211 protein-coding genes, 2 pseudogenes and 1 riboswitch (2 of these 214 cut by a window edge) are annotated in these 230,686 nt (G+C 45.1%); of the genes and pseudogenes, 38 read left to right on the top strand and 175 right to left on the bottom strand.

Going from position 1 to position 230,686, the window contains the following annotated elements; all coding sequences use genetic code 11:
* The 6 genes from scpB to ribD form a co-directional block, all read right to left on the bottom strand.
* Window positions 1–432 carry the 5' portion of an SMC-Scp complex subunit ScpB gene (gene scpB, locus J2T19_RS02295; RefSeq protein ID WP_307212699.1) on the bottom strand. Its footprint begins 252 nt before the window's first position, so only the first 432 of its 684 coding nucleotides appear in the window; its start codon is at window positions 430–432; its stop codon lies beyond the left edge, outside the window.
* Window positions 401–1,201 carry a segregation and condensation protein A gene (locus J2T19_RS02290; RefSeq protein WP_056696629.1) on the bottom strand — a complete coding sequence of 267 codons (801 nt, stop codon included), beginning with the start codon at window positions 1,199–1,201 and terminating at the stop codon, window positions 401–403. The genes scpB and J2T19_RS02290 overlap by 32 nt, the downstream gene beginning before the upstream one ends.
* Window positions 1,202–1,303: 102 nt before the next feature.
* The gene (gene ribH / locus J2T19_RS02285; protein ID WP_056696627.1) at window positions 1,304–1,771 is read right to left on the bottom strand and encodes a 6,7-dimethyl-8-ribityllumazine synthase; all 468 of its coding nucleotides are present in this window, start codon (window positions 1,769–1,771) and stop codon (window positions 1,304–1,306) included.
* A 100-nt stretch (window positions 1,772–1,871) separates the two neighbouring features.
* Window positions 1,872–3,104 carry a bifunctional 3,4-dihydroxy-2-butanone-4-phosphate synthase/GTP cyclohydrolase II gene (locus tag J2T19_RS02280; protein WP_307212693.1) on the bottom strand — a complete coding sequence of 411 codons (1,233 nt, stop codon included), beginning with the start codon at window positions 3,102–3,104 and terminating at the stop codon, window positions 1,872–1,874.
* 69 nt (window positions 3,105–3,173) lie between these two features.
* Complete coding sequence (ribE, locus tag J2T19_RS02275; RefSeq protein WP_307212691.1) at window positions 3,174–3,842, bottom strand: riboflavin synthase; 669 nt, start codon at window positions 3,840–3,842, stop codon at window positions 3,174–3,176.
* A 54-nt stretch (window positions 3,843–3,896) separates the two neighbouring features.
* A complete protein-coding gene (gene ribD / locus J2T19_RS02270; protein ID WP_164848736.1) occupies window positions 3,897–5,000 on the bottom strand; it encodes a bifunctional diaminohydroxyphosphoribosylaminopyrimidine deaminase/5-amino-6-(5-phosphoribosylamino)uracil reductase RibD in 1,104 nt (367 codons plus the stop codon).
* Window positions 5,001–5,060: 60 nt separating this feature from the next.
* On the opposite strand from ribD, the gene J2T19_RS02265 reads away from it, so the two are divergent.
* A complete protein-coding gene (locus J2T19_RS02265) occupies window positions 5,061–5,210 on the top strand; it encodes a hypothetical protein (protein ID WP_307212687.1) in 150 nt (49 codons plus the stop codon).
* A 195-nt stretch (window positions 5,211–5,405) separates the two neighbouring features.
* Window positions 5,406–5,567, bottom strand: a riboswitch (FMN riboswitch).
* A gap of 165 nt (window positions 5,568–5,732) precedes the next feature.
* On the opposite strand, the gene J2T19_RS02260 is transcribed toward J2T19_RS02265, so the two are convergent.
* From J2T19_RS02260 to J2T19_RS02235, 6 genes are all read right to left on the bottom strand, one after another.
* Window positions 5,733–7,046 carry a hypothetical protein gene (locus J2T19_RS02260; protein ID WP_307212684.1) on the bottom strand — a complete coding sequence of 438 codons (1,314 nt, stop codon included), beginning with the start codon at window positions 7,044–7,046 and terminating at the stop codon, window positions 5,733–5,735.
* Between the two features lie 204 nt (window positions 7,047–7,250).
* Entirely contained in the window at window positions 7,251–7,682 is a 432-nt protein-coding gene (locus J2T19_RS02255; protein ID WP_056696621.1) for a peptidylprolyl isomerase, read from the bottom strand.
* Between the two features lie 296 nt (window positions 7,683–7,978).
* On the bottom strand, window positions 7,979–9,310 hold the full coding sequence (gene lysA, locus J2T19_RS02250; RefSeq protein WP_307212681.1) for a diaminopimelate decarboxylase: 1,332 nt from the start codon (window positions 9,308–9,310) through the stop codon (window positions 7,979–7,981).
* A gap of 101 nt (window positions 9,311–9,411) precedes the next feature.
* Entirely contained in the window at window positions 9,412–11,079 is a 1,668-nt protein-coding gene (locus J2T19_RS02245; RefSeq protein ID WP_307212679.1) for a spore germination protein, read from the bottom strand.
* 26 nt (window positions 11,080–11,105) lie between these two features.
* Window positions 11,106–11,528: a stage V sporulation protein AB gene (locus tag J2T19_RS02240; RefSeq protein ID WP_056696616.1), complete on the bottom strand. Its 423-nt coding sequence runs from the start codon at window positions 11,526–11,528 to the stop codon at window positions 11,106–11,108.
* Entirely contained in the window at window positions 11,515–12,171 is a 657-nt protein-coding gene (locus J2T19_RS02235) for a stage V sporulation protein AA (RefSeq protein ID WP_307212672.1), read from the bottom strand. Before J2T19_RS02235 ends, J2T19_RS02240 begins: the two co-directional genes overlap by 14 nt.
* Before the next feature lie 767 nt (window positions 12,172–12,938).
* Between J2T19_RS02235 and J2T19_RS02230 the strand changes: the two are divergent.
* Window positions 12,939–13,151, top strand: a pseudogene (locus tag J2T19_RS02230) (EamA family transporter); the annotation flags it as partial.
* 223 nt (window positions 13,152–13,374) lie between these two features.
* Here the strand turns inward: J2T19_RS02230 and J2T19_RS02225 are convergent.
* From J2T19_RS02225 to J2T19_RS02165, 13 genes are all read right to left on the bottom strand, one after another.
* Window positions 13,375–13,824 (bottom strand): hypothetical protein, encoded by a 450-nt coding sequence (locus J2T19_RS02225; RefSeq protein WP_307212670.1) that lies wholly within the window; start codon window positions 13,822–13,824, stop codon window positions 13,375–13,377.
* A gap of 152 nt (window positions 13,825–13,976) precedes the next feature.
* Window positions 13,977–15,056 carry a hypothetical protein gene (locus tag J2T19_RS02220; RefSeq protein ID WP_307212667.1) on the bottom strand — a complete coding sequence of 360 codons (1,080 nt, stop codon included), beginning with the start codon at window positions 15,054–15,056 and terminating at the stop codon, window positions 13,977–13,979.
* A 167-nt stretch (window positions 15,057–15,223) separates the two neighbouring features.
* Window positions 15,224–15,979 (bottom strand): RNA polymerase sporulation sigma factor SigF, encoded by a 756-nt coding sequence (gene sigF / locus J2T19_RS02215; protein ID WP_056696605.1) that lies wholly within the window; start codon window positions 15,977–15,979, stop codon window positions 15,224–15,226.
* An 11-nt stretch (window positions 15,980–15,990) separates the two neighbouring features.
* Window positions 15,991–16,446: an anti-sigma F factor gene (spoIIAB, locus tag J2T19_RS02210; RefSeq protein ID WP_056696603.1), complete on the bottom strand. Its 456-nt coding sequence runs from the start codon at window positions 16,444–16,446 to the stop codon at window positions 15,991–15,993.
* Window positions 16,443–16,796 (bottom strand): anti-sigma F factor antagonist, encoded by a 354-nt coding sequence (gene spoIIAA / locus J2T19_RS02205; protein WP_036663380.1) that lies wholly within the window; start codon window positions 16,794–16,796, stop codon window positions 16,443–16,445. Before spoIIAA ends, spoIIAB begins: the two co-directional genes overlap by 4 nt.
* A 142-nt stretch (window positions 16,797–16,938) precedes the next feature.
* A complete protein-coding gene (locus J2T19_RS02200) occupies window positions 16,939–18,114 on the bottom strand; it encodes a D-alanyl-D-alanine carboxypeptidase family protein (RefSeq protein WP_370874771.1) in 1,176 nt (391 codons plus the stop codon).
* A 301-nt stretch (window positions 18,115–18,415) separates the two neighbouring features.
* Window positions 18,416–19,240: a purine-nucleoside phosphorylase gene (locus tag J2T19_RS02195; RefSeq protein ID WP_307212662.1), complete on the bottom strand. Its 825-nt coding sequence runs from the start codon at window positions 19,238–19,240 to the stop codon at window positions 18,416–18,418.
* Between the two features lie 175 nt (window positions 19,241–19,415).
* A complete protein-coding gene (locus J2T19_RS02190; protein ID WP_307212659.1) occupies window positions 19,416–20,306 on the bottom strand; it encodes a tyrosine recombinase in 891 nt (296 codons plus the stop codon).
* Between the two features lie 73 nt (window positions 20,307–20,379).
* On the bottom strand, window positions 20,380–20,622 hold the full coding sequence (locus J2T19_RS02185; RefSeq protein ID WP_307212656.1) for a DUF4227 family protein: 243 nt from the start codon (window positions 20,620–20,622) through the stop codon (window positions 20,380–20,382).
* Window positions 20,623–20,831: 209 nt separating this feature from the next.
* A complete protein-coding gene (fur, locus tag J2T19_RS02180) occupies window positions 20,832–21,299 on the bottom strand; it encodes a ferric iron uptake transcriptional regulator (protein ID WP_024630961.1) in 468 nt (155 codons plus the stop codon).
* A gap of 108 nt (window positions 21,300–21,407) precedes the next feature.
* Entirely contained in the window at window positions 21,408–22,037 is a 630-nt protein-coding gene (spoIIM, locus tag J2T19_RS02175; RefSeq protein ID WP_056696594.1) for a stage II sporulation protein M, read from the bottom strand.
* A gap of 162 nt (window positions 22,038–22,199) precedes the next feature.
* Window positions 22,200–23,423: an endonuclease Q family protein gene (locus J2T19_RS02170; protein WP_307212651.1), complete on the bottom strand. Its 1,224-nt coding sequence runs from the start codon at window positions 23,421–23,423 to the stop codon at window positions 22,200–22,202.
* A 1-nt stretch (window position 23,424) separates the two neighbouring features.
* Entirely contained in the window at window positions 23,425–24,009 is a 585-nt protein-coding gene (locus J2T19_RS02165; protein ID WP_307212649.1) for an NUDIX hydrolase, read from the bottom strand.
* Between the two features lie 140 nt (window positions 24,010–24,149).
* On the opposite strand from J2T19_RS02165, the gene J2T19_RS02160 reads away from it, so the two are divergent.
* Window positions 24,150–24,284 (top strand): Z-ring formation inhibitor MciZ, encoded by a 135-nt coding sequence (locus tag J2T19_RS02160; RefSeq protein ID WP_156395445.1) that lies wholly within the window; start codon window positions 24,150–24,152, stop codon window positions 24,282–24,284.
* A 123-nt stretch (window positions 24,285–24,407) separates the two neighbouring features.
* Here the strand turns inward: J2T19_RS02160 and J2T19_RS02155 are convergent, their stop codons facing one another.
* Window positions 24,408–25,544, bottom strand: coding sequence for a M20/M25/M40 family metallo-hydrolase (locus J2T19_RS02155; RefSeq protein ID WP_307212646.1), 1,137 nt, complete (start codon window positions 25,542–25,544; stop codon window positions 24,408–24,410).
* A gap of 82 nt (window positions 25,545–25,626) precedes the next feature.
* Here J2T19_RS02155 and prli42 point away from each other — a divergent pair, with 82 nt between their 5' ends.
* Entirely contained in the window at window positions 25,627–25,728 is a 102-nt protein-coding gene (prli42, locus tag J2T19_RS02150; protein ID WP_128102605.1) for a stressosome-associated protein Prli42, read from the top strand.
* Window positions 25,729–25,753: 25 nt separating this feature from the next.
* Here prli42 and lipB read toward each other — a convergent pair whose 3' ends face one another.
* The 5 genes from lipB to lpdA form a co-directional block, all read right to left on the bottom strand.
* Window positions 25,754–26,461: a lipoyl(octanoyl) transferase LipB gene (gene lipB, locus J2T19_RS02145; RefSeq protein WP_307212642.1), complete on the bottom strand. Its 708-nt coding sequence runs from the start codon at window positions 26,459–26,461 to the stop codon at window positions 25,754–25,756.
* Window positions 26,462–26,632: 171 nt separating this feature from the next.
* Complete coding sequence (locus J2T19_RS02140) at window positions 26,633–28,090, bottom strand: dihydrolipoamide acetyltransferase family protein (RefSeq protein WP_307212640.1); 1,458 nt, start codon at window positions 28,088–28,090, stop codon at window positions 26,633–26,635.
* Between the two features lie 176 nt (window positions 28,091–28,266).
* Window positions 28,267–29,253, bottom strand: a complete 987-nt coding sequence (locus J2T19_RS02135; RefSeq protein WP_307212639.1) for an alpha-ketoacid dehydrogenase subunit beta — start codon at window positions 29,251–29,253, stop codon at window positions 28,267–28,269.
* A 2-nt stretch (window positions 29,254–29,255) separates the two neighbouring features.
* Complete coding sequence (locus J2T19_RS02130) at window positions 29,256–30,284, bottom strand: thiamine pyrophosphate-dependent dehydrogenase E1 component subunit alpha (RefSeq protein ID WP_145045271.1); 1,029 nt, start codon at window positions 30,282–30,284, stop codon at window positions 29,256–29,258.
* A gap of 138 nt (window positions 30,285–30,422) precedes the next feature.
* A complete protein-coding gene (gene lpdA, locus J2T19_RS02125) occupies window positions 30,423–31,847 on the bottom strand; it encodes a dihydrolipoyl dehydrogenase (protein ID WP_307212636.1) in 1,425 nt (474 codons plus the stop codon).
* A 246-nt stretch (window positions 31,848–32,093) separates the two neighbouring features.
* On the opposite strand from lpdA, the gene J2T19_RS02120 reads away from it, so the two are divergent.
* Both J2T19_RS02120 and J2T19_RS02115 read left to right on the top strand, forming a co-directional pair.
* A complete protein-coding gene (locus J2T19_RS02120) occupies window positions 32,094–32,411 on the top strand; it encodes a DUF2627 domain-containing protein (protein WP_307212634.1) in 318 nt (105 codons plus the stop codon).
* Between the two features lie 149 nt (window positions 32,412–32,560).
* Complete coding sequence (locus J2T19_RS02115) at window positions 32,561–32,908, top strand: potassium channel family protein (RefSeq protein ID WP_056696576.1); 348 nt, start codon at window positions 32,561–32,563, stop codon at window positions 32,906–32,908.
* 8 nt (window positions 32,909–32,916) lie between these two features.
* On the opposite strand, the gene J2T19_RS02110 is transcribed toward J2T19_RS02115, so the two are convergent.
* On the bottom strand, window positions 32,917–33,129 hold the full coding sequence (locus J2T19_RS02110) for a hypothetical protein (protein ID WP_307212630.1): 213 nt from the start codon (window positions 33,127–33,129) through the stop codon (window positions 32,917–32,919).
* 231 nt (window positions 33,130–33,360) lie between these two features.
* Here J2T19_RS02110 and J2T19_RS02105 point away from each other — a divergent pair, with 231 nt between their 5' ends.
* Entirely contained in the window at window positions 33,361–33,954 is a 594-nt protein-coding gene (locus J2T19_RS02105) for a thymidine kinase (RefSeq protein ID WP_307212627.1), read from the top strand.
* A 243-nt stretch (window positions 33,955–34,197) separates the two neighbouring features.
* Here the strand turns inward: J2T19_RS02105 and J2T19_RS02100 are convergent, their stop codons facing one another.
* From J2T19_RS02100 to J2T19_RS02085, 4 genes are all read right to left on the bottom strand, one after another.
* Window positions 34,198–34,674, bottom strand: a complete 477-nt coding sequence (locus J2T19_RS02100) for a hypothetical protein (RefSeq protein ID WP_017687614.1) — start codon at window positions 34,672–34,674, stop codon at window positions 34,198–34,200.
* Between the two features lie 529 nt (window positions 34,675–35,203).
* A complete protein-coding gene (locus J2T19_RS02095; protein WP_307212623.1) occupies window positions 35,204–35,848 on the bottom strand; it encodes a hypothetical protein in 645 nt (214 codons plus the stop codon).
* 231 nt (window positions 35,849–36,079) lie between these two features.
* Window positions 36,080–37,117 carry an NAD(P)/FAD-dependent oxidoreductase gene (locus J2T19_RS02090; RefSeq protein ID WP_307212622.1) on the bottom strand — a complete coding sequence of 346 codons (1,038 nt, stop codon included), beginning with the start codon at window positions 37,115–37,117 and terminating at the stop codon, window positions 36,080–36,082.
* Window positions 37,118–37,275: 158 nt separating this feature from the next.
* Complete coding sequence (locus J2T19_RS02085) at window positions 37,276–39,252, bottom strand: AraC family transcriptional regulator (RefSeq protein WP_307212619.1); 1,977 nt, start codon at window positions 39,250–39,252, stop codon at window positions 37,276–37,278.
* Window positions 39,253–39,442: 190 nt separating this feature from the next.
* Between J2T19_RS02085 and J2T19_RS02080 the strand changes: the two genes are divergently transcribed.
* Window positions 39,443–40,246: a hypothetical protein gene (locus tag J2T19_RS02080; protein ID WP_307212616.1), complete on the top strand. Its 804-nt coding sequence runs from the start codon at window positions 39,443–39,445 to the stop codon at window positions 40,244–40,246.
* Between the two features lie 186 nt (window positions 40,247–40,432).
* Here J2T19_RS02080 and J2T19_RS02075 read toward each other — a convergent pair whose 3' ends face one another.
* From J2T19_RS02075 to J2T19_RS01900, 36 genes are all read right to left on the bottom strand, one after another.
* Window positions 40,433–41,407 carry a GGDEF domain-containing protein gene (locus tag J2T19_RS02075; RefSeq protein ID WP_307212613.1) on the bottom strand — a complete coding sequence of 325 codons (975 nt, stop codon included), beginning with the start codon at window positions 41,405–41,407 and terminating at the stop codon, window positions 40,433–40,435.
* Between the two features lie 692 nt (window positions 41,408–42,099).
* Window positions 42,100–42,918: a sporulation transcription factor Spo0A gene (gene spo0A, locus J2T19_RS02070; RefSeq protein ID WP_307212610.1), complete on the bottom strand. Its 819-nt coding sequence runs from the start codon at window positions 42,916–42,918 to the stop codon at window positions 42,100–42,102.
* 193 nt (window positions 42,919–43,111) lie between these two features.
* Window positions 43,112–44,443 carry a SpoIVB peptidase gene (spoIVB, locus tag J2T19_RS02065; protein ID WP_145045287.1) on the bottom strand — a complete coding sequence of 444 codons (1,332 nt, stop codon included), beginning with the start codon at window positions 44,441–44,443 and terminating at the stop codon, window positions 43,112–43,114.
* Between the two features lie 102 nt (window positions 44,444–44,545).
* A complete protein-coding gene (recN, locus tag J2T19_RS02060; protein ID WP_307212607.1) occupies window positions 44,546–46,282 on the bottom strand; it encodes a DNA repair protein RecN in 1,737 nt (578 codons plus the stop codon).
* A gap of 53 nt (window positions 46,283–46,335) precedes the next feature.
* Window positions 46,336–46,785 (bottom strand): transcriptional regulator AhrC/ArgR, encoded by a 450-nt coding sequence (gene ahrC, locus J2T19_RS02055; RefSeq protein ID WP_145045291.1) that lies wholly within the window; start codon window positions 46,783–46,785, stop codon window positions 46,336–46,338.
* A gap of 32 nt (window positions 46,786–46,817) precedes the next feature.
* Window positions 46,818–47,303, bottom strand: coding sequence for a hypothetical protein (locus J2T19_RS02050; protein ID WP_307213135.1), 486 nt, complete (start codon window positions 47,301–47,303; stop codon window positions 46,818–46,820).
* A gap of 84 nt (window positions 47,304–47,387) precedes the next feature.
* Window positions 47,388–48,233, bottom strand: coding sequence for a TlyA family RNA methyltransferase (locus tag J2T19_RS02045; protein WP_307212600.1), 846 nt, complete (start codon window positions 48,231–48,233; stop codon window positions 47,388–47,390).
* Between the two features lie 113 nt (window positions 48,234–48,346).
* Window positions 48,347–50,254, bottom strand: coding sequence for a 1-deoxy-D-xylulose-5-phosphate synthase (gene dxs, locus J2T19_RS02040; RefSeq protein ID WP_307212597.1), 1,908 nt, complete (start codon window positions 50,252–50,254; stop codon window positions 48,347–48,349).
* A 283-nt stretch (window positions 50,255–50,537) separates the two neighbouring features.
* On the bottom strand, window positions 50,538–51,443 hold the full coding sequence (locus J2T19_RS02035) for a polyprenyl synthetase family protein (RefSeq protein WP_370874770.1): 906 nt from the start codon (window positions 51,441–51,443) through the stop codon (window positions 50,538–50,540).
* Window positions 51,436–51,684, bottom strand: a complete 249-nt coding sequence (gene xseB, locus J2T19_RS02030) for an exodeoxyribonuclease VII small subunit (RefSeq protein WP_056696546.1) — start codon at window positions 51,682–51,684, stop codon at window positions 51,436–51,438. Before xseB ends, J2T19_RS02035 begins: the two co-directional genes overlap by 8 nt.
* Window positions 51,674–53,035, bottom strand: a complete 1,362-nt coding sequence (gene xseA / locus J2T19_RS02025; RefSeq protein WP_307212590.1) for an exodeoxyribonuclease VII large subunit — start codon at window positions 53,033–53,035, stop codon at window positions 51,674–51,676. The genes xseB and xseA overlap by 11 nt, the downstream gene beginning before the upstream one ends.
* 8 nt (window positions 53,036–53,043) lie before the next feature.
* A complete protein-coding gene (gene folD / locus J2T19_RS02020; protein ID WP_307212587.1) occupies window positions 53,044–53,901 on the bottom strand; it encodes a bifunctional methylenetetrahydrofolate dehydrogenase/methenyltetrahydrofolate cyclohydrolase FolD in 858 nt (285 codons plus the stop codon).
* A 45-nt stretch (window positions 53,902–53,946) separates the two neighbouring features.
* A complete protein-coding gene (gene nusB, locus J2T19_RS02015; protein ID WP_307212586.1) occupies window positions 53,947–54,399 on the bottom strand; it encodes a transcription antitermination factor NusB in 453 nt (150 codons plus the stop codon).
* Window positions 54,400–54,617: 218 nt separating this feature from the next.
* Window positions 54,618–54,851 carry a DUF2273 domain-containing protein gene (locus J2T19_RS02010; protein ID WP_056696540.1) on the bottom strand — a complete coding sequence of 78 codons (234 nt, stop codon included), beginning with the start codon at window positions 54,849–54,851 and terminating at the stop codon, window positions 54,618–54,620.
* Window positions 54,852–54,865: 14 nt separating this feature from the next.
* Window positions 54,866–55,405, bottom strand: a complete 540-nt coding sequence (gene amaP / locus J2T19_RS02005) for an alkaline shock response membrane anchor protein AmaP (RefSeq protein WP_056696538.1) — start codon at window positions 55,403–55,405, stop codon at window positions 54,866–54,868.
* A 138-nt stretch (window positions 55,406–55,543) separates the two neighbouring features.
* Window positions 55,544–55,954 carry an Asp23/Gls24 family envelope stress response protein gene (locus J2T19_RS02000; RefSeq protein ID WP_056696536.1) on the bottom strand — a complete coding sequence of 137 codons (411 nt, stop codon included), beginning with the start codon at window positions 55,952–55,954 and terminating at the stop codon, window positions 55,544–55,546.
* A 220-nt stretch (window positions 55,955–56,174) separates the two neighbouring features.
* On the bottom strand, window positions 56,175–57,518 hold the full coding sequence (gene accC / locus J2T19_RS01995) for an acetyl-CoA carboxylase biotin carboxylase subunit (protein WP_307212581.1): 1,344 nt from the start codon (window positions 57,516–57,518) through the stop codon (window positions 56,175–56,177).
* Between the two features lie 55 nt (window positions 57,519–57,573).
* On the bottom strand, window positions 57,574–58,038 hold the full coding sequence (accB, locus tag J2T19_RS01990) for an acetyl-CoA carboxylase biotin carboxyl carrier protein (protein ID WP_307212579.1): 465 nt from the start codon (window positions 58,036–58,038) through the stop codon (window positions 57,574–57,576).
* A 138-nt stretch (window positions 58,039–58,176) separates the two neighbouring features.
* Window positions 58,177–59,013, bottom strand: coding sequence for a SpoIIIAH-like family protein (locus J2T19_RS01985; protein WP_307212576.1), 837 nt, complete (start codon window positions 59,011–59,013; stop codon window positions 58,177–58,179).
* A 68-nt stretch (window positions 59,014–59,081) separates the two neighbouring features.
* Window positions 59,082–59,720, bottom strand: a complete 639-nt coding sequence (gene spoIIIAG / locus J2T19_RS01980) for a stage III sporulation protein AG (protein ID WP_307212573.1) — start codon at window positions 59,718–59,720, stop codon at window positions 59,082–59,084.
* A 15-nt stretch (window positions 59,721–59,735) separates the two neighbouring features.
* Window positions 59,736–60,614 (bottom strand): stage III sporulation protein AF, encoded by an 879-nt coding sequence (gene spoIIIAF, locus J2T19_RS01975; protein WP_307212568.1) that lies wholly within the window; start codon window positions 60,612–60,614, stop codon window positions 59,736–59,738.
* Between the two features lie 29 nt (window positions 60,615–60,643).
* Window positions 60,644–61,834 carry a stage III sporulation protein AE gene (spoIIIAE, locus tag J2T19_RS01970; RefSeq protein ID WP_307213133.1) on the bottom strand — a complete coding sequence of 397 codons (1,191 nt, stop codon included), beginning with the start codon at window positions 61,832–61,834 and terminating at the stop codon, window positions 60,644–60,646.
* Between the two features lie 21 nt (window positions 61,835–61,855).
* Complete coding sequence (spoIIIAD, locus tag J2T19_RS01965) at window positions 61,856–62,245, bottom strand: stage III sporulation protein AD (RefSeq protein WP_017687586.1); 390 nt, start codon at window positions 62,243–62,245, stop codon at window positions 61,856–61,858.
* A gap of 32 nt (window positions 62,246–62,277) precedes the next feature.
* On the bottom strand, window positions 62,278–62,481 hold the full coding sequence (gene spoIIIAC / locus J2T19_RS01960) for a stage III sporulation protein AC (protein ID WP_056696521.1): 204 nt from the start codon (window positions 62,479–62,481) through the stop codon (window positions 62,278–62,280).
* 29 nt (window positions 62,482–62,510) lie between these two features.
* On the bottom strand, window positions 62,511–63,029 hold the full coding sequence (gene spoIIIAB, locus J2T19_RS01955) for a stage III sporulation protein SpoIIIAB (RefSeq protein WP_307212563.1): 519 nt from the start codon (window positions 63,027–63,029) through the stop codon (window positions 62,511–62,513).
* Complete coding sequence (spoIIIAA, locus tag J2T19_RS01950) at window positions 63,022–64,026, bottom strand: stage III sporulation protein AA (RefSeq protein WP_307212560.1); 1,005 nt, start codon at window positions 64,024–64,026, stop codon at window positions 63,022–63,024. The genes spoIIIAB and spoIIIAA overlap by 8 nt, the downstream gene beginning before the upstream one ends.
* A gap of 278 nt (window positions 64,027–64,304) precedes the next feature.
* The gene (locus tag J2T19_RS01945; protein ID WP_307212558.1) at window positions 64,305–66,839 is read right to left on the bottom strand and encodes a beta-mannosidase; all 2,535 of its coding nucleotides are present in this window, start codon (window positions 66,837–66,839) and stop codon (window positions 64,305–64,307) included.
* A 49-nt stretch (window positions 66,840–66,888) separates the two neighbouring features.
* Window positions 66,889–68,172 carry an ABC transporter substrate-binding protein gene (locus tag J2T19_RS01940; protein ID WP_307212555.1) on the bottom strand — a complete coding sequence of 428 codons (1,284 nt, stop codon included), beginning with the start codon at window positions 68,170–68,172 and terminating at the stop codon, window positions 66,889–66,891.
* A 51-nt stretch (window positions 68,173–68,223) separates the two neighbouring features.
* Window positions 68,224–69,057 carry a carbohydrate ABC transporter permease gene (locus J2T19_RS01935; protein ID WP_307212553.1) on the bottom strand — a complete coding sequence of 278 codons (834 nt, stop codon included), beginning with the start codon at window positions 69,055–69,057 and terminating at the stop codon, window positions 68,224–68,226.
* Window positions 69,054–69,971, bottom strand: coding sequence for a carbohydrate ABC transporter permease (locus J2T19_RS01930; RefSeq protein WP_307213131.1), 918 nt, complete (start codon window positions 69,969–69,971; stop codon window positions 69,054–69,056). The genes J2T19_RS01935 and J2T19_RS01930 overlap by 4 nt, the downstream gene beginning before the upstream one ends.
* A 249-nt stretch (window positions 69,972–70,220) precedes the next feature.
* On the bottom strand, window positions 70,221–71,270 hold the full coding sequence (locus tag J2T19_RS01925; protein ID WP_307212549.1) for a LacI family DNA-binding transcriptional regulator: 1,050 nt from the start codon (window positions 71,268–71,270) through the stop codon (window positions 70,221–70,223).
* A 270-nt stretch (window positions 71,271–71,540) separates the two neighbouring features.
* Complete coding sequence (locus J2T19_RS01920) at window positions 71,541–72,794, bottom strand: aspartate kinase (RefSeq protein ID WP_307212546.1); 1,254 nt, start codon at window positions 72,792–72,794, stop codon at window positions 71,541–71,543.
* Window positions 72,795–72,984: 190 nt separating this feature from the next.
* On the bottom strand, window positions 72,985–73,542 hold the full coding sequence (gene efp, locus J2T19_RS01915) for an elongation factor P (RefSeq protein ID WP_056696506.1): 558 nt from the start codon (window positions 73,540–73,542) through the stop codon (window positions 72,985–72,987).
* Window positions 73,543–73,854: 312 nt separating this feature from the next.
* A complete protein-coding gene (locus tag J2T19_RS01910; protein ID WP_307212543.1) occupies window positions 73,855–74,928 on the bottom strand; it encodes a M24 family metallopeptidase in 1,074 nt (357 codons plus the stop codon).
* 39 nt (window positions 74,929–74,967) lie between these two features.
* Window positions 74,968–75,411: a type II 3-dehydroquinate dehydratase gene (gene aroQ / locus J2T19_RS01905; protein ID WP_307212540.1), complete on the bottom strand. Its 444-nt coding sequence runs from the start codon at window positions 75,409–75,411 to the stop codon at window positions 74,968–74,970.
* A gap of 77 nt (window positions 75,412–75,488) precedes the next feature.
* Entirely contained in the window at window positions 75,489–76,064 is a 576-nt protein-coding gene (locus tag J2T19_RS01900; RefSeq protein WP_370874769.1) for a YqhR family membrane protein, read from the bottom strand.
* 236 nt (window positions 76,065–76,300) lie between these two features.
* Here J2T19_RS01900 and J2T19_RS01895 point away from each other — a divergent pair, with 236 nt between their 5' ends.
* A complete protein-coding gene (locus J2T19_RS01895; protein WP_307213127.1) occupies window positions 76,301–77,293 on the top strand; it encodes a DUF1385 domain-containing protein in 993 nt (330 codons plus the stop codon).
* Between the two features lie 5 nt (window positions 77,294–77,298).
* Complete coding sequence (locus tag J2T19_RS01890) at window positions 77,299–77,634, top strand: hypothetical protein (RefSeq protein WP_307212537.1); 336 nt, start codon at window positions 77,299–77,301, stop codon at window positions 77,632–77,634.
* A gap of 93 nt (window positions 77,635–77,727) precedes the next feature.
* Here the strand turns inward: J2T19_RS01890 and J2T19_RS01885 are convergent, their stop codons facing one another.
* The 3 genes from J2T19_RS01885 to mntR form a co-directional block, all read right to left on the bottom strand.
* Window positions 77,728–78,729 carry a patatin-like phospholipase family protein gene (locus tag J2T19_RS01885; RefSeq protein WP_307212534.1) on the bottom strand — a complete coding sequence of 334 codons (1,002 nt, stop codon included), beginning with the start codon at window positions 78,727–78,729 and terminating at the stop codon, window positions 77,728–77,730.
* Window positions 78,730–78,822: 93 nt separating this feature from the next.
* Complete coding sequence (locus J2T19_RS01880; protein WP_307212533.1) at window positions 78,823–80,442, bottom strand: family 10 glycosylhydrolase; 1,620 nt, start codon at window positions 80,440–80,442, stop codon at window positions 78,823–78,825.
* 235 nt (window positions 80,443–80,677) lie between these two features.
* Window positions 80,678–81,106: a transcriptional regulator MntR gene (gene mntR / locus J2T19_RS01875; RefSeq protein WP_056696954.1), complete on the bottom strand. Its 429-nt coding sequence runs from the start codon at window positions 81,104–81,106 to the stop codon at window positions 80,678–80,680.
* Between the two features lie 224 nt (window positions 81,107–81,330).
* On the opposite strand from mntR, the gene splB reads away from it, so the two are divergent.
* On the top strand, window positions 81,331–82,401 hold the full coding sequence (gene splB / locus J2T19_RS01870) for a spore photoproduct lyase (RefSeq protein WP_307212531.1): 1,071 nt from the start codon (window positions 81,331–81,333) through the stop codon (window positions 82,399–82,401).
* A gap of 171 nt (window positions 82,402–82,572) precedes the next feature.
* Here splB and J2T19_RS01865 read toward each other — a convergent pair whose 3' ends face one another.
* The 11 genes from J2T19_RS01865 to adhE form a co-directional block, all read right to left on the bottom strand.
* Entirely contained in the window at window positions 82,573–83,286 is a 714-nt protein-coding gene (locus J2T19_RS01865; RefSeq protein ID WP_145045338.1) for a cytochrome c biogenesis CcdA family protein, read from the bottom strand.
* Between the two features lie 49 nt (window positions 83,287–83,335).
* Window positions 83,336–84,139: a metal ABC transporter permease gene (locus J2T19_RS01860; protein ID WP_307212525.1), complete on the bottom strand. Its 804-nt coding sequence runs from the start codon at window positions 84,137–84,139 to the stop codon at window positions 83,336–83,338.
* A 57-nt stretch (window positions 84,140–84,196) separates the two neighbouring features.
* The gene (locus J2T19_RS01855) at window positions 84,197–84,973 is read right to left on the bottom strand and encodes a metal ABC transporter ATP-binding protein (RefSeq protein ID WP_307212522.1); all 777 of its coding nucleotides are present in this window, start codon (window positions 84,971–84,973) and stop codon (window positions 84,197–84,199) included.
* 39 nt (window positions 84,974–85,012) lie between these two features.
* On the bottom strand, window positions 85,013–86,038 hold the full coding sequence (locus J2T19_RS01850) for a metal ABC transporter solute-binding protein, Zn/Mn family (protein WP_307213124.1): 1,026 nt from the start codon (window positions 86,036–86,038) through the stop codon (window positions 85,013–85,015).
* Between the two features lie 336 nt (window positions 86,039–86,374).
* Window positions 86,375–88,393: a methionine--tRNA ligase gene (gene metG, locus J2T19_RS01845; RefSeq protein WP_307212519.1), complete on the bottom strand. Its 2,019-nt coding sequence runs from the start codon at window positions 88,391–88,393 to the stop codon at window positions 86,375–86,377.
* A 427-nt stretch (window positions 88,394–88,820) separates the two neighbouring features.
* On the bottom strand, window positions 88,821–89,072 hold the full coding sequence (gene yidD, locus J2T19_RS01840; RefSeq protein WP_307212516.1) for a membrane protein insertion efficiency factor YidD: 252 nt from the start codon (window positions 89,070–89,072) through the stop codon (window positions 88,821–88,823).
* A gap of 2 nt (window positions 89,073–89,074) precedes the next feature.
* Window positions 89,075–89,539: a Fur family transcriptional regulator gene (locus J2T19_RS01835; RefSeq protein ID WP_056696483.1), complete on the bottom strand. Its 465-nt coding sequence runs from the start codon at window positions 89,537–89,539 to the stop codon at window positions 89,075–89,077.
* Window positions 89,540–89,904: 365 nt separating this feature from the next.
* A complete protein-coding gene (locus tag J2T19_RS01830) occupies window positions 89,905–92,166 on the bottom strand; it encodes a stalk domain-containing protein (protein ID WP_307212511.1) in 2,262 nt (753 codons plus the stop codon).
* 379 nt (window positions 92,167–92,545) lie between these two features.
* A complete protein-coding gene (gene pflA, locus J2T19_RS01825) occupies window positions 92,546–93,295 on the bottom strand; it encodes a pyruvate formate-lyase-activating protein (protein ID WP_307212509.1) in 750 nt (249 codons plus the stop codon).
* Window positions 93,296–93,388: 93 nt separating this feature from the next.
* Window positions 93,389–95,647, bottom strand: a complete 2,259-nt coding sequence (pflB, locus tag J2T19_RS01820; RefSeq protein WP_307212505.1) for a formate C-acetyltransferase — start codon at window positions 95,645–95,647, stop codon at window positions 93,389–93,391.
* 450 nt (window positions 95,648–96,097) lie between these two features.
* Window positions 96,098–98,710 carry a bifunctional acetaldehyde-CoA/alcohol dehydrogenase gene (gene adhE, locus J2T19_RS01815; protein ID WP_307212502.1) on the bottom strand — a complete coding sequence of 871 codons (2,613 nt, stop codon included), beginning with the start codon at window positions 98,708–98,710 and terminating at the stop codon, window positions 96,098–96,100.
* A 425-nt stretch (window positions 98,711–99,135) separates the two neighbouring features.
* Here adhE and J2T19_RS01810 point away from each other — a divergent pair, with 425 nt between their 5' ends.
* Entirely contained in the window at window positions 99,136–99,849 is a 714-nt protein-coding gene (locus J2T19_RS01810; protein ID WP_145045351.1) for a Crp/Fnr family transcriptional regulator, read from the top strand.
* A gap of 211 nt (window positions 99,850–100,060) precedes the next feature.
* Here J2T19_RS01810 and J2T19_RS01805 read toward each other — a convergent pair whose 3' ends face one another.
* From J2T19_RS01805 to J2T19_RS01770, 8 genes are all read right to left on the bottom strand, one after another.
* Window positions 100,061–100,771: a hypothetical protein gene (locus J2T19_RS01805; protein ID WP_239287329.1), complete on the bottom strand. Its 711-nt coding sequence runs from the start codon at window positions 100,769–100,771 to the stop codon at window positions 100,061–100,063.
* 264 nt (window positions 100,772–101,035) lie between these two features.
* Window positions 101,036–101,767: a hypothetical protein gene (locus J2T19_RS01800; protein ID WP_307212491.1), complete on the bottom strand. Its 732-nt coding sequence runs from the start codon at window positions 101,765–101,767 to the stop codon at window positions 101,036–101,038.
* Window positions 101,768–102,086: 319 nt separating this feature from the next.
* Entirely contained in the window at window positions 102,087–102,383 is a 297-nt protein-coding gene (locus tag J2T19_RS01795; RefSeq protein ID WP_164848841.1) for a winged helix-turn-helix transcriptional regulator, read from the bottom strand.
* A gap of 321 nt (window positions 102,384–102,704) precedes the next feature.
* Window positions 102,705–103,433 (bottom strand): ThuA domain-containing protein, encoded by a 729-nt coding sequence (locus J2T19_RS01790; RefSeq protein WP_307213122.1) that lies wholly within the window; start codon window positions 103,431–103,433, stop codon window positions 102,705–102,707.
* Between the two features lie 24 nt (window positions 103,434–103,457).
* Window positions 103,458–104,426, bottom strand: a complete 969-nt coding sequence (locus tag J2T19_RS01785) for a sugar phosphate isomerase/epimerase family protein (RefSeq protein ID WP_128102662.1) — start codon at window positions 104,424–104,426, stop codon at window positions 103,458–103,460.
* 119 nt (window positions 104,427–104,545) lie between these two features.
* A complete protein-coding gene (locus J2T19_RS01780) occupies window positions 104,546–105,631 on the bottom strand; it encodes a Gfo/Idh/MocA family protein (protein WP_307212486.1) in 1,086 nt (361 codons plus the stop codon).
* Window positions 105,624–106,388 (bottom strand): sugar phosphate isomerase/epimerase family protein, encoded by a 765-nt coding sequence (locus J2T19_RS01775; RefSeq protein WP_307212481.1) that lies wholly within the window; start codon window positions 106,386–106,388, stop codon window positions 105,624–105,626. The genes J2T19_RS01780 and J2T19_RS01775 overlap by 8 nt, the downstream gene beginning before the upstream one ends.
* A gap of 23 nt (window positions 106,389–106,411) precedes the next feature.
* Complete coding sequence (locus tag J2T19_RS01770; protein ID WP_307212479.1) at window positions 106,412–107,527, bottom strand: Gfo/Idh/MocA family protein; 1,116 nt, start codon at window positions 107,525–107,527, stop codon at window positions 106,412–106,414.
* Between the two features lie 169 nt (window positions 107,528–107,696).
* Between J2T19_RS01770 and J2T19_RS01765 the strand changes: the two genes are divergently transcribed.
* Window positions 107,697–108,515, top strand: coding sequence for an AraC family transcriptional regulator (locus J2T19_RS01765; RefSeq protein WP_307212476.1), 819 nt, complete (start codon window positions 107,697–107,699; stop codon window positions 108,513–108,515).
* A 158-nt stretch (window positions 108,516–108,673) separates the two neighbouring features.
* On the opposite strand, the gene yxiS is transcribed toward J2T19_RS01765, so the two are convergent.
* Both yxiS and J2T19_RS01755 read right to left on the bottom strand, forming a co-directional pair.
* On the bottom strand, window positions 108,674–108,988 hold the full coding sequence (gene yxiS, locus J2T19_RS01760; RefSeq protein WP_307212472.1) for a protein YxiS: 315 nt from the start codon (window positions 108,986–108,988) through the stop codon (window positions 108,674–108,676).
* Window positions 108,989–109,144: 156 nt separating this feature from the next.
* The gene (locus J2T19_RS01755; protein ID WP_307212468.1) at window positions 109,145–110,083 is read right to left on the bottom strand and encodes a Gfo/Idh/MocA family protein; all 939 of its coding nucleotides are present in this window, start codon (window positions 110,081–110,083) and stop codon (window positions 109,145–109,147) included.
* 282 nt (window positions 110,084–110,365) lie between these two features.
* Here J2T19_RS01755 and J2T19_RS01750 point away from each other — a divergent pair, with 282 nt between their 5' ends.
* On the top strand, window positions 110,366–110,977 hold the full coding sequence (locus J2T19_RS01750) for a TVP38/TMEM64 family protein (RefSeq protein ID WP_056696452.1): 612 nt from the start codon (window positions 110,366–110,368) through the stop codon (window positions 110,975–110,977).
* Window positions 110,978–111,238: 261 nt separating this feature from the next.
* Window positions 111,239–112,210: a peptide-methionine (S)-S-oxide reductase MsrA gene (msrA, locus tag J2T19_RS01745; RefSeq protein WP_307212463.1), complete on the top strand. Its 972-nt coding sequence runs from the start codon at window positions 111,239–111,241 to the stop codon at window positions 112,208–112,210.
* A gap of 173 nt (window positions 112,211–112,383) precedes the next feature.
* On the opposite strand, the gene J2T19_RS01740 is transcribed toward msrA, so the two are convergent.
* Window positions 112,384–113,187: a lipid II flippase Amj family protein gene (locus tag J2T19_RS01740; protein ID WP_307212460.1), complete on the bottom strand. Its 804-nt coding sequence runs from the start codon at window positions 113,185–113,187 to the stop codon at window positions 112,384–112,386.
* A gap of 195 nt (window positions 113,188–113,382) precedes the next feature.
* On the opposite strand from J2T19_RS01740, the gene J2T19_RS01735 reads away from it, so the two are divergent.
* On the top strand, window positions 113,383–113,850 hold the full coding sequence (locus J2T19_RS01735; RefSeq protein ID WP_307212458.1) for a DUF2188 domain-containing protein: 468 nt from the start codon (window positions 113,383–113,385) through the stop codon (window positions 113,848–113,850).
* 113 nt (window positions 113,851–113,963) lie between these two features.
* Here J2T19_RS01735 and J2T19_RS01730 read toward each other — a convergent pair whose 3' ends face one another.
* On the bottom strand, window positions 113,964–114,692 hold the full coding sequence (locus J2T19_RS01730; protein ID WP_307212455.1) for a YitT family protein: 729 nt from the start codon (window positions 114,690–114,692) through the stop codon (window positions 113,964–113,966).
* An 862-nt stretch (window positions 114,693–115,554) separates the two neighbouring features.
* On the opposite strand from J2T19_RS01730, the gene J2T19_RS01725 reads away from it, so the two are divergent.
* From J2T19_RS01725 to cysK, 4 genes are all read left to right on the top strand, one after another.
* Complete coding sequence (locus J2T19_RS01725; RefSeq protein ID WP_307212452.1) at window positions 115,555–116,592, top strand: nucleotide-binding protein; 1,038 nt, start codon at window positions 115,555–115,557, stop codon at window positions 116,590–116,592.
* Window positions 116,589–116,822 (top strand): hypothetical protein, encoded by a 234-nt coding sequence (locus J2T19_RS01720; protein WP_056696440.1) that lies wholly within the window; start codon window positions 116,589–116,591, stop codon window positions 116,820–116,822. Before J2T19_RS01725 ends, J2T19_RS01720 begins: the two co-directional genes overlap by 4 nt.
* Window positions 116,823–117,398: 576 nt before the next feature.
* Window positions 117,399–117,782 carry a YhjD family protein gene (locus tag J2T19_RS01715; protein WP_145045377.1) on the top strand — a complete coding sequence of 128 codons (384 nt, stop codon included), beginning with the start codon at window positions 117,399–117,401 and terminating at the stop codon, window positions 117,780–117,782.
* Window positions 117,783–118,119: 337 nt separating this feature from the next.
* Complete coding sequence (gene cysK / locus J2T19_RS01710; protein ID WP_307212446.1) at window positions 118,120–119,070, top strand: cysteine synthase A; 951 nt, start codon at window positions 118,120–118,122, stop codon at window positions 119,068–119,070.
* Between the two features lie 900 nt (window positions 119,071–119,970).
* On the opposite strand, the gene J2T19_RS01705 is transcribed toward cysK, so the two are convergent.
* Window positions 119,971–121,953, bottom strand: a complete 1,983-nt coding sequence (locus tag J2T19_RS01705; RefSeq protein WP_307212444.1) for an ATP-dependent DNA helicase — start codon at window positions 121,951–121,953, stop codon at window positions 119,971–119,973.
* Between the two features lie 166 nt (window positions 121,954–122,119).
* Between J2T19_RS01705 and J2T19_RS01700 the strand changes: the two genes are divergently transcribed.
* Window positions 122,120–123,712 (top strand): catalase, encoded by a 1,593-nt coding sequence (locus tag J2T19_RS01700; RefSeq protein WP_307212441.1) that lies wholly within the window; start codon window positions 122,120–122,122, stop codon window positions 123,710–123,712.
* Window positions 123,713–124,474: 762 nt separating this feature from the next.
* Entirely contained in the window at window positions 124,475–125,839 is a 1,365-nt protein-coding gene (locus tag J2T19_RS01695) for a right-handed parallel beta-helix repeat-containing protein (RefSeq protein ID WP_307212439.1), read from the top strand.
* 120 nt (window positions 125,840–125,959) lie between these two features.
* Here the strand turns inward: J2T19_RS01695 and J2T19_RS01690 are convergent, their stop codons facing one another.
* The 8 genes from J2T19_RS01690 to yaaA form a co-directional block, all read right to left on the bottom strand.
* The gene (locus J2T19_RS01690; RefSeq protein ID WP_307212436.1) at window positions 125,960–126,415 is read right to left on the bottom strand and encodes a hypothetical protein; all 456 of its coding nucleotides are present in this window, start codon (window positions 126,413–126,415) and stop codon (window positions 125,960–125,962) included.
* 440 nt (window positions 126,416–126,855) lie between these two features.
* Window positions 126,856–127,353, bottom strand: coding sequence for a hypothetical protein (locus J2T19_RS01685; protein ID WP_307212433.1), 498 nt, complete (start codon window positions 127,351–127,353; stop codon window positions 126,856–126,858).
* A 119-nt stretch (window positions 127,354–127,472) separates the two neighbouring features.
* Window positions 127,473–128,057 (bottom strand): hypothetical protein, encoded by a 585-nt coding sequence (locus J2T19_RS01680; protein WP_307212429.1) that lies wholly within the window; start codon window positions 128,055–128,057, stop codon window positions 127,473–127,475.
* 579 nt (window positions 128,058–128,636) lie between these two features.
* The gene (locus J2T19_RS01675) at window positions 128,637–129,314 is read right to left on the bottom strand and encodes an Imm3 family immunity protein (protein WP_307212426.1); all 678 of its coding nucleotides are present in this window, start codon (window positions 129,312–129,314) and stop codon (window positions 128,637–128,639) included.
* Window positions 129,315–129,328: 14 nt separating this feature from the next.
* Entirely contained in the window at window positions 129,329–130,657 is a 1,329-nt protein-coding gene (locus J2T19_RS01670; RefSeq protein WP_307212423.1) for a WXG100 family type VII secretion target, read from the bottom strand.
* A gap of 461 nt (window positions 130,658–131,118) precedes the next feature.
* Window positions 131,119–131,997 (bottom strand): prohibitin family protein, encoded by an 879-nt coding sequence (locus J2T19_RS01665; RefSeq protein WP_239287369.1) that lies wholly within the window; start codon window positions 131,995–131,997, stop codon window positions 131,119–131,121.
* Window positions 131,975–132,133 (bottom strand): DUF8570 family protein, encoded by a 159-nt coding sequence (locus tag J2T19_RS01660; RefSeq protein ID WP_239287371.1) that lies wholly within the window; start codon window positions 132,131–132,133, stop codon window positions 131,975–131,977. Before J2T19_RS01660 ends, J2T19_RS01665 begins: the two co-directional genes overlap by 23 nt.
* A gap of 430 nt (window positions 132,134–132,563) precedes the next feature.
* Window positions 132,564–133,319, bottom strand: a complete 756-nt coding sequence (gene yaaA, locus J2T19_RS01655) for a peroxide stress protein YaaA (protein WP_307212412.1) — start codon at window positions 133,317–133,319, stop codon at window positions 132,564–132,566.
* A gap of 186 nt (window positions 133,320–133,505) precedes the next feature.
* Between yaaA and solA the strand changes: the two genes are divergently transcribed.
* Complete coding sequence (gene solA, locus J2T19_RS01650; RefSeq protein ID WP_307213120.1) at window positions 133,506–134,663, top strand: N-methyl-L-tryptophan oxidase; 1,158 nt, start codon at window positions 133,506–133,508, stop codon at window positions 134,661–134,663.
* A 108-nt stretch (window positions 134,664–134,771) separates the two neighbouring features.
* Here solA and J2T19_RS01645 read toward each other — a convergent pair whose 3' ends face one another.
* From J2T19_RS01645 to J2T19_RS01620, 6 genes are all read right to left on the bottom strand, one after another.
* A complete protein-coding gene (locus tag J2T19_RS01645; protein ID WP_370874787.1) occupies window positions 134,772–135,398 on the bottom strand; it encodes a cell wall hydrolase in 627 nt (208 codons plus the stop codon).
* 597 nt (window positions 135,399–135,995) lie between these two features.
* A complete protein-coding gene (locus tag J2T19_RS01640; protein ID WP_239287388.1) occupies window positions 135,996–137,213 on the bottom strand; it encodes an MFS transporter in 1,218 nt (405 codons plus the stop codon).
* Between the two features lie 116 nt (window positions 137,214–137,329).
* The gene (locus J2T19_RS01635; protein ID WP_307212405.1) at window positions 137,330–138,145 is read right to left on the bottom strand and encodes a carbohydrate ABC transporter permease; all 816 of its coding nucleotides are present in this window, start codon (window positions 138,143–138,145) and stop codon (window positions 137,330–137,332) included.
* A 34-nt stretch (window positions 138,146–138,179) separates the two neighbouring features.
* Window positions 138,180–139,052, bottom strand: coding sequence for a carbohydrate ABC transporter permease (locus tag J2T19_RS01630; protein WP_145045400.1), 873 nt, complete (start codon window positions 139,050–139,052; stop codon window positions 138,180–138,182).
* A 3-nt stretch (window positions 139,053–139,055) separates the two neighbouring features.
* On the bottom strand, window positions 139,056–140,330 hold the full coding sequence (locus J2T19_RS01625) for an ABC transporter substrate-binding protein (RefSeq protein WP_307212400.1): 1,275 nt from the start codon (window positions 140,328–140,330) through the stop codon (window positions 139,056–139,058).
* Window positions 140,331–140,402: 72 nt separating this feature from the next.
* Window positions 140,403–141,614, bottom strand: a complete 1,212-nt coding sequence (locus tag J2T19_RS01620; RefSeq protein ID WP_307212398.1) for an LLM class flavin-dependent oxidoreductase — start codon at window positions 141,612–141,614, stop codon at window positions 140,403–140,405.
* A gap of 525 nt (window positions 141,615–142,139) precedes the next feature.
* Between J2T19_RS01620 and J2T19_RS01615 the strand changes: the two genes are divergently transcribed.
* The gene (locus J2T19_RS01615; RefSeq protein ID WP_307212393.1) at window positions 142,140–143,012 is read left to right on the top strand and encodes a helix-turn-helix transcriptional regulator; all 873 of its coding nucleotides are present in this window, start codon (window positions 142,140–142,142) and stop codon (window positions 143,010–143,012) included.
* A 257-nt stretch (window positions 143,013–143,269) separates the two neighbouring features.
* On the opposite strand, the gene J2T19_RS01610 is transcribed toward J2T19_RS01615, so the two are convergent.
* From J2T19_RS01610 to J2T19_RS01585, 6 genes are all read right to left on the bottom strand, one after another.
* The gene (locus J2T19_RS01610; protein WP_307212388.1) at window positions 143,270–144,169 is read right to left on the bottom strand and encodes a hypothetical protein; all 900 of its coding nucleotides are present in this window, start codon (window positions 144,167–144,169) and stop codon (window positions 143,270–143,272) included.
* Window positions 144,170–144,201: 32 nt separating this feature from the next.
* Window positions 144,202–145,569, bottom strand: coding sequence for a nucleotide sugar dehydrogenase (locus J2T19_RS01605; RefSeq protein WP_307212386.1), 1,368 nt, complete (start codon window positions 145,567–145,569; stop codon window positions 144,202–144,204).
* Window positions 145,570–145,661: 92 nt separating this feature from the next.
* Window positions 145,662–146,465, bottom strand: a complete 804-nt coding sequence (locus J2T19_RS01600) for a response regulator transcription factor (RefSeq protein ID WP_145408432.1) — start codon at window positions 146,463–146,465, stop codon at window positions 145,662–145,664.
* A 31-nt stretch (window positions 146,466–146,496) separates the two neighbouring features.
* Window positions 146,497–147,897, bottom strand: coding sequence for a glycosyltransferase family 2 protein (locus tag J2T19_RS01595; protein WP_307212383.1), 1,401 nt, complete (start codon window positions 147,895–147,897; stop codon window positions 146,497–146,499).
* Between the two features lie 22 nt (window positions 147,898–147,919).
* Complete coding sequence (locus J2T19_RS01590; RefSeq protein WP_307212379.1) at window positions 147,920–149,128, bottom strand: HEAT repeat domain-containing protein; 1,209 nt, start codon at window positions 149,126–149,128, stop codon at window positions 147,920–147,922.
* Window positions 149,129–149,154: 26 nt separating this feature from the next.
* Window positions 149,155–151,380, bottom strand: coding sequence for a hypothetical protein (locus J2T19_RS01585; protein ID WP_307212376.1), 2,226 nt, complete (start codon window positions 151,378–151,380; stop codon window positions 149,155–149,157).
* Between the two features lie 858 nt (window positions 151,381–152,238).
* On the opposite strand from J2T19_RS01585, the gene J2T19_RS01580 reads away from it, so the two are divergent.
* Window positions 152,239–153,483 carry a DNA polymerase IV gene (locus J2T19_RS01580; RefSeq protein ID WP_307212373.1) on the top strand — a complete coding sequence of 415 codons (1,245 nt, stop codon included), beginning with the start codon at window positions 152,239–152,241 and terminating at the stop codon, window positions 153,481–153,483.
* Complete coding sequence (locus tag J2T19_RS01575) at window positions 153,480–153,821, top strand: YolD-like family protein (RefSeq protein WP_307212370.1); 342 nt, start codon at window positions 153,480–153,482, stop codon at window positions 153,819–153,821. The genes J2T19_RS01580 and J2T19_RS01575 overlap by 4 nt, the downstream gene beginning before the upstream one ends.
* A 280-nt stretch (window positions 153,822–154,101) precedes the next feature.
* Here J2T19_RS01575 and glsA read toward each other — a convergent pair whose 3' ends face one another.
* The 9 genes from glsA to J2T19_RS01530 form a co-directional block, all read right to left on the bottom strand.
* The gene (gene glsA / locus J2T19_RS01570; RefSeq protein ID WP_307212366.1) at window positions 154,102–155,043 is read right to left on the bottom strand and encodes a glutaminase A; all 942 of its coding nucleotides are present in this window, start codon (window positions 155,041–155,043) and stop codon (window positions 154,102–154,104) included.
* A 91-nt stretch (window positions 155,044–155,134) separates the two neighbouring features.
* Window positions 155,135–155,617, bottom strand: a complete 483-nt coding sequence (locus J2T19_RS01565; RefSeq protein ID WP_307212363.1) for a GNAT family N-acetyltransferase — start codon at window positions 155,615–155,617, stop codon at window positions 155,135–155,137.
* A 321-nt stretch (window positions 155,618–155,938) separates the two neighbouring features.
* Window positions 155,939–157,234: an L-lactate MFS transporter gene (locus J2T19_RS01560; RefSeq protein ID WP_307212360.1), complete on the bottom strand. Its 1,296-nt coding sequence runs from the start codon at window positions 157,232–157,234 to the stop codon at window positions 155,939–155,941.
* 120 nt (window positions 157,235–157,354) lie between these two features.
* Complete coding sequence (locus J2T19_RS01555; protein WP_307212358.1) at window positions 157,355–158,179, bottom strand: LytR/AlgR family response regulator transcription factor; 825 nt, start codon at window positions 158,177–158,179, stop codon at window positions 157,355–157,357.
* Window positions 158,180–158,194: 15 nt separating this feature from the next.
* Window positions 158,195–159,838 (bottom strand): sensor histidine kinase, encoded by a 1,644-nt coding sequence (locus J2T19_RS01550; RefSeq protein WP_307213118.1) that lies wholly within the window; start codon window positions 159,836–159,838, stop codon window positions 158,195–158,197.
* Between the two features lie 362 nt (window positions 159,839–160,200).
* The gene (locus J2T19_RS01545) at window positions 160,201–160,488 is read right to left on the bottom strand and encodes a stage VI sporulation protein F (protein ID WP_056696392.1); all 288 of its coding nucleotides are present in this window, start codon (window positions 160,486–160,488) and stop codon (window positions 160,201–160,203) included.
* A 509-nt stretch (window positions 160,489–160,997) separates the two neighbouring features.
* Window positions 160,998–163,043, bottom strand: a complete 2,046-nt coding sequence (gene recG, locus J2T19_RS01540; RefSeq protein ID WP_307212355.1) for an ATP-dependent DNA helicase RecG — start codon at window positions 163,041–163,043, stop codon at window positions 160,998–161,000.
* A 10-nt stretch (window positions 163,044–163,053) separates the two neighbouring features.
* Window positions 163,054–163,917, bottom strand: a complete 864-nt coding sequence (locus J2T19_RS01535) for a DegV family protein (protein WP_251381284.1) — start codon at window positions 163,915–163,917, stop codon at window positions 163,054–163,056.
* Between the two features lie 30 nt (window positions 163,918–163,947).
* A complete protein-coding gene (locus tag J2T19_RS01530; RefSeq protein WP_307212348.1) occupies window positions 163,948–165,756 on the bottom strand; it encodes a DAK2 domain-containing protein in 1,809 nt (602 codons plus the stop codon).
* Between the two features lie 638 nt (window positions 165,757–166,394).
* Here J2T19_RS01530 and rpmB point away from each other — a divergent pair.
* On the top strand, window positions 166,395–166,583 hold the full coding sequence (rpmB, locus tag J2T19_RS01525; RefSeq protein WP_024631107.1) for a 50S ribosomal protein L28: 189 nt from the start codon (window positions 166,395–166,397) through the stop codon (window positions 166,581–166,583).
* 192 nt (window positions 166,584–166,775) lie between these two features.
* Here rpmB and spoVM read toward each other — a convergent pair whose 3' ends face one another.
* The 19 genes from spoVM to J2T19_RS01430 form a co-directional block, all read right to left on the bottom strand.
* The gene (gene spoVM, locus J2T19_RS01520; protein ID WP_019424875.1) at window positions 166,776–166,856 is read right to left on the bottom strand and encodes a stage V sporulation protein SpoVM; all 81 of its coding nucleotides are present in this window, start codon (window positions 166,854–166,856) and stop codon (window positions 166,776–166,778) included.
* A 165-nt stretch (window positions 166,857–167,021) separates the two neighbouring features.
* Window positions 167,022–167,273, bottom strand: coding sequence for a hypothetical protein (locus tag J2T19_RS01515; protein ID WP_056696385.1), 252 nt, complete (start codon window positions 167,271–167,273; stop codon window positions 167,022–167,024).
* 2 nt (window positions 167,274–167,275) lie between these two features.
* Window positions 167,276–167,935 carry a ribulose-phosphate 3-epimerase gene (gene rpe, locus J2T19_RS01510; protein WP_307212342.1) on the bottom strand — a complete coding sequence of 220 codons (660 nt, stop codon included), beginning with the start codon at window positions 167,933–167,935 and terminating at the stop codon, window positions 167,276–167,278.
* Window position 167,936: 1 nt separating this feature from the next.
* Entirely contained in the window at window positions 167,937–168,854 is a 918-nt protein-coding gene (gene rsgA / locus J2T19_RS01505; protein ID WP_307212340.1) for a ribosome small subunit-dependent GTPase A, read from the bottom strand.
* A 116-nt stretch (window positions 168,855–168,970) separates the two neighbouring features.
* Entirely contained in the window at window positions 168,971–171,181 is a 2,211-nt protein-coding gene (pknB, locus tag J2T19_RS01500) for a Stk1 family PASTA domain-containing Ser/Thr kinase (RefSeq protein ID WP_307212338.1), read from the bottom strand.
* Window positions 171,178–171,954: a Stp1/IreP family PP2C-type Ser/Thr phosphatase gene (locus tag J2T19_RS01495; RefSeq protein WP_307212335.1), complete on the bottom strand. Its 777-nt coding sequence runs from the start codon at window positions 171,952–171,954 to the stop codon at window positions 171,178–171,180. Before J2T19_RS01495 ends, pknB begins: the two co-directional genes overlap by 4 nt.
* A gap of 7 nt (window positions 171,955–171,961) precedes the next feature.
* Window positions 171,962–173,002: a dual-specificity RNA methyltransferase RlmN gene (rlmN, locus tag J2T19_RS01490; protein WP_056696377.1), complete on the bottom strand. Its 1,041-nt coding sequence runs from the start codon at window positions 173,000–173,002 to the stop codon at window positions 171,962–171,964.
* A 317-nt stretch (window positions 173,003–173,319) separates the two neighbouring features.
* Window positions 173,320–174,837: a 16S rRNA (cytosine(967)-C(5))-methyltransferase RsmB gene (gene rsmB / locus J2T19_RS01485; protein WP_307212330.1), complete on the bottom strand. Its 1,518-nt coding sequence runs from the start codon at window positions 174,835–174,837 to the stop codon at window positions 173,320–173,322.
* Complete coding sequence (fmt, locus tag J2T19_RS01480) at window positions 174,834–175,793, bottom strand: methionyl-tRNA formyltransferase (protein ID WP_307212327.1); 960 nt, start codon at window positions 175,791–175,793, stop codon at window positions 174,834–174,836. Before fmt ends, rsmB begins: the two co-directional genes overlap by 4 nt.
* A gap of 6 nt (window positions 175,794–175,799) precedes the next feature.
* Window positions 175,800–176,288, bottom strand: coding sequence for a peptide deformylase (def, locus tag J2T19_RS01475; RefSeq protein ID WP_056696370.1), 489 nt, complete (start codon window positions 176,286–176,288; stop codon window positions 175,800–175,802).
* Window positions 176,289–176,396: 108 nt separating this feature from the next.
* Window positions 176,397–178,946, bottom strand: coding sequence for a primosomal protein N' (gene priA, locus J2T19_RS01470; RefSeq protein WP_307212321.1), 2,550 nt, complete (start codon window positions 178,944–178,946; stop codon window positions 176,397–176,399).
* 1 nt (window position 178,947) lies between these two features.
* The gene (gene coaBC, locus J2T19_RS01465; RefSeq protein ID WP_307212319.1) at window positions 178,948–180,234 is read right to left on the bottom strand and encodes a bifunctional phosphopantothenoylcysteine decarboxylase/phosphopantothenate--cysteine ligase CoaBC; all 1,287 of its coding nucleotides are present in this window, start codon (window positions 180,232–180,234) and stop codon (window positions 178,948–178,950) included.
* 167 nt (window positions 180,235–180,401) lie between these two features.
* Entirely contained in the window at window positions 180,402–180,617 is a 216-nt protein-coding gene (rpoZ, locus tag J2T19_RS01460; RefSeq protein WP_056696365.1) for a DNA-directed RNA polymerase subunit omega, read from the bottom strand.
* Between the two features lie 226 nt (window positions 180,618–180,843).
* Complete coding sequence (gene gmk, locus J2T19_RS01455; protein ID WP_307212317.1) at window positions 180,844–181,416, bottom strand: guanylate kinase; 573 nt, start codon at window positions 181,414–181,416, stop codon at window positions 180,844–180,846.
* A gap of 13 nt (window positions 181,417–181,429) precedes the next feature.
* Entirely contained in the window at window positions 181,430–181,690 is a 261-nt protein-coding gene (gene remA, locus J2T19_RS01450) for an extracellular matrix/biofilm regulator RemA (protein WP_006209218.1), read from the bottom strand.
* Between the two features lie 51 nt (window positions 181,691–181,741).
* A complete protein-coding gene (locus J2T19_RS01445) occupies window positions 181,742–182,641 on the bottom strand; it encodes a YicC/YloC family endoribonuclease (RefSeq protein WP_307212314.1) in 900 nt (299 codons plus the stop codon).
* A 19-nt stretch (window positions 182,642–182,660) separates the two neighbouring features.
* Window positions 182,661–184,550 carry a bifunctional homocysteine S-methyltransferase/methylenetetrahydrofolate reductase gene (locus J2T19_RS01440; RefSeq protein ID WP_307212309.1) on the bottom strand — a complete coding sequence of 630 codons (1,890 nt, stop codon included), beginning with the start codon at window positions 184,548–184,550 and terminating at the stop codon, window positions 182,661–182,663.
* A gap of 219 nt (window positions 184,551–184,769) precedes the next feature.
* Window positions 184,770–185,603, bottom strand: a complete 834-nt coding sequence (dapF, locus tag J2T19_RS01435; protein WP_307212307.1) for a diaminopimelate epimerase — start codon at window positions 185,601–185,603, stop codon at window positions 184,770–184,772.
* A 205-nt stretch (window positions 185,604–185,808) separates the two neighbouring features.
* Window positions 185,809–188,619 carry a calcium-translocating P-type ATPase, SERCA-type gene (locus tag J2T19_RS01430; protein ID WP_307212303.1) on the bottom strand — a complete coding sequence of 937 codons (2,811 nt, stop codon included), beginning with the start codon at window positions 188,617–188,619 and terminating at the stop codon, window positions 185,809–185,811.
* Window positions 188,620–189,010: 391 nt separating this feature from the next.
* Here J2T19_RS01430 and J2T19_RS01425 point away from each other — a divergent pair, with 391 nt between their 5' ends.
* Window positions 189,011–190,777 (top strand): Rqc2 family fibronectin-binding protein, encoded by a 1,767-nt coding sequence (locus J2T19_RS01425; protein WP_307212299.1) that lies wholly within the window; start codon window positions 189,011–189,013, stop codon window positions 190,775–190,777.
* A 159-nt stretch (window positions 190,778–190,936) separates the two neighbouring features.
* Here the strand turns inward: J2T19_RS01425 and J2T19_RS01420 are convergent, their stop codons facing one another.
* From J2T19_RS01420 to J2T19_RS01385, 8 genes are all read right to left on the bottom strand, one after another.
* Window positions 190,937–191,806 (bottom strand): PHP domain-containing protein, encoded by an 870-nt coding sequence (locus J2T19_RS01420; RefSeq protein WP_307212296.1) that lies wholly within the window; start codon window positions 191,804–191,806, stop codon window positions 190,937–190,939.
* Window positions 191,807–191,836: 30 nt separating this feature from the next.
* Entirely contained in the window at window positions 191,837–192,745 is a 909-nt protein-coding gene (locus tag J2T19_RS01415; protein ID WP_128102720.1) for a selenium metabolism-associated LysR family transcriptional regulator, read from the bottom strand.
* A gap of 132 nt (window positions 192,746–192,877) precedes the next feature.
* Entirely contained in the window at window positions 192,878–193,315 is a 438-nt protein-coding gene (locus J2T19_RS01410) for a hypothetical protein (protein ID WP_056696348.1), read from the bottom strand.
* Between the two features lie 213 nt (window positions 193,316–193,528).
* Window positions 193,529–193,792, bottom strand: coding sequence for a YlbG family protein (locus J2T19_RS01405; protein ID WP_056696929.1), 264 nt, complete (start codon window positions 193,790–193,792; stop codon window positions 193,529–193,531).
* A gap of 76 nt (window positions 193,793–193,868) precedes the next feature.
* Window positions 193,869–194,306 carry a YlbF/YmcA family competence regulator gene (locus J2T19_RS01400; protein WP_145045462.1) on the bottom strand — a complete coding sequence of 146 codons (438 nt, stop codon included), beginning with the start codon at window positions 194,304–194,306 and terminating at the stop codon, window positions 193,869–193,871.
* A gap of 180 nt (window positions 194,307–194,486) precedes the next feature.
* Window positions 194,487–196,274, bottom strand: a complete 1,788-nt coding sequence (locus tag J2T19_RS01395; protein ID WP_307212289.1) for a helicase-associated domain-containing protein — start codon at window positions 196,272–196,274, stop codon at window positions 194,487–194,489.
* Window positions 196,261–197,949 (bottom strand): DNA repair helicase XPB, encoded by a 1,689-nt coding sequence (locus J2T19_RS01390; protein ID WP_307212286.1) that lies wholly within the window; start codon window positions 197,947–197,949, stop codon window positions 196,261–196,263. Before J2T19_RS01390 ends, J2T19_RS01395 begins: the two co-directional genes overlap by 14 nt.
* Before the next feature lie 222 nt (window positions 197,950–198,171).
* A complete protein-coding gene (locus J2T19_RS01385) occupies window positions 198,172–199,344 on the bottom strand; it encodes an amidohydrolase (RefSeq protein ID WP_307212283.1) in 1,173 nt (390 codons plus the stop codon).
* Window positions 199,345–199,553: 209 nt separating this feature from the next.
* On the opposite strand from J2T19_RS01385, the gene J2T19_RS01380 reads away from it, so the two are divergent.
* Together J2T19_RS01380 and ftsW are read left to right on the top strand one after the other, a co-directional pair.
* The gene (locus J2T19_RS01380; RefSeq protein WP_056696340.1) at window positions 199,554–199,901 is read left to right on the top strand and encodes a YugN family protein; all 348 of its coding nucleotides are present in this window, start codon (window positions 199,554–199,556) and stop codon (window positions 199,899–199,901) included.
* Window positions 199,902–199,914: 13 nt separating this feature from the next.
* Complete coding sequence (gene ftsW / locus J2T19_RS01375) at window positions 199,915–201,186, top strand: putative lipid II flippase FtsW (RefSeq protein WP_307212277.1); 1,272 nt, start codon at window positions 199,915–199,917, stop codon at window positions 201,184–201,186.
* A gap of 118 nt (window positions 201,187–201,304) precedes the next feature.
* On the opposite strand, the gene J2T19_RS01370 is transcribed toward ftsW, so the two are convergent.
* Window positions 201,305–201,667: an Asp23/Gls24 family envelope stress response protein gene (locus tag J2T19_RS01370; protein WP_056696336.1), complete on the bottom strand. Its 363-nt coding sequence runs from the start codon at window positions 201,665–201,667 to the stop codon at window positions 201,305–201,307.
* Between the two features lie 238 nt (window positions 201,668–201,905).
* On the opposite strand from J2T19_RS01370, the gene cax reads away from it, so the two are divergent.
* Complete coding sequence (cax, locus tag J2T19_RS01365; RefSeq protein WP_056696334.1) at window positions 201,906–202,976, top strand: calcium/proton exchanger; 1,071 nt, start codon at window positions 201,906–201,908, stop codon at window positions 202,974–202,976.
* Window positions 202,977–203,267: 291 nt separating this feature from the next.
* Here cax and J2T19_RS01360 read toward each other — a convergent pair whose 3' ends face one another.
* From J2T19_RS01360 to J2T19_RS01340, 5 genes are all read right to left on the bottom strand, one after another.
* Entirely contained in the window at window positions 203,268–203,561 is a 294-nt protein-coding gene (locus J2T19_RS01360) for an Fpa/YlaN family protein (RefSeq protein ID WP_056696331.1), read from the bottom strand.
* Between the two features lie 223 nt (window positions 203,562–203,784).
* A complete protein-coding gene (locus tag J2T19_RS01355; protein WP_145045472.1) occupies window positions 203,785–204,030 on the bottom strand; it encodes an HPr family phosphocarrier protein in 246 nt (81 codons plus the stop codon).
* Between the two features lie 96 nt (window positions 204,031–204,126).
* Complete coding sequence (locus J2T19_RS01350; RefSeq protein WP_145045474.1) at window positions 204,127–205,242, bottom strand: aminopeptidase; 1,116 nt, start codon at window positions 205,240–205,242, stop codon at window positions 204,127–204,129.
* 267 nt (window positions 205,243–205,509) lie between these two features.
* Window positions 205,510–206,340 (bottom strand): hypothetical protein, encoded by an 831-nt coding sequence (locus J2T19_RS01345; RefSeq protein WP_307212261.1) that lies wholly within the window; start codon window positions 206,338–206,340, stop codon window positions 205,510–205,512.
* Between the two features lie 154 nt (window positions 206,341–206,494).
* Window positions 206,495–208,474, bottom strand: coding sequence for a sensor domain-containing diguanylate cyclase (locus J2T19_RS01340; protein ID WP_307212258.1), 1,980 nt, complete (start codon window positions 208,472–208,474; stop codon window positions 206,495–206,497).
* A 461-nt stretch (window positions 208,475–208,935) separates the two neighbouring features.
* On the opposite strand from J2T19_RS01340, the gene rpsD reads away from it, so the two are divergent.
* Window positions 208,936–209,535, top strand: coding sequence for a 30S ribosomal protein S4 (gene rpsD / locus J2T19_RS01335; RefSeq protein WP_056696322.1), 600 nt, complete (start codon window positions 208,936–208,938; stop codon window positions 209,533–209,535).
* A gap of 174 nt (window positions 209,536–209,709) precedes the next feature.
* Here rpsD and J2T19_RS01330 read toward each other — a convergent pair whose 3' ends face one another.
* Entirely contained in the window at window positions 209,710–210,114 is a 405-nt protein-coding gene (locus J2T19_RS01330) for a hypothetical protein (RefSeq protein WP_307212250.1), read from the bottom strand.
* On the bottom strand, window positions 210,111–210,320 hold the full coding sequence (locus J2T19_RS01325; RefSeq protein WP_145045482.1) for a helix-turn-helix transcriptional regulator: 210 nt from the start codon (window positions 210,318–210,320) through the stop codon (window positions 210,111–210,113). The genes J2T19_RS01330 and J2T19_RS01325 overlap by 4 nt, the downstream gene beginning before the upstream one ends.
* 291 nt (window positions 210,321–210,611) lie before the next feature.
* On the opposite strand from J2T19_RS01325, the gene J2T19_RS01320 reads away from it, so the two are divergent.
* Entirely contained in the window at window positions 210,612–213,713 is a 3,102-nt protein-coding gene (locus J2T19_RS01320) for a penicillin-binding protein 1A (protein WP_307212245.1), read from the top strand.
* A 163-nt stretch (window positions 213,714–213,876) separates the two neighbouring features.
* Here J2T19_RS01320 and acsA read toward each other — a convergent pair whose 3' ends face one another.
* Window positions 213,877–215,601 carry an acetate--CoA ligase gene (gene acsA, locus J2T19_RS01315; protein ID WP_307212242.1) on the bottom strand — a complete coding sequence of 575 codons (1,725 nt, stop codon included), beginning with the start codon at window positions 215,599–215,601 and terminating at the stop codon, window positions 213,877–213,879.
* Between the two features lie 239 nt (window positions 215,602–215,840).
* Between acsA and J2T19_RS01310 the strand changes: the two genes are divergently transcribed.
* Window positions 215,841–216,473, top strand: coding sequence for a GNAT family N-acetyltransferase (locus tag J2T19_RS01310; RefSeq protein ID WP_307212239.1), 633 nt, complete (start codon window positions 215,841–215,843; stop codon window positions 216,471–216,473).
* A gap of 309 nt (window positions 216,474–216,782) precedes the next feature.
* Here J2T19_RS01310 and J2T19_RS01305 read toward each other — a convergent pair whose 3' ends face one another.
* The 4 genes from J2T19_RS01305 to J2T19_RS01290 form a co-directional block, all read right to left on the bottom strand.
* Window positions 216,783–217,478 carry a 5'-methylthioadenosine/adenosylhomocysteine nucleosidase gene (locus J2T19_RS01305; protein ID WP_307212237.1) on the bottom strand — a complete coding sequence of 232 codons (696 nt, stop codon included), beginning with the start codon at window positions 217,476–217,478 and terminating at the stop codon, window positions 216,783–216,785.
* A 122-nt stretch (window positions 217,479–217,600) separates the two neighbouring features.
* The gene (gene ccpA, locus J2T19_RS01300) at window positions 217,601–218,608 is read right to left on the bottom strand and encodes a catabolite control protein A (protein WP_145045491.1); all 1,008 of its coding nucleotides are present in this window, start codon (window positions 218,606–218,608) and stop codon (window positions 217,601–217,603) included.
* Window positions 218,609–218,700: 92 nt separating this feature from the next.
* A complete protein-coding gene (gene ytxJ, locus J2T19_RS01295) occupies window positions 218,701–219,048 on the bottom strand; it encodes a bacillithiol system redox-active protein YtxJ (protein ID WP_307212232.1) in 348 nt (115 codons plus the stop codon).
* 122 nt (window positions 219,049–219,170) lie between these two features.
* Window positions 219,171–219,584, bottom strand: a complete 414-nt coding sequence (locus tag J2T19_RS01290) for a hypothetical protein (protein ID WP_239287676.1) — start codon at window positions 219,582–219,584, stop codon at window positions 219,171–219,173.
* 271 nt (window positions 219,585–219,855) lie between these two features.
* Between J2T19_RS01290 and J2T19_RS01285 the strand changes: the two genes are divergently transcribed.
* Entirely contained in the window at window positions 219,856–220,389 is a 534-nt protein-coding gene (locus J2T19_RS01285; protein WP_056696928.1) for a type 1 glutamine amidotransferase domain-containing protein, read from the top strand.
* Between the two features lie 159 nt (window positions 220,390–220,548).
* Here the strand turns inward: J2T19_RS01285 and ptsP are convergent, their stop codons facing one another.
* The 4 genes from ptsP to aroA all read right to left on the bottom strand — a co-directional run bounded on the left by ptsP (window position 220,549) and on the right by aroA (window position 226,409).
* Entirely contained in the window at window positions 220,549–222,309 is a 1,761-nt protein-coding gene (gene ptsP, locus J2T19_RS01280) for a phosphoenolpyruvate--protein phosphotransferase (RefSeq protein ID WP_307212224.1), read from the bottom strand.
* Window positions 222,306–224,186 (bottom strand): glucose PTS transporter subunit IIA, encoded by a 1,881-nt coding sequence (locus tag J2T19_RS01275; RefSeq protein WP_307212222.1) that lies wholly within the window; start codon window positions 224,184–224,186, stop codon window positions 222,306–222,308. Before J2T19_RS01275 ends, ptsP begins: the two co-directional genes overlap by 4 nt.
* Window positions 224,187–224,550: 364 nt before the next feature.
* A complete protein-coding gene (locus J2T19_RS01270; RefSeq protein ID WP_145045498.1) occupies window positions 224,551–224,985 on the bottom strand; it encodes a CoA-binding protein in 435 nt (144 codons plus the stop codon).
* 128 nt (window positions 224,986–225,113) lie between these two features.
* Entirely contained in the window at window positions 225,114–226,409 is a 1,296-nt protein-coding gene (aroA, locus tag J2T19_RS01265) for a 3-phosphoshikimate 1-carboxyvinyltransferase (protein ID WP_307212216.1), read from the bottom strand.
* A 137-nt stretch (window positions 226,410–226,546) separates the two neighbouring features.
* Here aroA and J2T19_RS01260 point away from each other — a divergent pair, with 137 nt between their 5' ends.
* The gene (locus J2T19_RS01260) at window positions 226,547–226,852 is read left to right on the top strand and encodes a rhodanese-like domain-containing protein (protein WP_056696298.1); all 306 of its coding nucleotides are present in this window, start codon (window positions 226,547–226,549) and stop codon (window positions 226,850–226,852) included.
* A gap of 79 nt (window positions 226,853–226,931) precedes the next feature.
* On the opposite strand, the gene J2T19_RS01255 is transcribed toward J2T19_RS01260, so the two are convergent.
* Together J2T19_RS01255 and gnd are read right to left on the bottom strand one after the other, a co-directional pair.
* Window positions 226,932–227,441: a shikimate kinase gene (locus tag J2T19_RS01255; RefSeq protein ID WP_307212209.1), complete on the bottom strand. Its 510-nt coding sequence runs from the start codon at window positions 227,439–227,441 to the stop codon at window positions 226,932–226,934.
* Window positions 227,442–227,699: 258 nt separating this feature from the next.
* Window positions 227,700–229,109: an NADP-dependent phosphogluconate dehydrogenase gene (gene gnd, locus J2T19_RS01250; protein WP_307212207.1), complete on the bottom strand. Its 1,410-nt coding sequence runs from the start codon at window positions 229,107–229,109 to the stop codon at window positions 227,700–227,702.
* A gap of 193 nt (window positions 229,110–229,302) precedes the next feature.
* Between gnd and J2T19_RS01245 the strand changes: the two genes are divergently transcribed.
* The gene (locus J2T19_RS01245; RefSeq protein ID WP_307212205.1) at window positions 229,303–229,461 is read left to right on the top strand and encodes a hypothetical protein; all 159 of its coding nucleotides are present in this window, start codon (window positions 229,303–229,305) and stop codon (window positions 229,459–229,461) included.
* A 99-nt stretch (window positions 229,462–229,560) separates the two neighbouring features.
* Here J2T19_RS01245 and J2T19_RS01240 read toward each other — a convergent pair whose 3' ends face one another.
* Window positions 229,561–230,160 (bottom strand): YkzI domain-containing protein, encoded by a 600-nt coding sequence (locus J2T19_RS01240; RefSeq protein WP_056696292.1) that lies wholly within the window; start codon window positions 230,158–230,160, stop codon window positions 229,561–229,563.
* 231 nt (window positions 230,161–230,391) lie between these two features.
* Here J2T19_RS01240 and J2T19_RS01235 point away from each other — a divergent pair.
* Window positions 230,392–230,686, top strand: a pseudogene (locus J2T19_RS01235) (YktB family protein) (it continues 329 nt past the right edge of the window).

The raw sequence follows: 230,686 nt of genomic DNA, 5'->3' as shown, positions 1-230,686 counted from the left end.
CGGGCGCCCGATAGCCTCTGCTCGTCCCACTTCATGAATTAGATCTTTGTTCACTAACGTATGAATCGCACGTTCAGACTTCACACCGCGGATCTCTTCAATCTCCACCCGAGTAATCGGCTGGCGATAGGCCACAATGGCAAGCGTCTCCAGAGCAGCTTGGGATAACGATGTACGCGCTGGAGAATAGGCAAGTTTTTCAAAATAAGAGGCATGTTCAGGCAATGTTCCGAGTTGCACTACGCCGGCCAGCTTGAGAATCTGAACCCCTCTTCCCTGATTTGCAAAATCAGCAACCATCTCCTCCACCGCATCGGACACTCGTTCCGGATGTTGATCTACGATTTCGGCAATTTGTTTGATACTCAGACCTTCTTCTCCGGACAAAAACAGCAGGCCTTCAATAATCGACTTCAATTTCGGAAAATCCATGATTCCTTGCTTCCCCTCTCCACTCCATAACAATATCCTCAAACATCCGTTCCTGATAACAGACGATCTGCTTCATCTTCATAAGCTCTAAAATCGCAAGAAAGGTAACGACAATTTCATGCCGATAGATCTGTTCATCTAACAGCTTAGAAAACAACAACTTACCTCCTGGCCCTATACGCTCCAGTGCACCAATGACATCGCGAATACGATCTTTAACCGATATTTCATCTCGTTGAATACGAGCAACGGTCGTTCGTTTCTCAGCCTTACGTAGCGCCTTCTGAAAAGCAGCGATGAGATCCGAGGTATGGAGACCCTGCACCGGATTCGATTGTGTCTCCACAGGCATATAAGGTCTAAGATCTTCAGGCTCTTTCGAAAAGATGAGGCTCCGCTCCCACTCCCGCTCATGCAGATGCCTTGCAATCCCTTTGTATTTGCGATATTCAATCAGACGTGCAATCAGTTCAGCACGTGGATCATAATCTTCATCTTCGATATAATCATAATCCTCAAAATCCTCAATTACCGGTGGTTTGGGCAGTAATAGTTTGCTTTTGATCGATAAAAGTGTTGCAGCCATCACGAGAAATTCACTTGTAATATCGAGCTCCAATTCTTGCATCGAATGCAGATAAGCCATATATTGATCGGTAATATCGCTGATGGGAATATCCTGGATTTGAATCTCTGCCTTGTCGATCAAGTGAAGCAGCAGATCCAAAGGCCCTTCAAAAGTCTCCAGTTTGTATGTAACTACCGTCACTAGACGAATCCTCCCGCCAGAAAAATACAAAACCCTGCTAAGCCGCCGAATTCGGTCTCCCGTTTTCGTCTGCGCAGAGCAGGGCACTACATTAAATAAGCACTATTTTAGCTGTTTCGTCAAGTTTGCCATTTCAATTGCGGCCGTAGCTGCATCCCAACCTTTGTTGCCCGCCTTTGTACCTGCGCGTTCAATCGCTTGCTCAATGTTCTCTGTAGTCACGAGACCAAAGATCGTTGGCACGCCTGTTTTGAGGTTAATTGCCGCAACGCCTTTTGCCATTTCATTACATACATAGTCATAGTGAGTTGTTGATCCACGAATAACTGTTCCTAGTGTGATAACGGCGTCATACTTGCCACTCTCGGCCATTTTCTGCGCAATAAGCGGGATTTCGAAGGCTCCTGGAACCCACGCTACATCGACTTCATTGTCCTGAACGCCATGGCGTTTGAAAGCATCCAGTGCACCGCTGAGCAATTTACTCGTAATAAATTCGTTGAAACGTCCAACGACTACTCCATATTTTAATCCTTCTGACACTAAATGTCCTTCGAAAAAGTTTGGCATTGTTAGTCAACTCCTATAATTAGTATGAGATATAATCAAATGATCTTGTCGTTCTTGTCGTTTCTTTTTCCACAAATTACATATATGAATCGATGCTCAATTATTTTTCGTTTTGCTCGATTTCATCAAACTTCAGCATGTGTCCCAGCTTCGCTTGTTTGGTATGCAGATACAGGGTATTATCCTCATTCTCTTGGATCTGAATCGGTACCCGTTCAACCACCTCAAGGCCGTAACCTTCTAACCCTTTGATCTTGCGTGGATTATTGGTTAACAGACGAATCTGGCGAACACCAAGGTCTTTGAGGATCTGGGCTCCAATTCCATAATCACGAAGATCCGCAGCGAATCCAAGCTTCAGGTTGGCATCTACGGTGTCTAGACCTTCCTCCTGCAACTTATAGGCTTTGAGCTTGTTGATTAATCCGATGCCCCGACCTTCCTGTCTCATATAGAGCAGAATTCCATTGCCCTCTTCATCTATCTGTCTGAGTGCCGCATCGAATTGAGGCCCACAGTCACAGCGATGAGAGTGGAATACATCCCCTGTGAGACACTCCGAGTGAACGCGTACCAATACAGGCTTAGAACCGTCAATCTCACCCTTAACCAGTGCAACATGCTCCTTGTTATCTACCGCATTGGTATATGCAACTGCCTGGAATTCACCAAAATCCGTAGGCATACGCACAGCTACCTCGCGCTGTACTAGCTGTTCCTTCTCATTACGGTACCGAATCATGTCCTGAATGCTAATCAACTTCAGATCATGCTTACGTGCGATTTCCTGTAGATCAGGTAATCTCGCCATCGTACCATCTTCCTTGATAACCTCACAGATCACACCTGCAGGGTATGAACCACACATGATTGCCAGATCAACTGCAGCTTCGGTATGCCCTGCTCGACGCAACACTCCGCCGTCTTTGGCGATGAGCGGGAACATATGACCCGGTTTGCGGAAATCCGAACTTTTGGCATCAGGATCAATTAAACCTTTCACCGTAATGGAGCGTTCAAACGCAGAAATGCCAGTTGTTGTATCTTTGTGATCTACTGACACGGTGAATGCTGTTCCATGAAAGTCCGTGTTCTGTTGAACCATCGGTTTGAGATTGAGTTCGTCTGCACGTTGCTGTGTAATCGGTACGCAGACTAGACCTCTACCCTCGGTGATCATGAAATTAATGACTTCAGGCGTAGCCTTATCTGCCAAAGCAATAAAATCACCTTCATTTTCCCGGTCTTCATCATCCACAACGATCACGGGTTTTCCTCGCATCAGATCATAGATGGCTTCCTCGATTGGATCGAGAATGGATTGCTCTGTCATACGTCTCACTCCAATTCTTTTATCTGTCTTTCTCCGTTCTCGTGTAAAAAGTGTATTCAAACCTATATTTTACGCAAAGCCGTGATTAGACAGAAACTCTTCGCTTATACTCTTGGGCTTCGTCTCTTTCGTGCTGGCGTGACCGCTCCCGTAATGAAGTAAATGATCCACGTATTTACCCAAAATGTCACATTCAATATTGATGGTATCTCCAGTTTTCTTAAAATTCAGCACAGTCTCTCCAATGGTATGAGGAATAATGGAAACCGTGAATGATCCGGAAACGGTGTTCACAACGGTAAGACTGATGCCGTCTAGGGTGACAGACCCTTTCGGAATCAAATATTTAAAAAGATCATGGTCATCCGGTTTAATTTCGAAAACAACCGCATTCTGGTCACGAGTAATACTGCCAATCACTCCCGTGCCATCCACATGCCCCTGTACAATATGTCCTCCAAACCGGCCACCAGATCGCATTGCACGCTCTAAGTTTACTTTGCTTCCTGATTGCAGGTGGTTCAAGTTCGTATGTCGATACGTTTCTGGCATAACGTCAGCGGTAAAACCTCCGCCTTCCAGTGTAGTTGCCGTTAAACATACTCCATTTACGGCCACGCTATCACCAATTTTCAAATCATCCATGATGGCGGAAGCTCCGATGTTCAGAACCAATGCTTCGCCCTTTCGACCGATGCGCCGAATGTGACCGACTTCTTCCACTAGACCGGTAAACATGCTACCGCCTCCTTCTTGTACATCTTTTTAGCACTCACACTTCATAGATCTCCCTTATTCTGGCCAGACCGGGATACCGCCAATGCTAATATTATCTCCAACTTGCTCGATTTCCAATTGATTCAATTGTATGGCCTGGCTCATACGCTCAACACCTTCGAAACGGAAACTTCCCGGCGTATCATATCCTCCCACAATTTTGGGAGCAATGAACATAAGCATACGATCCACGAGTCTAGCTTCCAGCATTGCTCCGTTCAACGTGCCTCCACCTTCAAGCAAAATAGATCCAATCTCACGCTCACCCAGTTTACTGAGTGCATTAAGCAGATCGACACGTGGTCCTGGCCCACAGCGGATAACCTCTACACCATATGCCTCAAGGCGTTCAGCCGCTTCAGGGCTTGCTTCATCCGTTGTAAGTACCCAGGTGGGTGCAATGCCATCCTTAACCATTTTCGAGCCTACAGGTAGGCGCAGCTTGGAATCCACTACAATTCGAACTGGGTGAATGCCTTCCACTTGTAATCGAGTCGTCAATTCAGGATTGTCCGCGATGACAGTCTCAACGCCGACCATAATCCCCTGGTGACGATGACGAAGGGCATGCACGATCTCCCGAGCGGGCTCATTGGAAATCCATTTACTATCTCCACTACGGGTAGCAATTTTGCCATCTAATGTCGAGGCCGTTTTGAGCGTCACAAACGGTAAACCTGTGGTGATGTATTTAATGAACTTTTCGTTCAGGCGTCTTCCACGTTCACGTAAAATGCCAACCTCAACTTCTATTCCTTGTTGGCGAAGCATGCTGATTCCTCTGCCCGACACTTGAGGGTTAGGGTCTTCACAACACACCACTACACGCTTAACCTTCTCATGGATTAGACGTTCGCTACATGGAGGTGTTTTGCCATAGTGACTACAAGGCTCCAACGTAACATATACCGTACTGCCCTCAGCATCGCTGCCTGCCATGTTCAATGCGTGCACTTCGGCATGACCTGTACCACGTTTTAGATGTGATCCCAGCCCGACTACGCGGCCTTCCTTGACCACAACACAACCTACAACGGGATTAATTCCAGTCTGCCCTTGTGCCCGTTCTGCCATATCCAATGCGAGTCCCATATAAAATTCATCATTGATCATTTCCAAGTCCGTCACCCCACGGTCTAATCTATTTTGTTATTATCTTCTCCTAAGGGAGAAAATGATGTGCATCTTCATCGTAAAATGGTTTTCAATTCACTATCGAATGTGTTTAAGGATTCCGTTAAGAAAACAAAAATCCCCGTCGAACAGTCCGTTCGATGGGGAGAAGAGACACTACGTCGTCGCAAGACAGCGTTGGTACACTGGTCATAAAGCGCACAGAATCACTACCTTGATCGATTCAGGTAAGTGAAAACAAACACATACCCTAATGAAATTCATTCTAGGTATAGCGCTTATAAGACATAACCTATGTATGGAGGCAATGGAAAAAAACCGTTTTCTCCATGTACAGTCATAAAACTCACTGTACACCAACACATCTGCGAATGCAGCCAGAAGCTACACTCTCTCCTTCTCCCATCCAGACTATACTGTCGGTTCTGGAATTGCACCAGATCAGCCATCTGCCTCAGCAGACAGGTCACGGACTTTGCACACAAGACATAAATAATTCACGAACATGTGCATCACCGCCGGTAGGGAATCTCACCCTCCCCGAAGGATTGTTGCGTTATTAATTGGATGTTAGCACTTTAACGTTAAAAAATCAATTGTTTTTTGTTCCTTTTTGTCACATACTAACTTTTAATAAGCGAAAGATGACGCCAAAAACCCTTTCCCGGATGAGAAACGGTTTTGTCTAGGTTTCGATCGAATCAGCCACAACATCATCTATAGATGAGGAAAGCACCAACCCGCCATATGTTTCAAATCCTTGGCATGATGAAACGGAATTCGATCAGGTACAGGCAGCATGGATAATGGCTGAGGCATATTTCTCGCTACCCTTCTTACCCAACTTGTGGAGTCGATCGCGAGCGCGGAGCACTGCCAGCGTTCATGTGGTCTCGGTCGAACGGTCATAATCAACTCGGATTTCCCTGGCATCTCTGGAAAGACACCATCCAGATATTCCACCACCACTCGATTGTCCTTCAGTTCATGACAGTACACTGTGATCCATACCCCTTCACGAACCCGAACCGCATAAACATCGCCGGGCTGTACCGATCCTGTTCCAGCATCAGGAGAAGCCTTTGGAACTTTACTACGGACGATCTTTCTTTTCACCAGTTGACCCAGCATCGTTTCGTCCAAAGATGGGCTTTGAGCAGGTTTCTCCTCAAGCAATACATTCCTTCGATCAAAATCATAAAATAGTCTAGCCAGATTCTCTTCATTCACACCTACAGAGCTATCCCACCACGCAAGTGGAGCCTGCACTTCAACCCGAACGTTCGGGCGCTGGTCACGCTCCCTATAGGATGTGAACGCCGTGATCAAACCCGGATGTTCAGGCGTATCCAGGATACCAATCAAGGCCAGAGTCTCAAGCAGGTTACGGTAGACATATTCAGTTTTAGTTGGAAGTAGACCCTCTTTCTTAAGCAGAGCCGCTGCCTTACTATAGCGGGTTTTGGGAGGCAGTGTTCGAAGTACGGTTAACACAGCACGAAACGTCCAGCGATCATATTCGTTTGGAACAGGAAGGTCCTTCACATCTATAAGTTCTCTCAGCGCTAACACATGCCCAAAAGGATCACCGTCCAAAGGTGTTCCTTCTGTCATACGCCAGTACCATTGTATTGTCTTATCCTCTGCCTGGTTTACACTCAATCCACAAATTTCACAGATTTCCGATGAAGGATATGGCCTGTGTTCATGATTAGGCATGTTACTCGCAATAAGCTTACCTGTTAGCAATGAGCGCCAGATCATCGGTGACGACCACAAGGAAGCCACAAAAGCTTGCACTGCCTCATCCAACGTCCACTGCTTCGCCAGCATTTTCAACTCAGCAATCGTTTCGTCATGTTGCGGTTTAATAAACTGATTGGGATGACGGCCTGCCGCCTCTAGTGCCTCCCGGTCTTGAATGGGTATGCTTTCTGGCATGACATGCCTAGAAGCCTGTAGTCCTTCGTCCCAGACCATGTTTTCGCTATAAATTTGTTTCAATAATCTTAATTGGTTTACAATATCCAAAATTCCGTCATCCCTTCTTGGTACCATATCTTGATGGATGATTTTTATACTTCATAAATCCTCTGAACCAAGAATAACCCATGCTTGAAGGATTCACCAGAATCGATATGCCCATAAACAAGCCAAATATGTAAAAAAACCCTTAGTGCATCTGCAACAGAAGCACTAAGGGTTTCCTGTAAAACATAAGTGATTTAGTAAAACTTACGCTTCAACAACTTCAACAGTTTCCATTTTGTCGCTTCCTTCGAAAGCGTCAACGAACTCCATACCTTTGGTTACTTTACCAAATACAGTATGTTGTCCATCCAAATGTGGTTGTGGTTGATAGCAGATGTAGAACTGGCTTCCACCTGTGTTACGGCCAGCATGCGCCATAGCCAATGTTCCACGCTCATGTTTGTTTGGGTTAATTTCACAGTTGATTGTGTAACCAGGACCGCCTGTACCGTTTCCAGTTGGGCATCCACCTTGAGCTACGAAGCCAGGGATAACACGGTGGAAAGTCAAACCGTTGTAGAAGCCGGAGTTTGCCAGTTTCTCAAAATTTGCTACTGTGTTTGGAGCTTCTTGATCGAACAGGTCGATCAGAACTTCTCCGCCGTTTGCCATTTTGATTTTCGCTTGTTTCGCCATATGTAAATGACTCCTTTCGTATTGACCATCATTAGTAGTGCCAGAAGCGCATGACCCTAGGTCAAGCTTAATAGCACTTTTCATAGTGTACACCGAAATGCGTTCAACCGCAAAATAATCAGCAATTTTTTTCGCACAATACGGCTAAAAAGGGTGATTTCTGTCTCGTCTCCAAGTTGCTCGGATCTGCTGTAACATAAGAAAGAAGACAAAAGAGCAACACTCCTTTGCCTTCTTCCTAAATGCGTTATTGATTTACAATGCAATTACACATGCCACCCACGCATCTATTAAGATTAGCGAGTTACTGGCTGTTTAGCGATGCGCTCAGGTACCAAATCATTCTGAATGATGTCCTGATATGTCTCACGACGAACGACTACATCACCTTGACCGTCTTTGACAAATACAACCGCCGGACGACGAATCCGGTTGTAGTTACTCGCCATGGAATAGTTATATGCCCCTGTGCACGCTACGGCAAGCAAGTCACCGCTTTGTACTTTTGGCAATTCCAAATCCCAGATCAACATGTCGCCACTCTCGCAGCATTTACCGGCAACGGAAACAGTCTCTTGAGCTGCTTCGTTAGCACGGTTTGCAAGCACTGCTTCATACTTGGACTCATAAAGTGCAGGACGTGGGTTATCCGTCATACCACCATCTACAGCAACGTATTTACGTACGCCTGGGATGTCTTTGCTCGTACCCACTGTGTATAGTGTAGTTCCAGCTTCACCAACGATACTGCGACCTGGCTCAACCCAGATCTCAGGTACAGCATAGCCAATGGTAGCAAAGTGATTTTTAACCGCATCTGTAATAGCCTTCACGTATTGTGAAACTTCAAGCGGTGTATCTCCATCGATATAACGGATTCCGAATCCTCCGCCAAGGTTAACCACTTTGAATGCAACATTTAGACGCTCATACACACTTGCCGCGAATTCAGCAACACGCTGAACAGCCATCTGGAATCCTTCAACCTCGAAGATTTGGGAACCAATGTGAGAGTGAACACCAAGTAGAACCAGGTTTGGTTGTTTGGAAGCTAGTTCGATTGCTTCGAACGCTGTTCCGTTACCGATATCGAAACCGAATTTCGAGTCAGTCTGACCTGTGGAAATATATTCATGTGTATGCGCCTCAACACCAGGCGTTACGCGCAGCAAGATGTTAACTTTGCGGTTTTTGTCCGCAGCCACAGCTTGCAACAAGTGCAGTTCATTAAAGTTATCCACTACGAAGCAACCGATCTCTGCATCCAGTGCCATCTCGATTTCTTCCAGCGTTTTGTTGTTGCCGTGGAAGTGAATACGTTCAGCAGGGAATCCTGCTTGCAATGCTGTGAACAGCTCACCATCAGATACAACGTCTAGTGAAAGTCCTTCTTCTGCAGCCAAAGCACACATCGCCATTACGCAGAATGCTTTACTTGCGTAAGCCACTTGGAAGCCCAGACCCGAAGCGCGGAATGCATCCATATACTCTCTACAACGATCACGCACTAATTGCTCGTCCACCACATACAGCGGTGTACCAAACTGTTCTTTCAAATCTGTTGCGTCTACTCCGCCAATTTCTAGATGTCCTTGAGCATTTATTTTACTTGTACCATGTAAATACATAATCTGCATTCCTCACTTTATATACTGGAATTTTATCTATTCCAATGATTTTACACCAGTATACCAAATTAGGCATCAAGAAGAATGGATTTTTCAGCAGATCATTTGTGTTTTTTACTTTTTCGTGATTCTCCGTCTGGATCATCAGGCATTTTGGTATTATCACGAGTTTTGTTGAACGATGGACGTTTTTTATTTTCAAGCAATGGCAACCGGAATAAAAAGTTACCAAGCGCCTTTGCATTAAACGGTATGAACGGCCACAGATAAGATGAATTGTAGGAACGATGGATTGTCAGCGCAATGACCAATAAGGTGGTACCAATCACGAATCCGGGTACTTTGAAAATAGCCACCGCAATCAGAAGGAACAGTCGTACCAGCCTGTTGGCTAGTCCAAGTTCATAACTCGGCGTTGCAAACATCCCTATCGCAGCAATAGCCATGTAGAGCACAACCTCGTTAACGAAATATCCTGTTTTGACGGCAATATCCCCGACGAGTATAGCTGCTATTAAACCCATCGCCGAGGCAAGTGGTGTAGGTGTATGCACCGCTGCCATCCGTAAGAGATCGACACCGAGTTCTATCAACAGAAACTGAAGAATAAGTGGAAGTTTAACATTCTCCTGTGGGCCGATAAAATCAAACCCCATCGGTTTAATGGCAGGATCAATCACCATGAGAAGCCACAACGGAAGCACAAACAACGAGATTAGAATACCTGCGAACCTTACCCAACGTAGGTAGGTTCCCATGAAAGCCGTTTGCCTATTTTCTTCCGCATGCTCGCAGAGATCAAAAAAGGTCGTTGGCAAGATCATCACACTTGGTGAGGTATCTACAAAAATAACGACTCTACCCTCAAGTAGATGAGATGCTGTAACATCAGGTCTTTCCGAATATCGGACGAGTGGAAATGGGTTCCACCCTTTGTTGATAATCGCTTCCTCCAACTGCTTATCGGCAGCGGGAATGCCATCGATATCGACCCGTTTTATTTTTTCACGAACAGAATCCACTTGAACCTTATCCACGATATCATCAATGTAGACTACACATACATCCGTCTGCGTTCTGCGACCAACTTGCATAATCTCAAATTTCAATCCAGGGTCGCGGATTCTACGTCGAACTAAGGCCACATTGGTCAAAAGTGTCTCTGTAAATCCGTCTCTCGATCCCCTTACCACCCGCTCTAAAGAAGGTTCTTCAGGTGATCGAACCGGGTAACTCCGTGTGTCCATAATAAGGACGGAGCGATCTCCTTCAACAAACATCGCACTCATACCCATAAGAACCTTTTTAATTACAGCGCTCATGCTATCTACTTTTTCCACCTGAATATGAGGAATGTAGCATTCAAAGTAAGATTTCAGCGCATGTTCCGACACTTGATCCGGAGTGAGATAGGTTAATCTTTTTAACACTTCAAGCAAAATTTCATCTTTGGCAAACCCGGTTAACAGCAATATTCCAACATGCTTGCCTCCCAGAACCATTTCCCGCAGATCTACGTCGAAGGATTCTCCGAGCCCTAAAATCTGTTTCAATGTATTTTTATTGTCGCTCATGCGTGGAGAGATCTCATCGTTTTCCTGCCAGTAATGCACAGATTCTTCGACGCTGTCAGACATCTCATTTTGTTTTTTCTCTTGATAAGCCTTCTCTTCTTCTTCCTTCTGAATTTCATACGGTGACTTATTCAATAACTCTTCGGGTACTCCCTCACCATGCTCCTGGTCACCGTGATCTGATCTCACATCCATGTCCATCCTCCTTCAACCATTGCTCTCTAACGCTGGTATACAAAAAAATCGAATAACGAACCCGTCATCTTACCCAGAATCATGGCAAGCAGCAATCCAAAAAGATACGGCTTCATTCCTAGCCTTTTGGCAAGTACAGGCAATACGTTTAGCACTTCTGTCAGTGCGGCCGCAAGCAAACCGATAAACACCCCGCAGAACAGCCCAATGATTGGACTAAGTAACAGCACCCCATGTACTTTCCAGTGCCAGAAATCCGCAACCGTACCTACTAACGAGCCTCCGATGAGTGCACCTTCATACCAATGTGTTTTGTCATAGGACTGGGTCAATTGAGCCAGCCGTGGAATCATATCTAGTACTAAGATAAGCGCAATCACGCCACTTCCTACTGCGATTCCTCCAGCAATGCCGAGTACGATGCTGATCGCTCCATTAAGAACGCTCATCTGTACTCATCTCCCCACGTTCTTGGTCATGCATACGCTCGTTTTCCTGAATAACGACATACTGGTCGACATTTTGCTGATATAAAAACATTTCAACTTCAAGAGGTGTCGGTTCTTCATTCCACTTCTTCTTGAATAAATGATTGAAGAACACCGCCATACCAAATCCAATCCCGATGGAATATGCCACCTGAAATAGATAGGGATGCTCATCTCGGCGACCTGTAATCATCTCCACAATTCGAATTTGAACTTCCTGCATACTCACGTCCGCGTGAAAATTCATAATAGTTAAAGCTGAGCCAAAAAAAAGCAGCAGCCATACCAGAATAAACAACGATTTGGACGGTTTGCCATTTCCCTCGACAACTTCAACTAGCGTATGTCCGGAGCCGATTAACTCGACACTGACATCGGGAAGCACACCTCGGATCTGGGGAATAATCTGCAGAATATCAATGAGAATCAGATTGCCATCTTCCGGTCCAGGGCGCAGCAGTTCAAGCTCAATCAGCCTTCGCTCCTGTTCTTCTGAAGAGGTCAGCACATGGGCAATATCCCGAAGCCTGACTTCTTTTCCCCGTTGGATACGGACTCGGCTGCGCAAACGAATGTAGACCGTTGGAGTGGGTGTCAGGGACATCCGAAACACTCCTTTACTGCGTAATTTAGGTTAGTATTTGAAGAATGTGCAAATTTATTACATGGGGTTGGAAAAAGATTGGGAGTTTGGCAGAGATGCGGGATTGATTGGTTGCCGGTCGCTGTTATGGCGAAGGATAAATGAGATACACGCGGGCGTTCCTGTGGCAGACCAACCTTCCGATCGCTGTTGTCTCCAAATTCTTATCATGTATTTCTAATCGGTTAGAAATTCGGAGACAAAGGCGAGCGCTTCGCTTCTTCAGGTTTTTTCTGCCACCTCCACTGCTTGTGTATCAAAATCAAACCTTCACACTCCGCTCCTCTAACCAATTCCATCCCTCCGCTGCATCAGCTCCCCTTTATCCAAACGCTTGAAAGAAATTTGCTGGGAGGTGGTAGGTGGAAATCATATGGAATGCGTTGCGTTGAGAGATGAGTAAATGCTGATCGCTGTTCTGAGAAGGCTGGATGAGATAATCGCGGGCGTTCCAGTGGCAGACCAACCTTTCGGTCGCTGTTGTCTCCAAATTCTTATCATTGTATTTCTAATCGGTTAGAAATTCGGAGACAAAGGCGAGCGCTTCGCTTCTTCAGGTTTTTCCTGCCACTTCCACTGCTTGTGTATCAGAGTAAAACCTTCGCGCTCCGCTCCTCCGCTGTCCCTCTTTTCGAAGGCCTGAAAGGAATTGTCTGAGGAGGAGACACAGGCTAAAAATAAAAAAAGTCACCTTATCGGCGACGGATTTTAGAATGCTACTTATAAATCTCGCTTTCTGGTTTTACGTCGAAAGTTTGCAAAGTCTCTCTTCTAAGGAAACCAGTTAACTGGGAAGTGCAGAACCACTTGCCGCAGTTGCTACAACGGTCATTTGGCTTCAGGAACCCTTAGGACTATTTCAATGGATAGGCACGGCATGTATTATTACCCTTGTAATTTTGATGCAAATGAATAAAGCACCTCTCGACCACCCTGCATAAACTTCCAATATGCTAACTTTTGAAGGCTCGAAAGATTGCTGTCTACAAACCTTACTTTCTCACCAAATCTATAAACTATTGAACAAAAGGATGATGAACAGAAGTTACCTGCATTAATATCACCATATTGGCACTATAGAATATAGTATTACCAAGTTCACCATGATAAACAGGCGATACAAATTCTATCGCCTGTTTTAATTTAACACGTAATTTCGTAATCTCATTGCGGAGGAAGTAATTTCTTGGCATCCGGCATATCTGGAAAACCTAGTTTTAATTCGTTCACAATCTTCTCGGCAGTCATGAAATCAGAAGCTGGAGAAACAATCTGAATCAAATTATGTGTCGTTCCTTTGTAAGGGGCTTCTTTCAGAAATAAGTTTAATTTCGAGAATGACTCATCGTGAAACATAACACCCGTCACACTCTCCAATTGTTGCGATGAACCAGAATACGTTATGAATGAACTGAAAATATTACCTTCTTGAACCGGGTAGAGCGGAAACATTCTGTATTCTCTGGTGAAATCCAGATCCGAAAGCTCGATCTTCCCCTCAAAGTAATGCTCTCTGAATAAAGGTCGGTGTACAATACCCTCCATAACTAACGTCGTGTTCCCAAGTACAACATGGTCTTCGTTTAAAACGACAACATCACTCTGCCTGTTCATTTTTTGAGGGAATGGATACAACCATACAAACAGGACCATGAAGACTAGTACTAATGCTACACAACCTAAAATAATTCTTCTTTTCATGAACATCGCCCTTTCGACATGCAGTTGTTATGTTATGCTAGGAATGTTCAAAATAAATTTCTAAATTATTTATCCTGAATTTGAGAAGGAAAACTAAATCGAGGTAAAGATACTGATTTAAAAACCTTCCCATCAATGCCAGTGAAATCTACATTACTTACAAAAGCCGTACTGGCTGATCCAGGGTTTAAATATGCTGTAACTGCGTTTGAACCAATTCCATGATTCGAAGGAGTATAGTGGTACCGTCTACTATCTGTTATGAAATTAGATGAAGTCACAATATTCGTACCCTTTTTATACCCTACGTTTCTTATACTCCACGAAGCGGCACCGAATACTTCTGAAGACCTGAAAGATAAAACTTGAGAAATGTCAGATTGTCCTTCTTTCTTTACGTACATAAAGTCTACGTTCATGTTGTAATCCCAGTTATAACTTGAAGTGATATTAGTTACCTCAGTTGTACTACTAAAATCTGTTAAAGCTTGTTTTAAAGCATCATATATCGTTATTCCTATATCTACGCCAGGAATTAAACTAGCTCCTTCTTTCGCTGTAGTTTTTAAAAGACCTGTTCCAGCAGCTCTAATTCCCCCATTCGTTGTTTGTACAACTGTTCCACTTTGACTTATACTACTTGAAGCTGTTCCTGCTGGGCTTGCAACGATATGTTGAACTTCATATCTTACTGAATTTTTTACCCAAATTGATCTATAGGTTCGCCAGCTAACATTGCTATAACCACCTGGAACCACTGCCAATGCACCTTCATCTGACAACTTTAATTTCTCAGCTAACTCATCCTCAGATAAATCTCTTACACCTAAGTCGTAAAGTTGATTATCGATCTGTTGGATTTTAGTGCTTAATTCCTTATACTCTTTAATTATCTTTAGGTCACTTGGAATAGAAAGTTCAGTAGTATTGCTATCGTTGTTATTATTCTCCTGAAGATCATTTAATTTAAGTTGTAACATCGCTCTTTCAGTCATAAGATTCTTGATGTTCTCTTCTCTAGAATCTGCAGGATAGATATCATCTTGTGCTGTATCATTTGCAGAAACAGAAGAAATTGGTGTAATTACTAGAATAACTGCTAAGAATAGAAAAAGACACTGTTTTAGAACCTTCACATTTACCACTACTTCATAAATTTTACATGTAATTATATGACAAAAATGATAATAAAACAACCTTATCAACGACAAATAACCTTCTTCGCAAATTAAAGCGCGAAAGAAGGTTGTTAGTTGTCGTATATTGGTGATAAAACACGTTTCACATCACCATGTCTCCATCCAAACACCAATCACTGTGCGATCTGATCGCGGATGGATTGCAGGATCTTTTTCTCCAGCCGGGATACCTGAACCTGTGATATTCCAAGTCTGCTGGCGACCTCAGATTGTGTCTGATCACGGTAATAACGAAGGTATACGATTAGCCGTTCTCGTTCACTCAGGCCACCGATGGCTTCGTTCAATGCCAATTTATCAAACCAACGCTCCTGCGACTCGTCAGCAATCTGATCCATTAGTGTAATTGGATCACCATCGTTCTCAAACACCGTCTCATGGATCGACGTTGGAGGTTTATTGGCTTCTTGAGCAAATACAACTTCCTCTGGAGTCACCCCCAGTTGTTCAGCCACTTCCTTAATCGTTGGCAGACGATCAAGATGTTTGGACAATTCATCTCTTTTTTTGCGAACTTTATTCGCCATCTCCTTAAGTGAGCGACTGACCTTTAATGTGCCGTCGTCACGTAGGAAACGCTGGATTTCTCCGATTATCATCGGTACAGCATAGGTCGAAAATTTCACATCATAGCTGAGATCGAATTTGTCCACCGACTTGAGCAGTCCGATACAGCCGATTTGGAACAGATCCTCTGGTTCATAACCTCTGTTCATAAAACGCTGTACGACAGACCAGACAAGTCTGATGTTGCAGTTTACCAGTGTGTCTCGGGCATCATGGTCACCCGATTGACTGAGCGCAATCAATCGTTTGACCTCGGCATCATCCAAATAGGTCTGTGAAGATGGTTTCACTTCAGCATCCATAAGACCAACCCCTAATTATACAATGCTTTCTTGGATTCAATCCTTTTCTTCATCTTGATGGAGGTGCCTCTGCCGGGCTCACTGCTGACTTCGAATTCATCCATGAAGTTTTCCATAATGGTAAAGCCCATGCCCGAGCGCTCAAGTTCGGGTTTGGATGTATATAGCGGCTGCTTGGCAAGCTCCAGATCTTCAATACCTTCGCCACGATCTTCCACGATGATCGTAATCATGTCTTCACGAATTTCCGCCTGAATGGATACAACCCCTTCTGGGTTATTGTTATACCCATGAATAATGCTGTTGGTTACCGCTTCGGAAATAACTGTCTTCAGATCGCTGAGCTCGTCCATTGTAGGATCAAGCTGCGAGATAAAGGCTGCAACCGTTACACGCGCGAACGATTCGTTCTCCGACTTGGCCGCGAATTGCAGATTCATGAAATTTCTCCCTGTTCCTTCATTCATGAGACGACCTCCAGACCCGAGAGAGCAGTTCCCTCATTTTCGTAAATCGGCATAATCTTGAACAAACCCGACATCTCCAGCAAACGGTACACTGGCGGATTAACATCACATACAACCATCTTACCGCCTTTATTCTTAATGAGTTTATATCTTCCCAAAATGACACCCAAGCCTGAGCTGTCCATAAATTGCAGATCCTTCAGGCTGAGCACCAAGTGCTCGCATTGTCTCCGCTGGATCGCTTCATCCATCTGCATCCGTACCATATCCGCAGTGTGATGATCCAGTTCTCCCGATAGTCGCACAATCAGAATCCCACGGTGATGTTCCATTTCCACATGCAAGTTCACGTTTGCTCACTCTCCTCCCTGTCATGAACAAGGATTTCTACGTTGCCCAAAACATTTCCTGCACCCCGACAAAACTAGAAGAAAACCCCTAATTAACTACAAAATACGTTCAAGGATGCAGGTAGCACACGTAAATTGACGCTTAATCAAAAAGATTGGAAGTGGTGCGTTTGAATAGCTTCCACCAGCCGGCTTTGTTTACATCCTGAGGAGCCTGAATGTCGAACTCCTTAATAACCTCATCACCCTGATAAACCACCAGCTTACCTACACTTTGACCTGCTTTAATCGGCGCTTTTAATTCTTTTGTCATCAACAATTCATGTCGAATATCGTTCGACTTGGCACCTTTGCGCATGAGCACACTATAATTTTGCGTAGCGTTCAGTGGCAATTCAGCAACTTCGCCTTTTTCAACTTTCAGGCTACCGAGCAGATCGCCTGCTTTGTATAAAGGTTTCATCGTGTATTGACTAAAGGCATAGTCAAACATGGAGGAAACCTCAGCATTACGTGTTTTCGTGTTTGGTTCTCCCAGCACAACAGCAACTGTACGCAATCCATCCTTCATCGCTGTTGCTGATAAACAAAATTTCGCTTCCGAAGTGTAACCTGTTTTCAAACCATCTGCACCTGTGTAGAAACGAACGAGCTTATTGGTATTGACCAACCAGAAAGGCTTTTCTGTATCTTTCCGGAGGTAGTCTTGATATGCGCCCGTATATTTGGTAATGCCCGAATGTTTCAATAATTCCCGACTCATGAGCGCAATATCATGTGCCGACGAATAATGATTATCAACCGGGAGCCCATTACAATTGGCAAAATTGGTATCCTTCATGCCCAGCTCTTTCGCACGTTCGTTCATCATCTGTACAAAAGCTTCCTCAGAGCCCGCAATCTTCTCAGCCATAGCGACAGATGCATCATTTCCTGAGGCCATAGCGATCCCTTTGAGCATGTCGTCTACCGTCATCTCTTCACCGGGTTCAAGGAAGATCTGTGATCCACCCATAGAAGCAGCATACTCACTTGTTCTCACTTTGTCGGTCAGCTTCAACTTACCTGAATCAATCGCTTCAATCGTTAAAAGCATGGTCATAATCTTCGTAATACTTGCCGGAGGCAGTTGATCATGACTGTTTTTCTCGTAGATCACAGTTCCTGTGTCTGCATCCATCAATATTGCTGAACGTGCTGAAGGTGCCAAATCCGTTCCACCTGTTGGGGTAGGTTTTTCTTCAGCAAGTGCTGTGGATGCCATCAGAGACAGCAAAATACAAAGGGTCATGAACGATGCCAATATACGTTTCTTCACGATCGGTAACCTCCTCAAATGACTTGCTTAATGCATTACCATGCATGTACTGCTAATCATTGTCGGCTCGTTTACAGTAAATTATTCCATGTAAAGCATGATTTCCCGAAACTTTTTTTTGTAAATTGTATCGTCGAACAGAAACGCAAAAAAACATGCCCCTGCTCACTGAATGTGATAGAGGCATGTCTCTTCAATTGCAATAGTATCCTATAGAGCTGTATGTCTGGGAAGGAACTATCTTTCTCGTCTTTCTAAGACCAGTTATATCGTTAGATTACTAACTTGGCTCTATAATCTGTTACATTTGTGGAATAACGGCTACAACCAGCGCGAGGAAGGACTCACGTACCCGCTCTGTTGTCTCCATAACCTCATCATGGGAGAGAGGCTGATCCAGAATACCTGCTGCCATGTTGCTGATACAAGAGATACCGAGTACTTCCAAACCTGCATGGCGAGCCACAATGACTTCGGACACTGTGGACATACCAACAGCATCTGCACCCAGAGTACGGAGCATAACAATCTCAGCTGGTGTCTCATAGTTTGGACCAAGCAGACCTGCATAGACACCCTCACGTACATTGAACCCTTGGGATGCTGCAGTATCTTTAGCCAGCGCACGCAAGCGGCGGCTATAAGCTTCGGACAGATCCGGGAATCGTACACCCAGTGCTGGATCATTCGGACCGATGAGTGGATTTTTGCCTGTAAGATTCAAATGGTCGGAGATCAACATCAAGTCACCTGGTTCGTACGATGTGTTCACTCCACCTGCTGCGTTCGTTACAAGGACCGATGTAACTCCAAGTTCTTTCATGACACGTACCGGAAAAGCGGTAAGCTCAGGGCCATAGCCCTCATACATATGGAAACGTCCTTTCATCATGACAACAGGACGACCTTTAATTGTTCCAACCAGCAATTCACCCTCATGTCCTTCTACCGTAGATACAGGGAAATGGGGGATGTCTTGATAAGCGATACTCACACCATCTTCAATGAGTTCAGCCAAAATGCCAAGACCTGAACCAAGAATCAAACCTACTTCAGGCTTAACCGAGCTTTTGCTTTGAATATAAGATGCTGCTTCCAAAATCATTTGTTGATTTAATGCTGTCATTACGATGTTCCTCCTTGAGTTGAAACGATCCGTTCATGTATGCAGATCAGCTCCAGGCTAGTCCCACTAGACGGAAGCATATGCTTATGTATACGGCGTTTAGTGTATTCAATTTATTCTATCCTAAATAGGCAACATGTTCTGCATTTTTTTGCAAAAACATTTCACGTCCAACCTATTTAGCCCGTGGATGATGTGTTTCGTAGATTTCCTTCATCGTTTTACGACCATGATTACCATACTGCTGACCTGGCTGTTCAACATGACCTAACATGTCCTGAACGGCTCTTGTGTCGGCTCCGCTAGCAATAAGGTGAGCAGCGAACGAATGTCTTAACGTATGTGGCGTAATTTCGCCCGGGATTCCTGCATCCACCGCAGCTTTTTTGAGTAATTTCCAGAATCCTTGGCGTGTCAGACGTCTCCCTGAGACATTGACAAAGAGTGCCTGCTCGTCCGAACTTGCTTTGAGCAATCGGCTACGTTTCTCATCCAGATACACATCGATCCAATGGGCTGCAGGAGCACCGATCGGAAGAATCCGTTCTTTCCCTGCCCCGCCGCAACGAATAAACTTCATACTCGGCTGAACATCTCGGACATCCAGTGCAATCAATTCTGAGACACGTATACCTGTGGCATACAATAATTCCAGCATCGCACGATCCCGAATTCCTTGGGGTGAACGCGTATCCGGTGCATTAAGTAGCAACTCAATTTCATCGATGCTTAATACTTGAGGTGGGGTTTTATCTGCCTTAGGAGCCTCCACATCAAATGTAGGGTCTTGAAGGATATCCCCCCTGCGCATTAGAAAATGAAAGTAGGAACGTAAGGATACTATACTCCGAGCAATCGTAGCATTAGCGCGTCCGGATTGCTTTAACTTACCTACAAATAAAATAACGTGCGTACGTCGCACCTGACCGGCATCACGTATATCATATTCTTTCTCTGCAAATTCGATGAACTTGTCCACATCGCGAAGATACGACTCCAGTGTGCTGCTTGACATCCCTTTGTCTTCTTCTAAGTAAATGGCATAGGCGTGTATTGTCTGTTTCATGTACAACGCTCCTCATCTCCAGAACTGCCCCGCGTGCAGCCTGTTACCGTATTTGCATTCCTAGAAGCTCCAACTACTCTCCATACCAGTAAAACAAACGTAGCCGTTCGGCAAGCGAAGGTCGCCCTTCCCCATGAACTGTCCACTCCGTTTCCTGAAATACTTTGACCGCATTACCTGAAGGAATCTGATACTGATCTACAGGTGAGATCCAACCGTTGAACAGATCCAGAACATTATAGAACAAATAAACTAATGCTGAAAAAAAGATGATAAACCGAATAAAACGGAGCCCTCTCCGTAGTGATATAATCATCGTTTGCCCGCCTCCTAGTTTCGATCCTAGCTCCAATTCTCTGAAGCCGGAACCTCATTCCCTGCACCATATCATGGGCAGAGAAGCGTCTACAGACAAGGTATGAGGACAAACACAAGAATATGACATTGGGTAAAGCTCACATCAGATCCGGTACCAAAAAAGCTCTCCCGTCAAAACCGCCGGTGAGAGCTTGAAGATATGCTATGTTATTCTTCATCTTTGGGTTTCTGGTCATTTTTTGCTTTGCAACGATAACAAATCCCATGGAAATCCAATCGGTGGTCTACCACCGAAAAGTTAAATTCTCGCTCCAGTCGCTCTTCAAGCGGCCCAAGCCAGTCTTCGCGTATTTCATCCATACTGCCACATTGAACACAGATTAAGTGATGATGATGATGCTTGGACGTATCTCCGCGCAAATCATAACGGGCTACGCCGTCGCCGAAGTTGATTTTCTCTACAACATGCAGCTCACTTAGTAGTTCGAGGGTACGGTACACGGTTGCCAGACCGATTTCGGGAGCCTTTTCTTTAACGAGCATGAATACATCTTCTGCGCTCAGATGATCTTCTTCATTCTCAAGAAGTACTCTTACGGTGGCTTCCCGCTGGGGCGTTAATTTGTATCCTTGGGACTGTAGTTGCTGCTTAATTTTATCGATCCGTGCTTCCATTTTCTCCCTCCCCCTAGGAAATCACTGCACACTGCAACTTAACCCACTTCTTTCATTATAGGGGGAGTGTATAATTAAAGTCAACAATTTACACTTTACTGCCTGAACCTACGCAGGTAGTAACATTGGCGTGACCCAACGCATCATCGCGGGTGTGACCCAAGTTTCAAAAGAAGCTACCCCGAGCAGCAGTGCTGCCATAGCCAAAGTTAACAATACATACGATGCAAAAGGTCTTTGACCACCGGGAGTACGTTGCATCAGAACCCGATTCCGAATGATATATAAGGAAAATGTTATCGCAGATACACTGCATATTAATAGCACGGGAATGACGAATAAATTGTGCGGAGCAACGGAAACGAGTGCAAACAGCAGCCCTTTCCATGAATATTGTCCAACAAGATATCCGACAGTAAATCCGATCAGCACACCTTTTAGAAAATCCAGTACGAGTATGCCTGGTAGTCCTATCACGGACAAACCAAGGATCCAGATCAGACCGACCCATTTCAGATGCAGTATAGCAATTTCCCAGTAGGTGCCGGTCTCTACAACCTGTCCCCCATGCTGCACTGTCATGAAAAAGTTTCCTAGGTATCCTTCCAAATCCTGACGCTGCTCTAGGGACAACGCATTAACCATCAACGCCCCAAAGATAACACCTACCAGGAATAGAACCGCCACAAATACATATAACGAGGTTTGACCTTTGAATATAAAGGTGGAAGATCGCACAGATACAAGTCTCCTTTCCGGTTGTCACACTGCTGAATTTCGAATGAAACCCACACAGTCATTCTATGAACCGGAAAGAGAACGTATGACATCTTGTCCAGAATAGGTGTTATATACAATTGAAGGCTGATTCATTTTTTACTGTGAAATTTTTTAGCTTCATTAGTGATCTACACGGTCGTTCCCAGCAACTTTACCATAAGTTCCACCCCCACCAGATGACAGAGCTAACTGACCATTCCTTGCTGCAACGATCATAGACGCCATTACAGGGCCAACAACAGTGGCAAGTTCGTCTTCGGTCGTACGATGTAGCACATTCATCTCTGTGCCAAATCGTTCAAGTAATTGACGTAGCTTCGCTTTTCCAAGACCCGGAATAAACTCTAACGGCACCTGATAATGATAAGCAGGTCTACTGTCAGGTACCTCGGGATTATCTCGATCAGCTATCGCAAGAATTCGGTCAAGTACGCCCTGAACAAGCTTAGTACTTCCACAATGTGGACAACGTTCTGCCGATAATGCCTGTTCGTCCAAGATACGACCACATGCTGAACAATACGTTCGATGATACTTGCCAAGCCTAGGATTCAAACCATAGTTAGCTGTTATGCCTCTGCCACACTCGTTTTGCAATGCCATCTGAAATTCATCAAAAGAAGGCGTCGCTAGTGTTAACTCATTGTATTCTCTACCAATCTTACCCAGTGAATGGGCATCTGAATTCGTCAGAAAAGGAACGTGATCCAGCTCCCGAATATAACTTGCCATCGTAGAGTCTGAGCTTAATCCGAGTTCAACAGCATCAATAAGACTTGTATCAAGCACATCAGCCATCCGTGGTGCTGTACTTCCATAGATACCTTTATGTGGGGTAAATGCATGCGCAGGCACAATAAGTCCTCCACGAGCCTTAATTTCCGTCTGTATTTCAAGTGTTGGCACATATACACGCTGTGAACTCAGATTCACATTTTTCATATATCGCTGCATAAATTCAGTAAAAGACTTCATTGACGCTAAATCTCGGAAGTAAGCAAGCAGATGAAATTCCCGCATGCCTGGCTCGCGCAGTTCAATCTCTGTACCGAGCAAAATAGTGGTGTCCTGGTAAGCGATCCCTCCACCTTCCAGCTCAGACATCGTGCCGTCCTCCAGTAACTGCTCAATATCCATCTGTACAACAGGAGAATGACAGTCAATAACGCCAAGTAACTGGATACCTTTGCGATCTGATGCCTCACGAGCAATGTTCTCAAACGTTAGATCCCGACTTCCACTAATCTTTACAGCTTCACCACGGGAGGTTCGGCCAATATGAATGTGCAGGTCTGCATAACATGGTTCCCATGGATTGTGTTCGTCGTGCTGAGACTTCGTCATCTTACAGCCGTCCCGTTGTTCTATAGAGATCCCATGCGTAAACAGCTAACATCGTTTTGGCATCACTGATCCGATTTTGATCCATTAATGCGTAGGCCTCTTCCAGCGTGATTTCACTCACTTCTAGAAACTCATCCTCATCCAGAGCCATATCCCCGGCTTCCAACTCTTCAGCAATATACAAATGTATGATCTCATCTGCGAATCCAGGCGATGTGTAGAAAGAACGCACAAGACGAAGTGACTTAGCCACATATCCTGTCTCTTCACGTAATTCACGCGCCGCTGCCACTTCTGGCTCTTCCCCTGGATCAAGCTTACCTGCTGGAATCTCCACTTCGGTTCGTCCCATAGCTTGCCGGTATTGATCTACGACCAACATCCGGTCACCATTCAATGCAAGCACAGCTACAGCTCCTGGATGGCGAACGATCTCTCGGGTTGCAGTCTGTCCATTGGGCAGCTTCACCGTATCCACCTGAAGTGTAATCACTTTCCCTTCAAAAATGGGCTGTGTTGATACTGTTTCTTCGTCTAATTTAGGATTGGCTGGATGTGTTTGTTGTTTAGAATGCGTAGGATTCATGGTTGTCAACTCCGCTTCTTTGATTTTAATTTTGTCCTCTGTAGTTCACATAACAATATGGATGTATAAATCTTCGATTTTGGGCATATGGTGAGCGTATAGAGCAAGCTAGCCTATTATGATCAATCAGGGGGATACCAATGAACAGTTATCTGACGCCGCAATCCGTGCATTTGGTGGGACAAGCAAAACAAGTACAACTTATCCTTAGACAGTGGTTGCGTGAATGGGGTCCAGATGCCAAGCTAACTGACCTTCTCGCTGGCCGCAAATAAGTTTTAGTCCATGTTCATGAAATATAACATGATTTTGCAAAAAGTCCGAATCCGGTACACAAACCGTTTTCGGACTTTTCACTACAACTACAACTTCAATTTCAACTTATCCTCTAGGCTCTCCTACTTCGTACTCGTCGATGCCGTTTCCTGAATAATAGCAACAACAATTTCGGACAATTTCGCGATGTCCTGCGCACGAATGCGTTCTTTCGTCGTATGAATATCCTCATATCCTACGGCGAGGTTCGCAGTAGGAATATTGAAACCATTGAAGATGTTGGCATCACTACCGCCACCTGAAGGGAACGTACTCGTCTCAAGGCCTACACTGCGAATGGCACGCTGTGCAAGCTGAACGACCTCATGCTCATCATGGAATCCAAAGGCAGGATATAGAATCTCACTGCGGAATTCAGCTGTTGCTCCGTATTTGCGACATGTTGTCTCCAGCGCTTCACGCATCTGGGAAACTTGCAATTCTACTTTTTCTTGAACAATACTACGCGCTTCTGCTTCAATCTGAACAAAATCACATACGACATTCAAGGCAGAACCGCCTTGGAATTTCCCGATATTCGCGGTTGTCTCATCATCAATACGTCCAAGCTTCATTGCAGCAATCGCTTTGGCAGCTACCTGAATTGCACTGATACCGTCTTCCGGATTCACACCAGCGTGTGCAGACTTACCGTAAATGTTCATTTGAATCTCGGCTCTCGCAGGTGCAGCAACACAGATCGTACCGACTGCTCCATTAGAATCGAGTGCATATCCGAACTCAGCTTGGATATCATCAGGATTCATGGCACGTGCTCCAACCAGTCCTGACTCTTCGCCAACTGTGATAACAAACTGAATCTTGCCATGCGGCACGTTGTTCTCCTGAATCGCGCGAATAGCTTCAAACAGTGCCGCAATGCCGGCCTTATCGTCTGCACCGAGAATCGTTGTTCCATCACTGCGAATCCAGCCGTCTTCACCCAGTTCAGGCTTAATGCCTTGCCCAGGTGTGACAGTATCCATATGGCAAGTGAAAAACATTGGGGTTACCCCTTGCGCGCCTTCTGCTTCCCATGTAACAACAAGATTACCGGCACCATGCCCCGTTTTCTCCATTGTATTGTCCTCATATACGCTGAGACCAAGAGCCGCGAACTGTTCTTTTAACACCTTAGAGATATTATGTTCGTTCTTCGTCTCACTATCAATCTGTACAAGTTCCATAAAATGATCTACGACACGCTTTTGATTAATCATAGGACTTTCCTCCCTTACGTGGATACGGTACAATAACATTACTGTGGTTTTTTATTTCTTGGTTGAAAGGAGTTCGCTCATCATGCAAAGAAAAAAATGGTTTCGCATCATTGTCTACATCATGCTAATCGCCATGGTTGGCTCCACCCTATTCATTGCTCTCGAACCATTATTATTTGGTTAAAACATGAAGTCTTGAACTGTCTCCATTACAGACGGTGAAGGGCTTCTTTTTCTGAGATCCAATTCATCTCATAGGAGAACAGCCTGCTGAAATAGGGAACAATATCTTGTGCAACCCGTTGTATCTCGTAGGTTTGTCCTGTCACATCCTCTAGTGAGGTCACCCCGTATTGCTCAATGCCGCAAGGGACAATACCTTGAAATCCTTCATGCTGAATCCCTGACGTAACATTAAAAGCAAATCCATGGCTTGTTACAAAACCTCTCCTCGTCTTACAACGATTGAACTTTACACCGATCGCGGCGATCTTCATATCCCCAATCCAGACTCCTGTGTACCCTTCTTTGCGTCCTGCATCAACGCCTTGATCTGATAAATAATCAATGATGACCTGTTCTAATCTGCGCAGATAGGCATGTAAATCGAGATCTTCATCTCGTCCGAGCACAAGCAAAGGATAACCCACAAGCTGACCAGGGCCATGATAAGTAATATCACCGCCGCGGTCAATTTGAAACACGGAGATTCCTTGCTCTCGTAATTGCTCCTCACTTAAAAGTAGATGCTCAGGATGATTTTGAGAACCAATCGTATACGTAGGTGGATGCTGAAGCAAAAGTAGTTGTTCCACTCCTACGCCTTCATCAAGTTGCTGCACAATCGCTTTTTGCCGGTTCCAAGCCTCTTCATAATCAAGCATTGGTATGTATGCCACATCCATAGGCTTGTTCATGATCTCCCACACCCTTTTCCTTCAATGTGCAATTTATTCATGAGCGCCCAACCATATACAGCGGGAAAAGTGCACGGCCTACGGCCATACACTTCTCCATAACCCTTCATTTCACATCTAACATCGATGTTTCTATTCGGAATATTTAGTTACAGCATAATCAACAAAAACTTAATAAACTTTGGTCTCCATGTTATAACCTTCAAGATTCTCTTTGACCCGTTGCAAGAATCGCCCACTGATTACACCATCCAGAATACGATGATCTAGGGACAGACAGAGATTCGCCATGGAGCGAACTGCGATCATATCGTTAATAACGACTGGTTTCTTCACAATGGATTCAAACGTCAGAATAGCCGCTTGTGGATAATTGATGATCGGTTGAGATAGGATTGAACCAAACGATCCGGTATTGTTCACCGTGAACGTTCCACCTTGCATATGATCAAGCTTCAACGTTCCTTCTCGAGTTTTCCGTGCCAAGTCATCAATCTCACGAGCCAGACCTGCGATATTACGCTGATCTGCATGTTTAATTACAGGCGTCAAGACGGAATCTTCTGTACCCACAGCCATAGATAGGTTAATGTCGCGTTTCACAATAATTTTATCGACGGCCCAAACAGAGTTCATAATCGGGTAGTCCTTAATTGCATTTACGACACCCTTCATCATGAATGATAAGTACGTCAGATTGATGCCTTCTTTGCGCTTGAACTCATCCTTGAGTTTGTTACGCAGCATAACCAGATTAGTAACGTCTACCTCAATCATGGTCCAAGCATGAGGGATTTCCGATACACTTTGCCGCATATTACGAGCGATTGCATTTCGTACAGGGGTAACATCAATAAAGTATTCTGATCTTCCCTGTCCGCCGCCTTCCACTTCAATTTGTGGAATTTTCGGACTCTCGGTCAGATGAATGCCCGAATGTCTGACTGGAATGCCAGCATCAGCAGCTGGAACAGCTGCACCTGAAGCAGCACTAGAGACTTGTGCATCATTCCGATTCATTCCACTAAACGGTGACGGTGAAGCAGCTGATACCCCAGCGGAAGCATTCTGCCCAGTCGATGGTGTAGCCTGCGTAGATGCTCCTTGTCCGCCTTGTGCAATGACTGCCAGTACGTCTTTACGTGTAATACGTCCACCCGCGCCTGTACCTTGGATGCTCTGTAAATTCAAACCGTGCTCCGCTGCCAGTGTTTGTACTGCTGGCGAGTAGCGGTTACGCATCGGCTGATTCGGATCATGTGCAATTGCACCGCCAGCATTTGTACTCGCTGATTGAACCGAAGCTTGCCGTTCACGAACTGGCTCTTGATGTAGATCCTGCGAAGCCTGCGTCTCTTGTGTTGCCACGCCTTGTTCAGAAGCTTCAACTTGCATACGGCAAATGACTTCACCAACAGCAATAGTTGCACCTTCTTCTACGAGTAGATCACCCATGATTCCATCAACAGTCGATGGAATCTCAGCATTAACTTTATCCGTAATGACTTCACAGATCGGTTCGTACTGCTCCACTTGATCGCCCGGTTTTTTCAACCATTTTGCTATGGTAGCCGAGACCAGCGATTCCGCCAGTTGTGGCATAATGACCTCGATCCATTTCATACTCATTGGTTATATCACTCCAAACTTTACATTTAACCTCATATGGAAATTGTAGCATAACATGTACTTTGGAAGCAGTCATACTTCAGAACAATTTCATACAACGTTCTTGAAAAACAAATCTATGCGTTCATGTTCAGAGAGATTGTTATTCAGTACCTTCAAACAACCTCTCTAGACCATTAATACTCGGCGAGTGTGCGCATAGCTTCCTTCGCTTTATCCTTGCTCAGCATATAAAACTTCTCCAAGGTTGGGCTAATCGGCATAGCTGGCACATCTGGACCGCATAAGCGCTGAATCGGCGCGTCCAGGTCAAACAAGCACTCTTCGCTAATTATGGCAGCAACTTCGGCACCAACGCCGCCCGTTTTGTTATCTTCGTGCACAATCAGTACTTTGCCCGTCAACCTTGCGGATGCAATAATGGCTTCACGATCAAGCGGTTGTAATGTACGTAAGTCAAGAACGTGTGCTGTAATACCTTCTTCACGTTCCAGTTCTTCCGCAGCCTGCATAACGAAGTGCAACGGTTGACTGTATCCGATCACGGTAATATCCGCACCTTCGCGAAGTACATTGGCTTTGCCAAGAGGAACAATGTAGTCATCCTCAGGCACATCTTCCTTAATCAGCTTGTAACATTTTTTGTTCTCAAAAAAGAGTACAGGGTCTGGATCACGAACAGCCGCCTTAAGCAATCCTTTGGCATCATATGCCGAGTAAGGAGCTACAATTTTTAACCCTGGTGTACCAAAAAAAATCGATTCTGGACATTGGGAGTGATAAAGACCGCCAAAAATACCGCCGCCGATCGGTGCACGGATGACAATAGGACAACTCCAGTCATTGTTAGAGCGATAGCGGATTTTGGCTGCTTCGCTTATGATCTGGTTCGTTGCTGGCAGCATGAAATCCGAATACTGCATCTCAGCAATTGGCTTCATGCCATACATTGCCGCACCAATAGCCACACCAGCAATGGCCGATTCAGACAACGGTGTGTCCATGACTCGCATGTCGCCAAACTGTTCTTGTAGCCCTTTGGTCGTTGTGAACACGCCGCCTTTGACTCCTACGTCCTCCCCGAGCACAAATACATTCTCGTCTCGTTCCATCTCTTCCTTCATCGCCAGACGGATTGCATCAATATATTCCATAACCGCCATGTTTACCGTCCCCCTTCTTCGCTGTCCGCATAAACGTGCGTCAGAGTGTCCTCAGGTTTTGGATATGGCGCGTTGTCTGCATATTCAGTCGCTTCTTTCATTTCCAGCGCGAGCTGGGAAGCCAGATCCGCATCCCGGGCTTCATCCCAGATGCCGCAATCGATCAAATAGTTTTTCATGCGTGGCACGCCGTCTTTTTTCCAGTTCTCATCAACTTCTTCCTTCGTTCGGTAAGCCAAATCGTTATCAGAAGTAGAATGCGGTGACAAACGGTACATCATCGCTTCAATAAGGGTAGGTCCTTCGCCAGCGATTGCACGACGACGTGCTTCCTTAACAGCAGCATATACTTCTAATGCATCGTTACCATCCACACGAATACCCGGGAAGCCATAACCTAACGCACGATCTGAAACTTTACCACTAAGCTGCTTGTGAATCGGTACTGAAATGGCGTATTGGTTATTCTCACACATGATGATTACAGGCAACTTATGCACACCTGCAAAGTTAGCACCTTCATGGAAGTCTCCCTGGTTACTCGATCCTTCACCAAAGGTAACAAAAGAAACAAATTCCTGCTTCTTCATTTTGGCTGCAAGTGCGAAGCCTACGGCATGAGGAACCTGCGTTGTCACTGGGCTGGAGCCTGTAACAATCCGTAGCTTCTTGTGGCCAAAGTGTCCTGGCATTTGTCGGCCGCCACTGTTCGGATCCTCTGCTTTGGCAAAGGCAGACAACATTAACTCACGCGGAGTCATGCCAACTGCCAGTACGAATCCGTAATCACGGTAATAAGGTAAATAATAATCGTTATTCCGATCCAAGCCAAAAGCAGCACCTACTTGTGCAGCTTCCTGACCTACACCAGATACGTGAAAGTTAATTTTGCCGGCTCGCTGAAGCAACAAGCAACGCTCGTCGAACTTTCGTGCAAGCAGCATATATTTGTACATGTCTAATACTTCTCCATCGCTAAGTCCAAGCTGTTGATGCCGGTGAACCGCGTCTGCAGTACCTTGTGAACTCATATGAGGTACCTCCTTTTAATCAGAGCCTATGCCAGTCTTACAACCCGATCTTATAACCTGGTACTAAGACTTGGCTTAACCTTATTATAATCCCTTTTGCCCAAAAAAGGAAAGGACCTTTCTCATAACTCATCTAAGTTACATGCCAATGGCTTTTCCATCTACAGCGAGCATTGCTTCACCCATAATCTCCGACAACGTCGGGTGAGGGTGGATCGTCTGTCCAACTTCCCATGGTGTAGCATCAAGCATTTGTGCCAAAGAAGCCTCCGCAATAAGTTCCGTCACATGGGTTCCAATCATATGTACACCCAATAGATCATTCGTTTTGACGTCAGCAATCACCTTCACGAAACCATCCCGGCTACCTTGTACGAGTGATTTACCAATGGCTTGGAATGGAAACTTACCTGTTTTCACTTCATATCCACGCTCTTTCGCCTCAGTCTCCGTAAATCCGATGCTTGCCGCCTCAGGACGTGTATAGACACAGCGTGGTATCCGGTGAGCTTCTACTGCATGAACCTGCTCGCCCGCGATATGATTCACAGCGAGAATGCCTTCATGACTTGCGGCATGTGCCAGTTGCAATCCACCGATACAATCACCAATCGCATAGATATGTCCTTCACCAGTTTGCAGATGCTTGTTCACCGCAATGAATCCTCGCTCCAACTTGATATCCGTGTTCTCCAGTCCAATATTTTCAACATTCGCCTGTCTTCCCACAGATACGAGCATTTTCTCTGCTGTTAATGTCTCTTGCTTGTTATTTCCCAGCTCAACATCGATCTGAACCCCGTCCTTCTGTGCACTATACGTTTCTGTCAGAATCTTGCTGCCTGTGAGGAAACGAACACCACGTTTGCCGAGCAATCGTTGCATTTCCTTCGCCACGTCTTCATCCTCTGCTGGAAGTACATGTTCAGCCGCTTCCACCACCGTGATTTCAACACCAAAGTCATTCAGCATTGAAGCCCATTCTAGTCCGATGACACCGCCACCTATAATAATGAGGGAAGCAGGAAGCTCATCCATCCGCAATGCCTCGTCACTACTCATAATGTACTGACCATCCGGCTCTAGACCAGGCAATACACGTGGACGGGAACCTGTAGCAATAATAAGGTTGGTCGGTACAACAGTGTCCATTTCACCATCTTCAAACTCGACAGCAACCGCTCCACTTTGCGGGGAGAAGATGGATGGTCCGATTACGCGCCCATTGGCATGTACAACTTGAATTTTATTTTTTTTCATTAAATACTGAACACCTTGATGTAATTGCTCAACGATTGCATCTTTACGTGCCTGCACTTTCGGGAATACAAGCGTTGACCCGGTTGTTTCTATGCCATAAGTTTCGCTCTCTTGAATTTCAGCGTATACTTCAGCACTTCGGAGTAATGCCTTGCTAGGAATACAGCCACGATGCAGGCAAGTTCCTCCAAGCTTGTCCTTTTCAATAATCACGACTTGCTTACCAAGCTGAGCCGCTCGAATGGCAGCAACATATCCCCCGGTTCCTCCTCCAAGAATGGCAATATCACATGTAATAGGCATCTTATCTGTTCTCCTCTATGGTTATAGTAATTTCAATCAAGTTGTATGAGTAATAGATACAATTTTGATAAATCATTCTGATGTTGTAGCTATAATCCGTTATACTCCATTGTACTCTCCTTCACCTAGCAACTCAAAGTTTACCCTTAACGCCATGGACAGCTCAACGAAACCAAGCTATGATGGAATTAGACATCACCTGTAAGCGCAACCTTTATTTAACGTCGATATAAGGCAGAAAGGGTTATGATGATGAATACAAGGCTTGTCTTTGCGCGTTTCTTGGCTATTATGGTTCTGGTTATACCCGGATTGATGGCGATGAAGGGTTTTCTAATGATGAAGGATGCGCTTTTTCTCTTTTACGCCGAACACGGTAATGAGCAGATCTCACCAGGATTCCAGTGGCTGTCCTTTGGCGGCGGACTTGTCCTATTTGCAGCAGGTATGAGCTTTCTCGGAGGCTGGATTCTGTTTCGTGACCGCAAGAGAAATTATGTAGGCCCTCGTTTTCGTTCCAAAAGCACACCTGAAGCGACTGAGACGCCCGGAGGGACTCCATAAGTCCGGGCTTTTTGTCTGTGTATTTACATCTAGCAAAATCGATTTTATAGTACGTTATGAAATGGATATAGTGACTTGCATTCATATTAGGCCACTGGGATCGCCAGGAGACCCTATTTCACATTTAATACAGATAGGATGAAATAAACGTGATTTCTTTTTTGCTTACACTCAAACGACTGCTGAAAGGAATTTTCCACGCTTTTAAAGACTCGCAGTTTATCGCTCTATTCACACTTACGTTGGCTACCTTACTTTCAGGCACTATATTTTACAGCCGTGTAGAGGGTTTACACTGGATAGATGCGCTCTACTTCTGCGCCGTAACTTTAACCACGGTAGGACATCCTGAGTTCGTGCCGTCCACAGGTTTCAGTAAAGCGTTCACCGTGATCTACATGTTTGCAGGTATTGGTCTTACCTTCGCCATGATTGCCAAAATTACAGCAGGTATTCTATTTCCTCGCAAAAAGAAGACAGAAGAGAACCCGGAGTAGTCTCCGGGTTATTCGTATAACGCATCCCTAAGTTTTGTCGACATGCGTGATTCTTTGGAAGAAGATTTAAGAATTGTACGACGCAAAGCTACATTACTCGTCTGCAGTTTCTCTACTTCTGACAATAAGTCAGCAATGAAGACCTGCGTTGTCTCATCCAATAACACTTGTTCCTTCAAGCGATCATATCTCGCCTGTAACTCAGTTAAAACTTCACTCAATTGTAACACCTCTCTCTTTCGTTGCTGGATGGTGACCTGCCGTCGCCAACCTCTTCACATTCCATATAGTAACACAAAGCTGCTAGGATTAGTTCTGGCTCTGAACAAAGATTTTGTGGTACTCTGTAATGGTCGCTTTTTTTGGTCAGCATTTTGCAAACTTCAATAATAGGATTATATTTTTGCAGAATGCTGTTCGTTAATTCCGCATGTGAGAGGAGTAGCAGCATCGTGCCAACAGGACGTATAACCGTTATTACAGGACCTATGTTTAGTGAAAAATCAGGGGAACTTATTCGCCGCTGCCAAAAGTTAAGCCAATTTGGACGTAAAAAGGTAGTTGCCTATAAACCCGCTGAAGATGACCGCTTTGCTCAAGACGAAATTGTTAGCCGGATTGGCTATCGACTGACCGCGCACTCCATTCCCCGTCAATTGACACACGAGCTGGTGGAGACGATTATAACTCAAACGAAAGATGCAGATGTCGTTGCATTTGATGAAGTTCAATTTTTCAGTAGTGCCATTATGGAGCTTGTCTCAGAACTTGCTTATTGCGGTAAACATGTCATTGTGGATGGACTTAATATGGATTACCGCGGCAAAGAGTTTGGATATATCGGCGGTCTACTTGCGATGGCTGACGACATCGAGAAGCTCTCTGCATTCTGCGCAGTATGTGGAAGCCCCGACGCTGCTTTTACACAGCGAATTGTAAACGGAGAGCCCGTAACCCTTGGCCCCGTAGTGATGATTGGAGATTCGGAAGCTTATGAGCCACGTTGCCGGAGCTGCTTCATTCCACCACATAAGGTGGAGTGTTAGTATCCATTGTATATAAATATTAGTTTCTTAACAGCGAGTTCTGCTACTCCTGAAACCTAATATATTCCTAAAGCCCTTAGGGGCTTTTTTTCTACTATCCACTTCATTATATTTTCTTAAGCAGTCCTGCTTCAACTCCACCAAATCACCCTCTACCGACCCGTCCAATGATCCTCCCAGTTTCACGTGTAGCAAAACAAAAAAAGCACCGCGCACTGGCGATGCTTCCACGGATGAATCTCGCTAATCGCGAGAGACAAAATATTTGTTGGTCATGTAGTAAGCGTCACCTCGGGACGTTTCCACCATTCCTTTTTTGGCATCCAGAAATACAATCTCTTTACACTTCGTGCAATACCACTTCGTACGCTTGTAAGGAGATTCTGTCACGTAAGCCGTGCCACATTTGCAATCAATCTTCATCAATAGTTCGGTTGATTTATAAGCACTGGACAAGCGTTCCAGGTTATCCTGTTGCTGTGTAGGCATAATCGTCTGTTGATAATCGGATAAATGATTCTGAACCTTAAAGTCTGCCACAAGACCAGCGTTTAATCCAAAGAACTCCTTGCCGATCTCAGTCACGAAGCGCTTCTCATTTCTGTAGCAATCCAGCCACTCAATAATTTGCTTGTTAGACAGTGGAACCGTACCCTTGATACCGCTGTTTAAGGTGTAGGTCATGATGTATAAAGTATCGTCTTGTCTACCTGAGTACATTAGAATCCTCCTTCGAATACATTTGCTAATGTACTACAAAAACGCGCATAAATCAAAGTAATGTTATTTCCTTAGCGCATCTTTTTGAATTAAATGGGAACCATTTCCTTGAGATAAGTAATCGTTTTACAAGAACTACATACATCTGTAACTATTTCCTGCAAATCCGTATAGTGAACAACGGTGTTAACTTTTAGCCTGCACAGCGAGCAGAAGTACCTCCTCTCTATATAAGTGGTTTTAATTCGATTACTTTAATCCGTTTTGAGACGATATGGATCTGCGTATATAGATATAACCACTTCATCTCTCTTACTCTTTGTTTTTTGTCTACTTCATGGAAAAGTCCTTGAAGCTGTGCAATTATGCTCTTATGTATACGTAACCAAGTTTTGCAGCGCTTTCTCATAAACTATTCGACGTTATTATTATTTTTCCTGTTTTTATTATCGGTATACATACAAAAAAACCGACAAAACATGTCTTTTCTCCTAACATCAGAATGAAAAGCTGCGTCGGTTATGTCAATTTATTTATAATAGGTTCCTAATACTTCAAGTGCTGGTGATCGCTCAATACGAAAAGGATAAATATATCCCATATTCAGTCGTTTGAACTTTCTTCCCCATAGATCAAGGCCAGATGTAAACTGATATGCCTGATAGATAAATTTGGAACAGTAATTGCGTTCAATGCTACGAAGATCGGTCTGTAAACGATACAATTTGACTTGTGGGTAGTGCTCTTGCACCCATTCGGCGGCTCTTAAACCTGCCATATTGATTCGAGAACGAAAAACAATAAAACGATCGCCCGCATAGAAACGCGTTAGATACCATTCCATCGAATCTGCAAATACGGGTCCATAGGGATGCACATGATAGATCTTACCGTCTAGTCCAATAATCCCCATGTGCCCAGCATAATATGTGGACTCTGAACTCGGTGTATATACGATGTCACCGGGCTCCAGCTTAATCTCACTTATATCCGCAATCGGCCGATCCTGCTGCAGTCGTCTTGCAGCGGTACGTTCGCGTCTCCGTTCCACCAACAATCGGTGCACTCCACCTGCTAACGCCAAATAAATAACGGAGCCTTTTATTTTCATTTTCTTTAATGAGTTAAGCCACTTTACGATGTGGGTGGATGCACGTCGGATCACGTTCTTCATTAATGTCTGCCTCCACAATGATTGAGTTGGTTTATCAAGCTGTTATGCTCTCTAAAGCTTATTATAGACAGTGGAGCATAACCGATCAATTAGACTGCATATATAGAATGTACAGATCAGGGAGATTCATACAATTCCCATGTAAAAAAGCATCTCTGGGTTTATCCAGAGCTGCTTCCTTTTTTTTGCAAAATTATATTCTCACAAAATTCAAGCTTTGATCCAATTCATTTACTCTTCTACAACGCCTAGAGCTTTGTTTTTCTCTTTAAATCTGCTGTTATGGGAAGATACATAAGCTACTTTATCAGCCTCTGGATCCATATACAGCTTCGCACTATTCACCGCAAGTGCTGCGTCCGTAAACGTACCTGCAATGAGATGCAGCTTACTGCCATAGTTTACAAAATCCCCTGCCGCAAACACTCCGGGAATATTCGTATGTAACTTCTCGGATACGCTCACATGCCATTCACCAAGATCTAAGCCCCAATCACGGATAGGACCAAAATCACTCTTCATCCCGTGGTTAACAATAATGGCATCCACATCAAGCAATTCACTTTCACCAGTTTCAATGTGAGTAATGGTTACTTGCTCAATAACTTCACCATTCGTGCTATGCAATGTTTCCACAGCATACGGGGTACGTACATCCACCGAAGATTCCTTCATACGCAGGACGTTACGCTCCAATCCACCAAACCGTTCACGACGATGCACGACGGTCACTTGTTCAGCCAGTGGTTCAAGCTCGTTTGCCCAATCTACAGCAGAATCTCCCCCACCAGAGATTAATACCTTTTTACCACGGAAAGGTTCCAACTCCTGTACGGTATAATGAAGGTTGGTCACCTCAAAACGATCAGCACCTTCAATCTCAAGCTTAGCCATCTTGTAGATACCATAACCAATGGCCATGATGACGGTTCTAGTCCAATGCTTTTCCCCTGTGGAGGAAGTCAAAATAATAGTTCCATCTGGCTGCCGCTCAAACCCTTCAATCTGTTGCTCGAACACCAGGGTTGGTTCAAACGTTCTAGCCTGTTGTTCCAACTGCTTAATCAGATCAGCACATAGTGTAGGTGTAACACCACCCACATCCCAGATCATCTTCTCAGGATAAAACAACATGCGTCCTCCAAGCTGATCCCGAGCCTCAATTAATTTAGTCTTCATATCACGCATACCGCTATAAAATGCAGAGTACATCCCGGCTGGGCCTCCGCCAATAATTGTTACATCATACAATTCCAATGGTTGGTCCATTACGTTACCTCCGTTATTTCGATCCATAATACGCGACCATTTGATACCGATTCTCATTATCATTCAATACCTAGTGTAATGGGAAACTTATCAAATTACAATGGATAATTAACAAACATTTTTTGTACAAAGATGATCTTTATCTCATCGTACTCTATTTACTTCACTTTTGGTGCATCCAGCAAGTGTTCAACAACGAAATCAAGTTGCTTATTGATGGAATATACATCTGAATAATAAAAGAAATCAAAATCAATTTCTATTAGTCGTCCTTCTTTGACTGCTGGGATACTACTCCAGATTGGATTATCTGACAAGTTATCCATGCCCTCATAGGTGGAGCGAAACAGGTAATCTCCTACGTATTCAGGGAGAACCTCCATGGATACGGTAGAGCCAGCAGCTTCCGAAACCACATCGATCTTCTGTTGAACAACCTCAGGCGCTTTCATCCCCAGGTACTCATAAACTGCTTGTGAGCCTCGGCCAAATTGCTTGCTTTCTACAATGACCATGCCTTTGAATCCACCTTCTACAATGGAAACTGTTTTATCGAGGATACCTGCATTCGCCAGTATTTTCTTACTTTCGTCAACTTTGCTATTCAGATCGGAAAGCAATTTCTCGGCTTCTTGTTCTTTGCCAAATATTGTGGCGATATTCACGAGTCTCTCTTCAGTTGTTAATTTCTCATAGGGAATATACACTGTAGGCGCGATATCTTTTAATAGATCATAAGTCTCCTCTGAAGGAACAATAATTAGATCAGGATCAAGATCGATGACTGCTTCTGGATTAGGTTCAAACCATGTACCCAACGAGTTAACACCTTCAAGCTTGTTTTTGTATGCAGCCCCATCATATACGTCTGATGTAGCAATCGGCTTAATCCCCAGTGCCACTACATCTCCCTGAAGATAGAGTACAACGACTCTTTTAGGATTAGCTGGTACAACAACATCACCTTTAACCGTAGACACAGTGCGGGTTCCACTATCCGTGTTCACCTGATTGCCCGGCTCTGATGTTGCAGCTACTGTTGTATTGGTATTATTGGAGCTCGCTCCCGTACTCTCACTTACCATTGGCGTGGCTGAACCCGCCCCACATGCGGCTAACAGCATGGTTAAGCTTAACAAGGCGACTAAAAACATACCTGATGTTGTTTTCTTTCTTCTCATCGGTGTAGACCCTCCGTCTATATATTGATAATGATTCTCATAACCAATATATCCTCGCTTCCATTTCCAGCCAATGGACGATTCGGAGACCGCTAATGGACGATCCTCTATAATCTCTTGCTGACGTACCCTTTGCTGATAGCGAATCGGGGAGATCCCAACATGTTTTTTGAACAATCTACTAAAATAATACACATCCGTATATCCCACTTCTACTGCAATTTCTCTAAGTGTCACATTAGATTCGATTAGCATTCTGCGAGCCTCAGCCAGTCTGATCTGAATTAAATAGTCAATCGGACTTGAACCCGTTTTCTGTTTAAACTGCATCGATAAATGACGAGAACTATAATTGAAGCGTTCAGCCAGATCATCCAATGTGACTTGTTCCCGGTAGTGGTCATGAAGATAACGGAGCGTATGCTGCACCGGATCTGATATCGTCACCGAGCTCTTTTCTGTGGATAACTGAAGCATTAATTCATGGATAAATTGATAAAACAAGCTTTTTACATAAAGCCTCTCCATATTACCCGGCTGAAACCATGCCTTCTCCAAATGATCCAAATGCCTCATTAGACTAAGCGGTGCATGGGGGATAAGTGCATATTGCTGAGCAAAGGGAGATGACCATCTCTGCTCCCAACGCCCCGTTTTTCGAAGATTGGGGAATGCTAGAAATGCTCGATAGAAGAGAAGCACATATTCAAATTCCTCTCTCACCTGAAGTTGAAGACGAGAACCTTTGGCTGCATGGAGCATATAAAATGAATTCACTTCATGCTCTTGTCCGTCTACTACAATCCATGCAGAGCCACGAGTAGCGTACATAAATCCGTTTGCCGGCAAATCATAGGGTTCCACCTCTTCTCCAGCCTTGAGTATCACCCTGCGAATATCGAGAATCTTCACGGCCGCTTGATTCCAGTGTTTTATTTGTTCATTCAAATGCATCTGTGACTCTCCCATCCACCTACGTCATTATCTCTATCTTTCATTGATAACCATTATCATTTAAAATGCATATAGATGCAATACCAGGTTATGTAACCTGATATATCTCAAATATGATATTCACTTCCTTCACATAACATCCGATATATGTAATTAAGTCTAGAAAATAACGAATAAGGAGAGAAGCACGATGAGTTCAATAACGCCTGCATCCAAATCCAATACCAGTTTCAATTCTAGCCACATGCAATCCAATCGGGATAAAGATATTCAAGCACTAATGCAACGGAAGACTAAATTAAACGAAGATCTACAGACAGTTAGAGCTAACGATGAGCTTGATGTCAAAACAAAAGCCGAACGGGTTAAATCCTTAACCAGCTCCATCGCCCAAGTAGACAGTCAGATTGCCCAGATTAAAGCAGAGGAGCTACAGGAAAAGAATAAGTCTAGACAACCTGAAAACACCAAGCAACAGCAAAACAATCAACCAACTGAAGAGAATCAGCTTCCTTCCATGGATCATCTAATCAAGCATAGTCAGACCTATGATCAGTTAGGAAAATTAGTGGGAATGCGTGAACGAATGAACAGCTCCATTCAAACGATTGAAGGTGAGACCAAATTCGATCGTCTAGTCTTGGAGATTAATGCGGAGAATGATACCGGAAAATCAGATATGCTCGCTAATGCGGAACGCACCGTTTTTCAGAAGAAACGTGAGACGGTGCAAGACATTCAGTCCCAGATTCATAAAGTTGATCAAAAGCTCGGGGAGTTAATTAAGGACATCCATGAACCATCAAGTCAGAAACCCACAACGGTACCTTCTACTTCTGCATCCGAAGAGCACACTATTGAAGACAAACATACGGGAGTAACTTCGAAATCAGCCAAAGATTCATCCCTTCCACAAGATCAAGCACCTAGCGCTCATACACCAAAGGATAGTGCAACCGTCCAATCCTACACGCCTATAGATGTCCGCATCTAAAAGGGTGACTAATAATTTACTAATATGTTAAATCATAATTCCTAAATTTTGCTACAGTAACGAACTACAAAAAAAAAGGCAGTCCAATTACATAATTTATGTATGGCACAAAATAACCGTTACCGATCGAGCTTCTAATCATCAGGTAACGGTTATTTATCGTTTTTAAGGACAGTACACTTCACATTATGAGTTAAGATTTCTCACGGTCTCTTCATTATCACAAATAATGCTGCCTAGCGTCGATTTACAAATTTTCTTAATCCGTGTAGCTTCATGAATAACTTCATCAATATGAGCATAACTTTTGGATCGATTCGTAACTACGGCTATAGAAAGAGAAACGAGTGGAATTTGTCCATGTAGCCCAGAGCGTCCTGCCCCTACAACATGATTATTTTCTAGATCTTGGCTGTTATAGAACTCTCTTTTGAGCTTTTCAAAACCTGCAACAACTTCCTCACAATCTTTCAGATAGTCATGGTGATTCAGGATGACAATAAAATCATCACCACCGATATGACCTAAAAATGCCTCTGGCACAGTAAAATATTCACGTAATAAATCAGCGGTTGCTTGTATAAGCGCATCCCCCATTTTGAAACCATAGCTATCATTATATGATTTGAAATAGTCTAGATCGAGATAAAGCACGCTAAAGCGCTCCAGCAGATAGGATTGGCATAAACGATCATCAATCATTCGGTTGCCTGGAAGACCCGTTAACGGATTCATAAAGCTTGCCATCTCAGCTCTAACATCAGCAACGGCTAATAACAAATGACGAATGCTAATCGCCCCGCTCAAAGCACCCTTGGATGTAACCAGCACAAGATCGTATAGTTCTTCCTCTGAGCGATTCATAGCCTGAATACTAACGTCCGTGATCTGCTCCATATAGTCAACCACGAGCGGGCTATTGTTCATCACAAGCTCTACAGGACGACCCATGTACAAGTTATATCCATATTGCGTACCAATCTGTTGAAAAAAACGGGCTCGCATCAATAACGACGGCATACCTTCTGCTCCTACAATTGCTACACCTTCCAGATTCGCATTGGATCTAAAAAGACGATATACAGCTTCACATTTCGTGTCAGACGTAATTACAGGAATACTTTCTGCGATGTCGCCTATATGTGTAAATATATCGTTCACCTTCTTCTCATCGCTCTTTATGTAATTGGAAACTTCTATGAAATCAAGTATACTCCGGTATGCCTATAATGTTATAAAAATATGTAGTCATATCGTACCACCTTCACCTATAAAAAGAGTCAATTTAACGTAAAGTTTGAAATTAAATCTGAGTTCGATCTTGAGAACTTGGTTTGATCTTAAGGCGATCCTACCATTCCTACATTTTATGTTAAAGTATCTAATGTTCCTCTTTGCTCGCAGAATTGATCAATCCTACGCCAATGCTAAATAACACGACTGCCCCAATAAACCACGATATATGTACATTGAATAAACTATACTGAAACGCCCCACTATTAATGCTGGAAGAGGCGTGCTGCACTGATTTTAAAGCAGAAACAATAAACCCAGAACACAAGACGATTATCGAAGATATAATAAGGTACAACCCAGCATAAGTTTGATCATGTTATCGCCCCCTTAGAAAACGCATACTTTTATATACCCTGTTGAGAGTTAATAAAAGCAGAAAATAGTAAAAAGCCGTCATGTAAAGGATTGTTACTCCCGGTTACATGACGGAGTCGTAAAAAAATAAAACCCAGTAAACTGAAATAGTCTACTGGGTCAAGATAAGTTCATTTATGTGGATCGTGTCACGCATGACACCTAATAATAAAAAGTTCTCAAGTGCGTTATTCCGGATCCTTTCAAGACACCTTATGCTCAATTCTCAGCTTGTCAGCAACCATCGCGATGAACTCGGAGTTCGTCGGTTTCGACTTACTGATGTTGATCGTGTAACCAAATAGGTGACTGATGCTGTCGATGTTGCCGCGCGTCCAAGCCACTTCAATCGCATGACGAATGGCACGTTCGACGCGGGACGGCGTGGTTTTGAATTTTTCGGCAATGGCGGGATACAACGTTTTGGTGATTGCACCTAAAATTTCGATATTGTTATACACCATCGTAATGGCCTCACGCAAATACTGATATCCTTTAATATGCGCAGGAACGCCGATTTCATGTATGATCGATGTAATGCTTGCATCCAAATTTTTGTGTTTGCCCATAGGTACCACATTAGACTTATTCATGAACATGGATGAGCTGCTGTTGTTACTATTAGAGGACATCGTTGTCTGCGAGCCTACAAGCTGACGCACACGATTCGCGAGGACTTCCATATCAAATGGTTTCAAGATGTAATACGAGGCTCCGAGTTGCACGGCACGCTGTGTGATATTCTCTTGCCCGAATGCGGTTAACATGATGACCTTAGGCTGTGGAGACAGATTCAAATTACGCAGACGCTCAAGCACACCCAGACCATCCAGGTGAGGCATGATAATGTCCAGGATCAAGACATCCGGTACATTACGAGTCTGTTCCAGCAATTGCAGAACTTCTTCTCCGTTGTAAGCAATCCCGGTTACTTCCATATCTTCCTGTTCGGATATATATTCGGCAAGCAAATTCGTAAATTCACGATTATCATCGGCCAGCAATACCTCAATTTTTTGCAAAACGGTATCCTCCTTTAATTTAAACATCATTTCGTACATTTCCTTACAGGTTAAATTTTCGACATGGGAGAGCAAATTCCTTCTGTCGAAATTTATTTTTCTTTATTTTTTTTTCTCATTGCTATATAATAAATAATTTATTTCATTATCCGAGCATTTATGTATTCATTCGACAAAAAAATCTTAAGGCGGATTAACCTGCCTTAAGATTTTTAGATGTTTCCTTTTTAAGCATGACTCCTGCATCTTGTAACATCCACTCAATGAAGCAACCATAACCTGATTTAGGATCATTAACGAATACGTGCGTTACTGCACCAATCAGCTTGCCATTCTGTACAATTGGACTTCCACTCATCCCTTGAACAATACCACCAGTCTTTTCAATTAACTTTGGATCGGTGATCCGCAAGACAAGCCCTTTAGTTGCTGGTTCAGACTGATCTGCTACATGCACAATGTCAATGGAGTATCGTTCAACCTGTTGACCTTCAACTACCGTTAGGATTTCAGCGGGACCTTCCTTCACTTCACGAGAAAAGGCTACTGGAATTCCCTTCGAATACAAGCTGTGATCAGGGTTGTTAGACATCTTACCGAAAATGCCAAATGCCGTATTACGCTCAATATTGCCAAGAATTTTACTTTCCTTCAGAAAATGTGCTCGCTTTTCCCCTGGATCGCCTGATTCGCTTTTGGAAATAGACGTTACATTAGACTGCACGATCTGACCACTGCCTACAACGATAGACGTTTGAGTGTTCATATCAGTGATCACATGTCCCAGCGCCCCGTATACGCCTTGGTCTGGAGCATAGAACGTCAGCGTGCCAACTCCAGCAGCGGAGTCACGAATGTATAACCCAAGTCTCCACGCTTGATCCTCTGCATCATAGGCAGGTGTTAAACGGGTTTTGACCGTTTCATTGCCGCGTTTAAGAACGACATCAATTCCTTTTTTACTCTTGCCTGCTCGTTCAACTGCCTCGGCTACACCACTTACACCCTCAAGACGTTTACCATCCATATGGGTGATTAGATCACCGAGCTTAATTCCTGCATCTTCTCCTGGCGAAACACGTTGATCTTGTCCAGCACCAATTAAGTGATGACCGACCACAAGAATACCTGCTGATTTTACTTTGACGCCAATGGTTTGACCCCCGGGTACAACACGCAAGTCTGGAATAACATTTACGTTAACCGTCTTCACCGGTATTTTGCCCCACAATTTCAAGGTTAATTTAGCATGACCTGTTTGTTGGGGGTGAAGGTGTAGAGGCTCTAGCTTGGTTACGTTTACGGCTTGTTCTTGTCCATCTAGACCAACGATATCCGGTCGGTCCACAACTGCACTTGAAGTAGCAGGCACAGCAAGACGAACCTCTGCTTGCCTACCCGCAAATACCTGAACTTCATCAGGCAATGAGGCATAACTTTGCACAGGCTGAATCGCCTGGCTAATTAAACAGAGAAAGAAGGCAAATAAAAGACCTAGCAATTTCTTCCTGAGGGGGGAATTCAATGGCTGTCACACTCCCTTTGCTTCTTTCGCTTGACGAAAGGTGGTCGCCAATTGCGTACCTATAAGATAACCTCGCCCCCAGGCTTTTATTACTGTCAATCATTACGCCAGCCGCTCGTTTCCCCCTTTTTTGGCTTCCGCCAAATTCAGCATTTCCTGTGCGTGATGCAGTGTTTTTTCTGTAATTTCCACGCCACCGAGCATACGTGCCAATTCCTTCACTCTGCCCTCGTTTGACAGCGATTCTACTTGAGTCATCGTACGTCCATCCACGACATGTTTTTCAATCAAATATTGATGGTCAGCCATACAAGCCACTTGTGGTAAGTGCGTTATGGAGAACACTTGACAGGTCGACGACAGTCGGAATAACTTCTCTGCAATGGATTGAGCGGCTCTACCGCTCACACCTGTATCCACCTCGTCAAAGATCAATACAGGAATGCGATCATGACGTGCAAAAATACTCTTCATCGCCAGCATCATTCTCGACAATTCACCGCCCGACGCGATTTTACCCAACGGACGAAGAGGCTCACCTGGATTCGGAGAGATCAAGAATTCAGCATTGTCCGCACCCTGACGAGTCAAACGAATACGTCGCCCATTCCATTCGATACCTTTCGGATCCTCAAAAGGAGTAATCTGCACACGCAGCGTTGTTCGTTCCATCTGCAGATCCTTCAATTCACTCTCCACCTGTGCAGCAAGGTCTTCCGCACATTGTTTTCGCACACGGCTTAATTCCTCAGCAGATTCCATAACCAGAACAAGCAGCTTATCACGCTGATTACGTAGCTTCTCTAAGCGCTCATCTTTATTTTCAAGCTGATCTGTCTCGTGGCTAATCTGTTCGTAATAATTCAAAATAAGTTCAACACTGTCTCCATATTTGCGACGAAGTCCAGAGATTAAGTTCAATCGCTGTTCGACTTCTTCCAGCCTGTCTGGATTAAATTCAATTTTTTCGCGGTAATCCCTTAGTTGGAAGGTTACATCCTCCAATTGATAAAAGGCAGATTGCAACTGCTCTACAATTGGCTGTAGCCCTTTGCTATCATAGCCAGAGATATCCTCAATTCGTGAAAGAGCAATGCTTATCGCTTCTAAGCCTCGTTGCCCACTAAGCAAATCATATGCACCCGCAACACTGTCCATCATTTTCTCACTATGGGATAGTTTGACCCGTTCTTCACCGAGTAATTCATCTTCCCCACTTGTAAGGCTGGCTGCTGCAATCTCTTCTAGTTGAAAACGATACATGTCCAGCAACTGATACGCACGCTGACTTGACTCTTGGAGTGCACGTAGCTCTTTCTCCGCAGCGATAAACTGGCTGTAACGAGCCTGATATTCTGATTTAATGGGTCCAATGATTGAAGCTCCGTACGTATCCAGAAGCCCCAGATGGCTCTCTGGGCGAAGCAAGCTCTGATGCTCATGCTGACCATGGATATTGATTAACTTCTCGCCAACTTCACGGAGCATCGTTAAATTCACCAATTGACCGTTAATACGGGAAGTACTCTTACCTTGCGTATTCAATTCACGACGAATGACCAAGTGCTCTTCTGGTTCACAATGAATGCCCAGCTTCTCAAGTGTTTCCCATACCGGATGCCCTTGCTCCATTTCGAAGAGAGCCTCCATCTCTGCCTTCTCACAACCATAACGGATTAAATCAGCTGAACTACGACCACCAGCAATCAAACCAAGGGCATCAATAATAATTGATTTACCCGCACCCGTTTCCCCTGAAAGCACATGAAAGCCAGCATGAAATACAACATCCACCTCTTCAACAACTGCCAAATTGCGAATCGATAAAGTAACTAACATCTGCAAAAACACCTCCGGATGACAAAACTTAGCACTTCAATGTATATGATTTCCTAGGAAATATAACCCATAATGCGGTCAATCACTGTAACGCTGTTATCTTCAGTACGGCAGATAATCAGAATCGTATCGTCTCCACAGATTGTTCCCATCACTTCTGTCCATTCGATATTATCCAGTAATGCCGCAATGGAGTTCGCTGTCCCTGGCAAACATTTCATAACAACCAGATTATTCGCATGGTCAATGTGTAGAAAATTATCCACTAATGCACGTTTCAGCTTTTGAATCGGATTGTATCTTTGATCGGTTGGAAGAGAATATTTATATCGCCCATCATCCATAGGAATTTTAATCAATAACAATTCTTTAATGTCACGGGATACCGTGGCTTGAGTTACTTGAAAACCAGATTGTCGCAATGCTTCAACGAGATCATCTTGAGTTTCAATTTCATTCTGACTTATAATTTCACGTATCTTAATGTGTCGTTGTCCTTTCATAAAAGCCTCCAGTTCTAGTAATTGCCTTAATCTTAGTCCAAATCTTCACCATCGTATGCATCTTCCTCATAATCCATCAATCGGATTAACTTCACACTTGAGTCCTCAAGATCCACATATAACAAGCCCTCACAGCCGGGGTATAACAATAAATAGTGAAGAAAACGATCGCGAAGGCCTGAGCCTGTATATTCCACAGGTTGCCTGCGTCTGGATGTCTTCACAAGATATCGATATCCATCCTGCTGGGCGACATAATCAATGAATAGTCTACTGTGAAACACCGATTCATTCGCCTCAAAAGCAAGCGGCACCTTCATCTTACCACCAATGATTTCATACCCCTGTGCTTCAAGTAGATCAATTGCAGGCGATTCCTGAATATCTGCATTCAATTGAATGCCAGTCAAGCTTACAGGCTGTGGCCGATTAATCCAGTTACGTAACCCATAGAATAACCATACGATCAAACAGATAGCAAACACACCAATCACGATTGTGTCATATTGCCCATCCATTGTCTTCACCTCGAAGACTTATTCGCGGTTGATCCGTCATTCTCCTGTTATTAGAATCACCTTTCCAGCGAAAAGAAACCCATCTTATGATGAGTTTCCCTTAAATGTATGCGCAGCTTGAGTTGCAACCTGTTGTGCCAGTGCATCTAGGTCAGCTACATTGTTCTCTGGTTGTGTTGCGTCTGGTTCTTCCAGTCGCCAATGTGCAAGGAATTCAATGTTGCCTTCCCCACCAGTAATCGGTGAGAAGGTTAAGTCTTTTAGCTTCAATCCGAGTTCTTTCGCATAACGAAGCATCGTTTCCAACACTTCCTTATGCACCACAGTATCTCGAACAACGCCTGACTTGCCTACTTTCTCACGTCCAGCTTCGAACTGTGGTTTAATCAGAGCTACGATATCCGCAGGTCGATGAAGCAGAGCGATTAGTGGCGGTAATATAATGCGTAGTGAGATGAACGAGACATCAATACTCGCAAAGTTCGGTAAAGGGCCTATCAGATCTTCTGGGGTAACGTACCGAAAATTGGTTCTTTCCATGACCGTGACACGCTCATCATTACGCAGAGACCAATCCAGTTGATTGTATCCGACATCAATGGCGTAGACATGGGAAGCGCCATGCTGCAAGGCGCAGTCCGTAAAACCGCCGGTAGACGATCCAATATCCAGCATAACCCGTTCGTTCATATCAAGATTGAAATGACGGATCGCCTTTTCCAGCTTTAACCCGCCTCGACCCACATAAGGGTGAACAGAACCTTTAACCTTCAATTCCGCTTCCCGTGGAATCTTCATCCCAGCCTTTTCAATTCGTTCATTATTGGCATACACTAGTCCAGCCATAATCGCCGCTTTTGCTTTCTCACGGCTCTCATAATAACCTTGCTCGACCAGCAGAACATCAATTCGTTCTTTGGGGAGTGACATGTCTTTCTCCTATCATCAAGTAATGCTAATCATTCAGGCGATGCCTCACAGGGATCACATTAAAAGTTTGTTGTGAATCGATCTTATGATCGAGGCTTTTGGATCCCTATTTATTAAGAAGGGAATTTGGTTCGTGACATGCTATATGACGATTGTGCTGCCAACGAACGTAATTCGGAGCTTACATTTTCTACGGTAAGACCAACTTCTGCCCGCTGCTCATTAATGCTTCCATGCTCGATAAACCGATCAGGAATCCCCATTAAATGCACTTGGACATCGTGTAAGCCTTGTTCTGCGTAGAACTCCAGCACAGCACTACCCATGCTTCCCGCTTGTGACGCTTCTTCAAGCACAATAATTTTAGTGCCTCGTACAGCCAAATCACGTAGCATTTGCTCATCCAGTGGTTTGAGGAATCGAGCATTAATTACACCAGCCGTAATGCCCTCTCTTTTCACTAACTCAGCAGCTTCTTCCGCAATTTGCAACATGGAGCCTGAGGCAATAATAGCGTACCCTTCCGCTGGTCTGATCTGCTCCCATGTACCGATCGGAATCGGTACAAGTTGCTCGTCAAGTGGTACCCCAACGACATTATTCCGTGGGTAACGGTATGCGATTGGTCCATCATTATACTCAATTGCAGTCTTCATCATATGACGCAGTTCATTTTCATCTTTAGGCATCATCAGTACAATGTTAGGAATATGACGCATGAACGCCACATCATACACCCCTTGATGCGTTTCACCATCCGGCCCTACAAATCCAGCACGGTCGATTGCAAAGATGACGTTAGCGTTGTGACGGCAAATATCATGCACAATCTGGTCATACGCACGCTGCATGAAGGTCGAATACACTGCAAAGATCGGTTTCAAACCTTCCATTGCCAGTGCTGCAGACATCGTAGCCGCATGTTGCTCTGCAATACCAACGTCAATCATTCGATCCGGGAATTCCTTACTAAATGGAATAAGACCCGAGCCGGTAGGCATCGCCGGTGTCACTGCTACGATACGCTTATCTTCCTTAGCCAATTCAACTAACGTTTGACCAAATATTTCAGTATACATTGGTTTTCCAACAGCTTTTAGAACTTGACCAGATTCAATTTTGTACGGTGAAATTCCATGCCATTTATGCGAATCGGCTTCTGCAGGCTGATAACCTTTACCTTTGGTTGTAAGGACATGAACTAACACAGGTCCTTCAACGTTATCCGCCTGTTTGAACGCTTCGATCAGCTTAGGAATATCATGTCCGTCGATCGGACCCAAGTACTTAAATCCCAGCTCTTCAAAGAGAACCCCTGGAACCATCATATATTTCACGCTATCCTTGATCCAGCTCGCTGATTTAGCCAGTCTGTCGCCAATGGCAGGAATTCTTTTCAGCATTCCCTCCACATCGTCTTTGGCTTTCAAATAGTGACGATCCGAACGAATTTTACTTAGATATTTATGCATTGCCCCTACATTTGGAGCAATAGACATTTCGTTATCATTGAGGATGACCATCATTTTCTTCTGCTCATGGCCAATATGATTGAGTGCTTCAAAAGCCATACCGCCTGTAAGCGCTCCATCCCCGATAATAGGTATAACTTTGTTGTCTTCACCTTTAAGATCACGAGCAAGTGCCATACCCATCGCTGCAGACAATGAAGTACTGCTATGACCGGCTTCCCATACATCGTGTTCACTCTCATTACGTTTAACGAATCCGCACAATCCATTGTGTTGACGTAAAGTATCGAATCGATCCATACGACCTGTAAGGACTTTGTGTACATAAGCCTGATGCCCAACATCAAAGATCATTTTATCTACCGGACTGTTATAACAGTAATGCAGGGCAACCGTGAGCTCAACCACTCCTAAGTTGGGTGCAAGATGCCCCCCTGTAGCGGACAACTTCTCAATGAGAAACTGCCGGATCTCCGCCGATAATAAAACAAGGTCATCCTGAGACATCGACTTCAGATCGCTGGGTTGTTTAATTTGTGGAAGCAGCACGAGAATCTCCCCGCTTTCCTAGAATGTTTGAATTTTGTGTAATACGTTCATGCATAATTCATAAATTGACATTAAATCATTATAACATAAATGAAAAGGAATCATAATGTACGGTACTTCACTACCCATAGCACGTATTATCGCCAGCAGGGACACCCTGTTCGATCATTATGTATCCTAAGTGAGCTAGACTCCGTCGCTATAAAAAGGACATCAATATAATTACACGGTTCTCAATTAATTGAAACAGAACTTTCAGAACTCAACTGAGACGAATCATTAATTAATGATCTCTACGCATTAAGTAATCTGCAATCTCCATTAGTCTGGAGGAATCGGTTAGATCCGCTCTGCAGAGGGCATCCTTAGCCGATTGAGTCAGCACGCTAACCTGCTCTTGAGACTGTTCCAAGCCAATAAAGAAAGGATAAGTAACCTTTTGTTGATTCACATCGCTTTGCGTTTTTTTGCCCATCTTCTGTTCATCGCCAGTAAGGTCAAGAATGTCGTCCTGAATCTGGAAAGCAAGCCCCAAATCTCTACCGAAAACTCGTAGTGCCTCCAGTTGCCCTTGCGTTGCTCCACCGATCCGTGCACCTGCAATAAGGGAAAATACAATTAAATCCCCCGTTTTATGCAGATGGATGTATTGAAGTTGTTCCAAGTTCGTCATTCCTTGCTCGCCTTCCATGTCAGCTACCTGTCCGCCAACCATACCTCGAGCACCTGCCAACTCAGACAGATCTTCCACGATGGATAGCAGTGACTCCGCTGAAACTCCGCTCTTGCGCCCTGCTTGAACGATGCTGTAGAAAGCATGTGTTAACAGTGCATCACCTGCGAGGATTGCCGTAGCTTCACCAAATACTTTGTGATTCGTTAATTTTCCCCTGCGATAGTCATCATTATCCATAGCAGGCAGGTCATCGTGGATCAAGGAGTACGTATGAACCATCTCTACGGCGCAGGCTACCGGAAGCGCAGCTTGACGCTCCGCACCGAAAGCTTCCGCCGCAGCAACGACCAGCAGTGGTCGAAGGCGCTTGCCTCCGGCCATTAATGAATACTGCATTGCATCACGCAGAGACTGAGGCACGTTCCATTCAGCAGGAAGGATTTCCTTCAACTCATTGGTGATCTGCTCTGTGATCTCCTGAAGATACAATTCAAATGCAGGACGATTATTCATTAACATCACCACTCTCATCAGCAAACGGCTTCTTACGAAGTTCCCCATCTTCTTCTACGATCATCTCGATCTTACGTTCCACTTGCTCCAGCTTTAAGCCACAAAGTTGCGAAAGCTTCATGCCTCGCTGAAATAAGTCAATCGCTTGCTCTAGAGGAACATCTCCGTGCTCCAGCTGACTTACGATGTCTTCTAACGCTGCCATCGCTTCTTCAAAATTCAGTTCCGGTTCATTCGCCATGGTCATCGTCCTCCTTCATCCCCCAAACCTGACAGTCCAGCTGCCCGTCTGTTAATTTAATCTTGATTGAATCACCTGGTTGAACATCTTTCAATGATTTAATTAAACGTTGCTCCTGATCGTCATACACGAGACTATACCCACGAGACATGACCTTTAGCGGGCTGAGCGCATCCAGGTGCCGAATTGAAGCTTTCCAGTGTTGTTGCTTGGATCTGGTTATCGCCTTCATAGCAAGCTCCAGTTGACGTCTGGCAGCTGCATGCTCACGCTGAGCAACTGAAACCTGTTCACGAGGATTAAAACGCTGGAGCGCTGCAAGCAATCGTTCCTGCTTCTCCCCCGTCCATTTAAGCCTCGTGTCCACTGTTCGAAGCAGACGTTGATGAAGCATGTCCAAACGTTCTGTATGCTGCAACAGCGTCCGTCTAGGATGCACAAGGACTGGAGAGCGCTGCAGCCTGGCAAGACGCTCACGATTATGCACAGCTCGTTGACGCAAGCTTTGTTGGAGCTGACGCTGTCTCCGTTGAATCTGATCAAGCAGTTCAGCCCGGTTAGGTACAGCAAGCTCTGCCGCAGCCGTAGGTGTTGCAGCACGTAAATCAGCCGCAAAGTCCGCAATCGTAAAGTCGGTTTCGTGTCCCACAGCAGAGATAACAGGGATTGATGAAGCGACGATAGCTCTAGCTACGATCTCTTCGTTAAATGCCCATAATTCTTCGAGTGAACCGCCCCCACGTCCGACAATGAGGACATCCGCTTCTCCAAGACGATTCAGATTGCCAATGGCTTTAACAATCGAAGGCGCTGCTCCTTTTCCTTGTACCAATACAGGATACAAAACCACTTTGGCAGAAGGATACCTTCGTTGTAACGTCGTTAAAATATCCCGAACAGCCGCTCCTGTTGGAGAGGTCACCACACCGATGGTGTGCGGATAACGAGGGATCGCCCTTTTGCGTGATGGAGAGAATAATCCTTCTTCTTCGAGCTTTTTCTTCAACTGCTCATAAGCTAGATATAAACTTCCGATACCATCAGGTTGCATATGGGTGGCGTAGAATTGATATTGTCCATCCCGCTCATACACGGATACGTTCCCTCTTGCGATTACCCTTGCACCCTCTTTGGGTAAAAAAGGTAATCTCTGATTATGTGACGCAAACATAATTGCTTTAATGCGACTGTCCTTATCCTTCAAAGTAAAATACATATGACCGCTGGAGTGATGTGTGAAGTTAGAGATCTCTCCGCGTAACCAAACGTCCGACAGTATCTGATCGGACTCCAATTTCATCCGGATGTACCGATTCAGATCTTTAATGGAGTAGATCTGCTGCTCTGCCACAGACTAACCTATGCCAATCCGTGCGCACGCTTGGCTGCGATCAATGTATTTTGCATCAACATCGTAATTGTCATAGGACCTACGCCGCCTGGAACTGGAGTAATTGGGCCCGATACAGTTTTTACACTTTCAAAATCAACGTCACCAGCCAATTTACCATTATCCAAGCGGTTCATTCCCACATCAATAACAACTGCACCCGGCTTCACATAATCGGCATCTACAAAATTAGCTCGTCCGATAGCTACCACCAGAATATCTGCCTGGCGCGTAATTTCTTTCATATTCGCTGTACGGGAATGACACATGGTCACAGTAGCGTTCTCCCGTTGAAGAAGCAGTGATACCGGTTTGCCCACGATATTACTCCGTCCAATAACAACAGCATGTTTACCTGACATTTCAAGACCTGTACGTTTAATCAATTCGATTACACCAGCAGGGGTACATGGCAACAAGCTATCATCACCGATCACAAGGTTTCCTACGTTAACAGGATGAAATCCATCCACGTCCTTTTCAACAGAAATCGCATCAATAACTGCTTTCTCTTCAATGTGCTTCGGCAGAGGCAGTTGAACCAAAATTCCGTTGATGTTGTCCTGATTATTCAGCTTGTCCACAAGTGCTAGCAGATCCTCTTGTGAGGTACTTTTATCTAAACGATGTACTTCTGAGTAGAAGCCAAGGTCGTGACATGCCTTTTCTTTGTTACGCACATAAACTTGGGATGCCGGATCTTCCCCGACGAGCACAACTGCCAGACCAGGCACTACCCCCTGTTCGCTAAGCTGCTTCACTTCTGCTGTTATGCCTGCGCGGATCTCTTGGGAAACTTCTTTACCGTTAATAATAGATGCTGTCATTGTACTCTCTCTCCCTTATGCGAATATATAGTGTGTAATCTTGAATTAAGACAATTTTTCCTTGAGCGTGTTAACTTCTTGAATCATACGGCCTAACACACCGTTGACAAACTTACCGGATTCATCCGTACCAAAGTGTTTTGATAGCTCAATCGCTTCATTGACTGCAACTTTCGCTGGAACATCTTCACGAAAGACCATCTCAAATGTAGCTAGACGTAAAATCTGGCGATCTACACGGGACAGACGACTAATCTGCCAGCCTTTGAGGTAATCCACAAGCAATCCATCGATAGCTTCTTTGTGGTTCCATGTTTCTTTCACAATATCTGTAACATAGGTACGCATGATATCTGCATCACGAATGACAACATCCGCTTCGTTTTCTTCAGCCGCCTCGTTAATCAACATATTAACCGCTTCAGCCGCGCTCACCTCGTTCATTTCCATTTGATACAGACTTTGTACTGCAATTTCCCTTGCTAAACGTCTTTTCATGTCCTGCCTCCTGCAACGCTTACTCTTAAGCGTCATCCTGCTTATTTTATAATCATTCAGGGCATCCCATCATCCACGAACAGATACAAAATGCCCTTGATGTCTAATTAGTGTTAACTCTTTTCACAAAAAAACCTGCAGTAGGTTTCCTCCAAAAAACGGGCATATTAAACTAAGCTCTATTTTCGGAAGAAACCTATTGCAGGGCTCAGATGGTCTTACTTAAACATACGCCAGCGATCTCCCAGCCATTGTCCCCATTCCCTCCAGGGAATGAAAGAGCCAAGCTTCGAATCACTTCGTCTGCCTAACGTATAACCGATGAACACCAAAAGTGCAAAGAACAACATATCCCAAAAACCGATCCATACATAAAGGAATCCAAAAAAGATACCAAAGGCAATACCTAATACTCGGCCTCTGTGACTATCCCATATCTCTCTCCACAGCATCAGTGAAACTCACCTCATTCCACTCGACTCTTGTAGTTAGGCGACTGGGTAACATTGGCAATATATACTGTAACAAAGGAAACGGGGATACCCGTAATCTCCTGTACATGATCATGTATTGCCTTTTGTAGATCGGAAGTCAGTGCAGGGATCGGGCTTTCCCCGTCCACTACTGCACGAATCATAATCTCCAACCCGGACTCCACCACGCGAATTCGTGCTTTTACATCACGAACCCCACGAAAACGCGAAGTCGCCTTCAAACAGAGATTCTCAATCGTCTCCATTGAGATCTGCACATCACCGTATTCTGTACGCTGATCTACAGATGGCAATGAAGCACGTTCACGCCGAACCGAGATATAGAAGAAACGTAAACTCAGGATAAACAAAATCGCTGCTGCAACAACGGCTGCAACAATGACGTTCTGTTCCTGCTGGTAATTCAATTCGTAAGGCAGCACTCCACTAACTAGAAGAATAACTGCTGCCGATATTGCTCCAACGCTTATGCTGTATATAAACAACAGAAGCCGATCCAGTATTTTCGCCACGAACTGCACAGCCTCCCTTGCTCACTAACATTGACATCTGTTTCGCATGCTCCATCGTCAGCCAAACTTCAGATGAATTCAAGACTTGTCCAAGACGGGATAACCCCCGGCAGTTATGCCGGGGGAATCTGCCCTTTGTTATTTGACGCGTTGTGTGTTCACGTCAATTTCTTCCACTTTCTCAGCATTCTTGAATTGAACGTCGTGAATATGAACATTAACTTCGTTTACATTCAGTCCTGTCATATTCTCAATAGAACGTTTCACGTTTTGCTGAATTTCAGTAGCCACCTGTGGAAGGCGGTATCCGTACTCAATAATAACGGAAACATCTACAGCAGCTTCGCGCTGTCCTACTTCGACTTTTACACCTTTGGAAAGGTTTTTGCGACCGAGCAATTCAGCAAATCCGCCTGCAAATCCGCCGCTCATGCCAGCTACTCCTTTTACTTCGACTGTAGCCAGTCCAGCAATGACTTCAATGACTTCAGGTGCGATCTGGATTTCACCGATATCCGTTCGTTCAAATTCTGTCGGTAATGTACTCATAACTGTTTAACACACCTTTCGCGAGATAAGTTTGCGGCAATCCGTGAGGGCGCAGGTACCAAGGTCTACGACCGTCAGATACCGTTCCGATCCGGCTTTACCGGAACTCCTGCATTTTATCTCCGCAAAGCGGGCTTATCCTTTACAGGAGACATGCGCTCTTATTATTAAATACTATATCATTTGGGCTACATTATGACAAACAAGCCCAATATGCATATTAAATCTCGTTTTCCTCAAGGAATTTAATATCAAAGTCACCACGAATGAACGTTGGGTGCTCCAGCAATTTTTGATGGAACGAGATCGTCGTGGAAATCCCTTCGATTGCAAACTCCCCGAGCGCACGTTTCATTTTGGCAATAGCTTCTTCCCGGTTTGCACCCCACACGATCAATTTTGCGATCATGGAGTCGTAGAACGGAGAGATGGTATAGCCTGGGTAAGCAGCGCTATCCACACGCACACCAGGACCGCCTGGTGCCAGATAAAATCCAATCTTGCCTGGTGCAGGCATGAAATTACGATCAGGATCTTCGGCATTAATCCGGCATTCGATAGACCAACCATTGATCACTACATCTTCCTGACGGAATGAAAGTGGATTACCTTCTGCGACCGAGATCATCTCCCGGATCAGATCGACGCCAGTAACCATTTCTGTTACGGGATGCTCTACTTGAATACGTGTATTCATTTCCATGAAATAGAATTCACCGTTCGGGCTGAGCAGGAATTCCAGCGTGCCCGCGCCAGAGTAATTTACTGCAAGCGCAGCGCGCACTGCAGCATCTCCCATCAGCGTACGCACTTCTTCATTCAGAACAGGACAAGGCGCCTCTTCGACCAGTTTCTGACGACGACGTTGAACGGAACAATCACGCTCACCAAGGTGTGCTGCATTGCCATGTTTGTCAGCAATAATTTGGATTTCAACGTGTTTCATACCCGTCAAGAATTTTTCGAGATATACGCCTGCATTACCAAACGCTTTCTGTGCTTCCTGCTGAGCTGCGGTAATTTGTTTTACAAGTGACTCTTCATCCTCAGCGATACGAATCCCTTTACCTCCGCCACCTGCGGTAGCTTTGATAATGACTGGGTACCCGATATCACGGCTGAGCATCACCGCTTCCTCGATGCTTTCGACAAGTCCGTCAGATCCAGGGATAACCGGAACTCCCGCGTCCTTCATCGTTTGCTTCGCAACTGCCTTATCTCCCATTTTGGTAATGGCTTCTGGAGATGGGCCGATAAATGTAATATTGCAAGACTCGCAAATTTCTGCAAAGTCAGCGTTCTCCGCCAAGAATCCATATCCCGGATGAACGGCATCACACTCGGTAAGCGTAGCTACACTCATAATGTTAGTAAAATTCAAATAGCTGTCCTTAGACAACGTCGGGCCGATACAATATGCCTCATCCGCTAGACGTACATGCAGTGAATCTTTATCTGCTTCCGAATAAACGGCTACCGTCGAAATACCGAGCTCACGGCACGCACGAATAATACGAACCGCAATCTCGCCACGGTTTGCAATCAGTATTTTTTGAAATTTCATTTCGTTATTGTCCTCCTTCGAAGCTCATGCGGTTGCCAATCTCGGGCAATAAACGTTATTCCGGTTTAACCAAGAACAGAGGTTGTCCGTATTCAACAAGCTGTCCATTCTCAACCAACACTTCAACGATTTCTCCCTTGATATCAGCATCAAGCTCGTTCATCAGCTTCATCGCTTCGATGATACAAACCGTTGTTTTTTCGGCAACTTTATCACCAACGCTTACAAAAGGACCTGCTTCCGGAGAAGAAGCTCTGTAAAAAGTACCTACCATCGGAGATACGATTTTATGTAAATGGCTTGTAGTATCGGCTTGTGGTGCAGTTTCAGTGACCACTGCAGCAGGTTGAACCTGTGGAGCAGCAACAACTTGAGGTTGCACAGCAGTTGTTTGAACATATTCCGTTTTACCTGGTTTGCGTATAGAGAGACGTGATCCCTCATTTTCAATTTCCAACTCCTGAACGGAACTTTCATCTACCAGTTTAATCAGTTCTTTGATCTCGCTCAATTTAAACATTAGCATTATTCACTCCTTCGGCATCATGCCAGTCTCACTTAGACGGTCATATGGCTTTATGTATTATATCATAATCATTAAAAATGGAAAGAGCCCGGGAGTTTAACAAGCTCCCAGGCCTCCATCCAAGCCCTTTCCTTACTGTTCTGTCACGTATTGAACACTGATTTTATTCTGTGCGACAGCCAGTTCCTTCATCACCAAATCCACAATGGAAACCGCTTGTTTTACATCCAGTTTGTCACTAAGCACTACGACTTTATACTTATCTTCGTTTTCTTCGATAATCGCATTGGAAAATTGCTGGGAGAGCGTCTCTTCAATCCCGTTAATCTTAGCTGTTCTCTCTTCAAGCTCACGGATCTGCTCCGTAGCTTTAGCGTTCTCTTCTGGCGTTTTGCTAAGATCCCCAGCCACGGTCATGAGTTCCTCATATTTGCGATTGTTGCTTTCCTCTCTCTGCCATTGATAGTTTTGGAATTGACTGCTTGCGGACACCGCTGTGTTCTGTTCTTCCATCTCTTTCAGAACCTCCTCATCGGTTTTAGTTGCATTCTCCTCTGCAGCTCCACTTGCCTCAGGGCTAGTTGTTGTTCCTTTGTCTGATTCCTTGCCAGCCTCACTCTTGCCCTCATTCGATTCAGCAGCTGGGGTTTTGCCTGGTTCTGCCGTTTCCTTACCTTCAACAGCAGCTGGATCAGTCGATTCGGCTGTCGTTCCTTCTGTTCCCGTACTCGCATCCGTTTCTTCCACTTCTCCGCCAGTAACAACTTCGTTCACAACCAAACCTTCTGTTGGATCCAGAATACCTGCTGTCTCTGTGGCCTCATCTTGCTTCATTCCATCTACTTGCTGGCTATCCGCAACAGGTGGATTCACGGGACCCGAGTCTTCTGTAAAGAGGTAATATGCAGACAAAATAACCATCAGACTGAGCATAGACACAAGCCATACCGTTTGGCGTTTGTTATTCATTAATACTTCCTCCTCGAATTAGCTTCAATCTTGAATTACATCTTTTGCCCTTGGATCATTGATCCAGGCTAATCCTGCTTGCGCGGTACAACCGAGATTCGATAAGCGGCCACATTCAAGCCTTTTTCCACAGCATCGGTAATGAGATCCTTCACTACTTTGTTCTCTGCGCCTTTGGCTACAACAAGCACTCCACGAATTTGTGGTTTCAGTTTTTTGGTCACAATTGGTGTCTGATCCCCTGAAATTTCATAAGTAATGATCTCACCATCCCTGGTGTATTGGGTCATGTGTCTCTTGCCCCCATTGGCATCCGTCTCTTCCGTTAGCTGCTGCGAGTCTTTCACATTGCGCTGAACCACTAACTCCTCTGTTGAATCCACGGTAACCATCACATCGACCGTTCCTACACCAACGATGTTCTCCAACACACTCTTGATCTTGTCCTCAAACGCCATCTCAATCGCCTGAAATGGGTTCGGATCAGTCAAGTCATTTTGCATCGTCGCCATGGATGTCGCTGGATCAGGCGGTTCCCGGCCGATATTTTCCGTATCCATCTGTTTGACGTTAACAAATGAATTGAACAGCATGATGCCAACGCCGATTAACCCCAAAATAATGAGCCATCGGAATGTTTGACTTCGTCGACCTCCATCTTCTCCGCCGCCCAGCCACACTTCGATTTTTTTAAGCCACTTTCTCACCGCACACCCTCCTTCTTATAACGCCTGCGCGTTCTTTTGTTCTGTAACCTGCACTTGGCTCGCATCGATATCCCAATTCTCCGTCAACAGCGTTATAATCTGTACGGCATGCTTCGAGCGTGATGAAGCTGTATCCCCGCCTTGAGGCTGAGTAAGTGTTTCCTGACTACCGGCAACCGGTTCAGCATCCGCATCTACCGTATTTCCATGACCACCTGGCTGCCCTGAAGGGGAGCTTACGGAAGATTGCTCATCTGTCCTCACCTTAATCTGAACCGAAGGAACGTGAATGGTACCAATTTGAATCGGATCCTGATTGAATGAGGATTCACCTGTTGCCTGAGCTTCGTCTTGTTCGAACATAGAAGCACTGTCCACTTCGCCTTCGTTACGTTCAGCGTTACTCCCTATTCCCTCTGGCTGACCGCTCATTTCGACCATAACACGTTGGATCACTGGTAAATGTACTGAAGAGGCGACTTCGGATTCCGGTTGAACCTTATCCATCAGGAGCTTCACCTCCACAGACTGAACACGTTCCCCCGTACTTTGTTCAATCTGGCCTTTCATCACTTTGGCTAGTTCCTTCGCAGTCCACGTTAAGGATTGTTCCTGTTCATTCATTTGAAGACGTTTCCCCTGTGCCAATATCTGCTCCAAGGTGGCATTCCCCTCTGATGGAGATTCCATAACCGTCATTGCCCGTTTGAGTTCAGCAACTGGATCACTCTTAAGCAATTTAGTTATAGGTGATAGGAGGGTAAGCAGGATAAGGAGGCTCAGCACAAGCTTGACGTAACGCTCCATCGAGCGATTGGGCAGTAACATATCCACAAACGTTGCGAGCAAAACGATCATGATTAATTCCTGGAGCCAGTTGCTCAGCCACCCCATCCTTCTCAGCTCCTTTCTGGTATTGCCCATCACCTCATCATGACGGTCAGGTTCCCTGCTGTGAGCAGAATAGTGATTGCCAAGAAAAACATGAGTCCGACAGCAGCTAATGCTGCGAATACATAAATCATTGATTTCCCAATCGCTTGTAGACATCCTACGATCGGTGTGTCACCTAGTGGCTGCATGATCGCTCCAGTAATGTTGTATATGAGTGCAAGGGTTAGAATTTTGAGTGCAGGAAACGCACACAAAAACAGAATGATGATAACCCCTGTAAGACCAATTGCATTTTTCACCAGCAGCGAAGCTGTAATGACCGTATCTGTCGCATCTGCAAACGTCCTGCCTACGACGGGAACAAAGTTACCTGCGATATACTTAGCAGCTTTTAAACTAACCCCATCGGCAACGGAGCCTGATGCACCCTGCACCGAAATTACACCTAGAAACATCGTTAGTAGAATGCCGAGCAAGGCCACGCTGATATTACGCAGTAGATCTGCAAGCTGTGTGAGCTTGTACTTATCTGATAGCGAACTGACAAGATGCAACACGGCTGAGAAAAAAAGCAGCGGAAACACCAGCATGTGAATTAATGTGCTCACGAGGTGAATCATGAAAATAATCAGCGGATGAGTGACCGATACGGTCACCACATTCCCCATTGACGCTAGTAACGTGAAGAGCAGGGGAACCATCGCCATCATAAAACTCACCATGCCCTCAATGGCGTCCTTGGCATAACCTATGGCTACGCTGAAACTGTTGATGGCAATGACGATAATGACCATATAACAGATGGAATAGGCGATCTTACTAATGTTGTTTTTCTCAAATGCCGTCTGTAATGTCTCCAGAATCATACTTAGTACGCTTAACATCACAATGGTTACTAACAATTTGCCGTTATACAAGATTTCATGCAGCATGAATGTTCCAATCGCTATAAATACCGACTTCAGACTAAATCCTTCATTGCCCGGAATTAACATATCCATGAAAGAGGGTGTTTTCCCCTCTGGGAAAAATCCACCATATTGCCCCATGAGCTGATCCCAGTATTTCTCCACTTGATCCTTCGGAAGCTGGTCAGCCTGCTGCTGCATCCATTCTCCGGATGGTGCACTTGCGGTAACATGTCCCACCATCCCAAACAGAAAACATAGCATTAGTACAAAAGTAAGGCTCCACTGCGGCTTAAAATGGTTGTTGTTCATCAAAAGTCCGCATGCCTCCTTCTAAACCGGCATTAGTTTCATGACGGTTTCGATAATAATGCTAATAATGGGTATAGCGAGAACCAGAATCAGAACTTTTCCCGCAAGTTCTATTTTCGAAGCAATGCTCTCCTGACCTGCATCCCTTACAATCTGGGCACCGAATTCAGCAATGTAGGCTATGCCTATAATTTTCAATACGGTTTTCAGATAGATACTCTCCATACCTGAGTTTTCAGCGAGTCTCTTCAACACCTCGATGACTGCACCAATTTTGCCAATCAGTAGCATAAAAATGACTATGCCTGTAGCCGCAGCGATAAGAAATGCAAACATAGGCTTCTGCTCTTTGATGACAAGAATGAGGACTGTTGCAATCAACGCTAGCCCTACCACTTGAATAATTTCCACGGGTCACCACCATCCTGGCTTCATGACCGTTTTCATTGGAAAAGAAAGATCGATTTGATCTCTTGCAGCAATCCGTCTAACATACGAACAACCATGAATAATACAACGACGAATCCGATCACAGTTACCCAGTGCGCCATATCTTCCTTTCCCATTTGTTTCAGCACCGTGTGAATCATTGCAATGATGATTCCGATGCCCGCAATTTGGAAAATTGCGTTCACTTCTAGATTCATGACCTTGGCACCTCACTATCCCGGCAATTTCAGAAGATCAGAATGACGATTAACGCTCCGACAAGCATCCCAAGGCTACGGCTCATCCGTTCATATTTCATTTGGTCAGCCTGTGCACGGGATTCTTCATGCATGAGTTGTTGAATGGCTAGCGAGATATGTTTGGTCTGATCCTGACGGTCGCTGGTGCCAAGACTGAAGCTTAACTGCAACATGACTTCTCGCTCATCAGCTTTCATTGCGGACTTGTTCCACATGTATTCAATGCCAGCCTGAAGACTTTCACGTGCAGTGTGTCCGTGTGGCGGATTCATCTGACCTGCTGCATGGAGAAACAATGATCGTACAGGTTCCTTCGTTTGAGCTCCCATTTTTCCCATAGCATCAGGAAGCGGGGTCAATCCATAATTAATCTCCGTCATCAGTCGTTGTAATGCAGCAATTAATTCCCGCAACTGTCGTGGCCTGAGAGCAAATTGCCTTGCACGATAAAAGCCAGCCAGTGTGCTTGCGAACAAGATAATGACAGCACCCAGCATGTTAACCAAATGCCTCACCTCCTGCATCCGGCTGCTGTAAAACACGCATTTTCCCATCTGCCAAGCGAAAGTTCATCCCTCGGCTCGTCCGCCTAAGTTGCACATAGCGCTGGAACATCTGTTCCTGGATGAGTGTTCTCAATGCTGGCCTAGAAGATAACTCTCCCAGATCCCTCCCATGTGCAGTCGCAATCACCGAAACCCCCGAATGCAGTGCCTCCATAACAGCTTCCGCATCCTCTGGACGACCAATCTCGTCCACAATGATGACGTCTGGAGACATGGAGCGAAGCATCATCATCATGCCTTCTGCCTTTGGACATCCATCCATCACATCTGTGCGCGGGCCAACATCGAAGCCGGGTACCCCTTTATAACTTCCAGCGATTTCAGAGCGCTCATCCACAATGCCTACCTTAAGTCGAGGACGCAGCCCTTGCACGAACTCGCTTCCACCTACTAATCTGCAGCCATTGCTTATTTGTCTTGCTAGGTCACGCAGCAATGTCGTCTTGCCTTGTTGTGGAGGAGATAAGATTAACGTATGGAATACCTGTCCGCTTTTCATGTCCAGAAGGTAAGGCAGAATACGATCAGCCACACCATGAACTTCTCGGGCAACCCTCACATTGAATCCATTGATATCGCGTAAGGTTTCCACCCGTCCACCACTTAGCACCGTTCGACCAGCAAGCCCGATCCGATGCCCTCCGGGAATAGTAATGAATCCTTTACGAAGTTCTTCTTCCAATGTATAGAGTGAGTGATTACTAATCAGATCTAGCAGCCTGTGCGTTACTTCTTTTAGAGGAATGTAAGCTTCTTCAGGCTTAGCTGTCAGACTGCCCTGTGCAGTAAGAAAGTGATAGGTATCTCCAGCATTGATCTCGAGTGGTCTCCCTTCCCGGATGCGCACTTCCTCCACTTTCTCTAATACGGCAGGTGGCATTCTCCCTAGAATGGTTCGGATCGGTTCCGGAAAAAGCTCCTTCCAGTTCACTTTCATGAGTAGGCTCCTCCAACTTTGTAATCAAATTGATCGCGTTGCTGGTGCTTGTTCATATCTCATGTTTATGCCTGTACATCGAATTTATGACGCTGAATCTAGCAATTCTTTTTAACTGCAAAATGAGAGACGTCACTTCTTGCTCCATGTCAAAAAAACCGAAATAGGAAAGCATCGTTCAAGCTTCCCTGTTTCGGTCTTTTGTCGAATTAGTAAGAGGTTGTTCAAAAAGTTCTCTTTTGATTACGTAAAATGCCTTGAGGCATCTTACTCATCCATCACCTTGTTAGTGTGGCAGATACCTCTTCTGCATTTAATGCTGATACGGTGATATGTTGGTATTCAAGTACTTGCCCATCTGCCTGACGTATATCAATGGTTCGCTGCTCCCCTGGAAGCAGATCAAAATAGTTATCACTCATGCGCACATTACCTTGCGGGATCAGAATCTGAACCATTCTAGCTACCGCATCTTTTGCTTGCACAAACAATTGCTGGGTTTCTTCATTATATAAAGCGTGAATGCTGCTTGAACGAAGCTGCACATCTTTGGCATCGCGTAAATAATAAACGTTATCTAGGCAATTCCATGCAGGCGCAGATAACTTCAGCACCGCCTGTTCTGGGGGCAGATCTTGCAACACTTGCTTTTCGTCCCACTCTCCTAGCTTCACGACACCATTGGCCTCCACTTCGGCATGGAGCTCCATACGATGAATCGACTGACCTTGCATATCATAAACCTCAAGGATGACCAGCCCACTAAAAGAAGATAAGTGATCATTAATCACCCACAACTCTAACAGTTCCCCAGGTTCATGGTTCAGACTTAACAGTAATGGATCATAAAATTTACGTGCATAATAATAGGATGCTTTTGGAAGCAACTCATAATCGATTAACGACCAACTGGTTCCAGGCCAACTGTCGCTGTGCTGCCAGATTAATGAGCCACTCGTGCGCGCTTTGTTACGTCTATAATGCTCAATCCCGTATTTCAATCCCTCAGCCTGAGTTAGCATTGAGAACTGGATATACTCATCTAGATCTTGGGGTACTCCTGTGAACCCTTCCATAAGCAAAATGCCCTTCTGATGGTTCGTATCCTTGTTACGATAAGCCATTTCAACGCTTCCCCAATAGAATTGATCCGCTGGAATATGTCGTTTCAACGTATACTTCGTAGCCGAGGCATGCATACCAAATTCACTACTGAATAACGTGAAATCATTTTTATAGTTTTTAAATGTTACGCCCTCTACACTGTAATCTAGCAAAGGCACCTCGCCAAATTTACGTGGATAGACGGAACCATGCCATACTTGCCAGTTGTGACGATCTCCATGATTCGGATCATTCGCATCATTCCCGCCATAAGGAGATGAGGGCCAATATTGGCGTGCAGGGTCAAGCTGCTCTAGCAATTCTGGTAACATCTCATGATAAATGGTCTCACCGTAAAATGGTGTCGTGATTTCGCCGGATGACGATTTCATATCGTACAGCCAGTCAATTTCATTATTGCCGCACCACAACGCCAGTGATGCATGATTGCGCAGCCTTTGAATGTTGCAAATGGCCTCCTGCCGTACATTTTCCACAAAATCAGCATTGTAATCAGGGAAAAGTGCGTTGGCAAAAGCAAAGTCCTGCCACACTAATAACCCGAGCTCATCACATAGATCATAAAAGACATCTTTTTCATAAATGCCTCCTGCCCAGATTCTTAGCATGTTCATATTAGCTTCTACGCCCAACATGATCAGATGCTTATATCGAGAGTCCGGTGCGGCTCCAATTAGATTATCTACTGGAATCCAGTTCGAGCCTTTGGCAAACAACTTCACGCCGTTAATATGAAAAGCAAATGCTGGCTGTCCCTGCTCATCTTCCAGCACCAGCTCCACGGTTCGGATTCCAATTCGTTGCTCTTTACGATCAATCTCTACTCCGTCTGCAAACAACACAGTTTCCAGTTGATAGAGGTAAGGCTTACCCAGATCATGCGTCCACCATAATTGTGGCTGTGATACTTGCAGATCAAATCCGACTTTACTACTTAGCAACTCACCATCCGCTTGAGCCACAACCTGCTGATTCTCATCTAGAAGACGAGCATGATAGGTTAGATGGCCACATCCACGATATTTTTTCGCTTCAAGCTCAATTTTAATGTCTGCCTGTTGGTTGTCACACTGCTTCGTATATGCATATACCCCTTCCCACTTGGCTTGCACATGACGCTCCAGCTTAACCTTGCCCCAGATCCCCACGGTTACGATGCGTGGTCCCCAGTCCCAACCATAATTCATCGCTGCCTTCCGAATCCATGGACGTTCCTTCGTGTACGACGACCACTGCATCAATGCTTTGTCTCTATGATGAAGGTAAAGTGGATCAAAGCGGACAGCAATCGTATTTTTGCCTTGGCGTATAACGCGGGAGACATCATACACGTACGTTCGGTGCATATTGCTGGCCGTTCCAATCTCGAGACCATTTACATAAACCGTAGCATGAGTATCTAACCCTTCAAAAATTAATTCCCAGCGCTCTTGTTTGGTTGGAGCGGAATCCATCTGAAAGCGTGTGCGGTACCACCACTCCTTCTGCTCCACCCAGCGAGAATTGATATCGTTATGTCCATAATACGGGTGATCAATTAGCTTACGTTCAATCAAAGTGGAATGTACATCACCCGGTACACTCGCACTGATCCAGAAACGGTCATCTAAGTCTGCATCTGCAATGGTCAGCGGCGGTTTCTCTCCCACTTCATATTGCTGAATTCTCCAATTATCACTTAATAGCATGGTTTCTGCCTCCATCTATATCATTCAATGTCCATCCAATGAGTTTTGTTTATTTTATCTTACTTTCAGCCTGTTTACCTTTCTCTACCAATAGATCATAAGCTGCTTCCAATGTCACTTGACCAAACATAACGCTCTCCATCTCCGACCTATACGTAGCCGTAAAATCTTCAGCACCAGCAGGCGCAGGATAGAAAGGTAATGCCTTCGGTTTAGCAACATCAAGCAATTCTTTACCAAAACGTTCTCCATCCGTAAGATTAGGCTCAAGGGAAGCGTACACTTCATCATCAATTGGAATACCACGTGTCATCCCCAAAATTTGACCTGCTTCTGGGTCAGATATGAACCATTTGATAAACTCTTTCGCTTGCTCGACATTTTTGGAATTGGCACTTACAGAGAAGAAAATCGTTGACTGAGCCCAGCCACCTCCGCTCTCTCCGATCGGATTGCTATTCACGGCTAACTGACCTGGTTTAAGTGCTTCAATTGCACTCGCCGAGCCTACCGATGCTGTACGAAGCATAACTTTACCAGAACCCAGTGAGTCGAGCTGTGGATCATTCTCTTTAAAAGCTAGCTGCTGATCTGCCGGCGGTACAATACCTTCTTTTTGAAAATCGGCATAGATGTTGTTAAATTCAAAAAAGCTATCTTTGTCCAGATTGAACTTTCCATCTTGGAAAATAGGCCCTTTACCTTTGGCAGTCTGATAAAATTGATAGAATTCCCAGATGTTGCGCATGTCGTCGATCGGATATTTATCCTCTGGCAGCTTGCTCCGCGCCTCTTTGGCATAAGCAAAGAAATCATCCCAAGTCCAGTTGTTAAAAGGTAATTTGATTCCGTATTTCTCTAGTGTCACTTTATCATAGACCAATCCTGCACCATTGTAGCTCAAAGGTACTCCATACAACTTGCCATCAATCTTGATGTTCTCCAGAATCTTCTCATCCACGATGCCACTCAAGTCTAGATCAGAAAGATCCGCCAGTTGCCCTCGCTTCGCGTAGCCCTGAATATAAGCCGCATCCATTTGCAGAATATCTGGGAGAGAGGATGAAGCCGCAAGAGTAGGAAGCTTCTGCCAGTATCCATCCCATGATGTAAATTCGGTTGTGAGTTTGACATCCGTATGTTTCGATGTGTATAGTTCGATTGCTTTTTTGGTTGCTTCATGCCGAGCATCCGAGCCCCACCACATCATTTTGAGTGTGCCGGTGCCCTGACCTTCACTTGTGCCCGAACCTCCTGCACAGCCTGTCACCATGACCGCAGCCAGCACACCGATCGTCAACGTCTTCAACCAACGTTTACCTTTGATCACCATTGAATGACACTCCCTTGTATGTGAAGTTAATGTGATACCTGTCATCAAAAATCAACCTTTGATCCCTGTTGTCGCGATACCTTCCACAAAATGCTTTTGAGCGATAAAAAAGACGATTGCTGAAGGAATAACGGACAGTAATGACATCGCGAGCAATTGACCCCACTGTACTTCAAACTGATCAATAAACATCCGAAGTCCAAGCCCCACCGTAAACTTTTCTACCGAATTGAGGTATAGCAATTGCGAGAAAAAGTCGTCCCAGCTCCATAAGAAGGTGAAAATCGCTACGGTCACAAGTGCAGGCTTGATTAGCGGAGCAATAATACGGAAGAAGATCCCGTAAACGGAGGCTCCATCAATCTGCGCCGCTTCATCCAGTTCACGTGGAATGCCACGAATGAATTGCACAATCAAGAATATGAAGAATGCGCCGCCCCCGAAGAAATGTGGCAATATCAGCGGAACATAACTATCCACTAAACCAAGTTTGTTAAATAAAATGTACTGTGGTACAACGGTTACTTGTGAAGGCAGCATCATCGTTAGCAGTAGTATCGAAAACCAGAAGTTACGAAATCGGAAATTTAACCGACCGAATCCATAACCGACTAGAGCTGCTGTTACGACACCACCAAGTACATTCCAAAACTCCATTATTAACGTATTGGCAAAAAATCGAGCAAACGTAAACTCAGACGTAAAGTTCCAGCCGTTGCTGTAGTTCTCCCATAACCAGGTCGTCGGCCACAATGACGGTGAGGATAGTTCAGTCGTGCTTTTGAAGGAGGCTCCAATCCACCATAACACCGGGTAAATCATGAGCAGTGAAAATGGAATCAGAATAAGATGTGCCTTCCATGTCTTCTGACTGCTAGTTATCATTTTGATTTACCTCCTTCGGATTCGTAGAACACCCAGTATTTAGATACGATGAAATTCAGTGCTGTAAAGACACCGATAATGACAAGTAGAATCCATGCCAGCGCTGAAGCATACCCCATTTGAAACTGCTTGAACGCCTTATCATAGAGGAACAATACATACATGTAGGTAGAATTCGCCGGGCCTCCAGCCGTAATGACAAAAGCTGACGTGAACATTTGAAATGAGTTAATAATTCCGAGTACAAGGTTAAAGAACATGACCGGTGAGAGCATCGGGATGGTGATTGAAAAAAATTTACGAATACTACTAGCTCCATCCACAGAGGCGGATTCATATAGATCTTTTGGAATCTGCTTCAATCCAGCTAGAAAAATGACCATTGTTGACCCAAACTGCCAGGCATTCAGCAAGATCAAAGTACCTAGTGCTGTATTCGGATTGGATATCCAGCCGATTCCGGTAACTCCAAACCAACCAAGTACGTGGTTTATGTAACCATCCATGCCGAACATGTTCCGCCACAACGCGGACACTGCAATGCTCCCTCCAATCAAAGACGGAAAGTAAATCGCAGTACGATAAACATTCATGCCCTTAATGTCTTTGTTCAGCAAAATCGCAACCATGAGTGAGAAGAAAAGCTTAATTGGTACCGCTAGTAGCACAAATACAAACGTTACTGTAAGCGATTTCAAAAATAATTTGTCAGATTGTAATATTTCGCTATAGTTACGCGTACCTACCCATGTTGGCGAATCTAAAAGAGAATAATCTGTGAATGAAAGATAGAACGATTGCAGAATCGGCCACAATGTTAATAGCAGAAAACCAATCAGCCAAGGCGAGATAAACACATAACCAGCCACATTCTGCTGGTAGATCCAGCCGATTCCTCGCTTTTTGCCGAACATAGCATTACCCCGTTTCCATTGTAGTCTGTCAGCGTGAAACGCTGTATCTGAGTACATCATAGTCATTTCCTAAGTATACTGTCAACTAATTTGTTGATATTATTATGTTTACAAAATTTTAATAGGTTTACTTTAAGCGTTTACATAGATAAATAATATGAATAATCCTCGTTTGATAGATATTCCCTTCATACCAAATAGGCTATCCTTTACATTCACCTGTAATGGATAACCTCACATGGTTGTATGTTAGACTAGGCTATCAATGCTGCCTTTGATAATCAGTTCACCTTGAATGAGTCTCTTCTCATAAGGCATTCCGATATGCTTCAGCCTCCATTGCATGATTTCCACTGCCTGCACTCCTAGCGCCTCAGTCTCTGCGTTCACAGTACACAACTCAGGATATTGCGCCTGAACGTCAGGATCGTTGTCAAAAGCAACAACTGAAATATCGGCAGGGATTCGTTTACCTTGTCTCTCCAATTCAGCCATGCATAATGAAGCCACCTTGTCGTTGGCACATACTATCGCGGTGGTGGAAGAATTCTCACTGAGCTGTTGCATTGCTGTGCGAATCAGCTCTAGATTTTCATGATGATGCGTGGGTCTAATCTGTAGCAGCTCTTTATGTGGAGTGTAAGGTATACCATTTTCATCAAGAATCGCCTTAAATCCACTCCAACGATCGGCAAAACTACGGGCATACGACCAATCTCCTACAAACTGAATATGTCGATGGCCTTTACCAATCAGAAACTTCGTCAGCTTACGATAGATATCATAATTGTTCATAAACACTGTATCTGAAGCAACTAACTCATCCTCGTGATCTATAATAACAAAAGGAATACCAAGTGAACGTAACTCAACCAGCATAGCTGTATCAATCAGTCCGATCCCGATGATACCTAGTAACGCCTCTGGTCGCATGAGTTTGTTAAAATGATGAGGACTGTCGTCCGTAATGAGTACCGATGAGATCCCGTGCTCTTCTAAACCGCGAAACACCCCTTCAAGCACACGCCCCCAATAAAAAGATTCTCGATTCTGACTACGGATATTGGGAAAAAGGATACCGATCATTCGCTCTTCTTCCTCTGCCTGCGTCTTAGGCGCCATCGTGCGTCTAGTTAGTTGCTGATCCAAATAACCTAGATTCGAAGCCACTTCAAATATGCGCTCACGTGTTGCCGTACTGATGCCTGCCTTGCCAGATAACGCTTTCGATACTGCATATTTGGATACACCTACTCTATCCGCAATTTCCTGCATCGTTACTTTTTTCTTTTTGTCCAACGCTACTCCACCCGCCTCTTCTAAAAGGTTTACAAAACGATTTTGTAAACCAAACTAACACGTTTACATCATAACAAAAGAGATGCATGCTGTATAGGAATCATGTCGCCGTTCCTAAGACTCATCGGGAGTCAACAATGCGCTGAAGGTTGCATAACGTCTAATAACGAACCCAAAAAGGCTAACCGAATGTGCTTCGATTAGCCTTTTCTTATGCCTATAGGTCTATGTTGCTACAAACCAGACTTCTAGACGAAATAGTTTATTCCATTATCGACGAACTTGCGGCCCGCCAACTACAGCTTGTTCCGCTGTGTCGAGGTCATATGCTGTGTGCAATGCCTTGATTACATCATGCAGTTTCTCCCCATCGATGACACAAGAGACTTTAATCTCAGATGTGCTTACCATTTTGATGCTCACACCTTCACCTGAGATCACTTGGAACATCTTCGCAGCCACGCCTGGATGACTCACCATACCTGCGCCTACGATCGATACTTTAACCAAGTTCTCTTCAGAAGTCACTTCACGATACGGTAAACGACTGTGGAGGCTCTCAATGACACGCAATGCGTTCTCACGATCAGACAATGCTACGGAGAAGGAGAAGTCTGCTTTTCCGTCCATAACACCACTTTGCACGATGATATCAACGTCAAGCTGTTCAGACGCCAGAGCACCAAACACCTCTGCCAGAACTCCTGGGGCATCTGGAACACCCAAAATGCTGATGCGAGCTACGTTTTTGTCATAGGCAATACCACTAACCACTACACCTTGTTCCATCGTTGCTTCCTCCTTCACAACCGTTCCTTCATTATGGTTAAAGCTGGATCTTACAATCAAAGGTACACCGGAATGCTTCGCGTACTCCACTGCACGCGGGTGCAACACGGCTGCGCCCAGATTTGCTAATTCCAGCATTTCGTCATACGAAATTTCTTTCAGCTTACGTGCAACCTTCACGATCCTTGGATCAGTAGAATAAATCCCGTCCACATCCGTATAGATCTCGCACGCATCCGCTTGAATAGCTGCTGCCAGCGCTACGGCCGTTGTGTCCGAGCCGCCCCGACCTAATGTAGTGATCTCGCCGTCTTCTGTCATCCCTTGGAAACCTGCAACGATAACAATATTACCGTCCTCAAGCGCTCTCATTACTCGCTCAGGCTGAATATCGTTAATACGCGCTTTGCCATGAACTGGCTCTGTGCGGAAACCAGCTTGCCAGCCTGTAAACGACACAGCTTTGCGTCCAAGTGCTTGAATAGCCATGGATAACAAAGAGATTGAAATCTGTTCTCCAGTCGTAAGCAACATATCCATCTCACGTGCTGGTAACTCACTATTCAATTGTTTCGCTTGATCAATCAAATCATCGGTTGTATCTCCCATTGCCGAAACGACAACTACACACTGATGGCCTTCATCCATTTTCTCTACAACACGTCCAGCTACACGTTTCATACGCTCCGTGTCTCCGACCGAGCTGCCCCCAAATTTCATGACGTACAATGACAACGCAAATCCACTCCCTACCTTGTGCAGTATGCATAATTGATGTCCATCGCCATTATTCTCTCCGAAAAATGACTTTAACCCAGTATATTACGAAAGCGTCTGATAGGCTAACCTTTTTTCGAAAAAACCCTCTGCCAAACAAATGGCAAAGGGTTGAACAGACCGTTTATTCGCTTACAGTCATTGAAAGTTACGCACGGGAAGAGTATTTACCTTCACGTGTATCGATCAGGAGAACGTCACCTTCGTTGATGAACAAAGGAACTTGTACATTCAATCCTGTTTCTACTTTCGCGTTCTTGGTAGCACCTTGTGCAGTGTTACCTTTAACACTTGGCTCTGTTTCGATAACTTTCAACTCCACGCTTGTTGGCAAGTCAATCCCGAGGATTTCACCTTGGTAGCTAACGATTTTTACGTTCATGTTTTCTTTCAGGAAGTTCAATTCCCATTCCAGTTGGTCACTCGTCAAAGTGAACTGGTCATATGTTTCGTTATCCATGAACGTATGCTCTGCACCACTTGCATACAGGTAAGATACGCCACGGTTTTCGATGATTGCACGGCCAATTGTTTCACCTGCACGGAATGTTTTTTCAACTGTGTTACCATTGCGCAAATTTTTCAATTTGGAACGTACAAAGGCAGCGCCTTTACCTGGTTTAACGTGTTGGAAATCAAGTACGGTATAGATATCGTTATCTACTTGTACAGTCAAGCCTGTTTTAAAATCGTTTACTGAAATCACAAAGATCCCTCCTGGTATAGTTGAAAAGTAGGTGATACAAGTCGATGCGTTATTTTAAATATGACTTTGCCTGAATACAATACCATGTGCGGCGTGACCGTTCCAGGTTCGGATCGTTCTTACGATCGCTGTTGTCTTCCTATTTACCTGATTAGACTTTATAAGGATATAAATAGGAAGACAAAGGCGAACGCTAACGCTTCTTCAGAATCGATTCCTTCCCCTTCACTACTACGCTAATTACACATTACGATTGAGGAGAAAATTCATCTTTAAATTAAAAATTCGTTTCTATCACCGGTGGATAGTCATTTAGCCGATAACGGTAAATTTCTTATCCGATTTTGTTAAAATATGAATGCCTGTCTCTGTGATAACCACATCGTCTTCGATGCGTACACCGCCAAGACCGTCGATATAAATACCCGGTTCTACAGTTACAACCATGCCCGGTTTCAATACATCGTCACTAAGCTTGGACAAACGAGGAGATTCATGAACCTCCATACCCAAGCCATGACCTGTGCTATGTCCGAACTGATCTCCGTAGCCGTAGCCTGCAATGACATCACGTGCCAGTGCATCGGCTTCGCGTCCGGTCATACCCGGTTTCAGGTTCTCCAGCGTATGTAACTGGGCTTCCAGTACGATATCATAGATTTTGCGTAGCTCAGGTACAGGTGTACCTGTTGCAATGGTACGAGTCAGATCTGAACAGTAACCGTCCAGCAACGCACCAAAGTCAAACGTAATCAATTCGTTCTGTCCAATGACCTTCTCACTGGCTACCCCGTGTGGCATTGCAGAACGTTCACCTGAGGCAACGATCGTATCAAACGATGAAGATGTCGCACCATGCTTACGCATGAAGAACTCCATCTCCAAATCAACCTCACGCTCAGTCATGCCCGGTTTAGCAAATTGTAAAACGTGGCTGAACGTTGCATCTGCCAAATCTGCTGCTCTTTGCATTACAGCGATTTCATCCTCGTCCTTGAACATGCGAAGTTGTTCCACAACACCGGAGACAGCTTTCAGCTCAACCGGTTGAAGTGTTTCAGCATAAGATGCATGCGTGCCAAATGTCACGCTATCTTGCTCAAAGCCAACTTCCTTGATGTTTGCGGAAAGCAACAGCTCACGCACGGAATCCATCGGTTTTGGTCCGTGTTCCACAACGGTAAATCCTTTAGCTTGTAGGGGTGCTTGTGTCATATAGCGGAAATCGGTCAGCAAGTAAGCTTCCTGTTCCGTAATAAGCACGTATCCCGCTGAACCCGTAAAATTCGTCATGTAACGACGGTTAATCGGATTAGTAATCAGCATAGCCGTGAGTTCACGCTCGCGCATAGCCTCACGCAACTTATTCACTCGTTTGTTTTCCATCGGTAACCCTTCTTTCTCTCACATTCCCGGGTTCCCGGCTCAGGTTTGTTTGTCCAGATGACGCACGAGAGCCAGCAATCCCAGTTCATAGCTTACTTCGCCAAATCCGGCAATCTGCCCGATCGTTTCTGCAGCAATTACTGAATGATGTCTGAACGCTTCGCGTGCATGAATGTTGGATAGATGAACTTCCACTGTAGGGACTTTTACGGCATTAATCGCATCCCGTATAGCGTAGCTGTAATGAGTATAAGCTCCGGCATTCAGCATAATTCCGTCGTCTTCCCCCATCGCTGCGTGGATTCGATCAATGATGTCCCCTTCGTGATTAGATTGATAAAAAGTGATGGAGACGCCCAGCTCTTCAGCCTGTCTGCGAATTTTGTCTTCAATATCCTTCAGACTAAGCGTTCCATAGATGCCAGGTTCACGTACACCTAGCATGTTTAGGTTCGGGCCATTGATCACAACAATTCGTTTCATAGCTGCTCCATCCTCTCTGCAAATAACCATCTGCTATTTTAACACAGCCATTGCCGGATTGAGAAGCTTTTTTGCGGCTATGCTCCTGCTTTCTCTGGCTCACGCTTACGTTCGTCTGTGTACTCCATAGCTACTGTATAACCGATGAAGAGTCCCCACAGCAGGAAGAAACAGAATTCAGTGATGATTGAATCCCAAGTTAATTCATTCTGAGGCTTCATCATATGCACCTTAGGTCCGACCAGCACAAAGATAATAAGCCACCAGATGATTCCGTAGATCATACCCGGGATCGGCCCTTTTAGCTTACGAAGTGTAAAGGTATAGAGAACAGCAGCTAGGATCGAAAACGCGATAAAAAACAACCATCCTGTCAAATGCCCTGCCATGGAATTCACGAATTCATGCTTGAAAAAAGGCTCCGCCAAAAAACCTAGAGGTACAATCGTAAAATGGATGACATACAACAGTAAATATATTGCCCCCCATATAAATCCTGCGAAAAAACCTAATTCCACAGCAAATGGAAACGGCTTGGTCAAGTAATGTGCTTCTCCTTGTTTTTGCTTTCTACGACTGCTCTGTCCAGCCAATCTATTGCGATCTGAAATTTGGTCTTTTCGATGTCCCCGATCTTCTGTATGCTCTGTCAAGTGTTAAGCTCCTTCCATTTTTCTCTTCTACATGGGTACAAGGCTATATCTCCCATTGTGAAGCTTCGATTCACACGGATTGTTTATGGGGTAGTATGTTCCATTCTGACCAAACTTAACAACATCCAGCACGGATTGTCCTGCAAACTAGAAATTGCTCTCAAAATTCGATACAATAGGGTTATCAAACCGCCTTCTACCATGAAGGCATAGAACAGAATAGGAAGGTGAGTAATTTGCCTCAACAATCCAAGCCTGTCAGCTATGGGGGGCAAGCTGTCATTGAAGGCGTAATGTTTGGTGGGAAACACGTCAATGTTACGGCTGTGCGAAGAAAAGACGGCGAGATCACGTATTTGGAAGTTCCCAAGCAAGACAAGTCCTGGGTCATGAAATTGCGGCGGATTCCGTTAGTGCGCGGGATTGTCAGCATTATAGATTCGAGCGTTAAGGGCAGTAAACACCTGAATTACTCTGCTGACGCGTATGCTGATGATGAACTGGAACCGGAAGAAAAAGCAAAACAAAAAGAAAAAGAAGGCTCTGGCTGGAGCCTGAGCATGATTATTGGAGTAACCGCAGTAGCCATACTCTCATTCTTATTCGGGAAGATTGTACTTACCCTGCTACCGGTGGTCATCGAGAATTTTCTTTTCAAGAATGCATTCGACAATCAGTTTTTGCATAATTTACTGGAAGGCGGCATTAAGCTGATTCTGTTGCTTGCTTATCTCTGGTTGATCTCTCAGACACCCATGATTAAACGTTTGTTCCAATACCACGGTGCAGAGCATAAGGTAATCAGTGCTCATGAAGCAGGTGAAGAGCTCACGCCAGAAAATGTGCAAAAATATAGCCGACTTCATTATCGTTGCGGCAGTAGCTTCATTATGTTGACGGTGATTATAGGTGTATTTCTATACTCCCTCTTCACTTACGACAACCTATGGGAACGTATGGGTCAGCGGTTGATTTTGCTACCTGTAGTTCTGGGCATTTCCTTCGAATTGCTGAAAATCACCAATTCCGTTCGTGATATTCCGCTGTTACGCTATCTCGGATATCCGGGGTTGTGGCTACAGTTATTAACGACGAAAGAGCCTACGAATGAACAGGTTGAAGTATCCATCGCCTCATTTAACCGTATGCGTGAGTTGGATGCAAAACTTGCAAATGCTTCTGCAGTGTCAGAAATTTCTGTTGCATCACTTGATCCTGTGAAAGGGTGATTGATATGAACAAGCAGGCGATCTTATTCTGGACGTTCATCACACTTGCTGCTATTGGTGCATTAGGTTATTTAAGCAGCGGTGGAATTTCCCGAATTGTCATACCTCTGATTGTGTTAGGCGGAATATTCCTGCTGTATAAGTATCCTCCCCAGCGCTGGAGACGTAAATCAACGCCTAAGGTTAAACCATCGGCACGAACGATGGCCAAAGTTAATGCACAACAAGGCAGCACCAAAAAGAGTACTAGCGGATCATCCAAGAAACGCAAAGATTATCCGTTCCAAGTCATTCAAGGTCAAAAAGGTAAAAGTGATGAAGATATTCCTAAATTTCACTAACTTTGAATAAAAGGAATCACCAAAAACAGCAACTCTCTATCATGAGAATTGCTGTTTTTTTTTGAGGTAGTGTATCTGAACATTTGAATCTTCCTATACAGGTGTCAGAGGTAGTGATTCGGTTTGTTTTTTCCGAAGTTCTTTGCGCTGCTTATTCAATTGCTCGTCATACAACTTCGTATTCCACCCACTAAAAAACTCCGTGCCGGCAGCTAACCCAGATAAATATAACGCGGTGCTATCCTGGGCTGAAAGGTGAAACTGTGTGGGTTTAATTCCTATTGTCGGTATTTTGATCGTACGGAAACGATTAATCTGTTCGATATATCGCTCATCATGAGCGGTAAGCATCGTCTCCACCAACGCCTGAAGCATGCTGAGCGGCCCTCTAATTCGTGCTGACTTCCCTTCTGTCTTGCCAACCATTTTAAATCCAACGACCGGAATCGGTTCACCGCTTCGCTCTACGCGGTCCCCATCAAATAACCACAACGGAAAATTACTGAGCAACCCACCATCCACCACATACACAAACTGATCGGGAAAACGCATGCCTTTAGACAGGATCGGAGATCTTCGAATAACAACTGGATCGAAAAAGTAAGGAATGCTACAGCTCATGCGAACAGCCTTGGCTACCTCAAGCTTACTTGGATCAATCCCAAAGCGCCCAATATCGTCAGGTAAAACCAATATCGTGCCGTTTGTAATATCCGATGCGGTGATGAGCAATTTACCTTTTGGAAGATCCGCAAAGGTTCGAATTCCTTTTTGCTTCAGCATATTGCGAATCCATTCTTCGAGTGCTTCCCCAGAGTATAGCCCCTTCTTCAGAAACAACCTCGCCGCAGGACCGATCCAGCGTACATCAAATATAGGAGAACGACGCAGCAATGAAGCAAATGGCATATTCTCAATAATAGTCTTCATTTCTTCCGCTCGGTATCCTGCCGCAATCAGAGCAGCCACAATGGAGCCAGAAGATGTACCTGCCACACGGTGAAACACCATATCGTAATCCTGCGCTGCCTGCACTGCACCCGCAAGTGAGATCCCTTTGACGCCTCCACCTTCAAACACCGCATTAATTAACATGCTAAATACCCCCGTTCTCCAGACAGCCATGTTTCTACTGCAACTGTATGAGAACAGGGGTTGGTTATATTACGTATATCACACTAAAAAATTCTATAGTCCATAATATGCTTTGAGTCTAGCGATCAAGCCCAATGTATTCTTCGTTAAATGCTGTGAGCTGAAGTAGATATCACCCTTGATCAAGTCATACTTTTCATTATACATGAGCTGGTCTATAATCTCCTGTGAGGTATTCCAGCCAATCTCGGATGTCCCCAGCTTATAAGGCGCATGGCCAATGTACAGTTTAACGTTGGTGTTCGCTACCTCATTAACCCACCAGTCCACAACTTTATCATATCGAGCAGCACTTAGTGTCATACTCCAGTACACTTGAGGTGCGACATAATCAATCCAGCCTTGCTTGATCCATGTGCGAACATCTGCATGCATGCTGTCATAAGCCGGCACTCCTGCTCTTGTATCGGATCCTGTTGGGTCATCCGCTTTATTACGCCACACGCCAAAAGGACTAATGCCGTATTGAACGTTGGGCTTTACACGGTGTACACTCTCTCCAAGCTGCTTCACAAATTGATTAATATTATCGCGTCTCCACTCCGCACGATCCTTGGTATTCAATGTATTATAGGTCTTGAATGCCGCATCATCATTAAATGTAGCGTTAGACGGATAGAAATAATCATCCAAATGCACACCATCAATATCATACTGATTAACCACTTCCATGATTGTATCAATAATATGTTGTCTGGCTTGCGGCATACCTGGATTGATATAAAGCTTGCCTGATACATTGACAATCCAGTCTGGATGTAATTTCGAAACATGATTCGCTGCCAATCCGCTGGTACTCGCTGAATTCGTAGCACGGAACGGATTGAACCAAGCATGGAACTCCATCCCACGTTGATGTGCTTCTTCGATCATAAACGACAGTGGATCATACCCTGGATCTTTACCTTGAGTTCCCGTGAGAACCGTATTCCATGGCACAAGTCCTGAGGGATAGATTGCATCAGCATTCGCCCGAACCTGAACGAATACCGCATTGATTCCCATGTCCTTTAATGCATCTAGCTGCTGTGTGTACTCTTGTTTTTGCTTCGTAATGTTGTTTCTTGCGCCAGATGACGGCCAATCACCGTTTACTGTTGAAATCCAAGCCCCACGCATCTCTTCTGAAGCAGGCGTCTGTCCAGTGCCACCTGGTTCAGCAGGAACAGCCGGGGTAGGGGTAGGCGTTGGTGAAGGTGTCGATGTTCCTTCATCTGTCGACAAATCGATAACTTGCTCCGATTGATTCCAATTCACTCGAATTCCGAGATTCTCACTGACAAAACGAATAGGAACCATGACACGACCTTGCTTCAGTTCTACAGAAGCATCCAAACCAACCACTGTGTTATCCACGGTAGCTTGCTGACGACCACTGGTCATGCTGATGACTGAATCAGCCTTTTTGATCGTTACGGTACGTGTCGCTTGAGACCATAATACCGAAGCCCCCAGCCCTTCACTAATGACTCGCAAAGGAACCATGGTTACATTCACCTTAGGGATAATGTAAGGCGATACATCTGAGTCTAAGCGTTGTCCGTCCAAGTTAATGACGATTTCCTTCTGTCCTGCTGCCTGTGCCGTCATTCCTGCTGTCTGCAAACCCAGCACAAAAATAAGCAACAGGATTAATCCTTTACGAAACTTCATCGATAACAATCCTCCATCATTTTTTAAACTCGCGGCAAATTCTGCTAGTTTAATAGACGCTCCTACGGATGGTTTAGTTGCGATCAATCACCAAATGTTGGGTAGAAAAAAACCAGCTTACGCGCTTTATCACATGACGATAAGCATCGTTGGCTGGTTTTCAGAAGGCTTTTACAAGCATTCATTTCGCATCATTTCATTACTTATGATCCAATTTCGATGTTAAGAATATCTATTACGATTCTGTATTACTCATAACATCTTGCAGGTTTTTGAGGTCACGCAACCGACTCTCATCTTGACGGAAATACTCGACTAAAGACTCGATACACGTAATTGAATCCCAGCTTAAGTGGTGTTCAATTCCTTCTACGTCCTTATAGATATTTTCCTCTTGGACACCAATCGTTGTCAAAAATTGCTCAAGCAGATGATGGCGCTCCATCAACCGTTTCCCCATCTTTTTACCTTTTGGAGTGAGTACCAAGCCGCGGTACTTCTCATAGATCAAGTACTCGTCTTTGTCCAGCTTCTGGATCATTTTCGTCACCGATGAAGGATGCACTTCCAATCCTTCAGCTATATCAGACACACGAGCATAGCCCTTTTCATCAATTAATTTGTATATACGCTCCAAATAATCTTCCATACTGGGCGTTGGCATCTGCTTCCCTCTCTTCTCTCTGATCGGCAGCTGTTCCTGCCTGATCCCTATCTTATAATGATACATGTTATCAATGCGCATTGGCAAGTCCTCTGGAACTACATGAGCCTGTATTGCGATTTTGAATGTCTAAAAAAGCCCATCCGCACGCAAGTATTGGCAAGGTTGACATCACCCTTCTTGAGACAAACTAAGTACAGTTTCGTATCGAAAGGAGTGTTGATGTGAGTACAAGTGTAGCGCAGCCCCCAGTCCGCAAAGCAAAGGGTACTAAACCCTTTATTCCCGATTTAGTGTATTTTGAACCTGGTGCGCTGGATTATGATAAAGGAAAACGAATCATGGAGTGGGTCACTTCTAGAGATATCCCTTACCAGATGACGACATCCCATAATCGTATCACAAACCTCCCTGGTGAAACGGAGCAAGAAAAGTATCGGATGGCTAAGCGTACACTGGTGGTGGGTGTTCGAAAAACGCTTAAGTTTGATCAATCCAAGCCTTCGGCAGAGTACGCTATTCCAATTTCAACAGGTTGCATGGGTCATTGTCATTATTGTTATCTACAAACCACACTAGGTGCCAAACCTTATGTACGTGTGTATGTGAATACGGAAGAGATTATTGAAGCGGCCAAAGGTTATATCGAGGAGCGTGCTCCTGAAATTACACGATTCGAGGCAGCCTGTACCTCAGATCCAGTAGGACTTGAACACATCACAGAAAATTTAAGTGATCTAATTCGATTTATGGCTGACGAAGAGTACGGGCGATTGCGATTTGTAACCAAATATCATCACGTTGATCCATTGTTAAACCTGAAACATAACGGTCACACCCGAATCCGGTTTAGCGTTAATTCCGATTATGTCATCAAAAACTTCGAACCAGCAACGTCCCGCTTTGAAGAACGGATCGAAGCTGCCGGTAAGATTGCCCATGCCGGTTATCCCCTAGGTTTCATCATTGCCCCGATAATGTGGTATGACGGATGGGAAGAAGGATACTCGGAATTGCTACAAAAGCTTGCAGATACATTGCCTGACGAAGCAACCAAGGATCTCACGTTTGAGATGATCCAGCACCGTTTTACCAAAACAGCAAAAGCGACCATTGAAAAGCGTTACCCCAAAACGAAACTTGAGATGGATATGGAAAAACGTAAGATGAAGTGGGGACGCTGGGGGCAATATAAGTATGTGTATAAAGACGACCAACAAGACGCTCTGCGTGAATTCATTACGGAACGGATTTTCGAGCATTTTCCTTTAGCCAACATTGATTACTTCACCTAAAATCACACACAATCCAGCGTAATGATATGGATACGCACTTCTATATGGATTCCTACAAACAAAAAGCAGGTTACATGATCCAGAATAATCTGGGCTCCCATGTAGCCTGCTTTTGTATACCCTTATTCATACCCTTTTATAAACTCACCGGTTCACACATGAAGCCATTCGTCAGATGATCATCCAATCGGGTGTGATGCTCTGCAACCAAATCGTTATTTTGGTCATCTGACCGGTGTATAGCAAAATACCCATAAAGACCATCAAAGCTCCACCAACCTTCATCAACACATTCGAATAACGCAAAATCCAGCGCGTTGAACCGATGAAGAAGGCTAAGACAAAGAATGGCAAAGCAAAACCGACAGTGTACCCTGTAATCAATGTAAACCAAGTTGTTGGCTCACTAGCAGCCATCGCAATAATCGCAGTCAGGATTGGCCCGATACACGGTGACCAACCAGCGGAGAACCCTATACCGAAGATAAAAGAGCCAAGGTACCCTGCTGGTTTCCACTTCATATCCATCTTTCGTTCTTTCATAAGAAACTGCGGTTTGAATACCCCGAGCAAAAACAACCCCATCAATATAATTAAAATAGCAGATAACTGACGGATCAATTCTCGATGATCATTGAAAAACTGACCAAATAATCCAGCTCCCAGCCCAAGTGTATAAAATACAGCTGAAAAGCCTAAAATAAACGCCAGCGTATGAGTCAACGTTTTAAAACGAACTTCTCGCAGATTACGATCATCCTTCAAGCGTTGCACCGTCATGCCTGTAATATAAGACAAGTATGACGGATACAGTGGAAGACAGCATGGTGATATAAACGAAGCTACTCCTGCAACAAAAGCCACCCATACGTTAACATCAGGCATGATGCGGATGTCTCCCTTCTCCGGGCTCGCTTGCTTACTCGTTCAGTCGTTAGGCACGGAACCCTTTTTTTCCAATCATCGTCAGAATAAGCATCGTGATGAGTAGCAATACAATCGTTGCTCCTGGTGCGAGATTCCAAATCCCGGCTACAACCAGTCCAATAACAACGGCAATTTCACCAATAACTACGGACAAAATAATTGCTGACTTGAAGCTCCGCGCCATCAGAAGGCTGACAGCCACCGGAATCGTTAATAGTGCTGATACAAGCAGAGCACCTACGATTTTAATAGCTGTACTGATCACGAGCGCAGTCATTATTGTAATCAACATGTTTAACAACCGGACAGGCAAGCCCGTAACTGCTGCTGCATCCTCTTCAAAACTAAGCAGGAAAAATTCTTTATGTAACAGAGCTACAACGATGACCACAATTAGAGTGACCACCCCTACTAGTTTCAAATCCGTGGCATCCAGAGTATAAATACTTCCGAATAAATAACTCATAACATCTGTGTTATACCCTTTGCCTAACGTGAAGAACAGTGAAGCCAGTGCTACGCCTCCGGACATAATAATCGCAATAGATAGTTCTGCATAACTCTTGTATGCCTTACGCAGCTTCTCAATCGCAAACGAAGCCAGTACCGCAAATACAAGCCCTACCCCAATCGGATATACCTCAATTAGGAATCCAAGTGCAACCCCCGCAATCGTCACATGAGAGAGCGTGTCCCCAATCATCGACAAACGTCGTAACACCAGAAATAACCCGATCAACGGAGCAGTGATCCCAATTAACAATCCACCGGCTAGTGCCCGCTGAAAAAAATCACTCATTAATATTTCCAAAACATACACGACTCCTTCTTCGGCCTTGCTCTAATCCAACCGCGCCCTACACGGCATCTATTTCACCAAGGAAGTAGTATGCTGTAGATTCGTTTCTGCACAGTCTTCAATCTCATGAGAATGGCGAACATGAAAATGAATTTTACCATTCGTAACCGCCGCCTGCGAACCCAGATAGTTCTCCATCCGATCCATATCATGGGATACCATCAAAAACGTCATACGGTGGTGTTCATGCATATGGGTAATTAATTCGAAGAAGCTGTCCTGCGATTCCGCATCGATTCCAACCGTTGGTTCATCCAAAATAAGCAAATCTGGATGATTGATCAGCGCTCTAGCGAGAAACACACGCTGTTGCTGCCCTCCGGATAATTGTCCAATCCGCTTGTTCGCCAGATCCTCAATGCGCATCACCTGTAAGGCATCTGTGCATTGTTGCTGCGCTTTACGCGACATTCTCCGAAACATATTTTTGTTATTGTACAAGCCAGACATGACCACTTCACGCACTGTTGCTGGAAATAGTGGATTAAACGCATTTTTTTGCGGCACGTAACCAATCCGCTCCCAGTCCTTGAACCGGCGAATGGATTGTCCGAACAGCTTGATATCACCCTGTGCAGGAGGCAACAGACCTACAAGCATTCGCAGTAAAGTCGTTTTTCCCGCTCCATTCGAACCGATAATACCAACAAAGTCTCGTTCTTTAACCATAAAATTAAGATCATTGATCACTTTCTGGTCTCCATAAGAGAAGGAAAGCTTCTCGATCTCGATGATTGGATCATGACATAGTGGCATGATTTGCTGCATTGCAAAGCCGCCCTTCATTATATATGAGGATTCTAAGTTAAAATCCTTCAGTCTACCTTATTTTAATGCGATCAATAGATTTTGCAAATTTTTTTCCATCAAAGTGAAGTAATCATCACCATTATCCACCTGTTCTTTGGTCAATCCTTCAACTGGATTTAATACCATCGTCTCTACGCCTGCTTCACTCGCGAGTGTTTTGGCAAGTTTATCAGATACAAGCTCTTCGAAGAAAATATACTTAATGCCTTCATCCTTAACGAGCTTCGCCAGGCTAACGATGTCCTGCCCCGTCGGTTCAGCATCAGGAGATAGTCCCATAATAGCATGTTGAGTCAATCCATAATCGCGCGCTAAGTACCCAAACGCCTGATGAGAGACAACAATTTCTTTATTCGGGACTTGAGATAACTGTTCCGTAAAGCGTTGATCAAGTGTTACAAGTTTAGCATGCAGTTCTTCATAACGCTCTTCATACCCTGCTTGGTGGGCAGGATCTGCTTCAACGAGACTATTTTTAATATTCTCTGCCATAATCATAGCCGATTTAGGACTTACCCATGTGTGTGGATCAACATGATGGTCCGCAACTTCTTCAGTGGCCGTTTCCTCATCAGAATGTTCACCCTCGTGCTCATCTGCATGTTCGTCTGCGTGCTCTTCATCATGCTCTGCACCATGACCGTGTCCGTCATCCCCTTCAGTCGTTAACAGCGTAACGCCTTCACTGACAGCGACAGATTTTACTTGTGTATCACTGTTCAATGATTTGAGGAAATTAGGAACCCAACCCTCAAGACCTGCACCATTATAAAGAAACAATTGAGCTTTGGATGTATTAACAATATCCTGGCTCTTAGGCGTCCATTCATGGGGTTCAACACCCGTAGGCAGCAAATTAATTACATTCGCATCTTCTCCACCAATGGCTGCTGTAAATGCATATACAGGATAAAAGGTCGTGACAACATTCACTTTATCTTCCACAATCTTGGCATTATTCGATGTACTCTGACCACAAGCCGTTAAGAGAACCAAGCTAACAATAAGGAAGCTGCTCCATACCCACTTCATCCGGTTCATACCTGTATGCTTCGATGCATGATTCTGCTCATCTTTATTCCTGTTTATTAAACGCATGTTTATAATCACTCCGTATCTCTTAATCGTAAATATTACTGAAAGAATTATAGGGAACCTGTCTCTCATTGTCAAGCAGCTTTCCTATTCATTCTAACCTGGTATACAGAGTTCATAACAATATATGCTTGTTTTTTCACGATCAGATCAGAAGTTACAGCATATATGCAAAGAAGATGACCCGAATGATCGGGTCACCTCTTGAGAATAACCATATGTTAACCTTGATTCGATATGTCCCACTGAACGGTTACATATGAGTCTCGGCGTTAAAGCTTCTTATTTAACTTGAGCACCGTTAGGCATGTTATCAGGTACGGTAGCGAGTGTAAGCTGATCTCCATGGGATGCAGCCAAAATCATGCCCTGAGACAGTTCTCCACGTAATTTTACAGGTTTCAGGTTGGTAACACAGATGACTTTGCGTCCCACCATCTCTTCTGGAGAGTAGAACTTGGCAATGCCAGACACAACCTGACGTTTCTCATAACCAAGATCGAGCTGAAGTTTCAACAGCTTATCTGCTTTTTTGACAGGCTCACAGGCAATAACCTGAGCAACACGCAGTTCTACTTTTGCAAAATCATCAATGCCGATCTCTTCTTTGCCTTCTGGCGCAGACACAGGTTCAGTCGCCTCCGAAGCAGCTTGTGGAGCTTCAGACTGTTCCTCGGTTTTCTTACCACCAGTCATTGCCTCGGAGATATAAGCAATCTCCTGTTCGGAGTCAAGACGTGGGAAGATTGGATCACCTTTCTGCAAAGCATTACCAGCCGGAATTACGCCCCATTGCTTCGCCGTATCCCAAGCAGTAAGCTCGCCTTCTTGGATACCTAGCTGTTCCCAGATTTTACGCGGAGCGCGGGTCAGGAATGGCTGTAGCAGGATGGAAGAAATCCGCAAGCTTTCAATTAAATGAGCCATTACAGAGGCAAGTTCATCGCGTTTAGCTTCATCACGAGCTAGTGCCCACGGCTGTGTCTCATCAATATATTTGTTACTGCGGCTAACGAATTGGCTGATCGCTGTCAACGCAACGGAGAATTGCAGATTCTCCATAGCTGTTTCTACTTTATCCACAGCTGCTTGACCTGCTTCTTCGAGCGATACATCAAACTCGGTTATACCCGATGCAAATGCAGGCGCTTGGCCTCCGAAGTATTTATCAACCATAGCGACTGTACGGTTCAACAGATTACCAAGATCGTTGGCAAGATCCGAATTCACACGATCTACGAAGCTTTCTGGTGTAAACGTACCATCTGAACCAAATGGAACTTCACGAAGCAGGTAGTAACGAAGAGAATCCAGACCATAACGATCAATCAAAGTTACCGGATCAACAACATTACCTTTAGATTTGGACATTTTGCCATCCTTCATCAACAACCAACCATGTGCAAACACTTTTTTCGGCAATGGCAGATCAAGCGCCATCAGCATGATTGGCCAGTAAATCGTGTGGAAACGAACAATCTCTTTACCTACCAGATGAACGTCCGCAGGCCAGAATTTATTGTACAGGGTAGGATCAGATGAACCATAGCCTAGAGCTGTAATATAGTTGGACAACGCATCAATCCACACGTACACGACATGCTTCGGATCGCCTTTTACTTTTACGCCCCACTCAAATGTTGTACGCGAAACAGCGAGATCTTCCAAACCTGGCTTGATAAAGTTGTTAATCATTTCGTTCTTACGGGATTCCGGTTGAATGAATCCTGGGTTATCCTCATAATACTTGAGCAAGCGATCAGCATATTTACTCATGCGGAAGAAGTAGGATTCTTCTTTCACGAGCTCAACGGGATGTCCGCTATCCGGGCTCTTCGCTGAAATGATCTCACCTTTATCGTTCTTCTCTACATCGACCAATTGCGTCTCCGTATAATACGTTTCGTCTGGAATACTGTACCAGCCTTCATACTCACCTTTGTAAATATCTCCTTGCTTCAGCAAACGGTCAAAAATATCTTGAACCACCGTTTTATGACGCTCTTCCGTTGTACGGATAAAATCATCATTGGAGATGTCCAGCTTGTTCCACAACTCTTTGATGCCTACCACGATGTCATCTACAAAAGACTGAGGCGATTGACCTTTTTCCTGTGCTTTGCGTTCAATCTTCTGTCCGTGCTCATCCGTGCCTGTTAAGTAGCGAACCTCGTATCCACGTAGACGCTTGTAACGCACCATTGCATCACCAGCTACCGTTGTGTACGCATGCCCAATATGCAATTTGTCGCTTGGATAGTAGATCGGTGTTGTTAAATAAAATGTTTTTTGATCAGCCATGAATGACTTCTCCTCCTTTAATCCGTTTCACAATAGTTTGAAAAAGAACACAAAAAACTCCCGTCCCTATGGGACGAGAGTTGTTCTCACGTGTTACCACCCAAATTCCCTGTATCTTTTGCAAAACACAGGCTCTGTCGGTCCTTCGACCGTCCATTAACGCTGGATCACGCCTCAGCCTTACGACAACGGGTCTCAATCCCTGTGTGTACGCTCGAAAGAGGTTCCTCCAGGACCATTTCCATCCTCCTCCCAGACCGGTTCTCAGCTCATCCGGCTCTCTGCACTGGGGGTGTGTCTGTACTTATCCCTTCACTGGAAATCATTATACGAAAAATATACTGAAACACGACCCTATTTGTCAAGTTCATAGCGGCATTCACCTAGCGTGCCCAGATGAAAGAAAATTCATCTTCACGCAAGATCTTTACTCCGAAATCACCATCGATTTCTCAGTCTTAGGTGGTACCAAGTCGACTCCTCCTGGGTGAAAAGGATGGCATTTGGCGATCCGTTTCGCAGCGAGCAATGAGCCTTTGACCGCCCCGTGCACTTCAATCGCTTCCATTGCGTATGCTGAGCACGTTGGATAGAAGCGGCAGCTCGGTGGCTTCAGGGGAGAAATATAATTACGATAGACCCGTATAGGAGCCTGCATAATTCGGCGAGATATTTTCATTATTAATGTTTCCCATGGGAATGTTGATGTCCCGATGCAACTTTGGCTGGTGCATGTTCAGCGCAGTCTTTGCAATATCCGAATACTTCAAATTTATGATCCACGACCTGAAATTGTTCGGGCGCGTCTGCGAGTTGCATTGGGCAGAACACGATCGGATATGTCTTCTGACATTTCAGACAGATCATGTGGTGGTGGTGGTGATCCTCGCTACAAGAAGCTCTAAACTTCACACCATCTTCAAAAACGACCTGCTCCAATACACCTAACTCTTGCATGACACGAAGATTACGATACACCGTATCAAAGCTCAGTCCACTATAAGTTTTCCCCATATATTCATAAACATCCTTAGGCGTTAAATACCCTGGAGATTCCGCAAACAAACGAGCCAACGTCTTCCGCTGATCCGTTATGCGAAGTCCCTGCGAGGACATCGTATTAATAATCTGTTCTGTTGACAGCATTACCTAAGCACCTCCTGTCATTCAAGCACTGCAATAATTGATCAATAGTCTAACAAAATGAAAAAAATCAACAACTCTCTTATCATAATGCCCTAAATTGTGTTTAGAGTCAACGAAGCTCCTTAATCGCCTATTTTTCACACTGTCTATATTAAAAAAGGACTCCATGAATGGAGTCCTTCCCGACGGTTCAGAAGAAAATTAATCCTTCAAAATGCGTGTTCAAAAAGGGCGGTTTTCAGTGCCAAGAAGATGGGCGGACTTTTTGAACAACCTCTCATAGACTTTTGGGGTGACAGGGTATATACGATATAAGCTTCACTCCAAACCGTCTTTTGCTTAAACAGTAGCATGTTACGGCTCAACTACTTCTCTTGTGGAAGTGGTGTGAACAGAAGATTCACAGGAAGGTTACTTCCTGGTGCAGCCGAGAATACAATCGTTACACTCTCGCCATATGAGCCTGTACGGTAGAGCACACCTTGTTCGTTAGGAGCACTCAAAGCCTTGTTGCCACTAGAAAGCTGAACAACCTGACCATTCACAAGTGCCACGCCCGAGTATTTGCCTCCACGTGGGTTGAACGAGATTAAGGTGCGTGGAGCCACATTGTTGAGCGTGATTTTGTAGAGTACACCAAAGTTACCAGCGTTGGACGCTATGGTATGAGCCATTGGATCAGTTCCATCCAAATTTGGATCACTTGAGTTATCTCCGAGTGGCAGACGTGCAGGCTTCGAACCTACTTCTTGATCGTACGTAATAATCCGGGTTGCATTAGGATATGTTCCACGGTTATGAACACCGTCGCGATCCAGAACAGGCAGAGTCTGCAGTGCTTCAAAAGGATCCTTATTTTCTTCAATCAAAATTACGTTGTAGTCAAGCGTATAGTCACTAAAAGCGTCAGAATATAGTGAAATAACTTGACCTTCCTTCATTGGAATTGCATTGAGTTCAGTCAAAATGAGCTTACTTTCTCCTGGTTGAATGTAAATTCTCTTCTGATCAGCTCCAGATGCAATGGACGTGAACCACTCATCAATAGACTTTCTCCCAGCTACCGTAGCAAATGGTGTTGGTCCGGCGAAGCCCATATTTTGCTGTTCGAACACAGCTGTATACGGGTTGTTATTTGTTGCGATGACATACATTTTCACTCGTTTACCTGTGTTGTTTACATGGTGAATCATGAAGCGTGTCTGTCCGAATGAAGATTCTTGGTATACAATGCCTTCCGTATTCACGGTTTCCGGACTGTTACTGCGAATCAACAAGCTTGGCTCATCACGATACGTGTAAGGAACTTTTTCCATCGCAGGTACTTCGCCGCCGTTGAAGGTAAATTTGTCACCTACAGGTGTGAACAACTGATTGAAATCGGACAAGCTGTAGAGTGTTTCGCCCGTAATATTAATTGTCTTGGTGTAGCTATCGCTTGCACCATGTTTATCTGTAACTGTAATCGTTACAGTCTTAGGACCCGGTACAAAGAATGCGAGGGCATTATTGTCCCATACCGTTTTGACAATTGCATTTTCGTCATCCGTGCTTTGGTCAATATACGTGATTTTCTCACCCATTTTGTACTCTTCTTTATCTGTTGTAAACATCGCTACTGGTGGAAGATTCGGTTTCTCCACCTTGATTGTCAGCGAGTATGGATCACTCCATTGACCGCTTGAATCTTGGACCGCATAGGTTACTGTGTATGTACCTGGTTGGTCAAATATATCTTGACGGCCTGTCCAACGCTCATCCACAATGGCAAGGCCTTTTGGAGAACTGGATTTCGTTGTATATGTCACTACATCACCAGCAAAAATTTCTTTTTGAACAGTGAAGCTAGCCGCTGGCTTTGTATTCAGGTTCAATACTACAGTCTTCGCCGATTGATTAACTGTATAAGTAATGTTGAGCGCCTGTGTAATGGAAGTCAAAGGCACCATAAACGTATTTTTCTCTTGATAAGCAGGACCCTTCATGGATCTGGATTCACCATTTACCGTATAAATCGTGCTGTTTGTTTTAAAACGAAGTTCATCTTCACCGCTAATAATAATGGTTTCTTTCGTTGTGTTATCGTATTTCACATCATATCCAACCCGATCTACCAGCGCACGGATTGCGACATAAGATACACCATTTTTGACAGCCATCGGTTGTCCTGCAAGGTACGTCTTGCCATCTTGCATCATTTTGTTGCTGTTCATGTATAGCGTCAGATCCCCGCCTGTAGTTCCGGAACCCGCTTGACTGCTAGTAGCCGGCTGTTCAACTTCTACTGGTGTGGGTGCAGGTGTTTCCTCCTCTTCACCCTCAGCTTCTGGCGTTTCTGTTTCCGTTACAGGTTCAACTGGCGTGACCTCTGTTGCTGGAGGTTCTGTTGTTTCAGGTTGTGTTTCTTCCGTCGCATTATTTTGCGCCGGCTGTGTTTCTGTCCCGGTTTTTACATCTGATTCGGAAATCGTTTGTTCTTTTTTCAATACCTCCACGGATTTAACTGTGGCTTTATTTACGGGTGTAGTTTCGCTTTGGTCGGTTGATTGTGCGCTAGCTGGAAGTACTGCAAACGCTTGAAAAACAGCTAAAGCGGTAAGTATGGACAAGTTCTTTTTCAGATTCATTCTTTGTCTTTGGCTCCTTCTGCTCCCATTTTATAAATATCCCCCTCAAAAAGTCATACTATTAGACGCTTGTAAACGGGAAAAGTTGCTAAAAAATTTATAATAGAAATGTAAACTCTGAATAATGTGAACAAACCTCGCCAAAACTGTACCTACTTGACTTATCAGTAATTGAATATAATTCTGAATTCTATGAAAATACTGATCTATCAACATTTACACGCCTACTTCATTCACGAATTGTAGAATGCCCAGTGAACAGCTGATTTGTTTTCTTCGTGTAAAAATGGGCATCGTCTTCCCTCCACTCAAGTGTTAATAACGGCGAAAAAGCAGTCCAGCGAACTTCATCGCATAGACTGCTTTTGGTCGTTAATCATTATTTCGAACAAGCTGCCCCTGATGTTTCCTCTCTCCCTTGCTGGATCAATCGATAAGCTCGTTCAACCTCTTCTTCACTCGGAGAAGGAACACCTTCAAGCGGGTACACCTTGCCAAGCGCTTCCCATTTGTAGATCCCCATCTGGTGATAGGGAAGAATTTCAAACTTCTCGACCCCATTTAATGTACCAATAAATCTTCCGAGGTTAAGTAAGTCCTCTTCATCATTGTGAATGCCAGGCACATATACGTGGCGTATCCACATTTTACGTCCTTGCTCAGACAACCACTGAGCTGTCTTCAGCGTTCTTTCATTGGATTTTCCAGTCAACTTGATATGTTTCTCATTATCGATATGCTTCAGGTCGAGCAACACTAAGTCCGTGTTATCCAGTAATTCATGAATACGCTCAGGCTCGTTAAATCCATTACTATCTAGCGTAGTATGAAGCCCCCAGCGGCGTTTGACTTCCTTGAACACTTGGGCTACAAAATGAGCTTGGAGCGTTGGTTCTCCACCGGATACGGTGAGTCCCCCGCCTGAACTACGATAGTAGGAAAGGTACGGCTCGATCTCCGCCAATACCTCCTCTACGGTCGTTTCCGTGCCTCCATCCAGTGCCCATGTATCGGGATTGTGGCAATACTGACACTTGAGTAGACATCCTTGCATAAAGAGCACGAAGCGGATGCCTGGGCCGTCAACCGTCCCGAAAGTTTCGAGTGAATGAATATGTCCTTTAACCATGCTGCCTCTTCCTTTCTATATCCGCATCCGCTGTGCGTTTAATTGTTGACCAGATGTTCCACTGGATTTGTCTTCACACTGTAATACTTTGGTTTACATGGAGCCATGGAACGTACGGTTAATGACATCGAGTTGTTGCTCACGAGTCAGCTTGATGAAGTTAACCGCATATCCGGATACCCGTACAGTAAGCTGTGGATAATTTTCAGGGTGCTCCATCGCATCCATCAATTGCTGACGATCAAACACGTTGACGTTCAGATGATGTGCATTTTGACCAAAGTATCCGTCCATCATCGCAGTCAGATTAGATTTACGTGTACTCTCCTCTTTACCCAGTGCTTTTGGCACAATGGAGAAGGTGTTGGAGATACCGTCAAGGCTGTGTTCATAAGGCAATTTGGCTACAGAGCCAAGGGATGCCAGTGCACCTTTTTTATCACGTCCATGCATTGGGTTTGCACCTGGTGCAAATGGTTCGCCTGCTTTACGGCCATCTGGTGTAGTTCCTGTTTTCTTACCGTAAACTACGTTGGAAGTGATGGTCAGTACGGATTGCGTTGGTACCGCGTTACGGTATGCTTTGTGCTTACGAATCATACCCATGAAGCTCTCAACCAGTTCAACAGCAATGCTATCTACGCTGTCTTCATTGTTACCGTAACAAGGGAATTCTCCTTCAATTTCAAAATCAACAGCAATGCCTTGTTCGTTACGAATCGGTTTTACTTTGGCATATTTGATTGCACTTAGTGAATCCGCTGCAACGGAGAGACCTGCAATACCACAAGCCATTGTGCGAACAATGTCACGGTCATGCAATGCCATTTCGATCCGCTCGTAGCTATATTTATCGTGCATGTAATGGATGACGTTAAGGGTGTTCATGTATAGCTTCGCCAGCCATTCCATCATCGGTTTGAAGCGTTTCATTACTTCATTGTAATCCAGCACTTCGCTTGTAATGGCAGGGTATTCAGGCCCTACTTGTGCTCCGGACTTCTCGTCACGACCACCATTGATTGCATACAAGAGAGCTTTTGCAAGGTTCGCACGTGCGCCGAAGAATTGCATTTGTTTCCCGATCTTCATTGCAGATACACAGCAGGCAATACCGTAGTCATCGCCATAGATCGGACGCATCAGATCGTCATTCTCGTATTGGATCGAGCTCGTTTCGATAGATACTTTACTGCAATATTCTTTGAATGCTTCCGGCAGTTTAGTGGACCAGAGTACTGTCAGGTTTGGCTCCGGTGCAGGTCCCAGGTTATGCAGCGTGTGCAGGAAACGGAAGCTGTTTTTTGTTACACGTGTCTCACCATTTACGGACATCCCACCGATGGACTCAGTCACCCAAGTTGGGTCTCCACTGAACAGTTCGTTATAGTCCGGTGTACGCAAGAATTTCACAATCCGCAGCTTCATAACAAAATGGTCAACCAGCTCTTGAGCCTGTTCTTCCGTCAGAATACCTTCTTGCAGATCACGTTCAATGTAGATATCCAGGAAGGATGATACACGTCCCAGTGACATTGCAGCACCATTCTGTTCTTTGATCGCTGCGAGGTAACCGAAGTACAACCATTGGAACGCTTCTTTGGCTGTTGTTGCTGGTAAGGAAATATCGAAACCATGCATTTCGCCCAATTGTTTCAGTTCTTGTAGAGCACGAATCTGTTCAGACAACTCTTCGCGCAGACGGATAACATCTTCATCGATAACATCTACTTCCAAAGCGTTCAATTCGCCTTTTTTGTTACGAATCAGGAAGTCCACTCCGTACAATGCTACCCGGCGGTAGTCCCCGATGATCCGGCCACGACCATATGCATCTGGTAAACCTGTAATGATCCCTGCTTTACGCGCTGCACGCATGTCAGAAGTATAAGCGTCGAATACACCTTGGTTATGTGTTTTACGAATGTTTGTAAATATATCAATGACGGCTTGAGGCATTTCGAAGCCATATGCTTCACATGCATCAATCATCATGCGTATTCCGCCAAATGGCTGAATGGAACGTTTGAATGGAGCATCGGTCTGAACGCCGACAATTTGTTCTTTGGATTGATCCAGATAACCAGGTTGGTGAGAAGTAATCGTCGCAGGTGTATTTACGTCTACATCAAGGACACCACCGTTATCCCGTTCTTTTTTGGTCAGATCAGATACGATATCCCACAATTCTTTTGTATTCTGGGTTGCACCTTCGAGAAATGCTTCATCTCCATAATAAGGAGACAAATTGTGTTCCAAAAAGTCATTCACATTAACGGTTTTAGTCCAAGTTCCTTTGGTAAAGTTTCTCCAGCCTGTTTGTTGTTTGACATCTTTTTCGATCACCGACATCGTAATCCCTCCACTAATTTGGATTTCTGGACACATAACATGCTGCGTCATCGTATCATTGTGTGTCCAGAGCCGCGATTAATGTGAATTGTTTCACATAAACCGGAACACGTTCTCTCTACTTGGGAACCGGAACCGCGGAATGAATGTTTTTCTTACATTTTCAGTATACGGCGTGGCGATTTCACCATCTGTGATTTTTATCACAAAGTTAGTGAACTTACTCACTCCACCTGCGCTGTGTCACGTTGAACCGTGGGATATAGTTCACACTGGCCACTCCGCTGACAGAACAACCTTCCGATCGCTGTTATTCCCGGATTTTTCAATTTACTTTCTCAAAGGTGATAATCCGTGAATACAAAACATACGGCAATCGGGGCTCCCCATTTCGGGGAACCCTGAACCTATTGCCATCCTCAACAAGTTGTTGCATGTTTCGGAAGATTATTATTCGAATTTGCCGTAGAATGCGTTGCGGTATACATCTGCTAATTCTGTTACTAGCGGTAGCTTCGGATTAGCAGTAGTACATTGGTCTTCGAAGGCACGATCAGCCAGATAATCTACATGTGCTTCGAAGTCTTTCGCATCGAATCCAATTTCTTGGAACGATTCCTCGATACCTAATGTTTTGTTCATTTTGCGTATAGCGTTGATTAGGCTGTTAACCCCTTCTTCGGTTGTGCGAGCAGGCAATCCGAGAATGCGGGCAATTTCGGCATATCGTTCATCTGCCACAAAGTGCGAGTATTTCGGGAACGAAGCAAATTTGGTCGGTTTTTTCGCGTTATATCGAATAACGTGTGGCATCAAAATCGCATTGGTACGTCCATGGGCTGTATGGTACTGACCGCCCCATTTGTGCGCCAGGCTGTGGTTAATACCCAAGAATGCGTTGGCAAATGCCATACCGGCAATCGTTGAAGCATTATGCATTTTCTCACGTGCCAGTTTGTCGCCTTGTAATGCTGATTGCTCCAAGTATTGGAATACGAGTTGAATGGCTTTGATCGCTAATCCATCCGTATAGTCATTTGCCATAACAGATACATAAGCTTCAATCGCATGTGTCAATACGTCCATACCTGTGTCGGCTACAGCTGTTCTAGGCAACGAGTATACAAACTCAGGGTCTACGATCGCTACGTCAGGAGTCAGCTCATAATCAGCCAATGGATATTTGGTGTTACCTAGATTTTTATCCGTGATGACAGCAAATGATGTTACTTCCGAACCCGTACCTGATGTTGTTGGGATCGCTACAAATTTTGCTTTTACGCCGAGTCTTGGATATTTGTAGATCCGTTTGCGGATATCCATGAACTTTTGCTTCAGATCATTAAAGTCTGTGTCTGGATATTCATAGAACAACCACATCGCTTTGGCAGCATCCATCGGTGATCCGCCACCGAGAGCGATAATGCAGTCCGGTTGGAAGCGGCGCATCATTTCGGTTCCGCGATCTACTGTCGTTGTGGATGGATCCGGCTCAACATCCGAGAACACTTCAATGGCTACAGGCATTTGGCGTTGGCGCAGATAATGCTCTACTTTTTCCACATAACCGAGCTTAACCATCATGGCATCCGTAATAATTGCAACACGGGTGATATCCGGCATTTTGGCGAGATACTGCGTTGCACCTTTTTCGAAGTAGACCTTGTTCGGTACTTTGAACCATTGCATATTCACGGTACGGCGAGCCACCCTTTTCACATTGATTAAGTTGACAGCTGTTACGTTCGACGAAGTCGAGTTACGTCCGTATGAACCACATCCCAGTGTGAGCGATGGCATATTCGTGTTGTAGATATCTCCGATTGCTCCGTGTGTGGAAGGTGAGTTAACGATGATCCGTCCTGTTTGCAGGCGATCTGCAAATTTGTTAATCACCTCTTCATTGTTCGAGTGAATGACAGATGAGTGTCCCATGCCGCCAAAAGCAACCACTTCTGCTGCACGTTCAATACCTTCTGCTGCCGTTTTAACTTTGTAACAAGCCAGTACCGGACTTAATTTTTCCGCAGACAATGGGAATTTGACGCCTACGCCCTCGATTTCGGCAACCAGGATTTTCGTGCTTGCCGGAACTTCGATACCGCACAACTGAGCGATCGCTACAGCAGATTGACCTACAATCGCTGGGTTAACTGCGCATTTCTCTGCATTGATAGCGCCTGCGGTCAGCTTGGCTGCTTCTTCCTTGTTAACGAAGTAACATCCATTGGCAATCATTTTCTTTTTGACTTGGTCGAAGATAGGCTCTTCAATAATGACCGCTTGCTCGGAAGCACAGATCATGCCATTATCAAATGATTTGGACAAAATCAGATCCGTCACGGCCTGATTGATATCCGCCGTTTTCTCAATGAAGCAAGGTACGTTACCTGGCCCTACGCCGAGCGCTGGTTTACCACAGCTATATGCTGCGCGCACCATGCCTGATCCGCCTGTCGCCAGAATGAGTGCCACATCGTTGTGGTTCATCAGGGCATTGGTGCGATCCATGGATGGATCATCTATCCACTGAATACAGTCGGCTGGAGCACCATGCTTCACTGCGGCTTCAAGCAAAATTTTGGCTGCTTCGCGGCTACAGTTCTGTGCAGATGGGTGGAAACCGAAGATAATCGGGTTACGAGTCTTGATGGAGATCAGTGCCTTAAACATCGTCGTTGATGTTGGGTTGGTAACCGGGGTAATCCCCATGATGATGCCAACCGGCTCGGCAATTTTCTGGAAGTTTTCATATTCATTATCTTCAATAACGCCAACCGTTTTGTCATATTTGATGCTATGGTACACATATTCTGTAGCAAATATATTTTTAGTGATTTTATCTTCATACACACCGCGGCCGGTTTCTTCCACAGCCATTTTGGCGAGCATCATGTGTTTATCCAGACCTGCAAGCGCCATTGCTTGCACAATTCGATCGATCTGCTGTTGATCCATGGACATGAATGCTGCGTGTGCTTTATTCGCTTTGTCAATTAACGTTTGAATATACTGACCTGCTGTCGGTTCTTTTGCTGGGGCGACCTCGTTCTTTACAGCCATCTCCCTCATCCTCCTAAAGGTTCGTATTATGTTGTCTCTCTTCTTTACATTCACATCGTATCATGGGACATGATTTAATTATGTGATTTTTTTCACAAAGTATTCCGAATTTAAATTTAGTTTCTTAATGTCTGCTAACAAGTACACTACTATGGCATTTCCAACAAGGATCTTTCAGCTACATACTAGCCCACAAAAAGTGAATTTAATCACAATGTTTGAAATATCGCCATTTTTGTTCCCTTTCTATCCCCCTCAAACGGTAAGATTAGGTATATACTGAACTTAAAAATTGAACCACCGCAATTTGTACCGTCCTTCCCGGCCGAGATGACCCTGAACGGACGGCAACCGTTTGCGGCGAACCACAAAGGTCATGTAAGCCACATGCAGCCTTTGACTGGAGACAAAGGGGAGATAGACTTATGAGAGACCAACTAGTCATTGAAAAACGCGGGAATACAAACTGTTTCTCGGACGCGAACTTTAATCATTTACTTGTAACGATGAAAGATAGAACCTATCCCGAAGGAACTCATCTGTATTGGGAGGGCGATGTCTCTGACAAACTTTATTATATGAAAAGAGGTCGTGCCCAGATTACCAAGTCAACTGATGAAGGTAAAGAATTGATCATGTACATGTATCAATCTGGAGATATGATTGGGCAGGCTGATCCTTTCTTCGGTTCGAAGCATACCTTCTCGGCAGAAGTGCTGGAAGACAGCGAAATAGGTGTACTGGAGCATAAAGACCTGGAAATGCTGATCTGTCAGCATTGTGACTTTGCCATTGATTTTATGAAATGGATGGGTATTCACCATCGACTCACCCAGACCAAGTTCCGTGATCTCATGTTATACGGCAAACCTGGCGCGCTCTGCTCTACTTTAATTCGTTTGTCCAATTCCTATGGTGAACCACACGGTGATCATATGATCATCCACAAAAAAATTACCCATACGGATCTGTCCAATATGATTGGTGCTACCCGTGAGAGTGTAAACCGTATGTTAAGTGATCTACGTAAAAAAGACGCTATCGAATATGATAATGGCATGATCGTCATCAAAGATCTGAAAATGCTGCAAGGCATCTGTCACTGTGAACTATGTCCTAGCGAAATCTGCCGGATCTAAAATGACTAATCACCGTAATCCATTTCATAAATCATTAAAACGAGTTTTATGTAACTAGATAAGACAATTTAAACCATTTTGATTTATATCTAGCCTTGATTTAAGCAGCTAAAGGTATTATGAAATTGATTCACCTACAATAATCCTACATTTCAATATGTATATAAAAAAAGCCCAATCTTCTCACTTTAGAAGATGGGCCTTTTGGTATTTAGGATGTCGTTAATTCAAGTTTAATCGCGTCACGTGGACTTAGCTTCATGTCCAAGCCATTATCCATCAATTCTTTATCATTTACCTTAATAACCCAGCGTTGATTCATTCGTGGGATGACATTTTCAACAGCAACCACATATTTGTTATTCTCAGACATTCTGACAACGCCACTGGACTTTAATACATCACGAACGGTACACTCCTGAATATACACACCAGCATATTGCCGATTAAGATTTGGCATAATGTTGCCGCCGCTCACTTTGAGTAAAGTCGTCTGATACGCTACGCCCTCTCCTGTACTGTCAGCGGCTTTTACATATATTATCACTTCATCTTTGGCATGAAGCTCCATATTCCAATCTTCTGGATCAATATCTTTGCCATTCAATTTAACAGCCCAGATTAACGAGGAATCAAGCGAGACCTCTCCGACAGATTGAATTCGTTTTCCATCAGCCGTAAAATCAACAAGCCCACTGTTGGATAGTGCCTTCTTGAGCGTTAATCCTTCGCTAAAATCCCGTTTAATCGACTTGGTTGCATCCGGTAAAAAGGTACTGCCGTCTACGGCAACCGTAATAGAATTCGTAGGTTCGGTTTCCTGTACCACTGGCTGCTCCGAAGGCCGTGTCTCTGTACATCCGCTGAGAATAACTAAAATAAGTAGGCATAAGCCTATGAAACCGGGGATTTTCTTATTCATGTAGGTAACACCACCCTGCGTAAAATCATTCACCCTGTTGTCCATACCCTCTATTATGGCACAGAACCCAGCCAAAAAAAGTGTCAATGCCGTTACTTTTATTGGACAGCATGTGTATAAAATGGAACGTTCATACATTTCTCTGCTGTGATTGAACCCTGTTAATTACAAAAAGACGCTACAATTCACATCGCAGTGAAATGTAACGCCTCTTAATTTAAAGTGGTCATAACTACCCCCACCATGAATTGTTGTTGTGTACCTTTATTGAACGCAAGCTTGCATATACGTTCTGCCCCCGTCCCCATCTTTTAAGTACGGATTCAGCCCAGAGAATTGCTCCCCGGAAACATATACACCTGTAAGTAATCGTCCCTCTAACATCTCACCATCAAGTTGCACACACAAAGAAGGTGCTGTCACATATTCCTGATACAACGGAATCTGACCATAAGGACGATGAACCTTGAACAATTTGCCTTGCTCGTTGAGTGGACGCTCTGAGAAGTAGGTAGGTACGATGTAGCGAGCAATGGTATCCAATTCATCTGCTGTGTAGAATGCTTCATCACCAAGCCATGGAGCAAACATTCGAATCTTCTCATATTGAGCCCACACAATCGCTTGAATCAGCATTTCAGGCTTGAACACATGCCCTTCCCCATTCGCTGAAGATTGAGAGCCACGAAGGAAGTCTGCTGCATCTAATGGCATGATGGCATCTTCGTTATGTCTCAATTCGCATCCTATGCATTTCCAGCCTCTAGAAGTCTGAATCCATTTCTGCAGCACAATCGGAGCTACTCCTGAGCCCTTGCTGCGATCCAACCGTTGCTTATCGGAAACTTGATTTCTGTACGATTGAGAATACGTATTGCGAACAAATAGTTCTGCTGCCTTCTTATAAATCAAATGTACCTGAATGGATGCGTTCTCAAGTTCTGCGATATCCTGTTTACCGTAGCGTACTTCACGGGATAAGTTTTCTTCTCTCATGACAAGTGGCCTCCTCGCTCCGACCGTATACGGCCATAGTTGTAAGGAATAGACATTGTTCTTATTCTTACAATTATACTACAACTCATGACAACATGTGCAGAACACACAAGGATTATGTCAGGGATTCCATTATCTATATCATACATAGTTAAGACCCATAACATACCTAACATTGAGTTGAGCGTGTACGAATCGACGAAGTTTCTCTACAGGCTTTCTTGGTATATTAAAACAAAAAGCTCTCGATTTCCAGTGAAATCAAGAGCTTTTGTCCATTACCTGCTTCGAAATGGGGATTCAAATTGAATTACATCAATTAGTCTACCCAATGCTCTGCCCAGTCCTGAATTTGATTCATAACTGGCTGAAGCGCCTTACCTTTCTCTGTCAACTCGTATTCAATACGAACCGGCGTCTCTGGATACACATGTCGGATTAGTATGCCTTCACTTTCCAGATCTTTCATCCGCTCGGATAACATCTTGTCACTCATTGATGGAATGAGGTTGGAAATATCCTTAAATCGCTTAGACCCACTCATCAACGTTTGAATAATTAGACCGTTCCAACGTTTACCCAAAAAGGAAAACGCGGTTTCAAAACGCGGACACATCCGCAAATCTTGGCCTTCCACATTAATCACCTCTTTAGAGATCACTACACTTACGTTTTGTTAGTATATTTCATAATAACATATTTGAGAGCTAAAGGAAACGTCTCCCGCTAAAAACTTTCAATTGAATACACCGGTTCCATCTTCTTTGATGATATTACACAGTATACCATTACATGGGGCTGAAGAACCATGGGAAATATCGTCTCACGTTCTTACAACTAAATTACCCAAAAAGAACCCTACTGCCACAGTCATACAGACTTGGAGAAGGGTTCTTCGGTATACCGCTACATTTATCCATTCACGAGAGATTGCGGCTTAGACCAGCACGCCACCAAATGGTCTTACAGGTTCGCTTTTACCGAATTCCAGCTTGAAGCTACGGGCAGGATATGCCCATTTCACTGCATTGCTGATCACTCTTAAGATTTCCGGTTTGTAATAGGTCGGGTATGTCTCATGACCTGGTCGGAAATAAAAGATCTTACCTTCGCCGCGTCGGAACGTGCATCCGCTCCTGAATACCTCTCCACCCTGGAAATTACTCACAAACACCAGTTCATCCGGTACTGGAATATCGAAGAATTCTCCGTACATTTCTTCCTTTTCCAATACAATCTTATCTTGGATGCCATCCGCAATCGGATGGGATGGATTGACACACCATACGATCTCCTGCTCGTCAGCTACACGCCATTTCAGATCGCAGCTTGTTCCCATCAGTGCTTTAAACGGTTTGGAGAAGTGACCGGAGTGTAGCACGATCAGACCCATGCCATTTAATACGCGCTGTGTTACTTTCTGCGAAACTTCATCACTTACGCGATCATGTGCCATATGTCCCCACCATATCAGCACATCCGTGGAATTCAGCACCTCATCACTTAACCCGTGTTCAGGCTGATCCAGTGTAGCTGTACGAATCACAAAACCTTCGCCGCCAAGTCCGTCAGCCAATGCTCTATGGAGACCGTCCGGGTAGACTTCTCTAACTTCATCGTGAATTTTCTCATGGACAAATTCATTCCAAATGGTGACGTTGATCATCATTGATTTCCCCCTAATGTAGCTCTAAACCCACCACATGTCGCCCAGCGGTTCTTCAATTAATACCTGCTGGAGATTTTGTACGGCTTTAGAGAATCCTTCTTCAACCGACATCAGACCGTCTTCGTGTTCAATACTTACAACATAATCATATCCGACAAGACGCAGAGCGCTCATAATATCTGCCCACGTTTTGTTATCATGTCCATAACCAACCGAGCGGAACTGCCAAGCTCGATCCAGCATGTTTGTATAATCTTGCATATCCGTAACACCGTGTTTATTCACGTTGATTGGATCAATGGTTGTATCTTTTGCATGGAAGTGATGGATTGCGCCTTCACGTCCGAGAATGTGAATTGCCTGTACTGGATCAATTCCTTGCCACCACATGTGACTTGGGTCAAGGTTAGCTCCAATGACTTCCCCTGCTGCTTCACGCAGTCTGAGCAATGTAGCAGGTGTGTGTACTGAGAATCCACCGTGTAGCTCCAGGCCTACTTTAACATTGCGATCTGCGGCGAATTTACCCCATTCTGTCCAGTAAGGAATAACTTTGTTCTCCCATTGCCACTTCAGAATTTCTTGGAAGTCATTCGGCCATGGTGCAACAGGCCAGTTCGGATATTTAGCATCCTCATGATCACCTGGACAGCCAGAGAATGTGTTCACTACAGGTACTTCCAGCTTCTCAGCCAGCTCTACTGTTTTGACGAAGTCATCATGGAATCCTTTAGCAATATCCTTTTGTGGATGCAATGGGTTACCGTGACAGCTCAAGGCGCTGATCATCAAACCACGTGATTCAACTGCATTTTTGAAGTTTTTCAATGCCGCTTCATTGCCAAGCAATTCTGCTGGGTTACAATGTGCGTTCCCCGGATGTCCTCCTGTACCAATCTCAACGGCTTTTAACCCTTTGGATGCCACATAATCAAGTGCGTCTTCTAATTTACGTCCTCCGAATAGTACCATAAATACGCCGAGTTTCAAGTGCGATTCCTCCCTAGAATAGATGTCGTATAATTGCTGATTCGTTAAGCTGTATAATTAACCGTTCAGATCACTTACTCGTCTCATTATTGTGGAAAATGAAGATCATTTCTATCCATTTAGGATTCAAAATAAACGGCTTTTCCTGTTTGAGCAGATTCATAGATCGCCTCAAGAATCTGAGTTACTACGAGAGCTTGCTCTGGTTTAACGACAGGCTCTTTGTCTTCAATAATCGCTTCAAGCCACATCCTAGCTTCGCGATCTGCTTCATTTTCAGCACTGCCGCTGTAGAAGGCTACTCCACCTGCATCCAGATCAACCTTCGTTTCGTACAACCGGCTTCGCTTCTCACCATTGATTCGCAAACCATCCTGCATATCAGCACCGCCTTCGGTACCACATAGCAATGATTTGGCTTCACCAAACTCAGCAACATTCAATGCCCAACTTGACTCAATGATGATCGTAGCTCCATTCTGCATGGTAATAAAACCAAATGCCGAATCCTCCACCTTGAATTGTTCTGGATCCCACGGTCCAAAAGCATTTGCCGCATTTTCACGTTGACCAAGCTTGTGGAAGGTCGAACCCATAACACTCTTCGGCTTGTAATTGTCCATTAGCCATAGTGTCAGATCCAGTGCGTGAGTACCAATATCGATTAATGGACCGCCACCCTGTTTCTCTTCATCCAAAAACACGCCCCAGGTTGGAACAGCCCGTCTGCGAAGGGCAATTGCCTTACCAAAGTAAATATCCCCCAACTCGCCATCCTCACACATCTGCTTCAAATACTGACTATCGCTGCGGAAGCGGTTCTGGTACGCAATCGATAACTTCTTACCAGTACGTTGTGCCGCCTCGAGCATCGCTTTAGCCTGTTCAGACGTCTTGGCCATCGGTTTCTCACACATGACATGCTTACCAGCTTCCAGTGCGGCTACAGTAATGACGGAGTGTGAATCGTTCGGCGTACACACATGAACCACATCGATACTCTCATCCTTCAGCAGTTCATGATAATCCGTGTACACTTTGGCGTCCTCTACTCCGAATTCAGCTGCCGCCTCTTCCGCGCGTTCTTTCACAATGTCACAGAAAGCAACCATTCGACCCTGAGATTGTTTGGACAGACTCGGCATATGTTTTCCCTTGGCAATACCGCCACAACCAACAATAGCTATGTTAAGTACTTTAGACATGGATAGGTCCTCCGTTAGCGGCATATTGGCGAATCCAGTTCATACTGTTCTCAATGCTTAGTAATGATGGATTCTGACATTCATCCTGTTCCACCACCAGCCATTCAGCTCCAGCTTGCTCTGACGCTACAGCAACCGCTTCCAAGTCTACTTCACCCTGGCCAAATTCAACGGTTAACACGCGCCCTTCGGAACGACTCATATCCTTCCAATGCACCAGTGGAAGACGTCCTGCATACTTCGCAATCACTTCCGTTGGCGGATAGCCAGCAGCATGCGCCCAACATGAGTCTAATTCTACCTGGAGGTAAGAAGCAGGAACGGTCTCGTACATCGCGTACAGTGCCGGACGACCATCAACTTGCGCTGTCAATTCAAAATCATGATTGTGATAGAACAGTACCAGATTCTCTGCTGCGATCTTCTCACCGATTGTATTCAGCGAAGCAAATACGTCATCCCACTGCCGCTGTTCCTCTGACAAATAAGGCACGATTAAATTCCGATTGCCAAGTTCTTTGTGATAAGCGATAACCGCATCCAAATCTTCTTTCAAGCTATTATATTGCACATGTGTGCCTACAATTTCCAAACCAAGTTCATTTACGAGAGCTCTGACTTCCTCTGCACTGTGTCCATAGAAATGATGGAATTCCACACCCTGGTAGCCAAGCTCCGCAATCTTAGCAAGCGTTCCTTTAAAATCGCGTTCCAGTTCATCCCGTACGGTGTATAACTGTAGTCCGATCTTCAACATTTCCTGCTTCACCTCATCTGAAATCAATTAGTGGATGGTACAGTCTCCGTCTGATTGTCATCTGTTTTGGTTGCTGCATTGTATTCATAGTTGCTTTCAAGCAAAATGTGTTTGCCCTCAAGAGACGAGCGCTGGAATGCATGCATAGCTTCTAGTACATGGTATGCCAGTTTCCCACTTGCTTTGCTCTCTCGTCCGGCACGAATGGACTCAACCATCTCGTTTACACCAAGACCACGCTCATTTTGACCACTTTCAAATATCGGTGTAACCGTCTCCCAGGTATCCTGACCGTATTTGCGAAGCTTCACTTCTCCATTAAAATAGTTCGGGTCAGGTACACTGAGCGTGCCTTCTGTACCGTAAATTTCAATGCGTGGCAGATCTGAAGCGCCCCGAATATCGAAGCTTGTAATCATCGTTGCAATGGCACCGTCATTAAAATCAATGGTTCCCGCAAGATGCGTCGGTGTTTGTACTTGCAACGCCGTACCTTCCTTAGGACCAGAACCAATCTTACGATCTACAATCTGAATCCCTGCCGAAGAGCTAATTCTACGAATGGATCCAAGCAATGTTACTAAGGCTGTGAGGTAATATGGCCCCATGTCAAACATAGGTCCGCCTCCATCCATATAAAAGAATTCTGGATTCGGATGCCATGCTTCTGGTCCACCACCCATGAAGAAAGAAGTTGCTGCAATTGGCTTACCAATCAGGCCATCTTCAATCGCTTGACGAGCCGTCTGGATACCTGATCCGAGGAATGTATCCGGTGCTGAGCCAACATAGAGTCCTTTTTCTTCAGCCAGTTCAATGACTTTGCGACCATCTTCTATAGAAATAGCTAGCGGTTTCTCCGCAAATACATGCTTACCTGCCTCAAGAGCAGCTATGTCCGTCATTGCATGACTTCCAGGAACCGTCAAGTTGATGACAAGCTCAATTTCCTTATTTTGCAGCAACTCATCTACATTGTAAACGTTTGCGATATTAAATTCATCTGCCCGTTCTTGTGCGCGTTCACGAACCAGATCCGCTACAGCCACGACCTCAATGACGGGACTTTTCTTCAGATTCTCCAGATAAATGGCGCTAATATTACCGCACCCTATGATGCCTGCTTTCATTTTGTCCACGTTGACGTTCATCTCCTTACATATCGTGAGAAGCTGTTTTTATTAAATTGTAATTACTATATCTTAAATCTAATACTATGGTATTCCTTTTTGGCTTCAATTAAAATGAATAATATGATCGAAACATGAACTATCTGGTCATAATTTTTGATTTGCAAGGAGTATGCCTATGCCGACCGATCATTCCTGCCAGGTTCTCACGGCAGGCTTCTCATTTCACCGTAAACCCTATGCTATGGTACAGCCCGATGGGGTAAAGAACTACTTGATGAGGCTCCAAACGGATGGACGTTGCCGGGCTCGTATAGACGGTGCCATGTCACTAGTTGATGCGGGCGATCTGCTTGTTTTTAGTCCGGACGAACCTTATGAACTGAAAATAGACAATGAGCTGAATCCTATGGGAGAACGTCTCGTCGAGAGTGGAGATTATCATGTCTTCTTCAATGGCTCTTGGGTAGATGAATGGTGGAAAAGACACAAACGACCAAACCGAATTAAGGTGGAGCTCTCCGAGAGCCTACTTACACTGTTTCGCCAGCTCGTCTTAGAGCAACGTCGGATTTCCAACCCTTATCCCGAGATTGCAAGTTATTATATGCGTATCCTATGCCTCGAGAGTGATCGGCTATTATCTGAACATCCGACCATTACGAATACGAATTATGTAGCTTATGAGATTAAAAGTTATATTGAAGAGAACGCGTCCTCGTTGTTTAAGCTTGAGGATGTCGCTTCTACTGTGGGGATCAGTGTTTCGCGGTGTGTTCATCTCTTTAAAGAGGCTTTTGGCAAAAGCATTATGCAATATACCTTGGATGTGCGGCTGAACATGGCCAGGGAACGGATTATCTTCAGTCCGATGACCCTGGAACATGTGGCCGAATCCTCCGGTTTTAACAATTATACGTATTTCCACCGTGTATTCCGCTCCCGTTTTGGCATGTCACCTAAGGAGTTTCGCATTATCCATCGGGAGCAGATGTAACATCAAAATACTGAACATACTGTGAGTACGTATAATACACGCTAGCAACGTTCTTCGCTTTATTCCCATACTGCTAAGATGAGAAGAAGCTAGTAGACTTTTTTTGAAAACTTTTATTAAGTCCAGATGATGGTCTGTTATATGCTGTACGCTAAAACTTATTTTCTTGAAGCAATCGCCTCTGATACAACCATAGCCAGATCATCATTGCCAAACATCGATAGAACACCTAGCACGGTATCATCCGGAATATCGCCGGCTTCCTCCTTGGATACAACCAGTTTTAGCACCTGCTGTAAACGCTCGTTGCTCTGCTGATCTGGGTAGGCTTGCCGGTACATCTCTTCCGGATCCAGCCCTTGATTGACACACCACTGGGCAAAAACCAGAATCATCATTTCTTCTTCCTGTTTATAACTTTCAATGACAGCTTCCTCAATCTGCTTGTTTCGTTCCTTCTCATACTCGTCCATACGTTACTCCTCCTAATGTGTACACTATGCCAGATTACTTAGATCAATTTCATAACTCATTGAAAATGGATTTATGAAACGAGATATAGACAAATTGAACCGTTTTGATCTATATCTCGCCTTGATTGAAACAACTATAGGTATTATGAAATTGATTCAACTACGAATCAATTGTTCAGCCAGCTCATGACTCTCCATGACATGACTTGCACTGATCAGGCAATCATCAGGTGTTTCTATGGAAGCAAGGAAATGATCTACCGCTCCAGCAAAACCTCTTCGAGCCAAAATACCATCCCAGCTACCAAACACCTCTTGCTGTTCAAGTCCACCACGCTCTGCGTATCTCGCTATTTCCATGTTAACGACTTCCACAGACCTCCCTCTACCGTGCAGCTCAATCTTCTCAAGATCTGCGCCAGCCTCGCGCACCATATCATATCTTCCGTAGGCTGTTCTTCCAAGCTTCACCGCGCCGGATGCATGCAGTAGCCTGTCTGTATCCGTCTTACGAATCCAATGTTGAAGCAACTCCACATCGCCATCTGAATACCAATATAACAAATCAAGCATGTGAATAAGATCATCGTATATCGTTTCTGCCGCAGGACGATCCTGAATGCCTGTCCGGTGCTTCGTCACGGTTAAAGAATCATAGCCCCCACCGGCACGCATCCATTCTTTGGCCTTTTGATACATGGGAGCGAATCTGCGGTTAAAGCCTACTCCTAGCAGCAAGCCTTGTGCTTCTGCAAAAGCGGTCATCTCTTCAGATTCACGCAGCTTATACGACAGCGGTTTATCCACATAGACGGCAAGTCCCTGCTCCAAACATTGCATCACTATTTCAAAATGCGCTTCCGTTGCTGTATGTACAAATACGGCTTCCAATTCCCAGGATAACAATTCCTTGATATCCGTTGTCCCATTATTTAATCTATAGGCTTGTTGCACGTTCTCCACTCGTTCTATGGAGCGATTCATTACACCTGCAATCTCCACCTTCGAATGCGTGCTTAATAACGGTAAATATACTTTACTTGCAATTCCCCCGAGACCAATAATTCCAACACGGGTTCGCTTAGTTGTGTCCATGATGAGCATTCCACCTTCAACGAGAGTTCTTTATTTCCACGTCCTATAGTTTAACCCTTCAGAGGGCAACATGCCAGTAAGGTTCCTGAGCAGGTATCGGGGTCAGCTTCCAACTAACCGCTCAATGAACGAACATGGTACAATTAATAGATGTGGTTCAGGCAAGTTTACTTTTAATTAAAAGAGGTTGTTTAAAAAGTCCGCTTTTGATTACGAAGGCCTTTTTGAATACGCACTTAAACTAGCTCAGAATGTTCTGATGCTGAAAGGAGCATTAAGATTTTGCGAAAATGGTTTTGGCTCCTGTTATATGTTTTGCTTGCCGGAGTCATGTTTATGTACAGATATGAACTGTTGGAATGGACGGATTCCCATCAATCCATCCCTATGCTTATTATCATTGCAATGTTATTTGCCCTTGTCCCTGTTATTCCATATAAGTTTGTTATTGCCGCTCTGGGTTACAGTTATGGTACCACCATGGCTGCCTGGGTAAGCTGGTCAGGAACAACACTCGCAGCATTGCTGGTATATGCAGGTGCTCGATATGTATTTAGAGCTCAGGCTAGATCCTACTTAGATCGTATACGAGGACTTAACCGATTCACTTCTTGGATGGAAGCACATCCTTTTATGGGCGTTATGACTCTTCGATTGCTTCCCATCGTTCCTCAGACAGCTGTCAATATTTATGCAGGCATCACCTATACTCCCTTCTGGACGTTCATGATTGCTACTGCGATTGGCAAAATGCCTGCTATTTTTGTATTTGCATACGCCGGAGCCCAAGCAAGCGAGTCCATCTGGTTAAGTCTTCTCGTTCTTGGGGTTTATTTATTGTTCATGACGGTTATTTTGCTTGTGTTTCGTTTTCGTTCTCGAAAAAAGGTCTGAGGGCCTGTTAGATGAGAATCGGCTAAGGATTAGATTAGGATTATAAGGAGCTTGCTCTCTCTCCGACTTGGTTGGCTTGCCAATTCAGGATATAATAGAGGGGTAAACAAAATTCTTGTGTAACAAGTTTCAATAAAACGATAGATTGCTGGAGTAGTGATCGAAACGACGTGACCTTTATCTTTGGACGAATGTGCAAACCGAAGGGACGACAATTCGACCACGAGCCTAGATCTTCATCAGAAATGGAGTGACTATAGTATGGAACAACACACAAGTGAAAAAGCAACTTTTGCAGGTGGGTGCTTCTGGTGTATGGTATCCCCCTTTGAGGAATTGCCTGGTATTCATGGAATTGTATCAGGCTATACAGGTGGACATACCGAGAACCCAACTTATGAAGAAGTATGCTCCGAAACAACAGGACACGTAGAGGCGGTTCAAATTACGTTTGATCCATCGATTTTCCCTTACGAGAAGCTTGTTGAACTATTCTGGCAGCAGATTGATCCTACCGATGCAGGTGGACAATTTCATGACCGTGGATCGTCTTACCAAACCGCGATCTTCTATCACACAGAGGAACAGCGTGAGATTGCGGAAGCATCGAAAGCAGCACTAGAACAAAGTGGACGGTTTGATAAACCGATCTTTACTCCTATTTTGCCAGCAAAAACGTTCTATGAAGCTGAGGAGCATCACCAAAATTACCATCGGAAGAACCCTGCCCACTACAAGCGGTATAGCAAAGGTTCTGGTCGTCAAGACTTTATCGAGCGTAACTGGTCGACTAATGTGGACAAAAACAGTCTCAAAGAGCGCCTGACCCCTCTGCAATTCGAGGTTACGCAGAACAATGCAACCGAGCCTGCTTTCCATAACGAATTCTGGGATCACCATGGAGACGGCATTTATGTCGATATCGTTTCTGGGGAGCCACTCTTCAGTTCTACAGACAAATACGATTCAGGTTGCGGCTGGCCAAGCTTCACACGCCCTCTTCGCGACTACAACGTGAAGGAAAAAACCGATCTTAGCCACTTCATGATTCGTACTGAGGTGAGAAGTCGGGAAGGCGATTCCCATCTGGGTCACCTGTTCAACGACGGCCCTGCGGAAGCTGGAGGTATGCGGTATTGCATTAACTCAGCTGCCCTGCGTTTTGTACCCAAAGAGGATCTTCAGAAGGAAGGCTACGGCGAGTATGCCGTACTTTTTAACGAAGAACGTTAAACGTTGGATGCACGCACTGAACTCAACTGAAATATGAACGATACACAGAAAAGCAACGGCGATCATGCCGTTGCTTTTTATTATGGCTTTTAGCCCATAACCTTTTTATATTGATTCAGAAATATACATATCGGCGGCTTAAATACGTTGGTACCCCTCAAGATCAGTAGAGATCAATGCATTAAACCTACGATCCAGCCGATCCAATACGCAAAAGGAATCAACAGCAGCTGTGCAAGCAACGTACCGAACAAACGGGATACGAGCATACAGCCATAGATTTGGCTCATGCGATCCAACCGAATCTCGCCGCGTAATGATTTGTCACTAAGCAGAGAAATGCGTGGATCAATCAGGATGGTGAGCAAAATGGTTGCAATACCATTGATTAATCCTGTGGATTGGGAAGCAGCAATGGCCTGACTAGGATACAGGTATGCCGCATACAAACTTGAAAGTACACCCGTTGTATAGATTGCCGTCACGGCAATGTTCAACATCATCAGACGTCTAGGCATGCCATGTTGGACTAATCGCTTCGCCATTACCCAGGACGGTGGGGTAATATAATACATCGCATTCTTCATCTTACTACGCTTCAGCATGCCGCGAACCATCGTTGGAATGGAGCCCGCTGCTTCGAAATGTACGACCATTCGGGAAGACAGCTTGACCATTGTTGGAAAACAAAGAATAGCAAGTACTGTTCCGATCGTTGCCGCTCCCATTAACCAATGAAGCTGTGTTGCAAAATTCGTTGTTCCCCCATTGGAAGCTGTATCTACCAGATTGCCGACCATCGGCCCTTGTGCCATATTGGACGTGCGTGATACTAACAATAAAATCCCAGATAACGATATCGCTAATGCAATTCTACGAGTACGAAGTCCACCAAGACGCAAAGCATAGGACAAACTATCCGCTGCATGAATTAACATGGTAAATACCATTGGAATAGCTAAGCTTAGACTGAACATATGTAAATCTCCTTTATTCCCCTAATTAGTTGATTAATACCTGAACAGCATTATACCCCTCGTCCCTTCAAAAGTATAGGAGCCTCCTCTATGCAGATCAGCTTAGTCACTTTTCTCAAACAAAATCCATTCGTTTATCCCTTCCTGAAGAGGGTAATATACAACTAATCCAATATTGCACAGGAGGGAATTCATATGCCTTGGAATAAACATGATTATCCTGTCTCAATGAAAAATCTAGAGCCACGTATCCGACATAAGGCCATTGAGATCGCTAATGCTCTACTGGAGGATGGTTATGAGGAAGGACGAGCTATTCCGATCGCTACAGCGAAAGCTGAAGAATGGGGCGAAAATCATCCAGAAACCGAAAATTCTAACTCAAAATCTTCATCCGAAAAAAAATCAGATCATCGCCAATCCTCCTCTACGGAGCGTCGTCATTCTGAACCTGTAGCCTCTTCGAAGAGTCATGATAACATTCATGTTGTGCCTACAGATTCTGGCTGGGCGATTAAGGAGGAAGGAAAGTCCTCCTATCAGTCCACCTTCGATACAAAAGCGGAAGCCGTGGATGCAGCCAAAGCACTCAGTCATAAACAGAACATTCGAGCCATTATCCATAACCAGGATGGACAGATCGCTTCATCGATTAAATCCTAACATGTCCTGAAAAACAAAATCCCATCTGCCGCTGATTTTGCAGGCAAATGGGATTTTGTTCATTCAAATATCTTGTTGTACCGTTCATCCATCTATGGTTCTGAAACGTATGGTTAATGTGTTACCCCTCTTGCTACCGAAGTGCGCTGTGAAGCAACGTTCACAGCTTTGGTCGCTACGGATGGGATCTGCAGTTTAACAGCAGAAGTTGTAACAACCGTTCCGCGTGCCGGGATACTCACGACGTACGTAATGACTTTGCTCGCAATCCATACGGCCAGAATCGTATATAAAGTTTCTTTTACCGGAAGAAAGAAAAGTGACAATCCTAATACAAATGCATCACTGACGAAGAAAACTGTTCCCAGTTTCCATCCCTTCCAGCGGCTAACCAGTACCGCCAGAATATCGTCTCCACCTGTCGCTCCGCCAAATCGAAGCACAATCCCTGCCCCTACCCCTGTCAACACACCGGATAGCACTGCAGGAATCCACAGGTTCCCATTAAACGACATCACTAGTGTAGAATATCGTTCAAAGCCATCATAGAATAGGGAGAATGCACCTACACCAAGTAGCGCTTGAATCATGAATCTCCAACCCTTAAGGTACCAGGCTAGAATCATGACAGGAATGTCCAGCAGCAGCATGCCAATTGCCGGAGATAAACCTGTTGCGTATTTCCCTAACAGGGCCAGACCGACAAATCCGCCCTCCGATAAATGATTCTGAAAATTAATGTGATAGTAGGCAAACGCCAAAATAAATGTACCGAGCAGCATAATCGCAAGCTTGCCCGCTTCTGTCTTCACTTGTTGCATAGTTAACGATGTTCTCTTCATACAGGTTCCCTCGCAGTTTGTAGGTTGGTTTTTTAGACCGACCGTACCCTGCAAAAGGCAAGCCTGGAAGAAATCATCGTATATGTCCTTCGAATCTTCATTTCCAATCCCCTCTTTCGCAGAGTCAGCCGTTTTTTTCTACGGTTGGTTTACTCTACAAGGGGCGCTATGTGTATGAGAGATCGTAACGTTTCCAGATCGTCCTTGGGGAGATTGTCCTTCGGGAACTCATGGTATCCTGATCCTTTCTATCTTTTGTTGGTTAGCTGTGCCTGGTTAAACCGAATAGTGCCTATACACGAAAAACTACGCTGGCAGAACAATCTTCCGATCGCTGTTATCCCCCAGATTTCTTTGATCCCTTCTCTAAAGGGAGAAATCTTGGTGATACACGCGAGCACTGCGTTTCTCCAGATTTTTTCTGCCTTCTCCGTTTAACGTGTATTGCATTCTCCAGTCTAAACACCAAAGCTAACTTGCTTGTTCTTCTATTATATAACACCGACGGGAGTGGGTCTAAACAACCGACCCAGCAAAAACACGCATAAAGCAGGCTCTGTCCTTGATTAACCGTCAAACAACCACACCAGTACTAGGTTCTCTTACTAATCGTGCAACCTGCTCCTTCATTCTATGACCGATGGCCTCAAATATAACTGTCCAGTCACCCATCTGTGACAATTTGGGGCTTTTTTTTATTTTTTCAAGAAAAGTAAAGCAATCATCTACCCGTCATACATACACTGTAGCAAATGTATTTTTAATTATTTGGCAACAGGTGCAGACGTTTTCCAGACTTACTCTGCTTTTTATGGTATAATATAACAATTGAATCCCACTACCGTTTAAGCGAGGCGGATTGATGAAAACGTTAAAGCCAAGAGTGTTTATTGGCTGCTCGCTGGAAGCGAAGCCGATTGCAGCAGCAGTACACGAAAACTTGCGTTTCTCGGCCGAGGTTACCCCTTGGTACTCTGGGGTTTTTAATCCAAGCAGTTATACCATGGATGATTTGGAAGCAGAAGTACGTACAACCGACTTTGCCATTTTTATTTTCCATCCAGATGATATATCCAAAATCCGTGGAAAGTACTACGCCTCGGTTCGTGATAATACAATGCTGGAAATGGGTTTGTTTATGGGACGTCTGGGACGAAAACGTATTTTTTTCATTCTTCCTGAGGATATTACAGATATCAAGGACGCTGCGAAAGTCGAAGGATTACGTATGCCTACAGATCTACTGGGGTTAAATCCATTGGTATATGAAATTCGATCAGACGGAAAATGGGCACCCGCCGTCTCGGTCGCTTGTTCCAAAATTGCGGACAGCATTGAAGAACAGGGACGCTGGAGCGATCCTGAGATGGAGCGAATGATTGAGAAACACAAACAAACCGAAGGAGAGGCTCGGGTGCAGTTGCTCAAGCTGCTGCGATTCTTTAGGGAATTGCTGCGCACCCGCAGAGCAGATGACAAAATGCTGGAGCGAATGAGCGACGCACTGCGAACTGCCTTTGTATCTCAATCTCCATTCGCTGTTAGAGGTACAGCCATCTACCGTACAGATGACCGTGGTTATATCGAGCAATTATGTGGTAATGTTGGGGAACCGGGAAGAAGATATGACCTATCTGCTAATGATGACAAACCACCTGATGATCCAAAACGAATACTCGTCATTGATTCTTACCGCGAAAATAAAATCAAAATCAATCTATACGACGATTACCTTGAGAAAGAATATCTGCTATGCTATCCTGTAGCCAAGAGGTATGTCATTACGGTGCATATCATTGGCCATATTGAAGCGGATGAGGCGGTATTCCAGCAGATTGACCTTCAGAACCGTCAACTGTTCAACGCCATCAACGATTTGTTAGGAGGCGACCCGGAATGAGACCGGAAATGAAAAAAATAAGCAAGCGCTGGGGCAGCGAGAAAAAGGTACGCCTCAGTTCTGCGCCAGAATCATCACGACCGGTTCCGGAACCTAAGGAAGAGGAACGTTTTCACAAACCGGCCGTGCCACTCATTACAATTGGTCCTTCTCTGAAGGGTAAAGAACGACCTTATAAGGTCATTTTGGAAAAAGAAGCTCTTTACGAGAAACCACAATATCTTGCTTAAACCTTCGCTTGTAGCATTGTATTCAAGTCCGAACATATCATCTGACTGCCGCTGAATCGGCAGTATTACAGAGGCTCTGCCGCCCAAGGCAGGGCTTTTTTTATTGCTTACAACCTACGACTTCAGGAGCTTAACGAAATCTCACCGTATCTGGATTCCTCATCGAATCATCCTTGTTTCATTTCGAAGTGTTCGTTTGTTTCTAATGTTCCTATGGTTATTTCTATATCGCTATATCATTTCAAATAGTACTGCTTTCACCTGTTAATCTACTCCATTAATTTAAAAAACCTGTTAAACATCAGCAGCCCCAAGTTGCTCATGCCCTTATGTTTCCTTCTGTACGCCAAAATTATACCTTATTTTGGAGTGAGCCTGTCCGTTTCTCTTATCTCCCAATTAGCATCTAATGGACTCGTGCACATTCAGTCAGATCTCCACAGCTATCCATCATGTCTGCCTGCTTCCAATAATTCTCTGTTGTAATACGTATCTATATTGCATATATTGATTATAATATAAGAACATACGTTCTGTAAATGAAAAATTCCAATTATAGGATAAGGAAGTGAACTTATGTCATCCTCTCCTTCCGCCCCATCCCCTGCGGATGAGGATCACCGTCTAATTAAAGGTCTCGTTGTTCGCACATTGCTTCTTGATGTACTTGAACGAGATATTCACACACTAGATACGTTACTGCTGAAGATGCCCGAGGTATACATCCTCTCGTTAACAAACATTCAGAATAATGTACTTCAGGAGATGCTACAGCTTCGTCAACAGATGAGAACACGCGGAGTGAAAGTGCTAGAGGAAAAAAGGCAAGCTGAGGGGATCGAAACTGTGTATCTATGTAGAGGATACTGGCAACGGTTCTATATGTTATGGACATTTGCACGCAATGAAGTGAAAAAGGAGCTCAGCCGCCATCTGCAAACGGATCTCACACAATCTTGATGTATACATACAAGAGGGTAGATTTTCTCGACATTTTAATAACAGGGGATCTGCCCACCTGTCCTTCTTTTCCCTTTACACGTACCGTTTCATACGCTTCTCCCCTTTCTTGAGGCTTCAGCTCGACTTAACTCGTTTAGCCGAATAGGTTGACCTCTCAAGGTCGCTTTCATTAAGATGGAAATAGAACATATCCAACCATTCCAATAAGACATGAATTCAAATCGTTTGTGGGCAAAACAACAAACCCATCAACTTATTGGCGGACAGACTTAACTAGTGGAATGACATTTATTTCTCGATATCCCAACGTCTTATCAAGCAAGGAGTTGTACTTATGGATTCAAACTCTATACAACCATCAAAAAAATATACAGGCATTGCCGCCGATGTCACCGAGCTCATCGGTAACACCCCTGCTGTCAAGCTGAGCCGGCTCACGGGCAGCGATTCTGCCGAGGTATACGTTAAACTGGAGTATTTCAACCCTAGTGGCAGTGTTAAGGATCGTGCGGCCTACAACCTGATTTACCAGGCTGAACAAGCCAGACTGTTGCTTCCTGGAGCCACTATTATTGAGCCAACCAGCGGTAATACGGGAATTGGCCTGGCTATGAACGCGGCAGCCAAAGGCTACAAAGCCATTCTGGTCATGCCTGATAATATGTCAAAGGAACGGGTTAACATTCTTAAGGCATATGGCGCAGAAGTCGTGCTTACTCCATCTGCCGAGCGGATGCCTGGTGCTATTCGCAAAGCGAAAGAGATTCATGCCAGCTTGCCCGGAAGCTTCATTCCACAACAATTCGAGAATCAGGCGAACCCGGATATTCATCGCATCACCACCGCTCCTGAGATTATAGAGCAAATGGACGGACAGTTGGATGCATTCATCGCAACAGCTGGCACCGGCGGTACAATTACAGGCACTGGAGAAGAATTACGTACACAATTGCCTGGTATCCGCATCTATGCAGTGGAGCCCAAAGGTTCACCCGTGCTGTCCGGCGGCGAGCCTGGACCGCACAAGCTTGTCGGTACAAGTCCGGGATTCATTCCGGACATTCTCAATACCGACATATGGGATGCCATCATCCAAGTGTCCGATGAGGACGCACTGGATACGATGCGGCAGCTTGCTGCCCGTGAAGGGCTACTGCTTGGCCCTTCATCTGGCGCTTCGGTGTGGGCTGCCCTTCGCATCGCGAAGGAATTGGGGCCAGGGCACCGGGTGCTCTGCATTGCGCCGGATACCGGGGAACGGTATCTTAGCATGGGTATTTTTTAACAAGCAATCATCTGTACAAATAACAAAAAAACGCGAATTGACGTACTTTCACAGAAAAAAGACAGACTGTGTTAGAATGCACCCCTAAGAATGGTCATTGAGAAAACCTCTGATTTTAACAGGGTTTAATCAATGAACGTCTAGAGGGTGTACTTTTTTTATGGCGATAATGAATTTTCAGAGTGGACGCAGATTGGTGGAAGACGCAGAATGACATATAATTCTGAAAGATTACCAATTCTATTTTCTTCAAAAAGGGTTAGTTCTCCGTCATGGCAATGTGCATGATACATGTACAAAAGGAGCCCCATGTTGTTGTACTTTCGCTACACATTCTAAAGCTGATCCTCTATTAATCTTGATCATGTACCGTTGGTTCTAATGAACCTGACACACGTTATTGGCTACAATTTGTGGAGATTGACTTTGTAACGAATCACAGTGACGTTATTTTATGAAATGGGTCGATTTACCGGATTAAAAGTTATTTTGATGCGAGATAGCGTGAATGAGGTTCGTTAAATTTCACCTCTCTGCGATATGACCTCAATAAGGTGAGCTGGATTCGTTAGACTTGAAGCCAGAGCTGAAGGAACGAGGACGCTAAGCAAGGTACTTCTTGGTCTTATCCTGAAAGATTAGAAGAAACATTGAAGCTTCCAGAAACAAATAAAAGCGTTCATTATCATATGAACAGCGCCCTCACTCCTCCTTTCAGGAATAGTTCTCCTTCTATGTAATGGATTAAAAAATCGAGGCTAAAAATAAATAAAGTCCTTGCTCTCATACGGATCGCGAACCCGCAGAGAACAAGAACTGAAACTGTTAAGAAACTTATCTGTAATTGTAACAACCTAATCACAATTCCGTTTCACTCAACCACATTCGAGCAGCCGTTATTTAATGGGTCAAGGTTGTCCATTCCACACCTTCAGGAAGCAGAGCTGCAATGCGGTCTTTGGCTTCCTTTTTGGTATGCAGAGATTCATCAAGGATCGCCGCCGAACCAGAGTCACTGCTCGTCCGAATCAAGCGTCCGAGACCTTGCTTCACACGAAGCAACATATACGGAAGATCAATCTCTTCATAAGGGGAAGACGATGCATTTCGTTTGGCATTGAACACAGGATCCTGCGGTGGATATGGAAGCGACCAGATCATCACGTTGGACAATGACGGCCCAGGCACATCCAAGCCTTCCCAGAGGTTAACTGAACAGAGTACACTTTCCTCATCCTGCTGGAATGCTGCGATTAGATCACTAATCTCTCGATCCCCTTCATACATGAACCGCAATCCTTGTGCCTCCGGAACATGAACGATATCCTGCTTAAACGTCCGCAGCTCTTCCATCGTACGGAATAGAATGAGTGCACGTCCCCCACTCGCTTGGAGCAAGGACACTGCGTCACGCAAACGATTTTCGTTTTCGGGGTGACCTGATGTTGCTTCATCCGTAATCTTCATCTGCATTTTATCCGCATAATCATATGGAGAAGCCACCGAGAATGACACAAAATCATCGATACCCAGACTGTCCGCCACATAACGGAATGAATTGTCCACGGATAATGTTGCTGAAGAGAACACAATCGGAATACCCGTATTAAACACACGCTCATTCAGAATTTCCTTCACGGTACGTGGCATAATGGACAATGTCGTCTCATCCTCGTTCTCTTCCGCCCAGCAGATGTACCCATCTTCCTTACGGAATAGAGATAACGCCGTCTGAATCATATCCAGATGTTCTTCCACGACACGCATCTGATAACCATCCAGCGAGAACAACCCGCTCTCAAATACCAGTTCCTCGCCAATCGCATCCAGCACATTGGTCAGTCGTTCAATCTCACGCAGCAATGGCGGTTCTATCCGAACTTCCTTCCGTTCCGACCCGGGAATCGCCACCGTATACGTATCCAGCAGTCTGAACAATCGCTCACTGCTCTCAATCGCCTCATCCACTCGCTCCGCAAGGGATTCACGAATCTCACCTTCAAGCAAGCGAGTAACCAACTCTTCAAAGATACGATGTTTCAATTTGTAGCTCAGTGCGTTCAGAGCCGCTTCTTCGAGCAAGTGCCCTTCATCAAATACAACCGAGCTATGATCCGGAAGCAGTGGCAATTGTCCTTCACGCTTGCGCGCTTCATAGGTCCACACATGCTCCATGTAATAATCATGGGAACAGATAATGATGTCTTTGGAACGACGGTAATGATCGCGTGATAGCGTCAGGCCGCAACGTTGTCTTTTCGGACATACAAAACAATCCTGGAACGGATCCCAGTTGATTTTGTTCCACTGACGATCGTTCAGATGTGGGTATTGCTTCCGATCCCCATACGGATGGAATGCTTGAAGTGTTCCGGGAGAATTCACAAAGTCCGGTAGACTCTCGTGCACTTCTTCGATCACCTGCGCATCTTCATCCGCGAATCGTACTGCACTTAATTTGTTCAAACATACATATTGATCAGGGGATTTACCTAGACGTGCATCCACTTGCAGATCCAAATGCTCTGCCAGCTTCGCAATATCTCCACCTGGTTTTACGAGTTGTTCAATCAAGGACTCATCGGCACAAGCAATCACCGCTGGTTTCCCCGTATAACGTGCATAACAGACCGCATAGAGCAGATAAACTAACGTCTTCCCTGTTCCAACACCGGCCTCTGCCATAATTGTCTTTTTATCTCCATAAGCCCGTTCGAGTTGGTATGCCATAAAAATCTGTTCATCCCGCACCTCGAAACCGGACTCAGGCAAAATATCATAGAAAACATCGGCAACCCATTCTCCCAGACGGGATACAAAAGGTTCTGCCGGATCATACGCAAAAGGATAACGTTGTGTAGACAATCCTAGGTCAGCCTCCATTCTTATATAGGTGGTGCATTTTTATCTAAAAACCGTCCATAGGGCAAAAGTTAATTATCTCACACCATAAAGTGAGTGACAAGCTTTTTTTGGTAGATATCATGCATAGAACGAGCTAAGAGGGAAAATATATAGAGGAATCCATCTTAAGGAAAGGCGGTGCTCCATGAATAACCATTCTTCACCATCCGAGCATTCCCCAGACAAGGCCTCGGACACATTAACAGATCGACAGGGTCACCCCATCACAGATAATCAGAATGTACGCACGGTTGGCAGCAGAGGACCAACGACGCTGGAGAACTATCACTTTCTTGAAAAGATTACACACTTCGACCGGGAACGCATCCCGGAACGGGTCGTACATGCCCGCGGTGCTGGGGCTCATGGTGTATTCGAAGCGTATGGAACGGCAGGAAATGAACCGGTATCGAAGTACACACGGGCACGCCTATTTCAGGAAAAAGGCAAAGAAACCCCTGTGTTCGTTCGCTTCTCAACCGTCATCCACGGCGGGCATTCTCCCGAGACGCTGCGTGATCCGCGCGGCTTTGCTGTCAAATTTTATACGGAAGATGGCAACTGGGATCTCGTCGGTAACAATCTCAAAATTTTCTTCATTCGGGATCCACTCAAATTCCCAGACATGGTTCATGCTTTTAAACCCGATCCACTGACCAATGCACAAGATATGGAGCGTTTTTTCGATTTTGTGTCACTTAGTCCTGAGGCTACGCATATGGTGACATTCCTCTTCTCCCCCTGGGGCATTCCGGCTAATTACCGGCAAATGCAAGGATCAGGTGTCAATACATACAAGTGGGTGAATGAAGAAGGCACGGGCGTGCTCATCAAATACCACTGGGAACCGCTCAAACAAGGCATACGCAACCTGCTGCAAAAAGACGCCAGCGAGATTCAAGGTCAGAATTTCAACCACGCAACATTGGATCTGTACCATGCCATCGAACAAGGAGACTATCCCGAATGGGAATTGAACGTACAAGTGATGGAGGATGGAGAGCATCCAGAGCTGGACTTCGATCCGCTCGACCCTACCAAGCTATGGCCGCAGGATCAATTTCCTTTTTTACCTGTAGGCAAAATGACGCTCAATCGCAATCCCGAGGATTATTTCAATGAAGTAGAACAAGCCGCATTCGGCACAGGTGTTCTGGTGGATGGACTTGATTTCTCGGATGACAAGCTGCTGCAAGGTCGTACCTTCTCCTATTCGGATACGCAACGTCACCGGGTAGGTGCAAATTATCTACAGTTGCCTGTGAATGCACCAAAAAATCGGGTTGCGACCAATCAAAGTGGCGGGCAGATGCAATATAAGGTGGATCGTGCACCAGGTCAGAATCCGCATGTAAATTACGAGCCTTCCTCGCTTGGTGGATTGAAGGAAGCTACTCCGCGTGGTAAGGATCATGAGCCATTAGTGGAAGGTAGACTGGTTCACGAGAAGATTGAGCGTACCAATGACTTCGGACAGGCAGGCGATACGTACCGAGCATTCGAGGATTGGGAGCGGGATGAGTTGATCAGCAACATGGTGGGTGCGTTGGCAAAATGCAAACCGGATATCCGGGAGCGTATGATCTCTCACTTTACCCAAGCGGATCGCGATTACGGGCGACGTGTGGCCGAAGGGCTGGCATCTGTAACAACAGACGATAGTGCAACAGTACAACCCAAGCATGAACCGAGTGTGGAGGAAGCGAAGCAACGCAGTCGGGAGACGGACGGATATTAAGATTTTTTTTACTTTTGGATGATGTCCTTTTGGGATGAATTACTTTTGGGTGAGCTGCTATGAAATGAAATGCTATGCTTCATTGTCTTGAAACTTTGGAATGAAGTCATGAGTTAGCTCATGTGGTAAATTTGCATAGCTGTGCTCGGTTGTATAAGTAATTACATGAGCTATAGCCATTCGTATGCACAGGTATGTATCTGTGTTGTGCGGCATGGCTACACGAAGACATGCTAAGTTATATTTTGAAAGTATGCCCGATGGTATGGTTGTCTTCTGCAGCCTCTATCGGGTCTTCTTTTATTCTCCAATGCTTATCCTCGATTGGTCACTCAGTACAATTGGATAGGGAGAATTGATTATGTGCTTACGTTGAATGGATTGTTATCTTGAGTTGCACTTCGCGGAGGTTGAATGGAGTGGATCATGAGTAAGTGTTGTGCCGTAAGGACGAAGAAACAGGGTTATTTTATGTTCATTTCGGACGATTCACCGTTAAAATAAGACGATTAGCCAACAAGCGGATTACATGCAGCCTTTGAAACTTGAGCATTGGGACGCAACCACGCCTGACCTGCCTGCATTTAACCCCATGTGATCAAATGATTATTGATGAGAACGCTTACAACATTTACCATGAACCTGTGTCACACGGATGCCATTCACTTATTGGACCATTATTCTCACCCTTTTATAGTTGTATGGCATAACGCACAATTCACAACTCATCTATTTATCCAATTAACCAAGGAGGTCGTTGTAATGAAATTATTTCCTTCCACATCTACCCATGCATGTGCTCGATCGGAACGTTACTTGAAATCGAAAATGGCTCACATCTGTCTAAGTGCCACATTTCCTCTATTGTTGCTAGGTGGCGGATCAGTTGGTGCCGCGGAAGTGCTAGAGAATAGCTCATCTATCTCCTCTGAATCGGCTGTAGCTAGTTCCAATATCACACTTGCTGCTGGGGATCTATATGTGTCACCTAACGGCTCAGCGAGCAATCCGGGAACGATCAACAGTCCGACTTCACTGGCTAACGCATTAACCCAGATCGCTCCAGGCAAAACGATCTATCTGCGCGGAGGCACGTACAGCTTCTCGGAAACTATTACTATCGAGCGTGGTAACAACGGTACATCCTCCCAACGTAAGAATTTAGTGGCATATGGTTCAGAGAAACCGGTTTTTGATTTCTCCGCACAATCGTTTGCCTCAACGAATCGAGGGTTGCAAATGTTCGGCGACTATTGGTTCGTAAAAGGGCTGGAGGTTAAAGGTGCGGGAGATAACGGCATTTTCATCGGGGGCAGCTTTAATCGTTTAGAACAAATTGAGGCTCACCATAACAGGGATACAGGTATCCAGATTGGTCGTTATGCTTCCACTGCAGCCAAAAGTGAATGGCCTTCTTACAACGAAGTCATCCGTTCCTATTCCCATAACAACTACGATCCCGATGATGGCGAAGATGCCGATGGTTTTGCCGCAAAATTAACAGTTGGTCCGGGTAACGTATTCGACGGCTGTATCGCCGCCTATAACGTAGACGATGGTTGGGATCTGTATAGCAAATCGGATACTGGCGCCATCGGTGTGGTCACGATCCGTAATAGTATCGCTTTCGCGAATGGAGCAACCGCTGATGGCACTTCAACCTCAAACAGCGACGGTAACGGCTTCAAACTGGGCGGTGAGAAGATCTCCGTGAACCACATTGTCGAGAATAGCATTGCCTTCAATAACAAGAAGCATGGCTTCACATATAACAGCAATCCTGGTTCAATCCAGATGAAAAATAACACGTCATGGAACAATGGACAGAGCAACTTCGCCTTCGATAAAGGCACGCACATTTTCACCAATAATCTGTCCTTCCAAGGCGGCGCAAGCGACAAAACAAGCGGAACCGACGTCAGCAGCACCAATGTCTGGTGGAAAAACAAAAAGAGCGTTAACGACAAAGGTCTTCTCGCCAGCTCAGCCGACTTTGTCTCCCTCGTACCTTCGGTGACGCGTAGTGCGGATGGCACACCTATCTTGGGTGATTTCCTGAAGCTTGCGAATGGCAGTGATCTGATTGGTTCGGGTACGCCATCTGGAACGAATGTTGGGGCGCGGTAAGTTTAATTTGGATTGAGTTTGAATTGCAAATCCCCTTCGTCAAACCAGTTTGTAGCATGGTTATGACCAAGGGGATTTTTGTTATGTATGTTATAGAGATTTTACAACACTCCACAGACTCTATCTAATCTCTAACTCATGCACCTCGATACATTTTTTATTGATCCAGTCTATTGCTAAATCTGCTTCATCTTTTAGTATTACCCCTCGCTTGCACTTATACTGAAAATTCTCTTTTGCCCATAAGAGTATGATTTTTGTGAATTCTATAGTCTCAAGTTTACATGTACCGTCCTCTTCATCTTCTTCAGCAAAGATGTCATCAATGGTTGTGAAAATTTTTTCAGATCTAATTATGTTCACATTCCCCCCACCCTCGTATAAAGTTGACTTTCCTGCTATTAACTCAAGTAATTTTTCGATTTCATCCTTCACAGTAGCAAAATCGCTAAAAATATCCGAACCCAGTGAATCACTAATCAAGTAGCCATTCTTTAAAGATGTATCCATACTGAAATCCAAAATAACTTCATTAAAATCTTCATTATATTCCGTTATGTATTGATATTTTATCATGTCGATGTCTCCATTCTTCTTAATTAAAACCGGTATGCTGATGTGATTTTTCCATTTTATATAACAAATTCAATAGTCATTCCGTTATTAATAGCTAAGGATTAGCATATAAGAACTTTATATTTTCCCTATATTTGTACACATTAAAATACTTCCCATCTATACAGCAAGCTCTTTCATCCATTGCCATTCTAACGCCCATTGCTCTCTATTCCTTAATAGATCACATACTCTGGCTTATTAAGTGCATCTTGTTTTTGCTTTGTTCAAAGTCGATACTGCTTAAGCAGTACCATTAAAACCAAAACAGAAAGTCATTCAGGTCTCTCTTTTGATGCAACAAGCGAAGAAAAGACACAAAAAAACAGGTCAATTAAGGTATTGTCTGACCATAATCAACCTGCTTGATATATCGGTAGAGCGTTATTTCCGCTATAAAATTAATCAATATCTCCATTATCAAGTGCATCTAAAGTTTCATCGCTTATATCAAGTGGCTCCCTTTCAACTCGATTTGCAAGCGAAAGAAGATCAGTAGCACCAGCTACATTTAAATAGCCTGACCTTATAAAGAAATGCCCCCCTCTTCCATATAGCTTTATTGCTGGCTCAAACAAATTTTTATTATCAATAGCAATTTGATTACCTTCATCAATGAGTGCGTTTAACTCTAAATAATTTTTTGCAATATCTCTAACATAACTATTGTCAATCTCCTTTAGTGTTTGTAAATCATCAACACTCGCTTGTGACTGAGTTATCGAATTTGAAATGATAATAAAAGGATACCTACAAGGACCAGGATAATATTGGAGGAATATTGATGATCTTCTTAAGTATTCTTTACTCAAATGAACATGTGATCTTGCTTGTTTGTTTCCAATACAACTCCAATCTATTGCAGAGATACGCTTAACTGCCTGATTCAAATTTCCCATGAAGTATTCCGCTCCATCATTAAGATTTTCATGGATCAAATATTATTTGGAAAAATAATTACAATGTTATATATAATCTTTCATTTCAATCCCCTTGAGGGTTTAATTTGGACAATGTATTACATCAATTTGACCCGTTCTAGATTCTCTAAAAGTCTTCTGTCAATATATGACTCTGTTATGACTGAGAAGTCGTCAGAATTGTTGTGAAGCCCGTGGGACAGTATAAATTTTTCACCATTATCCATAACCAGCTCGACACCAACTTCATTCTGTAATTCAGCAAGCAATGCATTCTGTGGGTCTCGCTTGATAATGTTTATCATCTTTATATTCTGCCCTACTATTTTATTCCAGTAAGAATTGCTGTATTGATTATCCAAAGCACTAATTGTAAGATCAGTATCATTTTCGGTAGGCTCTTCAGTTACATATCCTGTATCATCTCTTTCAACCCATATAACAACAGAATTCTGTGCTGGGTCACTCGCTGCTCCTACTACTAACCCTGATTGAAAATATAATAATACTGGCCCCGCAGTTAATGAGAAGACGTCTTCATGTGCTATCTCACATTGCTCCATTGCTTCACTACTTTCCCACCAGCTAAATCGTGTCAACTTGCTGAGTGTCTGATTCTTTAAAACTTCAAACAATTTAACTTTATCAGATGGGATAGAACTTTTTTTATCGTCTGTATTCATCAAGAGTTCCCTCATTTTCAATCTAATTTTTTCGCAGCCTCAATAAGTAGATCTATCATTATTATATTTGTTTTTTAGCAATTAGATCATTAATACTTTGTTTGTTTAATAAAGGCGACTCCCCGATTATTCTTATTTTACCATTCTGTAACCTTACTATGTCCTTGGACCTTGAGCAAATCTGTCAAATAAAAGTCCTCGGTTGTTCTCAACATCTACTGAACGCGCATTAACGGTTGGAAAGCCTAGTTCATCTAATAACCATCCATTTTGCATAATTCTCTGAAACAGGTTACCCGAAAATGGATCAATGCCGAGCTCAAACGCCTTAATCGAAGTGCAGACTCCGTATATGTCAGGGTTGGAGAATCGCTCACGAATCTCCTATTCAGAAGAACTGTCGCACTTGGCTTGACAATCCGTCGGAAGTAAATAACCGTTCCCTTGTGAAATAATAGGAAACGGTCATACAAGTCTTTTTTATGATATTTTTATATCCACTACTATATTTGAAACAAATCATTTAAAACTGGGAGCTTGAATTTCAAGATCGTTCTTTCGACGGGTTCATTAGTCACACTACGAAACTTCCTTCAAAACCTCATCTATTCTTCTCAATAACTCCCGCTCTTCTTTTTCGGTTAATTCATACTGGGAATTATCAACATATCTATCTTCGAGTTCACTAATAATATATGGCGGTATTGTTTCATCAATTCTAATTAAATTTTCTGCAATTGTGGTGTACACAATCTTCTTTGCACACGCTTTGTACCTAAATTCTCTTTCGAAATTTTTTAAAATGTTTTCAATTATATTATTCTCATTTTCTTTCTCCGAAAAGTAACGATTGACTGTATCTACAATCTCATCGTAGAACCATCTTGCTTTCGGACAAAGATCTACAGTCATTTTTTCAAGTTCTTGCAAGACTTTGTTTCTCCTCAAATAAAGTTCTTCATACTCTTTTTCATTTAATTGACCTTTTTGAATAAAGTCCTTTAGTTTCTGGAAATCTATTAGTTCAAGGTCTTTAATGTAATTTTCTTTTGTATTCTTATATATCCGCGGCTGTTTTACTTTGAATTCCGCAGAAATAACCATTAAAACAGCCTTCTCCATATCATCTGAATTTTTCTCACTATAGTGCTCTTCAAATGCCCGAGCTACTGCTTCATTTGGACTCTGGTACTCTAACTTATACTCCTCATACTCTTCAACAAACGATTCTATTAATTCACTATAATTCCAAGACATATTTTTCCTCCTTATTATGATGACTTTTTAGGTATCTTAACATCGTTATTATGAATTACTTCTACTTTTATACCCGGATAATCTTTTGTGAAATTATATATAAGATCATTACAACTAATACAAGTATCATTTTCAGTAAACAGTTTTATTCTTCCCTTTATATTTGTACTAGGTGGACCAAGCTTATTAGCTAAGTCATTAATCATTTTATATTCTGTATCTCTATCCCTTGGAATCATGTCCCCTTGTTTATTTGGTGCATCTATTGCCGGATATCTGATCGTTTCCGGTTTGAATGAAAAACCATCATAGTTCATATTTGGTTGATGAGCCGGTGGTGAACCATTCACTTGACTATGTGCATAAAATTCTGTTTTTATATTCGGAATACTGACTTCCATATATCCAAAATTTGCCCCACTTTTATTTAATGCGCTATTTGAGAGTCTTTGTTTTAAATCGGAAACCCTATCAATAATATATCCCTCAGTACCCATGTCAATCAATCTGGTAGGGAATTTTTGATTAACATTTAATGTACCTTTACCATTCCCGCCATTAGCCGACCCTGCTTTTTCTGAACTCTTTCTCTTCGCCTGTTCGGCCTCCTCAATATATCCTTTCATCTTCTTTACGGATGGATGGGAAGATGGCAAACGGAGAGGCCCTTGGCGGCCAGGTATGCTCCCACGAATCATTTGAAATCCCATAAAAATCTGTCCAGCCTTCAGACTTATAACCATCCATTTTGCATAATCCTCTGAAACAGGTCTACCCGAAAATGGATCAATACCGAGCTCAAATGCCTTAATCTGGAGTGCAAATATGTCCTCTCCAGGAGGTTCAACATTCACAGCTTGCATTTTATTAAAATCCAGATGTCCTTGATCCTTCTCATAAGCTTGCAGAGAGGCCTGATCCGCAACACCATTCTCATTGACAGGCAGCCACATCCACCTACCATAAAAATTAACATGAGCCATCCGGTAGCCTTTATCACCTGAGCCAGTACCACTTGAATTAGTCATCATAGCCGCTGCGCCAACAGCTCCAGCTGCACCACCCAGACTCACACTCTGAGCATCTGCATCCTCGAAACGTGTGGCGATATCCTTTAACTCCTTAGAGGTATTCACCATACTCTCTAGCGCCTTATCCAGTATAGAACCTGATCGCTCAAATTCATAGAAAAACCGCTCTTGTGTTGCCCCCATCCACATCAGCCGGACAAACATGATCTGCCTTGTTAGTTCACCACGTATCTGTTCTAACTGTTGTCTCGCCTGCTCCACCTGAGTCGATACGTGATGTAGCTGTTCAGGGGTGATTTTAATTGTACTCATACGATTCTCAACTCATTCAAAATAGGATTATACCATGTTAGCAGAAGTTTTATCTTGTTTCATCCAGCATAACTCCTAAATTTATCCACCAAAAACTTATACTGAAGTCCTAGTACGAATCCCACCTCACCCTATTTAATTTAAATTTGAATTGTACGAGTCTGAAATACCGAGGTTCAGAACTAGTTCATTATATCCAGTTGCTATTACCACTCGGTAGTATGTTCTTATCTAAAGTTTATTCGCTATTCTCACTCAAGAAATCATTGCGGAACCTATGTCGCTCGTTGTCCCTCTTAACACTGAAGAGTTAAAATGATTGATTCTAAACCTTATGTAGCATAGCTTTGTAATGTTATGGCATTACAGCGCAAAATCCACTTGCTTTTAGCAAGTGGATTTTATTCTTTTGTATCATATTCAATTGTTGGGAAAGCAACGCGTACGTTTCAAACCACAAATTAAGGAGCTACATTCCCCGTGTTGCTATTCTGTTCGACTTTTGGAGCAGGTAATTGAATCATTGGCGTATTAGATCCACTTACATATGGCAGTGCTCCATCCCATTTCTTGATGGTTTCATATTCAACGAGTTGACTCGATAATGATTGTTGAAGCTCTTTATTTGCTTTGGCTTGACCTTCCGCCTCGATCAATAATTTATCTGCATTACCTTGTGCCTCTACGCGCTTACGCTCTGCTTCTTTCTTGGCAATCTCAAGCTCAGTAGTCTTACGTTCGAGTTCTTGAGAAGCCTCGACACGCTTATCAATTGCTTCCTGAGTTTTAGCATCAGGTTGAGGAACACCTACAGTAACGTTAGATACAATAAAGCCTAATTCTTTCACATCATCAGAAAAACGTTGTTGGACGTCTACGCCTGCCTCGGATGACTTTTCACCATACACATCAATGACGGTAAACTTGGAAATACCTTTACGGGCTGCGTCACGGAAACGTGTTTTGAGATATGTATCCTCAATTTCTTGAATGCTAATAGGTCCAAATGTGTTGAAGATCGAAGATACTTTACTTGGTTCTACCTGGTAGTTGTAAGCAAAATCAATTGTGATGTTTTTCCCGTCTGAAGTAGCAATCTGGATATCTCTGTATTCAACCGTTTGAATTCGAATTGGATATTTCGTCACTTTATCAAACGCTCCAACGAGTTTCCATCCTTGACTCAGTGTACTATCTTTTACCCCTCCGTTTGGTGAATACACGACCCCAACATAACCATTCGGAATTCGTGTGACAAAGAAAGTCACCAGTAACACCCCAACAATAATAACTAATGCAACCGCAATGGCTCCTGCTCTAAACGTCTTTGAATTTTTCATCTGCATTCTCCTCTTGTTTGAATTTATCGTACTTTTTCAGAATTCTACTACCTATTTTATTGAATAGCGGGATCATTAATGCCCATAGAATAAATGCTAGGATTATTATTAAAATGATTCCCCCAATAAATGGCATGTTTGTCCTCCTCTCTTTGTATCGGGCGCAAACCTTATCTGTACGAAGAAACCCCTAGTTAATTCATCTGCGCTTCATCTACATTCATGAAATACATCCATTTATATGTTACTTCTCCGTACATCTAATTAATAACTATAAGTTATATTCGTATTTATATATACTTTGTAAATACGTATTCGGTTTCACAATATCTAGCACTTCTTGTAGCTTTAGAACATTGAATAGGATTTGATCTAACTTATTTTAAGGCTTGTGAGCATCCATAATTGAACTACTTTAGGCCAATTTAGCTTTAAAAGTGGGTACAAAAAAAAGAGCCATCCGTTTGATGGCATCTTCAAATTCGAATCTTTTTTTGTCCTAGTTTCATCCAAACGTAATAACAGAATCCTCACCATATGTACAAGAAACCAACATGTACTTTAGTCTAATTTCTCTCTACGTGTAAGAATACATAAGTTCTCTCATCCGATAATGCTTCGGAAAAATTAAAGTCTAACCGATCAAAGCTTCTAACGTCCTTTAAGTCTGTAACCTTACGTTCTGCCATATAACGTACCATCTCACCTCTGGCCATCTTGGCACGGGTCGCCTTCTCTACAAGCTTGCCTTCGACCATCTGTCCAAATACACATGTGATGAACTCTGTTTCCTCGCTCAGAAAAGGCGTGATATTCTTGCTATACTCTTTGGAAGCTAGATTCAGGATGCAATTACTTTCCGTTTGAAGCTGGTCTGCCAACTTGCTACCCCAGAATTGATAGAGCGACTTAAATCCTGGCCCTTGCAACTTACCCTGCATTTCCAATCGATAAGGAGTGACACCATCCAAAGGCCGTAACATACCATAGAAGCCGGATAAAATGCGTAAATGCTGCTCCAGATATGCCAGTTCTTCCTGTTGAAAAACACCCGGTGCCATATATTGATACTGAATTCCCTCATAGGCGTAGATAGCTGGCGTAAGATTCGTCTTCAGATTCATATTCTGAATTCGCTCCACATTCTGCTCGGCGATGGCATCGTTACACTTCCACATTGCTTTAAGTTCGTCGTAAGTTAATTGTTGAAGCAAACTCAGGATTTGCTCAGTTTCGTTTATAAATTGGGGTAACTGCTTAGATGCCATCAGATCGGTATCGATCCTCATCTTTTTGGCTGGTGAAATAATCATTCGTATCATGGTGATCATCCTTAATCTACTGTTGTTTTGTCGTTATTCATTGTACAGGATTGGCTAGATGAATCCAATGATGAGGCAGATTAACTTTTACCCAGGTCTTCCTGCCCCTTGACCAAACTGGGTTTAAAGTCTACATTATCCTGAAGAATATTCGATTCTGATCAATCCGCGAGAGGAGGAGCTCTTATTACACAATCCTATGACGTCATTATCGTTGGAGCAGGCTCCATGGGGATGAGTGCAGGTTATTATCTGGCACGAAATGGGCTTAAAACCCTGATGATTGATGCTTTTGATCCCCCACATACCGAAGGAAGCCATCATGGAGAGTCACGATTAATTCGCCATGTTTATAGCGGAGGGCCTGATTACATCTCGTTGGCGCTTCTTGCTCAGAATTTATGGCAAGAGATGGAGGATACAACAGGCAACAACCTGCTTGTTCGTGCAGGGGTGATCAACCTGGTTAATCCAGAATTCCATTCGTTTCGCGACCGGTTGACTCATGCAGATGATGCCGGAGTCCGATATGAAATGCTGCGTGCAAATGAAGTGATGAAGCGCTGGTCAGGGATTACAATACCTGAACATTATGAAGGCATGTATGAACCGGATGCTGGTTATCTGTTCAGTGAACGCTGCGTTCAGACTTATCGGCAAGCCGCAGAACAAGCGGGTGCCACCCTGCTGACACATACCCTTGTGGAACATGTCGAATGCGGATCTCATTCCGTATCCGTGAAAACCGCTGGAGGAGATACATATCACGCTAGTAAGCTCATACTTAGCACAGGTGCCTGGTTTCAGACATTGAAACCGTTTGTGAATCTCCCGATCCGGGCCGTTCGCAAAACGGTAGGATGGTTCAATGCACCGGAAGCATTGTTCGGGGAAGAACATTTTCCTGGTTTCACAATATCCGAACAGGCTGGTGTCTATTATGGATTTCCCAGTATCGGCGGGGCTGGAGTGAAGATCGGCCGTCATGATACGGGATCTACGTGGATGCCAGGAGAGCAACAGACACCATTCGGAGCGGAAGAAACAGACGAGGGTGAACTCCGGAGGCTGCTTGAGCTTCGAATGCCACTAGCGGCAGGCCAATTGAAGCGTGGCAGTGTATGCAAATACGAAATGACACCCGACGAGGACTTTATTATTGATCATCACCCGATACATGAGCATGTTTGGCTGGCAGGCGGATTCTCCGGTCACGGCTTCAAATTTGCAAGCGCAGTCGGCCACGTCCTGTCCGATTTAGTCCAGACAGGGCATACGGATCAGGATATTAGCAGGTTCGCCCTGTCCCGATTCGCCAAGACCGGCATCTCATCATCACTATAAATCCAATAGACGTGCAGGGACATCATCAATCATTAACGATTGGCGTCCTTGCACGTCTTTTTCATGAACACGTTTAATATTAGTAAATGATTCTAGTAATACTCACTCTCACCTTGTAAAATCATGCTGGCCAATGGTCAACAGGGTTGGCCTGCTCTTACTCCACAACGAGGTGGCTATCTTCGGATTGTAATAATAGAGCGCACCATGTGTTGGATCAGCGCCGTTCAAAGCCTTACGTGCTGCTTTATACGAGGTTGCCGTCGGCTTCTGATTGAACTGCCCATCGTCTACTGCTGTAAACTGACCTTTCTGGAATATAACCTTCGGAATCGACGAAGGGAATTCTCCTGAGTGTACCCGATTCAACACAACAGCTCCGACAGCCACCTGTCCCTCAAAAGATTCCCCACGCGCTTCCCCATGAATTAGCTTAGCGAGCTGGCGCAGTGTATTGCCTTCGGCTTTGACCTTATGGTTAAGTCTGTTCAGTGTTTTCGGGCCTGCCACACCATCGGCACTCAGTCCCTGCGCCTGTTGGAATTCGCGGACAGCACTCTTCGTGATGGAGCCGTAATAACCCGTCATTCCAGCATCAAAGTAACCTAGACTGCTTAATTGCTCCTGCAATTGCAGCACATGTTCACTACGAACACCTTGTTCCAGCTTCTGCGCTCCCGCAGAAGGGGCTGCTACTGTAAGACCAAGAGCCATCGCGCAGGTACCAAGGAGCATACCAACCTTTCCTGCTCGTTTATTCGTTTTTCTTCCCCTTTGATGGGTTACTTTACGACTTACGGTTATAGAACCTTCACTCACGCTATGCTGTTGATTTATCATATTCTTTTCATTCATTTCACTCGTATGGTTCTTTTCAAAATTACGCTTTAACATGTCATTACCCTCCATTTTTCTGAATCCAGATCCCACTTCTTCCCCTGAATCCTCACGGTTCGACATCCCGAGTGTCATTATAGGATATCCTCCAAGGAGCGTCTATCGGACCGATGGAGCATGAAAAAATGAGTCTTGAACATAGCAAAAAAAGGCATGAGCCCATGGTCGTATCAGGGTCACACCTCTTCTTGTATCAACCTTGCACCGCTTGTCCAACCTGCATTTCCGTAGGCAAACAGACCCGCACAAAAGTTGCGCTTGAATTTAGGACGTTTCTCAAAACTCGCTGAAGTGCATCTTTTACCCCCTTTTCGCCCCCTCCTGCGTCAATTTCCCTTGACGTGCCCCGGCACGCCTGCTGAAAATTTCCTTGCTTGGAACGAAAATTCGGCAAAATCTGATCCTTCGGAGTTTTAAGACACGCCCTAATTATAATTACTCAGCCAGCTCTTGTCCCTTCGTTTCCCGACCCCAGAACAGCACAGCCGCTGCACCAATGAGGATCGTTACGAAGAAAATGGTGAAGATCAGGCTGATTGGAACTGCTCGCTGAACCAGCATACCCACCATGAATGGCGCAATGACGCCGCCAATCCGGCCAACCGATGTAGCTAGTCCAACGCCTGTTGAACGAACCGAAGTGGGGTACAATTCCGGGCTGTATGCGTACAGTCCACCCCAGGCTCCCAAATTGAAGAAGGATAGACAGATTCCTGCGGCCAGAATAGTCGCTTCTGTCGTTGCCAGTCCAAACGCAATCGCACTAATTGCGGTCAGAGTAAGATAAACGACCAGTACGAATTTGCGACCATAACGTTCAATGAAATACGCCGCGGTAAAGTATCCTGGTAGCTGTGCAATCGTCATGATCAACACGTACTGGAAGCTTTTCACGAGTGTAAATCCTTTCGCCATAACGACCGAAGGCAGCCACAAGAACATGCCATAATAGGAGAAAATAACGGTAAACCACAAGATCCACAGCATCAACGTTGTACGGCGATGAGGTGCTGACCAGACTGTAGCCACTTTTTCACGGAACGTGATTTTATGAAGCTTGGTATGATTCTTATACCGCGGTGGGTCTTGAATAGCACGACGCAGATATAATGCATAGAACGCCGGAAGTGCTCCGATGGCAAAGGCAATTCTCCAACCGTACTCCGGGATAACAAAGTTAGCAATGAGTGCCGATACAATCCAGCCTCCTGCCCAGAAGCTTTCTAATAATACAACCGCACGCCCACGTTCTGCCGTAGGCATCGATTCCGATACCAATGTAGAGGCTACGGGCAGCTCTCCACCAAGTCCAATCCCTGCAACCAGACGCAATGCACACAGGACTGCAAATCCGGTAGCCAGAGCAGAGAGACCGCTTGCAATTGTGAAGATTAAGAGCGTCCACATCAGAATAGCCTTACGTCCGAAACGGTCTGCAAGCGCACCTGCAAGCAAGGCACCTAACGCCATACCGATAGAGTTAACACTTGTTAATACGCCGACTTGTCCAGGGCTGAGACTCCATTCCTTGGCAAGTGCAGCCACGATGAAGGAGATCATGCCAACCTCCATCGCATCAAACAGCCAGCTCATGCCGGCGCTGAACAGCAGCTTGCGCTGCTTGGGATTCCGCAATACTTCCAATTTGCTCATCACTTATAGCTCCCTTGATCTCTATGTAATCATTCTGACACCCTAAACCATTATTATGCAGAATGATGCAGAAATCAATGCAAAATACGCAGATGCGCTGATCTGATCTTAGAACCTTACCCTTTGAGTGAACCTGCTGTCAGACCTGCAACAAAATAACGCTGGAGCAGAAGGAACAGCACGATCATCGGAATAGCTGTAATCATCACACCCGTGAGCATCATCGGATAATTAGTCACGTATTCACCACGGAACTGCATAAGCGCGAGCGGTAACGTCAGCTTGGATTTACTTGTAAGCATGAGCATTGGAATCAACAGGTCATTCCACACCATAACGAGCAAGAACGTTGCTGTCGCTGCAAGCGACGGTGCAGCCAGTGGCAACGCAATCTTGGTGTAAAGCCTCCACTCACTGGCTCCGTCCATACTGCCTGCTTCCAAAATCTCTGCGTTAAGCATACGCATGAAACCTGTCAACATAAATACCGAGACAGGCATCAGCATTGCAGCGGACACAATGATAAGTCCTGTCAGACTGTCCGACCATCCCAGTATACGTGTTAGGGAATAAATCGGCAGCATACTCACCTGGGAAGGAACGATCAGACCTGCTACGAACAGGGCAAATACAATTTTGCCTACACTTCCTCCCCAGCGCACAATCGCGTATGCAATCATACTGCTCAGTAACAACTCGATTGCAACCGTACCTAGCGTCACGACTAAGCTGTTTCCAAAATATTGCCACATAGGCTGGTTACGAAACATACCAATAATGTTGTCCCACGTAAATGGATCAGGCCAACTGAATGGACTGGTGAAGAAATTACTGCTTGTTTTGAACGAGGACACAAATACAAAGTATAGCGGCACAATGATGAGTAGCGCGTACACCAATAGAATTAGTCGATTGAACCATTTTAAAACCATATGAACTCCCTTCTGCCTAAGATCTGCTTCAATCTCAATAATTTACTCGGTCAGCACGCAGTGCCTTGAACTGCAACAGCGTCAAGAGCGCGAGCAATACGAGGAAGATCATCGAACCAGCAGAAGCCAGACCAAATGAATAGCTGCCAAAGGCGGTATGATAGATATATGTTGTCAGAATTTCGGTTGCATAGTTCGGACCGCCGTCCGTCATGGTAAAAATGAGGTCAAACGCCTTAAACGATTGAATCGTGGTATATGCCACAACAATTGTTGCTGAAGGAGCAAGCAACGGCCAAGTCACGGTACGGAATACCTGCCACTTGCTACCTCCATCCATTCGAGCGGCTTCGTACAGTTCTGCTGGAATGCCTTGCAGACCTGCGATGAACACAATCATCATCTGTCCGGCATGAGCCCAGACCTGTACTGCAGCGATAGAATAGATTGCAATCTTGGGATCACCGATCCAGTTACGAGCTATACTGCTCATACCCGCCTCATTCAAGCCATAGTTGATTAGTCCAATCGATGGGTCATACATAAACGCCCAAATCAGCCCAACCGATACAGAAGACAGAATGGTAGGCAGGAAATACAACGCCCGAAGCACAATACGTGTCTTTGTATTACGAACCAAGAGCAAGGCAAGCACAAGTGAAATAAAGGTTTGAGCGATAACTACCGTTAACATGAATTCAACGTTGTTACCAAAGGCTTTGCGAAATACGATGCTGCTGAGACTGTCCTTATAATTATCCAGCCCTACAAATGCATACGACGGGGATACCCCGTCCCAATCCGTAAAGGAGTAGAACAGCCCCGTCAATGTAGGAAATACGAACAATCCAACGTACAGCAGCAACCCAGGTAACAGAAACAGGGATAGCTGAATACGGTTTTTCATGGTTTATTTCCCGATATGCTGATCAATGATCGCTTGTGCTTGCTGCGCTGCTTCTTCTGGCGAAGTACCGCTCAGCACAGCCTGGATGGAGTTCGTAACAGCCTTTTGGTTATCTCCATTCAGGATGGTGAACCGTGGCTGGAACACGGTCTTTTTGCTTGCCCATTCTCCGGCAACTTGAAGCTCAGGTGTATCGTATTTCACATCATTAACCGTTACATTCTGTCCGGTCTGATTGGCATACTCGCTGGCTACTTCCGGTTTGCTCAAGAACTCAATGAACTTCTTCGCTTCTTCCGGATGCTTCGACTTGCTATTCACTGCAAGCATAAATGTGGTTGTATGCACACCTTCATACTTCGCCTGATCAGCACTTACTGTAATCGGTGCAAGCAATTTTTGCTCCAGATTCGGGTTTTGCAACTTGTTCTGAGCAAGTTGATATGATCCGCTTGCGAGCATTGCTGCTTTTTCCTGAATAAACAACGCTCCTGCCGCAGGGTCTTTCGTACCTAGTGCATCCTGCTGGAAGTATCCTTTATCGTTCAGCTCTTTGATCTGCGTCAACGTTTTCACCCAGAACTCATCCGTCAGTTTGGCTTCGCCTGCTTCTACTTTGGTAAAAATGTCGTCACTCGGCGCATTGTTCATGACCATCGTGTTCATGAATTGGCCTGGGCCAATATCCGCTCCGGCAAAAGCAATTGGAATGATGCCATTGTCTTTCAGCTTCTGGCACAGTGCCAGGAAACCTTCCCAATCCGTCGGTGGTGTTAAACCATATTGTTCAAACAGCTTCACATTATAGATGGGATCGTTATACACGAGTTGATACGGAACTGCATATTGCTTGCCATCATGTTGCCCTGCTTCAATCAGTTTCGAATTAAAAGCAGACAAGAATGATGATCCTGTCAGGTCTGTGAACAATCCAGCTTTGGTAAAGGCTTCGAATTGTGCACCTGGGAAGGATGCAAAGACATCTCCAACCGAACCATCACTGATTTTGGATTGTACGGTGGATTGATACTGATCCGAAGGCAATGTCTGCATTTCCACCTCGATGTTTGGATTTTCCTTTTCAAACGCGTCGATGGTCTTATTCAATGCTTCTACATCTTCTCCACGCCAGTGGATGAAGCTAATTTTCACTTTACCTGAACCCGAGGAACCATTCTCTCCGGATGCCGCCTCATCTCCGCCACCACAAGCCGACAGCACGATGGACATGACCAGCATACTGATCAGGGGCAGGATATACTTTTTCTTATTTTTCATTAAAGACGACCTCCTGAGGATGATTAATGTGTTATAAGTTCAACTGCTAAATGGCTTATACTGACCACTTACTTAATTGGTAGTAACGGAGTGCTGCTTTTGTCTTGTTTTCCATTGGTCACGAATGATCGGCATAACCGTCCGTCCGAAGATTTCGGCTTCTTCCAGATGTGGATACCCGGAGAGAATGAATGTGGCCACACCCAAATCTCCGTATTCCATCAAGCGTTCTGCGACCTGTTCCGCTGTACCCACGATAAGGATTGCTCCGCCGGAGCGTACGACAGACAATCCAGTCCACAGGTTAGGCCCTACAACAAATTGTTGTTTCTCCGATAGTTCCCGCAGCTCGTTTTGTCTACGCTGGTTGGTCGCATCCGTCTCGGCAAAGGCTGCTTTGGCCTTCTCGATTGCCTCTGGCGGTACTTTACTAATAATCTCCCAAGCCGCTGCCCATGCTTCTTCTTCCGTATCCCGAATGAGCACTTGCGCACGCATGCCATAACGCATCTGACGATCTTGTCCTGTTTCCGCTTTAACCTGCTCACGAATGACCTCGATCTCTTCGATCTGCTCTTGGATCCAATCATGGGGTTCGCCCCACATGAGGAATGTATCCGCATGTTCCACAGCAACGCGCTTCGCAATCGGGGAGCTTCCTCCCAAATAGAATGGTGGGTGAGGTTTTTGTACTGTCTCTGGCATGCCTACTGGGCCTTTGAAGCTATAGTGTTGACCTTTAAATTCTGGATATGGATCATTGGACGCATCCGCATTCGATTGTGCACCACTGCCTGCGAATTCAGTCAGATTGAGTCCTGTGGACTGGGTCCACGAACGCTTCATGACTTCCATATACTCGCTCGCACGTACATACCGCTCATCATGTGCATGTGCCAGCGGATCACCCAGCTCTTCTAGGTCTCGGATTGAGCTACCTGTAACGACATTCATCATCGCGCGGCCTCCCGAGAGCTGATCCAGAGCCGCACCCATACGTGCAGCAAGAACGGGTGTAACCAGACCAGGGCGAATAGCGACAAGGGGACGCAATGTCTTGGTATGACTCATCACAGCTGAGCCGACCACCCACGCATCCAGACAGGCTCCCCCTGTCGGAATTAGTACGAATTCAAACCCTGCCGTCTCCGCCGTCTGCGCTACCTGCACCAGATAATCTAGACTCGGCGCTCGCTCTGGTTCAACTCCTACATACTTACCATCCCCTGCTGTTGGCAAAAACCATCCAAACTTCATCTCTTCCTGTTCGCTCACCAAAGTCATTCCCTTCTATGAATAAATAAAGTCTCATGTTAAAAAAAGTTACCGTTGTGCTTCCTTGACGTTCCGCGTACGAATCGTTCTTTCGATCACTGTTATCCCCAGATTTTTTTAATTCCCCTTTTCCAAAGGGAAAATCCGGAGATAGCTTATGCTTCCGATGTAGCTTTCTTTCAGAAAGCTTTCAGGTGAACGCGTTGCTTCTCCAGAATCGATTTCGTCCCCTCCACTACGTTGGCACCTCTTGAAACTTATTTTTAAAGTGCGCCTAATTTCTGTTCATTTTATTAGTACATAAGTTCTAAATACCGATTAATTAACTTGGTTTAATAGGTATGGACATCATATCAATTGATTTGTCTGTGATCAATGTCATTTCGCGGTAATTTTATTTTGTCATTTTGTGGTCTTTTCTCAGAATTAGGTCTCGTCGATCTTGAATATGTATAAAACCCACCTGTATAATAGGTTATAAGCGAACCTTTCAGATCGTATCTATAATACTTATTCATTAAAGAGGTGTTCCCGATGACCGAGAGCATGAAGGAGGACCACCACGAGTTTTTGGATATTATTTTCTTCACTCCATCTGAATTCGAGAAAGCCGGTGGCGCCTGGCCGATTCGTATCGGCCGCAATTTAGCCAAGAACAATTATCATATTGGCCCTCGCACCACACCTTATCATTATTTGCTGTTTGTGTTAGAGGGAGAAGGTACGTTCATTCAGAATGGGCAACATTATGCCTTGCGAGCAAGAGATGCGTTCTGTCTATTTCCGCATGTCACTCATGAGTACTGGACCACCCCTGAGAACACATTGCAGAAAATATTTATTGCCTTTGACGGCTCACATGCGGCAGAACTGCTCTCCCGAATTGGTCTGACTCCAGACTCTCCTTATCGTTCAGGTGTGTTAACGCCAGAGACAGCAAGTGCAATGCGTGCATTTATGGAGGATGTTCGCAAACCACAGGACGGAGCAAGTGATCTGGGACGACTTACTCGGTTTCTAAGCCTCTTCGACCGAATCGCCCGTTCTCCGGCAATCAAGGGACTGCAGCCTGACTCCGCTACTCCCTGGCTCCAGAAAGGCAAGGAGTATATGGATATCCATTTTGCTGGCGGCATTACAGTGGAAGGCGTGTCTGCTCATGCAGGCGTGGATCGAACCCACTTTGCCAAACAGTTCCGCAGAGCGTACGGTCTCTCTCCCGTCCAATATATTCAGCAATTAAAAATGGATCAGGCTAAGCGCTTACTTGTGCAGACCCCGCTAAGCTTAACTGAAGTGGCTCATTCCGTCGGTTACCCCGACTTGTTCTCCTTCTCCAAAGCGTTCAAAAAACAAGTCGGTCTGCCCCCCAACCGTTATCGGACAACGGAGAGCAACAAGGAATAGGAGGTGCACAACCTCCTTACACCCTCATCCTCCTTTTGATTATGACGTTGGATCTTTCAGCTAAGCCAAGTTAGCGAATTGATATGAAGTCATGACCATCTATGGTATCTCTTGCGAGCGTCCTTAGCATTCATAACAAAAAGAAAGGCAAGTCCTCTTCATATCAGGACTTGCCTTTCTTGTTCGCTCATTTATTCATCTCATATCGTCTGCACGTTGTAAGGCTCAACTGATCCTTGATCCCCATAACGGTGACTCTATTTCTGCTCATCATCCTTGCGTGCAAGCGGAATGCCGTTCTTCTTCGCATACCATGCTTCATAATGATGCACAGCAACACCTGCAAAGGAAGAATGAGTAGAGCCAAGTTTGAACACCTGCTCCATTTCCTCATCCATATTGCTAATCGGTTTACGGAAAAAGGTCAGGTGATCCCCCTCATGCGTATCTGCTAACTCTGCCCCGATCCAGACTTTCTTGCCTAGGTCGTCTGCCTCGTCCAGTTCCTCCTTGGACAGATCGTACATCTGTTGCCCACTGTCGCGATACGCCATGATAGCTACTGCATCGAAGTGAGAAATGACCCAGTGACTGAACGTCCCTTCATTCCCAGATGACTGACGGGCATCCAGCCAGAACGGAATGGCAGCGCTCATGTACAATCCTGCATCCTCTCCCGCTTCCGTCCAAGCCTTCATGTTGTCTTGCCACTCTGCAATCACACGACTCTCCTCATTCTCCCAGCGTTTCAGTTGATATGGTTCCACATCCAGTTGGACACCTTCAAAACGTTCATTCTTAGCAGAAGCTGCATTATATGCTCGCACTCGCTCAATAAAAGCCAGTCCTTCTTCCCGTTTCTCCGTATAAGCCCAATCCGCATGACCGTTCAGGGCATGTACCTCAATCTCCGCCACCTTCGCAGCAGCGATAAATTTGCGGTACGTATCATTGGATACTTCATCCTGTATTTGCAGGAAGATTACATTCACGCCCTGCTCTTTGGAAAATGAGATAATTTCCGGTGTCTGCTCTGCAATAATGGAAGCGTCCCACAGCCAAGTCGCTTTGTGTTCCTCATGAGAGAACCACTTGAGCAACCAGGGTAGAAGCAGCAGGCAAAATATCAGCGCCAGAAGTACCCATTTTGCCTTCACCGGAACCTGCCTCCATCGTGTCATTGGATTCCTCAGACGAGCAACGCTTCACTTGGTTCAAGCACAGGGTGTTGTACCGAGTGACCAATCTTATAAATATGAGGCTGTGTATATGTGCGGAATGCATTACGTGTATCAAGAATCGGTACACCGAGCTCCGAAATTTCACGATATGGAAGATCCTTATGATTGGTAATCAGCACGATGCAATCGTATGTTTTGAACTGTTCCAGATTGAACACTTCGCTGTGTACGGTATCGCCATGTTTGTCCAAGAATGAATCAGCATACGGGTCGTAGTAGCTTACATTGGCTCCACTTTCCTTGAACAATTCATACACTTCCAGTCCTGGGGACTCACGCAGATCTGCGATATTCGGCTTGTATGACATACCAAGCAGCAATATATTGGAATTCCGAACAGACTTGGCGTATTCGTTCAGAATGGTTGACGTTTTATTCAGAACATAATATGGCATGTTGTCATTCGTCGATTGTGCCAGTTCAATAAATTTACTGTAGAAACGGAATCCTTTTGCTTTCCAAGATAGATACATTGGATCCAGTGGAATGCAGTGCCCACCGATGCCAGGGCCCGGATAGAATGGCATGAAGCCAAACGGTTTGGTTGCAGCTGCATCAATGACTTCCCAGATGTCGATGCCCATGCGATCACACATCATCGCCATTTCATTCACGAAGGCGATATTCACGCTGCGGAATGTATTTTCAAGCAATTTAGACATCTCCGCTACTTTTGGTGAAGATACGGGTACAACGGTTTGCACATATTTACCATACAACGCCGTTCCTAGCTTAAGGCAAGCTTCGGTGGTGCCTCCAATGACCTTAGGCGTATTGAACGTTGTGAATCGTCCGTTGGACGGGTCAACCCGCTCTGGCGAGAAGCAAAGGAAGTAGTCTTTACCTGCTTCATGTCCGATTTTGTCCAGCTTCTGTTGAATCAGTTCTTCGGTAGTTCCCGGATAGGTTGTACTCTCCAGCGTGATCAACATGCCTGGTTTCATATGCAATTTTATCTGATCAACTACCGTCTCAATGTACGACGTATCTGGATCTTGGTTCTCGCTCAGTGGTGTTGGTACACAGATACTCAACGCATCGATGACACGGAGCATACTATAATCTGTCGTTGGTTGGAAACGACCTGTCTCCATCACTTTTTTCAATTCCTCAGATGAGATGTCGTGAATGTATGAATCTCCGTGATAGATACTCTCTACCTTAGAAGCATCAAGATCAATTCCGATGACAGTGAAGCCTTGATTCACCATTTCTACAGCAAGTGGAAGCCCTACATAACCGAGCCCGACCACGCCGAGTACCGCTTCTTTATTTTCAATCGCATTTAATAATGAGTGGAAATGTTGATTATGCATGATAGTCCCTCCAACAATGATTTGATTTTGTGTGAAATTTGTTCTTTTTGTCTATCGTTATCTCTTTGGCATTTGCATAAATTCACAACGATCTAGTGCAGGCACCGCCGAATACGAGCATCCAGCTCTACAGGTGAGAACGGCTTGGTCATATAATCATCAACCCCGCTACGGAAGCATTGGCTGATTGTTTGCTCAACACGTTGCTCCGTCAGAACGACGATTTTAGGTGGCTGCTCTATCTCTAACTTCTGGATATGGTGAATGAACGGCAAGCCGTCAATACCATACAAATTCAATTCGGTCAGTACCAGATCTGGTGTCACCTTCTCGATAAGCTCCAGTGCAGCCAGACCATCTACAGCTTCATACGTCTCGTAGCCTTGCATTTTCAAACGCAATTGCAGAAACTCACGCACGGTCGGATCATTATCTACAATCAAAATACGTTCTGGATCTGCTGATGTCTTGTCCAGCGTGTAGATATGAATCTCCGATGAGTCTACAAGCTTCGAGGATTCAGCCATATGCTGGATGGTCGCTTGTGAAGGACGATCCTTATCCGTGAAGCTAGCCAGTGTAATCTGTGGATCGGCACCAGGTACCGTTTCCTGTAGTTCATGCTTGATCCGAAGTCCTGCATAGTGAATCTCATCCAAGGTTAATCTCGGCAATAGAACTGCAATCGTCTGCGTAGCTCCATCCTTCCACAACTGAAAGTCATAATCATGTGTCTGCTCCAAATGTGTTCGGATCTGCTGCTCTGGCTGAATATTCCCTGCACAGTGGATGAACATTAAACCACATGTTCCGGCACCCGTTTCCTTCAACCCTTGCTCTACACTTCGATACACATTGACCGCAGTCTCACGCTGCAATGTTGCCGTATTTGGCATGTTCTTTTCCACCCTTCTCCTTCAGTGATGATCAAGCAGCTTTGCTTGCACCCTTTTCTTCTTCTGACCAGCTCTGGCGAGTCATCGTGCCCCATGAATTGTTGTTTTGCATAAACTGAATGTGACCCTGCAATCTCCAGAGCACACCGAGCTGATGATAACCTACAAATTTCAAGGCAGAGAATACCAGCATTTTGACCAGATCAGATAGCTTGTTGTAACGTTTAAATGCAATTTCCTCCAGCACTAGCGCGCCTACACTCAGCAGATAACCACTCACAAAATTCAACAATCCGAACAACACGAGGATCGGCCACTGCGTCATATCCATCAGCACGTATCCGGCAAGTGCCAGAAGTCCGGTAATCCGGAAATATGGGTTGAGCGCTTCAAAAATGACATTGTACGGCATCGTCACCATGCCCATTACTTTATATTTCGGGTTGAACAACATGCCACGATTCTCAAGCATGTTCTTCAGATTTCCCCGTCCCCAACGCTTGCGCTGACTGGACAAGATTCGGTAAGAATCCGGCGCCTGTGTCCAACATACCGCTTCAGGACAGAACGCCACGCGATACTTCAATTTATTTTCCAGCATATAGCGGTGAAGCTTGATAATAATATTCATGTCCTCCCCAGGATAACCGTCCCGATAGCCTCCGACGGCAATAACTGCATCCTTACGGAACATACCGAAGGCACCTGATACAATGATCAAGCCATTCATATGGCTCCAGCCAATTCGTCCGCCGAGAAAGGCTTTGAGGTACTCAATGGACTGGAACATCGGCCACATTTTGCGAGGAAGAGATACATCCTGTACGGCTCCATTTTCGATCTTACAGCCATTAGCTATACGAACATCGCCGCCAATCGCCACCGTCTCTTCTGGGTTCTCCATGTACATGCGAGCCATACGGATCAAGGCATCCTTCTCCAGAAGTGAGTCGGCATCGATTGAAGAAATTAGAGGATAGTGAGACAGGTTGATCCCTGCATTAAGTGAATCCGCCTTGCCACCGTTCTCTTTATCAATGACATACAAATCCGGGAATTCCGGATTATGATAAATGCCACGTACATTTTGACAGGGGATTTTGCCGTGCATTTTCGTGTTGCTCATCGGTTTAAGATGGTACTCTTGCAGTAACTTTTTCAACGTATCATCACTCGAACCATCGTTAACCACAATGACCTCATACGTCGGATAGTTCAGCGTCATAAGACAGTTTACATTTTCAATAATCGTTAGTTCCTCATTGTATGCCGGTACCAGCAAGGAGACCGAAGGCACCAGTTCCGACCCTGACAACGTATTGTATTTGGAATAGTGCGAACGTCGGAATATCGTCCATATGTTGCGGAATGAAAGGGCTAAGATGGAGAAATATAGTGTGTTAACAAAAACCACATAATATATAGCCACCATACCGTAGATTAATAAAAGATCTCTAAGCAGTGTAATCCCCTCCTACCGTTGCCACACCTGTACGTTTCTTGCTTGTGCGATGGTCAATTGGTGAGCCGAAATACCGATCATATAGCAGCCTTTTTTTGTTATGTGCAATCATCTGTTCAACAGGTCTATGATCTGTTCCCGTGTGTTGCATCGTGCTCTCAATCTGCTGCATCGCAATTTCACGTTCAACGTTTGTACCTTGTACAGCAGCTTGGCACAGCGCTTCGAATCCAGGCTCGCCCAGCTTCGCCAGACTCTCTGCACTGTTGTATCGTACTCCATAGTCCTCATCTCGTAGCGCTTTACGCAGCAACGGAATACTGCCAGATGCATGCTTCGAGCCCAGCGCTTGAGCGACTTCGGCGCGCACCTCGGGATCTGCATCCTGCATTAATTTCAAAATCGTCTCATCTCGCAGTGCAGGGCTTGCACTAAGGTACAGCTTCACTGCCTCAGCACGTACATCCTGCTGCTCTGCACCCACCAGCCTGTGAAGAGCAGGCATCACTTCTGGAACAGCCTGTCCCCACATCGCGACAAGTCCTACTTTTACAAAGTCAGGATTACGGTCTTCCAATAATTCAATCAACAGCTTACTCGTATCCATGCTTGTTTCAAGTAGAATATCTGCAGCTAGGTGATGAATGGATTTGCCTTTGGTTAAAAGCACCTCAAGCATCTCCTTTAACTCCCCTTGACGTACCGTGCTTCTCGCAATGGAGCGAGCAATCATGATCGCCATCGGACCAGGCTTCTCATCCTTCAGCAATTCCATAAGTCCCGGAACAGCCTCTGGACAACGCATGCCCCCTAAGCGATACGCTGCATCGATCTGACGACCGTAACGCAGTCTGCCCAGTTCTTTCAGGTCATGCTCTACAAACCCTGACTCACGGCACAAGGCAATCAACTTGTCGCGGTACTCTCCCTTGAACTGATCGATCCATTCAATCAACTTATTCTGGATAACCCTGCGCTCTAACGGAGCAAGCTTGCCTGGTGGCAACTTCAGTTGACGATTCTCCGTCAGTGCAGTTTGCAAGTACGTAAAGTAGTCCCGCTGCTTGGATTCGTACCACGCCATCTTGCGCTGTTTGCCATTGTGGGACATTTTCATGGCAAACAGCAGGATTACGCCTACAACAACAAGCGCTATACAGATATATAGAAATAGATAAGCTAGTGCCAAATTGGGAAACATTCGAAAAAGTCCTCCTTTATACTGATTTATTCGGTCTGAAAACTAGGTATTTGTTCAAAACGTTTCTTCATTTCCTCATAACTTAGCTTTAAACGCTCGCTGTATTGAACCTGTTCCCAAGGTTGCCACTTGTACATAGGCAATGTCTTCAAGTCCAGTGTATTCGCTTCGCCTCCTGGCCATGATACTTGACCCGTAGAACGCTCCATTAACCATGGAACCAGTGTAATGCCCTCTACTGTTTCAGTTTGGAATTGTCGTCCTTCCTGAAGTGCTCCATAGTTGATGACCTGTAGTGAGCTTGGATCACCGAACCCAAGTAACATCCAAGGGATTCGCATCTCCACCTGATTTCCGTTATACTGCCAGGCTGTTAACGAATCTGTATCAGACTGCCCTGCAGCTGTAGTTCCTCGCTTCAGCCCCCCCACCTTTTCGTTCATAAACGGGTGAGCCGATCGGGTATCCGGCGGTGTCATCCTCAGGCTTACCGCCAAGTTCCACGGCTGGAATGGATTAGCTGAATCGGCTGAATCCTCTGGCAACATGTCATAGCCATCCTTGCCATACAGACGACGATTAAAATCATAATCCTTGGCGATCTCCACTTGAGATTCATCATCCTGCCCCAACGTGATTACCGTTTCGAGTCCATCACTGATCGTTCGACCAGGAAGTCGCTCGCCAGGCTGATTACCTCCTGCAAGTGTGTCTGTACCAATGTGCAGCACCGTCTGCTTCGGATCAAACGGCTGATCTAAGGTCATGCCGATGTACAGGTAAGCTTCGTCGTGAGTCAGCTTCATCTCCTGAATGCCCTCCACTTTACCCTGCCAGACCGTTACCTCATCATCCTTCAGTTGCTCCCAATCATCCAAGCTGCCATCAATGGTCAACTGCTCCTGTTTCCCAGGTTCCATCGCGAGCAAACCAAACATCTTCTCGTTGGTCAACACGTTTAACCAATACGCACGTCGGTCTGCTGGAATTTCGAGTGGCATTGTGTTCCAAGTTTTCTTGAACCATTCGTCTTGCCACATGAACAAGATCGCTCCTGCATACCCTTCATCATAGATATCTTGAGTTAGGGAAGCGTCGATCTCACCTTGCTCTGCCTCGTTATGCCCTCCCTGATTCCTTCCTCCCATGCCCAGATGAGAAATACCAAGCGAGGAAGGTACACCGTACTCTGTAATCATTACAGGCATATCGGAAAACTCGGCTTTGAGCTTGCGTAGATAGCTTTTGTACGTGTTGTACTCTCCATTGGCATCCTTGATCGTTTGAAGTGTCTTATCGATATGGAACAAGTCAGGATAATAAGGATACACATGATACGCTGCAAAATATCCTCCTTGCCAGTCCTTCGACTCAATATGACGGGCATCCACACTGACCAGATCCTCTTCATACAATGGTTCACCTGGATGGTCGAGTACATCGGTCGTCACCCAATTCGTAAACGTCATTGGATGCTCCCAACCATACTCTTTCTCTAATACAGCCGTATAGTCTAACAATTCGGCCAACCAATTTTCAAATGGTGAAGCATCCGGCGTTCCCGAAAAATGAACTCCCTTGTACTGCGGCACATCAGGATGTGTCTTATTCGTGTTATCCACCATCATAGGATCCCACTCGGTTCCAACATGCCATGCCATCAGGTATTTCCCTGCATTCGCCTTATACTTCCCGCTAGAAGCTCCCGGTTTATCAGGAATGTCCGCATCCCCATAGACAGCAGATACTGCTTTTTCAATTTCCTGTTTAAATGTTTGCTCGATATGGTCAAGATAAGCATCCTGCTTCTCAATCAACTCTTCCTCAGGTGACCATATCCCCTGTATAAAATATAAGGGCTGCTGCCTACCGCGATTATAATCGACCAAAGCAGTATAAAAAATCGGCTCATGAACCGTATATACCCGGATTACATTAGCGCCCAGATCCTGAATCTGCTGGAACCACCTCTGATAGTCCTCTTTAGTCAGCGGGAATTCACCCGGATAGTGTCCTGGTGACGTTGCGCCCAGATTGACGCCTTTGACGAACATCTCCTTCCACGTACCGTCCGATCCGTATTCCATGAATCGGTCTCCCTCTGTCTTGAACTTCATTTCTGTACCATTCTGCGCTGTATAGGTGACCAGTTTGGGCTGCATATAGTACATGCCGGCAAATATTCCTCCGGTCAATACTACGGCTCCAGCCAGCACCGTTAGCATCCAGCGTTTTCGTCTTCGTCTACTCATGCTCTCGTTTGCTCACCTCTCTAGTATGCATCCCGTCTTATGCCTGTGTTACGGATCAAACATGAAGACATGCGGCATATTCCGCATGGGATGACCGCATGGAATAGAGCTGTCAGCGGTGTAGTTCTCACTATATCGCTAAGCGTCTGCATTTGTAACTAGGCTGATGGGAGCAAACATAAACTGCAACATTCTGCCCATTATTCGTAAAATACACCATCAACTAGCATGCTTTCCCTCTGAACTTCATCCTCTGCTCACCATTGTATCTTCCCCCTGTGAACTGAAGATTTAAGATCCATTCCTGTAGGGACGTATATGCCTGTTATTGTTATATGCAACGCGGATTACAGCATCTGAGTGTGCTTAGACACTTATCCCATTAAACGCAGGTTGTTTTTTAAAGTTGCGGCCTTTTTTACAGTATTAACCATAAAGATTACAAAATTGATACTATAGTCCGATAACGTATCCGTAAAAATCCGCGGTCTATCAAGCTTTTCTGAAAAATGCAGAAAATCAAAAAAGGACATCAGTCCTGCACTGTAGGACTGTGCCCATTTATATCCCTTTTACAAATCAGTGAATGAACCGGGGGTCATCACCCAGAGGTCACAGATCTCTAACATTAAATGTAAAAATCCACGTCTTATTTCCTACAATCTGCTCTTCAGCAAGCTATTTAGTAATTGTGTCCAATTTGCAAAATAATTCCGCTTGCCGCATTTTAAATTGTCAGATATGCTTATAAAACAAGAACACATGTTCCATACTGTAAATAAACTGTAAAACAATCATTGAAATGAACCTATTTTGATTCAAACCCTATGGATTGAGAAGTCAAAGGAGAGACTTGTTATGCCCCGCAAAGCCACACGTGTCATTATGCTAGCCGATTGCCAGTCGTTCTATGCCAGCGTAGAGAAGTCTGCACACCCTGAATACAGGGATCGTCCACTCGTTGTAGCCGGAGATCCCGCACGACGTTCGGGCATTATTCTGGCTGCCTGCCCTTTGGCCAAATCTTATGGCATTACTACTGCTGAGCGACTAGGCGAAGCCTTAGCGAAATGTCCGGACGTTGTCGTCATTCGCCCAAGAATGGCGGAGTATATTCGGGTCTCCCTGCACATTACGAGCATTCTACAGACGTACACCGATCTCGTTGAACCCTACAGCATTGATGAACAGTTTCTAGATGTCACCGGAAGTCTCGATCTGTTCGGCAGTCCGGAAGTGATCGCTAAGAGCATTCAATCCAGAGTCATGGAGGAGACAGGTGTATACATCCGTATTGGTATTAGCGACACGAAGGTCGTAAGCAAAATGGCTTGTGACCTATACGCCAAAAAAGTCCCCGGAGGCATCTACACCCTTCCCCGTAAGGATGTACAGACTACATTATGGCAAATGCCAGTCAGAGATATGTTTATGGTTGGTTCTCGTATGGCGAACCATCTCTATAAGATGGGTATTCATACCATTGGTGAGCTGGCTCAGACTCCCCTCTCTCGACTTCGAGATCGTTGGGGCGTAAATGGTGAGGTATTGTGGCGAATCGCTCGTGGCATAGATGATTCTCCAGTGAAGCCGGGAACATATGCCCATCAGCAAAAGGGGATTGGGCATCAGATGACTTTACCTCGGGACTATGAATCCTGGGAGGACATCAAGGTTGTTTTGCTTGAGTTAGCCGAACTTGTTAGCCGGCGTGCACGGGACAAATCACTGATGGGGGATGTTGTATCTGTCGGATGTCGTGGACAGGATTATGATCGTCCTACTGGCTTTTCGCGCCAAATGAAGGTAAATGAACCTACGAACATTACGGATGAGGTATACGATGCTGCGGCAGCCCTCTTCTTACGCCATTGGGACGGATTACCCATCCGCCGAATCAGCGTATCCTTAACTGGGCTTGTCGCTGATTCCGATATACAGCTATCCTGGTTCGACGATCGTGAACGAAAAAGAGAACTGGAACGCGCCACAGATGATATCAAACGTAAGTTCGGAGACACCGCGATTATGCGAGCCTCTTCCTTATGCTCATCCGCCCAGGCACAGGACCGTTCTCATAAAATTGGAGGTCATTATAAATGAGTAAAAAATTACAACAAAACGGAATCTTTGAATCTTCTCGCATGATGCTCCCTGAACACCGAGAAGCTTATATTCTTCATCAAGAGCATCTGGCTCCACGCACTCGTCCTTCTCTGGACGCTCAGGCGGCAGAGGAAATGTCTCGTCTACTCAGCGATTCGATGGTGTTAGGAGATGCCATCACCATTACTCTGTTCGACGAGTATGACGATATTCGTATCACCGGTCAGGTGCTGCGAATGAACCGTCCCGCCCGCACCCTTAAGCTACTTACAGATAACGGGACTCGGGACATTCAGATGAACCTGATCACAGATGTCACACTAGCCAGTGAGTAACACATCTTCCACAACCAAACGTCGATATCGTCAATAGGAACTATTCGCTCGCAAAGTCAGATTTGCGGATTCTCGGAGATAGTTGCAGTTCAATTCACGGGGACAGGACTGCTTTCCTACACGAAATGGACTCACTTCATGTATCAAGAATAACGATATAGAAGGCAGCCCTCTCGTACTAAAGAAGCAAAAGGAACCAGAAGTGATTCAAAAGATCATCTTAAGGGTAAAGCTCGCATTTTTAGTGCGTGTTCAAAAAGATCGGTTTTGAACAACCTCTTTAGAAGAAGCTCCAGTCGAATTCCTTAGAGAGACGCTCAAGCAGATGCACCCCGGCAATACTATTTCCTTTACGGTTCAAAGCCGGCCCCACCAATCCTATACCGAATTGACCTGGCACAAGTGTCAAAATCCCACCAGATACACCGCTCTTCGCAGGCAGTCCAACCTGGATAGCAAATTCACCGGATGCATTGTACATTCCGCAGGTGGTCATAAATGTTTTGGCAATCTGTACATAACGACGCGGAATTAACTCTTCTCCGGTGATGGGATCTGTCCCGTTGTAAGCAAGCACCAATGCCATACGTGCGAGATCCGCACAGGTTACCTCAATGGAGCAGTGACGGAAATACACGGCAAGTACATCTTCGACATCATCCTTGAGCACCCCGTTGTGCTTGAGGAAATATCCAAGGGATCGGTTTAGATGACCACTCTCTAACTCAGACTGAAAGACGGCCTCGTTGTAGTTTAATCGTTCATTGTTTGCCAGCTTACGGAAAAACTCTAGGATACGTCGGGATTTTTCTTCCTTGCAGTCTCCTGCAATTAAAGAGGACACCGTGATTGCACCAGCATTGATTAACGGATTAAATGGAATTCCTGGATCAACTAATTCCAGCTTAATCATGGAGTCATAATCGTCGCCAGTCGGTTCTTTTCCTACATTAAAGAACACAGCCTCTTCTCCATGATCCATCAAAGCGAGAATTAAGGTGAACACTTTGGAAATACTCTGCATTGTAAAAGGTACACCACAATCGCCGGCGGATACATGGTTACCCTCAGCGTCCATGATATGTATGCCAAGCTCATCCTGCGAAGCTTTGACCAGCTCTGGAATATAGGAAGCCACCTCACCTTGCCCTGTATGCAAACGACTCGTTTCCAACCATTCGGGCAATAAGGAGTTCAGTCGCTCCATCGTAGAATTGCTCATCTCCATCTCCTCCATCTCTCTGCTTATTATCTTACGCTATTAGAAAGGATTACCCGGAGTGGGTAATCCTCTACCATACATTAACGTCGTTTTAGCACTTCGCTCGTAAGTTCAGTTCGAGTATCTCTCCTGGTAACCCGTCATAATCGCCCACCCAAGTGGAAACAAAGTTCTGTCTCAGCAGTATTTGACGTGAAGCTGCATTCGTTGGATCAATCACAGCGTAGAGCTCACTGATGCCTGCTGCCTGAGCCTTTATAATTAACCGCGCGGCAATGGAAGTCCCATGACCTTGTCCCCAATGCTCAGGCAATATCATATATCCAATCTCCGCTCGATCTGGATTCGCTTCATCTGGAATTAGTTTGGCATAGGCTATGCCGTTTCCCTCATTGCTAGAGACCCGATAGAATCCGGTATCATTGTTGAGGTTGTAATCCAGCATGATTCCGAATTCCTCTTTTGCTTCCTGTTCAGGAAATGCACGTTCGGTAATCTGTTTCATCACTTCACTATTGGAGACAAGCGCATAATAATCTGCAAAATCAGGCTCTGTGTATTTCATAAAATTCATTATATTCGTACCTCCTCTGAATTAACATCAGGGCTTGCCCTTTAGATTTCCCCTAGAGTATACCAGAAGCAAAGTATGCAATGCACATCCCCCACATCACCGATTCCCCCCCTCCGTTCTTCTCCCTTACAGAACCCTATAAGAAGAACATCGATTGACGGACTTTCACAGAAGATAGACCGAGTAGGTTGGGGTTTTTATTGCGATAACCGAATGATTCAGCTCCGCTAAAAACGTAGACTTTCAATTAACTTCAAAAAAAAGCGGCCTCATAGAGGTCGCCAGTTCATTACAGATTCTAAGATATATGTCCGTTCCGTATTAGCTTGCCCGGGATGAAGGATGCAGACTCAGCTTTCCTTCCCGCTGACGGGTACGACGTTGTTGCCCCGGAGGTGTAATGATACATGCAAGCAACAAGGAGATCGTACAGAGAACAGCAATAACGATAAAGGTAAGATGGAACCCGCCCAGCAACGCGCTGATAAATGATCCGGCAAGTGCTCCAAAACCAAACCCTTGATAAATGACACCATAGTTTTTGCTCTGGTTTTTCAATCCGAAATAGTCTGCCACAATGGCTGGAAATACCGTGATATTCCCGCCAAAACAAAAAGCAATGGCTGCCACACAGGCGAAGAACACTCCAAAACTTAGCGGAACCAGACTCAGCGTCATCACGGCAATCGCTGTAACCAGCAATGCTCCAGCGATGACCTTCATCCGTCCTACTTTATCCGACAATGCACCTAGGATGATGCGACCTGCCGTGTTAAATATGGCGACCATAGCAACCGCGTTAGCAGCCGTGGCTGCGTTCAGACCTGCGAGCTGAACACCGATGTCTTTCACAATCCCGATAAGGTATAGACCACTCATACATGCCGTGAAGAAAATAACAAACAACATATAGGCTTCTTTTGTACGCAGCATTTCTTTGACCGTATAATCCTGCCGTACCTTCGAGGGCTGGTCTCCTTCTTTTTGACCCGCCGCAGCTTGATTACGAACCACCGCTTCACGGATCAAGAACGAGCCTGCCATGATTAGAACGAGCACGATGATTCCCCAATACATAAATGCCTGAGCAGGGCCTACCGAACTAATGAGTGCAGAATTCACATATTTGAACAGAAGACTGCCTGTACCAAAGGCTCCGACCGAAATACCTGAGATCAGACCTTTGCGCTCGGGAAACCACTTAATTAGATTAGACAACGAAGTGATATAAGCAGTACCGTCTGCGAATCCAACTACAAATCCAGCCAGAAGATAGAGCAGCGTTAACGAAGTCACTTGGGAACTAAGCACAAGTCCGAGCCCAAGCAGAATTCCTGCAATACGGATCAAGCGCTGAAGCCCCCATCGTTCCTGCAGACGTCCTGCAAACAATGTAGCAAATGCTAATGCAAAACTCGTTATTGAAAACGTGATCGCTACAGAGCTCACGTCCCATCCGAATCGATCGGAGAGCGGTTGGTTGAACAAGCTCCATGTGTAAATTGTACCTAGACCCATCTGTACAATAATGGTACCCAGTACGATAAGCCAGCGATTAATGGATGTAGATTCCGTCGTTGATGCCATATTAGATGCTGATGAAATGATTGCTTTCATCGTAATCTCCCCTTTGCCGATGTCAAATGCTTGAATGCGTTCACAAGCTAATCATACATGAAAGGGGATTCATTACACCGATTTTGGCATGAGTTGCATCAGAGCGGGAATGAAATGCCTCTAAATGCGCATGAGCTGCCTGAACTCTTTTACCTTTCCACGACTTACAGGCACTTCTGCCTCCAGATCACGCAGGCGTAACAGATACGTATTGTTAAACCAAGGCACAATTTCACGGATCTGAGCCAGATTCACCAGATACGAACGGTGGCAGCGAAAGAAGGTTTCCTGTGGTAAGCGTCCATGGAAATCCGTAATACTGACGGGCATCGTAAATTCACCATTTTTCGTGTACACCTTCGTTACCTTTTCCTGTGCTTCCGCATAATAGATATCCGTAGTATCCGTCACAATGATGTTGTCATTTCGTAATAGATTAATCCGCCTAACATCATGGCTGTTCGCTTCCCTCACCTGCGTTCCAGATGCCAAGCTTGATACAGACGAATCGTCATGAACAGGAGTCGTATGCTGAATGGATCTGTCCCCCATGCCACGTTCATGCTCCTCCTGCTCCTGATCCCGGCGGAATGTGGATTCAAGCTTGTTCAGCATAGCTGCAATCCGTTTCTCGTCATAAGGCTTCAATATATAATCCAACGCTTCCAGCTCAAAGGCCTCCACTGCATGTTCCTTGTACGCTGTCGTAAATACGATGTAGGGCTTACGTGCAAACTTCCCAATATGATGAGCCAGCGTCATGCCGTCTAACGAAGGAATGTTAATATCCAGAAAAATTACGTCAACTTCCTGCTCCTGCAGAAACTTCAGCACATCCAGTCCATCTTCAAGACAAGCAACAACTTCAATCTGGCTATGCTCCTGAATTAAATAATTCAACTCCTCACTAGCGAGGATCTCATCTTCAACAATAAGGGCTCTCATTGACCAATCACCTTGTTATGCATCTCCTTTGGGCACATCAAATAAAATATCTGTTCCTTGTTCCAGCCGAGTAATGGTTAAGCCTTGTCCATAAATAAGCTTCACACGCCGGTGTACGTTATATAATCCGATCTGATTCCCAGGCATCCGGTCATGGTGCACCTGTTCAATAATGTCTGGATGGATGCCTGATCCTGTATCGCTGACACCCACTCGCACAAAATTAGGATAATCCTGTACTCGAATACGAACCGTTCCCGGACCTTTCACTTTAAGAATGCCGTGGATAATGGCATTTTCAACAAGGGGCTGAATCACCAGACTTGGAATATGCACAGCCACCTCATCAATATCATAGATCACTTGCAGCCTGTTGCCGAAGCGTGCCTTTTCAATTTCCACATAATTACGAACCTGCTCCAACTCCTTATGAATATCGATCAGTTCATCTGACAGCTCCAGATTATACCGCATATATCCTGACAAATTCACAATTAACTCTCTTGCTCGATCAGGCTTCGTACGAATGGAGGAGGCTATGGCATTTAACGCATTAAACAGAAAATGAGGATGGATCGTCGTTTGCAGCGCCCTAAGCTCTGCTTTGTTCGCAGCAGCCTTAATCTCCTCAACACGGGATACCTCCATTTGCGTGGAAATAATCTGGGATAACCCTACCGCCATGGTCTGCAGAGGATACGTGATCTTGTAGGCTTTTCGATAATAAATTTTAAGCGCACCTGTCACTTCACCCCGCTCTTCTAGCGGAATAATAAGCAGGGAGTGAATATCCGGCGTCTTCTCATCAATCACATCATTACTAATGGTAATCTCACCACTGGAGATCGTTTTTTTCGTCATCTCACTAATAATCTCATTTCCGATATGATACCGTTCTTCACCAAATCCCACATAAGCGAGTACATTTCTTGTATCGGTAATAGCCACCGCATCTGCCTGGATGTCCTCCTGAATAATTCGGCAGATTGTACGAAGAGAGTCTTCGTCAATAGAACGGAAATACGGCAGCGTTTTGTTAGCAATATCTAATGCGAGCTTCGCCTGGCGAGCTGCGATCATTTCTTTTTCTCCTTCAACACTCTGCACGAGAAGCACAATCAACCCGATATTCATCTCACCTAGAATCATTGGTAGTGCAATCTGAGACACGATATCTGCCCCCAATGGGTCTGGATAGGAGTACAACAAAATAAGTAACATCGTCAGTGCTTCACAGATCATGCCAGCGGCGATCCCGATAATCCAGCGTTTGGACTTAGGCGTATACTTGTGAATGTAACCCGATACGAGACCTGCGATAATACTTGTGATGAGACAAGGAATAGCCGTTACTCCGTCCATATCAATCAAATAACGGTGTACTCCAGATACAATCCCTGTAATAATCCCCACTGGCGCTCCAAACAAAATACCACCTGATAACACAGCGATGATTCGTACATTGACAAGAGAACCCTCTACATTAATTCCCGTATATGTCCCGAAAATCGCAAAAGCACAGAACAGTAGTGTAACTGCTACATATTCCTGCCACCTTAATTTGCCCTTCTGCAGGATTTGCCGAAATCGGGGTACTCTGGACAAAAAGAATAAAAAGATAATTAACAATGCTGCCCGTTCAAACAAACCAAGCAGCATAATAAACATTTCAGACAATCGAACTTCCTCCATATCTATTAGACATTAGCGTAACTATATTGTACAAAAGCTCCTATGTGTAGAACCTACTCATCATGCTCGTATGCAACAGTTTACCGCTCCCCCTACAGGAAAGCAAAGCTCTGCCCCAAAATTCAGTACTTATTCATTATCCTTCACGATCTGTTTATTAGACGGATTGCCATAATCCTGTAGAGATAAACGATTACGTTACCAAGCAAACTCCTATTCCACTGAGATAGTAAATAACAAAGGAGCCATCCCGTCATAATCATGACTTTTGGGATAGCTCCTTTTTAACACATCATTGTTAGAAATCCGTTATACATCAGGCGTTACACCTATCTAAACATGCCCCATAGCTTAATCAGATGGAACGTATTATTCGGGTCAATCTTCTGTGCGATAACAAAAGCTACAAATTGCTCCTCTTGAGCAGACGAGAAGCTCTCATTCATAATGACTGCTGAAGACTTCACAAGTCTTCTCACCTTTGCACGATCCTGAAGATCCGACTTGGTTACTCCATCAATCAGTTTTTTGATACGCTCTTTTACAGCAGGATTCTTCATCTTTGTTTTGATCCGCTCCACTAACTGCGGACTAATTCCATATTGTTGATAACCCAAGGGACTTAGCACCTCCTGAATAATGAACTCACTTCTTATTCATATGACAGGAGGGCTTGTACACTTGACCTTTTTCCCAAGGAAATACGGAAAGCGGCTATTATCATCTATTCGCTAAAGTCCGGTTTTCAGTATCAAGAAGATGAGACGAAGCTAGAAATGGAGTAGCAGAGCGTAGATTAAGCTACGTGAGCAACTACATTGTTTCCGAAGGAAACAACCTTCGTAAGCATCTTCTTATTTCGGCTGAGTCCCAGCTTCACCGCTGATGATGCCGCTAGGCATCTTTCGTAATCAAAAGTGGACTTTTTGAACTACCTCTTACAATCAACGTTCAAAAAGTCCGGTTTTCAGTATCAAGAAGATGGGATGAAGCTAGAAATGGAGTAGCGGAGCGTAGATATAGCTACGTGAGCAACGGACATTTCGGCTGAGTCCCAGCTTCGCCGCTGATGATGCCGCTAGGCATCTTTCGTAATCAAAAGTGGACTTTTTGAACCACCTCTAAGTTAATCGATTAGGTCGCCTTGAAACACTTGTTGCCCCTGTAAATACTCACGCAGTGGTGCGTAGTCGATAGATGTCCAGAAATTTGCATCTGTAATTAAGCTGGAGACATCATCTCTGGCCTGCTCCAATACCGCAAAGTCAGCAACCATATCTGCCAATCGAAACTCGGGCAATCCGCTCTGCTTGGTGCCGAAGAAATCACCAGGACCTCGCAAATCTAGATCGCGCCGAGACACTTCGAAGCCATCATCCGTTTCCGTCATGACCTTCATACGTTCTTGTCCAACTTCTGACTTCGGATCAGCAATGAGTACACAATAGGAAGCATGAGCTCCACGGCCAACTCGGCCTCGAAGCTGGTGAAGCTGTGACAGACCGAAACGATCCGCATCCATGATCACCATAAGCGTAGCATTAGGTACATCTACCCCTACCTCGATGACCGTCGTCGAAACGAGCAGCTGAATATCGTTACTGTAAAAGTCACGCATCATTTCCTCTTTTTCCGTCGCCGTCATTCGTCCATGAAGCAAACCCACACGATAGTGAGGAAAATTCTGCTGCATCTGTACATGCAGATCAATCGCATTTTGAACGTCCAGCTTCTCCGATTCTTCAATGAGTGGACAGATCAGATATGCTTGCCGCCCCTGATCCACTTCTCGGGATATAAAGCCCAGTACTCGCTCCATCTTGTCATGCTTCACCCAGTAGGTAGAGATCGGGATACGCCCTTTAGGTCGCTCTGAGATCGTAGATACTTCAATATCGCCAAAAGCTGTAATTGCCAGTGTCCTAGGAATCGGCGTAGCTGTCATCGTCAACACATCCGGGTTATATCCCTTACGGCGGAGAACACTGCGCTGATTCACACCGAAACGGTGCTGCTCATCGGTTACCACGAGTCCTAAATCACGGAAGAATACATCCTCCTGAATCAGAGCATGCGTGCCTACCACGATATCAATCATGCCCATTTGCAAAGAAGCAATCAGATCTTTACGTTTGCGGCCGTTCACACTACCTGTCAGCAGTCCAACGGTCACCCCAAACGGTTCGAACAGCTTTTGCAATGATCTCATATGCTGCTCTGCCAGAATCTCTGTAGGCACCATTAGAGCTCCCTGAAACCCAGACCGCACCGTGGTGTAGAGAGCAATCGCCGCAATAACGGTTTTGCCTGACCCTACATCTCCCTGAAGCAGACGGTTCATCGAATACGGCGAGCGCATATCATGCAAAATTTCAAGCTCTACCTTCTTCTGTGCATCTGTCAGCTCAAACGGCAAACTGCGTACAAATTCGCGAATGGTCGTATTATCCGTCGTATGCACGACCCCATCCATACGATCTCGGTTAAGAGCTCGATATGCCTGCATTTTAAGTTGGAATAAGAAGAGTTCTTCATACACCATTCGTTGTCTGGCTCGCTGGCCTTCCTGGTTATCCTGTGGATGATGAATTCCAGCAATCGCTTGTTTGCGAGGCAAGAGACTGTATTTATTTAATAAACTTCGAGGCAAAATTTCAGGAATTAACTCCCCGTATTGCACGAGTCCTTGCTGAATGGTTTTACGCATCCACGTTTGTGTGAGCTTACCCGTTACTGAGTATACAGGTTGAAGTGTACCTGTACGTCCTTCCCCTTTATCGGGAAATTCAGAATCGGATACCGTCATCTGCATACGCTTTTGTTCCCATTTGCCTGTGATGACAATCTCACGGTTAGGTGTTAGCTGGTCTTTCAGGAAATGCCGATTAAACCAAGTGGCTGTAATCATCCATTCCTCTGTCATCACCTTACACGTAAGCCTTGATTTCTTCCCGTATCTCTGTAGCACAGGAATGCCCATAATTTTGCCCTGAATGGTAATCTTGTCTCCATCCTTCACTTCACTGAGGGAACGCAAACGATAATCCTCGTATCTGAACGGATAATATTCTAATAGATCTTTTACAGTAGAGATGCCAAAGGCGTGAAGCTCTCCCTCTTTGAGAGCACTCACGCCGTTGATTTGTTTTACGGATATTTCATCCCATTTCATGTCTAATCCCTCATTCCGGAACAGGCCACATAAAGATCGCAATTACACCAGGACCGACATGGCTACCGATGACAGCGCCGATGTTGGTGTACACTACCTCATTCAGTGTAAAATGCCCACGTAACTGCTCTGCACAAGCAATGGCTGATCCGGGATCTGCGGTGTGACCGATTGCCACATTCACGCGTTTACCCGCGAAATCCTGCTGAAACAGCTCAATGATGCGAGCCATGGCCTTTTTTTGACCTCTGACCTTCTCAACGGCATAGATAATGCCTTCTTCATCAATAGATAGAATTGGCTTAATATTCAAAAGCGTTCCAAAAATCGCTGCCGCTTTGCCGATCCGACCGCCTTTCTGTAGATACTCCAGCGTATCCACAAGGAAGAACAGCTTACGAGTCCGGTGCATACCTTCTACAGCACTAGCAATGTCGGCTGCTGATTTGCCCTGTAAGGCAAGCTCAGCGGCCTGCACCACCAGCAAACCATATCCATAAGATGCCGACTTGGAGTCCAGCACCGTAATGTCACCTTCACGTTCTAACAGAGACTTGCCAAGCAGAGCAGACTGATACGTGCCACTCATGCCAGACGACAAGTGAATGGATACGATAGCACGTTCCGGATCCTCATCCAGCAGTGACTGATATACGTTCATGAACTCGGTTGGAGAAGGCTGTGACGTCGTTGGCAATGTCGCAGCCTTTCCAAGTTTCGTATAAAACTCCTCTGGGGTCAGTTCAACTCCGTCAGCATACGTTTCTTCACCAAACAATACACGCAACGGCACAACATGAATCCCATACTTGCGAATCAGTTCTTCCGGTATATCTGCTGTACTATCCGTTACAATCGCAACCTTATGGCTCACTAGATCCCCTCCTTCTTGGCTAGGTGAACACTATGACTCTACGGAGAACAAATAATAATAAACAGGCTGTCCTCCAGCATGTACCTCTACCTCAGCATCCGGATACTGCTCTTCGAGCCAAGCAACCAGTGCAGTTGTAACCTCAGAAGACGCTTCTTCTCCTTCAAGCAGGGTAACAACCTCGTCCCCACTCTCTAGCATGCGTGCAAGCAAACCTTGGCAGGCCTGCAACAGATCTTCATTCGTAGCCACGATTTTGGAGTTGTGAATTCCGATATAATGACCTTCTTTAATATCTAGCTCATCATACTGAGTATCTCTGACCGCATGGGTTACTTGACCAGATTGCACCCGTGCCAGAGCATCCAGCATCTGATCCCGATTCACCTCTGCCGATTCGTCTTCCTGGAAAGCAAATGCAGCCGCCATACCTTGTGGAATGGTCTTACTTGGAATGACAGTAATACGGCGTTCATCCTCCAGCAATTCACGTGCCTGCTCTGCAGCAAGTACGATATTAGAGTTGTTCGGCAAAATAAAAATCTGTTCCGCTGCAATGGAGCGCACCGCTTTCACAAAATCCTCCGTACTCGGATTCATCGTTTGTCCACCAGACAGAACGACATCCACACCGAGGCTACGGAAAATCTCAGCAATACCTTCACCCGAAGATACAGCGATAAATCCATAGGGTGCCATCTCATCCGCAGGCGGCACAGCTTCCTCGAGACCAGGCGACACTTCTAGTGGAATCTCGGCGAACAGTTCAGGAGAAGGCGCGATATCCATGCCAGCCGTAAGCAGGTCTCTATGCTGTTCACGCATGTTCAGAATGTGAATTTGCGTAATTTCACCATAGCGTAGAGCCAGGTTTAATACCTCGCCAGGCGTCTTGGAATGCACATGCACTTTGATGATTTCATCATCAGCAATAATGATAATGGAGTCTCCGTTCACTGATAACGCTTTCCGGAAAACATCCTCATCGAATGTGACTCCTGCGTTGTCGCCAAGCTGACGGTTAATGAAAAATTCCATATCATACAGGAATTCAATATCTTCCGTAACGAGTCTTGCTTGTGCCGATAAAGGCATCTCTGGCGCGATAACCTGTTGTGCAGGTTTAGCAGGTGTTACTTCTGGCTTCGCAGCAGGGTTGAACGCGGAAGACGATCCCGAAGGTTGAACTTCTTTTGGCAGAGTCGTCAGGGTTCCTCCATCTTGCTGCAATAGAACTTCCATGAAACCTTCGTAAATATATACAAGCCCCTGACCACCTGAATCCACAACCCCTACCTGTTTCAGTACAGGCAGCAATTCTGGAGTCATCGCCAGTGCTTCTTTTGCTTTTAACAATACTTCATTCATTAATTCAGTAATATCATTCGTCCGTCTAGCGTAATAGTTGGCATGCTTAGCAGCTTCCTTAGCTACGGTCAGAATGGTGCCTTCTACAGGCTTCACCACTGCTTTGTATGCTGCATCCACACCGTTCTGGAGGGCTGCCGCAAATTGGATTGTATTCAGTTCCTCGTAAGGCGCAGCGGAACGGCTGAATCCTCGGAACAATTGCGATAAAATAACTCCGGAATTGCCGCGAGCACCCATAAGCAGGCCTTTCGATAAAATACCAGCAGCTTCTCCGATTGAGGTAGAGCTCTTGCGTTTAATCTCAGCAACTCCTGCACTCATTGTCAAATTCATGTTCGTTCCCGTGTCGCCATCTGGCACAGGGAAAACATTCAGGGAATTGACGTGCTCTGCATGCTGCCCAAGTTGTTCCGCTCCGGCAAGTACCATTGCGGTGAAATCTGTTCCATTTAAAGAACGTATACTCAAGTGAGAATTCCCCTTCCTAGCTTGATACACGAACATCTTGCACCAAGATGTTATCTGGTCTGTTCATGCGTTAACGCTATTGCGTTATTCTTCGTCCATACCTTGTCCGGCATAGGCATATAATACAACATGTCAGCCGGGTTTAACGGTCTGGGCGGCCTGGCCACCGATATCCTGCAACCAATTACAGCCCCAAGTTCGGGGCATACGGATATGCACCGGTATCGAGAGCCGGCATGAATGCCGCATGGAGACTGGTGCCAATGATGGAATGCCGCAGCGCGCAGCGTTGCCAAAAAGCAGACCCCCGACCTTTAAGGCCGGTCTTTTCTCCGGCTTCCCCGCGGCAAAAGCCTGTTCACCGCTGTATTATGGACTATTCAACATTGTACTATATTAGACAGGAGAAATAAATAAAGTTTTTGGATCAGTTGACGAAGCTTTTTTCGGTATGATATTATATTCAAGTATTGTTTTAAGCAGGTTTAGTAATGGTAATGATCCGGCGATGCTGGCTTGAACAACCCATTAGCTACTGGAAACTGACTTTTTCTAGTCAGGTAGAACAATTTAGTCCTTATGGAATGACTTTCGTCTCTCCGAAGGCACTGGTTATTTTAGGATAGGAGGTGTAATCTATGTCTCGCAAATGTTATGTGACAGGTAAGAAACCGGGCACCGGTAACCACGTATCCCACGCTAACAACCGTAACCGTCGTTCTTGGGGCGTAAACGTTCAGAAGGTCCGCATTCTCGTGAACGGCAAACCGAAACGTGTATACGTAAGCACCCGTGCACTGAAAGCCGGTAAAGTGACTCGCGTATAATCACGCAAAGCTACTATAAATCGGATAAGCAAAAAGCACCTTGTCTATTGCAGGTGCTTTTTTGGTATTTAAACATGAAAGCCCCCACCTTAAACGCCATAGACATGTGAATGGCCGCCGCATCGTGCTTCGAAAGCTAATTTTCAGAACGCCCTGAAGCTAACAAAGCGGCGGTATTCGCATTGTAATGGATCAGTTCTTTTGAAACGTATTAAGAATCGCCTTTACAAACCCTCCCAAAAACTTCGGCAGTTTGAACGTGTAAAATTTCATACTTCACCCTCCCCATCATGCTCATACATCCGCCGTATCCTATGCTTCATGCCTTCCCCACCGCAAACACGACAAAAAAGGCTACATGAGAAACCTGCTCATGTAACCATATTTATGCGGAACTACCTGTCCCTATTCCATAATGACGAGCCTGAAACAAGGGATTTACATCTGGGTCGGAACAAATTGATAGACAGCGATCATGAATACACTCATTAAGTAGTAGAGTATGCTAAAAATGACAAATGTAACCCGAAGTCTCGTTCGGTCAAATTTACGGAAGTACAAGATGACAATCCCAACCCCAAGTAAAGAGGTAAATGCATTAAATGGAGATTGTACTACCGCAAATAATGCGAGTACTAATCCTGTAACGAGACTTGCAGCCATGGTCCACAGCGTCTCTTTCAGATTCATGTTTAGCCCCCGTAGCTGTTGCGAATGTCAGTAATTGCAGCTGCACGATCTTCACGTCCAAATACTGCACTTCCTGCAACGAGCACATCCGCGCCAGCTTCCACCACAAGTGGAGCCGTATCGGCAGCAATTCCGCCATCCACTTCAATATGAACGTCATGACGTCCTTTTTCATTCAGCCAACTACGAATTTGCTTGATTTTGTTCATTGTTCCGCAGATAAAGGCTTGTCCACCAAACCCTGGGTTAACCGTCATGACCAGCACCAAGTCCACATCATCAAGAACTTCTTGAATCGCACTTGCAGGTGTACCCGGATTCAGAGCAACGCCTGCTTTTACACCTTGTTCTTTGATTAAGTGAATAACACGGTGAAGGTGCACACAAGCTTCGGCATGAACAGTAATGACCGCAGCGCCTGCTTTGGCAAACTCCTCAACATACCGCTCTGGATTCTCAATCATCAGATGCACATCAAGCGGCAAGCTCGTATGAGGCGCAATGGCTTTTACAATCGCAGGGCCAAGCGTAATATTAGGGACAAAGTGACCGTCCATGACATCAACGTGAATCCAATCTCCACCTGCGGTTTGAGCTTCCGCTACTTCTGCACCAAGACGGGCAAAGTCAGCAGATAAAATGGATGGGGCAATTTTAATCATGTTAGTACCTCCGCTTCTTGTCTTTCATTTCAGTAAGAAACAACACATAGTGCCGGTACCGGCTTTCGGCGATTAGTCCTTTTTCCTTAGCTTCAAGTACCTTGCATGATGGTTCGTGGGTGTGTGTACAGCCTCGGAATTTGCACTGATCTGCATACTGAGCAAATTCACGGAAACAGGTAGATAGCTCCTCTACACCAATCTCTAGGAAGTCCAGCTGGCTGAAACCAGGAGTATCGGCAACAAAGCCCCCATTATCCAGTGGAATTAACTCCACGTGCCTAGTGGTGTGTCTGCCTCGCCCTAAACGCATGCTGATCTCACTCGTTTCCAACGTAAGACCTGGCATCAGAGCATTCAGCATGGACGACTTACCTACCCCGGATTGACCGGCAAATACGCTAATTTTACCTGCAAGCCGTTCCTTCAGCAGTTCACTACCTTCCCCGGTTCGCGAACTGGTAGAGATGACTTCATAACCAATCTGTTCATAGAGCGCTTTAACTTCAGCGACAGTATCTTTGTCATCTGCTCCTGGATTAGCCAAATCTTGCTTCGTTACGACGATAAGCGCATCGAGCCCTGCCTGTTCGATATGAACCAGGAACTTGTCCAGCAGATTCAGATTCATATCCGGTTCCTTGACGGAGAATAGGAGAACAGCTAGATTGACATTAGCCACAGGAGGACGGATCAGTTCCGTATCACGCTTTTTAATTTCATCTACTGTTCCTTCCCCATTCTCAGTCAACATGTAGCTAACACGGTCACCCACAAGCGGTGAAGTACCCCGCTTCCTAAAGATGCCTCTAGCTCGGCATTGAACGGCAGAGCCTTCAACCGAAGGCACCCCGTTATCTTCCAGTGGCATGACATAGTAATAACCGCTTAGCGCTTTAACGATGATACCTTCAGGCATAGCTCCGTCGCCCTCCTTTAATTTGGCAATACGATTGTGCAAGCTCCAGACGTACAATTTTCAGTGAATGGTTAGAACTAACCTTTACTGGCTAAACGTCAGCAATAAGCCGTCCTTTAAGGACGGCTTGATGCATTAACGACTTCCTTAGTTCTCCCCTTGGCCTTACCGTTACCATTGCCATGATCCATCGCTGAGGTGTCTCCCTCTTCGTTGTCAGTTTCACCATCTGCAGGTGTTGACTCAGGTTCACCTTCCTGGTTAGTTTCTGTACTTTCCTCTTCCACATTTCCTGGATCCGGTTGTTGCTCATCCGGTGGTGGCTGCACGCCGCCCTCAGGCTCAATAGAAGGTACAACAACGGTTCCATTCTTGGCATCAATGTAGGTAACAAGGTACGTATCAAGGAATTTCCCATCCCGATAGACGGACACAGCGCCATTCTCATTTGGTGCAAGTACCAGTGGGATCGTCAGCGCTTGGTTAGACTTGTTAATGGTGCGCGTTCCCCACTCTTGGTTTTTGCCACGTGCATCTTCAAATGTAATTCGAATACTGCTGTTTTTGCCCTCTTCTTTTGGTGAAACATTAATATTAAACGAATATTCTAACGCTTCTGGCGGATATCCTGTACTGATGTAAATGGTAATATTGTCACCAGGACTAACCTCTGCACCCGCTTCAAAAGGCCATTGTTGGGTTACTTTACCGCGGTCAATGGTATAACTTGACTCTTCTTGAACCTGAGCCAGCGTCAATCCGGCGGATTTAAGCAAACGCTCCGCTTCACTACGGGTTTGATTTTTAAGATCAGGCATCTTAATCGTTTCAGCGCCTCTACTTACGGTTAAAACAATTTGAACTGATTCCAGATCGAATTCTTCATTGACTCCAGGCGTCTGGGAGATTACGTTTCCGGATTGGACTTCGTTGGAATACTCGTCTTTACGCTGAATTTGTTCCTCTTTAATACCCAGAGCAGTCAGACTTTTCACAGCAGCATCATAGGAGGAGCCCTTGACATCTATCATTTTGGTTGGCTCTTTCTCTATGCTGACACTAAGCTGGATCTCAGAGCCCTCTTTGACGACATCGCCTTCTTTTCTACTCTGATCAAAGACAATACCTGGATCAAAACCTTCTTCAGGGGCGCGAATGACCTCATTACTTACCACAAGCCCACTATCTTCCAAGATCTTACGGGCATTTTCCTCAGTCTCGTTAATGACACTAGGAACCGTTATTTCAGGTACAACGAGCATCCCCTTGACGTACCACACCACGCCGACCATAGCTATCAGAATTAGAAGTGTCAACGAAATAAGCAGTGTTGGCTTTTTCCAATTCTTTGTTTTGCCCTTCTCTTTGCCTTCCTCAGCGTCAGATTCCATAACAGGAACTGCACCCGTTGAAGTTACACCACGCGGTTCAGGCTTAATTGCAGGCATGACACGAGTTTGATCAATATCATCCTCATCCGGAAAATCAATCTTGTTTTCATTGCGACGCTCTGGCATCAAACAGGTTTCCAGATCGGTCTGCATTTCTTTCGCCGATTGATACCGCTCGTGCGGGTTTTTACGCATCGATTTCAGAATTACATTTTCCACACTTTGCGGAATCAAAGGATTGAATTTGCGTGGTTCATCGAATTCTTCCTGCAAATGCTTCAAAGCAACGCTAATTGGACTCTCTCCCAGAAACGGAAGCTGCCCAGTCAGCATTTGATAGAGTACGATACCAAGAGAATATAAGTCCGATTTTTCGCCTGTTACAATGCCTTTAGCATGCTCAGGCGAGAAATAATGAACAGAACCGATCACAGAACCAGTCTGAGTAATCGTCGTTGAGGTTACGGCACGAGCAATTCCGAAATCCGTCACCTTCACACGCCCATTACGTCCAATCAATATGTTATGCGGTTTAATATCCCGATGAATAATCTGATTATGATGTGCATGATCCAGGGCATCTGCAATCTGGGAAGCAATACGAACTGCTTCATCGACTTGTAGAGGCGCCCTTTCCTTTATAATTTCATTCAGGTTTTTACCTTCGACATATTCCATAACGATGTAATGCACATCATCTTCTTGCCCTACATCATAGATACTCACTACGTTAGGATGAGACAATGATGCAGCAGACTGTGCTTCTCTACGGAAACGTCGAATAAACTCTTCGTCATGGACGAATTGCTGTCTCAACACTTTGATCGCGACATTTCGATTCAACAGAAGATCCTGTGCTTTATATACAAGCGCCATGCCGCCACCACCGACACGCTCAATCACTTCATAGCGTCCGCCTAATTGGTGCCCAATCATGACTCGCACCCCGTTTCAGCAACGACAGAATTATCCTCTTGAATCTCGAACAACGCAACGGTGATGTTATCATCTCCACCAGCAAGCAGTGCAAGCTGAAGTAGACGATCCGCTCGTTCCTCCAGAGGAAGATCCAGATTGCCAGCAACTTGAATAAGCTGCTCATTGCTGACAAGGTTGCTTAGCCCATCGCTGCATAACAACAGGACTTCGCCCTCTTCCAGCTTAATAGGATCTAAATCTACCTTGACCTCAGCATCTGTGCCAAGTGCACGAGTCAGTACGTTACGACGTGGATGGTGCGTAGCGTCTTCCTTCTTAATGATCCCGTTCTTCAACAGGTCATTGACCAGCGTGTGATCTTCTGTCAACTGAGTCAATGATTTGTTGGCAATTTTGTAAGCGCGGCTATCGCCGATATGACCGATAACACCCTCAGCATCATTTAATAAGGCGGCAACCACTGTCGTCCCCATGTTATGGTACTTTTCATCTGCAGATGCTGTACGGAATATCACTTCATTGGCATGCAGAATCGCGTCGCTGAGAGCAGCAGACAAGGAGGCATGCGACAGACCTGGTTCTAGTGTCCCTAGATCGCTCACGAGTGTCTCCACCGCAAGACGACTTGCAGTGTCTCCCGCAAGATGTCCGCCCATGCCATCGGCAACAATGCCTAAGATATAACCTGTTTCCAAATTGCGAATCCAAGCTGAATCTTCATTAACCGAACGTACACGTCCGATATGGCTCACATGAACTGTTTTGATCAAAACGTTCTCACCTCAACTCCATATGCTTGGCACGAAGCTGACCGCAAGCGGCAGCAATATCATGTCCCTGTTCACGACGAATCGTTACATTGACGCCCTGCTCCGAGAGAATTCTCTGGAAGTTAAATATATCGCTTCGTGATGTTCTTACGTATTTGCGCTCAGGCACGTGATTGACCGGAATCAAGTTAACGTGGCACAGCATGTTCTTAAGCACACCTGCTAGTTCAGCAGCATGTTCAGGCTGATCATTAACTCCGCCAATCAGGGCATACTCAAACGTAATTCTCCGACCTGTTTTGGCCAAATAATAACGCAAGGATTCCATAACGTCTTCAAATGGGAAACGACGGTTAACCGGCATCAATTTGGAACGAAGTGCATCGTTCGGTGCGTGAATGGAGATCGCCAGATTAATCTGTGTATCTTCATCAGCAAATTTGTAGATGTTCGGTACGATTCCGCTCGTAGATACGGTAATATGACGTTGACCGATATTCAATCCTTTTTCATGAATCATCGTGCGCAGGAAGGTCATCGTAGCTTCATAGTTTTCAAATGGTTCACCTGAACCCATGATAACAATGCTGCTGACACGCTCGCCACGTTCATCCAGGATTTTCTGTGCCTGTACCACTTGAGCAGTAATTTCTCCAGCCGTAAGGTTACGTTTGAGGCCACCCAGCGTAGATGCACAGAATGTACAACCAATTCGGCAACCAACCTGTGTCGTTACACAGATGCTGTTCCCGTAGTTATGCTTCATGATAACTGTTTCAATGGCATGATCGTCATGCAGACCAAACAGGAACTTAACCGTTCCATCCTTGGATTCAAATTTCGTGATTTCTGTGAGCGTTACAAATTCAAATTGCTCTGTCAATTTTTCGCGTAGTGCCTTCGGTAAGTTACTCATTTCATTAAAATCATTCACACGTTTCACGTAAATCCAGTCAAAAATCTGACCCCCACGAAACGCAGGCTCCCCGTTATTAACAGCCCACTGCTGCAGCTCTTCTAGGGAATAATCATATATAAAAGGTTTCATTTTGTTTTCAACACCTATTCCTTCTTTTCTTGTCGTTAGACTTCCTTCTTATCGTTCCATTCGTCCTATTCTATCATAAAGACCACTTTACATCCATGTATACCCTCGAAGCACACACTTCATGCATTATAACACCTCTATGCGTCCCTCGCACCCTAAGATCGTTCGTCAATCACGAAAATCGCCCACTTCTATGGCCTAATCATGTGATATTAAAGTGTTCAAACATTTCATTATAACCCTCAAAAAAGACATGCTTCTCACAAAGAAATCCGCCGAAGTTACCCTCGGCGGCTCTTGCTCCAGCGCTATACAATTCATCCATTCGTCGTACGGATCAAACGGGCAATGTAAAATCCGTCGCTGTGTGCATATTGTGGCAAAATTTGCACACCTCCGTTGACGGATTTCCATTCAGCCAATGCCGTATCAGACCATGTCGAATCAGCCGCTTCAAATTCAGGATGACGTTGCAAGAAGTCAGACACCATCATTTCATTTTCCGCTGGTTCAATCGTACATGTGCTGTATATCAGCACCCCTCCTGGCTTCAGAAGTGGAGCTACACGATCAAGCAACTCACGCTGTAGACCCGAAATGTCGTCGATATCTTCAGGAGACTTCGTCCATTTGACATCTGGCTTGCGACGGATAACACCAAGACCTGAGCATGGCGCATCCAGCAAAATCCGATCAAATGAAGCGGCAGGATAACGTTCATTCAAATCTAGTGCATCACCAGTAACGGCATCAATACAGCCTAATCCCAGACGATCCGCCTGATCCATAATCAATTGACGTTTATGAGCATGCAGGTCATTCGCTATAATTCGCCCACGATCTTGCATTTTCTCAGCCATATGTGCTGTCTTGCCACCAGGGGCTGCACAGCAATCCAGCACGGTTTGTCCTTCTTCGGGCGCGACCGCTTCAGCCACCAGCATGGAACTCTCATCCTGCACAGATAACAGACCATCACGATACCAGGATGTAAGAGCCATATTGCCTCCGCTACGCACCAGAATACCATCAGGACTCAGTCGGGAAGGCTCTACCGTTGCTCCCGCGCTCTCCATCTCGCCCATCAGCTTCTCTCGTGTTGTCATCGTTGTATTCACACGAACACTGACCGCAGGAGGCTCATTATTGGCACGACAGATGTCTTCTGCTGTCTCTTCACCATATTGAGCGATCCAGCGCTCTACCATCCACAGTGGATGTGAATGCTCCAGCGCAATCCGTTCAGCAACAGGCAGATGTTCCGGTATCCGAAGTTCATCGCGATTACGAATCATATTCCGCAAAACACCATTCACCATACCAGAGATACCTTGGTGACCCAGCTTTTTCGCAAGATTCACCGCTTCACTGACAACTGCATGCTCAGGAATGCGATCCAGATACAACATTTGATACACACTAATCCGTAACAAGCTTCTTACCCACGGCTGTAACTTAGACACACCTTTGGCTACATAACGCTCCAAATAATAATCCAGTGTGTTTAGCCTCGCGATTGTTCCATAGACTAATTCGGTCGCTAAACCTACGTCTGCTGGACTTAAATCAGCTTCTTTTAATCGGCGATTCAACTCAAGATTGCTGTATGCTCCATCTTGTTCAACTGCACTAAGTACCTTTACGGCAACGTTACGAGCAGAGGTTTTGGGACCAGACGAGCGTTCAGCCCCTTTTGAAGCAGGCTTAGCGTTGCTTTTATTTTGAGTATGCGCAGGTTTGCCGTTGCTCTTAGCCTTCTTAGAGTGGGTACGCGTCGTTGAATGTTGTGCTTGTTTCCCCTGACCTGATGTACGGCTTGATGTATTCCCGTTCATCGCAGCACCGTGCCTGGTTTCAAGGTACCACCACGACCAAAGTCTGCAGCCTTCATCACTTTTTTACCTGCCGGTTGAACTTCAGTCAACCAGAGTGAACCGCTGCCTGTTGACACCTCGATACCATTAGCACCCAGTTGCAGAACAGTGCCCGGCTCGGTTTGACCCGTTTGAGAAGTTCCTTGTGCATCTGGATGATTTGGATTCGTCGCTGCCCATACTTTGAAGACTTGATCATCCCACATGGTGAATGCTCCAGAGAAGGGCACAAGACCACGGATCTGATTAAACAGCTCTCGTGAGGAGCGACTCCAATCTAGTTTTTCATCATCTCGAGTCAGATTGCGGGCATACGAAGCTTCGGCATCATCCTGAGGGACAGCCGTTGTTTCTCCTGCAATTAATCTAGGCATTTCTTCCTGTAACAATTTAGAGCCTGCTTCACTCAGCTTGATAAACATGGAGCCTGATGTATCTTCATCCGTAATTGGTACTTCTACGCGGGAGATCATGTCCCCGGTGTCCAGTCCTTCTGCCATATACATAAGCGTTACTCCAGTAACCGGCTCCCCATTGATAATGGAGCGTTGAATTGGGGCACCTCCACGATATTTAGGCAAAAGTGATCCATGTACGTTCACACAACCACGAACAGGCATGTCCAACACGGCTTTGGGCAGAATCTGCCCAAATGCTGCGGTAACGATGAGATCAGGTTTCCACTCGGCGAGGCGAGCTACTGCTTCTGGATTACGAAGTTTAACCGGTTGAAATACTGGCAAGCCATGACGCTCGGCTGCAGCTTTCACAGGGGTTGGTGTAAGTACTTTTTTGCGGCCTTGTGGTTTATCCGGCTGTGTTACGACACCGACCACATTGTATCCCTCCGCAATCAGCATATCTAGAGAAGGAACAGCAAAATCTGGGGTTCCCATAAAAACAATATTCAAATCCATCACTCCTTAATTACGTCGAGGTCCTGTCTGATCCGCAGAAATTTCGTACACTTTCTCGGCAATATCAGTAAAGAGCACTCCATCCAGATGATCAATTTCATGTTGGAATGCACGGGACAACAGACCGCTGCCCGTAATAATCAGTTCATTACCTTCACGATCCAGTCCTTTGACGGTCACCGTCTCAAAGCGACGTACATCCCCATTAATTCCAGGAATACTCAAGCAACCTTCCGGTCCGAACTGCTCGCCTTCACTTGAGATAATTTCAGGATTAATCATTTTGATCAGGCCCTGTTCATCTCCAGCATCAATAACAATCAAACGTTTCAAAATACCTACTTGTGGCGCCGCAAGTCCTACACCCTCAGCATCGTACATCGTATCTGCCATATCATCCAGCAGCTTTTGTACATTCGGTGTTACTTTCGTTACTTCCTTAGCTCTTTTGTGTAGCACTTCATCCGGTTCTTTCACGATAATGCGAATCGACATGTTGTAAGCACCTTCCTAATCCTCATCATAATTTCAAGACATCAAGCTGTGCAGTTATATCTCCAGCTACGATGCATGTTTTTACTAATCTATGTTTATACCGCCTGTTCACATTAACATTTGCGGGTCTACATCAAGACTAATTAGTAACTTCTGCGCTTGCACATCATCGTCCATGCGCCGAGCTGTCGCTAGAGCGAGCCCAATAGCGTCTACATCCCCACGCCATTTTATCATACATTGGAATCTGTATCTATTCTTGATCCGAGGAATCGGCGAGGCTACAGGCCCGAGTACGTCAAAGGCTTCGTTGCTAAAACGGTCTAAGCTTCCTAACCAGCCTGCTGCGTTTGCACGTTCTTTTAACATTCGCGTGTAGTTTTCAGCAAGTCGGATCAGCACTGGTAGTTGCTCGTGTGAAAAAGTCACCAGAATGAGCCGACAATACGGCGGATATTGAAGATTACGTCGATGCAGCAATTCTTCTCGTACAAACGATACATAATCGTGCTGACTAGCATGACCGATCGAGTAGTGCTCTGGCGTATAAGATTGCACAAAAACTTCACCTGGAAGCTGATGTCGTCCTGCCCTGCCGGCAACTTGGGTTAGCAGCTGGAATGTTTTTTCCGCAGCTCGGAAATCAGGCAAATTCAATGCCGAATCGGCTGTAATGACCCCTACCAGCGTCACATCTGGGAAGTCGAGCCCTTTAGCGACCATCTGTGTACCCAGCAGGATATCTGCCTTTTTCTCCCGAAACTGTTTCAGCAGCTTCTCGTGTGAACCCTTCTCCGTTGTTGTATCCACATCCATCCGAATGACGCGAATTCCGGGGAATAACTTAGCAAGCTCTTCCTCTACCCGCTGAGTCCCTGTTCCAAAATATCGAATGTGTTCACTTCCGCAATCCGGACACACTTCCGGAGCCGCTTCCGCATAACCACAATAGTGACAACGAAGATTATTAGATCGTTGGTGGTACGTCAGGGAAATATCACACTCTGGGCAACCGGCTACATATCCACAGCTTCGGCACATCACAAAAGTAGAGTATCCACGCCGGTTTAGAAGTAAAACGGTTTGTTCTCCACGTTCCAAGCGTTCCTCTATACCTTTGTGCAGTGCACGGCTGAACATCGATCGATTGCCATCCTTAAGTTCCTCACGCATATCAACAATGCGCACGTCAGGCAAGTTATTACCAAGAGCCCGCGTTGGCATCTCCAGTAGGAGAGGTGCGAATTCATCATTACTTTGAGAACGAGCAGCATAATAACTTTCTAGCGAGGGCGTCGCAGAACCAAGAACGACAACGGCCTGGTGCTGCTGGGCTCTTTTCACCGCAACATCACGGGCATGATATTTGGGCGTTTCCTCTTGTTTGTAGGAGGTCTCATGCTCCTCGTCCATAATAATCAATCCAAGGCGACTGAACGGTGCAAACACCGCAGATCGGGCACCAATCGCCACCTTGACCTGACCCTCTCTAATTTTACGCCACTCATCGTACCGTTCCCCACCTGACAGACGACTGTGCATGACCGCAACCTGGTTACCAAAGCGCCCTTTGAAACGCTCAACCATCTGAGGAGTCAAGGCAATTTCGGGTACAAGCACGATGGCCTGCCGATCCTGATCAATGCACTGTTGTATCGTTTGCAGATAGACTTCCGTCTTGCCACTTCCCGTAACACCATGAAGCAAAAAGACGCCGTGGCGTCTCTCCATTAATCTACCGTTGATGCTATCATACACATGTTGCTGTTCTGGCGTGAGCGAGAGCGGTTCGGTCGCCCGAAACTTCCTGCCCTGATATGGATCACGAAAGACTTCAACGTCCTCTGTTACGAGTAATCCCTTCTCTTCCAGTCCTTTGACAGTGGCCGCAGATACCTGAAGTGTTGACAACAATTCCTTCATTGGCATAGGTAACAGTTCTTTCATCTCGAGCAAAAAGGACAATACTTCCTTCTGACGCTGCGCCTTTGCTGGGAATGCATCAAGTGCTTCTTGTGCTGCCATGGCGTCAACCGCAAGATCCACAGACTTCATCGTCTTCTTGCCCATTTTATCCTTGATGGCCTGGCTCTCTAACAATATGCCGCCTAGAAGCAGTTTTTTGATCAAGGGTGCATGATTAGGGTACTTTCGACTTAGCTGTTGAAGAGGGACTTGTCCACGGCTATGTACGAACCGAATGATATCCTGCTGTACCTTCTCCGTCGTTGATTCTTCTCCCCACACAAAAAGAACCTCTTCATTCGGCGACGAACTCGCCGTCTTAGCATCGAGTGTATCTCCAATAGAGATGTAACGCTCTGCTTTCCCTTTTAAAGCTGTGGGTACCATCACCTGCAAAGATAGGATGCGATTGCTCGCATAACGATCACTCATCCATTCTGCTAGTTCCACCAGATCTTTGGACAAAGGCGGAACAATATCTAGTAGCTCCTGAACAGGCTTGAGCTTAAATGTCTCATTTCCAGTGCGAGGTACAAGATCAACGACGAATCCCTGCACTGTCCGATGTCCAAAAGGTACACCTACCCGACTGCCAATTTCGATCCATTCTCGCATCGATTCTGGCACAAGATAATCAAAAGGTCGATCGGTTTCCTTCACGGGAACATCGACAATAACCTTGGCGATCTCCATATTAATTCCCCCCGGCAATGCGCTCCGCCGCAATTGAAAGCAACTGGCGTGCCACGTCTTCCTTGGCCATTACCTGAAGCTCTTCTACCAAACCCTCACGGTCATAAATATTCACCGCATTGGTATCTGTTCCAAATCCTACACCTGCACGGGTGACATCATTGGCTACGATCAGATCACAGTTTTTCCGTTCCAGTTTTTCTCGTGCATACCGTTCAATATCATTCGTCTCTGCTGCAAAACCGATCAAAAATTGATGGGTCTTCTGCTTCCCTAATGTTTCGAGAATATCTATATTTTTAATAAGTTCAAGCGATAATGTATCGCCTGTTTTCTTCATCTTTTCCTTATAAACTTCCTTAGGGCGATAATCAGCCACAGCCGCTGCCTTCACTACAATATCTGCTTCATCCCATTGGCTTAGGACAGCATCATACATTTCATCAGCAGACTGCACCCGAATCACCTGTACATTCGCGGGTGGACTGACCTGTGTATTGCCCATGATAAGTGTAACTTCAGCTCCAAGCTCCTGGGCAATGCCTGCAATTGCAAAGCCCATCTTGCCAGAAGAGTCATTTGTAATATAGCGAACAGGATCAATACGTTCAATGGTTCCTCCCGCTGTAACAACGACTTTTTTTCCTGTTAATAGCTGTGCTTCTGGAGCCGTTTGCGTGGTCGTTTGGTTGGTGGCTGGTGCCGAAACATAGGATATCTGTCCAACATTGTTACTACATGCTTTATTCGCGAAAAATTGTTCAACCACATCAACGATTGTGTCTGGCTCTTCCAGCCTTCCTTTGCCCACATAACCGCAAGCTAATTGTCCTTCACTTGGCTCGATCATTAACGTTCCTCGCTGGACTAATAGGTTCATATTATGTTGCACAGCCGGGTGATCATACATATGAACATTCATAGCCGGTGCAATCATGACTGGAGCCGTGGTAGCTAGGAGCGTGGTGGATAACATATCATCTGCCATACCATGTGCCATCTTCGCAATCACATTAGCCGTGGCTGGAGCCACCAATACGAGATCGGCGAGATCAGCCAAATGAATGTGCGAAACAACCGATGGTTCACGCTCATCAAATGTATCACTATATACAACATTACGCGTCAACGTTTGCAGCGTTAGCTCTGTAATAAACTGTTTGGCAGAATCCGTCATGATGACATGAACATCCGCCCCTCTTTGCACAAGTCTACTGCATAGTGTTGCTGCTTTGTAAGCAGCAATGCCTCCTGTGACTCCAAGCACGATCTTTTTGCCGTTCAACATGTTATTTCCCCCAGTCTATGCGACATATAAACGATGAATAGGAATCTATCTTGTCATCCCTTTAGTTCGTTATGAGAAGAATTCAATAGAGAAAAAAATAACAACCTCGCGGTTGTCAAATAAATCCGGCTTACGCCGTATGCAGTTGAAGAGCAGCCGCTGACGGCTTACTCTTCCTCTTCTTCGTCCTGTCCTTTGATGACAACGAGCAAGTCACCATAAATCTCTTCAAGCGCAACGCCAACCTGTTTATTGGATTTTGCATTTCTCAGATCGGATTTTTCGCCTTCACGAAGTTGTCTAGCCCGGCGAGAAGCAGCAACAACAAGAGAATACTTGCTGTCGACTTTGTTCATCATTTCATCAATAGAAGGATACAGCATAGTTACAAAACACCTCTTCACATTAGTATAATCACCCTTCACCGCCAGACTGAACTTCAAGAAGCTGTTCAAATCGATCATTTTCACGGTAATGAAAACACGATTAATTTGAACATGCACCTACACAGTCCAGTCTGTATCCGTCATCCACACGAACACGTTCTTTATCTGTATATCCTATGACTGTAGTCGTGTGGAATATCGCATGTTGCTGCGGTAAAAGAGATTATTTATTGATCTTACAATGTTCGGCGATAATGATGCTTTCTATTCGTTTACACGCCAAATCAATTTCATCATTAACAACTGCGTAATCATACTGCTCCAATAAGCTGATCTCATCTACAGCAACGGACATCCGGTGGTCAATTGTTGCCTGACTTTCGGTACCGCGGCCTTGAATGCGATCTTTAAGCTCGTCCAAAGAAGGAGGGAGTAGAAACACAAAGATCCCATCCGGGAACTTTTCTTTTACTTTTAACGCACCTTGGACTTCAATCTCAAGAATGATGTCGCGGCCTTCGTTAATTGTTTTCTCCACAAAATCACGTGGAGTTCCATAATAGTTGCCAACATATTCTGCATGTTCCAGCAGTTGATCTTCAGCAATCATACTAAGAAACTCATCATGCGAATGGAAGAAGTAGTTAACTCCATGTTCTTCACCCAGACGAGGCTGGCGGGTTGTTGCCGATACGGAATAAGTCAAATTCGGCACCCGTTTGCGCAGCGCGCTGCATACTGTACCCTTCCCGACCCCAGATGGGCCGGACAACACTATCAGTAATCCCTTAGACATATTACACTCCATTTTATTCGTCGTTATCATCATCTTTCGAAGAAAGACGATGGGCAACCGTTTCTGGCTGTACCGCAGACAGAATGACATGATCACTATCCGTAATAATTACGGCACGAGTACGTCTTCCATACGTTGCATCAATCAGCATATGACGGTCTCTTGCCTCTTGTATAATTCTCTTGATCGGCGCCGATTCCGGGCTTACGATCGATATAATCCGGTTCGCCGATACGATGTTACCGAATCCAATGTTAATGAGTTTGATTGCCATAATCAGGTTCTTCCCCCTATACATGCGACTCTTCTGCCGAAATATGACCGTTCATTCGATATTCGCTGCTTGCTCACGAATTTTCTCCAGTTCCGCCTTCATCTCGACAACACGGTTCACTAGAGCCAAATGGTTGGCTTTTGATCCAATCGTGTTAACTTCACGATTCATCTCTTGAATAAGAAAGTCCAGCTTGCGTCCCACAGGTTCATCACTCTTCAGCAGTTCCCTGCTCTGTCCAAAGTGACTGAGTAAACGCGTAAGCTCTTCTTCTATGTTAGAACGATCGGCAAACACAGCAATTTCCATACCCAATTTATGCTCATCAAAAGGGAAAGAGCCTTCTTCCTGCATTTCCGTAAGCCTTTGTCTTAGCTTGTTGCGGTAATCACTTACCACAGTAGGTGCAAGAGTAAGCATCTCGGTATGCAGTGACTCCAGACGACTTATTCGTCGTTCCAGGTCACTGGCCAGATGAAGACCCTCGCGAGCGCGCATCTGTTCCAGACCGGACAGAGCTTCTTCAAGTCCCTCCCGCAGAACACGTTCCCATTCGTCCTTCTGTTCTTCCGTCAGAAGATTAACCCCTTCTGAATGAACCATGACATCTGGCAACGAAAGTATGTCCATAATGGTCGGTTTGCCCTGCATCCCATACCGGGTCTCCAACTGCTCTGCAGCCTGCAGATAGGCTCTAACCGCCTGCTCATTGAGCACGGCAGGAAGAGCCTGGTCTTCATCTTTTTCTTTCATTACATAAACATCAATCCGCCCACGTTTCAAACGGCCCTGTACGATTTTCCTCAATCCGTCTTCATAACATGTCCACTCTTTTGGTAGACGCATCATCACTTCACAATAACGATGATTGACCGATTTGATTTCCAACTGTACCTTATAGCCGCCAAAATGAAAAGCGGATTGACCGTATCCGGTCATACTGAATGACATCGGCATCACATCCGTTACACTATTGTAATTGATTATTAGGGTTGAAACAAGTAGGACATTGGTGCTCTGACTTCTCCCACACATATTGCGTAAGTTCCGCCGTCATGTTGTAGAACATAAATGGCGTCATTAGATAGATGCCTTTAAAATACGTGGTGGCTACATCCAATAGTTCCTTGGCGATTTTCACGCCCATCGCGCGGCCTTCTTCGCCTTCCAGACCAGCCATGCGTGAACGCACCTCATCCGACAGCTGAATTCCCGGCACCTCGTTATGGAGATATTCCGCATTTCGTCCACTTGCGAGCGGCATTACGCCAACAAAAATAGGGATTTCCAGATGTTTGGTTGCTTCATGCATTGCGGCAATTAATTGTGGATCGTAAATCGGCTGGGTCATGATGTAATCGGCGCCGGAGGCAATCTTTTTCTCCAATCGTTGAACGGCTTTGTCCAAATGTTTCACGTTTGGATTGAATGCAGCTCCAATAACGAATCCTGCTTTTTGCTTGAGCGGTTTACCCGAGAAGGCTACACCATCGTTCAGTTGCTTAATCATCCGAATAATTTCGAAGGAAGTTAGGTCATATACCGAGCTTGAACCCGGGAGGTCACCGAAACGGGCTGGATCTCCGGTTACGGCGAGCACATGATTAATTCCAAGCGCATCAAAGCCCATCATGTGGGATTGCGTACCAATGAGATTACGATCCCGGCATGCGATATGCACAAGTGGGCGCAGTCCCGTGCGATCTTGAACGAGATGTCCCAGAGCCATATTACTCATCCGGGTAACAGCAAGCGAGTTGTCAGCGAGTGTTAATGCGTCAGCTCCTGCTGCTTTTAGAACCTCGGCACCTTTCATGAATTTGGCGATATCCAGATCACGTGGTGGGTCAAGTTCAACGATAACCGTATGGCGCTCTTTCACTAGATCAACAATTGTAGGTTGTCCTCCACGACCAGCACGTTCATCCACATGTTCATGTAGGACAATGCGTGGTTTGGGATCTGTTAGGTCAGGCTGGACAATCGGAGCAGCTTGATAGTCGGCCAAGGCTCCAGCCATAGCAGCGATATGATCAGGCGTTGTTCCGCAGCAACCGCCGATAATCCGAGCACCCAAGTCGGCAAACTGTACTGCTGTCTGACCGAAGTACTCCGGAGTTGCACCATAACGGAATTCACCATCTACGTAATCTGCGGCTCCCGCATTAGGATAGACGGACATTGGAATACCAATCCGCCCAGATACCGTTTCCATCGCACGCATAATACCGTTAGGACCTGTGCGACAGTTGAAGCCAATCACATCGGCACCTTGTTCACGCATAATTCGGAACGCCTCAGGCATTGTATATCCATCCAGTGTATGACCAACATGCTCCACCGCAAATTGTCCAATTACGGGCAGGTCACTCAGCTTACGAGTCTGCAGAAGGGCAATGTCCATCTCCTCGATATCATAGAAGGTTTCAAGGAGAATGCCGTCTACTCCTTCGTCAAGAAGTGCAAAAATCTGTTGCTCATAAAAGCGTTTCAGTTCGCTTGTAGATACATTCGTGCGTTTCCCCCCGCGAATTGAACCTACAGCACCAAGCACATAACCTTGACTACCTGCCACTTCCTTGGCGATACGCACACCAGCCCGGTTCACATTCTCAACCTTAGACTCCAGGCCAAACTTGGATAACTTATCATAATTGGCAGAGTATGTGTTCGTCTCGAATATTTCAGTCCCTGCATCTCGATAACGACGATGTACATCAGCCACCACTTCAGGTGAAATTAAATTCAACTCTTCATATGAAATGCCTACCGGGAATCCCATTTGATAAAGAAATGTTCCCATCGCCCCGTCTCCCACGAGAACCCGCTCCTGCATTACGCTCCGTAAATCCGCCTTCATCCCATTTCCCCCCGCCTGGCTGTGATCAATTTCATACTAATGTAACACAAAAAACGCTAAAAAACGAAGGAAAACACAGGTTTTTTCCCGGAATTATGATGATATATGTTCTGTTCTGTCTGTTCTCATGGAATGTATGGCTGAACATATATACCCGAATTCTATTTCTGCAATACAAAAAGAGAGGCGCACAGGCCTCTCTTGGCTTAAATCTCCATTTTATGAGGTGATCCCTTTGAACACAACTTCCGCAGGTCCCGTCATATAAACGTGGTTATCTGTTTCATTCCACTCAATGTGCAAATCTCCACCTTTGAGGCTAACGACAGCAGTACGGTCGGTGTGTCCGTTCAGAACGGACGATACGAGTGTTGCACAGGCTCCTGTTCCACATGCCAGCGTTGGCCCCGCTCCACGTTCCCATACACGCATATCTACATAACCGCGGTCACGAACAGTGGCGAATTCCACATTCATTTTTTTCGGAAACATCGGATGTACTTCTAGCAGTGGCCCCCATGTTGAGAGGTCAAAATTCACAGCATCTTCTACATAAATAACAGCGTGCGGGTTCCCCATGGATACAGCGGTGAACTTAAATTGTTGACCATTCGCTTCAATGGAATGATTAACCACAGGATTTGCATCCACTGTCGTTGGAACCTTAAGCCCGTCCAAAATCGGCTCACCCATATCCACACGAACCGTCTCTACCTTACCATCACGAATGTTAAGGTTAACCGGTTGTACGCCTGCACCAATCGTCTCTATCGTAATATTCTCGCCGGATACATGACCGTGATCATACACATATTTTGCGACACACCGAATGGCATTACCACATTGCTCGGCCTCGGAACCGTCTGAATTCATAATGCGCATCTGGAAATCTGCTTTCTCGGAAGGCAGTATATAGACGAGCCCATCCGCACCAATGCCGAAAAATCGGTTACACCATTTCACAGCCAATTCTGGCGCGTCTGCGGGAAGCTTCTCTTCTCCAAATACAACGATAAAGTCGTTGCCTAGTCCATGCATTTTCGTAAATTCCATATGATCTTCCCACTCCTTTTGGCAGTATGCTGCCAAAGCATTTATTCATATCAAGTTGTATGTTTCGAAAAGTCAGGCTCTCATAACTGGAGGAGGAGATGAAGCTCCACTTCCAAAAAAAAGCTATCCTGCAAAATGCCGAAGACGTTCTCTTCGAGCAATTTGAGGATAGCATAACGAAAATGCGAAGTAAAAGGTATTGATTTTATGCAGAAAACTTTGTACTTTTCGGAACGAAACGGCCTGGCCCCATACGGCGACGGTTGCGGCGGCCTCCCCACACACTGCCTGCTCCCATAAGGAACGTAGGAATTCCAGCAGCAACGATACAGATCGCCCATTCACGCAAGCCGAGTGGTACAGTTTTGAAGATCGGTTGCAACGGCTCTACGTACATCACAATCAGCATCAGCACGACAGATGAAATGACGGCAAGAACCAAATATTTGTTTTGAAGCGGATTCCGATGAAAAATAGAACGTGAACTCCGGCAGTCAAACACATGGATCAGTTGAGCCAGAACCAATGTCGCAAAAGCCACAGACTGCGCCTTGATCAATTGACCCGGATGATCTGGAGCGGCCTGTAATGTGAGCCAGAAGGCTCCCAGCGTACATAAACCGATCAGCACACCACGACTTATAATTTTCCAGCCCAATCTACGGGCAAAAATATTTTCCTTCGCACCACGTGGCTTGTGCTCCATGAGATCTTTCTCTGGCTGATCCACGCCCAGCGCCATAGCTGGAAGACCATCCGTCACGAGATTGACCCATAAAATCTGGATCGGTACGAGTGGCAAAGGCAAACCCATCATCATTGCGAAGAACATGGTCAATATCTCACCCACATTGGAGGCAAGTAAGTAACGAATAAATTTACGAATGTTCTCATAGATGTTACGCCCTTCTTCAATAGCAGCTACAATAGTTGAGAAGTTATCGTCACTCAAAATCAGGGCAGATGCTTCTTTCGTTACATCAGTGCCGGTAATCCCCATCGCAATCCCGATGTCTGCCGCTTTGATGGCCGGAGCGTCATTAACGCCATCCCCCGTCATCGCAACGACATGTCCTTTCCTTTGTAGCGATTTGACTATTCGTAATTTATGCTCAGGAGACACCCTGGAGAAGACATAAATCCCCTCAACGTGTTTATCCAGTTCTTCATCCGCCATGCCCGCTAACTGAAGTCCACTTAATGACTTTCCTCCTCGCGGAAGAATGCCGAGTTGTTGTGCAATGGCTTCAGCGGTTGTGCCATGGTCACCCGTGATCATCACCGTTCGTATACCTGCTCTGCGGCAGGTTGCAATAGCATCCCTAACTTCACGGCGCGGTGGATCAATCATGCCTGCTAAGCCTACAAACACAAGCTGGCTCTCCGCAGCGTTCTCATCTTCGACTCTTTCTTCTGGTCGTACATCACGATAAGCCATCCCAAGCACCCGAAGTGCTGATGCAGCCATATTTTCGTTTGCAGCCATGACCTTCTGGCGTAAGGTTCCTGTGAAGGGGACTACTTTACCCTCCCATAAAATGTAGTTACATTGCCCAATCAGGACATCAGGAGCACCCTTGGTGTAGATCATTCGTCCTCCCTGATGATGAACAAGGACAGACATACGCTTTCGATCAGAATCGAATGGGAACTCTTGCTGACGTGCGTATAATTCTTTGAGCCCGTTAGGTGTTAGTCCCATTTTGGAAGCCAGCGCAACTAGTGCGCCCTCTGTCGGGTCACCTTTCAGTTCCCAAACCACATCTTGGTCGGAATCTTTCTTCGAATCTTTGCCTTTTTTCTTATTCCGAAGCTCTTCTCCTCTATTCTCAACAATACTTGCGTTATTACAAAGAGCACTGATCTGCAATAGGCGTCGCAACGTCTGGTCACTCTTCAGATCAACAGGACGTCCATTCTCAAGCATTTGTCCTTCTGGCGAATACCCGTCCCCGGTTACCTTCATTCCACGGCCTTCTAACCAGACATCTGTTACCGTCATTTTGTTTTGGGTGAGTGTCCCTGTCTTATCTGAACATATGACTGATGCGCAGCCTAACGTTTCGACAGATGGCAATTTCCGCACGATGGCTTTTCGCTTGATCATACGCTGCACACCTAACGCCAGAGCGATGGTAACAATCGCGGGCAATCCTTCTGGAATTGCGGCAACCGCAAGACTGACCCCAGCGAGAAACATGCCTACAGCTGGTTGTCCATGAAGAATACCTGCAACGACAACCATGACAGTGAGTCCAAGAGCGACAAAAATCAAAATTTTCCCCAATTGTTCAAGCCTGTGCTGTAGTGGTGTTTCCTGTTCATCGGTATTTTGGATCAGATCAGCGATTTTGCCCATCTCGGTATCCATACCCGTACGAATAACAACACCGCGTGCCGTTCCGCGTGTTACCATCGTTCCCATGAATCCGATGTTCTTCTGATCTCCCAGCGGCACATCATCAGCGGCAATAGGCATACAATGCTTGCTTACAGGTACGGATTCACCAGTCAGAGCGGATTCTTCCACATCCAGGCTGTTCGTTTCCAGCCAGCGCACATCGGCAGGAATACGATCCCCACTTTCAACGAGTACAATATCACCAGGTACAAGCAGTTTAGCCGCAACCTGAATCTCTTGTCCTGATCGAAGTACTTTGGCGGCAGGAGCTGATAATTGCTTCAAGGCACGAAGAGATCGCTCCGCCCGAAATTCCTGTACAAACCCCAAAATAGCGTTGAGTACAATAATGGCTACAATCGTTACCGCGTCCAGATACTCCCCGAGCAGTCCGGATACCAGCGTCGCTCCCATCAACACCAGTACCATAAAATCTTTAAACTGATTCAGCAATAATGTGATTGGAGATATACGTTTTCCTTCGCTCAGTTCGTTTGAACCGGCAACTTTCCTCTTCTCTGTTACAGCTTCGTCCGTTAATCCCTCCTGCGGGCTAACGCCAAGAGTATTACGCAGCTCTTCATCACTTAGCTGATGCCACTTGGTATGTTCCATGCTCCTTGGTTCCCTCCCAGTCTGTATTTCATCTGCAAAACTAGCTCACATGCATCACCGGCTTGCTGGTCGACAGGCTGTACACTACGCCGGACAAACTACCTAATCTATATGTATTCGGACAGGGCCTTGATTAGCACACGGAAGGTGAATCCTTTCCCTAAGGGGCATAATAGGCTAAAATAAAAGTCTGTGAATATCTGTGTAATTGAGTTCAGCGTCTCCATAGGTAAATAACAGAACAGTTACAACCGCACTATCTTTTGTATACATAGCCCGGTTGATCGTTTGAGCTTAAAAAGTTGTTCAAAAACTGGACTTTTTGAACACGCACATATAGATGTAGCGTCTAGCATGAAGCCAGACGCTCAATAGAGAGGAAGTGGAGAAAATGGCACTCGACGGCATTGTAACCCGAGCCATTGTTCATGAACTGCAAGGTTGTATCGGTGGACGTATTAGTAAAATCCATCAGCCTAATGGTCATGATGTCGTGCTCACCCTGCGTGCTCAGCGTGGAAACAGTAAACTGCTTGTATCAGCAAGTCCAACCTATCCCCGCGTGCATTATACAGAAAAGACATTCCTGAATCCCACGGAAGCACCGATGTTCTGTATGTTGCTTCGTAAACATTGTGAAGGGGCAATTATAGAGAACATTCGTCAGATCGGCATGGAGCGTATCATCCATATCGATGTGCGGCAGCGCGACGAATTGGGAGATGTTTCAGTAAAACGCATCATCATTGAACTTATGGGAAGGCACAGTAATATTATTTTGCTTGATCCCATTACGGAAACTATTCTAGACGGTATTCACCATGTCACTCCGTCCATCAGCAGTTACCGGGTGGTCATGCCTGGTTTCTCGTATACTGCGCCGCCCGAACAACATAAGAGCAATCCGCTTGAAATAAGCAAACCCGAGTTCGAGAATAGCTACACCACTGCCGAAGAGGATGCTTCACGCTGGCTCGTGAATGCGTTTAGCGGTCTAAGTCCGCTAATTGCAAGTGAGATTACTGCTCGAGCCGTTGCTGCTGATAGCGAAAAGCTAACTTCTACCGAGGGTGAGGGCCGCATCGAGGCGGAAGCGCTATGGAGTGCTTTTGAATCCGTAATGGGACTCGTGAAGGACCATGTCTACACCCCTGTCACTGGCATGAACGCCAAGGGCAAAATGATCTTCTCTGCCATCCAGCTTCAGAGCATTCAAGATGGCGAGAAAACGTATGACACGATCAGCAGATGTATGGAAGATTACTACGGAGATAAAGCGGAGCGGGATACCGTGAAGCAAAGAGTAAGTGACTTGCTCCGCTTCCTGCAAAACGAACGAAGTAAAAATATCAAAAAGTTGGATAACCTGAATAAGGATTTACTAGAAGCGGATGATGCGGACAAGTTCAGATTGTGGGGAGAGCTTCTATTTGCCTCGCTGCACCAGGTTAACAAAGGCGACAAAACAGCTCAGCTTGTTAATTTCTATGATGAAGATCAAGCAACCATTACGATCCAGCTTGACCCGTTACTTACGCCGTCCGATAACGCTCAACGTTATTTCAAGCGGTATAACAAGTACAAGAACAGTCTAGCTGTCATTCATGATCAGCTTGGTAAAACGAAGGACGAGATCGCTTATCTCGACAACCTGCTGCAACAGCTATCCATCGCATCCATGAACGACATTGAAGAAATTCGAGATGAGCTTGTGCAACAGGGATACCTTCGTGACCGTAACAAAAAGGGCAAAAAGAAAAAGAAAAATGATCGTCCTACTGTACATCAGTTCACCTCCTCAGAGGGGATTGATATTCTTGTAGGTAAGAACAATTTGCAGAATGAATATGTGACGAACCGCCTTGCATCCGCTAATGATACGTGGCTGCATACCAAAGACATCCCGGGATCACATGTTGTCATCCGCAGCACCGATTTTGGCGAAGCTACATTGGAAGAAGCCGCACAGCTTGCAGCCTATTTCAGTCAAGCCAAAGAGTCCAGCAGCGTACCTGTGGATTATACGTTTATCCGCCATGTTCGTAAACCAAGCGGTGCCAAACCTGGTTTTGTCATCTATGATCACCAGAAAACCTTGTTTGTTACACCCAATGAGGAACTGATCAAGAGTCTGCCTTCCACCATCAAAAATGGATAAATCATTTCTCGCCCTATAGAAGTATAAATAAAAACAAGTAATCCCCTGACCATCGCATGGTTAGGGGATTTTTATAATTATTGAACCGACTACTCATTTCGGAAAGAGAAATCATTTCTACGTTGTGCTTAGGCTCTCTAATCAAACCAAAACCAACGATCAAGACTCCCTATTGCGCCTCGCTGCTGTTTGCAGGTTCTGCAACACGTCAACTGCTACCGACTTGCTGCCAAGATCCCCATGGAATACCACGCCTTGCCTCTCACCGTGATAATCTGACCCTCCGGTCTGAATCAAGCCAAATTCAAGGGCAATGTCAGCATACTTACGCTCCTCTGCCAAATCATGATCCGAGTGGAACACCTCAATGCCGTCAGGTTTCGAGTTCTGAATGATCTCTCGAACAAGCTCGTCATTCCCATACAAACCAGGATGTGCTATAACAGCAGCTCCGCCTGCCTCCCGAATCCATCGGCACGCCTCCTCTGGAGCCACCCGGGGAACTGACACAAATCCCGGCTTTCCTTCTGCTAGATAACGATCAAATGCATCTCGCATATCCGTCGCATATCCTTTACTTACTAGTACATCAGCCATATGTGGTCTGCCAATGCTCTCATCCGGCTCCAGTGGACGTCCGAGTCCTTCAATTACTTCCTGCCAGTTAATCGCGAGTCCCAGCTCTTGCAGCTTGGCAATAATCCGATGGTTGCGCTCCTCACGGGCTTCCCTTAAGTTTCGCAAGCGCTCCAGAAACGTCTTATCCTCAATATTTACATAATAGCCAAGCACGTGGATGTCTTTTCCACCCGCACGAGTACTAATTTCAACGCCAGCAACTACCTCAATCCCCAGTTCTTCACCTACACGTAATGCTTCAGCAACACCCGCCACCGTATCATGATCCGTAAGGGCCATTGCCGCTAAACCTTTTTGTTTAGCAAGCTCCACATTAGCGGCGGGTGACTGCATCCCGTCAGAAGCTTGGCTATGTGTATGAAGATCGCAACGTCCGTTAGGCTGATTCATCTAGAACGACTCCCTTCGATATGGCTTGAATTATTGTTGTAACTCGACCTGCTCCTGCTCCCGCAAATAGTTCAGAAAAGCTACCGCTGATAAGGGTAGTAACGAAGATTTGAGATGAATCGCATAGAATTGACGTTTGAATTCCAGCCCACGAATATCGACGATATGAACCAGACCAAGCGCAATTTCGTGTTGAACAGATGACGGTGATAACATCGTTATGCCCACACCAGCCTCAACGGCTGATTTTACCGCACCTGTACTGCCGAGCTCCATGACTACGTTCATATCCTGAGGGTCTATTTTTCTTTTTTGCAGCTGATCCTCCATCACTTGCCTAGTCCCCGAACCCTTCTCCCGCAACACAAATGGATATGACATCACTTCTTCCAGCTCTACCTCACCCCGCTGTGCAAGGGCATGACCCGCTGGAACGATTAGCTTCAGCTCATCCCGCATAACAGGCTCTACAATCATATCTGGATGATGAATAGGTGCTTCAATCAAGCCAAAGTTTAGCTGGTGCTTCAGAATCTCATCCATAATTTGTGTTGTATTCATGACTTTCATCACGATTGAAATATCGGGATATTGACGAGCAAAAGGTCCCAGCATTCGAGGTAACACATACTCTCCAATCGTCAAGCTAGCCCCGAGCTGTAATCTCCCCTGGAGCTTTTGTGTGAATGCAGACATCGCTTCATCTGTGTGTCTAACCAGTTCAACACTTCGTTTCGCATGAGGGAGCAATGTCATTCCCGCCTCAGATAATTCTATTTTTTTGGTGGAACGATGCAGTAGTTTGGTGCCAAAGTAATCCTCCAGCGACTGAATCTGCATCGTCACCGCAGGTTGAGTCATATGTAACGCCTGAGCAGCCGCAGAGAAGCTTCCCTTTTCGGCAACCGTATAGAAAATGTGTAATTGATGGAAATTCATATCTTCGCCCCTCTTCTGTACACTACCCTCATTGTATCCGATTTCGCGAATTCCAACAAAAAAAGCATGCAGCTTGTCTGCATGCCATGTAGCCTGAATCTATCATTTAAGAACATGTGAGATCTCCCGATATCACTTATGCTTGCGACTGTTCTTGACTAGAGTCATCCGTCTTGAATGTCTCAGCCACGAATAATACGATTTCAAATCACGTAGCTCAATGGTCTCTGACATACGACCCAGAAACGTAACCACAATCATTTTGTGAAGTGGATTGCCAGCAATATCATATTCCCCTTCAAGTTCGGAAAATTCAGCAACAACAACCAGATCTTCATCAATGAGGTATACATCCTGCTCATTACGGTAGTATGGTGTAATACGATCCTGCTTCAGACACTCCCATAACCATGCCGCAATATGGTCATCATCATTACGTGTCGGCTCTATGCGATCTGCATACCGCATCTTGGCATGATGGGTAATGACGATGTCTGCCACTTTTTTGTCTCCAAGAGCTACGAAAAACGGCTCGTAGGTGCTCCAACGTTGCATCACCTTATCACGCATGGGAATCACTCTCCACCAGATAGGACTTTCTATCTATTTATTACCAAATATATTACAACATAAGTCCCGTAAGCTCAAGGTATATGTTAAGATTTTTTCACAAGACATGTCCGATGCTAATTGAATAAAAGAGCGACTCCGAGGAGTCACTCTATATACTTGATGCACCATGAATCATAGATAATCGTTTGTTTTGCGATCATACTTTGATATTTAGATGCCGTAATAACTTGTCTTGTCCATCGTTTTACTGGCGTACTCCGTTTTGATCTCGTTCCGATAGGAACGTTCAATTTTGCGCACATAGGAAAGTCGTTTCACATTTTTCATCGTATCCTCAGCACGTTCTGCATTAACATACATCACAACATAATGCATACGACGGGAGATGTAATGAACAGTGCCATACTTTTCTAAATTACGAGCCGCTTTCAAATCACTTACCCAAATAATGAATCCTGTCCTTTCCGCAAACATCTTCTTCCCCCGCCTTTCGATCATGGAGACCGGATGCTCCCGCAGTCCGGCCTAATGGATTAAATCAAACGTCACTTTAACCGCAGCTGCACTTCCCGCCGCTTCCGCAACCACCTTTGGGATTCGGATCATTACTTGGAACTTTAATTGTAGTAGACACAGCATAAGCAATCGTCTCTGACATCTGATGTAGCATGTCGTCCAGGGCTTTCTCAGCCTGCTTGAAACGCGCCACTGCCTCAAAACCCTCTAATTCTAGTTCCAACGCTGTAACCTGATCTTTGGCTGCATGGAAGTCTGGATGAAAATGTCCAAAGCGCTGTGTTTCCTCGAATAGCTCTTTCTTGGCATTCAGCTTGCGTATACCGGCTTGAATCTCCGGGTTCGTCTCAACTTGCTGTTTCCAATATAAATAATCCGATACTTCGGCAGATTGGTTAATCATGTCGCCTAATTCATATGCGCCCGTTAACACTTGGGCCATATCGACCGTGTTCAATTCCGCTACGCTCATGAAATTCATCCTATCTATATATAAAGTTCTACGTAAGGTAGATTACATTATCATAGCATATCCCCGATTAGTTAAGAAGCGTTTTTCCTGCAAATAGAAAACAAGGTAACGCAGAGGGTTAAGTTGATCAAGGTCTATTGATATAATCTATCTCACTCTTGCCCCATACTAGGCGTCACTTCATTCATGCTCAGGAACAATTAACCGTATGCTGCCCCAGTCTCTTGGAGAGAGCACCTGTCGCTCAGAGACATTCTCTCCGTTACTGAATGTCACCCAACCCGATAATATCCATTCACCGTGACCCTCAATCCGATCCGGTATGATATAGACTATATCTTCATTTCGTTTCAGCTCTAGCTTTGTCTGCCATTCAATCGCCTTGGAGGCTATTTGCCGAGCCGTTGATAGGTGGTACTTCCTCCATTCTCTGTGCCACATTTCTGGAATATCCTTATAACCAGGCCATAGGTTATCTCGTTCTGTGATCACGTATGGTTCATCTTCTTCCTCGTAAGTTTTATCTACTGTGTGTATGATTCCCTGGCTTCGTACATTTAGATTGTCGGCTGATTCATCACCCTGATGTGCCACTTCTAGAGTGAAGTCACTTGAGTTACGTGGTTTAGCTAAATGTTCTTCCGACACTCGTCCCCAGTGTTGCAGAGCCAAGTGTACATGTTCTGGAATGCCAGTCATCGCATGATTATTCAGGAAAAGAACGATCTGATCTAGCGTAAAGCCAATCCTTACTGATTTCATTACCGATTCTTTTGTGAGCCGGTAAATACTCATTCGATCACGAGTCACAAGATCAGCACATAGCCCCAGTCTCCAGCGGATATGCGGGGGTGCTTCGGGGGGAAGTAAAATCTCAAAATCCGGCTGTATAAACAGTCCCGATTTCTCTTCTTCTAACCTTTTATCCTGTAGTGGATGAGCCGAGTAGCATAAATCGGCCGGTGGAACTAACCAACGATAGACCACTTCACCTGTATCATCGTGACCTACTTCGCCGAACCCCAAGCCTACAAGAGCTCGTAGCCAGCTTTGAACAACATGTAGAGACGTTAAATTCTTTGGATTGGAATTCTCACATCTTAATAAATCTTGTTCTTCGACCTGTAGCTCGTCCCTCCATGGAAGCAAAGGTCTGATAGGAAACCACTCATTCATTGCGGGTGCAAGTATGAGCAATCGAGATCGAAAATGCTGAGCATAGGGTTCGGACGTTCCGTAACGCTCTGCGCAAATGTTATAAATTTCACAATACATAGACGACCAAGATCGATTAATCCAGGCTTGCAACTGTTCATTGGATACGAACACGTGTTTATCACTCTTTTCAAGCAACCCTAAATGCAAAAGCAAATCCAGTACGATGGCGATATGAACAGGATATACCTCTGGATCATCATAACGAATATGCAGTGCTTGAAAATGACTCTCATGCAACGCAGTTATGTTACATAATTGTCGAATCGATTTTTTATGTATTGTACCTTTACTGGTTAATGGCAAGCCCTCATGAATGATCCATGCCATAAGATGAAGAAGCTCAGCAGCAATATCCACTTCGGGCTCATAAAGCACCTGTATGTGATCCTTTGTTATCATTTCAGATCGTTCAACTTGCTGCGCATCCACTGACCCATCATGTGTATTTCCAGCCCCAACTTTAATGGCAAAAGCTTCAGTCAATTGGGGAAGCAGGACATTAGGAATATAGTACAGATGCTCCCCCCAGGTTTTGCGAGTCGTTTTGATCCAACCCTTCTGCCTAAGACCGATTAGAGCCACCCTGGCCTCGGCACCACTCAATCCCTCCGTTACCCACACTGCGGAAGAAAACTTCGGAGAGAAAAAGGCTCCAGCATGCTGCCGAAAAAGGGTACTTAGTACGATTTGCTCCGCACCTGATAGGAGCTTTGTACTCCATTGCATTTGTTGTGTGTTATGATTCCGCATTGGTTAGTGCACTCCTTTCACGAACAATCGCATATTCATAACCCTGCTCCACCAAAAACATCTGCCGCCGCAATGCAAACTCTTGTTCTTTGCTATCCTCAGATACAAGCGCATAAAAATAAGCTTGATTATCCCCTGGCTTAGGTCTTAAAATTCGTCCCAAACGTTGTGCTTCTTCTTGCCTTGAACCGTAACTACCCGATATTTCCAAGGCAACAGCCGCATCAGGCAGATCAACAGCGAAGTTCGCTACCTTAGAGACAACAATCGTTTGAATCTCGCCGCGCCGGAATGCAGCAAACCATTTCACTCGTTCTTGTTGTGACATTGCACCAGATACGAGAGGAGCGTCAATTTCCCGGGCAATGGTCTCCAGTTGATCTAAATACTGTCCAATGACAAGTGCAGGAAGACCTTGATGATGATCTAAAAGCCTTCTAATTACATCTAATTTAGCCGGATTCTCAGCGGCTAGGCGAAACTTATGCTTCCCTTCTGCCTCCAGATAGGTCAATTTGAGTTCAGGAGGTAACGGAATCCGTATTTCCTGACATTTCACATCTGCAATCCAGCCCTGCTGTTCTAGCTCCTTCCAAGGCATGTCGTACAATTTAGGACCAATCAGCGAAAAAACATCTTGCTCACAGCCATCTTCTCGAACCAATGTTGCCGTCAATCCCAATCTTCGAGTAGCTTGAATATCCGCTGTCGCTCGGAATACAGGTGCTGGAAGCAGATGAACCTCGTCATAGATGATCAATCCCCATTTCCGTTCACTAAGCAGTTTGATATGGGTAAAATCAGCATCCTTGGACTTTCGATGAGTTAGAATCTGATACGTTGCCACAGTGATTGGCCTCACCTGCTTTTTCTGACCTGAGTATTCGCCGATGAGTTCTCCAGTAATCGTTGTCTTGCGCTGTAATTCTTCAATCCATTGTCGTACCGATGTTGTATTCGAGGTCAAAATAAGACATTCACATTGAAGTCGTTCTAATACCCCCATACCAATAACCGTTTTGCCTGCCCCGCAAGGTAATACCAGCAACCCACTTCCACCCATCCCTTCGCTACCCTCGAATGCTTCTATCGCTCTTTGCTGATAGGAACGCAGCTCAAACGCATCATCGTTGTCTGTCTTCTTCCAGTCAAAATGAAGCTGTGTTCCTTGACGATAGCCTGCATAATCAAGAACCGGATAGCCTAGGCGAGTGAGTTCCTGCTTCAACAACCCACGTTGTTCTCCTCGCACGATGAATTCCTCAGGTGCAGCACGTTCCATTCGAAAGGCCGCAACTGTTTTCAACATGGATATTTCATTCAACAGCTGCTCATGGTCTCCAACTAGACGCATATTCTCCTGATCATGATCCCAGTACAGCCTCAGCCTGCCATACTGTTCAACGATTCTCCGAATATCTTGTATCAACGCTGAAGGCACAGTCCAACGCGAAATAGACTCCAAGCTATGGATAATGCGATCAGCATTCCAACCAATGGCCGCCGCATTCCACAGCGATAAAGAAGTCATCCGATACGTATGGAAGCCTGCCGGAGTTTTAATGAGTTCAGCGTACATGCCGATCTGTGATCTAGCTTGTTCAAATTGGGGATGACCTACCTCAAGTAATAGAGTAAAATCCCGTTGGACAATACAGGCACCTGAGATTTCCATTACACACGCCTCCTAACTGCTGGTCTGTTCATTGCTGGATGGGTATCACACGCATGACAAAAAGCCCAGTCCCGGTAAGCTCCGAAAATGAACCTTATGAACCTACTACCGATCTAGCGCTCAAATAAAAAAAGAGCATCCTTTGTTTAAGGATGCCCAATGAGTTGGTTAATCATTCTATATGTGCGTGTTCAAAAAGGACGGTGGACTTTTTAACAACTTCTATAATTCAGCCGTATAGCCTGTCGCCATAGCAATAAACAGCTTAACTGCATGCTGCATCGCATCTTCATCAAAGTCAAACTTCGGATGATGGTGCGGATAGATTGCGCCTTTATCTGGATTGCCGGCACCAACAAACATAAAGCATCCAGGAATTTTTTGTAAATAATAAGCAAAATCCTCTGCAGGCATGATCATTGGTGAAGCTTGTACATTTTGTGCGCCAAATACATGCACCGCTTCTTGGAAGAATCGTTCTGTTTCCCGCTCATCATTAACAACTGGCGGGTAACCCATAATATATTTGATATCCGTCTTAGCTCCATAGGCTGCACCCGTCTGAGCCACCATGATGTGAATGCGTTCTTTCATCCCCGATCGGGTCTCTTCATCAAACGTTCTGACCGTGCCACTCATTTTACAGGATTCCGCAATAACGTTCTGTGCAGCTCCAGCTTGCATGGTACCAATCGTCAGCACCGCCGGACGCAATGGATCGACGGAACGACTAACTACCGTCTGTAATTGCATCACCAGTGCTGAACCTGCCACCAAGCTGTCCACAGTCGACTGCGGCATCCCGCCATGACCACCTTTGCCTGTGATCTCAATATAGAAATCATCTGCAGCAGCCATCATTGATCCCGCCGTACTCGCTGCAACACCTACAGGGAGAGGTGTCCACAGATGAATTCCATAGATGACATCTACGCCATCAAGCCCACCGTCGGCAATGACGTGAACTGCTCCGCCAGGCAGTAACTCTTCTGCTGGTTGGAACAGAAAACGAATCTCTCCTTTAATTGCAGCCCTATTACGACTGAAATACAATGCTGTTCCTAGCAGAATCGAAACGTGTCCATCATGACCACATGCGTGCATGGCTCCATCTTTTCTAGATGCATATTCTACATCCTTCTCGTCTTGGATAGGCAAAGCGTCCATATCAGCTCGAAGCATGACCACAGGGCCTGGCTGATCTCCACGGATCGTACCAATAACTCCATGCCCCCCCACATGACGCTTCACTTCCACGCCAAAGCTTTCCAGCATATCTGCTACAAAAGATGAGGTCTTCTCCTCATGAAAGGAAACTTCAGGATTGCGATGAAGATGACGGCGCCACTCCACCATATGGATTTGCAGATCATCCCACCATATATTATTTGTCATATTTCCTCATCCTTTCGCTCTCGATCGGTACTTTCATCAAGCCCGAACCTCTCACTTCAAACCTATTGCAGTATATTGTAGCAGAATTGGAAGAAAACCGATATGAACAAGCCCTTGAAAGCTTGCACGGGAAGGGGAAACATACTATCATAAACTAGAGAAACAACGAGAAATTATACTCGGAAGCTTATGAGGAGGATCAAACGCTTATGATATTTGAGAATACAGGCTTAGATGGCTTGAAAAGCGACTTGGCATACCTGGATGAGAGCGCCGAGAAAGTCGGATTTGTCCGGTGGCAATGGGAGTATTACCGTGCTACATATGACTACAAAATTGAAGATGAACTTACTAAATCGGAATACTTTGTACGTATTAATACCCGTGTTGTGGATGGCAAGCTTGAAAAACCAGATTCTGTTCTTTCTGTAGAAGCAGTCTATCTAGGAAAAGCTACTTTCCCGCATGGTCTGGATTATGATACTACCGTTCCACAGCCAGTCGTGAAGCTGGCCGCTCAAAAATTACAGCAGCTCAAAGAACTGCTGGAAGCTTAGGTTGGGCTGAGCGATGAAACAACAAACAGCCCAAACGAAAACGAAGAGAGGCACGCCGGATTTCCAACTGCTAATCCTCACTTTATTGTTGGTGGGCTTTGGACTGGTGATGGTATTCAGCTCCAGTTCCAGCATTGCAATTGCAAGCGAACGCTTTAACAATGATCCCCTGTTCTTCACGAAAAAACAACTTATGTGGGCTATCATTGGTGTAGTTGGTATGTTTTTTGCTATGAATATTCGTTTTACGAAGTACAAAAAGCTGTATGCACCCTTTTTTCTCTTCACGACGGTTATGCTGCTGCTTGTTCTTATAGCCGGTAGGAATATTAACGGTGCTCGCAGTTGGATTGGAGTTTTTGGTTTTAGTGTTCAACCAGCCGAATTCGCCAAAATCGCCATTATTTTGTATCTCGCTGCGCTAATCACCAAGAAAGGCGAACGCTTTAGAGATCTTAAAACTGGTTATTTTCCTGTCCTTATCATTGTAGGCTTCATTGCCGGACTCATTATGCTGCAGCCTGACTTTGGTACCTGCTTCATTCTGGTCTCCACGTGTGGTTTGGTGATCTATGCAGGGGGTGCGAGCATGAAGCACATTATGGGTTCTATTATGCTCGTTGTGCTAGGAGGGGCGCTGGCTTTTGGAGCCAACGCCTTGTTCTCCTCCATGTCTACTCCAGATAATACAATAACCGAAGCAAAAACGAACTATAAAATCGGACGGATTCAGGCATTCCTTGACCCGCTCTCTGACCCTACCGATGGAAGCCTTAACCTCTATCGCTCCCTTGTAGCGATTGGAGATGGCGGGATTACAGGTTCAGGTATTGGACAAGGTACAATTAAACTACATTACCTGCCGAATGCGTATAATGACTTTATATTCTCCGTCATCGGTGAAGAGCTTGGGTTCCTAGGAAGCACCTTGTTTCTACTCGTCTATCTCTACTTTATATGGCGAGGCATCATCGTCTCTCTCCGCTGTCCCGATCCTTTCGGTACATTGGTCGGCATCGGAATCATGGGACTCATCGCCATCCAAGCCTTTATTAATATCGGCGGCGTTACTCAGACTATACCTGTCACAGGTGTCACGCTGCCGTTTATCAGCTATGGAGGCACGTCACTCTTCGTCATGATGGTCGCTATGGGCATCTTGCTTAGTATTTCCCGCACCAATAATCAAGACGTAATCAAGGAAGAGAGAACAAAGTCCGTAACCGTACAGACTCGAACCTCTCCTGCCCTTCGTTCAAGAGAATCCATTCGCCGCATTAGATAATCATAGAACGTAAAAAAAGACTTCCCATCCATCATGGATAGGAAGTCTTTTTTGGATGAGTTTCACTCCGTGAGCGCACGCTCTACGAATGAACCCTCTACGCTGGAAGCCGATCAGCTTATACGTCGTCGCCTTTGAAAGATACACCTTCTACCTTTACATTAACTTCGACAACTCGTAATCCCGTCATGGTCTCTACCGCTTCTCTCACATTCTGCTGAAGCATGCGGGAAACTTCATGAATCGGTGTCTCGTACAGGACGATGATGCGCAGATCAATGGCTGTTTCCAGCTGGCCGACCTCAACGCCCACGCCTTTCTGTACGTTTTTACCGCTGAGACGCTTGGCCCAGCCCTCTGACAATCCTCCAGACATTGCGGCAATCCCGGGTGTCTCAAGCGCAGCCATTCCGGCAATTTTCGCCACCACGTCGTCAGCAATCCGGATGTTACCGCCATCTAGTTGAAGTTGTTCTGCCATGCCACATCCTCCTTCACTTCGTTAATCGTATTTTAAATCCTTTCCACCCCAAAAAGCAAATTAAACTCAAAAAGTTGCGTTTACAACCTACTATGATTTGGTTATATTGAAATATGAAAATAATCTCATAATCATTTCGTCACCTTTTCACAAGATTTGGCATGATTCGAATGATTATGATGACCAACATGTGATCACGTGTTGCCAACCAAATAATATGTAACCGAGGTGTGTGTGTGTGAGAAACCGGATTTCATCCATTCTGCTGATTGTTACTTTTGCACTCAGCGCGATTGCCCACTACATGAAATGGGATTCGATTCTACAGTTTGTGATTTCAGCCATTTCGGTTATTTTTGTCGCTGGTTTTTTAGGCAAAGCTACTGAAAATGTTGCCCACTATGCCGGACAGCGGCTGGGTGGGTTTTTGAATGCCACCTTCGGCAATGCGGCCGAGCTGATTATTGCGATCTTCCTCGTTAAAGAAGGATTGTTCGACATGGTCAAAGCCAGTCTGACGGGCTCCATTATCGGAAACCTGTTACTTGTTTTAGGACTGAGCATTTTCGCAGGTGGACTCAAGTTCAAAATCCAGAATTACAACGTTTCGCTTGCAGGTCTGAACGGCTCCTTGATGATTGTAGCTATCATCGCTTTATTCATTCCCGCCGTGTTCCTTAACACTCATTCTATCACTCAACAAGACACAAATACACTCAGTCTTATTGTTGCGGGACTGTTGATTGTGGCCTACATTGCTTGGTTGCTGTTCTCTATGGTCACACATAAGAAGTATCTTGCCGATGTCACGGTAGACGAGGATGAAGAACTTCCGCATGAACATGCACCTGAATGGTCGAAGAAGAAATCGATCCTTTATCTCGTACTGGCAACGGTTATGGTGGCCTTTGTCAGTGAGTGGCTAGTTGGCACACTTGAAGTCTTTACAGAGCGGTTTGGACTGAGTGAGCTATTTGTCGGTGCGTTCCTTGTTGCCATCATTGGTAATGCAGCGGAACACAGTGCAGCCATTATGTTAGCGATGAAAAACAAAATCGGTGCCGCAGTAGAGATTGCGGTCGGCAGTAGCTTGCAAATTGCATTATTTGTTGCACCTGTGCTGATTTTTGTCAGCTACTTCACAGGCAGAACAATGGATATTGTATTTACCACCATTGAACTTGTCGCGATCGGTGTTTCCGTGTTTATTGCGAAGTCGATCACACAGGATGGTTCAACGAACTGGTATGAGGGCTTGCTGTTACTTGTGGTCTATATCATCCTTGGGGTGTCATTCTTTCTGGTGTAAAACAACCGAAACACCATAAGATGCTCAGATTACATGTATAAAATAAAGACATAACAAAGGTAGCTAGGTGATGTTTTCACCCCGGCTACCCTTTTTTACATCCACTCACCCTGAAGCTCCATTTCGCTCTCAGGCTGCGGTTAGTTAACTACCCTTGGCATCAAACTGAGCAACGGATTACGTGCTACGTGCTGGAACTGCACACATTAGCGAGAAGAAATTCAAAAAGAGCACACAAAAAAAGCATGCAATAACCTGCATGCCTTCTATTCTGACCCGCGCATATGCAGGCTATTGCTCATTCTTTTTGTTCAAGGCTTCATATAGAATCGCCAGATTCCGCTCAAGCGCGCTAACCATCTGCTTACCAGCACCTTCTGGAAGGAGACCTGCACGAACAGCAAAATCAACTTCTTTGGAGAACCCATACATCTGTGTATCCAATACTTCCTCATAGAGAGGGCAGTAGCGGGTAGCCAGATTCTCCATCTGTACTTCAATAAGCTTCTGTATTTTATCTGCATCTTCTTGAAGAAGACTGATCGCTTTCAAATTCAGCTGGTCCTGCAGATCAGATGAAGTCATGCATTTTTCCCCCCTATGTCCCAAAAATCGCGTAAAGCCGTTCTATCTCTAATATTAGACGAAATCATTAGGTAATACAAGAACCTGACCAAAATATCCGAACAAAGTGAGTGCGTTCGGGAGTGCTTATTTCAGATACAGCGCAAGGGCTTTTCGTGTGATTCAACTCAGCATACAAAAGAAGCACCTTCGCCACCACTGGCGAAGGTGCTTCTCATAAGTCTTACTCCGATGCGATCTTTACATTCAGTCCATGCTTAGCAAACACATCAGACATGGCTGCTTTGGCCTCATCGGCATCTGGACCATGAACATGCAATTCATAGCTATGAGTGCTGATCAGTGTTGTAAACAATCCCAAGATACTTTTCACATCGATATACTTGTTGTCTGAATGAAGCACGATTGAAGAAGTAAACTTGCCTGCTGTTTGAGCAATTTCCACTACAGCCGCGTTATTACTCGACATAGGAATCCCTCCGTCTTTTCACTTTTGGTATCATCTATTAATTACCACTACATGATACCGTGAATCCGCTTTCCTAGCAACAGCAAAATACTGATGCTATTTCAAACGGTCTGGATTCAGGCATTCCAGCTCAGGAATAACGAAAATACCGTCTTTACGGATCAGTACATCGTCAAAATAAATCTCTCCACCGCCGTAATCTGGACGTTGAATCAATACCAGATCCCAGTGAATGGATGAGCGGTTTCCATTATCTGTTTCTTCATATGCCTGTCCTGGTGTGAAATGCAAGCTACCCGCAATTTTTTCATCAAACAAGATATCTTTCATAGGGTGAAGAATGTACGGATTGAATCCAATGGCGAATTCACCAATATGACGTGCACCATCATCCGAATCCAAAATATCATTCAGGCGCTCCGTATCATTGCTTGTCGCCTCAACAATTTTGCCGTCTTTGAACGTGAACTTAATATTCTCAAACGTAACACCATTATACAGTGTTGCCGCGTTATAGCTGATCGTCCCATTAACGGAATCCCGTACAGGAGCACTATACACTTCTCCGTCTGGAATATTTTTTTGACCAGAGCACTTCACAGCACCGATATCCTTGATGGAGAAGCTGAGGTCTGTTCCAGGGCCTGTAATCCGAACTTTATCTGTACGGTTCATTAGGTTAGCCAGTGCATCTTGTGCTTTATCCATTTTGGCATAATCAAGGTTACATACATCGAAGTAGAAGTCTTCAAATGCCTCTGTACTCGTGTTCGCGAGTTGTGCCATACTTGCATTCGGGTAGCGCAATACAACCCATTTGGTGTGCTTCACGCGCTGCTCGCTATGTACAGGATGAGAATACAATGAATTATACATTTTCATCTTCTCTTCAGGTACATCGGACAGATCGTTGACGTTCTCGCCCGCACGAATCCCGATGTAACAATCCATTTGCTTCATCCGGTTCAGATCAATCTCTGCCCATGTTTTCATCATTTCTTCCGTTGCATTCTTGAGCATTGCACGTTGTACCGTTCTGTCAGTCAACTGCACAAATACGTTACCGCCCTTTTTCCCTACTTCCTCAACCACAGCGTTGATTAAGTCACGCTCACTTCCGATCATCTCGACCAGAACGTTCTCGCCTGGTTGTACATCTACAGAGTAACCGACCAAGTTAGCGGCAAGCTTCTGAATTCTTGGATCTTTCATCTTGTATAATCCTCCTGTCATGTGTCATTCATAATTGAACAACGGTAAATTACGATACTATTGTAGCACGCTACCGTGATCCCGTCAGCAATCAACCCGTAACTAGGGCGTGTCTTATATCACACTTTAGGGTTTCTTAACTGCTTTTTCCGCCCCACTGCGTCACTTTCTCTTAACGAACCACCGGTACGCCTACGAAAAGGTTTCTGACTTTGAATATAATTTCAGCAAAACCGCTCCTTATGGAGCTGTAACCCACGCCCTTGTCTACTCATAAGCTCCAAAGTTTACATCTGTAACGAGAGCTTCTGTATTCTTTTTATTATTCATATCCCGATAGCTAACCTGACTTTCAGATGAGAGCCGAAGAGGCAAGCTAGTTTTGCGATCGACGGTAAGATGGTACACGGTCTGCACATTAGCTTGCTTCATCATCTTATCCATCGTTACCTCTCCCTGCTTCCATACCCGCTCTAGCTCCTGCTCAAGCTTCGCCTGATTCGTGCCTCCGATTGCTTTTGCCTTGCGCATATACTCCTCTCGCATAGCACGCATCTCAGCATCCAATTGTGTCGTAGCCCATACCTTGGCATCCTCAGGCTTAAGCTCAATACGCAGAATCTGTGTGCGTCGTCCTCCACCATATTCCGATTTAATCGTTTTATTCATACGATCAATATTCTCTAGCTGTGAAATCGGGTTATAACGAGACAGCGCCCCACGTAAAGGCTCCTGATCATTAGACAAAGCCATCCATTGCCCCTTCTTCCGCTGAAAGGATGCACTGAAACCCCCAGGTTGCCCGGCAGAAAGCACAGAGGTAGCGCTCATCTGTGCACCTCCGGAAGTGGCTACGCCGGGAAGCCGGGTCTGCAAAGTCAGACGGTTATGATCTTCCAATTTGCCTGCAAATTTGAATTGGTTTTCAAACACGCCGTTGCTCTCACGCCGCAGTCCAGCCTGACCCTCAAAACTGAGCTTCTCCTTGCCAGCAAGTCCGGATAAAGCAAGCGAAAAAATCTCCTCTGGCGTTTGATCTTTCTGTATAAATCCGCAACCTGGTGTGCAGATCAGTATCAAGCCCAAAATCAGTAACATTACGCGTATATTCCGATATCTAAACATGGCTACCCCCACCTTTTTGTCAAACGTTCTCCATAGGCTACCCCTCCGTTAATGACTTATACCGTTTGACCACAATCTGTTCGCATAAAAAAAGAGAGAACGACTCCGACTTCGGAATTGTTCTCTCTTAACGTGTAACTTCTTGTTCTTCTAATACGATACGGTTACGTCCTCCGTGCTTAGCTTGGTAGAGAGCCATATCTGCACGATAAAACAGCGACTCAACACTCACCTTTTCATCCATCCAGCTCCACTCCGCGATACCGCTTGAGACAGTCACCGATGGCCTCGTCTCTTCCGACACCCGCAGACGTATCGTCTCGGCATATTGAAGAGCCTGTCGTATCCCCAATTGAGGCATATAAATCGCCAACTCTTCACCGCCCCAACGGGCACATATATCCTCAGGACGAACTGAACTGACAACGATATCACTTACCTGCTTAAGCACCTGATCCCCGGTTTGGTGTCCAAATGTATCATTCACTTGCTTGAATTGATCGATGTCAACCACAATGAGAGAACCACAGAACTCATGCGCCTGCCGTTCATGAATAACGTTATCTAGATAATGACGAACATATAATCCTGTCAGCATGTCCAGATTGGCCAAGCGTCGTACTTCGGCATGGAGCGTTGCATTGGTCAGCGCAAGTCCCATATGAATCACTAACATCTGCAACAAACGATAATTATCGTAAGAGAAAAATTGCTCCTGAGTATGCCCAAGCATGATCACACATTTCACTTCACCGTTCACCCAAACTGGTGACGCAATCAGAGATAACGATTTCGTTTGCTCCATAAATTGAGAAGGAAATGAAGCATGTTGACGATAGTTAGACATAATAAGCGGCTCTTCCGACTGATACAACGCACCGGCAATACCATAATTGTTCGGATATGATTGGCGCCGTAGCTGATGAACGTTAGAGGACATCACTTCAAATTGATTCGTACTATCATTCAACTGGAGGATACAGCATGATTCAGCTTGGAATATACCTAGCATCTCTTGTTCAGCAAATTGAAAAATTTCCATCAGTTGAAGACTTTTATTTAAGCGTTGTGTCAAATCGTTAATTAGACGAAGTTCCTGGATAAGCATATTGGATTGTTCATGCAATTTCGCATTCTCGAAGGCTGTTCCCGCCGTATCTGCCATCATCGTAATTAATTGCAGGTCTGACTCCTCCATTAGCTCATCATTCATTTCAATGTAAAACACACCATATATGCCCTGTTTGCCTTTAAGAGGTAACCCCACCTCAGTAATTCTGTTCTCCCCATCGATCGATCGAGCAACAATCAGTCGTCCTTCCATAAAAGAACGTACACAGATGTCCTCACCTCGTTCATGAACCAATAAAGGTTTGATCCGGGCATTAGAGCTATTCTGATCCTGAGACATAAAAAGCGTAATTCGCATCGTAGGATACAAATAATCCATACTACCAAACACTTCATCCAATATCGTATCCACATCCATGTTGTCGTGCATCCGTTGAACAATCTGGAATAGTATTGATCTCCGATGTTCTTCACGTGCCGTTTGCTCATGAGCATGTAATAGATCCGTCATGAATATATATTCAAACCTGCGGTAAAAACAAGTCCGATAATGTGATGCCTCAGATCGAACCAAGGCTTCTGACGTTTCATATGGATTGGGTTCGTAGATCAATGCAGTGAATACAGCGAACATATCCTTATTGCTTCTCGAATATAGAGGAAGGGCAAGCAAATGAAACTGACCATGATGATCACTGCTACGCAGGGTTTGTTCTTGTCCCGTTTCCAGACATCTTAATACGGCGAGGCTCACATCCATACTTACGGCTTCCTCATATGGATCTCCCACCTTAACGCCTTCAGTATTCCATACATTAAATATCATCGCTGCATGGTCTTGTGCGGGGCTGCGTTGTTGCTGCCAATCGGCAAAAGCCTGTTGTAGCAGACTCCCCAAATATGAAAAATCAAAAGGTGTGATATCCACTTGCTGCATCCAGAGCGCATGCTCGTTATGAAGAGATGCAGCAGATGCGGGATTGCCCGAACTTGGCGAGTTCAAACTGGCTGGCAAACTTCCTAGATGTTCTAACATGTCAGGCGCTCCTTTGCACCGTTTTTGCATCTCATAGATGCATTAATCTGCATAGGTTATCGCAAACCTGCAAATTCGTCTGATAACCTTACAGCATAAGTTTATTTAAAGTTAAGATAGAATCTATTTTACTCTCTTTGCAACTTTTTTGCATCCATATTTCAGAAAATTGTCCCATTATTTTAGGCCTAATGACCTATCGACAAATTTAGACGTTTTTTTCTTCTATCTTAACCTTGACTTTGTTTCTCTTAAACTGTAATATGAATTGTTGATGAAGACTACTAAATGGGTCTTTAAATTTGGGCATTACCGGTTGTGTCACCCTCATTCTTTTTGTTGCTTTCAGGACAGCGGCTGAACTCTCCTGATCGTCCTATGCGAGGCTGAGCCCGCATCAACAAATTGGAGCGCAAACAGAGCCCTATATGAACTTTAACTAAAAAGGAGCTACTTTAAACATGGCACGTTACACTGGTCCTAAATTTAAATTGAGCCGTCGCCTCGGCATTTCCCTTAGCGGAACAGGCAAAGATTTGAAACGTCCTTTCCCTCCAGGTCAGCACGGAGCTAACCAACGCAGAAAAATGAGCAACTACGGTATGCAGTTGCAAGAAAAACAAAAACTGCGTCACATGTACGGTTTGGGCGAAAAACAATTCCGCACTCTGTTCGCTAGAGCGCAAAAAATGCAAGGTATCGCGGGTGAAAACTTCATGTTCTTGCTTGAGTGCCGCCTTGACAACCTCGTTTACCGTCTTGGATTTGCTAACTCCCGTGCAGGAGCACGTCAGTTGGTATCCCATGGTCACATCACAGTAAACGGTAAAAAAGTCGACATCGCTTCTTACCAAGTAAGCACTGGCGATGTAATCAGCTTGCGTGAAAGAAGCCGCGGTTTGTCTTCTGTTAAAGAAGCATTGGAAAACCGTACGCATCTTCCAGCATACGTTGAATTCAATGATACAGCAGTTGAGGGTAAATTCATCCGTCTGCCTGAGCGTTCGGAATTGTCCCAAGAAATCGATGAGAAACAAATCGTCGAGTTCTACAACCGTTAATCGTTGCGATTACATTAAGTTTCAATTTAAAACAGCTGTCGAGATTTTCTCGGCAGCTGTTTATCTATGTTTTTGACTAAGCAAAGTAGAATTTAGGGGTGATATTGAAAATTATGCCGTATCCATCAGCAGAATAACATGCGAAGGATACCGTTTTGATCAGGAAGTGATGATCTAATAACGTAAGAACTTATATGCAAAATACGTCACAGCTGAAAAAATACCACTCACCATGATAATAATCGCTGATTCAAACACCTCTAATTCAATTCGGAACTGATCTATTACAAGGATTGTAATTATGACTAAAATCATGACTATAAATCCAATGGAAAGTGATGATTTAAAATGTGAAATTATTCTTTCATCATGCTCCGAGTTCACAACCCGTTTGCCCCCTTTGTTGTTCATAGCCAACATACTGAAATTTAAGATGGAGCACCCAAGTAACCCAAATCCTAAAGGCATAGCAAACGACAGGTTAGAATTATTTAACGCAAACCTCTGGTAAAGGGCAATTGAAAAAACAAGTAACCCAACAACGCACATCACAATAGATACTAAAGTCCACTTCCTCACTCAACATCCCCCTCTTCCTCAAAAATAAAGACCTGCTCAATGCTTTTATTGAACACCCGAGCGATAAGATAAGCCAGCATAATCGATGGATTGTATCGCCCTCTTTCCAATGAAATAATGGTCTGACGTGATACGTTAACCTTCTCGGCCAGATCCTGTTGTGTCATATTAAGCTCTCGACGGTAGATCTCAATCTTATTCTTCATGGATTTCGTGTCCTCTCTATATTTGTAAAGCTGACTTTACAAAAAATATATCCCTCACTCATCAAAATGTCAAGCTAACTTTACACCGAAATCGTACTCTAAAACAGGCTGATAGAAAGTAACTCCTCCGGCCATATTCTTATCTCCTTATGATATGGTACATTTACAAGCATAATAAATAACATAATTTCGAAAATAATGGCATTATTCGACTATTGCTTGTATTTCTCAGGCATGCAAACCCACCTTTTTATGCTATAATAAGTGCTGTTAAAAGGAGGAAGACACTGAATGGTTGATGTTAATAAGAAAAAGCCCGATGAACAGCCTGTCCGCAAACGTAGCTTCATCCGCAGACTAGGCAGTGTCGTCAAATGGATGGTCGTCCTGGGAATCATGGGGGTACTATTTGTAGGCGGCGCTTTAATGGGATACGTCAGTTCCATTGTAAAAGACGAGCCTGTCCGTTCCAGGGCCCTGATTGAACAGAAAGTCAGCGAAAACTCCATCACAGGCTTTGCTTACTTCGCCGATGGCAGTCCAATCGGTCAGTTACGTACAGAAGAAGACAGACGTCCGGTCACCATTGACCAGATCCCACAGAAGGTTATTGATGCAGTTATTTCGATTGAAGACAATCATTTTTACGAACATAAAGGTGTAGACATGAACGGTACACTTCGTGCCGTAAAACAGAAAGTGCTTAAAGAGTCTGTCCAAACAGGCGGAAGCACACTTACACAGCAATTAGCGCGTCGTGTATTCCTCAATCTAGATCGTACCGAGGATCGGAAAGTAAAAGAAATTCTTCTCTCGCTCCGTCTGGAACGTTTCTTGACAAAGGACGAAATTATGACTGCGTACTTGAACAAGGTTCCATTCGGTAATGGCTCCAGCGGGTATAATGTCTATGGCATTAAGGCTGCGGCCAAAGGTTTGTTCAATATTAATGATCTAGAGAAAATAAATACGGCTCAGGCTGCTTACCTTGCTGGCTTACCACAGCTCCCCTCTTCATACTCTGCTTTTAATGGAAAAGGCGATTTTGTTGAGGATAATTTTGAGCGCGCAATTAATCGCCAGCACTTGGTTTTACGTCGAATGTTAGAACTGGGTAAAATCAATCAAACCGAATATAACGAAGCGCTTGCTTTTGACATCAAGAGCTCTCTCGCTCCCAAAACGGTTAAAGCTTACAACACTTATCCTTATCTTATGATGGAAACTGAACGACAAGCTGCTCAAATCTTGATGACGCAGTTGAATACAGATACAACCAAAGGCACAGATGATGCTACAGTCAAGGATGCAGCACCTAAAGATAGCAGTGCATTATTGGAAGAGGCTCAGCAGCAATTGCGCACAGGTGGATATCGCATTTATACCACCATTAACAAAAGTGTATACAAAACCATGCGTACCATTGCTGAAAATGACAGTAATTTTGCCGCAGACGATCCCAAAAAGGGAAAAGAACAAACAGCAGCTATGTTGATCGACCATAAGACTGGTGCCATTCTGGGCATGATTGAAGGTCGAAGCTTCCAAGATGAGCAGATGAACTACGCTACTCAGATGGTGCGTCAACCGGGTTCTGCTATGAAACCAATTGCAGCATACCTACCTGCTATGGATGAAGGTTTAGTTCAGCCAGGTTCCATCGTGGATGATTCACCAATTATTCTTAAGAATGGCCCAAGCGGATATCATATTCCGAAGAATGCTAATAACCGCTACCAAGGCCTGATCACTGCTCGTAGAGCGCTGAATTACTCACTGAATACCGTGGCACTTAAGTTATTTAATGAGGACGTTGGAATTGATAAAGCCTGGGCTTTCGCCCAAAAACTTGGCATTACCACGATTCAGAAAAACGACTATCAAGCACAAACGGGTGTTCTCGGTGGTCTTCAATATGGTGTAACCGTTGAGGAACTCACCAATGCCTATGGTGCCATCGCCAACAACGGTGTGTACAACGATTCATATATGATCAGTAAAATTGTAGACTCTAAAGGAAACATCGTATATAAACACGAAGCTGCCCCTGTTCAGGCGTTCTCCGAGCAGACGGCATACCTCATGACTGACATGCTTCGTACAGTTGTTACAGAGGGTACAGCGGATAAAGTACGTGAGAGCTACAAATACTCGAAGAGTGTACCGATTGTCGGAAAAACAGGCTCTACCCAGAACTATGCCGATGTCTGGTTTGAAGGTTACTCCCCAGATGTCACTTTGGGTGTATGGGTTGGATACAAACAGCCTGTTAACACACTAGAGACCAAGTCTCAGCGCAAACGAGCACAGCAATTATGGACTCAAATTATGAATGAGGTCATTGCCTCAGACAAAGAGTTATTTGTTACAGATAAGTTCGAGAAGCCATCAGGTATAGTCACGAAGACCGTTTCCGCTTATAGCGGCAAACTGCCTACGGCTCTGACAGACCGCTTTGTCACAGATATTTTTAACAGTAAATTTGTTCCTAAAGATAGCGATGATGGCGTCGCTAAGGCGAAGTACATCACTTACAATGGTGTGAACTACATCCCTCGTGATGAAACGCCTAGCGATATGTTGAAAGAAAAAACTGTAATCAAACGTAAAAAACCAATCTCCGATCTCATTAAAGAGTTGCAGAATGCATTCTCTCGTATGAGCCGGCATGAGTCACTTGCTTATTACCTGCCACAGGATGCAGATTCAGACATGCCAACTCAGATTGATCCACGACAAGATAACGGTAAAGCTCCTGATGCTCCAGGAAATGTAAGACTGTCTATGTCAAATGGCAGAGCAATCATTACATTCAATGCTACACCGGAAAGTGATGTTGTTGGATATCGGTTGTATCGTTCTGTTAATGGCGGAGGATTCCAGAATCAAGGGCAAGTCGTCCTTACCGGGGAATCTCGATCCTTCACGGCGTATGCACAAGGTGGTAACTTCTCCTTCTACGTTACAGCAGTTGATGTAGCTGGAAGAGAGTCTGCACCAAGCGCAATTGCTACTAGTGCTGCGGTTGTAGAGCCGCCACCAGAGGAAGAAGTGAAGGAACCGATTAATGTTCCAGGAACAATTATCACGCCTGGCGAAGGATCCGACGATACTGCAGCAACTTCACCAAGCACACCGAGTCAGGTAAGTGTTACAGCTCTATCCCAGGGTATTCGTATCCAATGGAGATCAAACGCTGAAGCAGAAGGTGTACAGAGCTATTCCGTTTATTACAGTGAAACGGGCAATGCGCCATTCAACAAAATCGGCTCTACCTCGCGTACCTCGCTTGACTTCGGTGTACCCGCAACAACCAGCGGATGGTTTAAAGTCTCTGCGAGCAACAGTGCAGGAGAATCTGAACCTTCAGCAGCGGTACATTATCAACCTTAAAGTTAGATCAATATGATCGCACCAAACGGCCTCCTAAGTTTAATCTTAGGGGGTCTTTTGTTTAACACGTCAAAAAGCCTGATCTCTTAAACATCGCAGATCAGGCTTCTTCATGATGATATCAATTGCAATTCGGCGACTCGTGGCTTACCACATTCAACATTTAGTCTTCAATGGTGGACAGGTCTCCTGTCGGCAAATCAAGCTCCCAGGCTTTCAAGACACGACGCATAATTTTACCAGAGCGTGTCTTCGGCAATTTATCCTTGAATTCTATCTCACGCGGTGCAGCGTGGGCGGACAGGCCTTCTTTTACAAAACGATAAATCTCTTCCTTCAACTCCGGTGTCGCCTCATACCCATCACGAAGCGCTACAAAGGCTTTGATGATCTCTCCCCGTGTCACATCCGGTTTACCGATTACACCAGCCTCAGCTACAGCAGGGTGCTCTACGAGCTTGCTCTCCACCTCGAAAGGACCGATACGTTCGCCAGACGAATTAATCACATCATCAATTCTGCCCTGAAACCAGAAGTAGCCGTCTTCATCCATATAAGCAGAGTCTCCAGATACATACCAGCCTGAGAGCCGGAAATACTCCTCGTATTTAGCGGGATTGTTCCAGATTTTCGCCATCATCGACGGCCATGGGCTGCGTATTGCCAAATTCCCCATACTATACGGAGGTAACTCCTGCCCACGATCATCGATAATTGCAGCTTCAATCCCGGGCAAAGGTCTTCCCATTGAACCTGGCTTAATCGGCATACCTGGATAATTACAGATCAATTGCGCACCTGTTTCCGTCATCCACCATGTATCATGAATTCGTTGATCATATGCTTTCCAGCCCCAACGAACCACTTCAGGATTGAGCGGCTCGCCGACAGACATGACGTGACGCAGACTACTCAAATCATGCTGAGCGATCGTCTCGTCTCCTGCACCCATCAACATTCGAAACGCCGTCGGTGCGCTGTACCAGACGGTAACTTTATTTTTTTCAATCGTGCTATACCAGTCTTGTGGACTGAAACGACCTCCACGAATAACATTGGTTACCCCGTTCAGCCATGGTGCAAAAATACCATAAGACGTGCCTGTGACCCAACCAGGGTCTGCGGTGCACCAGTAAACATCATCCTCGCGTAAGTCGAGCACAACTTTGCCTGTATAATAATGCTGAACCATTGCATTCTGCACATGATATACGCCCTTCGGTTTCCCCGTAGAACCCGAAGTATAATGGATAATGAGTCCATCCTCACGACTGAGCCATTCCACGTCCATCTCATCCGAAGCAACAGACATCTCTGCATTAAAATCAATCAGTCCATCTTCCGTCTGTTCCCCACCACCAACGACAAATATATGCTTTAGCTCCGGTAATTCGGAGCGCTTAATTCGTCCAAGAAGCTCAGGTGTCGTTACAAGTGCAACTGCCCCACTGTCCTCCAATCGGTCTTTGACGGCCGTCTCCATAAAAGCTTCAAACAGCGGTCCTGCGATCGCACCCACTTTCAAGATACCCAAAAGGCTGAAATATAGCTCAGGGCTTCTCGGCATAAAAATAAATACTCGATCCCCCTTGGTCACACCATATTTCCGTAGTACATTACCAAACCGGTTGGATTGCTCACTAAGATCGGCAAAGGTATATGCCTCTTCCCGTGAAGCATCACTGTACAGCAATGCCGTTCTACCGCCTCTTCCTTCTAGTACATGGCGATCTATCGCCTCATGAGCCATATTCACTTTTCCGCTGGCGTGCCACGTAAAGTGCCTTTCCACCGATTCCCAATCAAATCGGCTTCGAGCCTCCGCGTAATCGCCCAAGTTAGATTCAGACACAACCGTTTGCAGCATCTCTTCAAATGCTTGACTCATGCTTGCCAGCCTCCTTCAACTCGACATTTCGATTCCCTTAAATGGGTGACTTCTCATTGCCTTGTGTTGACTGAACTTCCAGTTAGCGCTTACATTAATAGAGAGAGCATTCTCTTTATTTACTTGCTTGACCTACTGAATGAATTTTGAGCTGCACTTGAATTGTGAACATTTTTTGTCTACGCCATTATAGCAAATCTTCTCAATCATCGTCTAGGGGGAAGAAAGGAGCATGAACCATGGAGCATATTAAGAAGCATCATATGCGTTCCATCTTCAAATCCGGTCACCACATCACGATTGAAGGCCCTATGCCCGCTGAGGCCATTTCACAGCTAGGTTTCCATCCGGATCTCGATGCTTTTCGGAGACCATCAGAGCAGCAGGAAGCCCTAACTGAGATTGCCGATCTGCCGGAAGGTCGTATCATTCTAGCACATGAAAATAGCATCATTATTGGTTACGTTACGTTTCATTACGCTGACGAATGTGAACGTTGGTCTGAAGGTAATATGACGGATCTCATAGAACTGGGAGCTATCGAGGTGGCTGATGAGTACCGCTCTCTAGGTATAGGACGTGAGATGCTTCTCACTGCGTTCGAAGGTGAACAGTTGGAGCGATATATCATTTTTACGACCGAATATTATTGGCATTGGGATCTGAAGGGCAGCGGTCTGTCCGTGTGGGATTATCGTAAAATGATGGAGAAGTTAATGCAAACCGTAGATATGACCTGGTACGCGACCGATGATCCTGAAATCTGCTCTCACCCGGCAAACTGTCTTATGGTGAGAATCGGCAGCCAGGTACCACTCGCGTCTGAGGAACAGTTCGATCGTGTGCGCTTTCGCTATCGGTTTATGTATTGAGTTATATTCATATACAATTAAATTATATTGAGATTAAATGCACTACGCTCAAATTACGCTTGAATTATACTTACATAAGAAAAACGCCTATCGTCTTACCTCCACAGAAGATAGACCGCATTTGCTTGTAGTTTTTCTTACGATCATCGAATGATTCAACTCTGCTGCAAACTGATGAAAATTTTAATCAAAAAACCGCTTCTCATCTTAGCTCTCCATAACTTAAGAGCTATCCGTTGAGAAGCGGTTTAGTTCCGTTTTTCCTGGCTGAGGCCGTTCGTACCCAGCCTTGATCCCCTACATGAAAACTTACATGTTCTCTAACATATGCTCTACAATGCGATGTGAGCGCTGGGAAGACTGCACTGTAAATTCAGCAAAGTTAACATGTGCGGAACCATCTGCTTTATCGGACATGCCTCTCAGAACAACAAAAGGTACACGATTCATGAAGCTCACCTGCGCAACAGCCGCCCCTTCCATTTCTGCACATGCTCCATCCATTTGGGTGTATAACATATTTACCGTTTCTTTACTCGCAATGAATTGATCTCCGGACAGAACTTTTCCGATCATGTATTTCGAACCTTGCGCCTTACAAGCATCTTCAGCAAGTGCAATCAGCGAAGCATCGGCAGGAAATGCAGAGGTTTCTTGATATGGAATAACACCCCGTTCAAACCCGAGTGGCGTCACATCCATATCATGCTGCACACAGACCGAAGAAATGACGATATCTCCAATATTCAGCTCAGGATGAACCGCACCCGCAACACCTGTAAAAATAATTCGATCCACTTGGAAGCGGTCGATTAGAATTTGTGTGGTTACTGATGCGTTTACTTTACCCACACCGGATTTGCAGACAACAATTTGTTTCCCCAACCACTCGCCTGCAACATAGGTTATTCCCGTCTGTTTGACCGTCTCCAACTGCTTCATACCTGCAAGCAACAGTTCTACTTCCTCATCCATAGCACCGATAATACCGATTGTTTCGCGCATGTCCTAAGCCCTCCAGTAGATTCTATTCAGCACAAAAGCTCCGTCTCCGGAGCTTCTGCCAATTCGATATGTAGAGAGAACATCTTCTCCCTGCCTTATACCATTTCCAATGCTATATTTACTTATCCAGCATGGCTTACAGACAAACGTAGGATCGTTTCATGTGGCAAAATAACCCGTGGGTTCTCCACATTTTCTTTTTTCATCAGCTTCGTGAGCAAACGCATCGCAACGGCACCCAGGTCATACATTGGCTGAGCGACTGTTGTCAATTGCGGACGCACCATGGAAGCCATACGAATGTTATCCACACTAATAATGGAGAAGTCATCCGGTACTTTCAGACCCTCATCCTGAATGCTGTGAATCGCGCCAATAGCCATCTCATCTGTTGCAGCGAAGATTGCTGTTGGTTTCTTCTTCAGCCCGAGGAAGTATTTCATTGCTTCCACGCCGGACTCATAACGATAGTTACCGATGCGCACCAGATCCTCCTGATAGTCCATACCTGCTGCTTCAAGAGCTTTCTTGTACCCTTGGAAACGCGCGTAGCCGTTAGCAGGATCTTGCAGCGTGCCACTAATCATCGCAATTTCCTTATGACCATGACGAATCAATGTATTCACCGCATCAAATGCTGCAGCTTCATGATCGATATCTACAGAAGGATATGTTCCCTTTTCGTCACTTGTCGCACAAAGCACGATAGGTACTGCTGCGGATTGAAAGGCTTGGATATGTTCATCCGTTACTGTACCGCCCATGAAAAGCAAACCGTCGACTTGCTTTTCTAGCAACGTGTTAATAACACGAATTTCTTTTTCTTTCTTCTTGTCCGCATTACATAGAATGATATTGTAGTGATACATATTAGCAATATCCTCAATTCCGCGAGCAATCTCAGCGAAAGTCGAGTTCGAAATATCAGGAATTACCACACCGACTGTTGTCGTCTTTTTGCTAGCCAAACCTCTGGCTACAGCATTCGGACGATATCCCAACCGATCAATGGCTTCATATACTTTTTTACGTGTTTGTGGCTTCACATTGGGGTTATTGTTAACTACCCGTGATACCGTTGCCATGGACACTCCAGCTTCGCGTGCCACATCATAAATGGTTACCGTCACAGTACTTCTCTCCATTACCAGTAAATTTTCAACCCATTTTCATTAAGAATTATATTACGACAAATTTTTGCATTAATCAATTAAAATAGGCTCTAGGACTCACTTAAAACCTGCGTGAGCGTGGTCGAAGTAATATCAGAATGGGAAGTTTGCCATACAGGCTTTCCCTTTTTAACTAGAATTGCCTGTGGAGATTCATGCTTAACACCCAGTTTTTCTGCTGCTTCGTTAGATACAGGGCGGTCTTCCACAACATAAATAATGCCGTATTTCACTTGTTCATTCGGATTGTTTTGCAAATAGTTGTTCATCTCCTGATAAGCATTCGCACTAATTGGGCAACGTGTACTATGCTTAAACAGAAGCAAAGGCTGTTCCTCGGTAGCCTCCACTGCGGAGTTTAGCTGTTCAATACTTGTCATTTTAGTCATGTCAGCCATTGGATATACATCCCCCTTTTTCAGGAATACCGCTATGTTGAGCGTTTTCACTCTTCGATATCTTAACAAAAAGCGCGCGAAAAAGCCAATTTTCATGAAAACAAGCATTTTACACGTCAAAACTAGACAGCATTCGAGAAATGCGCCTGCCAAACGAACCCCGATAACTGACCCAGTCTACGCTGCGTTGTCTCGATCCATTCCGCATCACCCGACTTTTGAGCATAACCTAAAATATCGAGCAATAGATTAATCCTTTCCTTCACAGCCTGCTGCATCTGATCTTGCATCTCTTGATCCGTTGCATTGGGTCTAGCAAGCAGTTGCTCGTGGAACAGGTCTGCAAGCTCATTTTGCTCACCAAATAAGACATCCTGCTTATTGGGCTCTTCACCCAATTTACTAATACATTCTTTCAGGTCAGGCTTGACCGGTTGAAGCACTTCGTATGAAATACAATCTGTACATGCAAATACAGGTACGTTACGAATCTCTACTTTTTTGGCGTACACAACGGTTCTTAATTCTAATTCCATTACATGTCCGCATCTGCACGATTTGCGCACATCCATCACCTCATTCGTTCTATACTCGTATACTGTTACCATTCGACCTTTTTCGGCCTAAATCCTGCTGCAAACCAAAGGTTGCACAAATTACCACTGACGCCAGGTTAAGGGTTGCTTGCGTATCCTAACAACGATTGAAATCGGTTACTCATCTTGGATGGTTATGTATTCCGTGAAGCGAAGCTAGGAATCTGTTACAATGAAGTCGATTCATGCTACCTTAAAAGGAGAGATGGATATGAGATTAACAGGCAAAAAAGTTATCGCTCTAGTTGATGAAGAATTCGAGGATCTGGAGTTATGGTATCCCGTACATCGTGTGCGTGAAGAAGGTGCTGAGGTGCATCTAGCTGGGGAGAAAAAAGGTAAAACCTACATCGGAAAATATGGTGTTCCCGCCGAAGCGGAATACAGCTTCGACGAGTTGGACAGTTCTGCATATGATGGTATTCTTGTGCCTGGCGGTTGGGCGCCGGACAAGCTCCGCCGCTATCCCAAAGTGCTTGAACTTGTGAAGGAGATGCATGCAGATCGCAAGCCCATCGGACAAATCTGTCACGCAGGCTGGGTGCTGATCTCCGCCAAAATTCTGGAAGGTGTTACCGTGACCTCCACTCCGGGCATTCGAGACGATATGGAGAATGCAGGTGCAATCTGGAAAGACGAGCCTGTTGTCGTAGATGGACATATCATTTCGGCACGTCGTCCTCCCGACCTTCCCCCTTATGGAAAAGCATTCTGTGATGCGTTGGCTACAGCCAAAACGGAATAAACACTGAATCACCAAAAACCCCCTCGCTCTGTAGCGTGGGGGTTTCATGGTTTAGGCGAAACTCTTCTCATCCATCTATTTAACAGATACGTGAGGATGGATTGATGTTTAACCTATTAGTTGAAGAGCATTTAAGATACTTTTACTAAGGTGGGATTATCAAGAGGCATTCGAGCCACTTTGTTCATCCGGGTTGCCTGCTCCGTCATTAAACGTCTGTAAACGTTGTTCGATATCCAGGCTTGTTCGCAACGTGAAGCACTCCTGTGCTATTTCTTTGGCCGCTGCAGCAGTTGTGTTGAGCACCCTATGCTTCACACGCAAAAGTGATTGTGGAGACATACTTAGATTGCGTATGCCTAGCTCAAGCCATAGTGGAATCGAACGCTCGTCCCCTGCCATCTCTCCACATACACTAATCTCAATTCCAGCAGTGTGAGCTGCTTCTACTGTTGCTCTCAGCATACGCAACACGGCTGGATGATATGGATGATACATATGAGCGATCTGTTCGTTCATCCGATCTACAGCCAAGACGTATTGAACAAGATCATTCGTACCGATGCTAAAGAAATCCGCTTCCTCTGCCAATAAGTCTGCAATCATCACCGCTGCAGGCACTTCAATCATAATACCCACTTGGATATGTGGATCATATGGCAATTTACGCTCATCCAGATCAGCCATAGCTTCACGCAAGATTTCATTCGCCTGTTGAAGTTCTTCGACTGACGAAATCATAGGGTACATAATCTTCACATTCCCTGCAGCACTTGCCCGCAGAATTGCCGTAAGCTGTGTTTTGAATAGATCCTTACGATCCAAACTGATGCGGATGGCTCGATATCCAAGAAACGGATTATCCTCTTCAGGTAGCTCGAAATAATCAAGTTGCTTATCTCCGCCAATATCCAGTGTACGAATGACGACAGACTGACCTGCTGTTTTTTCAGCGACCAATCTGTATACCTCATACTGTTCCTGCTCACCTGGGAACGTCGCACGATCCATATAAAGGAACTCCGTACGGAACAACCCTACCCCCTTCGCCCCATGCTTCAGAGCGAGATCCAATTCCTTCACTGAACTGATATTGGATGCTAGGTGAAGTACTGAGCCGTCCTTGGTCACGGCATCAACTGTAGCAAGCACCTGCAATTGTTCTTTTTTCTGAAGCTGTTTGCTACGAATCATCGTGTAACGCTCAATCGTTTTGCGATCCGGCTCGGTAAATACAAGTCCGTTGTCCCCATCTACTACAAGCATATCACCTGTCTCAACTGGCATGCCAAGACTCGCCTCCAGACCGGAAACGAGAGGTATACCCAAGGCACGAGCCATAATAGCGGAATGAGATGTTTTGCCACCAATTAGAGTAACGATACCAAGCACATGCGTAGGATTGAGATGCGCCAGTTGTGAAGGCGACAGCTCTTTGGCTACAAGGATATATGGCTGAGTATCTGAAGGAAGGGTAATCTCTGGTGCACCCAATAGATGCTTTAACAATCGATTGCCGACATCCTTGATGTCGATCGCCCGCTCCTTCATGTACTCATCATCCAACAAGTCAAACATCGTTACAAAGTGGTCAATCGCTTCTTTTACCGCCACTTCGGCAGCTTTATATTGCCGTTCAATAATGCCTCGAATTTCGTTCATAAACACAGGGTCTTCCAAAATCGCTAGATGCGCATCAAAGATGCTTGACTCTTCTGGACCTACAACTTCCTTGAATTCATTCTTGATGTATTCTATCTCATCCCGTGAAGTCCGGATGCCCTCATACAGCCGTTCGAATTCCTGGGCGAGATCCACCGAATCCATCTTCTGATCCGGCAGATCCCATTCCCAACTGGGCAGGACAAATGCTTTGCCGATGGCTATGCCTGCAGCGCCGTTGATGCCTTGTATCTTCATTCTACCCCTCCAACGTTCCTGTCATAGAGCACCACGGACATAACGGATGCCTGACCTTTCTTGACTTGCTTGAATGGAGCAAAACTCCATGATTTGACACGATCCGGATTGGTAATTACCATCGGTGTTGTCAGTGATGCTGCTTGTTCCCGCAGAACCGCAAGATCGAATTTAATCAGCAATTGTCCCGGCTCAACCGTATCGCCTTCCTGAACAAAAGCTTCAAAATGACCTTTCAATTGTGAAGTATCAATCCCGATATGGAGCAGAACCTCAAGTCCTTCTCGGGTGGAAATGCCTAACGCATGCATCGTTGGATACAGGTGCATAATTGTACCGAAGACAGGAGAAACCAGCTCTCCCCGCTCTGGAACAAAGGCTACCCCATCCCCAACAAGCTTGGCTGCGAATATCTGATCTGGCACCTCTTCGATCGGCAGCATTTTCCCTTGTACAGGCGCACAGAACAGCACTTGTGGCAGATCCCGTTCCAGTAGCTTCGCAATCTCCTCACGAATCAATTCGGAATAGGTACCGAATACCACTTGCACATTGCCTCCACCGAGCTTGATTAACCCAGCCGAGCCCATGCTCTTCATCGCACCCGTATCAATCAGGCGATCATCGTGCACCGTCAGACGAAGACGTGTGATGCATGCCTCCACCTGCACAATGTTACTCTTGCCACCCAGCGCTTCCAAAATCAAAGGAGCCTGATAAGGAATATTGCCTACCCAATCCTCTAACATCGAACCTTCTTCACGTCCTGGCGTAGGAATCTTAAATGTACGAATCGCCCAGCGGAATAAGAAGTAATAAACGAGCCCATATAGTATGCCAATCGGGATAAGCTTCCAAGCATTCTCTGATAAATGGAAATTGAGTATGTAATCAATTATACCTGCCGAGTACGAGAACCCGTGGCGTATATCAAGCCAATAACTAATCCACATCGCAACACCAGACATCACCGCATGCACAATAAACAGATAAGGAGCTGCAAATAAAAAGGCAAACTCAATTTGCTCAGATACTCCTGTTAGGAAACAGACTAATGCTGAAGTAAGGAATGTTTTCTTAATCTTCGGCTTCAAGTCTTCCCGAGCTTCCTGAATAATGGCAAACGCAATCGCTGGAATAGCGAACATCATGATTGGGAACAACCCGGCCATGAAGAAACCTGCCGATGGATCACCTGCAAAGAAACGAGGCAAATCCCCCTGTACAATGTTTCCGTCAGGCGTTTCGAACGTGCCCAATTGAAACCAGAATACATTGTTCAGCAGATGATGTAAGCCGAAAGCAACCAATACCCTGTAAAGCACGCCATAGATGAACAACCCAAAGCCACCGAGACTGTATTCCCATGTGGCAACCGCATTCAATCCATGCTGTAGTATTGGAGCGATCCATAACATAAAGCAGGAGAACAGCGCCGAGCAGAGCCCAACGATGAGCAAAACGAACCTCGAGCCGCCAAAAAATTGCAAAATCTCTGGTAGCTTAATGCTTTTAAACCGATTATGCATTACCCCAGCCAGTGCGCCGAGTATAATTCCGATTAAGGAAGCAGGCTGAATGGTGCCATCACCAAAATTGCGAGTCACCTGATCATATATGACGATACCAGCCAGTGCAGCGAGTCCCGCTTGTCCGGCCTGGTTGGAGAGTCCCAGCGCTACACCGACCGCAAATAAATAGGGCAAAAAATAAAAAATACCGTGTCCAGCCACGGTAGACACTTCACCAACAACTTTTATCCCCCAGGCGTCCCAGGGTAAACTGCCAACACTAAGCAATATTGCGGCGGCGGGCAGGACCATTGTAGGCAGCATTACCGCTCTTCCGAGCTGCTGCAAGGATCCGAGCCAATTCATGGCGACCTCTCCTTTCTATCCTTGATGGTAAGCTTTAAGAAACATTTTGTCAAAGCAAAACAGCAACCTGTTGGAAAGTTAATTAGACTCCGCAATCACATACCAAAAAGACCACATGTTGATGTGGCCAGAACCATAACCAAACGTTATATATTCTCCAGAAAGGCAAGATGCTCAGCCAAGCGATTGATGCTATATTCTTGATCACCCTAATGCAGTTATGCTATAAAAAAAGAAATATCCCGTTAACTTATTGTCCGTTAACGGGATTCTCTACGTTTACAGCCTGATCCTACAGAATGTACTTTGCTTAACACCTGGCATAACACAATACCAAGCCGCCGCAAAACGACGGAAATGGCGCTTAGTCGCGTCCAGCACCGCGCAGAACGATGGAATCTTCGACCTTGATACAACGATTCGTAACAGCCTTCAGACCGTTCTCAGCCGCAATCTGCACTGCTTCATCATTATGGATGCCCAGCTGCAGCCACAATACGTTAGCTTTGATCGCCGCCGCCTCTCGTGCTACATCAGCACAATACTCTTCTCGGCGAAACACATTAACGATATCTACTGGTTCTGGAATATCTGCGAGCGTGGCGTACACCGTTTCTCCAAGAATCTCACCTTGCACCTGAGGGTTCACAGGAATGATGCGATATCCTCTGCTCTGCATAGCTTCAGCAACCATGTAGGATGTGCGATCTGATTTGTCTGATAAACCAACGACTGCGATGTTGCCTGCATTACGTAAAATTTGTCCAATTTCTTCACGAGTAGGGTTGTTAAATTCCATGTTCAAGCACCATCCTTTTCTGCTTAAAGATATCAGCTGATTTCCAACTTCGATGCTGATCATACCGCCAGGCATGTTTCGTACTCACAAGCGGACTTTTGGAACTACCTCTGAACGTGAGTGTTATTTTACTCTTTTACCCATTGTACGGAGGCACCAAGCGCCTGCAAGTGATCAAAGTATTGTGGATAAGACTTGGCTACATGGTGTGCATCCCGAATGCGGAGCGGTTGCTTGGCACGAAGTCCAACAACGGTTAGAGCCATGATGACCCGATGATCATAATGAGCATTAATCTCAACGCCACCTTCGACGCCTTCTGGGCGTCCATGCACGATGATCTCAGCCTGACGCTCTTCAACGTTCGCACCCGCCTTACGAAGCTCATTCAAGTAATCCGTAATTCGGTCACATTCCTTATAGCGTAGGTTCTCTACATTATAAAACCGTGAAGTCCCTTCCGCAAACACAGCCGCCGCTACCATGGCCAGAACAGCATCTGTTGCAGCATCACCATCGAACTCAATTGCCTTTAATTTTCCGTTACCTTGCACGTGTACAACATTGTTCTCATGTGTGAGAGGCACTTCCATCATGCGCAGCACATCCACGATGGCACGTTCCCCTTGCTTACTCTGTTCCATCAAACGCAAGATTTTTACATCCGATTGTGTCACCGCTGCCGCCGCGAGAACTGCTGCTGAACCTGGGTAGTCTCCTTGCACGGTATACGTCTGTGGTTGGTATGACTGGCCCCCAGGTACACGGAAGGACATATAATCATCGCTTGCATGGATAACGATTCCTGCTTGCTCCAATACCTCCAGCGTTTGTCCGATCACGACCTTGGATTTCAGGTCATTCAGCACTTCAATTGTGCTATCTTCTGCTAGCATAGGTGTTACAAAGAGTAATGCACTGAGATATTGGGAGCTCACAGAACCGGATACACGGATATGTCCACCTTTGGGCTTGCCACCTTTGATTGTAATAGGTAGACGTCCTTGTTCATGCTGAACCTCCACACCAAGTTGTCCCAAGGCATCGATCAGATCATCATGTGGCCGCTTACCAAGTGAATCTGGATACGTATTAACAAAAGTAACCTCAGGACATAATGCCGTTACACCCATAAGAAAACGTAAAACAGCACCTGCATTACCTACATTCAGTTCACGTACATCGCGTGGACTGCTACCGAAACCTTGGATTACGATTTTGCTATCTTCTTCTTCCAGAACTGCACCTAGATCACGAATACATCTACGCATCGCGTCACTATCTTCACTATGCGCAGGGAAATGGATGGTGCTTGTGCCTTCTGCCAATGCAGCAGCTAGCAAATAACGTGTTGTGTAGTTTTTGGAGGACAAGGCTCCAATTTCCCCTTTCAGGGAGGGAGTAGGTGTTACGATAACGTCCATGAATGAATTCTCCTTCATTATTCAAATTGATTAAACACTAGAATCATACCCGAGGGTATCTTGCCTAAATTGACATTCCCTGCATCGCTTGGGTATCATTATAAGCGTTAAGTCGATACAGAAAAGAGGATCTGAATATGACGCAAATTGCTGAAATTGAAACGTCTGAGCTACGCCGCCGTTTACAGGCTGGTGAGAAGTTGCAGATGATAGACGTCCGCGAGGACGAAGAGGTCGCACAAGGCATGATTGAGGGAGCGAAGCACATCCCCCTAGGACAAATTCCAGACAGATTGTCTGAAATTGAGAAGTCTGGTGAGATTGTCCTCATCTGTCGCAGTGGTTACCGCAGCGAGCGTGCTGCTGAATATCTGCAACAACTCGGCTACGAAGGCTGCACCAACATGGTTGGCGGCATGCTACAATGGCAACAGGAAGACTAATTAAACGAGCCGATCGGCTCGTTTTTTCTTCAAACTGCACTTCTCACACCTCTAACGAAAACATACAATGATTACAGGCTTAGACGCGGTAATGCGCTAAAATTAAACGAGTCACTTCTGCCGCGGATAACGACGTGGTATCCACCGTGTAATGTGCAAACCGATATGCGTCTTTGCGTTCCTCCATAATCGTCTGAATCCGTTCCTCCGCATTGCCTGCCAGTAATGGACGATTGTCACAACCACTCACACGCTCTACAATCACTCCGGGATCTGCAGTCAGTGCAACGACCCAGCCATTCTTGGACATCACATCACAGTTGTCAGCACGCAGTACAACACCGCCTCCAGTTGCAATGACCTGTGCCTTCTTCTCTAGTACAGAGCACAGCACCCGACTCTCTGCATCCCGGAAGTAAGTCTCACCTTTACCTGTGAACAATTCAGGAATGGTGCAACCTTCCTCTTTCTCCACTGCGGCGTCCACATCAACCAGTCGATAGCCTAGTTCGCGTGCAAGCAGATCTGCAACTGTTGATTTGCCGGTTCCCATCATACCGATGAGTATAATATTGTTAGCCTTGCTCAAAAGGTACACTCCTTTATTCCAAGAGGTTATTCAAAAAGTTCGCTTTGGATGACGAAACATCATTTTGAATTCGCATTTCAAGCATTTCTTGAGCACTTTTGTCCTATCATAACACAGGCCTGCTAACTGGGGAAGGCTAGAGCGCCGACGGCAGAGGTGAGAGCCATCTATGACCTTCTGTATGAAATAAAAAAGACCCACAACTCGGCATTGCCGAAATTGTAGGTCTTTGAGTCAGAGGTCATTTCCGCTCTAAAACTACTCCATCCAGTTGTGGTGGAAGCTGCCTTCTTTGTCCAAACGTTTGAACGTGTGCGCACCGAAGTAGTCACGTTGTGCTTGCAACAGGTTTGCAGGCAAACGCTCTGTACGGTAGCTATCGTAGTAGGACAGCGCGCTGGAGAAGCCAGGAACCGGAATTCCTTGTTGTACAGCAGCTGCCACGACTTCACGCCATGCGCCTTGGTAAGATTCAACGATGTTTTGGAAGTATGGATCTAAGAGCAGGTTTTTGAGTAGTGCGTCTTTATCATATGCTTCTTTGATGTTTTGCAAGAACTGTGAACGGATGATGCAGCCACCACGGAAGATCATCGCGATGTTGCCGTATTTCAGATCCCAGCCATACTCATCGGATGCAGCACGCATCTGAGCGAAGCCTTGAGCATAGGATACGATTTTACTTGCAAAGAGTGCTTTACGCACGTTCTCAATGAATGCTTTTTTGTCGCCAGAGAATGCTTCTGTCGCAGGGCCATTCAGAATTTTACTCGCTGCTACACGCTCGTCTTTCATCGCAGACAAGAAACGGGAGAATACGGATTCGGTAATCATGGACAGTGGTACGCCGAGATCAAGCGCGCTTTGGCTTGTCCATTTACCTGTTCCTTTTTGTCCAGCTGCATCCAAGATCACGTCTACCATTGGTTTGCCGGTTTCTGGATCGTATTTGGAGAAGATGTCTGCTGTAATTTCGATCAAGTAGCTATCCAGCTCACCTTGATTCCATTCTGTGAAGATTTCATGCAACTCTTCTACGGAAACGTTAAGTACGGATTTGAGCAGGTGGTATGCTTCGCCAATCAATTGCATATCACCGTATTCAATACCATTGTGAACCATTTTGACATAGTGTCCTGCACCGTCTGGTCCGATATATGTACAACAAGGGTCATCGCCGACTTTAGCTGAAATTGCTGTCAGAATCGGCTCTACTAATTTGTAAGCACTCTCTTGTCCACCTGGCATAATGGAAGGACCTTTCAATGCACCCTCTTCACCACCAGATACGCCTGTACCGATGAAACGAATACCTTTGTCTTCCAGCTCTTTGCTGCGACGTTGAGTATCAGGGAAGTATGCATTTCCTCCATCAATGATGATGTCGCCTTCATCCAAATGAGGTAGCAATTGTTCAATGGTTGCGTCAGTCGCTTTACCTGCTTGAACCATGATCAAAATTTTGCGTGGGGATTCCAGGGATGCTATGAATTCTTCAATCGAGAACGTACCTGTCAGATTTTTACCCTCGGCTTCTTTCAGAAGATCCTCTGTTTTCTCTTGGGAACGGTTATATACCGACACCGTGAAACCTCTGCTTTCAATGTTAAGGGCCAAATTCTTGCCCATGACAGCCAGTCCGATTACGCCGATCTGTTGTTTAGTCATCTGGTCTCCCATCCTTTACTCCAATTGATTTTTAATGATATTGTCTCTCAACATCACTCTCATTTTAACGGTTTTATGTATAGAAGTGAACCCCGCAGAGCGTCCGTACAACGAGAAAACGCCCCAATCCATCAAGGTGTCATTGTATTTTCATAATTACCTAGAATGGGGCAGACGTGGAGGAAGCGAGTCTTTGGAACAAATCCATGTCGGCCAAGAGAAAATCCCCCTACTGTGGGTCGAACCGATTACTCTATATGAAGCTGACCTAATCCTGAATCAAGGGATAGAAGATTTTGATGTCTTGGTTGGAAGCTCGCACTTCTCCATTATCGACCCTTGTCGCTCGTAACGTCACCTTTGTCATTTAACAAGGATTTTTCTAACAGCAATAAAAGCCCTGGCGTGTGCCGGGGCTTTGTTTACAAGTGTAATCTAGAATGGGTATGTTTCATGCTTCCAGCATCAACAGATGTCCGGATAACCGCTGCAACACTTCGCGACAAGCGTTTGCCTTTTCCATATTATTGAGCTGTATAGCGTTGTGCAAACGTTCCAGTTCATCGTCCACTTCCATGCGCAACAGCATTAGTCGCTCCTCGCCTTCACGCGAGAGGAACATTTCTTCCATCTCTTCCGCCGTAGGCGCAGGTTCCTTTTGAAAAATAACACGTTGCTTGAACCCAGATACCTCCACCAAACGAATCACTTCACCAAATAAAATGTTCTCTACCGTCATCTGCTGATCCTTGAATCGTTTTACAACCGCATGCCCTCTTGTGTCACCAATAAGCTTCTCCAGCCATTCCGCTAGCTTCGCGTCTTTGATGATATAATCACCTGTCATTTTGTAGTTGCCACTGCGTGTTTGTTGAAAACGGAGCTTTACTAGCTTACGCCCAGTGCGGACTGACAAGATAAAGAAGGATTCGTCCTCGCTCCAATATAGTGAATAGCCCTCACGAATAAGGTCTTTGATCAAATTTTGGATATGCCGACGGTTGAACCGCAGCTCCAGATTGCAATATTCAACTTCATAACTCTTATTCACGGCACTCCCCTCCATCTGTACCGGATCTACACCGGTTCGCTTCTTACATCGCTTTTTACATGGCTTCTTCTACATCGGCTTACCCTATTTTATACTTCATTTTATGTAAGGGTACTTGGTTATTTGACTATTTTTCACCGAATCAACCCAGTGACCAGACCTTTCCGCACGTGCACAGGGGCAAGCCCTCTGATTTTCATGATATAATAGACGCGAAATGGAGGAATACAGATGAATTTTTCCGGGTTTAACAATCGCGATTTTGATGTATTTCAAGTTCCTGGGCTAGAGCCACGTATGGAGATGCTGATTGAACGAGTTCGTCCGAAGCTGGAAGCACTTGGTGCAGAGCTGGCACCTTACCTCACCGAATTGTGCGGGGAAGAGATGTTTGTGCATGTCGCCAAACACGCACGTCGTACCGTCAATCCTCCCATCGATACATGGGTTGCCTAGGGATCTTCCAAACGGGGATATAAAGCACTGCCTCACTTTGAGGTGGGCATGTTCGATACACATGTGTTTG

This window comes from Paenibacillus tundrae, assembly GCF_030812775.1.
Classification (GTDB): Bacteria; Bacillota; Bacilli; order Paenibacillales; family Paenibacillaceae; genus Paenibacillus; species Paenibacillus tundrae_A.
This window is presented reverse-complemented; position numbering and strand designations above follow the sequence as displayed.

Bases quoted from the DNA above. Each gene is read 5' to 3' on its own strand.
- J2T19_RS01345 (WP_307212261.1), bottom strand. From the start codon at position 206,340: ATGTTACTGATTTTGGGCTTGATACTGATCTGCACACCAGGTTGCGGA.
- J2T19_RS02130 (WP_145045271.1), bottom strand. From the start codon at position 30,284: ATGAGTTCACAAGGTACTGCAGACGCGGTTCACCGGCATCAACAGCTT.
- spoVM (WP_019424875.1), bottom strand. From the start codon at position 166,856: ATGAAATTTTACACGTTCAAACTGCCGAAGTTTTTGGGAGGGTTTGTA.
- lysA (WP_307212681.1), bottom strand. From the start codon at position 9,310: ATGTATTTACATGGTACAAGTAAAATAAATGCTCAAGGACATCTAGAA.
- J2T19_RS01700 (WP_307212441.1), top strand. From the start codon at position 122,120: ATGAATAACCATTCTTCACCATCCGAGCATTCCCCAGACAAGGCCTCG.
- J2T19_RS01625 (WP_307212400.1), bottom strand. From the start codon at position 140,330: ATGAAAAATAAGAAAAAGTATATCCTGCCCCTGATCAGTATGCTGGTC.
- J2T19_RS01440 (WP_307212309.1), bottom strand. From the start codon at position 184,550: ATGAAGGCGGATTTACGGAGCGTAATGCAGGAGCGGGTTCTCGTGGGA.
- J2T19_RS02095 (WP_307212623.1), bottom strand. From the start codon at position 35,848: ATGAAGAACGTGATCCGACGTGCATCCACCCACATCGTAAAGTGGCTT.
- J2T19_RS02235 (WP_307212672.1), bottom strand. From the start codon at position 12,171: ATGTCCCTGACACCCACTCCAACGGTCTACATTCGTTTGCGCAGCCGA.
- J2T19_RS01580 (WP_307212373.1), top strand. From the start codon at position 152,239: ATGCCCCGCAAAGCCACACGTGTCATTATGCTAGCCGATTGCCAGTCG.
- J2T19_RS02100 (WP_017687614.1), bottom strand. From the start codon at position 34,674: ATGTACTCAGGTAGACAAGACGATACTTTATACATCATGACCTACACC.
- fur (WP_024630961.1), bottom strand. From the start codon at position 21,299: ATGGAAGCACGGATCGATAAAATTAAGCAGCAACTACAGTCCCAAGGA.
- dapF (WP_307212307.1), bottom strand. From the start codon at position 185,603: ATGGAATTTACGAAAATGCATGGACTAGGCAACGACTTTATCGTTGTA.
- J2T19_RS02190 (WP_307212659.1), bottom strand. From the start codon at position 20,306: ATGAAACAGACAATACACGCCTATGCCATTTACTTAGAAGAAGACAAA.
- J2T19_RS02090 (WP_307212622.1), bottom strand. From the start codon at position 37,117: ATGGACCAACCATTGGAATTGTATGATGTAACAATTATTGGCGGAGGC.
- sigF (WP_056696605.1), bottom strand. From the start codon at position 15,979: ATGGATGCTGAAGTGAAACCATCTTCACAGACCTATTTGGATGATGCC.
- prli42 (WP_128102605.1), top strand. From the start codon at position 25,627: ATGCAAAGAAAAAAATGGTTTCGCATCATTGTCTACATCATGCTAATC.
- J2T19_RS01560 (WP_307212360.1), bottom strand. From the start codon at position 157,234: ATGAAAGCAATCATTTCATCAGCATCTAATATGGCATCAACGACGGAA.
- J2T19_RS01670 (WP_307212423.1), bottom strand. From the start codon at position 130,657: ATGAGTACAATTAAAATCACCCCTGAACAGCTACATCACGTATCGACT.
- J2T19_RS01425 (WP_307212299.1), top strand. From the start codon at position 189,011: ATGGCACTCGACGGCATTGTAACCCGAGCCATTGTTCATGAACTGCAA.
- J2T19_RS02140 (WP_307212640.1), bottom strand. From the start codon at position 28,090: ATGAGTATGAAATGGATCGAGGTCATTATGCCACAACTGGCGGAATCG.
- nusB (WP_307212586.1), bottom strand. From the start codon at position 54,399: ATGAAAAGACGTTTAGCAAGGGAAATTGCAGTACAAAGTCTGTATCAA.
- J2T19_RS01685 (WP_307212433.1), bottom strand. From the start codon at position 127,353: ATGGGAAATTTGAATCAGGCAGTTAAGCGTATCTCTGCAATAGATTGG.
- J2T19_RS01565 (WP_307212363.1), bottom strand. From the start codon at position 155,617: ATGAATTTTATGAAATACACAGAGCCTGATTTTGCAGATTATTATGCG.
- J2T19_RS02000 (WP_056696536.1), bottom strand. From the start codon at position 55,954: ATGAGTACATTACCGACAGAATTTGAACGAACGGATATCGGTGAAATC.
- J2T19_RS01765 (WP_307212476.1), top strand. From the start codon at position 107,697: ATGCCGACCGATCATTCCTGCCAGGTTCTCACGGCAGGCTTCTCATTT.
- J2T19_RS01890 (WP_307212537.1), top strand. From the start codon at position 77,299: ATGAACAAGCAGGCGATCTTATTCTGGACGTTCATCACACTTGCTGCT.
- folD (WP_307212587.1), bottom strand. From the start codon at position 53,901: ATGACAGCATCTATTATTAACGGTAAAGAAGTTTCCCAAGAGATCCGC.
- J2T19_RS01260 (WP_056696298.1), top strand. From the start codon at position 226,547: ATGACGCAAATTGCTGAAATTGAAACGTCTGAGCTACGCCGCCGTTTA.
- J2T19_RS01850 (WP_307213124.1), bottom strand. From the start codon at position 86,038: ATGAACCGGATGAAGTGGGTATGGAGCAGCTTCCTTATTGTTAGCTTG.
- J2T19_RS01790 (WP_307213122.1), bottom strand. From the start codon at position 103,433: ATGATCAACGTCACCATTTGGAATGAATTTGTCCATGAGAAAATTCAC.
- J2T19_RS01985 (WP_307212576.1), bottom strand. From the start codon at position 59,013: ATGAATAACAAACGCCAAACGGTATGGCTTGTGTCTATGCTCAGTCTG.
- J2T19_RS01595 (WP_307212383.1), bottom strand. From the start codon at position 147,897: ATGGTGGCTATATATTATGTGGTTTTTGTTAACACACTATATTTCTCC.
- J2T19_RS01630 (WP_145045400.1), bottom strand. From the start codon at position 139,052: ATGAAAAACCGTATTCAGCTATCCCTGTTTCTGTTACCTGGGTTGCTG.
- J2T19_RS01430 (WP_307212303.1), bottom strand. From the start codon at position 188,619: ATGGAACATACCAAGTGGCATCAGCTAAGTGATGAAGAGCTGCGTAAT.
- acsA (WP_307212242.1), bottom strand. From the start codon at position 215,601: ATGAGTCAAGCATTTGAAGAGATGCTGCAAACGGTTGTGTCTGAATCT.
- J2T19_RS01835 (WP_056696483.1), bottom strand. From the start codon at position 89,539: ATGCTGTCAACAGAACAGATTATTAATACGATGTCCTCGCAGGGACTT.
- J2T19_RS01445 (WP_307212314.1), bottom strand. From the start codon at position 182,641: ATGTCATTCAGTATGACCGGATACGGTCAATCCGCTTTTCATTTTGGC.
- J2T19_RS01800 (WP_307212491.1), bottom strand. From the start codon at position 101,767: ATGAGAGAAGAAAACTTATCCCGTGAAGTACGCTACGGTAAACAGGAT.
- spoIIAB (WP_056696603.1), bottom strand. From the start codon at position 16,446: ATGAATGAAGGAACAGGGAGAAATTTCATGAATCTGCAATTCGCGGCC.
- mntR (WP_056696954.1), bottom strand. From the start codon at position 81,106: ATGCCAACGCCCAGTATGGAAGATTATTTGGAGCGTATATACAAATTA.
- aroQ (WP_307212540.1), bottom strand. From the start codon at position 75,411: ATGAAACGAATTGTTGTGATCAATGGCCCGAACCTAAACATGCTAGGT.
- J2T19_RS01575 (WP_307212370.1), top strand. From the start codon at position 153,480: ATGAGTAAAAAATTACAACAAAACGGAATCTTTGAATCTTCTCGCATG.
- yxiS (WP_307212472.1), bottom strand. From the start codon at position 108,988: ATGGACGAGTATGAGAAGGAACGAAACAAGCAGATTGAGGAAGCTGTC.
- priA (WP_307212321.1), bottom strand. From the start codon at position 178,946: ATGGAGATCGCCAAGGTTATTGTCGATGTTCCCGTGAAGGAAACCGAT.
- J2T19_RS01420 (WP_307212296.1), bottom strand. From the start codon at position 191,806: ATGAATCAGCCTAACGGACGTTGCGATCTTCATACACATAGCCAAGCT.
- J2T19_RS01705 (WP_307212444.1), bottom strand. From the start codon at position 121,953: ATGGAGGCTGACCTAGGATTGTCTACACAACGTTATCCTTTTGCGTAT.
- J2T19_RS01270 (WP_145045498.1), bottom strand. From the start codon at position 224,985: ATGGAATTTAACAACCCTACTCGTGAAGAAATTGGACAAATTTTACGT.
- ribH (WP_056696627.1), bottom strand. From the start codon at position 1,771: ATGCCAAACTTTTTCGAAGGACATTTAGTGTCAGAAGGATTAAAATAT.
- yidD (WP_307212516.1), bottom strand. From the start codon at position 89,072: ATGAAAATATCTCGCCGAATTATGCAGGCTCCTATACGGGTCTATCGT.
- J2T19_RS01620 (WP_307212398.1), bottom strand. From the start codon at position 141,614: ATGACTTTGGTGAGCGAACAGGAAGAGATGAAGTTTGGATGGTTTTTG.
- spoIIIAE (WP_307213133.1), bottom strand. From the start codon at position 61,834: ATGAACAACAACCATTTTAAGCCGCAGTGGAGCCTTACTTTTGTACTA.
- J2T19_RS01405 (WP_056696929.1), bottom strand. From the start codon at position 193,792: ATGTTTGCGGAAAGGACAGGATTCATTATTTGGGTAAGTGATTTGAAA.
- J2T19_RS01880 (WP_307212533.1), bottom strand. From the start codon at position 80,442: ATGAAGTTTCGTAAAGGATTAATCCTGTTGCTTATTTTTGTGCTGGGT.
- fmt (WP_307212327.1), bottom strand. From the start codon at position 175,793: ATGGATTTGAATATTGTTTTTATGGGAACCCCAGATTTTGCTGTTCCT.
- spoIIIAF (WP_307212568.1), bottom strand. From the start codon at position 60,614: ATGGGGTGGCTGAGCAACTGGCTCCAGGAATTAATCATGATCGTTTTG.
- J2T19_RS01720 (WP_056696440.1), top strand. From the start codon at position 116,589: ATGAGACCGGAAATGAAAAAAATAAGCAAGCGCTGGGGCAGCGAGAAA.
- J2T19_RS01715 (WP_145045377.1), top strand. From the start codon at position 117,399: ATGTCATCCTCTCCTTCCGCCCCATCCCCTGCGGATGAGGATCACCGT.
- J2T19_RS02135 (WP_307212639.1), bottom strand. From the start codon at position 29,253: ATGGCGGTTATGGAATATATTGATGCAATCCGTCTGGCGATGAAGGAA.
- recN (WP_307212607.1), bottom strand. From the start codon at position 46,282: ATGTTAGTTACTTTATCGATTCGCAATTTGGCAGTTGTTGAAGAGGTG.
- J2T19_RS01550 (WP_307213118.1), bottom strand. From the start codon at position 159,838: ATGCTGCTTGGTTTGTTTGAACGGGCAGCATTGTTAATTATCTTTTTA.
- J2T19_RS01320 (WP_307212245.1), top strand. From the start codon at position 210,612: ATGGTTGATGTTAATAAGAAAAAGCCCGATGAACAGCCTGTCCGCAAA.
- J2T19_RS01615 (WP_307212393.1), top strand. From the start codon at position 142,140: ATGACCGAGAGCATGAAGGAGGACCACCACGAGTTTTTGGATATTATT.
- rpoZ (WP_056696365.1), bottom strand. From the start codon at position 180,617: ATGCTGTATCCTTCTATTGATGAAATGATGAACAAAGTCGACAGCAAG.
- J2T19_RS02035 (WP_370874770.1), bottom strand. From the start codon at position 51,443: ATGAATAATCGTCCTGCATTTGAATTGTATCTTCAGGAGATCACAGAG.
- remA (WP_006209218.1), bottom strand. From the start codon at position 181,690: ATGGCAATCAAACTCATTAACATTGGATTCGGTAACATCGTATCGGCG.
- metG (WP_307212519.1), bottom strand. From the start codon at position 88,393: ATGGCTGATCAAAAAACATTTTATTTAACAACACCGATCTACTATCCA.
- J2T19_RS02120 (WP_307212634.1), top strand. From the start codon at position 32,094: ATGATGATGAATACAAGGCTTGTCTTTGCGCGTTTCTTGGCTATTATG.
- J2T19_RS01555 (WP_307212358.1), bottom strand. From the start codon at position 158,179: ATGAGAGCCCTTATTGTTGAAGATGAGATCCTCGCTAGTGAGGAGTTG.
- cysK (WP_307212446.1), top strand. From the start codon at position 118,120: ATGGATTCAAACTCTATACAACCATCAAAAAAATATACAGGCATTGCC.
- J2T19_RS01515 (WP_056696385.1), bottom strand. From the start codon at position 167,273: ATGAATCTGAAAGAGACGCTGTGGACCATGGCTGCAAGTCTCGTTACA.
- J2T19_RS01695 (WP_307212439.1), top strand. From the start codon at position 124,475: ATGAAATTATTTCCTTCCACATCTACCCATGCATGTGCTCGATCGGAA.
- J2T19_RS01370 (WP_056696336.1), bottom strand. From the start codon at position 201,667: ATGGCAGAACAACTTCAACTAGATGGCGGTAACATCCGGATTGCTGAC.
- J2T19_RS01690 (WP_307212436.1), bottom strand. From the start codon at position 126,415: ATGATAAAATATCAATACATAACGGAATATAATGAAGATTTTAATGAA.
- J2T19_RS01735 (WP_307212458.1), top strand. From the start codon at position 113,383: ATGCCTTGGAATAAACATGATTATCCTGTCTCAATGAAAAATCTAGAG.
- recG (WP_307212355.1), bottom strand. From the start codon at position 163,043: ATGAAATGGGATGAAATATCCGTAAAACAAATCAACGGCGTGAGTGCT.
- gmk (WP_307212317.1), bottom strand. From the start codon at position 181,416: ATGTCTAAGGGATTACTGATAGTGTTGTCCGGCCCATCTGGGGTCGGG.
- J2T19_RS01325 (WP_145045482.1), bottom strand. From the start codon at position 210,320: ATGAAGAATAAGATTGAGATCTACCGTCGAGAGCTTAATATGACACAA.
- def (WP_056696370.1), bottom strand. From the start codon at position 176,288: ATGTCGATTCGCATTATCGTGAAAGAACCGGATGAAGTGCTACACAAA.
- J2T19_RS01290 (WP_239287676.1), bottom strand. From the start codon at position 219,584: ATGGAATTAGAATTAAGAACCGTTGTGTACGCCAAAAAAGTAGAGATT.
- accB (WP_307212579.1), bottom strand. From the start codon at position 58,038: ATGTTTAAATTGAGCGAGATCAAAGAACTGATTAAACTGGTAGATGAA.
- J2T19_RS01730 (WP_307212455.1), bottom strand. From the start codon at position 114,692: ATGAAGAGAACATCGTTAACTATGCAACAAGTGAAGACAGAAGCGGGC.
- spoIIIAC (WP_056696521.1), bottom strand. From the start codon at position 62,481: ATGAATCTAGAAGTGAACGCAATTTTCCAAATTGCGGGCATCGGAATC.
- xseB (WP_056696546.1), bottom strand. From the start codon at position 51,684: ATGGCGAATGAACCGGAACTGAATTTTGAAGAAGCGATGGCAGCGTTA.
- J2T19_RS02045 (WP_307212600.1), bottom strand. From the start codon at position 48,233: ATGTCACTCCCCAAAGAACGAATTGATGTTCTGCTGGTCGAGCAAGGT.
- J2T19_RS01645 (WP_370874787.1), bottom strand. From the start codon at position 135,398: ATGCTCCTTGGTACCTGCGCGATGGCTCTTGGTCTTACAGTAGCAGCC.
- pknB (WP_307212338.1), bottom strand. From the start codon at position 171,181: ATGATTGGGCACCAATTAGGCGGACGCTATGAAGTGATTGAGCGTGTC.
- J2T19_RS01395 (WP_307212289.1), bottom strand. From the start codon at position 196,274: ATGCGGAATCATAACACACAACAAATGCAATGGAGTACAAAGCTCCTA.
- J2T19_RS02245 (WP_307212679.1), bottom strand. From the start codon at position 11,079: ATGGATGTGAGATCAGATCACGGTGACCAGGAGCATGGTGAGGGAGTA.
- msrA (WP_307212463.1), top strand. From the start codon at position 111,239: ATGGAACAACACACAAGTGAAAAAGCAACTTTTGCAGGTGGGTGCTTC.
- rsmB (WP_307212330.1), bottom strand. From the start codon at position 174,837: ATGAACGGGAATACATCAAGCCGTACATCAGGTCAGGGGAAACAAGCA.
- pflB (WP_307212505.1), bottom strand. From the start codon at position 95,647: ATGTCGGTGATCGAAAAAGATGTCAAACAACAAACAGGCTGGAGAAAC.
- J2T19_RS01740 (WP_307212460.1), bottom strand. From the start codon at position 113,187: ATGTTCAGTCTAAGCTTAGCTATTCCAATGGTATTTACCATGTTAATT.
- J2T19_RS02225 (WP_307212670.1), bottom strand. From the start codon at position 13,824: ATGAACAGGCAGAGTGATGTTGTCGTTTTAAACGAAGACCATGTTGTA.
- J2T19_RS01360 (WP_056696331.1), bottom strand. From the start codon at position 203,561: ATGACTTCATCTGATCTGCAGGACCAGCTGAATTTGAAAGCGATCAGT.
- ytxJ (WP_307212232.1), bottom strand. From the start codon at position 219,048: ATGGCTGACATGACTAAAATGACAAGTATTGAACAGCTAAACTCCGCA.
- accC (WP_307212581.1), bottom strand. From the start codon at position 57,518: ATGAAATTTCAAAAAATACTGATTGCAAACCGTGGCGAGATTGCGGTT.
- lpdA (WP_307212636.1), bottom strand. From the start codon at position 31,847: ATGCCTATTACATGTGATATTGCCATTCTTGGAGGAGGAACCGGGGGA.
- J2T19_RS01660 (WP_239287371.1), bottom strand. From the start codon at position 132,133: ATGCCATTTATTGGGGGAATCATTTTAATAATAATCCTAGCATTTATT.
- coaBC (WP_307212319.1), bottom strand. From the start codon at position 180,234: ATGTTGAACGGCAAAAAGATCGTGCTTGGAGTCACAGGAGGCATTGCT.
- J2T19_RS01605 (WP_307212386.1), bottom strand. From the start codon at position 145,569: ATGCATAATCAACATTTCCACTCATTATTAAATGCGATTGAAAATAAA.
- J2T19_RS01930 (WP_307213131.1), bottom strand. From the start codon at position 69,971: ATGTTCGGCAAAAAGCGAGGAATCGGCTGGATCTACCAGCAGAATGTG.
- J2T19_RS01585 (WP_307212376.1), bottom strand. From the start codon at position 151,380: ATGAGTAGACGAAGACGAAAACGCTGGATGCTAACGGTGCTGGCTGGA.
- yaaA (WP_307212412.1), bottom strand. From the start codon at position 133,319: ATGATACGAATGATTATTTCACCAGCCAAAAAGATGAGGATCGATACC.
- J2T19_RS01775 (WP_307212481.1), bottom strand. From the start codon at position 106,388: ATGTTGAAGATCGGACTACAGTTATACACCGTACGGGATGAACTGGAA.
- rsgA (WP_307212340.1), bottom strand. From the start codon at position 168,854: ATGCCTGAAGGTATCATCGTTAAAGCGCTAAGCGGTTATTACTATGTC.
- J2T19_RS01940 (WP_307212555.1), bottom strand. From the start codon at position 68,172: ATGGTGATCAAAGGTAAACGTTGGTTGAAGACGTTGACGATCGGTGTG.
- spoIIIAA (WP_307212560.1), bottom strand. From the start codon at position 64,026: ATGAAAGTGAACTGGAAGGAGCTTTTTCCGGAACCGATCCGAACCATT.
- J2T19_RS02010 (WP_056696540.1), bottom strand. From the start codon at position 54,851: ATGCTGTGGAGAGAGATATGGGATAGTCACAGAGGCCGAGTATTAGGT.
- pflA (WP_307212509.1), bottom strand. From the start codon at position 93,295: ATGGTTAAAGGACATATTCATTCACTCGAAACTTTCGGGACGGTTGAC.
- J2T19_RS01910 (WP_307212543.1), bottom strand. From the start codon at position 74,928: ATGGAAAACAAACGAGTGAATAAGTTGCGTGAGGCTATGCGCGAGCGT.
- J2T19_RS01385 (WP_307212283.1), bottom strand. From the start codon at position 199,344: ATGACAAATAATATATGGTGGGATGATCTGCAAATCCATATGGTGGAG.
- J2T19_RS01810 (WP_145045351.1), top strand. From the start codon at position 99,136: ATGAGAGACCAACTAGTCATTGAAAAACGCGGGAATACAAACTGTTTC.
- J2T19_RS01635 (WP_307212405.1), bottom strand. From the start codon at position 138,145: ATGGTTTTAAAATGGTTCAATCGACTAATTCTATTGGTGTACGCGCTA.
- J2T19_RS01640 (WP_239287388.1), bottom strand. From the start codon at position 137,213: ATGAGCAAATTGGAAGTATTGCGGAATCCCAAGCAGCGCAAGCTGCTG.
- J2T19_RS01945 (WP_307212558.1), bottom strand. From the start codon at position 66,839: ATGCTATTAAGTGATAATTGGAGAATTCAGCAATATGAAGTGGGAGAG.
- J2T19_RS01600 (WP_145408432.1), bottom strand. From the start codon at position 146,465: ATGCCAAATACGGCAACATTGCAGCGTGAGACTGCGGTCAATGTGTAT.
- J2T19_RS02160 (WP_156395445.1), top strand. From the start codon at position 24,150: ATGAACAGTTATCTGACGCCGCAATCCGTGCATTTGGTGGGACAAGCA.
- ahrC (WP_145045291.1), bottom strand. From the start codon at position 46,785: ATGAAAGGACAACGACACATTAAGATACGTGAAATTATAAGTCAGAAT.
- J2T19_RS01285 (WP_056696928.1), top strand. From the start codon at position 219,856: ATGAGATTAACAGGCAAAAAAGTTATCGCTCTAGTTGATGAAGAATTC.
- J2T19_RS02195 (WP_307212662.1), bottom strand. From the start codon at position 19,240: ATGACAGCATTAAATCAACAAATGATTTTGGAAGCAGCATCTTATATT.
- lipB (WP_307212642.1), bottom strand. From the start codon at position 26,461: ATGAACAAGCCTATGGATGTGGCATACATACCAATGCTTGATTATGAA.
- J2T19_RS01885 (WP_307212534.1), bottom strand. From the start codon at position 78,729: ATGTTAATTAATGCGGTGTTTGAAGGTGGAGGCGTCAAAGGGATCTCA.
- gnd (WP_307212207.1), bottom strand. From the start codon at position 229,109: ATGACTAAACAACAGATCGGCGTAATCGGACTGGCTGTCATGGGCAAG.
- J2T19_RS01590 (WP_307212379.1), bottom strand. From the start codon at position 149,128: ATGTTTCCCAATTTGGCACTAGCTTATCTATTTCTATATATCTGTATA.
- J2T19_RS02155 (WP_307212646.1), bottom strand. From the start codon at position 25,544: ATGATTAATCAAAAGCGTGTCGTAGATCATTTTATGGAACTTGTACAG.
- J2T19_RS02240 (WP_056696616.1), bottom strand. From the start codon at position 11,528: ATGAGCGTTCTTAATGGAGCGATCAGCATCGTACTCGGCATTGCTGGA.
- J2T19_RS02165 (WP_307212649.1), bottom strand. From the start codon at position 24,009: ATGAATCCTACGCATTCTAAACAACAAACACATCCAGCCAATCCTAAA.
- rpmB (WP_024631107.1), top strand. From the start codon at position 166,395: ATGTCTCGCAAATGTTATGTGACAGGTAAGAAACCGGGCACCGGTAAC.
- J2T19_RS01355 (WP_145045472.1), bottom strand. From the start codon at position 204,030: ATGTCGAGTAATAACGCGGCTGTAGTGGAAATTGCTCAAACAGCAGGC.
- J2T19_RS01350 (WP_145045474.1), bottom strand. From the start codon at position 205,242: ATGAAAGATCCAAGAATTCAGAAGCTTGCCGCTAACTTGGTCGGTTAC.
- J2T19_RS01410 (WP_056696348.1), bottom strand. From the start codon at position 193,315: ATGCGTGATAAGGTGATGCAACGTTGGAGCACCTACGAGCCGTTTTTC.
- J2T19_RS02050 (WP_307213135.1), bottom strand. From the start codon at position 47,303: ATGGATGGGCAATATGACACAATCGTGATTGGTGTGTTTGCTATCTGT.
- rlmN (WP_056696377.1), bottom strand. From the start codon at position 173,002: ATGAAACCTTTTATATATGATTATTCCCTAGAAGAGCTGCAGCAGTGG.
- J2T19_RS02185 (WP_307212656.1), bottom strand. From the start codon at position 20,622: ATGATTATATCACTACGGAGAGGGCTCCGTTTTATTCGGTTTATCATC.
- aroA (WP_307212216.1), bottom strand. From the start codon at position 226,409: ATGGACGTTATCGTAACACCTACTCCCTCCCTGAAAGGGGAAATTGGA.
- J2T19_RS01680 (WP_307212429.1), bottom strand. From the start codon at position 128,057: ATGAATACAGACGATAAAAAAAGTTCTATCCCATCTGATAAAGTTAAA.
- J2T19_RS01275 (WP_307212222.1), bottom strand. From the start codon at position 224,186: ATGAATTGGCTCGGATCCTTGCAGCAGCTCGGAAGAGCGGTAATGCTG.
- J2T19_RS01805 (WP_239287329.1), bottom strand. From the start codon at position 100,771: ATGAATAAGAAAATCCCCGGTTTCATAGGCTTATGCCTACTTATTTTA.
- J2T19_RS02255 (WP_056696621.1), bottom strand. From the start codon at position 7,682: ATGGCGAAACAAGCGAAAATCAAAATGGCAAACGGCGGAGAAGTTCTG.
- J2T19_RS01665 (WP_239287369.1), bottom strand. From the start codon at position 131,997: ATGAAAAATTCAAAGACGTTTAGAGCAGGAGCCATTGCGGTTGCATTA.
- J2T19_RS01310 (WP_307212239.1), top strand. From the start codon at position 215,841: ATGGAGCATATTAAGAAGCATCATATGCGTTCCATCTTCAAATCCGGT.
- ribE (WP_307212691.1), bottom strand. From the start codon at position 3,842: ATGTTTACCGGTCTAGTGGAAGAAGTCGGTCACATTCGGCGCATCGGT.
- J2T19_RS01390 (WP_307212286.1), bottom strand. From the start codon at position 197,949: ATGGAAATCTCAGGTGCCTGTATTGTCCAACGGGATTTTACTCTATTA.
- J2T19_RS02170 (WP_307212651.1), bottom strand. From the start codon at position 23,423: ATGACGAAGTCTCAGCACGACGAACACAATCCATGGGAACCATGTTAT.
- J2T19_RS01305 (WP_307212237.1), bottom strand. From the start codon at position 217,478: ATGCGCGAAACAATCGGTATTATCGGTGCTATGGATGAGGAAGTAGAA.
- J2T19_RS01725 (WP_307212452.1), top strand. From the start codon at position 115,555: ATGAAAACGTTAAAGCCAAGAGTGTTTATTGGCTGCTCGCTGGAAGCG.
- J2T19_RS01755 (WP_307212468.1), bottom strand. From the start codon at position 110,083: ATGGACACAACTAAGCGAACCCGTGTTGGAATTATTGGTCTCGGGGGA.
- J2T19_RS01935 (WP_307212553.1), bottom strand. From the start codon at position 69,057: ATGATAACTAGCAGTCAGAAGACATGGAAGGCACATCTTATTCTGATT.
- ftsW (WP_307212277.1), top strand. From the start codon at position 199,915: ATGAAACAACAAACAGCCCAAACGAAAACGAAGAGAGGCACGCCGGAT.
- J2T19_RS01415 (WP_128102720.1), bottom strand. From the start codon at position 192,745: ATGAATTTCCATCAATTACACATTTTCTATACGGTTGCCGAAAAGGGA.
- J2T19_RS01780 (WP_307212486.1), bottom strand. From the start codon at position 105,631: ATGTCTAAAGTACTTAACATAGCTATTGTTGGTTGTGGCGGTATTGCC.
- rpe (WP_307212342.1), bottom strand. From the start codon at position 167,935: ATGATTAAAATTGCCCCATCCATTTTATCTGCTGACTTTGCCCGTCTT.
- J2T19_RS01855 (WP_307212522.1), bottom strand. From the start codon at position 84,973: ATGAAGGGCGGCTTTGCAATGCAGCAAATCATGCCACTATGTCATGAT.
- J2T19_RS01795 (WP_164848841.1), bottom strand. From the start codon at position 102,383: ATGTGTCCGCGTTTTGAAACCGCGTTTTCCTTTTTGGGTAAACGTTGG.
- J2T19_RS02280 (WP_307212693.1), bottom strand. From the start codon at position 3,104: ATGACAGAGCAATCCATTCTCGATCCAATCGAGGAAGCCATCTATGAT.
- glsA (WP_307212366.1), bottom strand. From the start codon at position 155,043: ATGAGCAATTCTACGATGGAGCGACTGAACTCCTTATTGCCCGAATGG.
- J2T19_RS01865 (WP_145045338.1), bottom strand. From the start codon at position 83,286: ATGCCTGATGTTAACGTATGGGTGGCTTTTGTTGCAGGAGTAGCTTCG.
- adhE (WP_307212502.1), bottom strand. From the start codon at position 98,710: ATGGCTGTAAAGAACGAGGTCGCCCCAGCAAAAGAACCGACAGCAGGT.
- rpsD (WP_056696322.1), top strand. From the start codon at position 208,936: ATGGCACGTTACACTGGTCCTAAATTTAAATTGAGCCGTCGCCTCGGC.
- J2T19_RS01675 (WP_307212426.1), bottom strand. From the start codon at position 129,314: ATGTCTTGGAATTATAGTGAATTAATAGAATCGTTTGTTGAAGAGTAT.
- J2T19_RS01400 (WP_145045462.1), bottom strand. From the start codon at position 194,306: ATGAGCGTAGCGGAATTGAACACGGTCGATATGGCCCAAGTGTTAACG.
- J2T19_RS02080 (WP_307212616.1), top strand. From the start codon at position 39,443: ATGAGTTCAATAACGCCTGCATCCAAATCCAATACCAGTTTCAATTCT.
- J2T19_RS02085 (WP_307212619.1), bottom strand. From the start codon at position 39,252: ATGCATTTGAATGAACAAATAAAACACTGGAATCAAGCGGCCGTGAAG.
- J2T19_RS01340 (WP_307212258.1), bottom strand. From the start codon at position 208,474: ATGTTAGAACATCTAGGAAGTTTGCCAGCCAGTTTGAACTCGCCAAGT.
- ptsP (WP_307212224.1), bottom strand. From the start codon at position 222,309: ATGAAGATACAAGGCATCAACGGCGCTGCAGGCATAGCCATCGGCAAA.
- J2T19_RS01380 (WP_056696340.1), top strand. From the start codon at position 199,554: ATGATATTTGAGAATACAGGCTTAGATGGCTTGAAAAGCGACTTGGCA.
- J2T19_RS01830 (WP_307212511.1), bottom strand. From the start codon at position 92,166: ATGAATCTGAAAAAGAACTTGTCCATACTTACCGCTTTAGCTGTTTTT.